The organism is Pseudomonas fjordensis, from assembly GCF_976987115.1.
Genome location: NZ_OZ336860.1, coordinates 5,223,541 through 5,448,096, shown reverse-complemented (window position 1 = coordinate 5,448,096; position 224,556 = coordinate 5,223,541). Strand labels below are relative to the sequence as shown.

General features: G+C 56.3%; 215 protein-coding genes, 2 tRNA genes, 10 pseudogenes and 1 riboswitch (2 of these 228 cut by a window edge). Of the genes and pseudogenes, 91 read left to right on the top strand and 136 right to left on the bottom strand.

Annotated elements, in window-relative coordinates:
* From gpgD to ACWHXD_RS24940, 4 genes and pseudogenes are all read right to left on the bottom strand, one after another.
* On the bottom strand, positions 1 to 692 hold the 5' portion of the coding sequence (gene gpgD / locus ACWHXD_RS24955) for an N-acetylglucosaminyl phosphatidylglycerol deacetylase (RefSeq protein ID WP_138762273.1). Its footprint begins 61 nt before the window's first position; only the first 692 of its 753 coding nucleotides appear in the window; its start codon is at positions 690 to 692; its stop codon lies beyond the left edge, outside the window.
* The gene (gpgS, locus tag ACWHXD_RS24950; protein ID WP_138762274.1) at positions 685 to 1,806 is read right to left on the bottom strand and encodes an N-acetylglucosaminyl phosphatidylglycerol synthase; all 1,122 of its coding nucleotides are present in this window, start codon (positions 1,804 to 1,806) and stop codon (positions 685 to 687) included. The genes gpgD and gpgS overlap by 8 nt, the downstream gene beginning before the upstream one ends.
* 207 nt (positions 1,807 to 2,013) lie before the next feature.
* Complete coding sequence (locus ACWHXD_RS24945; RefSeq protein WP_370694806.1) at positions 2,014 to 2,778, bottom strand: methyl-accepting chemotaxis protein; 765 nt, start codon at positions 2,776 to 2,778, stop codon at positions 2,014 to 2,016.
* A 93-nt stretch (positions 2,779 to 2,871) separates the two neighbouring features.
* Positions 2,872 to 3,903, bottom strand: a pseudogene (locus ACWHXD_RS24940) (HAMP domain-containing protein); the annotation flags it as partial.
* Positions 3,904 to 4,108: 205 nt separating this feature from the next.
* On the opposite strand from ACWHXD_RS24940, the gene ACWHXD_RS24935 reads away from it, so the two are divergent.
* Complete coding sequence (locus tag ACWHXD_RS24935; protein ID WP_138762276.1) at positions 4,109 to 5,587, top strand: helicase HerA-like domain-containing protein; 1,479 nt, start codon at positions 4,109 to 4,111, stop codon at positions 5,585 to 5,587.
* A 4-nt stretch (positions 5,588 to 5,591) separates the two neighbouring features.
* On the opposite strand, the gene ACWHXD_RS24930 is transcribed toward ACWHXD_RS24935, so the two are convergent.
* Positions 5,592 to 6,047 carry a DUF721 domain-containing protein gene (locus tag ACWHXD_RS24930; RefSeq protein WP_073522923.1) on the bottom strand — a complete coding sequence of 152 codons (456 nt, stop codon included), beginning with the start codon at positions 6,045 to 6,047 and terminating at the stop codon, positions 5,592 to 5,594.
* A gap of 306 nt (positions 6,048 to 6,353) precedes the next feature.
* Between ACWHXD_RS24930 and secA the strand changes: the two genes are divergently transcribed.
* The 3 genes from secA (at position 6,354) to ACWHXD_RS24915 (ending at position 11,519) form a co-directional block, all read left to right on the top strand.
* Positions 6,354 to 9,089 (top strand): preprotein translocase subunit SecA, encoded by a 2,736-nt coding sequence (gene secA, locus ACWHXD_RS24925; protein WP_003193886.1) that lies wholly within the window; start codon positions 6,354 to 6,356, stop codon positions 9,087 to 9,089.
* Positions 9,090 to 9,213: 124 nt separating this feature from the next.
* Positions 9,214 to 10,431, top strand: a complete 1,218-nt coding sequence (gene argJ / locus ACWHXD_RS24920; RefSeq protein ID WP_032895495.1) for a bifunctional glutamate N-acetyltransferase/amino-acid acetyltransferase ArgJ — start codon at positions 9,214 to 9,216, stop codon at positions 10,429 to 10,431.
* Between the two features lie 143 nt (positions 10,432 to 10,574).
* Positions 10,575 to 11,519, top strand: a complete 945-nt coding sequence (locus tag ACWHXD_RS24915) for a Nudix family hydrolase (protein ID WP_098950502.1) — start codon at positions 10,575 to 10,577, stop codon at positions 11,517 to 11,519.
* 59 nt (positions 11,520 to 11,578) lie between these two features.
* Here ACWHXD_RS24915 and ACWHXD_RS24910 read toward each other — a convergent pair whose 3' ends face one another.
* Genes ACWHXD_RS24910 through ACWHXD_RS24900 form a run of 3 tightly spaced genes read right to left on the bottom strand, consistent with a single transcriptional unit; the run spans position 11,579 to position 15,160 of the window.
* Complete coding sequence (locus tag ACWHXD_RS24910) at positions 11,579 to 12,157, bottom strand: cob(I)yrinic acid a,c-diamide adenosyltransferase (protein ID WP_032895497.1); 579 nt, start codon at positions 12,155 to 12,157, stop codon at positions 11,579 to 11,581.
* Positions 12,158 to 12,159: 2 nt separating this feature from the next.
* A complete protein-coding gene (locus ACWHXD_RS24905; RefSeq protein ID WP_032895499.1) occupies positions 12,160 to 14,196 on the bottom strand; it encodes a sensor histidine kinase in 2,037 nt (678 codons plus the stop codon).
* A gap of 46 nt (positions 14,197 to 14,242) precedes the next feature.
* Positions 14,243 to 15,160, bottom strand: a complete 918-nt coding sequence (locus ACWHXD_RS24900; protein ID WP_138762277.1) for a putative 2-dehydropantoate 2-reductase — start codon at positions 15,158 to 15,160, stop codon at positions 14,243 to 14,245.
* A gap of 123 nt (positions 15,161 to 15,283) precedes the next feature.
* Here ACWHXD_RS24900 and ACWHXD_RS24895 point away from each other — a divergent pair, with 123 nt between their 5' ends.
* Entirely contained in the window at positions 15,284 to 15,769 is a 486-nt protein-coding gene (locus tag ACWHXD_RS24895) for a YajQ family cyclic di-GMP-binding protein (protein ID WP_003193880.1), read from the top strand.
* Positions 15,770 to 15,905: 136 nt separating this feature from the next.
* Positions 15,906 to 16,748: a mechanosensitive ion channel family protein gene (locus ACWHXD_RS24890; protein WP_056791140.1), complete on the top strand. Its 843-nt coding sequence runs from the start codon at positions 15,906 to 15,908 to the stop codon at positions 16,746 to 16,748.
* 181 nt (positions 16,749 to 16,929) lie between these two features.
* Here ACWHXD_RS24890 and ACWHXD_RS24885 read toward each other — a convergent pair whose 3' ends face one another.
* Positions 16,930 to 18,210 carry an OprD family porin gene (locus ACWHXD_RS24885; RefSeq protein WP_032895504.1) on the bottom strand — a complete coding sequence of 427 codons (1,281 nt, stop codon included), beginning with the start codon at positions 18,208 to 18,210 and terminating at the stop codon, positions 16,930 to 16,932.
* A 740-nt stretch (positions 18,211 to 18,950) separates the two neighbouring features.
* On the opposite strand from ACWHXD_RS24885, the gene ACWHXD_RS24880 reads away from it, so the two are divergent.
* On the top strand, positions 18,951 to 19,376 hold the full coding sequence (locus ACWHXD_RS24880) for an HIT domain-containing protein (RefSeq protein WP_138762278.1): 426 nt from the start codon (positions 18,951 to 18,953) through the stop codon (positions 19,374 to 19,376).
* Positions 19,377 to 19,379: 3 nt separating this feature from the next.
* Positions 19,380 to 19,586: a SlyX family protein gene (locus ACWHXD_RS24875; protein WP_003193876.1), complete on the top strand. Its 207-nt coding sequence runs from the start codon at positions 19,380 to 19,382 to the stop codon at positions 19,584 to 19,586.
* Positions 19,587 to 19,658: 72 nt separating this feature from the next.
* Here the strand turns inward: ACWHXD_RS24875 and ACWHXD_RS24870 are convergent, their stop codons facing one another.
* Positions 19,659 to 20,261 (bottom strand): cold-shock protein, encoded by a 603-nt coding sequence (locus ACWHXD_RS24870; protein ID WP_003193875.1) that lies wholly within the window; start codon positions 20,259 to 20,261, stop codon positions 19,659 to 19,661.
* Between the two features lie 427 nt (positions 20,262 to 20,688).
* On the opposite strand from ACWHXD_RS24870, the gene ACWHXD_RS24865 reads away from it, so the two are divergent.
* From ACWHXD_RS24865 to ACWHXD_RS24775, 19 genes and pseudogenes are all read left to right on the top strand, one after another.
* Positions 20,689 to 21,162 (top strand): Dps family protein, encoded by a 474-nt coding sequence (locus tag ACWHXD_RS24865; RefSeq protein WP_003193874.1) that lies wholly within the window; start codon positions 20,689 to 20,691, stop codon positions 21,160 to 21,162.
* Between the two features lie 181 nt (positions 21,163 to 21,343).
* Complete coding sequence (locus tag ACWHXD_RS24860; RefSeq protein ID WP_032895508.1) at positions 21,344 to 21,697, top strand: ribbon-helix-helix domain-containing protein; 354 nt, start codon at positions 21,344 to 21,346, stop codon at positions 21,695 to 21,697.
* A 162-nt stretch (positions 21,698 to 21,859) separates the two neighbouring features.
* The gene (locus ACWHXD_RS24855) at positions 21,860 to 22,081 is read left to right on the top strand and encodes an FmdB family zinc ribbon protein (protein ID WP_003193872.1); all 222 of its coding nucleotides are present in this window, start codon (positions 21,860 to 21,862) and stop codon (positions 22,079 to 22,081) included.
* Between the two features lie 108 nt (positions 22,082 to 22,189).
* A complete protein-coding gene (gene aspS, locus ACWHXD_RS24850; protein ID WP_032895509.1) occupies positions 22,190 to 23,965 on the top strand; it encodes an aspartate--tRNA ligase in 1,776 nt (591 codons plus the stop codon).
* 305 nt (positions 23,966 to 24,270) lie between these two features.
* Entirely contained in the window at positions 24,271 to 25,017 is a 747-nt protein-coding gene (locus ACWHXD_RS24845) for a YebC/PmpR family DNA-binding transcriptional regulator (protein WP_003193870.1), read from the top strand.
* Positions 25,014 to 25,130, top strand: a pseudogene (locus ACWHXD_RS24840) (outer membrane lipoprotein carrier protein LolA); the annotation flags it as partial. The gene ACWHXD_RS24845 and the pseudogene ACWHXD_RS24840, both read left to right, overlap by 4 nt.
* Positions 25,131 to 25,176: 46 nt before the next feature.
* Positions 25,177 to 25,701 (top strand): crossover junction endodeoxyribonuclease RuvC, encoded by a 525-nt coding sequence (ruvC, locus tag ACWHXD_RS24835; protein ID WP_019821257.1) that lies wholly within the window; start codon positions 25,177 to 25,179, stop codon positions 25,699 to 25,701.
* Between the two features lie 70 nt (positions 25,702 to 25,771).
* Entirely contained in the window at positions 25,772 to 26,383 is a 612-nt protein-coding gene (ruvA, locus tag ACWHXD_RS24830; RefSeq protein WP_138762279.1) for a Holliday junction branch migration protein RuvA, read from the top strand.
* Positions 26,384 to 27,442: a Holliday junction branch migration DNA helicase RuvB gene (gene ruvB, locus ACWHXD_RS24825; protein WP_003193867.1), complete on the top strand. Its 1,059-nt coding sequence runs from the start codon at positions 26,384 to 26,386 to the stop codon at positions 27,440 to 27,442.
* Positions 27,443 to 27,680: 238 nt separating this feature from the next.
* Complete coding sequence (gene ybgC / locus ACWHXD_RS24820) at positions 27,681 to 28,136, top strand: tol-pal system-associated acyl-CoA thioesterase (protein ID WP_003193866.1); 456 nt, start codon at positions 27,681 to 27,683, stop codon at positions 28,134 to 28,136.
* 1 nt (position 28,137) lies between these two features.
* A complete protein-coding gene (gene tolQ / locus ACWHXD_RS24815) occupies positions 28,138 to 28,833 on the top strand; it encodes a protein TolQ (protein WP_003193865.1) in 696 nt (231 codons plus the stop codon).
* Between the two features lie 23 nt (positions 28,834 to 28,856).
* Positions 28,857 to 29,309 carry a protein TolR gene (tolR, locus tag ACWHXD_RS24810; RefSeq protein ID WP_161793227.1) on the top strand — a complete coding sequence of 151 codons (453 nt, stop codon included), beginning with the start codon at positions 28,857 to 28,859 and terminating at the stop codon, positions 29,307 to 29,309.
* Positions 29,309 to 30,382: a cell envelope integrity protein TolA gene (gene tolA, locus ACWHXD_RS24805; RefSeq protein WP_003193863.1), complete on the top strand. Its 1,074-nt coding sequence runs from the start codon at positions 29,309 to 29,311 to the stop codon at positions 30,380 to 30,382. The genes tolR and tolA overlap by 1 nt, the downstream gene beginning before the upstream one ends.
* 17 nt (positions 30,383 to 30,399) lie before the next feature.
* On the top strand, positions 30,400 to 31,680 hold the full coding sequence (tolB, locus tag ACWHXD_RS24800; protein WP_032874245.1) for a Tol-Pal system beta propeller repeat protein TolB: 1,281 nt from the start codon (positions 30,400 to 30,402) through the stop codon (positions 31,678 to 31,680).
* A 55-nt stretch (positions 31,681 to 31,735) separates the two neighbouring features.
* Positions 31,736 to 32,236: a peptidoglycan-associated lipoprotein Pal gene (gene pal, locus ACWHXD_RS24795; protein WP_003193861.1), complete on the top strand. Its 501-nt coding sequence runs from the start codon at positions 31,736 to 31,738 to the stop codon at positions 32,234 to 32,236.
* A gap of 6 nt (positions 32,237 to 32,242) precedes the next feature.
* A complete protein-coding gene (gene ybgF, locus ACWHXD_RS24790) occupies positions 32,243 to 33,073 on the top strand; it encodes a tol-pal system protein YbgF (protein ID WP_032895511.1) in 831 nt (276 codons plus the stop codon).
* Positions 33,074 to 33,236: 163 nt separating this feature from the next.
* Positions 33,237 to 33,884, top strand: coding sequence for a 7-carboxy-7-deazaguanine synthase QueE (gene queE / locus ACWHXD_RS24785; RefSeq protein ID WP_003193859.1), 648 nt, complete (start codon positions 33,237 to 33,239; stop codon positions 33,882 to 33,884).
* A gap of 123 nt (positions 33,885 to 34,007) precedes the next feature.
* A tRNA-Lys gene (locus ACWHXD_RS24780) sits at positions 34,008 to 34,083 on the top strand.
* Positions 34,084 to 34,271: 188 nt separating this feature from the next.
* Positions 34,272 to 34,348, top strand: a tRNA-Pro gene (locus ACWHXD_RS24775).
* A 169-nt stretch (positions 34,349 to 34,517) separates the two neighbouring features.
* On the opposite strand, the gene ACWHXD_RS24770 is transcribed toward ACWHXD_RS24775, so the two are convergent.
* The 3 genes from ACWHXD_RS24770 to ACWHXD_RS24760 form a co-directional block, all read right to left on the bottom strand.
* Positions 34,518 to 35,837: a site-specific integrase gene (locus ACWHXD_RS24770; RefSeq protein WP_008432853.1), complete on the bottom strand. Its 1,320-nt coding sequence runs from the start codon at positions 35,835 to 35,837 to the stop codon at positions 34,518 to 34,520.
* The gene (mobH, locus tag ACWHXD_RS24765) at positions 35,834 to 37,720 is read right to left on the bottom strand and encodes a MobH family relaxase (protein ID WP_008432854.1); all 1,887 of its coding nucleotides are present in this window, start codon (positions 37,718 to 37,720) and stop codon (positions 35,834 to 35,836) included. Before mobH ends, ACWHXD_RS24770 begins: the two co-directional genes overlap by 4 nt.
* A gap of 178 nt (positions 37,721 to 37,898) precedes the next feature.
* Positions 37,899 to 39,200, bottom strand: coding sequence for an IS4 family transposase (locus ACWHXD_RS24760; protein WP_074059269.1), 1,302 nt, complete (start codon positions 39,198 to 39,200; stop codon positions 37,899 to 37,901).
* A gap of 156 nt (positions 39,201 to 39,356) precedes the next feature.
* On the opposite strand from ACWHXD_RS24760, the gene ACWHXD_RS24755 reads away from it, so the two are divergent.
* Together ACWHXD_RS24755 and ACWHXD_RS24750 are read left to right on the top strand one after the other, a co-directional pair.
* Positions 39,357 to 39,845, top strand: coding sequence for a hypothetical protein (locus ACWHXD_RS24755; protein ID WP_499084770.1), 489 nt, complete (start codon positions 39,357 to 39,359; stop codon positions 39,843 to 39,845).
* A 235-nt stretch (positions 39,846 to 40,080) separates the two neighbouring features.
* Positions 40,081 to 40,404, top strand: a complete 324-nt coding sequence (locus ACWHXD_RS24750; RefSeq protein WP_008432855.1) for an Ac45/VOA1 transmembrane domain-containing protein — start codon at positions 40,081 to 40,083, stop codon at positions 40,402 to 40,404.
* Between the two features lie 32 nt (positions 40,405 to 40,436).
* Here ACWHXD_RS24750 and ACWHXD_RS24745 read toward each other — a convergent pair whose 3' ends face one another.
* The 5 genes from ACWHXD_RS24745 to ACWHXD_RS24725 are packed head-to-tail and all read right to left on the bottom strand — an operon-like array spanning position 40,437 to position 45,085.
* A complete protein-coding gene (locus ACWHXD_RS24745) occupies positions 40,437 to 41,951 on the bottom strand; it encodes a conjugal transfer protein TraG N-terminal domain-containing protein (RefSeq protein ID WP_008432856.1) in 1,515 nt (504 codons plus the stop codon).
* Positions 41,948 to 42,328 (bottom strand): hypothetical protein, encoded by a 381-nt coding sequence (locus ACWHXD_RS24740; RefSeq protein WP_008432858.1) that lies wholly within the window; start codon positions 42,326 to 42,328, stop codon positions 41,948 to 41,950. The genes ACWHXD_RS24745 and ACWHXD_RS24740 overlap by 4 nt, the downstream gene beginning before the upstream one ends.
* A gap of 8 nt (positions 42,329 to 42,336) precedes the next feature.
* Entirely contained in the window at positions 42,337 to 43,698 is a 1,362-nt protein-coding gene (locus ACWHXD_RS24735) for an integrating conjugative element protein (RefSeq protein ID WP_024073345.1), read from the bottom strand.
* A gap of 20 nt (positions 43,699 to 43,718) precedes the next feature.
* The gene (locus ACWHXD_RS24730; RefSeq protein WP_008432863.1) at positions 43,719 to 44,660 is read right to left on the bottom strand and encodes a TIGR03756 family integrating conjugative element protein; all 942 of its coding nucleotides are present in this window, start codon (positions 44,658 to 44,660) and stop codon (positions 43,719 to 43,721) included.
* Positions 44,657 to 45,085 carry a TIGR03757 family integrating conjugative element protein gene (locus ACWHXD_RS24725; protein WP_008432865.1) on the bottom strand — a complete coding sequence of 143 codons (429 nt, stop codon included), beginning with the start codon at positions 45,083 to 45,085 and terminating at the stop codon, positions 44,657 to 44,659. Before ACWHXD_RS24725 ends, ACWHXD_RS24730 begins: the two co-directional genes overlap by 4 nt.
* Positions 45,086 to 46,033: 948 nt before the next feature.
* Here ACWHXD_RS24725 and ACWHXD_RS24720 point away from each other — a divergent pair.
* The 5 genes from ACWHXD_RS24720 to ACWHXD_RS24700 all read left to right on the top strand — a co-directional run bounded on the left by ACWHXD_RS24720 (position 46,034) and on the right by ACWHXD_RS24700 (position 49,622).
* Entirely contained in the window at positions 46,034 to 46,366 is a 333-nt protein-coding gene (locus tag ACWHXD_RS24720) for a DUF2790 domain-containing protein (protein ID WP_008432869.1), read from the top strand.
* 217 nt (positions 46,367 to 46,583) lie between these two features.
* Positions 46,584 to 47,909, top strand: a complete 1,326-nt coding sequence (locus tag ACWHXD_RS24715) for an OprD family porin (protein ID WP_008432871.1) — start codon at positions 46,584 to 46,586, stop codon at positions 47,907 to 47,909.
* Between the two features lie 219 nt (positions 47,910 to 48,128).
* On the top strand, positions 48,129 to 48,404 hold the full coding sequence (locus tag ACWHXD_RS24710) for a metal/formaldehyde-sensitive transcriptional repressor (RefSeq protein WP_024073346.1): 276 nt from the start codon (positions 48,129 to 48,131) through the stop codon (positions 48,402 to 48,404).
* A gap of 11 nt (positions 48,405 to 48,415) precedes the next feature.
* A complete protein-coding gene (gene dmeF / locus ACWHXD_RS24705; RefSeq protein ID WP_008437453.1) occupies positions 48,416 to 49,381 on the top strand; it encodes a CDF family Co(II)/Ni(II) efflux transporter DmeF in 966 nt (321 codons plus the stop codon).
* Positions 49,382 to 49,424: 43 nt separating this feature from the next.
* Positions 49,425 to 49,622 (top strand): DUF1289 domain-containing protein, encoded by a 198-nt coding sequence (locus ACWHXD_RS24700; RefSeq protein ID WP_008437450.1) that lies wholly within the window; start codon positions 49,425 to 49,427, stop codon positions 49,620 to 49,622.
* 303 nt (positions 49,623 to 49,925) lie between these two features.
* Here the strand turns inward: ACWHXD_RS24700 and ACWHXD_RS24695 are convergent, their stop codons facing one another.
* From ACWHXD_RS24695 to ACWHXD_RS24675, 5 genes are all read right to left on the bottom strand, one after another.
* The gene (locus ACWHXD_RS24695) at positions 49,926 to 50,393 is read right to left on the bottom strand and encodes a DUF411 domain-containing protein (protein ID WP_008437448.1); all 468 of its coding nucleotides are present in this window, start codon (positions 50,391 to 50,393) and stop codon (positions 49,926 to 49,928) included.
* Positions 50,394 to 50,555: 162 nt separating this feature from the next.
* Entirely contained in the window at positions 50,556 to 51,608 is a 1,053-nt protein-coding gene (locus ACWHXD_RS24690) for a copper resistance protein B (protein WP_499084768.1), read from the bottom strand.
* Positions 51,580 to 51,825 (bottom strand): hypothetical protein, encoded by a 246-nt coding sequence (locus tag ACWHXD_RS24685; protein WP_024073347.1) that lies wholly within the window; start codon positions 51,823 to 51,825, stop codon positions 51,580 to 51,582. The genes ACWHXD_RS24690 and ACWHXD_RS24685 overlap by 29 nt, the downstream gene beginning before the upstream one ends.
* 12 nt (positions 51,826 to 51,837) lie before the next feature.
* Entirely contained in the window at positions 51,838 to 53,742 is a 1,905-nt protein-coding gene (locus ACWHXD_RS24680) for a copper resistance system multicopper oxidase (RefSeq protein WP_008437439.1), read from the bottom strand.
* Between the two features lie 177 nt (positions 53,743 to 53,919).
* Positions 53,920 to 54,126: a co-regulatory protein PtrA N-terminal domain-containing protein gene (locus ACWHXD_RS24675; protein WP_019821302.1), complete on the bottom strand. Its 207-nt coding sequence runs from the start codon at positions 54,124 to 54,126 to the stop codon at positions 53,920 to 53,922.
* Positions 54,127 to 54,512: 386 nt separating this feature from the next.
* Between ACWHXD_RS24675 and flgB the strand changes: the two genes are divergently transcribed.
* Positions 54,513 to 54,926: a flagellar basal body rod protein FlgB gene (gene flgB / locus ACWHXD_RS24670; protein ID WP_008437437.1), complete on the top strand. Its 414-nt coding sequence runs from the start codon at positions 54,513 to 54,515 to the stop codon at positions 54,924 to 54,926.
* A 30-nt stretch (positions 54,927 to 54,956) separates the two neighbouring features.
* On the opposite strand, the gene ACWHXD_RS24665 is transcribed toward flgB, so the two are convergent.
* Positions 54,957 to 55,157, bottom strand: coding sequence for a heavy-metal-associated domain-containing protein (locus ACWHXD_RS24665; protein WP_008437435.1), 201 nt, complete (start codon positions 55,155 to 55,157; stop codon positions 54,957 to 54,959).
* 216 nt (positions 55,158 to 55,373) lie between these two features.
* On the opposite strand from ACWHXD_RS24665, the pseudogene ACWHXD_RS24660 reads away from it, so the two are divergent.
* The 4 genes and pseudogenes from ACWHXD_RS24660 to ACWHXD_RS24645 all read left to right on the top strand — a co-directional run.
* A pseudogene (locus ACWHXD_RS24660) lies at positions 55,374 to 55,670 on the top strand (transposase); the annotation flags it as partial.
* The gene (gene tnpB, locus ACWHXD_RS24655) at positions 55,667 to 56,011 is read left to right on the top strand and encodes an IS66 family insertion sequence element accessory protein TnpB (protein ID WP_003425037.1); all 345 of its coding nucleotides are present in this window, start codon (positions 55,667 to 55,669) and stop codon (positions 56,009 to 56,011) included. The pseudogene ACWHXD_RS24660 and the gene tnpB (ACWHXD_RS24655), both read left to right, overlap by 4 nt.
* Positions 56,012 to 56,048: 37 nt before the next feature.
* The gene (tnpC, locus tag ACWHXD_RS24650) at positions 56,049 to 57,554 is read left to right on the top strand and encodes an IS66 family transposase (protein WP_120249094.1); all 1,506 of its coding nucleotides are present in this window, start codon (positions 56,049 to 56,051) and stop codon (positions 57,552 to 57,554) included.
* A 3-nt stretch (positions 57,555 to 57,557) separates the two neighbouring features.
* Complete coding sequence (locus ACWHXD_RS24645; RefSeq protein WP_003425039.1) at positions 57,558 to 57,857, top strand: plasmid pRiA4b ORF-3 family protein; 300 nt, start codon at positions 57,558 to 57,560, stop codon at positions 57,855 to 57,857.
* A 92-nt stretch (positions 57,858 to 57,949) separates the two neighbouring features.
* Here the strand turns inward: ACWHXD_RS24645 and merB are convergent, their stop codons facing one another.
* Genes merB through merT form a run of 5 tightly spaced genes read right to left on the bottom strand, consistent with a single transcriptional unit; the run spans position 57,950 to position 61,409 of the window.
* A complete protein-coding gene (gene merB, locus ACWHXD_RS24640) occupies positions 57,950 to 58,588 on the bottom strand; it encodes an organomercurial lyase MerB (RefSeq protein ID WP_003425042.1) in 639 nt (212 codons plus the stop codon).
* Between the two features lie 12 nt (positions 58,589 to 58,600).
* Positions 58,601 to 60,283, bottom strand: a complete 1,683-nt coding sequence (gene merA / locus ACWHXD_RS24635) for a mercury(II) reductase (RefSeq protein ID WP_003425044.1) — start codon at positions 60,281 to 60,283, stop codon at positions 58,601 to 58,603.
* Positions 60,284 to 60,318: 35 nt separating this feature from the next.
* The gene (gene merC, locus ACWHXD_RS24630; protein ID WP_003425046.1) at positions 60,319 to 60,753 is read right to left on the bottom strand and encodes an organomercurial transporter MerC; all 435 of its coding nucleotides are present in this window, start codon (positions 60,751 to 60,753) and stop codon (positions 60,319 to 60,321) included.
* A gap of 12 nt (positions 60,754 to 60,765) precedes the next feature.
* The gene (merP, locus tag ACWHXD_RS24625; protein ID WP_003425048.1) at positions 60,766 to 61,041 is read right to left on the bottom strand and encodes a mercury resistance system periplasmic binding protein MerP; all 276 of its coding nucleotides are present in this window, start codon (positions 61,039 to 61,041) and stop codon (positions 60,766 to 60,768) included.
* Between the two features lie 17 nt (positions 61,042 to 61,058).
* Positions 61,059 to 61,409, bottom strand: coding sequence for a mercuric ion transporter MerT (gene merT, locus ACWHXD_RS24620; protein ID WP_003425049.1), 351 nt, complete (start codon positions 61,407 to 61,409; stop codon positions 61,059 to 61,061).
* A 71-nt stretch (positions 61,410 to 61,480) separates the two neighbouring features.
* Here merT and merR point away from each other — a divergent pair, with 71 nt between their 5' ends.
* Positions 61,481 to 61,912, top strand: coding sequence for a mercury resistance transcriptional regulator MerR (gene merR, locus ACWHXD_RS24615; protein ID WP_003425050.1), 432 nt, complete (start codon positions 61,481 to 61,483; stop codon positions 61,910 to 61,912).
* A 354-nt stretch (positions 61,913 to 62,266) separates the two neighbouring features.
* On the opposite strand, the gene ACWHXD_RS24610 is transcribed toward merR, so the two are convergent.
* From ACWHXD_RS24610 to ACWHXD_RS24595, 4 genes are all read right to left on the bottom strand, one after another.
* The gene (locus ACWHXD_RS24610) at positions 62,267 to 64,624 is read right to left on the bottom strand and encodes a heavy metal translocating P-type ATPase (RefSeq protein WP_024073349.1); all 2,358 of its coding nucleotides are present in this window, start codon (positions 64,622 to 64,624) and stop codon (positions 62,267 to 62,269) included.
* Positions 64,625 to 64,626: 2 nt separating this feature from the next.
* Positions 64,627 to 64,872: a DUF2933 domain-containing protein gene (locus ACWHXD_RS24605; RefSeq protein ID WP_032899631.1), complete on the bottom strand. Its 246-nt coding sequence runs from the start codon at positions 64,870 to 64,872 to the stop codon at positions 64,627 to 64,629.
* Positions 64,873 to 64,966: 94 nt separating this feature from the next.
* Positions 64,967 to 65,503, bottom strand: coding sequence for a cupredoxin domain-containing protein (locus ACWHXD_RS24600; RefSeq protein WP_008437431.1), 537 nt, complete (start codon positions 65,501 to 65,503; stop codon positions 64,967 to 64,969).
* A gap of 165 nt (positions 65,504 to 65,668) precedes the next feature.
* A complete protein-coding gene (locus ACWHXD_RS24595; protein WP_008437430.1) occupies positions 65,669 to 66,022 on the bottom strand; it encodes a co-regulatory protein PtrA N-terminal domain-containing protein in 354 nt (117 codons plus the stop codon).
* Positions 66,023 to 66,227: 205 nt separating this feature from the next.
* Here ACWHXD_RS24595 and ACWHXD_RS24590 point away from each other — a divergent pair, with 205 nt between their 5' ends.
* The 8 genes from ACWHXD_RS24590 to ACWHXD_RS24555 all read left to right on the top strand — a co-directional run bounded on the left by ACWHXD_RS24590 (position 66,228) and on the right by ACWHXD_RS24555 (position 76,401).
* Positions 66,228 to 66,923, top strand: coding sequence for a heavy metal response regulator transcription factor (locus ACWHXD_RS24590; protein ID WP_008437429.1), 696 nt, complete (start codon positions 66,228 to 66,230; stop codon positions 66,921 to 66,923).
* A complete protein-coding gene (gene copS, locus ACWHXD_RS24585; RefSeq protein ID WP_008437425.1) occupies positions 66,920 to 68,308 on the top strand; it encodes a copper resistance membrane spanning protein CopS in 1,389 nt (462 codons plus the stop codon). Before ACWHXD_RS24590 ends, copS begins: the two co-directional genes overlap by 4 nt.
* A 359-nt stretch (positions 68,309 to 68,667) precedes the next feature.
* The gene (gene copC / locus ACWHXD_RS24580; protein ID WP_008437424.1) at positions 68,668 to 69,051 is read left to right on the top strand and encodes a copper homeostasis periplasmic binding protein CopC; all 384 of its coding nucleotides are present in this window, start codon (positions 68,668 to 68,670) and stop codon (positions 69,049 to 69,051) included.
* A gap of 3 nt (positions 69,052 to 69,054) precedes the next feature.
* Entirely contained in the window at positions 69,055 to 69,993 is a 939-nt protein-coding gene (gene copD, locus ACWHXD_RS24575) for a copper homeostasis membrane protein CopD (RefSeq protein WP_008437423.1), read from the top strand.
* 74 nt (positions 69,994 to 70,067) lie between these two features.
* Complete coding sequence (locus tag ACWHXD_RS24570) at positions 70,068 to 70,409, top strand: hypothetical protein (RefSeq protein WP_073844967.1); 342 nt, start codon at positions 70,068 to 70,070, stop codon at positions 70,407 to 70,409.
* A 99-nt stretch (positions 70,410 to 70,508) separates the two neighbouring features.
* Entirely contained in the window at positions 70,509 to 71,765 is a 1,257-nt protein-coding gene (locus tag ACWHXD_RS24565) for a TolC family protein (RefSeq protein WP_008437421.1), read from the top strand.
* Positions 71,762 to 73,246 carry an efflux RND transporter periplasmic adaptor subunit gene (locus ACWHXD_RS24560; protein WP_008437420.1) on the top strand — a complete coding sequence of 495 codons (1,485 nt, stop codon included), beginning with the start codon at positions 71,762 to 71,764 and terminating at the stop codon, positions 73,244 to 73,246. Before ACWHXD_RS24565 ends, ACWHXD_RS24560 begins: the two co-directional genes overlap by 4 nt.
* The gene (locus ACWHXD_RS24555; protein ID WP_499084765.1) at positions 73,243 to 76,401 is read left to right on the top strand and encodes an efflux RND transporter permease subunit; all 3,159 of its coding nucleotides are present in this window, start codon (positions 73,243 to 73,245) and stop codon (positions 76,399 to 76,401) included. Before ACWHXD_RS24560 ends, ACWHXD_RS24555 begins: the two co-directional genes overlap by 4 nt.
* Positions 76,402 to 76,506: 105 nt before the next feature.
* On the opposite strand, the gene ACWHXD_RS24550 is transcribed toward ACWHXD_RS24555, so the two are convergent.
* From ACWHXD_RS24550 to ACWHXD_RS24440, 23 genes and pseudogenes are all read right to left on the bottom strand, one after another.
* Positions 76,507 to 77,190, bottom strand: a complete 684-nt coding sequence (locus ACWHXD_RS24550; protein ID WP_008437415.1) for a DsbA family protein — start codon at positions 77,188 to 77,190, stop codon at positions 76,507 to 76,509.
* A complete protein-coding gene (locus tag ACWHXD_RS24545; protein WP_008437414.1) occupies positions 77,187 to 77,483 on the bottom strand; it encodes a hypothetical protein in 297 nt (98 codons plus the stop codon). The genes ACWHXD_RS24550 and ACWHXD_RS24545 overlap by 4 nt, the downstream gene beginning before the upstream one ends.
* A complete protein-coding gene (locus ACWHXD_RS24540; RefSeq protein ID WP_024073351.1) occupies positions 77,480 to 80,443 on the bottom strand; it encodes a conjugative transfer ATPase in 2,964 nt (987 codons plus the stop codon). Before ACWHXD_RS24540 ends, ACWHXD_RS24545 begins: the two co-directional genes overlap by 4 nt.
* A complete protein-coding gene (locus tag ACWHXD_RS24535; protein ID WP_008437412.1) occupies positions 80,443 to 80,871 on the bottom strand; it encodes a TIGR03751 family conjugal transfer lipoprotein in 429 nt (142 codons plus the stop codon). Before ACWHXD_RS24535 ends, ACWHXD_RS24540 begins: the two co-directional genes overlap by 1 nt.
* A complete protein-coding gene (locus ACWHXD_RS24530) occupies positions 80,849 to 82,339 on the bottom strand; it encodes a TIGR03752 family integrating conjugative element protein (protein WP_024073352.1) in 1,491 nt (496 codons plus the stop codon). Before ACWHXD_RS24530 ends, ACWHXD_RS24535 begins: the two co-directional genes overlap by 23 nt.
* Positions 82,329 to 83,231 (bottom strand): TIGR03749 family integrating conjugative element protein, encoded by a 903-nt coding sequence (locus tag ACWHXD_RS24525; protein ID WP_008437410.1) that lies wholly within the window; start codon positions 83,229 to 83,231, stop codon positions 82,329 to 82,331. Before ACWHXD_RS24525 ends, ACWHXD_RS24530 begins: the two co-directional genes overlap by 11 nt.
* On the bottom strand, positions 83,231 to 83,884 hold the full coding sequence (locus ACWHXD_RS24520; protein ID WP_020302977.1) for a PFL_4703 family integrating conjugative element protein: 654 nt from the start codon (positions 83,882 to 83,884) through the stop codon (positions 83,231 to 83,233). Before ACWHXD_RS24520 ends, ACWHXD_RS24525 begins: the two co-directional genes overlap by 1 nt.
* The gene (locus ACWHXD_RS24515) at positions 83,881 to 84,261 is read right to left on the bottom strand and encodes a TIGR03750 family conjugal transfer protein (protein WP_008437403.1); all 381 of its coding nucleotides are present in this window, start codon (positions 84,259 to 84,261) and stop codon (positions 83,881 to 83,883) included. Before ACWHXD_RS24515 ends, ACWHXD_RS24520 begins: the two co-directional genes overlap by 4 nt.
* Positions 84,262 to 84,274: 13 nt before the next feature.
* Positions 84,275 to 84,613: a TIGR03745 family integrating conjugative element membrane protein gene (locus ACWHXD_RS24510; protein ID WP_008437401.1), complete on the bottom strand. Its 339-nt coding sequence runs from the start codon at positions 84,611 to 84,613 to the stop codon at positions 84,275 to 84,277.
* 18 nt (positions 84,614 to 84,631) lie between these two features.
* On the bottom strand, positions 84,632 to 84,871 hold the full coding sequence (locus tag ACWHXD_RS24505; protein ID WP_008437400.1) for a TIGR03758 family integrating conjugative element protein: 240 nt from the start codon (positions 84,869 to 84,871) through the stop codon (positions 84,632 to 84,634).
* Positions 84,868 to 85,176 (bottom strand): integrative conjugative element protein, RAQPRD family, encoded by a 309-nt coding sequence (locus ACWHXD_RS24500; RefSeq protein ID WP_178110642.1) that lies wholly within the window; start codon positions 85,174 to 85,176, stop codon positions 84,868 to 84,870. The genes ACWHXD_RS24505 and ACWHXD_RS24500 overlap by 4 nt, the downstream gene beginning before the upstream one ends.
* Positions 85,177 to 85,333: 157 nt before the next feature.
* A complete protein-coding gene (locus ACWHXD_RS24495) occupies positions 85,334 to 85,645 on the bottom strand; it encodes a hypothetical protein (protein ID WP_008437393.1) in 312 nt (103 codons plus the stop codon).
* Between the two features lie 75 nt (positions 85,646 to 85,720).
* A complete protein-coding gene (locus ACWHXD_RS24490; protein ID WP_008437391.1) occupies positions 85,721 to 87,199 on the bottom strand; it encodes a UvrD-helicase domain-containing protein in 1,479 nt (492 codons plus the stop codon).
* 9 nt (positions 87,200 to 87,208) lie between these two features.
* The gene (locus tag ACWHXD_RS24485; RefSeq protein WP_008437388.1) at positions 87,209 to 87,964 is read right to left on the bottom strand and encodes a TIGR03747 family integrating conjugative element membrane protein; all 756 of its coding nucleotides are present in this window, start codon (positions 87,962 to 87,964) and stop codon (positions 87,209 to 87,211) included.
* A gap of 18 nt (positions 87,965 to 87,982) precedes the next feature.
* Positions 87,983 to 90,199, bottom strand: a complete 2,217-nt coding sequence (gene traD, locus ACWHXD_RS24480; RefSeq protein ID WP_024073353.1) for a type IV conjugative transfer system coupling protein TraD — start codon at positions 90,197 to 90,199, stop codon at positions 87,983 to 87,985.
* A gap of 3 nt (positions 90,200 to 90,202) precedes the next feature.
* Positions 90,203 to 90,613 carry a hypothetical protein gene (locus ACWHXD_RS24475; protein ID WP_008437384.1) on the bottom strand — a complete coding sequence of 137 codons (411 nt, stop codon included), beginning with the start codon at positions 90,611 to 90,613 and terminating at the stop codon, positions 90,203 to 90,205.
* Positions 90,573 to 90,857, bottom strand: coding sequence for a hypothetical protein (locus ACWHXD_RS24470; RefSeq protein ID WP_024073354.1), 285 nt, complete (start codon positions 90,855 to 90,857; stop codon positions 90,573 to 90,575). The genes ACWHXD_RS24475 and ACWHXD_RS24470 overlap by 41 nt, the downstream gene beginning before the upstream one ends.
* Before the next feature lie 7 nt (positions 90,858 to 90,864).
* Complete coding sequence (locus ACWHXD_RS24465) at positions 90,865 to 91,368, bottom strand: integrating conjugative element protein (RefSeq protein ID WP_008437383.1); 504 nt, start codon at positions 91,366 to 91,368, stop codon at positions 90,865 to 90,867.
* Positions 91,365 to 91,922, bottom strand: a complete 558-nt coding sequence (locus tag ACWHXD_RS24460; protein ID WP_008437382.1) for a lysozyme family protein — start codon at positions 91,920 to 91,922, stop codon at positions 91,365 to 91,367. The genes ACWHXD_RS24465 and ACWHXD_RS24460 overlap by 4 nt, the downstream gene beginning before the upstream one ends.
* A complete protein-coding gene (locus ACWHXD_RS24455) occupies positions 91,907 to 92,659 on the bottom strand; it encodes a TIGR03759 family integrating conjugative element protein (protein ID WP_024073355.1) in 753 nt (250 codons plus the stop codon). The genes ACWHXD_RS24460 and ACWHXD_RS24455 overlap by 16 nt, the downstream gene beginning before the upstream one ends.
* A 40-nt stretch (positions 92,660 to 92,699) precedes the next feature.
* Positions 92,700 to 93,416, bottom strand: coding sequence for a hypothetical protein (locus ACWHXD_RS24450; protein ID WP_024073356.1), 717 nt, complete (start codon positions 93,414 to 93,416; stop codon positions 92,700 to 92,702).
* A 159-nt stretch (positions 93,417 to 93,575) separates the two neighbouring features.
* Positions 93,576 to 93,807 (bottom strand): annotated as a pseudogene (locus tag ACWHXD_RS24445) (DEAD/DEAH box helicase); the annotation flags it as partial.
* A 290-nt stretch (positions 93,808 to 94,097) separates the two neighbouring features.
* Positions 94,098 to 95,138, bottom strand: coding sequence for a hypothetical protein (locus ACWHXD_RS24440; protein WP_012723149.1), 1,041 nt, complete (start codon positions 95,136 to 95,138; stop codon positions 94,098 to 94,100).
* A gap of 112 nt (positions 95,139 to 95,250) precedes the next feature.
* On the opposite strand from ACWHXD_RS24440, the gene ACWHXD_RS24435 reads away from it, so the two are divergent.
* The gene (locus ACWHXD_RS24435) at positions 95,251 to 95,514 is read left to right on the top strand and encodes a hypothetical protein (protein WP_012723150.1); all 264 of its coding nucleotides are present in this window, start codon (positions 95,251 to 95,253) and stop codon (positions 95,512 to 95,514) included.
* Positions 95,515 to 95,753: 239 nt separating this feature from the next.
* A complete protein-coding gene (istA, locus tag ACWHXD_RS24430) occupies positions 95,754 to 96,647 on the top strand; it encodes an IS21 family transposase (protein ID WP_499084761.1) in 894 nt (297 codons plus the stop codon).
* On the opposite strand, the gene tnpC (ACWHXD_RS24425) is transcribed toward istA (ACWHXD_RS24430), so the two are convergent.
* From tnpC (ACWHXD_RS24425) to tnpA (ACWHXD_RS24415), 3 genes are all read right to left on the bottom strand, one after another.
* Positions 96,633 to 98,189, bottom strand: a complete 1,557-nt coding sequence (gene tnpC, locus ACWHXD_RS24425; protein ID WP_019818069.1) for an IS66 family transposase — start codon at positions 98,187 to 98,189, stop codon at positions 96,633 to 96,635. The genes istA (ACWHXD_RS24430) and tnpC (ACWHXD_RS24425) overlap by 15 nt on opposite strands.
* An 81-nt stretch (positions 98,190 to 98,270) precedes the next feature.
* Positions 98,271 to 98,606 carry an IS66 family insertion sequence element accessory protein TnpB gene (tnpB, locus tag ACWHXD_RS24420; protein WP_019719038.1) on the bottom strand — a complete coding sequence of 112 codons (336 nt, stop codon included), beginning with the start codon at positions 98,604 to 98,606 and terminating at the stop codon, positions 98,271 to 98,273.
* On the bottom strand, positions 98,603 to 98,935 hold the full coding sequence (gene tnpA / locus ACWHXD_RS24415) for an IS66-like element accessory protein TnpA (protein WP_019818068.1): 333 nt from the start codon (positions 98,933 to 98,935) through the stop codon (positions 98,603 to 98,605). The genes tnpB (ACWHXD_RS24420) and tnpA (ACWHXD_RS24415) overlap by 4 nt, the downstream gene beginning before the upstream one ends.
* A gap of 280 nt (positions 98,936 to 99,215) precedes the next feature.
* Here tnpA (ACWHXD_RS24415) and istA (ACWHXD_RS24410) point away from each other — a divergent pair, with 280 nt between their 5' ends.
* Complete coding sequence (istA, locus tag ACWHXD_RS24410; RefSeq protein WP_081273177.1) at positions 99,216 to 100,736, top strand: IS21 family transposase; 1,521 nt, start codon at positions 99,216 to 99,218, stop codon at positions 100,734 to 100,736.
* Positions 100,733 to 101,473, top strand: a complete 741-nt coding sequence (istB, locus tag ACWHXD_RS24405; RefSeq protein WP_064491510.1) for an IS21-like element helper ATPase IstB — start codon at positions 100,733 to 100,735, stop codon at positions 101,471 to 101,473. Before istA (ACWHXD_RS24410) ends, istB begins: the two co-directional genes overlap by 4 nt.
* Before the next feature lie 64 nt (positions 101,474 to 101,537).
* On the opposite strand, the pseudogene ACWHXD_RS24400 reads toward istB, so the two are convergent.
* The 7 genes and pseudogenes from ACWHXD_RS24400 to ACWHXD_RS24370 form a co-directional block, all read right to left on the bottom strand.
* Positions 101,538 to 101,699: pseudogene (locus ACWHXD_RS24400) on the bottom strand (phosphopyruvate hydratase); the annotation flags it as partial.
* A 73-nt stretch (positions 101,700 to 101,772) separates the two neighbouring features.
* Positions 101,773 to 102,114 carry a hypothetical protein gene (locus tag ACWHXD_RS24395; RefSeq protein ID WP_032657050.1) on the bottom strand — a complete coding sequence of 114 codons (342 nt, stop codon included), beginning with the start codon at positions 102,112 to 102,114 and terminating at the stop codon, positions 101,773 to 101,775.
* Between the two features lie 103 nt (positions 102,115 to 102,217).
* Positions 102,218 to 102,484, bottom strand: coding sequence for a hypothetical protein (locus tag ACWHXD_RS24390; protein ID WP_012723168.1), 267 nt, complete (start codon positions 102,482 to 102,484; stop codon positions 102,218 to 102,220).
* 42 nt (positions 102,485 to 102,526) lie between these two features.
* Entirely contained in the window at positions 102,527 to 102,850 is a 324-nt protein-coding gene (locus ACWHXD_RS24385; RefSeq protein ID WP_012723169.1) for a DUF190 domain-containing protein, read from the bottom strand.
* An 83-nt stretch (positions 102,851 to 102,933) separates the two neighbouring features.
* Positions 102,934 to 103,299: a hypothetical protein gene (locus ACWHXD_RS24380; protein WP_012723170.1), complete on the bottom strand. Its 366-nt coding sequence runs from the start codon at positions 103,297 to 103,299 to the stop codon at positions 102,934 to 102,936.
* Positions 103,296 to 104,642: a voltage-gated chloride channel family protein gene (locus ACWHXD_RS24375; protein WP_012723171.1), complete on the bottom strand. Its 1,347-nt coding sequence runs from the start codon at positions 104,640 to 104,642 to the stop codon at positions 103,296 to 103,298. The genes ACWHXD_RS24380 and ACWHXD_RS24375 overlap by 4 nt, the downstream gene beginning before the upstream one ends.
* Positions 104,643 to 104,722: 80 nt before the next feature.
* Positions 104,723 to 104,795, bottom strand: a riboswitch (Fluoride riboswitch).
* Positions 104,796 to 104,890: 95 nt separating this feature from the next.
* Positions 104,891 to 105,214, bottom strand: a complete 324-nt coding sequence (locus ACWHXD_RS24370) for a DUF190 domain-containing protein (RefSeq protein ID WP_012723172.1) — start codon at positions 105,212 to 105,214, stop codon at positions 104,891 to 104,893.
* A 193-nt stretch (positions 105,215 to 105,407) separates the two neighbouring features.
* Between ACWHXD_RS24370 and tnpA (ACWHXD_RS24365) the strand changes: the two genes are divergently transcribed.
* The 5 genes and pseudogenes from tnpA (ACWHXD_RS24365) to ACWHXD_RS24345 form a co-directional block, all read left to right on the top strand.
* Positions 105,408 to 105,740, top strand: a complete 333-nt coding sequence (gene tnpA, locus ACWHXD_RS24365; RefSeq protein ID WP_073844970.1) for an IS66-like element accessory protein TnpA — start codon at positions 105,408 to 105,410, stop codon at positions 105,738 to 105,740.
* Positions 105,737 to 106,072 carry an IS66 family insertion sequence element accessory protein TnpB gene (gene tnpB / locus ACWHXD_RS24360; protein WP_024073357.1) on the top strand — a complete coding sequence of 112 codons (336 nt, stop codon included), beginning with the start codon at positions 105,737 to 105,739 and terminating at the stop codon, positions 106,070 to 106,072. Before tnpA (ACWHXD_RS24365) ends, tnpB (ACWHXD_RS24360) begins: the two co-directional genes overlap by 4 nt.
* A 61-nt stretch (positions 106,073 to 106,133) precedes the next feature.
* Positions 106,134 to 107,441 (top strand): annotated as a pseudogene (gene tnpC, locus ACWHXD_RS24355) (IS66 family transposase); the annotation flags it as partial.
* A gap of 578 nt (positions 107,442 to 108,019) precedes the next feature.
* Positions 108,020 to 109,681 carry a group II intron reverse transcriptase/maturase gene (ltrA, locus tag ACWHXD_RS24350; RefSeq protein WP_024073359.1) on the top strand — a complete coding sequence of 554 codons (1,662 nt, stop codon included), beginning with the start codon at positions 108,020 to 108,022 and terminating at the stop codon, positions 109,679 to 109,681.
* A 104-nt stretch (positions 109,682 to 109,785) separates the two neighbouring features.
* Positions 109,786 to 110,007, top strand: a pseudogene (locus ACWHXD_RS24345) (transposase domain-containing protein); the annotation flags it as partial.
* 38 nt (positions 110,008 to 110,045) lie between these two features.
* On the opposite strand, the gene ACWHXD_RS24340 reads toward ACWHXD_RS24345, so the two are convergent.
* Positions 110,046 to 111,008 carry an arsenic resistance protein gene (locus ACWHXD_RS24340; RefSeq protein WP_024073360.1) on the bottom strand — a complete coding sequence of 321 codons (963 nt, stop codon included), beginning with the start codon at positions 111,006 to 111,008 and terminating at the stop codon, positions 110,046 to 110,048.
* Between the two features lie 93 nt (positions 111,009 to 111,101).
* Here ACWHXD_RS24340 and ACWHXD_RS24335 point away from each other — a divergent pair, with 93 nt between their 5' ends.
* The 4 genes from ACWHXD_RS24335 to ACWHXD_RS24320 all read left to right on the top strand — a co-directional run bounded on the left by ACWHXD_RS24335 (position 111,102) and on the right by ACWHXD_RS24320 (position 115,352).
* Positions 111,102 to 111,536, top strand: a complete 435-nt coding sequence (locus tag ACWHXD_RS24335; RefSeq protein WP_024073361.1) for a MerR family transcriptional regulator — start codon at positions 111,102 to 111,104, stop codon at positions 111,534 to 111,536.
* A 265-nt stretch (positions 111,537 to 111,801) separates the two neighbouring features.
* Complete coding sequence (locus ACWHXD_RS24330) at positions 111,802 to 111,933, top strand: hypothetical protein (RefSeq protein ID WP_024073362.1); 132 nt, start codon at positions 111,802 to 111,804, stop codon at positions 111,931 to 111,933.
* 514 nt (positions 111,934 to 112,447) lie between these two features.
* Complete coding sequence (locus tag ACWHXD_RS24325) at positions 112,448 to 114,907, top strand: heavy metal translocating P-type ATPase (protein ID WP_024073364.1); 2,460 nt, start codon at positions 112,448 to 112,450, stop codon at positions 114,905 to 114,907.
* A gap of 46 nt (positions 114,908 to 114,953) precedes the next feature.
* The gene (locus ACWHXD_RS24320; RefSeq protein WP_073844972.1) at positions 114,954 to 115,352 is read left to right on the top strand and encodes a TFIIB-type zinc ribbon-containing protein; all 399 of its coding nucleotides are present in this window, start codon (positions 114,954 to 114,956) and stop codon (positions 115,350 to 115,352) included.
* 124 nt (positions 115,353 to 115,476) lie between these two features.
* Here the strand turns inward: ACWHXD_RS24320 and ACWHXD_RS24315 are convergent, their stop codons facing one another.
* Positions 115,477 to 115,758, bottom strand: coding sequence for a DUF411 domain-containing protein (locus tag ACWHXD_RS24315; protein ID WP_181125140.1), 282 nt, complete (start codon positions 115,756 to 115,758; stop codon positions 115,477 to 115,479).
* A gap of 233 nt (positions 115,759 to 115,991) precedes the next feature.
* Here ACWHXD_RS24315 and tnpC (ACWHXD_RS24310) point away from each other — a divergent pair.
* Positions 115,992 to 116,836 (top strand): annotated as a pseudogene (tnpC, locus tag ACWHXD_RS24310) (IS66 family transposase); the annotation flags it as partial.
* 761 nt (positions 116,837 to 117,597) lie between these two features.
* Here tnpC (ACWHXD_RS24310) and ACWHXD_RS24305 read toward each other — a convergent pair.
* A complete protein-coding gene (locus ACWHXD_RS24305; protein ID WP_019818115.1) occupies positions 117,598 to 118,272 on the bottom strand; it encodes a heavy metal response regulator transcription factor in 675 nt (224 codons plus the stop codon).
* Positions 118,273 to 118,767: 495 nt separating this feature from the next.
* The gene (locus ACWHXD_RS24300) at positions 118,768 to 120,111 is read right to left on the bottom strand and encodes an OprD family porin (RefSeq protein WP_024073368.1); all 1,344 of its coding nucleotides are present in this window, start codon (positions 120,109 to 120,111) and stop codon (positions 118,768 to 118,770) included.
* A gap of 392 nt (positions 120,112 to 120,503) precedes the next feature.
* Between ACWHXD_RS24300 and ACWHXD_RS24295 the strand changes: the two genes are divergently transcribed.
* From ACWHXD_RS24295 to ACWHXD_RS24265, 7 genes are all read left to right on the top strand, one after another.
* Positions 120,504 to 121,775 carry a TolC family protein gene (locus ACWHXD_RS24295; RefSeq protein WP_131672237.1) on the top strand — a complete coding sequence of 424 codons (1,272 nt, stop codon included), beginning with the start codon at positions 120,504 to 120,506 and terminating at the stop codon, positions 121,773 to 121,775.
* Positions 121,776 to 121,842: 67 nt separating this feature from the next.
* Complete coding sequence (locus tag ACWHXD_RS24290; RefSeq protein WP_024073370.1) at positions 121,843 to 123,087, top strand: efflux RND transporter periplasmic adaptor subunit; 1,245 nt, start codon at positions 121,843 to 121,845, stop codon at positions 123,085 to 123,087.
* A 24-nt stretch (positions 123,088 to 123,111) separates the two neighbouring features.
* Positions 123,112 to 126,264: a CusA/CzcA family heavy metal efflux RND transporter gene (locus ACWHXD_RS24285; RefSeq protein ID WP_024073371.1), complete on the top strand. Its 3,153-nt coding sequence runs from the start codon at positions 123,112 to 123,114 to the stop codon at positions 126,262 to 126,264.
* 149 nt (positions 126,265 to 126,413) lie between these two features.
* Complete coding sequence (locus ACWHXD_RS24280) at positions 126,414 to 126,740, top strand: DUF2790 domain-containing protein (RefSeq protein ID WP_019818112.1); 327 nt, start codon at positions 126,414 to 126,416, stop codon at positions 126,738 to 126,740.
* A gap of 789 nt (positions 126,741 to 127,529) precedes the next feature.
* Positions 127,530 to 127,949, top strand: coding sequence for a GtrA family protein (locus ACWHXD_RS24275; RefSeq protein WP_024073372.1), 420 nt, complete (start codon positions 127,530 to 127,532; stop codon positions 127,947 to 127,949).
* A complete protein-coding gene (locus ACWHXD_RS24270; RefSeq protein WP_024073373.1) occupies positions 127,915 to 128,898 on the top strand; it encodes a glycosyltransferase family 2 protein in 984 nt (327 codons plus the stop codon). The genes ACWHXD_RS24275 and ACWHXD_RS24270 overlap by 35 nt, the downstream gene beginning before the upstream one ends.
* The gene (locus ACWHXD_RS24265; protein WP_019818109.1) at positions 128,892 to 130,331 is read left to right on the top strand and encodes an ArnT family glycosyltransferase; all 1,440 of its coding nucleotides are present in this window, start codon (positions 128,892 to 128,894) and stop codon (positions 130,329 to 130,331) included. The genes ACWHXD_RS24270 and ACWHXD_RS24265 overlap by 7 nt, the downstream gene beginning before the upstream one ends.
* A gap of 187 nt (positions 130,332 to 130,518) precedes the next feature.
* Here the strand turns inward: ACWHXD_RS24265 and ACWHXD_RS24260 are convergent, their stop codons facing one another.
* The 4 genes and pseudogenes from ACWHXD_RS24260 to ACWHXD_RS24245 form a co-directional block, all read right to left on the bottom strand.
* Positions 130,519 to 130,749 (bottom strand): hypothetical protein, encoded by a 231-nt coding sequence (locus ACWHXD_RS24260; RefSeq protein WP_019818108.1) that lies wholly within the window; start codon positions 130,747 to 130,749, stop codon positions 130,519 to 130,521.
* A gap of 606 nt (positions 130,750 to 131,355) precedes the next feature.
* The gene (locus ACWHXD_RS24255; protein WP_019818107.1) at positions 131,356 to 132,771 is read right to left on the bottom strand and encodes a heavy metal sensor histidine kinase; all 1,416 of its coding nucleotides are present in this window, start codon (positions 132,769 to 132,771) and stop codon (positions 131,356 to 131,358) included.
* The gene (locus ACWHXD_RS24250) at positions 132,768 to 133,442 is read right to left on the bottom strand and encodes a heavy metal response regulator transcription factor (protein WP_019818106.1); all 675 of its coding nucleotides are present in this window, start codon (positions 133,440 to 133,442) and stop codon (positions 132,768 to 132,770) included. Before ACWHXD_RS24250 ends, ACWHXD_RS24255 begins: the two co-directional genes overlap by 4 nt.
* A 486-nt stretch (positions 133,443 to 133,928) precedes the next feature.
* Positions 133,929 to 134,835, bottom strand: a pseudogene (locus tag ACWHXD_RS24245) (cation diffusion facilitator family transporter).
* A gap of 833 nt (positions 134,836 to 135,668) precedes the next feature.
* Here ACWHXD_RS24245 and ACWHXD_RS24240 point away from each other — a divergent pair.
* Complete coding sequence (locus tag ACWHXD_RS24240) at positions 135,669 to 136,424, top strand: NADPH-dependent F420 reductase (RefSeq protein WP_019818104.1); 756 nt, start codon at positions 135,669 to 135,671, stop codon at positions 136,422 to 136,424.
* A gap of 485 nt (positions 136,425 to 136,909) precedes the next feature.
* On the opposite strand, the gene ACWHXD_RS24235 is transcribed toward ACWHXD_RS24240, so the two are convergent.
* From ACWHXD_RS24235 to pilL2, 18 genes are all read right to left on the bottom strand, one after another.
* Positions 136,910 to 137,134 (bottom strand): hypothetical protein, encoded by a 225-nt coding sequence (locus ACWHXD_RS24235; protein ID WP_019818103.1) that lies wholly within the window; start codon positions 137,132 to 137,134, stop codon positions 136,910 to 136,912.
* A gap of 83 nt (positions 137,135 to 137,217) precedes the next feature.
* Positions 137,218 to 137,823: a DUF3275 family protein gene (locus ACWHXD_RS24230; RefSeq protein WP_019818102.1), complete on the bottom strand. Its 606-nt coding sequence runs from the start codon at positions 137,821 to 137,823 to the stop codon at positions 137,218 to 137,220.
* 77 nt (positions 137,824 to 137,900) lie between these two features.
* Positions 137,901 to 138,236: a hypothetical protein gene (locus tag ACWHXD_RS24225; protein ID WP_019818101.1), complete on the bottom strand. Its 336-nt coding sequence runs from the start codon at positions 138,234 to 138,236 to the stop codon at positions 137,901 to 137,903.
* A gap of 74 nt (positions 138,237 to 138,310) precedes the next feature.
* On the bottom strand, positions 138,311 to 138,808 hold the full coding sequence (locus ACWHXD_RS24220) for a hypothetical protein (RefSeq protein ID WP_019818100.1): 498 nt from the start codon (positions 138,806 to 138,808) through the stop codon (positions 138,311 to 138,313).
* 108 nt (positions 138,809 to 138,916) lie between these two features.
* On the bottom strand, positions 138,917 to 139,453 hold the full coding sequence (locus ACWHXD_RS24215; RefSeq protein ID WP_019818099.1) for an STY4534 family ICE replication protein: 537 nt from the start codon (positions 139,451 to 139,453) through the stop codon (positions 138,917 to 138,919).
* Between the two features lie 95 nt (positions 139,454 to 139,548).
* Positions 139,549 to 139,800, bottom strand: coding sequence for a hypothetical protein (locus tag ACWHXD_RS24210; RefSeq protein ID WP_008437363.1), 252 nt, complete (start codon positions 139,798 to 139,800; stop codon positions 139,549 to 139,551).
* Between the two features lie 304 nt (positions 139,801 to 140,104).
* On the bottom strand, positions 140,105 to 140,404 hold the full coding sequence (locus ACWHXD_RS24205) for a hypothetical protein (RefSeq protein WP_073451708.1): 300 nt from the start codon (positions 140,402 to 140,404) through the stop codon (positions 140,105 to 140,107).
* A 931-nt stretch (positions 140,405 to 141,335) separates the two neighbouring features.
* Positions 141,336 to 141,776, bottom strand: a complete 441-nt coding sequence (pilM, locus tag ACWHXD_RS24200; protein WP_019818097.1) for a type IV pilus biogenesis protein PilM — start codon at positions 141,774 to 141,776, stop codon at positions 141,336 to 141,338.
* A 57-nt stretch (positions 141,777 to 141,833) separates the two neighbouring features.
* The gene (locus tag ACWHXD_RS24195; RefSeq protein WP_124356003.1) at positions 141,834 to 142,271 is read right to left on the bottom strand and encodes a hypothetical protein; all 438 of its coding nucleotides are present in this window, start codon (positions 142,269 to 142,271) and stop codon (positions 141,834 to 141,836) included.
* A complete protein-coding gene (gene pilV / locus ACWHXD_RS24190; RefSeq protein ID WP_019818096.1) occupies positions 142,204 to 143,520 on the bottom strand; it encodes a shufflon system plasmid conjugative transfer pilus tip adhesin PilV in 1,317 nt (438 codons plus the stop codon). The genes ACWHXD_RS24195 and pilV overlap by 68 nt, the downstream gene beginning before the upstream one ends.
* Positions 143,510 to 144,451, bottom strand: coding sequence for an ATPase, T2SS/T4P/T4SS family (locus ACWHXD_RS24185; RefSeq protein ID WP_008437359.1), 942 nt, complete (start codon positions 144,449 to 144,451; stop codon positions 143,510 to 143,512). Before ACWHXD_RS24185 ends, pilV begins: the two co-directional genes overlap by 11 nt.
* Positions 144,452 to 144,461: 10 nt before the next feature.
* Positions 144,462 to 144,914 (bottom strand): type 4 pilus major pilin, encoded by a 453-nt coding sequence (locus ACWHXD_RS24180; RefSeq protein ID WP_171902656.1) that lies wholly within the window; start codon positions 144,912 to 144,914, stop codon positions 144,462 to 144,464.
* An 88-nt stretch (positions 144,915 to 145,002) separates the two neighbouring features.
* Complete coding sequence (locus ACWHXD_RS24175; RefSeq protein WP_019818094.1) at positions 145,003 to 146,142, bottom strand: type II secretion system F family protein; 1,140 nt, start codon at positions 146,140 to 146,142, stop codon at positions 145,003 to 145,005.
* Positions 146,132 to 147,691, bottom strand: a complete 1,560-nt coding sequence (locus tag ACWHXD_RS24170; protein ID WP_019818093.1) for a GspE/PulE family protein — start codon at positions 147,689 to 147,691, stop codon at positions 146,132 to 146,134. The genes ACWHXD_RS24175 and ACWHXD_RS24170 overlap by 11 nt, the downstream gene beginning before the upstream one ends.
* 12 nt (positions 147,692 to 147,703) lie before the next feature.
* Positions 147,704 to 148,276 carry a type IV pilus biogenesis protein PilP gene (gene pilP / locus ACWHXD_RS24165; RefSeq protein WP_008437355.1) on the bottom strand — a complete coding sequence of 191 codons (573 nt, stop codon included), beginning with the start codon at positions 148,274 to 148,276 and terminating at the stop codon, positions 147,704 to 147,706.
* On the bottom strand, positions 148,266 to 149,597 hold the full coding sequence (gene pilO2 / locus ACWHXD_RS24160; RefSeq protein WP_024073376.1) for a type 4b pilus protein PilO2: 1,332 nt from the start codon (positions 149,595 to 149,597) through the stop codon (positions 148,266 to 148,268). The genes pilP and pilO2 overlap by 11 nt, the downstream gene beginning before the upstream one ends.
* A gap of 3 nt (positions 149,598 to 149,600) precedes the next feature.
* Positions 149,601 to 151,415: a PilN family type IVB pilus formation outer membrane protein gene (pilN, locus tag ACWHXD_RS24155; protein ID WP_019818091.1), complete on the bottom strand. Its 1,815-nt coding sequence runs from the start codon at positions 151,413 to 151,415 to the stop codon at positions 149,601 to 149,603.
* Entirely contained in the window at positions 151,415 to 152,572 is a 1,158-nt protein-coding gene (gene pilL2 / locus ACWHXD_RS24150; protein WP_019818090.1) for a PFGI-1 class ICE element type IV pilus protein PilL2, read from the bottom strand. The genes pilN and pilL2 overlap by 1 nt, the downstream gene beginning before the upstream one ends.
* 456 nt (positions 152,573 to 153,028) lie before the next feature.
* Here pilL2 and ACWHXD_RS24145 point away from each other — a divergent pair, with 456 nt between their 5' ends.
* Genes ACWHXD_RS24145 through ACWHXD_RS24125 form a run of 5 tightly spaced genes read left to right on the top strand, consistent with a single transcriptional unit; the run spans position 153,029 to position 156,473 of the window.
* Positions 153,029 to 153,379 (top strand): metalloregulator ArsR/SmtB family transcription factor, encoded by a 351-nt coding sequence (locus ACWHXD_RS24145; RefSeq protein ID WP_008437351.1) that lies wholly within the window; start codon positions 153,029 to 153,031, stop codon positions 153,377 to 153,379.
* 22 nt (positions 153,380 to 153,401) lie between these two features.
* Positions 153,402 to 154,691: an arsenic transporter gene (locus ACWHXD_RS24140; protein WP_008437350.1), complete on the top strand. Its 1,290-nt coding sequence runs from the start codon at positions 153,402 to 153,404 to the stop codon at positions 154,689 to 154,691.
* Between the two features lie 9 nt (positions 154,692 to 154,700).
* Complete coding sequence (locus ACWHXD_RS24135; protein WP_008437349.1) at positions 154,701 to 155,171, top strand: arsenate reductase ArsC; 471 nt, start codon at positions 154,701 to 154,703, stop codon at positions 155,169 to 155,171.
* Positions 155,171 to 155,905, top strand: coding sequence for an arsenical resistance protein ArsH (gene arsH, locus ACWHXD_RS24130; RefSeq protein WP_008437348.1), 735 nt, complete (start codon positions 155,171 to 155,173; stop codon positions 155,903 to 155,905). Before ACWHXD_RS24135 ends, arsH begins: the two co-directional genes overlap by 1 nt.
* Before the next feature lie 19 nt (positions 155,906 to 155,924).
* Positions 155,925 to 156,473 carry an arsinothricin resistance N-acetyltransferase ArsN1 family B gene (locus tag ACWHXD_RS24125; protein WP_008437347.1) on the top strand — a complete coding sequence of 183 codons (549 nt, stop codon included), beginning with the start codon at positions 155,925 to 155,927 and terminating at the stop codon, positions 156,471 to 156,473.
* 255 nt (positions 156,474 to 156,728) lie between these two features.
* Here ACWHXD_RS24125 and ACWHXD_RS24120 read toward each other — a convergent pair whose 3' ends face one another.
* The 22 genes and pseudogenes from ACWHXD_RS24120 to ACWHXD_RS24015 form a co-directional block, all read right to left on the bottom strand.
* Positions 156,729 to 158,684: a DEAD/DEAH box helicase gene (locus tag ACWHXD_RS24120; RefSeq protein ID WP_024073377.1), complete on the bottom strand. Its 1,956-nt coding sequence runs from the start codon at positions 158,682 to 158,684 to the stop codon at positions 156,729 to 156,731.
* Positions 158,681 to 160,561 carry a hypothetical protein gene (locus ACWHXD_RS24115; RefSeq protein ID WP_019818088.1) on the bottom strand — a complete coding sequence of 627 codons (1,881 nt, stop codon included), beginning with the start codon at positions 160,559 to 160,561 and terminating at the stop codon, positions 158,681 to 158,683. Before ACWHXD_RS24115 ends, ACWHXD_RS24120 begins: the two co-directional genes overlap by 4 nt.
* Before the next feature lie 110 nt (positions 160,562 to 160,671).
* A pseudogene (gene topA, locus ACWHXD_RS24110) lies at positions 160,672 to 162,575 on the bottom strand (type I DNA topoisomerase).
* Positions 162,576 to 162,674: 99 nt separating this feature from the next.
* Positions 162,675 to 162,872: a CrpP family ICE-associated protein gene (locus ACWHXD_RS24105; protein WP_073845721.1), complete on the bottom strand. Its 198-nt coding sequence runs from the start codon at positions 162,870 to 162,872 to the stop codon at positions 162,675 to 162,677.
* Positions 162,873 to 163,050: 178 nt separating this feature from the next.
* A complete protein-coding gene (locus tag ACWHXD_RS24100) occupies positions 163,051 to 163,476 on the bottom strand; it encodes a hypothetical protein (RefSeq protein ID WP_008437339.1) in 426 nt (141 codons plus the stop codon).
* Between the two features lie 110 nt (positions 163,477 to 163,586).
* Positions 163,587 to 164,051 carry a single-stranded DNA-binding protein gene (locus ACWHXD_RS24095; RefSeq protein WP_008437336.1) on the bottom strand — a complete coding sequence of 155 codons (465 nt, stop codon included), beginning with the start codon at positions 164,049 to 164,051 and terminating at the stop codon, positions 163,587 to 163,589.
* Positions 164,052 to 164,066: 15 nt separating this feature from the next.
* Positions 164,067 to 164,606, bottom strand: a complete 540-nt coding sequence (locus ACWHXD_RS24090; RefSeq protein WP_008437334.1) for a DUF3158 family protein — start codon at positions 164,604 to 164,606, stop codon at positions 164,067 to 164,069.
* Positions 164,607 to 164,611: 5 nt separating this feature from the next.
* A complete protein-coding gene (locus tag ACWHXD_RS24085; protein ID WP_008437331.1) occupies positions 164,612 to 165,337 on the bottom strand; it encodes a PFL_4669 family integrating conjugative element protein in 726 nt (241 codons plus the stop codon).
* Between the two features lie 68 nt (positions 165,338 to 165,405).
* Complete coding sequence (locus tag ACWHXD_RS24080) at positions 165,406 to 165,996, bottom strand: hypothetical protein (protein ID WP_124356005.1); 591 nt, start codon at positions 165,994 to 165,996, stop codon at positions 165,406 to 165,408.
* A 203-nt stretch (positions 165,997 to 166,199) separates the two neighbouring features.
* Positions 166,200 to 167,501, bottom strand: a complete 1,302-nt coding sequence (locus tag ACWHXD_RS24075) for an STY4528 family pathogenicity island replication protein (RefSeq protein ID WP_019816979.1) — start codon at positions 167,499 to 167,501, stop codon at positions 166,200 to 166,202.
* Entirely contained in the window at positions 167,498 to 168,193 is a 696-nt protein-coding gene (locus ACWHXD_RS24070) for a DUF2857 domain-containing protein (protein ID WP_008437329.1), read from the bottom strand. Before ACWHXD_RS24070 ends, ACWHXD_RS24075 begins: the two co-directional genes overlap by 4 nt.
* Positions 168,194 to 168,221: 28 nt before the next feature.
* Positions 168,222 to 169,988 carry a ParB family protein gene (locus tag ACWHXD_RS24065; protein WP_008437328.1) on the bottom strand — a complete coding sequence of 589 codons (1,767 nt, stop codon included), beginning with the start codon at positions 169,986 to 169,988 and terminating at the stop codon, positions 168,222 to 168,224.
* Entirely contained in the window at positions 169,985 to 170,221 is a 237-nt protein-coding gene (locus ACWHXD_RS24060) for an Arc family DNA-binding protein (RefSeq protein ID WP_008437327.1), read from the bottom strand. Before ACWHXD_RS24060 ends, ACWHXD_RS24065 begins: the two co-directional genes overlap by 4 nt.
* Before the next feature lie 33 nt (positions 170,222 to 170,254).
* Entirely contained in the window at positions 170,255 to 171,256 is a 1,002-nt protein-coding gene (yejK, locus tag ACWHXD_RS24055; protein WP_008437326.1) for a nucleoid-associated protein YejK, read from the bottom strand.
* Positions 171,256 to 171,495, bottom strand: coding sequence for a type II toxin-antitoxin system HicA family toxin (locus tag ACWHXD_RS24050; protein ID WP_008437325.1), 240 nt, complete (start codon positions 171,493 to 171,495; stop codon positions 171,256 to 171,258). Before ACWHXD_RS24050 ends, yejK begins: the two co-directional genes overlap by 1 nt.
* Positions 171,492 to 172,013 carry a hypothetical protein gene (locus ACWHXD_RS24045; protein ID WP_008437321.1) on the bottom strand — a complete coding sequence of 174 codons (522 nt, stop codon included), beginning with the start codon at positions 172,011 to 172,013 and terminating at the stop codon, positions 171,492 to 171,494. Before ACWHXD_RS24045 ends, ACWHXD_RS24050 begins: the two co-directional genes overlap by 4 nt.
* Positions 172,014 to 172,193: 180 nt before the next feature.
* Positions 172,194 to 173,543 carry a replicative DNA helicase gene (dnaB, locus tag ACWHXD_RS24040; protein WP_008437319.1) on the bottom strand — a complete coding sequence of 450 codons (1,350 nt, stop codon included), beginning with the start codon at positions 173,541 to 173,543 and terminating at the stop codon, positions 172,194 to 172,196.
* Positions 173,540 to 173,758 carry a hypothetical protein gene (locus ACWHXD_RS24035; RefSeq protein ID WP_008437317.1) on the bottom strand — a complete coding sequence of 73 codons (219 nt, stop codon included), beginning with the start codon at positions 173,756 to 173,758 and terminating at the stop codon, positions 173,540 to 173,542. Before ACWHXD_RS24035 ends, dnaB begins: the two co-directional genes overlap by 4 nt.
* On the bottom strand, positions 173,742 to 174,461 hold the full coding sequence (locus tag ACWHXD_RS24030) for an HNH endonuclease signature motif containing protein (RefSeq protein ID WP_020301295.1): 720 nt from the start codon (positions 174,459 to 174,461) through the stop codon (positions 173,742 to 173,744). The genes ACWHXD_RS24035 and ACWHXD_RS24030 overlap by 17 nt, the downstream gene beginning before the upstream one ends.
* Positions 174,458 to 175,159 (bottom strand): DUF2786 domain-containing protein, encoded by a 702-nt coding sequence (locus ACWHXD_RS24025; protein ID WP_008437315.1) that lies wholly within the window; start codon positions 175,157 to 175,159, stop codon positions 174,458 to 174,460. Before ACWHXD_RS24025 ends, ACWHXD_RS24030 begins: the two co-directional genes overlap by 4 nt.
* A complete protein-coding gene (locus ACWHXD_RS24020; RefSeq protein WP_008437314.1) occupies positions 175,156 to 175,914 on the bottom strand; it encodes a hypothetical protein in 759 nt (252 codons plus the stop codon). Before ACWHXD_RS24020 ends, ACWHXD_RS24025 begins: the two co-directional genes overlap by 4 nt.
* A gap of 1 nt (position 175,915) precedes the next feature.
* Positions 175,916 to 176,776 (bottom strand): ParA family protein, encoded by an 861-nt coding sequence (locus tag ACWHXD_RS24015; protein ID WP_008437313.1) that lies wholly within the window; start codon positions 176,774 to 176,776, stop codon positions 175,916 to 175,918.
* A gap of 784 nt (positions 176,777 to 177,560) precedes the next feature.
* On the opposite strand from ACWHXD_RS24015, the gene leuA reads away from it, so the two are divergent.
* From leuA to ACWHXD_RS23985, 6 genes are all read left to right on the top strand, one after another.
* A complete protein-coding gene (gene leuA / locus ACWHXD_RS24010; RefSeq protein ID WP_138762280.1) occupies positions 177,561 to 179,255 on the top strand; it encodes a 2-isopropylmalate synthase in 1,695 nt (564 codons plus the stop codon).
* A 1-nt stretch (position 179,256) separates the two neighbouring features.
* On the top strand, positions 179,257 to 179,997 hold the full coding sequence (locus ACWHXD_RS24005; protein WP_138762281.1) for an AraC family transcriptional regulator: 741 nt from the start codon (positions 179,257 to 179,259) through the stop codon (positions 179,995 to 179,997).
* A gap of 242 nt (positions 179,998 to 180,239) precedes the next feature.
* Positions 180,240 to 181,721: an efflux transporter outer membrane subunit gene (locus tag ACWHXD_RS24000; RefSeq protein WP_138762282.1), complete on the top strand. Its 1,482-nt coding sequence runs from the start codon at positions 180,240 to 180,242 to the stop codon at positions 181,719 to 181,721.
* Positions 181,718 to 182,869 carry an HlyD family secretion protein gene (locus tag ACWHXD_RS23995; protein WP_138762283.1) on the top strand — a complete coding sequence of 384 codons (1,152 nt, stop codon included), beginning with the start codon at positions 181,718 to 181,720 and terminating at the stop codon, positions 182,867 to 182,869. Before ACWHXD_RS24000 ends, ACWHXD_RS23995 begins: the two co-directional genes overlap by 4 nt.
* Positions 182,862 to 184,409 carry an MDR family MFS transporter gene (locus ACWHXD_RS23990; RefSeq protein WP_138762284.1) on the top strand — a complete coding sequence of 516 codons (1,548 nt, stop codon included), beginning with the start codon at positions 182,862 to 182,864 and terminating at the stop codon, positions 184,407 to 184,409. The genes ACWHXD_RS23995 and ACWHXD_RS23990 overlap by 8 nt, the downstream gene beginning before the upstream one ends.
* Before the next feature lie 86 nt (positions 184,410 to 184,495).
* Positions 184,496 to 184,957, top strand: coding sequence for an SRPBCC family protein (locus ACWHXD_RS23985; protein ID WP_032895524.1), 462 nt, complete (start codon positions 184,496 to 184,498; stop codon positions 184,955 to 184,957).
* Between the two features lie 144 nt (positions 184,958 to 185,101).
* Here the strand turns inward: ACWHXD_RS23985 and ACWHXD_RS23980 are convergent, their stop codons facing one another.
* The gene (locus tag ACWHXD_RS23980) at positions 185,102 to 190,057 is read right to left on the bottom strand and encodes a hemagglutinin repeat-containing protein (protein WP_138762285.1); all 4,956 of its coding nucleotides are present in this window, start codon (positions 190,055 to 190,057) and stop codon (positions 185,102 to 185,104) included.
* 106 nt (positions 190,058 to 190,163) lie between these two features.
* A complete protein-coding gene (locus ACWHXD_RS23975; protein WP_138762286.1) occupies positions 190,164 to 191,879 on the bottom strand; it encodes a ShlB/FhaC/HecB family hemolysin secretion/activation protein in 1,716 nt (571 codons plus the stop codon).
* A 471-nt stretch (positions 191,880 to 192,350) separates the two neighbouring features.
* Between ACWHXD_RS23975 and nadA the strand changes: the two genes are divergently transcribed.
* Positions 192,351 to 193,409 carry a quinolinate synthase NadA gene (gene nadA / locus ACWHXD_RS23970; RefSeq protein ID WP_003193840.1) on the top strand — a complete coding sequence of 353 codons (1,059 nt, stop codon included), beginning with the start codon at positions 192,351 to 192,353 and terminating at the stop codon, positions 193,407 to 193,409.
* 557 nt (positions 193,410 to 193,966) lie between these two features.
* Here the strand turns inward: nadA and ACWHXD_RS23965 are convergent.
* The 12 genes from ACWHXD_RS23965 to arcD (ACWHXD_RS23910) all read right to left on the bottom strand — a co-directional run bounded on the left by ACWHXD_RS23965 (position 193,967) and on the right by arcD (ACWHXD_RS23910) (position 208,374).
* Positions 193,967 to 194,455: an RDD family protein gene (locus tag ACWHXD_RS23965; RefSeq protein ID WP_032902749.1), complete on the bottom strand. Its 489-nt coding sequence runs from the start codon at positions 194,453 to 194,455 to the stop codon at positions 193,967 to 193,969.
* 94 nt (positions 194,456 to 194,549) lie between these two features.
* The gene (locus ACWHXD_RS23960) at positions 194,550 to 194,762 is read right to left on the bottom strand and encodes a cold-shock protein (RefSeq protein WP_007253000.1); all 213 of its coding nucleotides are present in this window, start codon (positions 194,760 to 194,762) and stop codon (positions 194,550 to 194,552) included.
* Between the two features lie 391 nt (positions 194,763 to 195,153).
* The gene (gene gcvT / locus ACWHXD_RS23955; RefSeq protein ID WP_138762287.1) at positions 195,154 to 196,278 is read right to left on the bottom strand and encodes a glycine cleavage system aminomethyltransferase GcvT; all 1,125 of its coding nucleotides are present in this window, start codon (positions 196,276 to 196,278) and stop codon (positions 195,154 to 195,156) included.
* 39 nt (positions 196,279 to 196,317) lie between these two features.
* Positions 196,318 to 197,694, bottom strand: coding sequence for an L-serine ammonia-lyase (locus tag ACWHXD_RS23950; RefSeq protein WP_138762288.1), 1,377 nt, complete (start codon positions 197,692 to 197,694; stop codon positions 196,318 to 196,320).
* A 158-nt stretch (positions 197,695 to 197,852) separates the two neighbouring features.
* A complete protein-coding gene (gene gcvP / locus ACWHXD_RS23945) occupies positions 197,853 to 200,690 on the bottom strand; it encodes an aminomethyl-transferring glycine dehydrogenase (protein ID WP_138762289.1) in 2,838 nt (945 codons plus the stop codon).
* A gap of 10 nt (positions 200,691 to 200,700) precedes the next feature.
* A complete protein-coding gene (gene gcvH, locus ACWHXD_RS23940; RefSeq protein WP_098950519.1) occupies positions 200,701 to 201,084 on the bottom strand; it encodes a glycine cleavage system protein GcvH in 384 nt (127 codons plus the stop codon).
* A 413-nt stretch (positions 201,085 to 201,497) separates the two neighbouring features.
* Positions 201,498 to 203,006, bottom strand: a complete 1,509-nt coding sequence (gene gcsR, locus ACWHXD_RS23935) for a transcriptional regulator GcsR (protein WP_138762290.1) — start codon at positions 203,004 to 203,006, stop codon at positions 201,498 to 201,500.
* A 171-nt stretch (positions 203,007 to 203,177) separates the two neighbouring features.
* The gene (locus ACWHXD_RS23930) at positions 203,178 to 203,540 is read right to left on the bottom strand and encodes a DUF5064 family protein (RefSeq protein ID WP_138762291.1); all 363 of its coding nucleotides are present in this window, start codon (positions 203,538 to 203,540) and stop codon (positions 203,178 to 203,180) included.
* A gap of 18 nt (positions 203,541 to 203,558) precedes the next feature.
* Entirely contained in the window at positions 203,559 to 204,488 is a 930-nt protein-coding gene (gene arcC / locus ACWHXD_RS23925; protein WP_032895541.1) for a carbamate kinase, read from the bottom strand.
* Between the two features lie 154 nt (positions 204,489 to 204,642).
* Complete coding sequence (locus tag ACWHXD_RS23920; protein WP_003193818.1) at positions 204,643 to 205,653, bottom strand: ornithine carbamoyltransferase; 1,011 nt, start codon at positions 205,651 to 205,653, stop codon at positions 204,643 to 204,645.
* A 12-nt stretch (positions 205,654 to 205,665) separates the two neighbouring features.
* A complete protein-coding gene (gene arcA / locus ACWHXD_RS23915) occupies positions 205,666 to 206,922 on the bottom strand; it encodes an arginine deiminase (RefSeq protein ID WP_138762292.1) in 1,257 nt (418 codons plus the stop codon).
* 24 nt (positions 206,923 to 206,946) lie between these two features.
* The gene (arcD, locus tag ACWHXD_RS23910; RefSeq protein WP_032895542.1) at positions 206,947 to 208,374 is read right to left on the bottom strand and encodes an arginine-ornithine antiporter; all 1,428 of its coding nucleotides are present in this window, start codon (positions 208,372 to 208,374) and stop codon (positions 206,947 to 206,949) included.
* A gap of 396 nt (positions 208,375 to 208,770) precedes the next feature.
* Between arcD (ACWHXD_RS23910) and arcD (ACWHXD_RS23905) the strand changes: the two genes are divergently transcribed.
* Together arcD (ACWHXD_RS23905) and ACWHXD_RS23900 are read left to right on the top strand one after the other, a co-directional pair.
* Positions 208,771 to 210,198, top strand: coding sequence for an arginine-ornithine antiporter (gene arcD, locus ACWHXD_RS23905; RefSeq protein ID WP_032895544.1), 1,428 nt, complete (start codon positions 208,771 to 208,773; stop codon positions 210,196 to 210,198).
* Positions 210,195 to 211,046 (top strand): DNA-3-methyladenine glycosylase family protein, encoded by an 852-nt coding sequence (locus ACWHXD_RS23900; protein WP_032895546.1) that lies wholly within the window; start codon positions 210,195 to 210,197, stop codon positions 211,044 to 211,046. Before arcD (ACWHXD_RS23905) ends, ACWHXD_RS23900 begins: the two co-directional genes overlap by 4 nt.
* A 104-nt stretch (positions 211,047 to 211,150) precedes the next feature.
* Here ACWHXD_RS23900 and ACWHXD_RS23895 read toward each other — a convergent pair whose 3' ends face one another.
* From ACWHXD_RS23895 to ACWHXD_RS23870, 6 genes are all read right to left on the bottom strand, one after another.
* Positions 211,151 to 212,500, bottom strand: a complete 1,350-nt coding sequence (locus ACWHXD_RS23895) for a CoA transferase (protein ID WP_138762293.1) — start codon at positions 212,498 to 212,500, stop codon at positions 211,151 to 211,153.
* Positions 212,501 to 212,537: 37 nt separating this feature from the next.
* Positions 212,538 to 213,884, bottom strand: coding sequence for a sensor histidine kinase (locus tag ACWHXD_RS23890; protein WP_138762294.1), 1,347 nt, complete (start codon positions 213,882 to 213,884; stop codon positions 212,538 to 212,540).
* Between the two features lie 65 nt (positions 213,885 to 213,949).
* Positions 213,950 to 214,408 (bottom strand): LTXXQ domain protein, encoded by a 459-nt coding sequence (locus ACWHXD_RS23885; protein ID WP_032895550.1) that lies wholly within the window; start codon positions 214,406 to 214,408, stop codon positions 213,950 to 213,952.
* A gap of 247 nt (positions 214,409 to 214,655) precedes the next feature.
* Positions 214,656 to 215,333, bottom strand: coding sequence for a response regulator transcription factor (locus ACWHXD_RS23880; protein WP_003193803.1), 678 nt, complete (start codon positions 215,331 to 215,333; stop codon positions 214,656 to 214,658).
* A gap of 100 nt (positions 215,334 to 215,433) precedes the next feature.
* Positions 215,434 to 215,733, bottom strand: a complete 300-nt coding sequence (locus ACWHXD_RS23875) for a YciI family protein (RefSeq protein ID WP_098950522.1) — start codon at positions 215,731 to 215,733, stop codon at positions 215,434 to 215,436.
* Position 215,734: 1 nt separating this feature from the next.
* Positions 215,735 to 216,331: a septation protein A gene (locus ACWHXD_RS23870; protein WP_044267795.1), complete on the bottom strand. Its 597-nt coding sequence runs from the start codon at positions 216,329 to 216,331 to the stop codon at positions 215,735 to 215,737.
* A gap of 87 nt (positions 216,332 to 216,418) precedes the next feature.
* Between ACWHXD_RS23870 and ACWHXD_RS23865 the strand changes: the two genes are divergently transcribed.
* The 6 genes from ACWHXD_RS23865 (at position 216,419) to rluB (ending at position 221,369) form a co-directional block, all read left to right on the top strand.
* Positions 216,419 to 217,282, top strand: a complete 864-nt coding sequence (locus ACWHXD_RS23865; RefSeq protein ID WP_056791434.1) for a PHP domain-containing protein — start codon at positions 216,419 to 216,421, stop codon at positions 217,280 to 217,282.
* A 13-nt stretch (positions 217,283 to 217,295) separates the two neighbouring features.
* Positions 217,296 to 217,925, top strand: coding sequence for an L-threonylcarbamoyladenylate synthase (locus ACWHXD_RS23860; protein ID WP_003193796.1), 630 nt, complete (start codon positions 217,296 to 217,298; stop codon positions 217,923 to 217,925).
* A complete protein-coding gene (locus ACWHXD_RS23855) occupies positions 217,926 to 218,744 on the top strand; it encodes a segregation and condensation protein A (protein WP_003193795.1) in 819 nt (272 codons plus the stop codon). It abuts the gene before it with no gap.
* 12 nt (positions 218,745 to 218,756) lie between these two features.
* Positions 218,757 to 219,677 carry an SMC-Scp complex subunit ScpB gene (gene scpB / locus ACWHXD_RS23850; protein ID WP_138762295.1) on the top strand — a complete coding sequence of 307 codons (921 nt, stop codon included), beginning with the start codon at positions 218,757 to 218,759 and terminating at the stop codon, positions 219,675 to 219,677.
* Positions 219,678 to 219,824: 147 nt separating this feature from the next.
* Positions 219,825 to 220,016, top strand: a complete 192-nt coding sequence (locus ACWHXD_RS23845; RefSeq protein ID WP_044267786.1) for a DUF1289 domain-containing protein — start codon at positions 219,825 to 219,827, stop codon at positions 220,014 to 220,016.
* 144 nt (positions 220,017 to 220,160) lie between these two features.
* Positions 220,161 to 221,369: a 23S rRNA pseudouridine(2605) synthase RluB gene (rluB, locus tag ACWHXD_RS23840; protein ID WP_032895557.1), complete on the top strand. Its 1,209-nt coding sequence runs from the start codon at positions 220,161 to 220,163 to the stop codon at positions 221,367 to 221,369.
* Positions 221,370 to 221,565: 196 nt separating this feature from the next.
* Here rluB and ACWHXD_RS23835 read toward each other — a convergent pair whose 3' ends face one another.
* On the bottom strand, positions 221,566 to 222,525 hold the full coding sequence (locus tag ACWHXD_RS23835; RefSeq protein WP_138762296.1) for a CgnE/CgnB domain-containing protein: 960 nt from the start codon (positions 222,523 to 222,525) through the stop codon (positions 221,566 to 221,568).
* Positions 222,526 to 222,598: 73 nt separating this feature from the next.
* The gene (locus ACWHXD_RS23830; protein ID WP_003175756.1) at positions 222,599 to 222,736 is read right to left on the bottom strand and encodes a hypothetical protein; all 138 of its coding nucleotides are present in this window, start codon (positions 222,734 to 222,736) and stop codon (positions 222,599 to 222,601) included.
* Positions 222,737 to 223,383: 647 nt separating this feature from the next.
* Between ACWHXD_RS23830 and ACWHXD_RS23825 the strand changes: the two genes are divergently transcribed.
* Positions 223,384 to 224,556, top strand: partial view of an amino acid permease gene (locus tag ACWHXD_RS23825; RefSeq protein WP_098950524.1) — the 5' portion only. It continues 246 nt past the right edge of the window; only the first 1,173 of its 1,419 coding nucleotides appear in the window; its start codon is at positions 223,384 to 223,386; the stop codon falls past the right edge of the window.

The following is a 224,556-nucleotide window of genomic DNA, read 5'->3' as shown; positions in this document are numbered from 1 at the left end:
TTGAGCAGGCGTTGCAGGGTGTGCAGCCAATAATCGCGAGAAAACCTGTGGCGCATGTCCACCGGGTGCAATCCGAGTCGGATCAGCGGAGCCGTCTGCCAGCGCTGTTCACGGCGGTCGCTGAGGATTTTGGACAGCCCGCGGCGCCAGGCACTGCGGGCACTCCACACCAGGCCGGGAGCGTCGATGGGCGTGAAGTCAGGCAAGCGATAAAAATGTTGCGGGTCGCTGGTGTAGCTCAGCGGCAACTGGCGCAATGCCTTCCGGGTGCCATCGCTCATCAACCAGGCGGGCGCAACAAAGCCATGCAGCGGCCAACCATTGCGCTGGAACACCTCAATGCCGGCGGTCAGCCGCCGCAACGCCTCGGCCTCGGACAACTGATAAAACTCGCCTTCGTGGGTATAGATGCGTCGCATAAACCATTCTTTTGGCGTACGCGGCCGAGGTTGGTCGTCGCAATGGTAATAACCATGCAAGGTGAGCTCATCGCCCTTGGCGACACGGCTATCGAGCAGGCGCCGAAAATCGCGGTGGGCGGCCAGGTCGTCATGGTGGTGGAAGTCCGGCACTACCAGCCAAGTAATGGGCACGTTGCCCAATGCATCGACGGCCTCGACGAAGGGCCGGTAGTCGGCCCAGGTGTGCGGTGCCACGTCGTGCAGTACCAGCATCAGCGCGCGCTCAGCCATGGGCGAGCATCGGTTCATGGCTGCCCAGCACGGCGTAGTAATGCCCCAGCAGGCTGTCGACTACCGTATCCCACGCATAATGCCGCTCGACATGGTGCCGAGCCTGGGCCCCCAGGCGTCGGCTGTCGGTACTGAACAGCTCGCGCACCGCATCGGCCATGGCCTTGGGGTTGTTCGGCGCGCACAGCAGGCCACAACGCTCGTCGACAATCTCGGTAAAGGCCCCGGCCGCCACGGCGACCACCGGAATACCGCAGGCCATGGCTTCCAGGATCACCAGCCCGAAGGTCTCCTGGTCGCCACCGTGCAGCAAGGCATCGGCGCTGGCCATCAGCCGCGCAACATGCTGGGCGGGCCGGAATCCATCAATGACGGTGACATTGTCTGGCACGCTGGCGGGCATGCCGGAGCCCACCAGCAGCAAGTGGTAGCCATCCCCCAGGCGCTTCATGCAGTTGAGCAGCACCGGCAGATTTTTCTCTTTGGAGCCGCGCCCGGCGAAGATCAATAGCCGAGTGTCTTCGCCAATCCCCAGTTCGGCGCGCAGGCCGGGGTCACGTACCTCGGGGGTGAAGGTTTGCAGGTCTACGCCCAGGGGTTGTACGAAGACATTTCTGACGCCAAGCCCGGTGAGCTTGTCGGCCATGACCTGGCTGGGGGCGAGCACCCGGTCAAAATTCCCATAGAGTTTGCGTACGTAGGCTTCAACATTGGGAGTAAACCAAGGCCCCATGCGGTTGCTCACCAGCAGTGGCAGGTCGGAGTGGTAGAAGCCGATGACCGGCACATCCAACTGACGCCGTGCGTCCAGGGCTGCCCAGGCGGTCAGGTAAGGATCGCCCACTTCGATCAGGTCGGGCTGTAAATCGTGCAGGACATTTCGCCATGGCGCCAAGCGAACGGGGAAACGGTAGCCTTTGCCGAAGGGCAGGGCGGGCGCCGGTACTTTGAAGATGCCGTCCTGTTCGCTCAAATGTGCGCCGGGGATCAACAGGCTGTGGCGAATGCCCGGCTTGAGCGTCAGACGCCGGTGCTTGGCGTCAAGGTAAGTGCGTACGCCACCGCTGGCCGGGGCGTAGAACATGGTTATGTCAGCGATATGCACGATGAACATCCCTCCGATCCATTGCTCTCCCTAGATGGACCTGAGGTAAGGATAGATGTTCGGTTTAGATTCGCAGCATGACGGTGGCGGGAGCGGACAAACCCACGCTGTAGGAGCGAGCTTGCTCGCGAAAAACTCACAGACGCCGCGTTTCTTCATGCAGCCCGCGTTATCGTTGACGTTTTTCGCGAGCAAGCTCGCTCCTACAGGTGAATTTCAGATCCGGAAGCTGCCCACCAACTGCTTCAAACGCGAGGCCTGTTGTTCCAGGTCCGAGCAGGCGCGCAGGGTCGATTGCAGGTTTTCCACCCCCTCCTGGTTGAGGGTGTTGATCTCGGTGATGTCCATATTGATCGACTCCACCACCGAGGTCTGTTCTTCAGTGGCGGTGGCGACCGACTGGTTCATGCCGTCGATCTCGCCAATACGCTGGGTCACGCTGTTCAGGCGCTCGCCGGCCAGGTTGGCGATTTCCACGCTGTCCAGGCTGTGGCGTTGGCTTTCGCTCATGGTCGTCACCGAGTCACGGGCGCCCACCTGCAGCTCTTCGATCATCGTCTGCACCTGTTGCGCCGACTCTTGAGTGCGATGGGCCAGGTTGCGCACTTCATCGGCGACCACCGCAAAGCCACGCCCGGCTTCCCCGGCGCGCGCCGCTTCGATCGCCGCGTTGAGCGCCAGCAGGTTGGTTTGCTGGGAAATGCTGGTGATCACCTCAAGGATCTGGCCGATATTCACCGTTTTGCTGTTAAGTGCTTCGATATTGGTACTTGAGGTGCTGATCATGCTGGATAACTGCGTCATCGCCTTGATATTGCGTTCAACCACCTGCTGGCCGTCCTCGGCCAGGTGCCGTGCATCGCTGGCCTGACTGGAGGCTTGGGCGGCGTTGCGTGCGATCTCCTGGGCCGCGGCCCCCAGTTGGTTGATGGCGGCGGCGACGCTGTTGGTGCGGTTGGCCTGTTCGTCGGAGTTGACCATCGACGAGTTGGAGGCGCTGACCACTCGCAGGGCCACTTCATTGACGTGCTCGGTGGCGGAAGACACTTCGCGAATCGAGGTATGAATGCGCTCCACGAAGCGGTTGAACGCATTGCCTAGGGTGCCGAATTCATCATTGTTCTGGATGGTCAGGCGGCGGGTCAGGTCGCCTTCACCGTCGGCAATGTCCTGCATGGCCCGGGTCATCAGGTGCAAAGGTTGCAGCAAGACGCGGATGAGCATGCCGAGCAGGGCGATGATGATCACCACCGCAATGATCGTGGCGATCACCGCCGAGGTGCGAAACTCACTGAGCATGGCGAAAGACTTGTCTTTATCCACCGAAACGCCCAGGTACCAGTTCACCGAGGGCAGACCCTTGATCGGTATGAACGTCACGATATTGGTCTTGCCGTTGGCTTGCACTTCGCTGAAGTCACCGCTGATCTTTGGCGTGTCTTTTGGATAAACGTCCGCCAGGGTCTTCATCACCAGGGCTTTATCCGGGTGCACCAGCACTTTGCCGTCAGCGCTGACCAGGAACGCATAGCCCATGCCGCCAAAATCCAGCGCGCCGATGTTATCCACCAAGGTCTGCAGGCTCAGGTCGCCGCCGACCACGCCGATGCTCTGGCCGCCCTTGGCGCTGGGCGTAGCGACAGAAATGATCAGTTGGCCGGTCGCCGCGTCGATATAGGGCTCGGTCAGGGTCGAGCCATTACTGGCCTGGGCGCCCTTGTACCAGGGGCGAACACGCGGGTCGAAGCCGTCGGGCATCTTGGTGTCAGGGCGGATGGTGAATGTGCCCTGGCTGTCACCGACGTAGGTGGCCATGAATGACGAGGTCAGCGCTTTCTGCTCCAGCAGGCTGGCGACCACGCTTTTTTCAGGGTTGATAGCGATGTTCTGTGCGGCGTTTTCCACCAGGGCGATACGCCCGGTGAGCCAGGTCTGGATGTTGCTGGCGGTGACGTCGCCCATCTCGTGCAGGTAGTTGTTGAGGTCGTCACGAATCGCGTTGCGCTGTAGGTAGTCGTTGTAGAGGGTAAACAACGCAAAGGCGGCGATGACGATAAGGGAGGCTGCAAGCAGGATCTTGTGGCTGAAGCGCAGATTTTTGTTCATGGCTTGAAGGGTCCGCTAAGGTCTTAATATCCGAGGCGCATCCTATGCGGGAGGCGCAAAATGGCAGCGTCAAAAAAGGTGTGGTATTTCTGGTGATAGCTCCGTTGGTCCGTATCGGAATTATCTGACCGTTTTTTAGTCTTTGTCGGGCTTACATCCGTCTATATCGACCTCGCGGCACTAAAGATTAACCATAGGTGACGAAATGCCTGACTCCACACAACTGCTTATCGGTGCCGGCCTTGACGGCCAGCCCATCGCCCAGTCCATGCGCCTGGCCAACCGTCATGGGTTGATCGCTGGCGCCACGGGCACCGGCAAGACCGTCACCTTGCAGCGCCTGGCAGAAGCCTTCAGTGATGCGGGTGTGGCGGTGTTCGCTGCCGACATCAAGGGCGACCTCTGCGGCCTGGGCGCCGCCGCCAACCCTCAGGGCAAAGTGGCCGAGCGCATCGCTGGTATGCCCTTCCTTAATTACACCGCCCAGGCGTACCCGGTCACCCTGTGGGATATCCACGGCCAATCCGGTCACCCACTGCGCACCACCATCAGTGAAATGGGCCCGCTGTTGCTCGGCAGCCTGTTGGAACTCACCGACAGCCAGCAATCGGCGCTCTATGCGGCGTTCAAAGTGGCCGACCGCGAAGGCCTGTTGCTGCTGGATCTCAAGGACCTCAAGGCACTGCTCAATCACCTGCGCTATCACCCGGAACTGCTGGGCGAAGACGCCGCCTTGATGACCACCGGTTCCAGCCAGGCTTTGTTGCGGCGCCTGGCAGTGCTGGAGCAGCAGGGCGCCGAAGCCTTGTTTGGCGAGCCGGCCCTGCAACTGGAAGATATTTTGCAGCTCGCCAGCGATGGACGTGGGCGCATCCACCTGCTGGACGCCAGCCGCTTGGTGCATGAAGCGCCGAAGGTCTACGCGACCTTCCTGTTGTGGCTGCTGGCAGAGTTGTTCGAACAATTGCCGGAACGCGGCGATGCCGACAAACCGTTGTTGGCATTGTTTTTCGATGAGGCGCACTTGTTGTTCGCCGATACGCCAAAGGCCTTGCAGGAACGCCTGGAGCAGGTGGTGCGCCTGATCCGTTCCAAAGGCGTCGGCGTGTATTTCGTCACCCAATCGCCGGGCGACTTGCCGGATACGGTACTGGCGCAACTGGGCCTGCGCATCCAGCACGGTTTGCGTGCGTTCACCGCCAAAGAACAGAAATCGCTGCGGGCAGTGGCGGATGGTTTCCGGCCCAACCCGACATTCGATACCTTGTCAGTGCTCACAGAGTTGGGCACCGGTGAGGCATTGGTGGGAACCTTGCAGGAAAAGGGCACGCCGGAAGTCGTCCAGCGCGTACTGGTTGCCCCCCCGCAATCGCGGATCGGGCCGCTCACCGAAGCCGAACGCAAAGCGTTGATCGCCAGTTCGCCGCTGTTGGGGCGCTATGACAAGCCGGTGGATCGTGAGTCTGCCTATGAAGTGCTGATGGCGCGCAAGGAACTTGGGGCTGCCGAGCAGGCCGCTCCGGCCGCCGAAGAGCCGAGCTTCACCGACAAGGCGGGTGCCTTCCTGGGGACCACTGCGGGCAAGGCGTTGAAATCAGCCATGCAGCAGGCCGCCAATCAGATGGGGCGCCAGTTGGTGCGGGGGCTGCTGGGTTCGTTATTGGGCGGCAGCAAACGCAAATAGCGCTTCAGGCTTTGGGCCGGGCATGGGCGGCCAGCCGTTCCAGGGCGGCGCGCAAGCCCGGGTCGTTGATCCCTTCGGCGGTGGCCTGAAGGGTTTCGGCGGCCGTTTCCGACAGGTCCATGGTATGCCCCACCGCGCCTTGCGGCACGGTGGGTGGCTGTACCTTGAACTGAATGCGCGTCAAACCGGCGAACTCTTCAAACACCATCAACTGGCGCTGCAAGCGTTTTTGCTGATAACGCAAGCGCGTGGCCCAATGACCATCGGTGACAATTAATAGCAGATTGCCTTCACGCCAGGACGCCACGTGACAGTGCTCACGTGCGGCCGGTTGCAGCTGGCTTTCAAGCAGGCGTTGCAAATGGCCCAGGCGCTTGGCATGGCCAAAGATGGCTTTCAACGGCTTGGCTTCGCGAAGCAACACGCCGGGAGCGCGGGCTGTAAGAGGGCGAAATGCCATGTTTAGACACCTTAGGTAACAGAGCGGCTATCTTAGCAGAAAGCGCCTGCACACCCCGAGGCTCTGCGTCGGCTGGGCTTTGCCCATGAAATCAATAAGTAACTTCTGCACTCCATGGGTTGAAGTTCGCGCAAAAGCCCTTATTTTAAACAAGCCCTCTCACAGCGCCGTGCCTGCCTCGGGGAACAACGCCACTTTCCTCACCCACGATTCCGGGTAGAATGCGCGTTCGCAATGCGGCCGTGAGGGCTGCTCGGGCCACTCACGGTGCGCCCTCCATCCCTATGTGTGGAAGAACCTGCCGATATGTTTGCGCCTTTGTTAAAGAAACTTTTTGGAAGCAAGAATGAGCGCGAAGTCAAACGCATGCTCAAGACGGTGCAGCTGGTCAATGCCTTCGAAGAGCAGATGGTTGCTCTGTCGGACGAGCAATTGCGCGCCAAGACCCAAGAGTTCAAGGCCCGCATAGCCAAAGGTGAAACCCTCGACAAGCTGCTGCCCGAAGCCTTCGCGGTCGCCCGTGAAGCCGGTAAGCGCGTCATGGGCATGCGCCACTTCGACGTCCAGTTGATCGGCGGCATGACCTTGCATGAAGGCATGATTGCCGAAATGCGCACCGGTGAAGGCAAGACCCTGGTGGCAACCCTGGGCGTCTACCTCAACGCACTGTCCGGCAAGGGCGTGCACGTTGTGACGGTGAACGACTACCTGGCTCGCCGGGACGCCAACTGGATGCGCCCGCTGTATGAATTCCTCGGCCTGACCGTCGGCGTGGTAACGCCGTTCCAGCCGCCGGAAGAGAAGCGCGCTGCGTACGCCTGCGACATCACCTACGGCACCAACAACGAATTCGGTTTCGACTACCTGCGCGACAACATGGCGTTCAGCATGGATGAAAAATTCCAGCGGGAACTCAACTTTGCCGTGATCGACGAAGTCGACTCCATCCTCATCGACGAAGCCCGTACCCCGCTGATCATCTCCGGCCAGGCCGAAGACAGCTCGCGCCTGTACACCGAGATCAACAAGTTGATCCCGCGCCTGGAGCAGCACATCGAGGAAGTGGAAGGCGTGGTGACCAAAGAAGGTCACTTCACCATCGACGAGAAGACCCGCCAGGTCGAACTCAACGAAGCCGGCCACCAGTTTGTCGAAGAGATGCTCACCCAGATCGGCGAGCTGGCCGAAGGTGAAAGCCTGTACTCGGCGCACAACCTGGGCCTGTTGACCCACGTGTATGCCGGCCTGCGCGCCCACAAGCTGTTCCACCGCAACGTCGAATACATCGTGCAGGAAGGCCAGGTGGTTCTGGTCGACGAGCACACCGGTCGTACCATGCCCGGTCGTCGTTTGTCCGAAGGCCTGCACCAGGCCATCGAAGCCAAGGAACACCTCAACATCCAGGCTGAAAGCCAGACGTTGGCGTCCACCACCTTCCAGAACTACTTCCGTCTGTACAACAAGCTGTCCGGCATGACCGGTACGGCCGACACCGAAGCGTTCGAATTCCACCAGATCTACAACCTGGCCGTGATGGTCATTCCGCCGAACAAGCCGTTGGCGCGTAAAGACTACAACGACCTGGTGTTCCTGACCGCCGAAGAGAAATACGCGGCGATCATCAATGACATCAAGGACGGCATGGCCAAGGGCCGCCCGATCCTGGTGGGTACCGCCACCATCGAGACTTCCGAGCACGTGTCCAACCTGCTCAACAAGGAAGGCATCGAGCACAAGGTACTGAACGCCAAGTTCCACGAAAAAGAAGCCGAGATCATCGCCCAGGCCGGTCGCCCAGGCGCACTGACCATCGCCACCAACATGGCCGGTCGTGGTACCGACATCCTGTTGGGCGGCAACTGGGAAGTGGAAGTGGCCTCGCTCGACAACCCGACGCCTGAGCAGATCGCCCAGATCAAAGCCGACTGGCAGAAGCGCCACCAGGCGGTGCTGGAATCCGGTGGCTTGCAGGTGATCGCGTCCGAGCGTCACGAATCGCGTCGTATCGACAACCAGCTGCGTGGCCGTGCCGGTCGCCAGGGTGACGCCGGTTCCAGCCGTTTCTACCTGTCGCTGGAAGACAGCCTGATGCGTATCTTCGCGTCGGACCGGGTGAAGAACTTCATGAAAGCCCTGGGCATGCAGTCCGGTGAAGCGATCGAGCACCGCATGGTGACCAACGCCATCGAGAAGGCCCAGCGCAAAGTAGAAGGCCGTAACTTCGACATTCGTAAGCAACTGCTCGAGTTCGACGACGTCAACAACGAACAGCGTAAAGTGATTTATCACATGCGTAACACGTTGCTGGCCGCCGACAACATTGGCGAGACCATCGCTGATTTCCGTCAGGACGTGCTCAACGCCACTGTCAGCGCGCATATCCCGCCACAATCGCTGCCTGAGCAGTGGGATGTTGCCGGCCTGGAAGCGGCATTGAAGAGCGACTTCGGTGTGGACTTGCCGGTTCAGCAATGGCTGGACGAAGACGACCACCTGTACGAAGAAACCCTGCGCGAAAAACTGATGGCCGAGCTGCTGGCTGCGTACAACGAGAAAGAAGAGCAAGCGAGTGCCGAAGCACTGCGCACCTTCGAGAAACAGATCGTATTGCGCGTGCTGGATGACCTGTGGAAAGACCACCTGTCGACCATGGACCACTTGCGCCACGGTATCCACCTGCGTGGCTACGCCCAGAAGAACCCGAAGCAGGAGTACAAGCGCGAGTCGTTTACGCTGTTCTCCGAATTGCTGGATTCGATCAAGCGCGACTCGATCCGCGTGCTGTCCCACGTTCAGGTGCGTCGCGAAGACCCGATCGAGGAAGAAGCACGCCTGCGTCAGGAAGCCGAGGCCCTGGCGGCGCGCATGCAGTTCCAGCACGACGAAGCGCCGGGCCTGGATGAGCCTGAAGCCTTGGGTGAAGAGGTCGATGTGGCACTGGCCCAGACCCCGGTTCGCAATGACCAGAAGCTGGGTCGCAACGAGCTGTGCTACTGCGGTTCGGGCAAGAAATTCAAACACTGCCACGGCCAGATCGAATAAGATTTTCGCCTGACGCTGCAACATCCCGCGCCGCGACCGGCCTTTGCCGTCGCGGCGTTTTGCCATTAATTCCCACCGTCGATAGCGACGGCACAGACATCACCTATTTTTAAGGAGCGCATTCATGGCTGTTGGTCTTGGTCCTTTGCCCACGTTGCACCCGGTTGCCGGTTTTGAACTCGGTATCGCTTCGGCCGGCATCAAGCGCCCGGGGCGCAAGGATGTGGTGGTGATGCGTTGTGCTGAAGGCTCGACCGTGGCGGGTGTGTTCACCCTCAACGCCTTCTGCGCCGCACCGGTGATTCTGGCCAAGCAGCGCGTGGCCGGTTCGATCCGTTACCTGCTGACCAACACCGGCAATGCCAACGCCGGCACCGGCGAGCCAGGCCTGGTCGCGGCGGCGCGCACCTGCGCCAAGCTGGCCCAGTTGACCGGCGTCGATGCCAGCCAGGTGCTGCCTTACTCCACCGGTGTGATCGGTGAGCCGCTGCCGGTGGAAAAAATCGAAGGCGCCCTGCAAGCCGCGCTTGATGATCTGTCTGTGGATAACTGGGCGGCTGCGGCCACCGGCATCATGACCACGGACACCTTGCCAAAAGGCGCGAGCCGCCAGTTCGTGCATGACGGCGTGACCATTACCGTTACCGGTATCAGCAAAGGCGCAGGCATGATTCGCCCGAACATGGCGACCATGCTCGGCTATATCGCCACCGACGCCAAAGTCTCCCGCGATGTGCTGCAACGCCTGATGCTGGACGGCGCCAACAAGTCGTTCAACCGCATCACCATCGACGGTGACACCTCCACCAACGACTGCTGCATGCTGATCGCCACCGGCCAGGCCAACCTGCCGGAAATCACCTCTACCGAAGGCCCGTTGTTTGCGGCGTTGAAGCAGGCGGTGTTCGAAGTGTGCATGGACGTGGCCCAGGCCATCGTGCGTGATGGCGAGGGCGCGACCAAGTTCGTCACGGTTGAAGTCAACGGCGGCGGCAACCATCAGGAATGCCTGGATGTGGGCTACACCGTGGCGCACTCGCCGCTGATCAAGACCGCGCTGTTTGCATCGGACCCGAACTGGGGGCGTATCCTCGCGGCTGTCGGCCGTGCTGGCGTGCCGGACCTGGACGTGAGCAAGATCGACGTGTTCCTGGGTGACGTGTGCATCGCCAGCCGTGGCGCCCGCGCCGAAACCTACACCGAAGCCCAGGGTTCGGCGGTGATGCAACAGGAAGAAATCACCATCCGTATCGAGCTGGGTCGCGGCGAGTGCAGCGAAACCATCTGGACCACCGACCTGTCCCACGAGTACGTGAAGATCAACGCGGAATACCGTACCTGAAAATGACCCTCCCCCTGTAGGAGCGAGCTTGCTCGCGAAAAACTCAAGGCCACCGCGTTTATCCAGGATGCACGCGTTATCGTTGACGTTCTTCGCGAGCAAGCTCGCTCCTACAAAGGGCTATAACGAGAGGAAGCAGTGGCGTGAAACGAGTGCATGTAGCAGCAGCGGTGATCCGCGGTGTCGATGGCAGGATCCTGCTGGCGCGCCGTGCCGATACCCAGCATCAAGGCGGCCTCTGGGAGTTCCCCGGCGGCAAGGTGGAGGCCGATGAGTCGGTTGCCACCGCCTTGTCCCGTGAATTGCAGGAAGAGCTGGGCATCCAGGTCACCACGGCGCGGCCGCTGATCAAGGTGCAACATGACTACCCGGACAAACAGGTATTGCTGGATGTCTGGGAAGTCTCGGCCTTTACTGGCGAGCCCCATGGCGCCGAAGGGCAGCCGCTGGAATGGGTGGCACCGCGTGACCTGGTCAACTATGAATTCCCGGCGGCGAATGCGCCGATTGTCGCGGCGGCACGCTTGCCCGCCGAGTACCTGATCACCCCGGGCGAGCTGGAAACCCCGACGCTGTTGCGCGGTATCCAGAAGGCTATCGCCGGTGGCATCAAGCTGGTTCAACTGCGTGCCCCCAACGGTTACGACCCCAAATACCGCGACCTGGCGGTGGATGCGGTGGGCCTGTGTGCCGGCAAGGCGCAACTGATGCTCAAGGGGCCGTTCGAGTGGTTGGGGGATTTCCCCGCCGCCGGCTGGCACATGACCTCGGCGCAGTTGCGCAAATACGCGAGCAAGGGCCGCCCGCTGCCCAAAGACCGTTGGCTGGCGGCTTCGTGCCATAACGCTGAAGAGCTGGCGCTGGCAGAAATGATGGACGTGGATTTTGTCACCCTGTCGCCGGTGCAGCCCACCCAGACTCATCCGGATGCCCAGCCGTTGGGCTGGGAGCAGGCGCAGCAGTTGATCGCCGGGTTCAGCAAGCCGGTGTTTCTGTTGGGCGGGGTTGGGCCGGCGCAGCGGGAGCAGGCTTGGGAGGCTGGTGCGCAAGGTGTGGCAGGTATTCGGGCGTTTTGGCCGCAGCTCTGATAATCGTTCCCACGCTTTGCGTGGGAACGCCTCCTGTGACGCTCTGCGTCACGATCTGCTCAGTGTGGCTTGGCCGCCGCCTGCCACAACACTTCCGCAACACCTTGGCGCTTGGCAATCACCCTGGCCGCCACAAACAGCAAATCCGACAACCGATTGATATACGCCAACCCCACACCCTCCAACGGCTCCACCGCATTCAGGTGCTGACAGCGGCGCTCTGCGCTGCGCGCCAGGCTTCGACACACATGGGCCTGGGCAATCAGGGCTGAGCCGCCGGGCAAGATGAAATTTTCCAGCGGCCCGACTTCCTCATTCCAGCGATCAATCGCTGCTTCCAGTCGATCCACTTCCGCTGCATTCAGTGCCTTGTACACCGGCATCGCCAGTTCACCGCCCAAGTCAAACAGACGGTGCTGGCAAGGGGTGAGCACTTCAATCACATCCTTCAACGCCGGGTGCTTGCCGCTTTGTTCTTCAAGGTTGGCCAGCAGCAGGCCTAACTGGCTGTTCAGCGTATCCACCTCGCCAATCGCTTCCACGCGTGGATGGTCCTTGGGCACGCGGCGGCCGTCGCCGAGGCCGGTCTCGCCTTTGTCGCCGGTACGGGTGTAGATCTTCGACAGGCGAAAGCCCATGGTCAGTGCTCCAGTTGGGTAAGTTCAGTGGGGGGCAATTGGCTGCCGGCCAGGGGCAGGCGCAAGGTAAAGCAGGTGCCCTGGCCCAGGGTGGAATGCACTTCCATCTGGCCTTTGTGGTTGTTGGTGATGATGAAATACGACACCGACAGGCCTAGCCCGGTGCCCTGGCCGATTTCCTTGGTGGTAAAGAACGGTTCGAACGTGCGCTTGCGCACGTTTTCGCTCATGCCGATGCCGTTGTCTTCTACCTGGATTTCTGCCCACGGCGGGTTGAGGCGCGTGCGCAGGATAATCCGCCCCGGCTCGCTGTCGTCTTCACGCAGGTGAATGGCCTGGGCGGCGTTCTTCAACAGGTTGAGCAGCACTTGCTCCAGCTCGTTGGCAGTGCCTGGCACCGGGCCCAGTTGCGGATCGAACTGGCGGATAATCGCCTGGCCCTTGAAGTCGAAACCGATGGTCAGGTCGAAGTCGTTACCAGCGATTTCCACAGCCTGGTCGATCAGCGCCGGCAAATCGCAGGGCGCCATCTGCCGATTGCTGCGGCGGCTGAAGCTGAGCATGTGGGTGACGATTTTCGCGGCACGTGCGCCGGCCTGCTGGATGCCGTCGAGCAGTTGCGGGACTTCGCGGCCTTGCAGGTAACGGTTGACTGTCTCCAGCTCGATGCCCACTTGTTCGGCCAGTTCCAGGTTCTTGGGCAGCTCGGGGGACAGGCGCCGACGGATGTTCTGCACGTTATGCAGGATCGCGCCCAGCGGGTTGTTGATCTCATGGGCCATACCCGCCGCCAGGCCGCCCACGGAGAGCATTTTTTCCGATTGCACCATCATTTCTTCCAGGGACAGGCGCTGGGTGATGTCGTCGATTCGGATCACCACACCGCGCCCGGCGCCGCCCATTAATGGGTAGAACGTCAGCGCATAATGCTTGGGCTCGTCGTCCTTGATCCAGGTGACCCGCTCGATCCGCTCCACCGTGTGTTGCTCCACGGTGGCCTTGATCTGTGGCAGGTACGGCTTGAGCGGCTGGAAGGCCAGGAATACCGGCTGGTTCAAGGCTTCGTCCAGGCGCGTGCCGGATAGGGCGGTGGCTTCCTGGTTCCACTGGGTGACATAGAGTTGTTCGTCCAGGGCGATCAGCGCCGAGGGCATCGAGTCGATAATGCTGTTCAGGTAGTTCTGGAAGCCCGTGAGCTTTTTCTCGATCTTGCTGCGCACCTGGACTTCCAGTTCCAGCTTGCGGTTGGTATGCCGGGTTTCTTCGGCCAAACCTTGGGCCTGGTCATACGCAGCCTGGGAATCGTCGCGCGCACGTTTAAGTTGCTGCTCACGGGCTTCGATACGCGACAGCATGGTGTTGAAGGCTTCGGCCAGGCTGCCAATTTCATCACGGTTGCCACGCCCGGCGCGTAACGCGTAGTTTTCCTCGCGGGTCACCTGGCGAGACAGTTCTTCCAGTTCATGAATCGGCCGTGTGATCAGGCGTTTGATCTGCCGGGCGATGACCAGCCACAGCAACACACTGAAAATCAGGATGCCCAGGCTCGCGGTCAGGGTGCCGGTATAGAACGCCACCGGCAGCTCACTGCTGGCCACCAGCAACAAATGCCCCGAAGGCTGGTTGCCGCGGGGCAGGGTGATGACCTGGTTGCTGCGAAATTCGGTGAGGCGCCACGCTTCGATATGGCGGTAGTGGTCCGGCAGGTGCAGGCGGTCACCGTGCTGCATCTGCGCCAGTCGGTTGCCTTCGCCGTCGTACAGCGCGGCGGCGCGCAACGGTGAATAGCTGGTCAGCTCATTGAGCAGCGCCTCGGCCTTGGTCGGAGACTCAAGGGCCTCGGCGGCGAGCGCGGGGTTGGACACCAGTCGACCGATGGACTGCAAGGCCTGGGGGGCCATGCTTTCCTGGGAGATCCAGTAGGCGGCGCTGATAAACGTCAGGTTGGCCACCAGTAATACGGTGGTCAACAACACCAGCAGGGCGGCCAGCAGTTTCTGCCCTACCGGTAGATTTTCAAGACGCTGGCGCAGTGGCATCAGGGTTTTCCCAGGTGATAGACAGGTAGGCAGGGTAGCGCGTGCCTCAGTCGCTGGCCAATCCGTGTGCACGCAAATGCTCGACCAGGCGCGCTTGCAACTGTTGCAGGTGCGGCAACACCAATTGATGGCGGGCGGCCGCCTGGCAGGCGTAGCCCAACAGGTAGCTGATCTCGGTACGCCGTGCGTTGGCCACGTCCTGGTGCATGGACGAGTAATTGGCCGCCGTGGCCTGGATCACCCGCAGCACTTCGCTGTGCAGGTCCTGTGCGGCGGCGGGCTGGCCGCAGCATTCGAGCAGCTCGGCCAGTTCAGCGCACAAGGTCGCCACTTCACACGCGTGGGCTTGCAAGCCGCCGTTGCGGCACTGGTAAAGCACGGTCAGGGGATTGATGGCGCAATTGAGCGCCAGCTTGCGCCACAGGCGCGTGAGAATATCGCTGGCCCAATCGTGGGGAATGCCGGCTGCTTGCAGGTCGTCCAGCCACAGCGGTGGCGTGGGGTGGCTCGCATCCCCCAGCCAGGTGAAACCATGGCCGGCAAATACCACCCGCCAGTCGCCTTCGCGAAAGGCGCCTTCGGTACTGGAGGCATAGATGCAGCGGGCCGACGGTACTTGTGCGGCCACTGCGTCCTGGCTGCCGAGGCCGTTTTGCAGCAGGATCAGTTCGGCGTCGGGCGCCAGTCGAGGTTGCAGCTGGGCAATGGCGCCTTGGGCGTCGTAGGCTTTGCACGCCACCAGCAAGCGATGAATCGGCTCTGGGCTGTCAGGTGTTTCGCCGACTACCGGGTAAGTCTGTTCCACACCCTGCTGGACCAGGGTCAGCCCTTGGCCGGCTCGATAGTCGGCCAGGCGCGCCTCATTACGCAGGATCAGCCTGACGGGCACGCCCGCGCGCGCCAGCCGTGCGGCCCAGAGGGTGCCCAGGCTGCCGGCGCCAAGAATATGCCAGGGGGTCGCCATCAGTGTGTACTCCATAAGCTCGCCAGCGGTGAACGGCGCGAAAGAACCGCTATAATGCCCCGGCATTTTAGCTCGGGCGCGCTCCATCTCTACTGAGCCCGCCCCTTATATTGGAGAAATCACATGCCTTCGTTCGACGTGGTATCTGAACTGGACAAACACGAAGTCACCAACGCCGTCGAGAACGCCGTCAAGGAACTGGACCGTCGCTACGACTTGAAAGGCAAGGGCAGCTTCGAATTCAAGGAAAAGGAACTGACCGTCAACCTGACCGCTGAGGCCGATTTCCAGCTGGAAGCGATGATCGAGATCCTCAAGCTGGCCCTGGTCAAGCGCAAGATCGACGTGCAGTGCCTGGAAGTCAAGGATGCCTACGCTTCCGGCAAGCTGATGAAGCAGGAAGCCGTGCTCAAGGAAGGCATCGACAAAGAGCTGGCCAAGAAAATCGTCGCGCACATCAAGGACGCCAAGCTTAAAGTCCAGGCCGCCATCCAGGGCGAGCAGGTTCGCGTCACTGGCAAGAAGCGTGACGACCTGCAAGAGGCCATCGCGGCCCTGCGCGCCAAGACGTTTGATATGCCGCTGCAGTTCAATAACTTCCGCGACTGATGGCACTTTGGGGAACCTGTGGGCACTTTTGACGTCCCACGCCCCAGCATCATTGCCTACAATTGAGCCCTTCGGGGCTCAATTGCGTTTTCAGGCAGTCAGTCGAGCCTTATCGCCGCACAACAGGAGAAAGTAGATGGATTTGAACGCTGAAATGGATCACCTGATCAAGACCTCCCAGTCTTGGATCCCTATGATCATGGAATACGGCAGCCGCGTATTGCTGGCGTTGGTCACCCTGGCCATCGGCTGGTGGCTGATCAATGTCTTGACGCAACGCGTGGGCCGCCTGCTGGCCATGCGTAACGCGGATATGGCGTTGCAACACTTCATCACCAGCCTTGCCAACATCGCGCTCAAAGTCATGCTGGTGGTCAACGTGGCCTCGATGATCGGTGTGGCCACCACCTCGTTCGTGGCGGCGATCGGTGCCGCTACCCTGGCTATCGGCCTGGCCTTGCAAGGCAGCCTGGCGAACTTTGCCGGCGGCGTGCTGATCCTGTTGTTCCGCCCGTTCCGCATCGGTGACTGGATCGAAGCCCAAGGCACCTCGGGTACCGTCGACAGCATCCAGATCTTCCACACGGTGTTGCGTACCGGCGACAACAAGACGGTGATCATTCCCAACGGCAGCCTGTCCAACGGCCTTATCACCAACACCAACCGCCAGCCGACCCGCAAGGTTGTGTTTGACGTGGGTGTGGACTATGAGGCGGACCTGCAGAAGGCCCGTGAAGTATTGCTGGCTTTGGCTGAAGACCCGCGTGTACTGAAAGACCCTGCCGCCGTCGCGGTGGTATCGACCTTGGGCGACAGTTCCATCACCGTCTCCCTGCGTTGCTGGACCAACACCCCGGATTATTGGGACGTGGTGTTTATGCTCAATGAACTGGCGCGTGACCGTTTGAAAGCGGCCGGGATTGATATTCCGTTTCCGCAACGGGTTATTCGGGTGATGCAGGAAAGTGCGACGAAATAACTTGGCATGAGGCTATCGAACTTGGCCGAAAGGTCAGCTTTGACAAACTAGTTACTTAGCTTGCTAGTTGTTTGGTTGATTGAAATAAAACTGCAATAAAAAAGCCGCTCCCTGTTGAACAGAGGAGCGGCTTTTTATTTAAGGCCTAAGCCTCAAGTCATCGTTGTAATTGAACCAGCAATTACAAGATGTTCAGCGGGTAGTTGGCGATCAGACGCAGTTCATCGATCGACGGCGAACCGTAGTACACGCCATCACCGGAACGGTAAGTCGCTTGACGCAGACGCAGGCTCAGGTCTTTTGCCGGGCCGCTCTGGATCACGTACTTGGCCTCGATGTCGCGTTCCCACTCTTTGCCGTTGCTGGTGGTGCCCGTGTTGGCGCCGCTACCGGTGACATAACGGGTCATGAAGCTCAGGCCCGGAATGCCGAAGGTTGCCATGTTGATGTCATAACGCGCCTGGTAGGACTTTTCGCCTTCGGCGTTGAAGTCGGAACGGGCAATGGAGTTGGCCAGGAACACCGTGCCGCCGCCGTCTACGCCGTAACCGTAGTCGCCGTCACCGGTGACTTTCTGGGCTGCCAGGGTGAAGGTGTGAGCGCCGATGGTGTACGCGCCCTGCAAGCTGAAGGCGCGGTTGTCGAGCTTGGTCACGCCGTCTTTCTCTGCGCGTTGCAGGCCGGCGCCATCGCTCTTGGTGTCGTAGATATTGAAGTCCAGGGCAAACGACTGATCATCGCTCAGGGCGTGGGTCCAGTTCAGGTTGCTGTAGTACTTGCGGAAGTAATCTTCGGTTTTCGCGTAGTACAGGCTGCCGGTGAATTCCGGAGTGAAGGCATACACGCCGCCGACAAAGTCGGTTTTGGTCAGGCCCAGGCTGTCGTGGTAGGTCTGGTTCTGCGCGACGCTGGAAGTGAAGTGACCGCCTTCAAGCTTCAGGCCCTTGATCTCGTTGCTGGTGATCGAGATACCTTGTGGCAGCTCTGGCAGCAGGCGGCTGTCATCGGAGGCAAACACTGGGGCTGTGGTGTATTGGTCACCGACTTTCAGCACCGTATTGGAGATGCGGAACTTGACCGCGCCGCCGCCTTTGGAATAGTCATCTTGCGAACGACCGTCGGAACCGGTAGGGAACAGGCCGGTGCCGGCGCGACCCTTGCCGCTGTCGAGCTTGAGGCCCATCAGGCCGATCACGTCGACACCGACACCAATGGTGCCCTGGGTGAAGCCCGATTCGTACAGGGCATTGAAGCCCAGGCCGGTTTCTTCAGCACGGCTCTTGGAGCCTGGGCCCGACGGGTTGTTACGGAAGTCACGGCTGAAGTACAGCGCGCGAGTATTGATGCTGAACGTACTGTCTTCAACAAAGCCCTTGGAATCGTCCTGGGCGGACGCCATTGCGAACTGCGAGGTGCCTGCTGAAACAGCCAGGGCGATCATGCTCCACTTCATCACGCGCATCGTGATTTGCTCCTTTGGTTTTAGGAAGAGTACTGCCGTCCCACCTGTATTTTTATCTGGGCGGCTCTTTCTTTTTGTGTCGGCGCAAAGTTAGCTCACGCAGACCCTATTGACGATACTTACTCAACTATCCTTTCAGCTTCTTTACGAGGCTGTCGTAAATCGCTAGATCCATGTCGCAAATTCACAGCCTGAAATGTATCCAGGCTGACAACTTCAATGCTGTTTTCAGACTTCTTTCAAAGTTTGAACACATCCCTGATACACATTGAAACGCCACTATTTTTATCGCGAAACACCTGTGTCCAAACGGGTGCCGTTGTCGACGATAGGGGGGTGAATGCAACAAGCGTGCTCAAACCGCCGACCGAATGTCATTTTTTCGTGAAAAATGTGATGAGCCTGTAAAAACCGCATAAGCACGGGGGTTTTACGCCATTTGGGTTGGGCTTGACGCCAGGGTGTTACCCAGGTTCGGTGGCACCTGAATCCTGTACCTGGGTAAAACGTTACCGGTTGACCCTTATCGGTGGGTAATCGGCGGATCCCTTTGAGGCACAGGTGGGTCATTTTGGTGCATCCCGTTGAGGCCCGGTCTAGCGTTGCTCCTCTGAGTTACTGCCTCTAAAGGGTGCATTTTTTTGCCCGACTGCCTCAAGGCCGCCAGCATTGCCCGTGAAGCCTTATGCATTCGAAGGTATGCTGGGCACCTGTTACCGACCTGCCGAACGGAGTGCCACGTGTTCGCCTTAGATCAACGCCTGCAACAAGATACCTTGGCCATTGGGGACTTCCCGCTCTGTCGCCTGCTGCTGTCCAATGACGCGAATTACCCCTGGTTCATCCTGGTGCCACGCGTCAACGGTATCAGCGAAGTGTTTCAACTGGATGTCGCAGATCAACAAATCTTGTGGCAAGAAACGACGGCCTTGGCGCAGTTGCTCAACGAGGGCTTGGCGGCCGACAAGATGAACATCGGCGCGCTGGGTAACGTCGTCAGCCAGTTGCATGTGCATGTGATTGTGCGCAAGCGCGACGACGCCGCCTGGCCAGCCCCTGTGTGGGGCAAGTATCCAGCCCGGCCCTACACCGAAGCGCAGGTGGCCGCGATTCGCAGCCGATTGCGCGAGCTATTGCCTGCCGACTTCATCTTTACCCAGGACTGAACCATGGACCTGCAAGAACGCGTTACCGACCTGGAAAGCCGCCTGGCCTTCCAGGACGACACCATTGAAACCCTCAACGACATCCTGGTTGCCCAGCAGCGGGCCGTCGAACGCCTGCAATTGCAGATGACTGCACTGCTCAAGCGCCAGGAAGAGATGGGCGGGCAGTTCGAGTCATCCGAAGAAGAAGCGCCGCCGCCCCACTATTGAATGTGCAGGCAATAAAAAACCGCGACCCAGCCAAGGCTGGATTGCGGTTTTTTTTGCTGCGAAGGCTAGGAATCAGCGACGCGGCAGGGCAGCGATGACGTCTTCGGCTTGCAGGCCCTTGTCACGGTTCATCACCGAGAACTCCACGCGCTGGCCTTCGACCAGGACGCGATGGCCTTCGCCACGAATGGCTCGGAAGTGGACGAAGATATCGTCGCCCGAATCGCGGGAAATGAAGCCGAAGCCCTTGGAGGTGTTGAACCACTTGACGGTCCCGGTATCCCGGTTGGTCATGTCATAGTTTTGCGACGCGGCCGCTGGAGACGAGCGGTAGAAGCTGATGGCCAGGTGAAGAACGATGGCGACCACAGCAATCACCAGGCTGAGCAGGATGGCCGGATGGCCCCCGACTTCAGGCATGGGCGCCAGGAGGGTGAGGGTTTGTACGACAACAGTCAGCACCAGCAGCGCACTGACCAGGTTTTGCAGTTGATGACGCGTGCCTTTGTTCCAGTAAGGGATTACCGGTGCGAGCGTCAGGTTAAGAAGGCCGAACAAGGCCAGGTACAGGGCGTCGTGTTGTTCCAGATAGGGCAGGCTTTCAGGCTGCAGGCTCGGAATAAAGGACAGCAGCAACGCTGCAACGCCCGTTAGCAGGTGGACGATTTTCAACATTTTGGTTAACTCACGTTAAGACGGATCACAAGGAAGAGCTGACTGGCACGGTTCGCTTCTGAACAATGGGAGGCGTTGAGCACGTGCGCGGGTATCAGCCTATGTGACGTGCCGCAGGAATAAACGGCAGCCACACCGCGTCTATTTAACAGCAAAGGCTGTGCCTACTCAAATCAAGCATTTCGGGGTGTTGCCACGGCCAGGGCATTTCTGCGCCAAACGCTTGTCCTAGACAGGTGCGGGATTTTTCATTGGCATGCCGAGACTCTTCCCACAGGTAAACAGGCTTGCCAAGTCAGATCCCGTAGGCGGTGCGGGGCGATTTGCCGCATGTCGCTCGGGTGTGTCGGGCTGCACATGGCGCACTCTCTTGCTAGAGTGGAGCTGCACCTGATCAATGAATGCTCGTCAATTGAAGGGGAAACACATGGCAATCGATATTGGTATCAGTGAAGAAGACCGTAAATCCATCGTCGACGGACTTTCCCGCCTGCTTTCCGATACCTATGTTCTGTATCTGAAGACCCACAATTTCCATTGGAACGTCACGGGCCCCATGTTTCGTACGCTGCACCTGATGTTCGAGGAGCAGTACAACGAACTGGCGCTGGCAGTGGACTCCATTGCCGAGCGTATCCGTGCCCTGGGCTTCCCGGCGCCGGGTGCCTATTCGATTTACGCGCGCCTGTCTTCCATCAAGGAAGAAGAGGGTGTGCCGAGCGCCGAAGAGATGATCAAACAGTTGGTGGCCGGCCAGGAAGCGGTCACACGTACCGCGCGAGGCATCTTCCCATTGCTCGACAAAGTCAGTGATGAGCCGACGGCGGACCTCTTGACCCAGCGTATGCAGGTTCACGAGAAAACCGCGTGGATGCTGCGCTCCCTGCTCGAAAACCAGTAACGGTTAAACCCAGGCGGCGCCTTTTGGGCGCTGCCTGCTGGTTTCCCTGCGCTTCCTGGCGTTGTCCTACGACTAACTACTCCCCGTCTTCTGGCTGCTCTGCGCTGGCTGCTGTTTTATAGGCCCATCGTCCAATGGGAGAAACCTGTTGGCTGCTGTTTGGCAATGGAGTGTCAGGTGTATGTCACGTGGAGTGGGTAAGGGAGTGATGGAAGCCTGTGGTTTTCACAAGATAAAAGTTGACCCTTTTTCGAAGGGGTTTGATATGGGACTGGCCAAGCCACTGTCCCGGTCGGTCAGGCTCAATGGGTTTTCTACCTGCCTGCGCCTTGAACAGATCTATTGGAACATCCTGACGGAAATCGCCAGGCTCAATACCTGTTCGGTCAGTGCGTTGTTGTCCTATGTCGATCGGGAAGTGCATTTGCGTTACGGAGGCGTAAAGAACTTCAGTGGGCTGGTGAGGGTGGTGTGCGTGGTCCATGTGCTCAAAGGCCGGGGCGCCCTCACGACGGGGGATACGCTCACGCAGTAGTCCGATGGTCGGCCCGTCATCCCGGCGGGCCGGGCCCTGGGCACAAAGCCGGCTGCGCTGTGTTGATTTACCAGATATAATCCCGCGCTTTGCTGCGCATGCCGAGCTTTATGCACAGGGCAGGGCGTGGCGCTGTAACGATCTGATCGCCGAGACATCTCCATGCCCATGTACGACTATCAATGCGCTTCCTGTGGTCATCAGTTGGAAGCCATTCAGAAGATCAGCGCCGCGCCGCTGGTCGATTGCCCTGCCTGCCAGGCACCTGAGTTGAAGAAGATGTTGTCCATGCCGGGCTTCCGCCTGAGCGGCAGCGGCTGGTACGAGACCGATTTCAAGACCGGCGCCAAGAAGAACCTGGCGGGCGGCGACAAAGCAGACTGAGTTGAACTCTACGCGCAGGCTCCTGCATTATCCGTCCCCTGCTTAACTGCACGGTGACGAGGCAGGCCTGCCACCGAATTTCGAATTACGAGAAGTGAAACCACGACCATGATGCGCAGCCACTATTGCGGCCAACTGAACGAGACCCTGGAAGGTCAGGAAATCACCCTTTGCGGATGGGTTCACCGTCGCCGCGACCACGGCGGGGTGATCTTCCTCGATATCCGTGACCGTGATGGTCTGGCCCAGGTGGTGTTCGACCCGGACCGCGCCGAGAGTTTCGCCGCCGCCGACCGCGTGCGCAGCGAATACGTGGTGAAGATCACCGGCAAGGTACGCCTGCGTCCGGCCGGTGCCGTGAACAAGAACATGGCGTCCGGCGGCATCGAAGTGCTGGGCTATGAGCTGGAAGTGCTGAACGAGTCGGAAACCCCGCCGTTCCCACTCAACGAATACTCTGACGTGGGCGAAGAAACCCGCCTGCGCTACCGCTTCCTGGACCTGCGTCGTCCGGAAATGGCCGAGAAGCTGCGCCTGCGTTCGCGCATGACCACCAGCATCCGCCGCTTCCTCGACGAAAACGGCTTCCTGGACGTCGAAACGCCGATCCTCACCCGGGCCACCCCGGAAGGCGCGCGTGACTACCTGGTACCGAGCCGCACCCACGCCGGCAGCTTCTTCGCCTTGCCGCAATCGCCACAGCTGTTCAAGCAACTGCTGATGGTGGCCGGCTTCGACCGTTACTACCAGATCGCCAAGTGCTTCCGTGACGAAGACCTGCGCGCTGACCGCCAGCCGGAATTCACCCAGATCGACATCGAGACCAGCTTCCTCGATGAAACAGAGATCATGGGCCTGACCGAGCAGATGATCCGCAACCTGTTCAAGGAAGTGCTGGGCCTGGAGTTCGGCGAATTCCCGCACATGACCTTCGAAGAAGCCATGCGCCGCTACGGTTCCGACAAGCCAGACCTGCGTAACCCGCTGGAACTGGTGGACGTGGCCGACCAGCTCAAGGATGTCGACTTCAAGGTGTTCAGCGGCCCGGCCAACGACCCTAAATGCCGTATCGCCGCCCTGCGCGTGCCTGGCGGCGCGAGCATGCCGCGCAAGCAGATCGACGACTACACCAAGTTTGTCGGCATCTACGGTGCCAAGGGCCTGGCCTACATCAAGGTCAACGAGCGCGCCAACGGTGTCGACGGCCTGCAATCGCCGATCGTGAAAAACATCCCTGAAGCCAACCTGAACACGATCCTTGATCGCGTCGGTGCGGTTGATGGCGACATCGTGTTCTTCGGCGCCGACAAGGCCAAGATCGTCAGCGAAGCCCTGGGCGCGCTGCGTATCAAGCTCGGTCACGACCTGAACCTGCTGACCTGCGAATGGGCACCGATGTGGGTTGTGGACTTCCCGATGTTCGAAGAGAACGACGACGGCAGCTTCAGCGCCTTGCACCACCCGTTCACTGCGCCGAAGTGCTCCCCGCAGGAGCTGGAAGCCAACCCGGCAGGCGCGCTGTCCCGTGCCTACGACATGGTGCTCAACGGTACTGAACTGGGTGGCGGTTCGATCCGTATCCACCGCAAAGAGATGCAACAAGCGGTCTTCCGCCTGCTGGGCATCAACGAAGCGGAACAGGAAGAGAAGTTCGGCTTCCTGCTCGACGCCCTGAAATACGGCGCGCCGCCGCACGGTGGCTTGGCGTTCGGCCTGGACCGTCTGGTAATGCTGATGACCGGCGCCCAGTCGATCCGTGAAGTGATCGCCTTCCCGAAAACCCAGAGCGCTGCGGACGTCATGACCCAGGCGCCGGGTGTGGTGGATGCCAAGGCCTTGCGTGAGCTGCACATCCGTCTGCGCGAGACGCCGAAGGCTGAGTAAGGCTGCTGCGTGAAAGCGCGATAAAGTGGTAGGCAGTCAAAAAGGCGCATCTTCGGATGCGCCTTTGCGTTTAAAAGAGGGAAATCTCGCCTGGGGCGTAATGCCGTTCAGTTAAGGCTTTCTGTAGGAGCGAGCTTGCTCGCGAAAAACTCACCGGCGCCGTGTTCTATCAGGAAACACGCGTTATCGTTGACGTTTTTCGCGAGCAAGCTCGCTCCTACAGAGGGCGATATACGCTTAACTGAACGGCATTACGCCGGAAGGGCGGGATTGATAAGTTTTTTAGAGAATTTCGGAGTTGTGTTATGGCTGGCCATTCCAAGTGGGCGAACATCAAGCACCGCAAAGAGCGTCAGGATGCCAAGAAAGGCAAGATCTTCACCAAGTGGATTCGCGAACTGACCGTCGCAGCCCGCCAGGGTGGCGGTGACCCGGGCTCCAACCCGCGTCTGCGCCTGGCGCTGGACAAGGCCCTGGGCGCGAACATGAGCCGCGACATCATTGACCGTGCCGTGGCCCGTGGTGCTGGCGCAGCCGATACCGACGACATGGTCGAGCTGACCTACGAAGGCTACGGCCCGGGCGGCGTGGCGGTGATGGTCGAATGCATGACCGACAACCGCAACCGTACCGCGGCAGCCGTGCGCCATGCGTTCAGCAAATGCGGCGGCAACCTCGGCACGGATGGCTCGGTAGCCTACCTGTTCGAGCGCAAGGGGCAGATCACCTTCGCACCCGGCACCGATGAAGACGCGCTGATGGAAGCTGCGATGGAAGCGGATGCCGATGACGTCGTGACCAACGAAGACGGCTCCATCGATGTGTTTACCTCGTTCGCCAGCTTCTACGCCGTGCGTAACGCCCTGGAAGCCGCTGGTTTCAACGGCACCGACGCGGAAATCGTGATGCTGCCGACCACCAGTGCCGAACTGGACCTGGACGGTGCGCAAAAGGTGCTGAAGCTGCTGGACATGCTTGAAGATCTGGATGATGTGCAGAATGTGTATTCGAATGCCGACATCCCGGAATCGGTAGCCGAACAACTCACCTGACACCCACCATTGTAGGAGCGAGCTTGCTCGCGAAGGTCGTTAACGATAACGCTGGGTATCTGACACCCCGCGTCGCTATCGAGTTTTTCGCGAGCAAGCTCGCTCCTACAGTGGAATAGCGTCGCTTCTGACGCCTCAACTGATAAACCCGCAGGCGTTATGACTTTAATCCTAGGTATCGACCCCGGTTCGCGCATCACCGGTTTTGGCGTGGTGCAGCAAACCCCACGCGGCTGTGTGTATGTCGCCTCGGGTTGCATCCGCACCGGTGCCGGCGAGCTGGCCGAGCGGCTGCAGATCGTTTATCGCGGCGTGCGTGAAGTCATCCAGACCTACGGCCCGGTCACCATGGGCATCGAAAAAGTGTTTATGGCCAAGAATGCCGACTCGGCGCTGAAGCTCGGCCAAGCCCGTGGCGCCGCCATCGTGGCGGGTGCCGAGGAGGGCATGGAGATCGCTGAATACACCGCGACCCAGGTCAAGCAGGCCGTGGTCGGCACCGGTGGCGCCAACAAGGAGCAGGTGCAGATGATGGTCATGCATATGCTCAAGCTCACGTCCAAGCCGCAGATCGACGCCTCGGACGCCCTGGCCATCGCCATTTGCCATGCCCATACCCGCTCCAGCCTGCTGCCTCATGGCTTGGGAGCAGCACGTAGTCGTGGCGGGCGCCTGCGTCTCTGATAGCATCAGCGCAATCGTTATTTTTGCGGTCAGGCCTTGCACTGACCCCCAAGCTTTAAGGATCTGAACCGTGATTGGACGCTTGCGCGGCACCCTGGCTGAGAAACAGCCGCCGCACCTGATTCTGGATGTGAATGGGTTGGGTTATGAGCTGGAAGTGCCCATGACCACCCTGTATCGCCTGCCGTCGGTCGGCGAGCCGATAACCTTGCACACCCATTTAGTGGTGCGCGAAGACGCGCAACTACTCTATGGTTTTATCGGCAAGCGCGACCGCGATTTCTTCCGCGAGCTGATTCGCCTCAATGGCGTGGGGCCCAAATTGGCCCTGGCCTTGATGTCGAGCCTGGAAGTGGATGAATTGGTGCGTGCCGTATCCGCCCAGGACACCTCGGCCCTGACCAAGGTGCCGGGGGTGGGCAAGAAGACCGCCGAGCGCTTGTTGGTCGAGCTCAAGGACCGCTTCAAAGCCTGGGAGGTGGTACCGAGCATGTTCGCCCTGGTACCGAACCAGCCGGATATGCCGGCGGCCCAGGTTGCCAGCGCGGAAAGCGATGCGGTCAATGCGCTGATCTCCCTGGGCTACAAGCCCCAGGAAGCCAGCAAGGCCGTATCGGCCATCAAGGACAAGAGCCTGAGCGCTGAAGACATGATTCGCCGTGCCCTGAAGGGAATGATTTAAGTGATTGAAGCCGATCGTCTGATCGCGGCCACCGGCCCGCGTGACCGTGAAGAAGTCCAGGACCGGGCCATCCGCCCCCTGAGCCTGGCCGAATACATCGGCCAGCCCACCGTGCGCGAGCAGATGGAGCTGTTTATCCAAGCCGCGCGCGGGCGCAGTGAGTCCCTGGACCACACCCTGATCTTCGGCCCGCCGGGGTTGGGCAAGACCACCCTGGCCAATATCATCGCCCAGGAGATGGGCGTGTCGATCAAGTCCACCTCCGGCCCGGTGCTGGAACGGCCGGGTGACCTGGCGGCGCTGCTGACCAACCTTGAACCCCATGACGTGCTGTTTATCGACGAAATCCATCGGTTGTCGCCGATTGTCGAGGAAGTGCTGTACCCGGCCATGGAAGACTTCCAGCTCGACATCATGATCGGCGAAGGCCCGGCGGCCCGCTCGATCAAGCTCGACCTGCCGCCATTCACCCTGGTGGGCGCGACCACCCGCGCAGGCATGTTGACCAACCCGCTGCGAGACCGTTTCGGCATTGTTCAACGTCTAGAGTTCTATAGCACCGCCGATCTGGCGACCATTGTCAGCCGGTCAGCGAGTATCCTTGGCCTGCCCCTGGACCCGGAAGGCGCCTTTGAAATCGCCCGGCGCGCCCGCGGTACGCCACGCATCGCCAACCGCTTGCTGCGCCGCGTGCGCGATTTTGCCGAAGTGCGTGCCAAGGGCCACATCACCAAGGCGGTGGCGGACCTGGCGTTGAACCTGCTGGACGTGGACGAGCATGGTTTTGATCACCAGGATCGGCGCCTACTTTTGACCATGATCGAGAAATTCGACGGTGGCCCGGTCGGCGTGGACAGCCTGGCCGCAGCCATCAGTGAAGAACGCCATACCATTGAGGATGTGCTGGAGCCCTACCTGATCCAGCAGGGCTACATCATGCGAACCCCGCGGGGCAGGGTGGTGACGCGTCATGCTTACCTGCACTTTGGGCTAAACATTCCGTCACGATTGGGAGAGATGCCCGTGGTAGACGAATTCCTCGATGCAGTAGACGATTAAAAAATTGCAGGAGCGAGCTTGCTCGCGAAAAACGCCAACGATAATGCGGTATGTCTGGTTATACGTGGCGCGCTCAGGTTCTTCGCGAGCGAGCTCGCTCCTACAGGGTATTTGTCATGTGGGGTGATTTATCCGAGCTTTGTGCTGTCCCAGTGTCTGGCGTCGTCATTTGAAAGCGTTCAGGAATGAAAAAACAGTTGCCCAGCCAATTGGCAACCTGAGGAGTAAGCACTAGAGTATGCGCGCGCAAAACGGGGATCAGTCGTTCGCACATCGCTGTCGCGTTTATTACGAGGACACCGATGCCGGCGGCATCGTTTATTACGTCAATTACCTGAAATTCATGGAACGGGCTCGAACCGAGCGGCTGCGGGAGTTGGGTTTTGCCCAGTCCGAGCTGGTAGGCGAGGACCTGTTATTCGTCGTGCATTCCAGCGAGGCGCGTTACCACGCACCGGCGCGACTGGACGACGAATTGCTGGTCAGTGCCGAAGTCATCGAATTGAACCGTGCCAGCCTGCGTTTCAAACAGCAGGTCAGGCGGGCCACGGATGCAACGCTGCTCTGTGAGGGGCAGTTCCTGGTGGCGTGTGTGCGCACCAACAGCTTGAAACCTCGGGCCATTCCCGAAACTCTACGTGCGGCCTTTGCCGCCGTGAGCGGCGCGGGTCAACAATCAAAGCAGGAGATTTAGCGTGGAACCTACCGTCGTCGACCATTCCTCCATGTGGAGCCTGGTCAGCAATGCCAGTGTCGTGGTTCAACTGGTCATGCTGACCCTGGTAGCCGCATCGGTTACCTCTTGGGTCATGATTTTTCAGCGCAGCAACATGCTGCGTGCCGGTCGACGTGCCCTGGAGAGCTTTGAAGAGCGCTTCTGGTCGGGTATCGACCTGTCCAAGCTGTACCGCCAGGCCGGCAGCAACCCGGACCCGGACTCGGGCGTCGAGCAGATCTTCCGTGCCGGCTTCAAGGAATTCTCCCGTCTGCGCCAGCAGCCTGGTGTAGACCCGGAAGCGGTGATGGAAGGCGTGGCCCGTGCCATGCGCGTTGCCATCTCCCGCGAAGAAGAGAAACTTGAGCAGGGCCTGCCGTTCCTCGCCACCGTGGGTTCCGTCAGCCCGTACATCGGCCTGTTCGGTACCGTATGGGGCATCATGAACTCCTTCCGCGGCCTGGCCCAGGCGCAGCAAGCCACGCTGGCCACCGTGGCCCCGGGTATTGCCGAAGCCCTGATCGCCACCGCGATCGGCCTGTTCGCCGCTATCCCCGCAGTAATCGCCTACAACCGTTTTGCCGCCACCAGCGAAACCTTGATCGGCCGTTACTACACCTTCGCCGATGAATTCCAGGCGATCCTGCACCGTAAAGTGCACACCAGCGAAGAATAAGCAGGTAATTCCCAATGGCTTTAATCGCTCGAGCTCGCAAAAAGCGCAAGCCGGTCGCCGAGATGAACGTAGTGCCCTACATCGACGTGATGCTGGTACTGCTGGTGATCTTCATGGTGACCGCGCCGATGCTCAACCAGGGCGTGAAGGTTGATCTGCCCAAGGTTTCCAGTGAAGCCTTGCCGCAGGACAACAACACTCAGGTCCTGACCATTTCGATCAAGGCTGACAAGACCTATTACTGGAACCTTGGCAGCGAAGTCGACACGCAAAAGCAGCAGGACAAGGCCCTGACCTTGCCGGCCATGACCGACGCGGTGACCAAGATCATTCGCTCCGGCAACGAAGGCGGCAAGCACACCCAGGTGTTTATCCGGGGTGACAAGTCGGTCGACTACGGCTCCGTCATGGGTGCCATGGGCGGGCTGCAGAAGGCCGGCGTCGGTAACGTTGGCTTGATTACCGAGGCGCCCTGATGCAGCAACAGCGAGAGCCGTCCGCCTCGGAAAGCTACTTCTGGCCTGGCGTGTGGGCAATTGCCCTGCACGTCCTGGTGTTCGGCATGCTGTTCGTCAGCTTTGCCATGACGCCGGATTTGCCGCCAGCCAAGCCGATCGTGCAGGCGACCCTGTATCAGCTGAAATCGAAAAGCCAGGCCACCACCCAGACCAATCAGAAGATTGCGGGTGAGGCCCAGAAGTCGGCCGCGCGCCAGACTGAAGTCGAGCAGATGGAACAGAAGAAGGTCGAGCAGGAAGCGGTGAAGGCTGCTGCGGAACAAAAGAAAGAAGAGGCGGCTCAAAAGGCCGAGGAATCGAAAAAGGCTGACGAAGCCAAGAAGGCCGACGAGGCGAAAAAGGCTGATGAAGCCAAGAAAGCCGAGAAAGCTGCCGAAGCGAAAAAGGCCGAAGAGAAACAATTGGCTGATATAGCCAAGAAGAAATCGGAAGAAGAAGCCAAGAAGGCTGCCGAAGAAGAGGCCAAGAAAAAGGCCGCTGAAGAAGCCAAGAAAAAGATCGTCGAAGACGCGAAGAAGAAAGCCGCCGAAGACGCCAAGAAAAAAGCTGAAGCAGACGAGGCGAAGAAGAAAGTCGCCGACGAAGCGAAGAAGAAAGCTGCCGCCGACGCCTCCAAGAAGAAGGCCCAGGAAGCAGCACGCAAATCCGCCGAAGAGAAAAAGGCCCAGGCCCTGGCAGATTTGCTTTCCGACACGCCGCAGCGTCAGCAAGCCTTGGCCGATGAGCGTGGCGATGAAGTCGCGGGCAGTTTCGACGACCTGATTCGGGCGCGGGCAGCAGAAGGTTGGACACGTCCACCTTCGGCACGTAAGGGCATGACAGTAGTGCTGCAGATCGGCATGTTGCCGGACGGTACGGTGACTTCGGTCAGCGTGGCCAAGTCCAGTGGTGACGGTTCGTTCGACAGTTCGGCGGTTGCCGCGGTCAAGAATATTGGCCGGTTGACCGAGATGCAGGGAATGAAACCAAGTGACTTCGCTCCCTATCGTTCATTCAAGATGACATTCACACCTGAGGATCTAGCCTTGTGAGAAACCTTCTTCGAGGAATGCTTGTCGTTATTTGCTGTATGGCAGGGATAGCGGCGGCGGATGAAAAGAACATCCTGGTAACCAGCGGCAGTGATCGGGCCACCCCGATTGCAGTCGTGCCGTTCGGTTGGCAGGGCGGCAGCGTGCTGCCGGACGACATGGCCCAGATCGTCAGCGACGACCTGCGTAACTCCGGTTACTACGCGCCGATTCCAAAAGGCAACATGATCAGCCAGCCAACCCAGGCCAGCGAAGTCATCTTCCGTGACTGGAAGGCGGTGGGTGCCCAATACCTGATGGTCGGCAGCATCACGCCGGCCGGTGGTCGCCTGCAGATCCAGTACACGTTGTTCAACGTGGCCACCGAGCAGCAGGTTCTGACCGGCAGCGTATCGGGTACCGCCGAGCAATTGCGCGACATGGCCCACTACATCTCGGACCAGTCGTTTGAAAAACTCACCGGTATCAAAGGGGCGTTCTCGACGCGCCTGCTGTATGTCACGGCTGAGCGTTTCTCTGTAGACAACACCCGCTACACCCTGCAGCGTTCGGACTACGACGGTGCACGTGCAGTGACCTTGCTGCAGTCCCGTGAGCCAATCCTGTCGCCGCGTTTTGCGCCAGACGGCAAGCGTATTGCCTACGTATCGTTCGAACAGCGTCGCCCGCGCATCTTTGTGCAGCACATTGATACTGGCCGTCGTGAGCAGATCACCAACTTCGAAGGCCTCAACGGTGCGCCAGCCTGGTCGCCGGATGGTTCACGCCTGGCTTTCGTGCTGTCCAAGGACGGCAACCCGGATATCTACGTGATGAACATGGCCTCGCGTCAGCTCTCGCGTGTGACCAGCGGCCCGGGCATCAACACCGAACCGTTCTGGGGTAAGGATGGCTCGACTATCTACTTCACCTCCGACCGTGGCGGCAAGCCTCAGGTCTACAAGGCAAATGTGAACGGCGGCGGTGCGGAACGTGTGACCTTTATTGGTAACTACAACGCCAACCCCAAGCTTTCGGCCGATGAAAAGACGTTGGTGATGATTCACCGTCAGGATGGTTTCACTAATTTCCGGGTTGCGGCCCAGGATTTGCAGCGCGGAACCGTAAAAATCCTTACAGATACCAACCTTGATGAGTCAGCCACTGTTGCGCCCAACGGCACCATGGTAATCTACGCCACCCGCCAGCAGGGCCGGGGAGTCTTGATGCTCGTGTCCATCAATGGACGCGTAAGGCTCCCACTTCCTACCGCACAAGGCGAAGTCAGAGAACCATCCTGGTCCCCTTACCTGAACTGACGCGGCGCTACAAAAAGAAGTACTTAACACACTGGGGTTCATTAGGAGTTTCACGATGGAAATGCTGAAGTTTGGTAAGTTTGCTGCTCTGGCTCTGGCTCTGTCCGTAGCCGTTGGTTGCTCCTCTAAAGGCGGCGACAATGCCGGTGAAGGCGCAGCTGTTGATCCAAACGCTGGTTACGGCGCCAACACTGGTGCGGTCGACGGCTCCCTGAGCGAAGAAGCTGCTCTGCGCGCTATCACCACTTTCTACTTCGAATACGACAGTTCGGACCTGAAGCCAGAAGCCATGCGCGCTCTGGACGTTCATGCCAAGGACCTGAAAGCTAACGGCGCTCGCGTTGTTCTGGAAGGTAACACTGACGCCCGTGGTACTCGTGAGTACAACATGGCTCTGGGCGAGCGTCGTGCGAAAGCCGTTCAGCGCTACCTGGTACTGCAAGGTGTTGCTCCAGGCCAACTGGAACTGGTTTCCTACGGTAAAGAGCGTCCAGTTGCAACTGGCAACGACGAACAGTCGTGGGCTCAGAACCGTCGCGTCGAACTGCGTAAGTAATTCGTCATGCGAACGTGCCGTCGTGCTCTAACTGTATTGGCTCTCAGCTTCGCACCGCTTGCGGTGTGGGCTGCGGTTCCTGTAACGGATAGCAACTCAGGCTATAACAATAGCGGGAGCAGTTATCCGCCAGCAGGTTATGGCACGAACGGCGCCTATGCGGGGGGAGCGGCTACGTCCGCTCCCTCGGCACAGGGCGAGCTGTTCAACCAGCTGCAACGCATGCAGGATCAATTGGCGCAGCAACAAGGCACCATTGAAGTTCTGCAAAATGAAGTGCGTCAGCTGAAGCAAGAAGGCCTGGAGCGATACCAGGATCTTGATCGTCGTATTGGAGCCGGTGTTGCACCTGCCGCTACTCCTGATAATTCTTCTGCCGGTGGCGCACCCAGTGCCGCTGCCGGTGGCGCCGCAGCGGGGGTCGCTGCTGCTGCCCCTGCTGCCAGCAGCGAGCCGGGTGATCCTGCGAAGGAAAAACTGTATTACGATGCAGCCTTCGACCTGATCAAGGCCAAGGACTTCGATAAAGCCAGCCAGGCTTTTACCGCTTTCCTGCGCAAATACCCTAACAGCCAATACGCGGGCAATGCCCAGTACTGGTTGGGTGAGGTCAACCTGGCAAAGGGTGATTTGCAAGCGGCGGGCCAGGCTTTTGCCAAGGTCAGCCAGCTGTACCCCAAGCACGCCAAGGTTCCGGATTCGCTGTACAAACTCGCTGACGTAGAGCGCCGCCTGGGTCATACCGACAAGGTCAAAGGCATTCTGCAGCAGGTGGTTGCCCAGTACCCGGGTACCTCCGCGGCTCAGTTGGCCCAACGGGACCTGCAACGCTTGTAAGCGATGCAGCCGTTTAGAAGAAACCCGCGCTTGTCGCGGGTTTTTTCGTTAGAATCCACGCCCTTTTATGAAACACGCTTCCTGGGGTTGACGCGTTGGCGCAATCCCTTGAAGTGCCTGACGGAGGCGGACAGCCTGTTTAGCTGTTACGCCCGTGGCGACTATGCAAGACACATTACGTATTACCGAAGTCTTTTACTCGTTGCAGGGTGAAACGCGCACTGCTGGCCTGCCCACTGTCTTTGTACGGTTGACCGGCTGCCCATTGCGCTGCCAGTACTGTGACAGCGCCTACGCCTTCAGTGGCGGCACCGTGCGCACCCTCGACGACATCCTGGAACAGGTTGCCGGCTACCGGCCGCGCTACGTCTGCGTGACGGGCGGCGAGCCCTTGGCGCAACCCAACGCCATCCCATTGCTCAAGCAACTGTGTGACGCCGGCTACGAGGTCTCACTGGAAACCAGCGGCGCCCTGGACATCTCTGCGGTCGATTCGCGCGTCAGCCGCGTCGTCGACCTCAAGACCCCGGACTCCAAGGAAGCCCACCGCAACCGCTACGAGAACATCGACTTGCTGACGGCCAACGATCAGGTCAAGTTCGTCATCTGTTCTCGCGACGATTATGACTGGGCCACCTCCAAGCTGATCCAGTATGGCCTGGAGCGTCGGGCGGGCGAGGTGCTGTTCTCGCCCAGCCATCACGACCTGAACGCCCGGGAGCTGGCGGACTGGGTAGTGGCGGACAACCTGCCGGTGCGCCTGCAATTGCAGCTGCACAAGTACCTGTGGAACGACGAGCCGGGGCGCTGATCAGGCGGCTGCGAGACGCGTTCTACCCACCGAATTACCGTTCAAATGCGTTTTTTCTGATTTATTTAAAATAAGGTGTTGAATAATCCTTAGAAATCAGTATTATACGCGCCACCACACAGCGGGTCGTTAGCTCAGTTGGTAGAGCAGTTGGCTTTTAACCAATTGGTCGTAGGTTCGAATCCCACACGACCCACCATTTTTGAGACCAGTTGACGCTGGAATCAAATCTTAGAATCAGAGGTTCTAGCTCTGATAGAGGCGGTTTTACGGTTTTGGAAAGTGTTACAGCACTTAGATATCGCCGTAGACATGCAGCCGTCTGAGGCGAACAGTAGTTTCGGTTCGTCATGATGTCAATGTGCATAGGCTTTGCGATGCGCATTCCGGGGTATAGCGCAGTCCGGTAGCGCGCCTGCTTTGGGAGCAGGATGTCGGGAGTTCGAATCCCCCTACCCCGACCATATTTAATGAAAAAGGCGTCTTTATGACGCCTTTTTTTGTGCCTTGAGCAAAGTCGTACCGTTCGTCTGGAAAAAATCCGGATTTCGACCTGGTTCTTTATTCCGGGCATGCGAAAGCCTCTGGCCAACCAGAATTCCCTATAGCCAGTGCGCTTTGATTATGAGCGTACTAGGGCGATGCTCTGGAAAATGATGAGCTTCGCATTGAATGCTCAGTTGAGGTGCGTTTCCTGAATGTGCCGACACCAAGCCCGCTCGCCATTAGCGTCAATAGTAGACTCTGCTCTACTTGATCTACTGGTGGGTCCATAGAGCATGTCATTGACTCGCGATGCAGTTGCGCAGATGCGAGCTCGAGAGCCTTCTGTAGCGCGCTTCGGCCAGTCGACTTGGTCCGCCGATCAATACTGACCTCTGTGCTGCTAGATTGTTGTGGAGCTGGCAGCTTCTTGGGCTCTGGTTGAGCGGTTTCCTGTGAATGCACACCTATTTTGGCGGGTAAGGGGGCAGAGGGTTTGCCACTTGGATCAACCCGTGTCACTCGGCTCAGAGCGCCCTGAGCCCGACTCCGCTCATGTAGAACAGCACGCATATGGTCGTAGTCCGCCTCTATGTAATTCATCGTTGTCGCTAGATTCGAATGATTCAGCAGGCTTTTCGTGAGATGAATGTTTCGCTCAGGCTGCTTCATCAAGTCTGTTGCTAATGTGTGCCTGAAGCGGTGAGGGGTCATGCGCACGCCGATCTTATCGGTGAGCTTGCCGTACATTGACTCCACCTGGTCGATGTTCATTTCCTTGCCATGGAAGTGACGAGAGAATCTGTTGACGTTGAACAGCTGATCGTCTGGTGAAAAACCGATTTTCTCGGCCTCCCCCAAGATCCTGGATAAGTGTGGAGCGAGTCCTTCCATAATGGGGAGGAAAAACTCCCGATGGGTCTTCTCTGTTTCACCGCGGACCAAGATCATCTGGCTGTCCCAGTCGATATCTTTGTAACGCAGGCACAGCAGGGCATTCAGACGTATGCCTGTGTAATAAAACATCTCGAAGACGCTGAGCCAGAACCAGGCAGGTGTGATCTGGCTACGTTCATGCGTACAACGTTCTTGGCCTACAAGGGATATGAGCCAGTTGCGTGCTCGTTGGATGGCGTCTCCATTGATTGTCTTGCTGGCTCGCTTTGGTGGGATAACGCTGGTTTTCTTGAATGGGTTGATCGTGGTATGGGTCATCAGGCCGTGTTCTATGGCGTAGCCCCAAACAGTTCGAAGGTGATTTGAATAGGTGTTCCAGCTGCGTTTGGATAATCCGTTCTCAAGGACTTTTTTTCGCCATGTCAGAACCGCACGATGATCGATCTCCTCAACTGAGGCCGTTCGGAAATGCTTGAGTAGTGCTTTGGTCGAGGCGCGATAGATCTTTGCACTGGCAGGCCGCAGATCATGGGCAAAGATGTATTCCTCCGTCAGATTCGAGGGCGTCGTCATTGTGGCGGCTCCGTTGCTTCTGACTTCAAGGACAGGCTGATATTGTCGAAAGGGACCTCAGAGAAGATTGTTCGCGGGTCTAGTAGTAAGTACCCCTTGAGCTGCTTGGATTTTCGAGGTCCAACAACGTCACAGGTCCAAATATTCAAACTCTTATGCGTTTTTCGATGAAGTTTCTGTTTCTCGAAACTACGTTGAACCAGCTGCCAGGCGCTGACTTGCTGTACTTTGGCTTGCTGTTCGATATGGGGGAATTCAAGGACGTAGCGTTTGAAAATTCCAGGCGTTACCAGCATAGCGGTCCCTGCTACGGTATGAACCAGCGCTTTGGTATCGTTGATAATGATGGTCCGGGATGCGATGCCTTTCTTAAGCCATTCAACAAATCCCTGACCGATCTCGGTGTTATTGCTAGGCATCGGAGTGACTTCTTCGATTATTGCTAAAGGCGCACCTCCTTGATTGGAGGTTTGGGAAGGCTGGATTTCATCCAGTTTCGGAGGCGCGGTATGTGCCGCTGAGACCGCTTTGTTTTTGGTGTCTTCTGATGGCTCATTGATGTTACCAAGGAGCGCCAGTAGCTCGTCAAATTCATCTGTACTGCTCGAGGAATGCTGAGGTAGTTCGAACGGTGATGGCTGTGCCGGTGCTAAAGGCGCCGGCACAGGGCTGGATTGAATTTCCGAAGGCAACTTTTTGGCCGGTGTGGCGACGGTATTTTCAGCTGCAGAGTCTTCTACCGGGTTGCCAGCTTCTACCTCAAGAGTCCCAGCGTAAGCTGTGGGCCGATCACTTGGATCATTCCAGATCAGTGCCGGTGAGAGCTTCAGCAGGGTGAAGGTGTTTCGCCAGCCACGACCATTGTCTATCGTGGCTTTCCAGATTGCCTTGTCTTGGGCATTGGTTTGGATTACCCCCTGATCTTGCAGCATGTTGAAGAAAGGCGCATTCGTACTGGGTACACCTTCAACGCCTTTGGTCAGCAAATAGGCTCGCAATTGATCAGCAATAGGCTTGCTAACCAGCCAAAGAGCATCCTGTGTCAGCCATCCATCTGACGGTCCATCGGGTTGATTCAGTTTGAATGTATCTCGGACCAGGTGACGCAACCCATCTGCTAATTGACGCTGCAAAGACTGTTTGGGCGCGGACAGCGCGCGGGCTGGATTTCCACCGAGCTCCTGTGCGACGGACGCCTGATCGGCCTTGACCACGATCTCTCCCAAAATGCCGGCATGTTCGTACTGACCAGCCAAAATGAAGATTAACTGCGACCACACTTCGGGGAAATTACTGAGCCAATCTAAGATTTCTGAGGAGAGGATCTGCGCGTAGATCAGTGCGGCAGCGGCTCCGTGAAGTTGGTAGTTGCGTCCTTTCACGTAACGGAATCGATAGGGACGATCGATTGGGCCGTGCCACGGGTGCCAGGTTTTACCTCCTGCCAGCTCGACGTGCACGTCGACGGCGATCTTGCCGAGGTCGTGTATCAGAGCGCCGTAAGCCGCGGCGGCAGTCCAGGCCTCAGCCTGTGCTGATTGAGACTCCGGCGGTGCGCCTATAGGAAGCAGGTAGCTCTGTCGAATTTTCAAGGCATAGGCGACGATTTCAAGCCCGTGATCCAGCATGCCGCCAGGGTGTGCATGATGGTGGTTTTGCGAAGCAGGGAGCTGCTGGACCAACTCCGCGTAGCGCTCAAGTGGACGCCTATAGAGCTCGACAAACTGTGAGCGAGATAACGATGCGCGCTGCCAAATGTTCTCCAGTAGTTTCTGACGGCGCGGCGATGCCAGTAGTGCTTGGCTAGAGGCCGGCTGTATAAAACCGTTAGGGGAGGGGCTTTGGGCGGGTAGCGCTTTATTGCGGCGGAAAATAGAGAACATCGCCTGCTCCGTAAATGATTCATGGGGCAGGCTTTTCTCCTATCAAAGGGGGGGCGAGCAAGGGGAAAGGATCACTGGTTGCCTCGGGTATTTCTTTTGGCGAAGAGCCATCTTTCTATGGTGGTGACGGAGAAAGGAATGCAGAATTATCGTCGTTTCGGTCTAAGGGCCAGCCCTTTCAAGGTCTTTTCGTCTTGGCAGCCTTGATTATCCGGTCCGTTGAAACATGCGCATTCACCGCGGTGCCTTTAACCCATGTTTTGGGCTTGGGTACCTTGGGGCCACGGGGGCTTTTCGCAACTTGTTTAGGTTGGATATTTCTGGCAAGCGCCAATAAGTGCTGAGCCAGTTTTTCCAACGGAATGACAGGAAAATGTTCCGAGGGCAGCGCAATCTGCATTCCCTCATATCCACTCCTGACCTGAACCGCTAAATGGTAAATCGAGGCTTCCCATCCTTCAGGCTGGGTATCCCGATGAGCTTGTTCAACACTGCGTTTGAGAACAGCCAGGACGTTGTAAGCCAATACCGCCGTTGCAAACCCCAGTAAGGCAGCCTTTGGGCTGCCAAGGGTTTCGATCTCACTTTCCAGGATCGCTTCCAGTCGCTGGAACATACCTTCAATGCTCCAGCGGCGGCGATACAGTTCGGCGATCTGTTGCGCACTGACGCTCTCAGGCAGGTTGCTCCAGAACATCAAGCTGCTGTCGCCGGAGTCCGTTGGCGAATGAAGCGTCAGTTCGACACGCCGACATTGGTAACCGCCTTTGACCTGGATGATCTGCTCACGCACAGTGCCAGTTTCCACAGGTACTGGCTCTTGCCACTCACCCTCTTGAATCAAGCGTGGATGCTTGGCTTGCTGACGAATGACAAAGCAAGTTTGGACTTGCTCACAAGCCTCCATAACCGGGAGCGTGCAATAAAGCCGGTCAGCCAGCCACACTTGGCCTGGCTCGGCATTGGCCAATAAAGGCAGCACACAAACGCGCTCGCTTGCGTAGGCATCCTCACACGCCTGAAGGTCGACGACCTGATCCAGATCGGGATCGTATGCAACAACCGAAAAACCGGGACGAGCGGCGCCGCGCTCGTTGCGTAAAGCTCCCAGACGTTTTTCAGTGGATGCCAGGTGATTACCGTCCACTACCCGAACCTGCCAACCCGGCAGCATCGCCGTGCAGCCCAGCTCCCGGATGGTTGGAGCCAGGCGCTGTGCACAGCCCGTAATCAGGGCGCGCAACAGAGCAGGCTCGGTACGACTGATCTTGTCGTAGAGAGCCGCCAGGCTGACCGGAAGGTCCTCCAGTTGTCGCGCGGCGGCGTGCAGAGATGGCTTCAAGCCCAATGAAACAAGGGACATTAGCTTGATGATGGTCGAGAACAATAGCTCACGAGAATACTGCCGTTGCCGGTGTTCTTCGAAAACCTGATCAATCCACTCGGGGGCAATAGCCTGCTGCAGCGCCAGTTTGGCCATGACACTGGCAGGTGCTTTTTTTTCGAAACGCGCTAGAACTTCCGCCCACATCGTTTAGGTACCCCCTGAATGAATTTCAGGGGATTTTACAGAAGACCTTGAAAGGGCTGGGTCTAAGGGCACGGGGCCGCAGATCGACTATGTGAGGAAAAAATGATGGTTTCACTTCGCTACGCTACGAAATCAACCTCAGATAATGTTTGGGCACTTTGTGATTTGATACGTGACAATAAGTGTGATGAGATCATTCTTTTTGCTAGTGTAGGGAATGATCTTGATGATGAGGAAGCAAGGTGGGACAACAACCTTCCTCTGGTTGTCGCCTTAGCTAAATATATTATTCCTCACGTTGATAGCGTCTTGATCATTTTTGATGGAGTGTTTCTAACCGCTGCGCGTTCCGCTCGTTATGGTGAAGTACGTGAACTGCTGGATGTAGCTATTGCGTCTGACAAGGTTTATTACTCTGGGCAGAGAGCCCCACTTACTAGCGAAATGACTCCTGACGAGGCTGTTTCAACTCTTATTAATTTAGGTTCTATCCAACCGTTGACGGTTGAGTCCAGAGCTGAATACTTTTCTTTGCTTAGTAATTTTACAGAAGACGAGTTAGTTGAAGTTTATTCGACTCGCGAGATGCGTTGATGAGATTGGACCTTTTTCCCGCTGAAAGCGGCCCTTTCGGGTAAGGCTTTTACCCTTGTGAACCATTCCATTCGCTTCTACAAAACCTTTTACCTTTTGGGCCATTTTTGTTGTGAAAGGGGGGCATCTGGTGCTGAAGGCAAAGGCCGTTTGTCTCATGATCTTGCAGCATAGAAAAATCGGTATTATAAGTAATGTCAAATCGCCCCTAGACCGGGTAAGAAGGAGACGCACCATGACCGCACAGACCTCTCAGGGAGTAGCAAGTCGCTTAGGCTATGGCCTGGGTCAGGCTGCGCGCCTCGTTTGGTGCAGTCAGAACCGTACCCTGCGTTGGGTCAAGCGTCTGGTTGTGGCTGCCGTACTCCTATATTTTTCTGCAGACATTTTCAGCGGGATTATCAGCGTTGCAGTATTTACCTTGGTTTTGGGTGGAGGGCTCTGGGCGTTGAATCACAGACCTACGCCTCGCAGAAACCAGATAGAGTATGGTCAATGCTATGGCCCCGATGGCTATGGGTACTATGTTGCTGGTCAACGTGTAGACGACGATGATTAAGGGTCTCATATCAATGATATGAGACCCTTACGTTACATAACGCTACGTTTGACAGTATTCACCCCTTCCTGACCTGCCTTTTGAACATCTTTTGTTCCGCTGGTAAGGCCTTCCAATGCTTTTCCTGCGCTCACCCCTGCCCATCCCAGCGCGCCCATCCAAAACACTGGCAGGATGATGAACATCGAGCCCATCACGAAGTTTAAGATTGCGTCCTGGGTGGCAGTGTTCAAACCCATCACAGGATCAAATGATAAATGCGGAGAACCGGCTCCATATAAAGCGTCCAATATCGTGGTATCGACCCATCTAGCCAGTTGAAACCAAAAGTCCACGAATATCAGAGCGAAAAAAACAACGGACATAGTCATGGCCACTTTTAGTTGGTAAGCCCCGACGATTAGCACCAAGGGAATGCAAATCACCATCGCCATTTTCAAGAACGCCATGACCATCGGTAGCGCCTGGCGAACCATGTCCATCGCTGGAAAATAGGCCATAGATCCTAATGCAACCCCGAGAGTCCCCGCTGCCCGGGCTGCACCATTCCACACAGTTCCGTCGATTTGTCCCCCGTAGTCCGTATAAACATCCCCTTTCACCTGGTTCGACGGCGAGACCAGTTGCCGGACAAGCGAGTCAGTGACTTCGTCCGGGGACAACCACTTTGCCCAGCCGAGCATTTTGGTCATGAGGTCCGGCGACACTTGAGCCTTGATACGGTCCCGCAGTCCCACTCCGCTATCTGACCACCATTGTTTGCAAGTTGGATAGCCCCCACCTCCACCCACTTGTGGTAAACCCACATCACGAGATGCGTTATAGGGCCATGATGCCCTTGGAGTTTTGGAGTAGTCCGTGTCGTAATAACCCGAGGTGTTCAATAAATAGTGCGAACCAATCCAGCTGAGTTCCTGCGCAAAACGAGGGTCATTCCCTTGCGCTCCCAATTCGGGTTGGCGCATGAATAATCTGGCACGGGAGGGTCCATAGCAATCGTGCGTAAAGTCGCCAATTTCCTGAGCCAATAGCGGGTTGTTGATCTTGGTGTTGCTAACTTCCATGCGTACTTGCCGTAAATCAGTCCCGCAGGGAATTGCTGCTACAGCGCCATTGGTTAATCCCTTTGATAATGCATGCATTAATGCCCACCACATGGGCATCTGGGCACTCTTTCCTGCCAGTGAGCTGAATGTTGTGTTCCAGCCTGTGTCTGTGGGTTTAGGTAAGTTGTATTGACATTGCTGAGCTCTACTCTGGTCAAATGCCAAGGTATCAAAACTCACATTGACGGCTGGTACAGCGAAGAATGCGACTACGATGTAGCCAACGTAGATATTGGTTTCGATACGTGCCAGTGAGAGAACGCCTTTGTTGCCCTCATCGGCCCCCTCACCACGGACTTTCAGCCACTCTCGAATAACGATGATGCAGAAGGGGAGGGCGAATAGACCGGTATCTGAAATCATCGCCCAGATACCATTGTTGATGATCCAACCGACCAACGTCAGGTAGTACTCTAAATAGTCATTGGTGTAGAGCGTCACAGAACACCCCCTGCCTGATACAGCACCTTGCTCAGTTCAACCATCAGAAATAATAAGATCACCATTATCTCGATCTTCAACAGGCCTTTGCGCCGTTTCGAGCGTTCTGAGTTCGATAACCGTACCTTGAATTTGAACCAGGCAACGGTCAGTGCGATATAAAGCATTAGGCGCCAGGTAAAGAGCGGCCAATAGTGGTCGGTGCGCCAGGCTTGCCATTGCTCGGCGCTGTCGAACATGTTCATCAGGACAGCGCTGAGTAGGACTACGAGGGCGGCAGTCGCGAGCAAAACACCCAGAACAAGCAGAATGCTCCTCCCGGTTCGTCGAACCAGCGAACGGTTGGGAGCGGCGACAGGCTCCTGTATTTCGGTCATGGCCTTTCTCACTGTTTGTTCTGGGCGGGTGACTGCAACTGGTCCAATCGATTCGTTTCTGGGGCTCCCGGGGACACGCCACGAGAGTCTTCTGCCCGTGCTTTGCTGCGTTCAATGATGGTCAGAGGCGAGTTCTTCGCGAGCTGCTGACGCATGTCCAGTTCCATTTTGAGGTTGCCGATCTCCTGTTGCAGCGAGGAGCTCTGCTGGCCGACTGCCTGGACGGCGAGGTCATTAGCCGCGACGTTCGGTTCCCGACTGCCTGCCATCAAGGTGCGCTGTAGGGTCAGAGCTTTCTCCAACACATCGGACAACGCGACTTCGGAGGCAAGCCGGCGAGCGAGTACGTCCTGGTCGCGCTCATCCTTGAGTGCTGCTACAACGCCTCGGGTGATGGGTAACGAGTTGCTGCTCGCTGCTTCCAGGTTTTCTAGCGACAGCGTTTTGCTTCCGCTCAGCAGTTCCTGCAGGGCCTTCAGCTTGGTGTCGTACGTTTCCTGGATCAGCGGCGTGAGGCCGACGCCTGCGGCTGTCACCGTTTTAGGGCAACTGTCACAGGTCTGCTGTTGTTGTTCACCCAGGACACGATTGGCAAAGGTGGTGGCTTCCTGGGGCGATGACCAGACATTGCACACCATGCCGTTGTTGCAGTTCGCTTTACTGATGGATGCGGTGTCGCCGGCCGCGCGCTTGTTCAGAAGGTTGTAGCCCGCCTTGGTGACGTCGCCTACGATACGAATTGGCTTCTGACCGGAACCACCTGCTCTATCACCACCAACCCAAGTGACGCCATCGTTTCCACCTTTCTTTTCGACTTGTTCCACCGCCGACACTGCGTCTGTGTTGGATGTTAGCGCCTGACTCATAGCCTGACCTTCAGCAAGCTTGCCCCAGCCCATTTGGTTACCGGCGATATCCGCCATCTTTTCGCCAATGGCGCGGCAGGTGCCTTTGGAGCGGTCGAAGTCCAGGCGGGCCTGCAAAATGCCGTTGGTGATGAGGTTGTATAGCGCCGGGTTCGCACGTTGAAGAATCAGTGCCGGCAGCGAAGCCACGGCGCTGGTGGCGCTCTGTACCACCGAGCTCATGATGTTTTTGAAGCCGGAAGTGGCACCATTCAATTGGTTTTCAAGGGTTGTGCTCAGGCTCATGTTTCCGCAGATTAGATTGGTATTCCAACCGCCTCCCACAGAAATACTATCCATGTTGCCTGCGCTCCCCATGGTGACTGCGTTGCCGCCGCCAATGCTATACAGCACGTTGTCCCCAATGACGCTTCCGGAGGAGGAGACGTTGATTGGATCAGCAGAGAGCGCTATTGCACTGCTGAGGCTGCAGGCGAGCCCTATCGCCAAGGTAGTGAGTTTCATGCTTTGCTCCGATCGCTGTTTCATTGGAAGTCCGTACTGCCGAGGAAGGTCTGTCCTCGACGCTGGCAACACGAATAAGGGCGCCAGAGTGCCCAGGCGTAGCCGCCATCCTGCGCATCGATGTTCGGATCGATGGTGGGAAAGGTTGCGCAAGTCGGGTTGAGGACTGGGGTGAGCTCTTGCCACTTACCAGTGGAGGCGTCACCTTCGCGTAGCGGCCCTGCGGGCCAGTAACCGGGGTAGGGAAGGGCGAGCATCGGCAAGTAGACATGGACCTGGCCTGGGCGGGTAACCACGTCGCCGGCACGCTGCGCAATAACTGCGCCCGTTTTGTAGTCGTCAGTCTGGTTAAGGAAGCCGCTACGCGGGTAGACGTTCCCCCAGCTGCTTGCTGAGAGCAGGCTACCGACTTCGCGCATGCCCGGAATGAGTGCTTCGGGGTATACGGATTCCGGGACGCCGTATCGCCAAGCAATGGGGTCAAGGGTGCTCAGAAAGTAAGGCACAAGCGGTAAGGTTGCGCCTTTGCATACATAGCCCGAGGCGCTGGCAAACTGACTCAACGCCGCACCACCTGGATGGCCGATGACATCGGCTTCCTTAAATTTGATGATGTTGTTCTCTGCAACGTGATTGGTAGTGCCGTCGTTGCCCGCTTGGGCCATCGGATTCGGGGTGCCAAGAGGTGACATCTCTATCCAAGGGTTCATCCCGGTATTCGCATATGCAGACACCACAGCGTCCGGTACGTAGTGACGAACCTTGGTCGAGGTTTTGACTTTGCATCCGAATGGCGTGCAGAGCAGCCAATAGCAGATGCCGACCACTTTGTACTCCAGGCAGGTTGGTGACAGGGTCGAGGCAATAATCGCTGCCGAGTTGATCGCAGCCGATGCACTGAATGACAGGCTGAAAGTGATAGCCAGCGACAAAGGCCGGATCGCAAAACGTGAGCGTCTCATCGTGACAGGCTCCGTGCTCGTTCAATCAACGCGACGGCTTTAGCTGCGTCAGGCTCGCCGTACACGACGTAGCGACGATCTACGACCACGGCTGGGAGTTTTTCGACTCGCAGGCTCCAGGCGTCTATGACGCCCTGCTGGGCTTGGGCCAACTCGTTTTGCAGATGCTTCCCTGCAGGGCTGACAAGGTAGCGTTGAATGGCCGCTTCTGCCTGGCGTGGATCGGCGGGTAGTTGGTTGGAAAGTTGTTCTTCAAGGCGCTGCTGATCATCCAGGAAGATGACGCGAGCGCCAGAAGGTGCGGATACTGGATGTGCTCGGTTTGTAATGACCCACGTCTCCGCGTGGGACGCAGTTGACAAGAACAGTAGCAGTGAAAACAGCCAGCGCCGCGTTTCGCTAATGTGGGTAAGGATCTGGAGCATGGCACCGTACCTGATATGGATTCAGGTACAGAAGACCGGATGGCTGTCTTGAGCGCAGTAAGAAATAGGAATTTGGAAGCTTTGGGTATTTGAGAGCGACGAATTCGTGTGGGTTGGATTAGAGATGGCACTTGGTCGGCTCAAATTGACGACGCAGTGAGTACGCAGTTAACTGGCTATCCACACAGCAAGAGTTCAAGCCAAGTTTATGAGGCGACCCTTCTTGGCCCCATCGCCGCCGATGGTCCACAGTACGCCAGTCGGACGAGTCTCGCCACCGCCCCACGACATAACGAAAAATCACTTCTATTGAAGCTTCGGGCGACATCAACGGCAAAATGCTCGCCCTGCCGATATCGTCAGCGGGTTTGGTCGTGCTGGAGAAAACAACCTCAAGATTCGAAGGCTTTATCTTTATCCTTGGGCAGGCAGTAGTTTGTGCTGTCCTGCTTGAGATCCTTCACGATCAAATGTTGCAAACGGAGCGCCTGCTGCACAGCTTCAATGTCATCTTCGATGACGTTAAGGATAAGATAAAAACCTATCCTCCGAGACCGTATTGCTGTTAAAGACCATCCTGCCGATTGCGTTTTCGGTGCTCTACGTAGTGCCTAATTTCCGCAGCCCATGAGGCTTTTGTGACACGTTCGTAGTCTCATTTAGCTACGCCCAAACGATTCATCCGCCTGTAGCGGTCAAAGCCGCTTTTCATAATAGGAAGATATGCATTTTTATAAAAAATCTCTAGATGCTCCAGGTGGGATACGAGTTGATTTCTGATGGTCGTATGATGCATTCAGCGTGCTCTGCCAATAAAGCTAAACTTTAAATAGTTGAACTCACGAGCTCTACGAGAGGCCTTACAGATATGTAATATTCGCGGCAGCTTCCTGAAAGGCATCACTGGTTATCCTCTAGTCAGAAGTAAGTGAGCACTAGGAGAAAATCATGAAATTATTAAAAGTTGTTTTTGCCGCTTCCATCTTGACCATGTCTTCTTTGGCCATGGCTGAAGGAGGTGGTGACCGTGTTTATGGTCGAATGATGCAAGAGAACCAGAAGGCGATGGAGCAGTACGCCTTAGAAAACGGAAAGGCGACACCTGAAGTTGTTCATTATGAATACGGAATGAACCTCGATGTCCAGAAGGTAATCAGTACCACTCAAGCCAATAAAACCTGTGGCGTAGCCCCTTCGCGCATGACCTATGAAGATTCGGCGGGCAAGCTCAACACCTTGGAATACAAGGTTATGGGTACTAACTGCCCTCACGGAAGTTAATTAGCGTTAGCCCTGACTGCGCAAGGTTGTTCGGTATGTTTTGAGCCTGCTTGCTGTTCGCTGACACAGAAGTAATTTTCAGGTCACGCTGGAGTTATCTATTGTATGAAATTATGTCTGCCGGCACGTAGGAGAAATCCTCACGTGCTGGTGGCTTTTATAATTATAAAAAATATTTCATAAAGAAACTCTGCCAAGCTAAAGCCTGGAGTGTTAAATGAACAATAAAAGCATTTATGGTCTTTCTCTCATTTCCCTTGGCATGAGCATGGGGCAAGTTGCAGTAGCTGTGGAGCAAAAGCCTGAAGGGTTCATTGAGGGGAGCACCTTTAGTATTCTCAATCGGAATCTCTATCTCAATCGTGATTATCGAAAGGGTCAATCAAGCCCCACGGGCAATGGTTACTCAGCCGAATGGGCTCATGGCATCATTGGCCGATTCGAATCAGGCTTTACTCAAGGTACCGTAGGCTTCGGCATTGATGCGTTTGCAATGGAAGGCCTCAAGCTCGATTCAGGTGATGGTCGCTCGGGAGCCCGTAGCTCAGTCGATGTCTTGCCGCACAATAGCAAAGGCCAACCTGAAGACTCCTACTCAAAAGTAGGCGGGGCCGCAAAAGTGCGTTTCCTGGATACAGTCGTCAAGGTAGGCGACGTATTTCCATCGACGCCTGTCGTTGCCTATGGGGATTCCCGACTTCTCCCGGAGAGTTTCCGGGGTGCAACGTTCACTAATACCAGCATCAAAGGCCTGACCCTTCAGGGGGGCCGGCTGCATGCGATGAGCCAACCCAATTCCAGTAGCATGCGTGACGGCTTTTCAACTTTTTACGCCGGTGTAGTAGATGCTCCATGGATCGCTTATCTAGGGGGCGATTACACGGTCAATGAACACGTAGGTGTGAGTCTTTACACCAGCCAATTCAAGGATGTGTGGAACCAATACTACGCGGGCACCACATTGAGCTATCCACTCTCAGAAAGCGTATCGCTAATTGGCGGCTTTAATTACTACCGAGCGGTTGATGAGGGTGAAAAACTTCTGGGAAGCTTCGATAACAAGATCTGGAGCGGCAAGACCGGGGTCAAATTCGGAGCGCACGCCGTGACCGTTGGTTACCAGCGCAATAATGGTAACGACGACTTTGACTACCTTCGCCAGTCCGACTCAATTTTTTTGGATAACTCCATTCAGTACAGCGATTTCAACTCACCGAAAGAGCAATCCTTGCAGCTGCGCTACGATCTAGATATGCAGGCTTTCGGCATCCCCGGTCTGAGCTTCATGACCCGCTACGCTAAGGGTTGGGATGCGGACTATTCCAACGCAAACAGCGTGTACATGCGTCGCGGAGCGGACGGTGCCCCATTGCAGGACCAAAAGCGTTGGGAGCGAGACATCGAGGCTAAGTATGTCATCCAGTCAGGCTCACTGAAGGACATGTCTTTACGTGTCCGCCAAGCAACGACACGAGCTACCGATTTCGAATCTGATTTGGACGAGGTCAGACTGATTGTTGAATATCCACTGCAACTCCTTTAACGGGCATTAGCCATCGGCATCAACTGTCCGGTATCCCCGATACACCCCGTCTCCTTGTTTCTCCTTTGGTTTGGAGACGGCTTAGGCGCCCTAGTGGCGCCTTTTTTTGTGGATTGAAGAAACTGTTGGTATATCCATCCCGGCGGCGAGCGTCCCTGGGGTTGTATGGCTGATTGGAACGTGTGAACATACTCTCAATATAGGTAGGGGGGGTATGGTATGGGTCATATGAGATCAAGCAAAGACAATCTTCTTAAGCGTGTAAAGCGAATCGCTGGGCAAGTCCAGGCGATTGAGCGAGCACTCGACTCTGATGATGACTGCTCGAAAACCCTGCTTTTGGTCGCTTCTGCCCGTGGCGCTATCAATGGGCTGATGGATGAAATTATCGAAGACCACGCTCGTGAACACGTTGCGAATCCGACACTCAGCAACGAAGAAAGAGCGAAAGGCGTCGATGAGCTTCTCGAAGCCATTCGCCGCTATTCCAAATAGGATTTGCCCAGATGAGTAATTCGTACACCGACTATTCCCACGACCATATGTTCCTGGGGAAATCACATGAAGAAAACGCCAAGCGAACCTTGTGGGTAGTGGCTCTGACCGTCGTAATGATGGTTGCTGAAATCACCGCAGGTTATCTCACTGGCTCAATGGCGTTGCTTGCTGATGGATTTCACATGGCAACACACGCTGGAGCACTTGGCATAGCCGCAGCTGCTTACGGTTACGCAAAAAGACATGCCTCAAATGCTCGCTACAGTTTTGGAACTGGCAAGGTTGGAGACTTGGGTGGCTTCGCATCTGCTCTGATTTTGGGACTGGTCTCTTTGGGAATTGCCGGAGAGTCGCTATTTCGTCTCTTTCAACCGACTCAAGTGCAATTCGGGACAGCGACTCTTATCGCAATTGTCGGATTAGCAGTGAATGTGGTGAGCGCGCTTTTGCTGTCTGGCGGTCATAATCATCACCATGGGCATGACCACGGCCAAGATGAATCTCACCATGCACATGGTCATGACAATAATCTGCGCTCTGCTTATATTCACGTCATTGCAGATGCACTGACTTCGGTTCTGGCCATCGCAGCACTGCTTGCTGGTCGTTACCTTGGTTGGGTCTGGCTCGACCCTGCAATGGGGATTGTGGGTGCAGTTGTCATCGCACGCTGGGCTTGGTCGTTGATGCGGGTGACTGCGAGTGTATTGCTAGACCAGACAGATGATCATGTCGCTGAAGAGATTCGTGAACTGGTTGAGCGACAGGGAGATGCTTCGATCATAGATCTTCATGTCTGGCAGGTAGGGCCGCAAGCCCGCGCCGCTATTGTGAGTGTTCTAGGCAGCCCAGCAGTGAATGCACAAAACATACGAGAACGGCTTGCGACAGTTCATGAGATCACTCATCTGACAGTTGAGTACCGCACGAAGCCGGGCGCTGTTTCACCCGATCAGGTCGCCGTTCAGGCTTAGCAATGAGCCCGTAGTTCGCATAAGTTCGCCGAGGAATTGACCAATGGCCAAGGACATCGAGAATCCGTGTACTTCTGTCTGCCAGTTGAACAGCGAACTGTGCGTCAGCTGCGGTCGCACCAAGGAAGACATCAGAAAATGGAAACGAATGAAGCGTCCAGAAAAAATGGCCGCTGTACAACGCGCGACCCTGCGTCTGAAAAGCCTGCAAAAAAAGAACTCTCAAACCACTGTAATTTAACTTTTCTACGCTTTCAGCCGAGACAGATGTCCAGATTCGGAAAGGCAAGCTGAGTGGCAACGCCACCCGAACTTAGCACTATCGTGGTCAGATGCGCAGTGCTTGTCAGCAGACGGAGCATGGCGTCATCTCAAATTGTTATTGAGGACAGCGGTACGGGGTTATCCGATTCGGCGCAGGCGCGCCTTTACAGCTTGTTGCTGATCGTCCTTTGCGTATTGCTTGAGAATGAAATCAACATAGCATGTCCCGCTGCATGGCCATGAGCTGGGACCATGCTGTGGCCGAATGGATGAGGTGGGATTAGTTTGCGGGGTATTCAGCAATGACCTGATCTACGCCGGCTTTGGTCAGGCCGATTATTTGGTAGGTCTCATGTACTCCGTCGACTTCCATTCCTGGAGAACCTGCTGGCATTCCAGGAGCAGCGATCCCGAGAAGGTCGTCACGCTTACTCATCGCAATTATTTGCTCAACTGGCACATGACCTTCAACAAACTTCCCGTTGATCATCGCAGTGTGACAAGACGAGAGTCGTGGAGCGACACCTAGATCTTGTTTGACAGCACTCATGTTGGTTTCTACATGATCAATGACGGTGAAGCCATTGGCCTCAAGATGCTGAATCCATTTTTTGCAGCATCCGCAGTTTGCATCTCGATGCACATCGATGGTCAGGGCCTGCGCCGCTTGAGCCGTTGAGCCGATGAACAGCGCAGCGAATGTTGCAATACGCAGAAATCGACTTGAAAGTCGGAAGCTACCTGTCATGAATATTTCCTTTTCCCTTGGAGACGGCGAGATGTTCTACGAAGCAATAGAACCCCACTCAAGCGTTCATGCCGCTGCAAAGGTTACATTGAAGGATCTACTTTAGAGTCGGGGAGCCAACTCCCCGATCATTTGAATTCGTAGGGCTAGTGCTCAAATCGCTCAGAACCACATCCGAATACCAGCTACAAACCGGGCCTCGTTTGTCTTTTCCCCTTCATCGCTGGCTAGGTCAGCCGTCTTACCATATGAGCGATTCCAGCTAACACCAATGTAGGGTGCGAATTGACGAGTAATTTCGTAGCGCAACCGCAGGCCTAGTTCGGTGTTGGCCAATCCAGATCCTATGCCGCGCTGAGGATCATTTTTCCCGTACAAGTTTACTTCGGCGGTCGGCTGCAAGATCAGGCGATTGGTCAACAGGATGTCGTAATCGCCTTCAAACCGAGCTGCGGTTTGACCGTTCTCACCAATATAACCAGTCGCTTCAGCTTCAAAGTTATAGAGGGCCATGCCCTGAATACCGAGCGCTCCCCATGTTTGAGGTGACCCAGGTTTGAAGTCTTGTCGAATGCCGGTGACGACATCCCACCAAGGACCGATGGCGTGTCCCCACAGAGCCTGAAGTTCAGCGTTCTCGGTTACGCCATTGGTACGTTCGCCTTCCGAACGCAACCATAGGCGATCGACGTCACCGCCGATCCACCCTTTTGCATCCCAAGCCAGCGCACTACCGTTGTCAGCGTCTTGGTACTCAAATTTATCCAGGAGGATGAACGAGTTAATTTTTTTATCGTGCACACCATGGCCTGGTAAGTCTGGAAAAGCGGCGGCCCGGTCAGCGTCGGTAAGTACGGGGATTGGGGTTCGGCTTGTGGTAGTCGCCCCTCCATCCATGCTTTCCATACCGTCCATTTGCCCGTTATCGCTGTGATCCATAGCCCCCATCTTGCTATGGTCCATGGCTCCCATTGAGCCGTGGTCCATCTTGGAGTGATCCATCGCGGCATCTTTCGGTTTGGCGGGTTTGGATTTTTGTGCAGTTGAAGACTTTGCGTCCGCACTTGATGGCATCGCCATCGACGGATCCATCTCTTCAGCGGCTTGAGCCATGAAAAAGAATGCTGGACCGGTAGAGACTGCAAGTGCCATCAGCGTTGGGCGTAAAAACTTACTGGTCATGATCTCAATCTGCCTTTTTGGTTTTTTGGTCATGATCCATCGACTCATGGCTCATCTGGCTATGGTCCATCGCCCCGTGATCTAGCTTCGAATCGTTTGCCGTTGCTGGCTTGTCCGTTGCTGTAACAGGAACAGTGGTTGAATGGTCGCTGCCATTTTCCTCTGCCAGCACCGTGGACGAGAGTCCACCCAGCAGGACAGCGGCAAAGAGGCAACCCACGAGGGAATTACGATTTCGGTATGTGCTCACAGATCGTCTCCTTTACTCATCAACCCGTACTTCACGGAACATGCCCATTTCCATATGGAAAAGCAGGTGACAGTGATATGCCCAACGGCCTAAGGCATCAGCGGTGACTCGATAGCTGCGTTTGGTACCTGGTGGCATATCGATCGTGTGCTTGCGCACCATGAACTTGCCGTTCTCGTCCTCAAGGTCACTCCACATGCCGTGAAGGTGGATGGGGTGTGTCATCATGGTGTCGTTCACCAAGGTGATGCGCAGACGCTCGCCATACTTCAGGCGCAGCGGTTCGGCGTCAGAGAATTTGATGCCGTTGAACGACCACGAAAACTTCTCCATGTGACCGGTCAAATGAAGCTCGATGGTACGATTTGGCTCGCGGCCGTCAGGGTCTTGGAAAGTGCTTTTCAAGTCGGAGTAAGTGAGCACTCGACGACCATTGTTCCGCAAGCCTATGCCCGGATCACTTAGCTTTGGCGTTGGATTCATGGCTTGCATATCAACCAGGGGATTGTTGGTTTCAGAGGCAGGGTGTGTCTGCATTTCTCCACCCATACCACCCATGCCAGCCATCCCTGACATATCACCATTGCCCATCCCAGCCATCTTGCTGTGATCCATGCCCGCCATGTTAGTCATGTCACCGCTGTCCATGCCGGTCATCCCGGTCATGTCACTTTGGTCCATACCGGTCATCTTGCTGTGGTCCATGCCCGCCATGCCCGCCATGCCGGACATGTCACCTGGTGTCTTCTCTGCGCCGCCCATACCAGCCATGCTGCCATGGTCCATACCAGCCATACCGCCCATCCCCATGTCATCCATAGTGACGATTGGACGTGGATCTATAGCAGGTACCTGAGCAACTAGCCCTTCACGAAGAGCGAGGGTTCCGCGTGCATAACCCGTCCGATCCATAGACTGGGCGAAGATGGTGTAAGCCTCTTCACTGGCAGGCTCTACGATCACGTCATACGTTTCAGCTACGGCGATGCGGAATTCGTCAACACTCACTGGGTTGACGTGTTGGCCGTCGGCGGCCACAACGGTCATTTTCAAACCAGGAATGCGGACGTCGAAATAGCTCATCGCCGAGCCGTTGATAAAGCGTAGTCGTAGCTTCTCACCCGGCTTGAAAATACCGGTCCAGTTACCGTTTGGCGCCTGGCCATTCATGAGATAGGTGTAAGTATCTGCGCTGACGTCTCCAAGGTCGGTTGGGCTCATGTTCATTTCAGCCCACATCTTCCTGTCAGCTACTGTAGCTGACCAACCTTGCTTACTGACATCGTCGATAAAATCACCAACGGTGCGTTTATGGTGGTTGTAGTAGCCCGACTGTTTCTTAAGCTTGGCCATGACGCGACTAGGATCTTCATCGGTCCAATCAGTCAACATCACCACATAGTCGCGGTTGTATTGAAAAGGTTCAGGCTCTTTCGAGTCGATAACGATTGGCCCGTAAACCCCTGCCTGCTCCTGTAAGCCCGAGTGGCTGTGGTACCAGTACGTACCATTCTGATGAACCTTGAACTTGTACTCGTACATGCCGTCGGGTGCGATGCCATGGAAACTCAAGCCAGGTACACCGTCCATATTGGCCGGCAGAATGATCCCGTGCCAATGGATTGAGGTGTCTTGGTCCAGGCGGTTTTTTACACGCAGGGTGACTGTCTCTCCTTCGCGCCAACGCAGCAAAGGTCCTGGCAATGATCCATTGATGGTCATGGCTGTTCGCGGCGAGCCGGTAATGTTTACAGGTGTTTCACCAATAAACAGATCAAATTCATTGCCGGTGAGTACGCTCGGCAGACCTGGACTTGTCACCGCCCATACTGGAGTGCGCCAAAGGCCAAAGCCGCCGAGAATGCCACCAGCGGCCAAGCCTTTTACGAATGTCCGTCTAGAGGTTTTGGAATGCATGCCGTTTATTTCCAATCAGTCAAAAGGGAAGCCGTGCGAAACAACCGATCATGAGTTGCCCGGATCAGCTTTGCCCACCGTCACAAAAGACAAACTCTTACGGCAAGCGAGCTCAGAAATTGCCACATTTAAACCACCGCAGTGATTACATTTCTGTCAGCTTGGAGGGCTAGCTATTTAGCAATTCTTGTGATCCATCGCCTTGGCTTTGCTTTCAGCGACGGGATGTTGGGCATTTTGCGTTTGAGCTACTCGGTACGATTCCATCGAATTATTCCTGGCCACTTCCATGCGTGCGAAAGTCCGGTCACCACCCCCTTCAGCCATAGCCAAAGAAGAGACGGTCAGAGCCGCGATGACGAACAAGGTTTTGATAGGGTTCATTTGGGGGGCCTCGGATGATTATTGGTGACCCCTGAATCCACATCAATCGTTGACTCTAGGGGGTGAGCTTGAGGCTCAATAGGACTATAAGACTCATCCCCTGTCAGGAAGCTTAGGCCAATATTACAGTTGTGTCAGGTTGCGATATTTCTCTTGAGATGCAGAGTGATTAGTCCGTAAGGTCTAAGCTATCCAACGACACATAACCTCCATCCACCATCTAAAATTTACCTGTGCGGCGTTGTAAGTTTCCGGTCACTGCACGATGGCGTGGCGTTTTTTGAGTTTTTCGCTGAAATCATACATCGGCTCGGACGCACTACGTTAAGCACTTGAGTGTTCGATAGGTGGGAATTAAATGGCAGCGTAACTAAAGGTGGCCACCGGTGAGTATTAATTTTGACAAAGCGCTTGGCTCCGCAGAAAGAGCATTACGTTTTCGCAGCCAACGAGCTGAGGTACTTAGCAATAATATCGCTAATGCCGACACTCCTAACTTTAAGGCCAGGGACTTGGACTTTTCTGCTGTACTGGCTAGCCAAACAAAAGGAGGTTTGGCTACTCCGTTCTCTTTAAAAACAACAAACCCAAAACATATTGCCGTAAACGAATTAGTAAGTGATATTCACGGCGGTGCTTTGCTTTACAGTACGCCGAACCAACCTTCCATTGATCAAAATACTGTGGATCAACAGGTCGAGGTCGCAAAGTATACGGAAAATGAAATTCATTTCGAAACCGCCTTTACTAGATTAAATGGAGCATTTAAGGGGCTACTTAAAGCTCTGCGAGGTGAATAATAAACTTTACCCAGCGAGGGAATCAGCGCCTCAGGCGCTGATTTGGGAAGGGAAACCGAGTGCTTCGACAGTTTTACGGACTTGCTCTGGGTTTTCACTGCTTTCAACGCTTACCTTACCTGCTGCGCGATCCACGGAAATCATAGCCTCGCTGTCCAGTGACTGAATTGCTTTGGTGATTTTGCTGACGCAGCTACCGCAACCAATGCCTGATACGTTTAAGACGAACATGGTTATTCCTCTTGTGCTGAGCAGTCTATTTTCACCGCAACAACAAGATCAACGTAACCGTCCGGCCAGCACCCTCTCCTGACAGCCCTCCAAATTGGCCAAGATAGTGGACACCATTTTTTAGTGGACACTATCTTGGATACAGTTGCCCCAGCCCGTCGAGCCGGTCGCCGCCCCAACTTTCCGCTGGACTTTAAACGCCAAGTCGTCGAGGCCACCTTCCAGCCTGGCGCCTCCGTGTCATTGATCGCTCGCGAACATGACGTCAATGCCAATCTGGTCTTTCGCTGGCGGCAGCAATACCAAGAAGGGCTATTCGGCCCGGTCAGCCAGAGTGCTTCGTTTTTGCCAGTCCAGGTGATCGAGGCGCCAATGGATCTGCCGCCAGTCTTCCAGCCACAGGCAGAGTGTCATTCCGAGATCGCAGTTGAGGTAGGAAAAGCCAAGTTGCGTATCACCGGAGCACCAGACCCGCAGACGCTGCAACTCGTCTTGCAGCAGTTAGTGCGATGATTGCCCCTCCCGCTGGAACCCGTATCTGGATCGCCGCTGGCGTCACGGACATGCGTCGTGGCTTCGACGGTTTGGCGGCCATGGTGCAGACTCAACTGGAAGCCGATCCCTTCTCCGGTCAGATCTTCGCCTTTCGCGGACGGCGTGGTGACCGGATCAAACTGTTGTGGTGGGATGGCGACGGCTTGTGCCTGTTTTGCAAACGGTTGGAGCAAGGACGCTTTGTCTGGCCGCAAGCAACCAGCGGCAGCGTGTCGCTGACGACCGCGCAGTTGTCGATGCTGTTGGAGGGCATTGATTGGCGCCGGCCAATTCGTACAGCACCCGTCCTCGCGGTCTGACTTGCCGCGCTGAAAAAATCCCCAGTAATATTCGGGCATGACCCTCGTGACCGACTCCCTGCCGAATGATCTTCAAGCCTTGAAGGCGCTGATCGCTGCCCAGCACGCAGAGATTGAGCGCTTGAAGATGATGATCGCCAAGCTGCGTCGTACGCAGTTCGGTCGCAGCTCCGAGCAACTGGAAGCGATGATCGACCAGCTCCAGTTGAGCCTTGATGAGCTGCAAATCAGCCAAGCCGAAATGACACCTCCAGTCGAGCCGGCACCTTGCGCAGTTTCGCGCCGTAAACCATTGCCTGAACACCTACCTCGCGAAACCCACGTTCATCAGCCCGAGTCGCAATGCACTGGCTGCGGTGGGACGCTTCGCCATTTAGGTGAGGATGTGTCCGAAGTGCTGGAGTACGTTCCGGCACGTTTCAAAGTCATTCGCCATGTCCGTCCGAAGTGGGTTTGCCGCTGCTGCGAGCACTTCGCCCAGGTGCCGGCACCGAGTCGCCCGATCGCCCGAGGTCTTGCCGGCCCAGGGTTGTTGGCCCATGTGCTGGTCTCGAAGTTTGTCGATCATTTGCCGTTGTATCGGCAGTCCGAGATCTACGCCCGTGAGGGCGTGGAGCTGGAGCGCTCAACCCTGGCCGACTGGGTTGGCCAGAGCAGTCAGTTGCTGCGACCACTGATCAACGCCCTTGAGCACCACGTCATGAGCGGACACAAAGTCCATGCCGACGACACGCCGATTGGCGTGCTCGCGCCGGGCAACGGCAAGACCAAATCGGCGCGCCTGTGGACGTACGTGCGGGACGACCGACCTACGGGGGACGCGACACCGGCGGCGGTCTGGTTTGCCTACTCGCCGGATCGCAAGGGGCAACATCCCCGCGCGCATCTCAAGCGCTTCAGCGGGATCTTGCAGGCGGACGGCTATGCCGGTTTTGCTCAACTATATGCCACGGGCACCATTGAGGAAGCGGCGTGTTGGGCTCACGCCCGGCGCAAGTTTTACGAGGTCTACAAAGACCTGGCTTCACCACTTGCCGCCGAGGCGCTGCAACGGATTGCGGCCCTGTATGCCATCGAAAGCGAGATTCGAGGGCAACCGCCCAACCTGCGAAAAGTGGTTCGGCAAAGCCGAGCCAGTCCGCTGCTGGAACAACTCCACGCGTGGCTCAACCAGACGCTGACTCAACTGTCGAAAAAATCGGCATTGGGCGGTGCGATTCTCTATGCCCTCAATCGGTGGCAGGCCTTGGTGCGCTATTGCGATGACGGGCGAATTGAGATCGACAACAACGCTGCCGAACGCGCGCTACGTGCTGTCGCGCTAGGCAGAAAAAATTATCTGTTCGTCGGTTCCAACGCCGGCGGCGAACGAGCGGCTGCGATTTACAGCCTGGTGGGTTCAGCCAAACTCAACGACCTGAACCCGCAAGCCTATTTGACACACGTGCTGGAGCGCATCGCCGACCACCCGATCAATCGGGTCGACGAACTGCTGCCCTGGAACGTTTCTCTCGCCTCCACGGAACTCTGCGAGGCCGCCTGATCCATGGTCAAAACTGTTCGCTTGCCAAAACCCGAACCTGATTTGTTGCTACTGCACATTGAATTGAAGTGGATCGAACCTGCCATCTGGCGCCGTGTGGCGGTGCCCGAGAACATCACCTTAGGCAAATTGCACGCGGTGATCCAGATCGCAATGGGCTGGCACGATGACCATCTGCATGAGTTTGAAATAGCTGGTGAGAGTTACGGTATTCCCGACTCCGATGGATGGGGGCCTCCCGTGAACTCGGAGACCCGCAAGACTCTGATCAAAGCGTTGAACGGGAAAAGGACATTCCGCTAGGTCTATGACTTTGGCGATGGCTGGGATCACCGGATCAAAGTCGGAAAGAGAAATCCGATGCCCACTCCGTAGGACATTGAGTCGAAATCCAATCACGATGTTCTCATTGGAAGGGTCTGCAACAGATGTCGATTAAGCTCCTGGCCCACGCCGAACGCCTCTTGGACGCTTACGATAGTCAATCCTTGATGCTTGGAGGCCCAATCTTCTGCCGCTGGGATAGATGCGAAGAAATGCACATGGCAACAGAAGGACTGACGAACGTCGGCCGCCTCCTGCGGCAATACCAGTGACACTGCCACGTCGGCAGGTTCAACAGCCTGTATCTCGCTGGGTGAAACCGTAAGCGAAACGGGTGCTCCAGTTGCAGCGCAATGCGACGAGACGCGAGCTGTACGGCCGATTAACGCCGGGAGCATCAGGGTGTCCAGCGCGCACCAGGCATACAGCCGGCGGTTGTCAATTTCCAAGACATGCGACGTCTCGCGCAAGGTGAGGACATAGCCGATGATGTTCCCATCGTTGTCGTATTCGGTACTGGTGGCTTGTTCGAGCACAGCCGCCACTTGCTCAGCGGGCCAGCCAAGAGTCCTGGCAAGCGTAGTTCGCGAAATCGGGCGTCCCTTGGCAAGTTCACCCAGTAGCGCGACCAAGAACTCCGCAAAACCTTTGGGCCGGTTGGTCGGGGTGAGACGTTCGGCGATCTCGGTAATGTAGCGGGCAAATTTCATGGTGCTCTCCATTCATCCAGCGCAGCAGGACAATTGCTTTACGTCCTTGGTGAAAGTCTGCGCCGCGAGCTTCAGGCCCTCGACCATGGTTAGGTAGGGGAACAACTGGTCGGCCAGCTCCTGCACGGTCATGCGGTTGCGAATAGCCAGCACCGCCGTCTGAATCAGCTCGCCCGCTTCCGGGGCCACCGCCTGCACGCCGAGCAACCGACCAGAACCCGCTTCGGCGACCAGCTTGATGAACCCTCGCGTGTCGAAGTTGGCCAGCGCACGCGGCACGTTGTCCAGGCTCAGCGTGCGACTGTCGGTTTCGAGGCCTGCGCGCTGTGCTTCCGCTTCGCTGTAACCGACGGTGGCCACCTGCGGATCGGTGAACACCACCGCCGGCATGGCATCGAGATTAAGCGTAGCTTCGCCGCCGGTCATGTTGATCGCCGCACGGGTGCCAGCCGCCGCCGCGACGTAGACGAACTGCGGCTGGTTGGTGCAGTCGCCGGCTGCATAGATATCCACTGCGCTACTGCGCATGCCCTGATCGATCTGAATGGCGCCGCGTTCATCCAACAGTACACCCGCCGCTTCCAGGTTCAGGCTTTGGGTGTTGGGCGTGCGGCCGGTGGCGACGAACAGTTGGTCGGCGCGCAGTTCACCGTGGTTGGTGGTCAGTACGAATTCGCCGTTGGCGTGGGTCACCTGACTGGCTTGTGTCTGCTCAAGCACGTCGATGCCCTCCATGCGGAAGGCTGCGGTCAGCGCCTCGCCGATGGCCGGATCTTCGCGGAAGAACAGCGAGTTGCGCGCCAGGATGGTGACGCGGCTACCCAGCCGGGCAAAGGCTTGCGCCAGCTCCAAGGCCACCACGGATGAGCCGATCACGGCGAGCCGTTGCGGAATACTGGCGCTGGCCAGTGCCTCCTCCGAGGTCCAATAGGGGGTGTCTTGCAGCCCGCGAATCGGCGGCACGGCCGCACCGGCGCCGGTAGCGATCAGGCAGCGGTCGAACGCGACTTCGCGCCCGCCCCCCTCGACCAGTTCGACGCTGAGCGTGTGGCCGTCCTGGAAGCGAGCGGTGCCACGCAGCACGGTGATGGCTGGTGTGCTCTCCAGAATGCCTTCGTACTTGGCGTGACGCAGTTCGTCGACAAGGCCTTGCTGTTGCGCGAGCAGCCGCTCGCGCAGGACGGTCGGCGGCGTGGCGGGCATTCCGTCATCGAACGGACTCTCGCGGCGCAAATGAGCCACATGCGCGGCGCGAATCATGATTTTCGACGGCACGCAGCCGACGTTGACGCAAGTGCCGCCGATGGTGCCGCGCTCGATCAGAGTGACGCGGGCGCCGGCTTCCACCGCCTTCAAGGCGGCCGCCATTGCCGCACCGCCGCTGCCTATGACTGCAATGTGTAGCGCGTCGCCGTTTTTGCCGACCTCGGTGTCGCTGCGCAACCAGCCCAGCGCCTTATCGAGCTGGCCGGGGCGCGGTTGTAGCGAGGCGACTTCGAACGACGCTTGATACCCAAGGGCCTCGACGGCGGCTTGCATTTGTTCACGGCTGACAGCCGCGTCGGCCGTCATTTCGGCCTTCCCACCGGCGTAGGAGACGTCCGCCCGGTGCACGCCGGAGATTCCCTCCAGAGCATCTCTGACGCGGTCGGCACAGGAGGCGCAGGTCATACCGTGGATTCGCAGTGTGGTCATAGCGTTTACTTCCTCAAATGGGTCTCTTTGCGGCATTACTGTTTTGGCTGTGGTGGGCAGGCACCCGGGGCGCAACGGGGGTGGGCGGGCGACACGAGATCCCAGATCGAGCCCCCAAGCATGAGGGCCAGACCGATATAGAGCAGCCAACCGCTCCGCCAGCCATAAGCCCGCATCAAAAACACCGCAGCCAAGACCAGGACAGGGCCTATCAGGCCGAGTGCAGTTCGCTGCCACTGCCGATGTTTGAGCCAGCCAAGGGAATTGACGAGCAGCGCCAGGGCCGCAAACAAGGGCAGTAGCGTGGTGATGAACAGGCCTTCCCACTGGCTCAAAAAGCCCAGACCGATTGCAGCGCCTAAGCTAGCCAGAGCAGGAAAACACGCGGCGCAGCCTAGGGCTGAAACCAGCACACCGACGGAACTGGCTTTGTCACCGATCCGCGTGAACAGATTCAGAGGATTTCTCATTGGTATTTCCTCCTATTGCTTGATGGTAGATGGATAGCCGGCATCCTCGGTCGCCTTGGTCAGGGCCTCGGAGTTGGTCTTGGCATCGTCGAAGGTCACGATGGCTTCGCGTTTCTCGAAACTCACCTCGGTCTTGGTCACGCCCTCGACCTGGGTCAGCGCTTTCTTGACCGTGATCGGACAGGCGGCGCAGGTCATGCCCGGTACCGACAGGGTGACGGTTTGGATGGCGGCCCACACCGGGGAAACCACGGCAATGAGCGCGAGAGCGGCAAACAGCTTTTTCATGGGAGACTCCTGCCTGATCAGTAAAACAACGGGAGGATGTAGGGGAAACCGAGCGCGACCAGCACGAGTGCCATCACGAGCCAGAAAATGAACTTGTAGGTAGTTCGTACCTGCGGAATTGCGCAGGTCTCACCGGGTTTGCAGGCTTGAGCCGGGCGGAAAATGCGCCGGTAAGCGAAGAACAGCGCCAACAATGCCGCGCCGATGAAAAACGGGCGGTAGGGCTCCAGAACGGTGAGATTACCGATCCAGGCGCCGCTGAAGCCCAGGGCAATTAGCACCAGCGGGCCCAGGCAGCAGGTGGACGCAAGGATCGCCGCCAGACCTCCAGCGAGGAGTGCACCACGGCCCTTTTGTGATTCAGACATGGGTTCAACCTTTCGAATGTTTGATCGATGGGTTAAGGTTATTTCCGTAGTCAGGTACGGAGTCAAGCGGTATGAAAAACACTGCGGAAAGCCTGACCATTGGCGTCTTTGCCAAGGCAGCCGGGGTTAACGTGGAAACCATTCGGTTCTATCAACGCAAAGGGCTGTTGCCCGAACCGGACAAGCCCTACGGCAGCATTCGTCGCTACGGCGAGGCGGATATTGCACGGGTGAAATTCGTGAAGTCCGCACAACGGCTGGGCTTCAGCCTCGATGAAGTGGCCGGACTGTTGCGGCTCGATGACGGTACGCACTGCAATGATGCGCGTGTGCACGCCGAGCAGAAGCTCGAAGACGTGCGGGGGAAACTTGCGGATCTGCGGCGGATCGAGTTGGTCCTGGCGCAGTTGGTTGATGACTGTTGCGCGAGCCACGGGACGGTTAGCTGCCCGCTGATCGATTCGCTGCATGGAATAGATAGCCACGAAAACTTCGCGCCTTAGCCTACGATTTCCCGTTTCATTGCCCCCCTGTTTGTCGGCTTGAACAGGAAAAGAGCGGCGCTCAATGAGCCCCGTTGACTGGCCAAACCTACGGTCTGCTTTTAGCCACGCTCTTACCCTACAGAGCCGAGAGTCCTGATCACTTCGAATGCAAATGATTGGTCAGTTGCAACGCAAATGGGTGGTCAAGTGGGGTGCAATTTCGCAGTTTTTGAGTGTGAGCGCGTCAATCAGCGGTTAAAGGGGATTAAGGTCTGAGATGCAAGGCGGTGTAGTTCGGACGCTTACAGATCAACGTTGACACCACGGTAAGGTCAAGAGTTATGTATAGCGGGCTGTGAGCATCGGTTACGCTCATTCAATTCGGGTATTCCTCAGCCTCAAAGCATTGAAAACTACAGACGCAGAACTGACGCTCATGGCTAACGCAGCAATCATTGGAGACAGAAGGTGCCCCGTCAGTGGATAGAGCAGGCCTGCGGCGAGGGGAATACCCATTGAGTTGTAAAGGAAGGCGAACCCCAAGTTTTGCCGCATGTTTTTTACCGTTGCAACCGAAAGTGCCCGTGCCCGTAAAATCCCCATCAGGTCGCCTTTTACCAGCGTGAGCTGCGCGCTATTCATCGCGACGTCAGTCCCTGTACCCATGGCAATGCCCACATCTGCTCGCGCCAAGGCCGGTGCGTCGTTGATACCGTCGCCGGCCATGGCAACCTTTCGACCGGATTGCTGGAGGTCCGCCACCAGGCGCTCCTTGTCCTGAGGTTTCACTTCACCATGAACCTCTTCAATACCCATCTCCTTGGCGACAGCACGTGCGGTGGTGAGCCCGTCTCCCGTGGCCATGATGATTTTTACGTTATCAGCCTTAAGCTTGGTGACTGCTTCTTTAGAGGTCGGTTTTATCGGGTCTGAGACCGCTAGTAATCCTGCCAAGACCCCGTCAACTGCTAGATAGATGATGCTGATGCCTTCAAGGCGCAACAACTCTGCACGTTCTTGTAAGACCTTTGTGCTCACGCCGGCAGCTTCCATCAGTGCAGTGTTGCCCAGCTGTACTTTCTTGCCATCAACGAGACCACTCACCCCAATCCCTGAGCCGGACTCAAACGATTCAGGCTTGGTGAGCGCAATATTTTCAGTTCGGGCGTGATCGACGATGGCGTGTGCCAAAGGATGTTCGCTGCCTTGATCAAGGCTAGCGGCCAGTTGAAGCACATCGCGTGGGTTGAAATCTGGTGTGGCCTCCACACTGTGAAATACCGGCCGTCCCTCTGTCAGGGTTCCCGTTTTATCGACAATCAGTGTGTCGATCTTGCAAAGGTTTTCGATGGCACTGGCATCTCTGAACAGCACACCCATACTGGCGGCTTTACCCGTCGAAACCATGATCGACATGGGCGTTGCCAGACCCAGAGCACAGGGACAAGCGATGATAAGCACGGCGACAGCGTTGATCAGGCCGAAGACCCAGCTGGGTTCCGGGCCGAACAGTCCCCAACCTATGAGGGTCAGCAACGCAATCGCGATAACCGCCATCACAAAGTAGCCGGCGATCGAGTCGGCCATTCGTTGCATGGGCGCTTTGGAGCGTTGGGCTAGTGCGACCATTTGTACTATCTGCGACAGCATGGTGTCAGCGCCGACCTTTCGCGCCTCCATCACCAAGCTTCCATGAGTATTAAGCGTGGCACCGATCAGACTATCCCCTGCTCTTTTCATGACCGGCACAGGTTCACCAGTGAGCATGGATTCATCCACCGCACTTTCTCCCTCGAGTACAGAGCCATCAACTGGCACTTTTTCACCAGGTCTGACCCGCAAATGGTCTCCCAAGTGAACATGGGTAAGAGGAATGTCTTCCTCCTGACCATCGGCGTTGATCCTGCGTGCAGTCTTGGGAGATAGGCCAAGAAGGGACTTAATGGCGGCGGAGGTTTGTGACCGTGCTTTGAGCTCAAGAATCTGCCCAAGCAAGGTGAGCGAGATGATGACCGCAGCGGCTTCGAAGTAGACGCCGATGCGTCCATCTTGCATGAAGGTGGTGGGAAAACTTTGGGGAAATAGGGTTGCCGCGACGCTGTAAAGATAGGCTGCGGCAGTACCTAAACCAATCAGAGTCCACATGTTTGGACTGCGATTTCTAACGGATGCTATGCCTCTTACAAAAAAGGGCCAACCTGCCCATAAGGTGACCGGAGTGGCAAGAGCGAACTCGATCCAGTTTTGAACCGAACCATGGAAGATTTGTAATGAGTGACCCGCCATGGCTAGAAGGGCCACCATTACGGTTAAAGGCAGCGACCACCAAAAGCGGCGGGTGAAATCCAGGAGCTCGGGTTTGTCATCGTCATCAAGCGCGGGCATGACGGGCTCTAATGTCATGCCACATTTAGGGCAATTGCCGGGCCCTGGCTGTCTTATTTCCGGGTGCATAGGACAGGTAAACTCAGTGGCTACCTGTAGCGTGGGCTCTATAGCGGCGCTGCTGGGTTCAGCGCTGGGATGATTACCAATGTAGCGTTCTGGATCTGCCCGAAATTTCTCTTGGCATTTCTGGCTACAAAATTGATACGTCTGTCCTTGGTAAGACTCGCCAAATTTACTTGGAGGTATAACCGCCATACCGCACACCGGGTCGCGTAGACCACCGTCATTGGGTGAGGCAGCGTGGGCGGGACCGTGATCGTGGTGGCTCGGTGGAGTGGGCATAGCTATTTCTCTTCCTTGTTGGTTCCTGCCTGATCGCCATGGTCATGTCCGCCATGTCCATGTCCAAAAAAATGCATCAATGGACAGATCAACAGGATGAGGTAGGGCAAATACGGATAAACGTGGGTGAAATGTTCCCGCACCCCGTAAAAGGCACCGATCGCAATGAGCATGATCAGTACAACGCCTGTTTTGCGCCTCCAAAATGGTGGGGAGGTGCTTCCAGCCGGATGCTGATGCTTATCCATGATCTAGACCCCGTGTGTGAGCGTGTTGCTCTGATCTCTGCCTCAGAGCATAGCGAACTCTTGCGTCGACGCGGTTTTAGCGGTCGGTTCAGGCTTACTTCAAGTCAAATTGACCGACCATCCCCGACTGGTAATGACCTGGCACGTTGCAGGCAAATTGAAGTCCAGTTGTGTTGTTGAAGGTCCAGATCAACTCCTTGGTTGCCCCTGGCTCGATCAGCACGCTATTCGGGTCGTTGTGTTCCATTCCAACCATCTTCATGCCTCCCATGCTATGGCCCATGTTGCCCCACATTTTTCCAGTTCCGGTGGGTGTAAGCGTTCCATTCTGGAACATGCTCGCCATTTCTTTTTGGTGCGCCGCGTGAGCAGCGGCTTGGCCGATATTGAACTCGTGCAGCAACGCCCCTTTGTTGTGAAGTACAAAGCGAACCGTTTCACCGGGCTTTACGTCGATGCTTTTAGTTTTGAAGAAAATATCACCCATCTCTACATCAACCGTGCGAGTGACCTCTGAGGCGACTCCAGGCTGACCGATATCCTCTTTCCCATGACCTACGCTGGCCATCGCCGTAGCGCCGAGGAGTAGGGTGATTGCCGCAATAACTGGAGTAATGAGCTTAGTTTTCATGGTGACCTCGAGAGCCAGTGGAAAATACTAGCTATGCTAAAGGGATAGAGCTGAGCGTTAACTGACTTGAACACTACATTTCTGTCAGTTTTCCTGAGAAAACACGGCGCCCAGATGACGCCGTGTCTAGTGGGCGGTTCAGAGAGCCCCGTAGGAGTTATTCGGTTACTGATGGTTCTCAGAAAGCATCAGTTTGTGCTCGCGCTGCATTTGGTTCAAAACGTCATCAACCATGGCGTCGTGTTTTTCCATCCAGGCGAGATGTTCCTGAGGTGACATTGATGCTTTTGGATGATCTAGATGAAGCTGGCCCATGATCTCGCCCAGTATTTTCATATGCTCGGCCATGTGAACATGGCGCTGCCCTTCAGGAGCTTTTTCAGCTTGTACCAAGGTCGCTTCGGCTTTATCGCGCAGGCTTTCCATGCGCTCCATAATCCGATCTGCACCACCTTCAGCCAACGCAGATGCTGAGATGAGTATCGAACTAGCAAAGAATAGGACTTTTAAACGGTTCATGAGGAAGCTCCTTTTTGATTTGTTTTCCGGCTCCTCTAGCTTTCATGGTTAAGAGTCGGTCGAGCACCAGAAAGTACTCATGCTCGAACCCTAGACAGCACTCGCTGACATCTACCTGAAGCCAATATTACTTTTCTGTCAGTTGCTGGTTGGCAGAGGCATTTCATTGCAGACTCAGCCTCACAATTATTCGAGAGCCATCCCCATGAGACTTCTGGTTGCGGAAGACGAACCCAAAATAGGTATTTATTTGCAGCAAGGACTCACCGAGGCGGGGTTCAATGTTGATCGTTTTACCAATGGCAAAGACGCGCTTCAGCACGCCTTGAGCGAGGCGTATGACCTGCTGATTCTCGATGTGATGATGCCTGGGCTGGATGGCTGGGAAGTACTTCAGAAAGTGAGAGCATCCGGAAAAAATGTCCCTGTGCTTTTCCTCACGGCGCGAGACCGAGTTGAGGATCGGGTAAAAGGACTTGAGCTGGGGGCTGACGATTACCTGATCAAACCCTTCGCATTTTCTGAATTGCTGGCTCGCGTCAGAACGCTGCTGCGTAGAGGTACCACTGCCCCCTCCCAAACCCATATGAAATTGGCTGATTTGGAGGTGGACCTCCTCAAACGCAGGGTTATCCGCGCAGGCAAACGTATAGATCTAACGGCCAAAGAGTTTGCGTTGCTCGAATTGCTGCTCCGTCGTCGAGGTGAGGTTCTGCCCAAGTCGCTTATTGCTTCCCAGGTCTGGGACATGAACTTTGACAGCGATACTAACGTCATCGAGGTTGCTGTCAGGAGGCTCAGAGCAAAGATTGATGATGATTTTGAGGTCAAGCTTATCCACACCTCTCGAGGCATGGGGTACATGCTGGATGCGCCGGATTCGGGGACGGGGTCGGAATGAAGCGAATGTCCCTGACTACGCGCATGAGCCTGATGTTCATGCTAGCTGTAACGGCTGTGCTCACCGTCGCTGGACTCAGTTTTAACAACCTCAGCCGGCATCATTTCAAGATGCTGGATCAGCAGGCGCTGAACGAAAAGCTTCACTCGACGCAAAGAATTTTGACTGGGTTGAACAGCATTGATCAATTCAGTGATGTTAAGCCTGAGCTGGAGGCACTGCTTGGTGCTCATCGTGATTTGACAGCTCTTATCATCGATGGTGACGGTAAGCTCCTGTTTGCTGACCCAGGTCCGATCGTAGTTCCTGAAGACTTCCGAACGGTCACAAACAGCAATGTCTGGGAGTGGCGAGACCAGGAGCAGATATTTCGAGGCGTGACGGCGCAAGCCATAGTGACGGGGCAGGACAAGCCATTGACAGTGATGTTGATCTTTGATGTTACTCAACATATGGCCTTCTTCGAGACGCTTGAACGATGGTTTTGGATAGGACTGGTGATAAGCGCGCTGGTCAGTGCTGCACTGGGCTGGATGGTAGCGCGTAGTGGACTACGACCTATTCGCCTAGTCACTCAGGTAGCAGCTTCGATGTCAGCTAAATCGCTCAAAGAGCGTATTCCATTAGGTCCCGTTCCCCAAGAGCTCCAGCAGATGGTGCTCTCGTTCAACGCAATGTTATCTAGACTGGACGATGCGTTTGTTCGTTTATCGAACTTCTCTGCGGACATTGCTCACGAATTACGGACACCCGTTAGCAATTTGATGACTCACACTGAAGTGATTTTATCTAGAAAAAGAAATATTGAGGACTACGAGGACAATCTGTACTCAAATCTTGATGACTTGAAACGTATGGGACGTATGATTGATGACATGCTTTTTCTAGCGAAATCAGATAACGGTCTAATTACACATGAAAACAAACCGATTGACCTGGTAGCAGTAGTAGAGAAATTACTCGAGTACTACCGTTTGCTGGCTGATGAGCGAGGGATCGACCTGAAGGTCACAGGCAGGGGTAGCGTCCGAGGTGACGTACTCATGCTCGACAGGGCCATCTCTAATCTGCTCTCAAATGCGCTCCGGTACACCCCCGAAGGAAAGTGTATTACTGTCGATATTCGGCAGAAAGGAACTTCAATATCAGTCTCTGTGGAGAACCCGGGAGAGCCCATTGCGTCCGAGCATCTTGAAAAGCTGTTTGATCGATTTTATCGCGTGGACCCAGCTCGCAGAGAAGGAAGTCCAAGTAATGCAGGGCTAGGTTTATCGATTACTCGATCTATCATTGAAGCGCATGACGGAAAAATATGGTGTACGTCGTTAAACGGAATAACAGCCTTTCATATTGAACTCCCATGTGCTGATGCAAGAAAGGTCTAAGACACCTTGTTCATATGTATGCAGGCAACATGTGGTTAGCTCAATAGGATCGTTTTTGGATGAGAGAAAACTCTTGGAGCGTTCCAAAGAAAGTCGCGTATTTGGCGCCGTATCCGGGCAGATCAGTGCCAAAAACCCGCCCCAAGCTGACTGAAATGTAATCGAACAGTTTGCGTTCATGTGGCATCGTGTACTCGCACTGTGACGTTGGAAATCTTGTGATTCCTCCCTGTCCAGCCGGCCCTAGAACACGGAATTTGCTAGGTATTCGTCAGTGGTTTTAACGAGCGTCAAAAAGTAAAAAACTAGATATTCCCTAAAAACCTAGAACCAACAGCTTTTGCTGTCAGGAGTCTTGCATGTCATTCCTTAAAACTACCACCGTAGCTGTTGCGCTGACTGCGGGTTTGCTTCTGAGTGCAGTTGCTCAGGCGCATCCAAAGCTGGTTTCTTCTACTCCCGCTGAAGGATCGGATGCGGCGGCTCCGTCTAAAATCGAACTGCACTTTTCTGAGAATCTAACGACTCAGTTCTCTGGTGCAAAGCTGATTATGACCGATATGCCTGGTATGCCGAATTCACCTATGGGCGTAAAAGCTAACGTGGCAGGTGGCGGTGATCCGAAGACGATGGTTATTACACCCGCATCGCCATTGACCACGGGTACTTACAAAGTCGAATGGCGTGCCGTTTCCTCGGACACTCACCCGATTACCGGCAACTTTTCTTTCAAAGTGAAATGATTCATGAGCGACTCATTAAATATCGTTGTTCGCTTTGCTCTTTATTTCGACCTGATGCTGTTATTTGGACTGGCAATTTTTGGTCTTTATAGCCTCAGGGGAAAAGAAAGAATATCGGGAACAGTTTTGAATTTTGAGTCGCTTCTTTACAGTACTTCTGCTGTAGGTGTAGCTCTGTCCCTTGCCGCCATGTTGTTACTTGCGAAAGCAATGAGTGGCGTGTCGGGTTTCATGGAGCTACATCACCATATCTTTCAAATGGTTCTCATGGGGACTGACGTCGGTTTGACCTGGATGGTCCGAATAGGGGCGTTGGTGACGGCCATTATTGGCGTTTCCCTGAACAAGCGCTTTCCAACACTGAGTCTTTGGATTGTCACTGTCTGTGGCGCGATTGCGCTAGCGACGCTGGCATGGACAGGGCACGGAGCAATGGACGAGGGGAGCCGTCGCTACTGGCACTTTATTAGCGATATCTTCCATCTTTTGGCCGCAGGCGGTTGGTTGGGTGCGCTAGCGGCATTTGCCCTGCTGCTGCGTTTGAAATCACTGAAAGGTGAGCGAGAAGCACGAATTCTTGCTCGGGTACTGACAGGGTTTGAATCGGCCGGCGCGGTGATTGTAGTGATCATCAGCATTACGGGAGTGGCGAACTACCTATTTATCGTTGGGCCAAATCTCGATGAGGTGATGCTCAGCACTTATGGCGAGTTGCTATTTTTGAAGGTCCTGCTCTTTGCCGGGATGATCGTATTAGCGACGCTCAACCGTTTTCACCTAAGCCCGCTCTTGGAACGTTCTGTTCGAAATGGAGACTATGCTGTCGCGGTCAATGCCTTGCGCCGTAGCATGAAGCTCGAATTTTCAATGGCAGTCATCATTATTTGTCTAGTCGCATGGTTAGGTACTTTAAGCCCGGTCATGGAAATGAGCGCGGCATAGCGGTTGGTGATGGCCGACTAAGGAGTCTCAAGGGTGAATTGTAAGGGCCATTTGCACCGTCTACACTCCAGCTCATGAAACGCTACCTGCGGTTTTGCCTAATTTTCCTGATTAGCTTGGCGCTTCCCCTCAGCGGGATGGCGGGTGTTCAGACATCGATTGAACCATGCCCGATGAAAACCATGGGCATGGCGATGATGGATGGTATGGGGCAAGACTGCTGCCACGACATGAAAAGTCCCACCGAGCATGGCAAACCTTGTAAGCCCGGTCAGGAATGCAAAACTGGCGGCATGTTGCAAGTATCGATCATCAAGCCTCCTATCACCCTGTCCAGTCCTCTCATTCTATCATTCTCCAGCCATTTCCCGCTCGTACAAACCTCTTCAGGGGTATGGCGACCCCCACGTACTTGATTCCTGTACCACACTGAGCCTCATTCCGCGTTAGCGGGATGGCATATCTGCGCGCATGTCTTATGAAGCGCGCGGTGGATCATCACAGGAATCGTGAACATGAACTCCAAGTGCTGTTGCACAGGTTGGTCCTTCCTGGCCGGCCTGGCGGCAAGCGTACTTGCATTGCCGAGCTTCGCTAGCGCATTGACATTCGATGAAGCGCTGCGTCTGGCCGAAAACAATGCACCATCGTTGACCGCACAAGACGCCAAAATTCAAGCAGCCACTAGCGCGGCCATTCCCGCCGGCGAACTACCCGATCCCAAGCTACTGCTGGGCGTGCAGAACTACCCCATTGGTGGACCCGACAGATGGAGCATCGACCAGGACTTCATGACCATGCAAGTGGTCGGGATTAGGCAGGAGATGCCCAACAGCGACAAGCGCAAAGCACGTATCGAGGTCGCGGATGCGGCTGTTGATCGAGCGTCAGCCGAGCGTCGAGTGGCGCGTCTGAACGTCCGACAGTCCACGGCATTAGCCTGGATCAGAAGCTACTCGGTTGAGCGTAAAGATGCGTTGTTCCAGGACTTCTACAAAGAAAACCGTCTTCTGACCGATACCGTCAGAGCTCAGATTGCGGGTGGCCGAGCCCAACCCGCCGATGCGGTGACACCTAAACAGGAAGCTGCTCAACTGGCTGAGCAGCAGGATGATTTAGTTCGTCAACGTGCACAGGCCCGGGCCGCCCTCAAGCGCTGGATTGGCCCTGCCGCCGATGACAAACCGGTAGGCGGTTTGCCTGATTGGCCTATTGAGACCTCAGGTTACTCCCATAAGCTGCAACATCACCCCGAATTAGCGGCTTTTGTGCCGATGACCCGTGAAGCACAAGCCAAGATCCGTGAAGCTGAGGCGGAAAAGCAGTCTGACTGGAGCTGGGAATTCGATTATCAGCACCGAGGCCAACAATTCGGTGACATGGTCAGCGTGCAGTTTTCATGGGATCTCCCGCTGTTCCCTAACTCTCGGCAAAACCCCAAGATTGCGGCCAAGCACGCCGAACTAAACCAGCTTGAGGCTGAGCGCGAAGCCCTGTCACGCGAGCATACCCAGCAACTGGAGGATGAGTTGGCTGACTACGAGCGCCTCAATCGTGCAGTCAGCCGTAATCAGGAAAGCTTGTTGCCGTTGGCTAAAGAAAAGGTCGAACTCACGATGGCCAGCTACCGCTCCGGCAAGGGTGATTTGAACTCGGTTGTTGCCGCCCGACGCGAACTCATCGAAGCCCGTCTCAAGCAGGTTGACGTTGAAGAGCAACGTGCCCTGACCAGCGCTCGCCTGTATTTCTCTTACGGGGAGTCCGCTCAATGATTTTTAAATTATGGAAAGGGACTTTAATCATCGGCATCTCGATTGCCTTGGGTGTTGCCGGGGGTTACTGGTTAGCCCAACCGCGAATGAGCGGAGTAGCTGGTGTCGTACCGGATCATGAACCCAAAGCCTCTGCCGATCGAAAAGTTCTGTATTGGTATGATCCCATGTACCCACAACAGAAATTCGATAAACCGGGTAAGTCACCCTTCATGGACATGCAGATGATCCCTCAATACGCAGATACCAAGGGGGACAGCGCTGCCATTCGAATTGATCCAAGCCTGACTCAGAACCTTGGTGTGCGACTGGCTAGTGTCAGTCGAGGCGTATTTGCCTCGACACTGAACGTGGTAGGTGTGCTGGCCTTCAACGAACGGGACGTTGCAGTCATTCAGGCCCGTACAGCGGGTTTTGTCGAGCGTGTGTATGCCCACGCACCTGGTGATGTGCTGAAAGCGAATGCCGCCTTGGCAGATATCTTGGTGCCGGAGTGGGCAGCTGCTCAGGAGGAATTTCTCGCCCTCAAGCGTAGTGGCGATGCTGGCTTGCTGACAGCGGCCCGGCAGCGACTGCGGCTAACCGGAATGCCACTTACGTTAATTGCTCAAGTTGAGCGCACTGGCAAAGTTCAATCGAACCTGACGCTGACCAGCCCTATTGGTGGTGTGCTTCAAGAGCTGAGTGTGCGTGAAGGTATGACGGTGGCCGCAGGCGAGACGTTGGCTCGTGTTAATGGTTTGAGCAGTGTCTGGCTGGCCGTGGCTGTACCAGAGGCGGAAGCTGGGTCAATCGTAGTAGGGCAAGCAGCTGAAGCGCGTTTATCCGCATTCCCTGGAGTTGTGCTCAAGGGCGTCGTCAGTGCGATTCTTCCGGAAACCAGTTCGGACAGTCGCACACTTCGCGTTCGAGTTGAGTTACCCAATCCAGATGGCCGACTCAGACCAGGTTTGACCGCACAGGTAAGCCTCAATCGTTCAACGGAGCAAAGTGTTCTGTGGGTGCCGAGCGAGGCCGTCATTCGTACCGGTCGACGTGCGTTGGTCATGCTCTCTGAAGACGCTGGTCGATATCGCCCGGTGGAGGTGCAGCTAGGCCAGGATAACGATGGCAAGACGGCGATATTGAAAGGCTTGGAAGAGGGGCAGAAAGTGGTGACCTCTGGCCAGTTCCTGCTCGACTCGGAGGCCAGTCTCAAGGGCGTTGTCGCAAGCTCATTGGACGTTTCGCCATCTACTATGCCCGTTGGCGCTTTGCATGAGGCCGATGGTCAGATCGTTGAGATCAACGACAAAGAAGTCACGCTCGCCCACGGTCCCTTCAAGACATTGGGTATGCCAGGCATGACGATGACTTTCCCTCTCGCCACTCCTGCTCTGATGAAGGGCCTAAAAACGGGCGACAAGGTTCGGATCGCTGTTAGCCAGACGGACGATGGTCTGCGTGTTGAACGTCTGGAACGCTCTGGGGGCCAGCCATGATTGCGGCCCTTATTCGCTGGTCGGTGGCCAACCGCTTTCTTGTGTTGCTGGCGACGCTGTTCGTCACGGCATGGGGGATCTGGGCGGTTCAAAGTACGCCCATCGATGCATTGCCAGACCTGTCGGATGTTCAGGTAATTATCCGTACACCTTACCCAGGCCAAGCCCCACAGATCGTCGAAAACCAGGTGACCTATCCACTGGCAACCACCATGCTCTCGGTACCTGGGGCCAAGACTGTGCGCGGTTACTCCTTCTTTGGCGACAGCTTCGTTTATGTGCTGTTCGAAGACGGAACTGACTTGTACTGGGCCCGCTCGCGGGTGTTGGAATACCTGAGCCAGATACAAAGCCGCCTACCAGCCAGTGCTAAGCCAGCCTTAGGACCTGATGCCACTGGCGTTGGCTGGATTTTCCAGTACGCGTTGGTTGATCGCAGCGGTGGGCACGATCTGGCGCAACTGCGAGCCCTACAGGACTGGTTTCTCAAATTCGAGCTCAAGACGCTGCCGAACGTTGCGGAAGTTGCCACCGTAGGTGGCATGGTCAAACAGTATCAGGTCCAGCTCGATCCGCTAAAGTTGGCGAACTTGGGTATCACGCAGTCTGAGGTGACCGAGGCGATCGGCAAAGCCAATCAGGAAACCGGTGGAGCCGTGCTGGAAATGGCGGAGACAGAGTTCATCGTACGAGCTTCCGGCTACCTAAAGACGCTCAATGACTTTCGCGCCATCCCGCTCAAACTGGGCGCGGGCAGTGTGCCGGTCACGTTGGGCGATGTTGCCACGATTCAGTTAGGGCCTGAGATGCGTCGAGGCATTACCGAACTCGACGGTGAAGGTGAGACCGTCGGCGGCGTGGTGATTCTGCGCAGCGGGAAGAATGCTCGTGAAACCATTGCGGCGGTCAAAACCAAACTCGACGAGCTGAAAAGCAGTCTGCCGGCGGGGGTTGAAATCGTCACCACCTACGACCGCAGCAAGTTGATTGATCGTGCCGTGGAAAACCTCAGCCACAAGCTGATCGAAGAGTTCATCGTCGTCGCGTTGGTCTGCGGAATCTTTCTCTGGCACCTGCGTTCATCTCTGGTGGCAATCATTTCCCTGCCGGTTGGGGTGCTGATCGCCTTCATCGTGATGCGCTATCAGGGTATCAACGCCAACATCATGTCCCTTGGCGGGATTGCCATCGCCATCGGCGCTATGGTCGACGCTGCCGTGGTGATGATTGAAAATGCCCACAAGAAGGTCGAGGCTTGGCACGTGGCCAATCCTGGGGAGGAACTGAAAGGTGAACGTCATTGGCACGTGATGACTGAAGCGGCTGCCGAGGTAGGACCTGCATTGTTCTTCTGTCTGCTGATCATCACCCTGTCGTTCATTCCGGTGTTCACGCTGGAGGCTCAGGAAGGACGTCTATTCGGTCCATTGGCGTTCACCAAAACCTACGCTATGGCCGCAGCGGCTGGACTGTCGGTAACTCTCGTACCGGTGTTGATGGGGTATTGGATTCGTGGACGAATTCCCAATGAGCAGCAGAATCCGCTAAATCGCTGGTTGATCCGGATCTACGAACCCGCTCTGGACGCCGTATTACATCGACCTAAAATAACGCTGCTGGTTGCGTTGCTAGTCTTTGTCAGCGCGTTGTGGCCGATCTCTCGTCTGGGTGGTGAGTTTCTTCCCCCGCTGGACGAAGGGGACCTGCTCTATATGCCATCAGCTCTGCCTGGATTATCGGCGCAGAAGGCCGCGCAACTGCTTCAACAGACTGACCGTCTGATAAAGACAGTTCCAGAGGTCGAACACGTTTTCGGCAAAGCCGGCCGCGCTGAAACCGCGACTGACCCAGCACCTTTGGAAATGTTCGAAACCACCATCCAATTCAAACCACACGAACAGTGGCGCCCAGGCATGACCCAGGAAAAGCTCGTTGAGGAGCTAGACCAAGCGGTGCGTGTCCCAGGATTGACCAACATCTGGATACCGCCGATTCGTAACCGCATCGACATGCTGGCCACTGGCATAAAAAGCCCTATTGGTGTGAAGGTTGCCGGTACCAACCTGACGGAGATCGATGCCGTCACCCAAGCCATCGAACGTGTTGCCAAGGATGTCTCAGGTGTGAGTTCAGCGTTGGCCGAACGACTGACCGGTGGCCGCTATATTGATGTGGATATCGATCGTAAAGCTGCGGCCCGCTATGGGTTAAATATTGCCGATGTGCAATCGATCGTGGCCGGCGCAATCGGCGGTGAAAACGTCGGGGAGACGATTGAAGGGTTGGCTCGTTTCCCAATTAACGTACGTTACCCTCGTGAGTGGCGGGATTCACTCGGCGCTCTGGAGCAGTTACCTATCTATACCCCTCTAGGCAGCCAGATCACTCTTGGCACCGTTGCGAAGATCAAGGTCAGCGATGGTCCGCCGATGCTTAAGAGTGAGAACGCCCGACCTTCAGGCTGGGTGTATATCGACGTGCGGGGACGGGATATTGCTTCGGTAGTCGCCGATCTACGACGGGTCGTCAGCGAGCAGGTTAAGTTGCAGCCTGGTATGAGCCTGAGCTACGCAGGACAGTTCGAATTTCTCGAAAGGGCCAACGCACGACTCAAGCTGGTGGTGCCTGCCACGCTGTTGATCATCTTCGTGCTGCTTTATTTAACCTTTGCTCGCTTCGATGAGGCCTTGCTGATCATGGCCACTCTGCCATTCGCACTGACTGGTGGGGTATGGTTTCTCTATCTATTGGGATTCAACCTGTCGGTCGCCACTGGTGTCGGCTTTATCGCTTTGGCCGGTGTTTCTGCCGAATTTGGCGTAGTTATGCTGCTTTATCTGAAGAACGCCTGGGCTGAGCGTGAAGACCTCGGCGATAGGACCGAGCACGGGCTGATGGCCGCGATTCGTGAAGGCGCTGTCCAGCGCGTTCGGCCCAAAGCCATGACTGTGGCTGTCATCATTGCTGGCTTGTTACCCATTTTGCTGGGCAGCGGGACCGGCAGCGAGGTGATGAGCCGAATTGCGGCACCCATGGTTGGAGGCATGATTACCGCGCCCTTGCTGTCGCTGTTTGTCATTCCGGCAGCCTATCGACTGATGCGTCGCCGGCACCTCTCAGTTGAGCCCATCAATCCTCAAGAAAAAGTCGTATGAAACTGACCCTGATTGCAGTTGCAAACACCGTATTTGCGCTGTCTCTTTCGGCCCACGCGTAGGACATGCCGGGCATGAAAATGTATGAATGGAATGCAAGCTCATTTAATGACAATGGCTAAGTGATTTAACGTTCGACTTTTGCAGAGCGTCGCAGCTCTTTTTTTGAGCCAGCCAATCACGAGCTGATAATAACAATACCCCGTCAGCTGGTCCCTCAAGCTTTACGGAGCTGCCAGTCGTGTTGTCTTTAATTATCACAGTAGGAGTTGCCGTAATGCCCGCTTTGAGGGCCTCCTCGACCTGTTGGCCAACATGCCGGGCGATCACTTTGTCGGTAGCTGCACAGGACAATAAGTCCTGGTAAGTAACATCAACGACGTTCAGATGCCCATTGAAACCCTCACCGTTGCTACGGGTCCGGTCAAAAATCTGGTCAATGGCTTGCCAGAAGGCAGGTGCGCCACCAAGCGCCCCCGCACATTCAGCGAGCTTGGCTTCGTGTAATGCGGTCGGACCGTGCACATCCAGTGGCAGATGATGCCACTGCAGGTTTACATCCTTCTGCTGCTGTATCCAGGTTTTCAACGCAGGTGTGTACGTCTTGCAGTAGGGGCACTCCAGATCCGCGAACTCAGTCACAGTCCAGCGTGCTTTGGAAGGACCAAACAACCACGGGCCTGTGTTGTGCGGGGATGGTATCTCACTTCGAGTGAGGGCTAAGCAGGCCATCGATGTGCCTGCCAAAACGCACCCCAGCATCAACCAATATTTGCGAAGGCCTATCATGCCCGAGCCTCTGCTGGCTTCGATGAAAGCAGCGCTTGTTTACGAAGGGCCTCAAGAAGAGCGTTCTCAGCATTCTCGGGTTGTGGGTGCTGTAGCAGCCAATTGGCTAACACCGCGTGAAGTTGGGACTCGATGTCACGACGATCCACCGCACGAACCAAAACCTGTTGCAGTTGCTCTATCAAAACGGGGGCACACACCTCAAGGGTTTGAAGGGCGTCTTCACCCGGTTGTTCAAGCAGCTGGGTCAGACTTTCTATAAGGTTCTGGGTCAGGGAATTCAATGCTCTCATGCTTGGCGCTCCAAGGCCGTGACTTGCTCGGGGAAAGTAATGATGTGAGGTTCGATACCGCGATAGCGGTCAAGCGTTGCAGCAACTTCAATGGCCGCATCCAGCTCGCTGCAGCCTTTGGCTTGCATGATGTCGAAGCGTTGCTTTTTCTCTTCCGGCTCGGTCATGGCCAGGGCCAGATACAAACTCGGTGGTACCGCCCGGAATAACATTTCCATGCTTTTGGACAACACGACGCCCTCGGTGAATTTGCCGCTTTCTTTACGCGCTGACAGCATCATCGACTTCTGTGCAGGAGTCAGTTCACGAAACCGCGCGATCTTCTCCACCTCATCAGGCGGCATGTTTAAGCACATCCACCACTCGATCATGTTGAGCAGGGCTGAGGCCTCTGGCGGCACGTCGTCAACGTTCTGGGTGGCCATCCAGAACCAGGCGCCGAGCTTTCGCCACATTTTGGTAATCTTGACGGAGTAGGGGGATAGGAGTGGGACCTTCAACTGGATGTGGCCTTCGTCGGTGAAGCAGATCAGCGGACGGCCTTTAAACTGGTCACGCTCGGCAATGTTGTTGACCGTGTTGAGCAGGGAAATATAAGCGATGGCCATCTGTGCGCTATAGCCTTCTCGCGCATAGGTGGCAAGGTCGACAATGGTAATGTCCGCTTCTGGCCATGGGGTGCCAGGACGGTTGAACATGTCGCCTTCGGTGCCCATACAGAACATGGACAAGGCTTCCGCCATCTCCAAGAATCGTGAGCTTCGGGCGTCTGGAATACCGGGCTCGAGTCCCATTTCTCGCAGCGCTTCACGGATATCTTCCGGCAGAACGATACGTTGCTCCGTCACGCATTTTTTCGCTGCATTCAGTATGCATTGGCGGATGGCGCTACGGTCGGCACGAGTAAGACGGGCATCCTCTTTTTCTTCACCACCGGTGATCATCAGCCTGGCCGCAATTTCCATCTCGCCCAGGATGTCGCGTTGTTCATCCTCGGTCTGGCTAGTCAGATGTTCGTCCGACGCCTCAAGATCATCAGCTTGGATAATCTTCACGTTTTGGCTGGGTTCGATGAGCTTCACGGCATCAGCGAATGGCGCGAGGCTGACACCCGATCCAGGTGCAAGTCGAACCCGGTTTACCGTCAAACCCAACTTTTTGGCGAAATCACCGAGTAAGCCGAAGCTGTTGCCAGCCTCCACAATGAATAGACGTGGCCGATAGATGGCGATGATTTGGCTAAGGATGTTTGTCGCGCTGGCCGATTTACCTGAACCCGTAGGCCCGAAAATGAACAAATGCGCGTTCATCTGCCGGTCCAGCTTGTTCAGCGGGTCGAAGGTTATCGGCGCTCCCCCACGGTTAAACAGGGTAATACCCGGGTGCCCGGTTCCGGTCGACCTACCCCAGACGGGGGCCAGGTTCGCAATGTGTTGGGCGAACATCAGTTGTGCGTACCACTCCAGTGCTTTGCGCGCATTGGGGTCGAAGTTGCCGGGTAGCCATCTAAGGTAGGAGTTCAGCGGTGCCACTTCATCCCGAGGTTCCACCGGCTCCATGCCCGCACCCAGCAATGCGCTGCTGAGTTGCAAACTGCGTTCGTGCAGCTGGGCATCATCTTTACCCCGCAGGTAAAACGCTACGCTACCTCTGTACAGCTTGTGCTTGCGCCCGAGCAACTGACGGGCGGTGGCGACGTCTTCGCGTGTCAGGATCGAGGCCTGAGTGTCTCCAACTGCCTTGCGTGAAAGCTGTTCCAGATGCCCTTCGAGAATGTCCTGCGGGGTGATCACGAGAGTGATACAGAGAATGGTGTCCTCTGGCATTTTGTCGAACAGTGCGTTGAGCGCATCACCGCCCTTTCGGGTTTCACCGGTTAAGTGCCCGGTCTTGGGAGCATCCCTCAAGCGGTCAAGCATCACCACCTGATGGGGAAGGCCGTCGAAATACCACAGACCTTTCTCTATATCTGACAGTGGTTCGCGATAAAACAGGTTTTGCGAGAAGTCAGTGCCGCTGGCGAGCGGCAGCTCGCCCTCTGCAGCACCAGGTGCTTGCTTGCACACCAATTCGTAGAAGCGGCGAATATCTGCATCGGCAGGGCCAAGATGATCGGGACGTGGATTGAACCAATGAATCAGCCAATGGCGAATGGCGTGGCCATCCATGCGATGGGTTTTAATGCCGGCGTTCGCCAAGCCGCCCACCAAGCGATCGCAGATGATTTTCAGGTAAGGACCTGGTGCCTGGCCTCGCACATCCGCTTGCGCGCCTTGGGTACGGCGGTAGACAACAACACGGACGCGGCGCTGTTGGCCCCTCCAGGGCAGTTGGCTGACCTTGGTGTCTTCAAACAGCCCGCCTGGTTTGGAGATGGATTCCAGGTGTTGCTTCATCAGCTTCAAATAAAGCTCGGTGAATGCACTGCCTTGTGCGCGTGGTTGAACGTAGTCATGCAGTTGCTGAAGGTAATCGTCCCAGCTGGTTTCGTCCTGGGCATAGAGCTGAACCACCCAGGGTGAGGTTTCAAGCTCGTCGAAGGAGTCCTGGAGGGCGTTTTCCAGGGCGTCGCGGGCCTTGCGTAACCATTCGGGATCCCGACCTTCAGTACCAATCGGTGTCAGCTCAAAAAAGGCAGCACGAGACACGCCGTCTTCCAATAGCATGGCTTTTTCTGCAGGCAGGTAATCTACCCACGGCAGTAGGTCTACGAAGGAGGGGTTGACGTGGTATAGACGGTCAGCATCAGCGGTTGTGGCTGGCTTTTTCTTTGGGTTACGCCAATCGCTCGGCGAGGGAATACCCATGGCAGCAAGGCGTTCGTAGTAACGCTCTGTAGCAGCCTCAAACGTCTCGGTTGCTGGTCCCTGCACATCGTCAGATAACGGCGAACCTGGTGTTACGCCAGGTTCCACACGCTCTGTCGCCCGTCGCGTTTTGAATCGTTCAAAAAAACCCATCAATATGCCTCCGTGCGTTCGCCAGGCATGGCGTATTGCACCCGCTGATACAGCGGAAACACCGTGGTGTAGCCTGGGATCGGTGCCGGGTCTGAACCCGCTAAATGAGGAAAGACGTACATCACCAGGTCGGGATTGGGTAGGCGTTTAAATTGGCTGTAGATCTCGTTTTGTGCGGTACGTGTGAACATGGTGTTGTCTGTTTCCCTCGTCTCCAGAGGCCGACGAAGATCTTGGCGTGCATCGAGCAATTGGCGGCTGCTCGAGCTGCTTGAGCCGCTGGAGCCTTGATCCCAAACGTCCATCATTGTGCGGTCCCCATGGGGGAGCAATTCGTCTTTGTTGGTGGAACAGGCCGAGGCGAGTAGGGCGATGGCCAGGTATGCACCTAGTTTTAAGCCATGATTAGTCAAGCGCAGTCGAAACATGACGGGCTCCTGAGCGATAGTTGACCTTGCGGCCATTGAGTTCGTAATCGATGGTCAGTTGCTGGTCCAGGTGCACAGCTATCTTTGCCCCGGGTTGTACATACACCGCTGCGAAGGCTTGCCCGTAGAGTTTGTTGACCCAGCTGGAGACGTCATTGACGCCCTGGCCAATAATTTTGCCCATGGCTTCACTGCCCGAGCCGCCGACAGAACCGATGGTCCCGGACTGAGGGTTTATAAAAGAGCCGCTGTTTCCATCTGACTTGATGAGGGAGGCAGCACCTGCGCCGGCGGCGGTAATCAGTACCTGCGAGCCAATGTATTGCGAGGCGTTGCTTTTGCGGTCGCCACTGATACAAGGAATGCCATAGGCATCGCTTATCCAGCCCAGGCCACCCTGAATGGTGGTTTGGTTGCCATTGTTCTGATTGTTACTATTTTGACTGCTATTCGTTTCTTCCTGAGGTTGTGGCAGCGTGCGCACAGTGCCGTCATTGAAGACGAACGTCAGGCTTTTGATCTGACCGCGTACGCAAGACAGGGTCCAATCGCCGGAAGCCGTTCCGCTGGCCACCGCGCCGGCGACGTCGGGCAAGTCGATGCCGTTGGCCGTGAGATTGTCCGGCCCGATCAATACCTTGAACGGGTAGGGGTCGTTGACAGTGCCGTCAATGGGCACCCGGCCGATCAGCGCGGACATGGCCACCGAACCCATCAATGTCGAGTTCTGCGGCAAGGTGTAGACCTTGCGCACCTGTTTGCGGGCCTCCTGTGGCGAGATTTCATTCGCAACACTTTGAGCGCCCGTGCGCAGTGCATTTTGTCCTCGGTCCACGGACTCGCCAAAAGAGGTCGGGAAGTTGAAGCCGCTTGCCGTTTGATTTGTCCCTGCAGCGATGGGCTTGCCGTTGACATCGACCGGCGTTGCGTCCTGCGGCTCTATCCAAACAACGTCCGCGCCAGGTCCGCCTTTGAAGCCTTGACCGTCACCTGGCTGAACGCCGAAGCCGATCGGCAAATCAGATCCAGACTCATTGCCACTGCCCGATTTGCTGCTCAGGGTATTGTACTGCTGCTGCAGTGTGTCCAAGAGGGTTTGGCTCTGTTGTTGCGCCTCCTGCTTCATCGTTTGCTGAACGTTCTGCAGTTTGTTATCGACGTTGAGGTCGATGTTCTGCAGGCGTTTTTGCAGCTCGATGTTCTGTTGCTTTAGTTCGTCATTGTTCTTCAAAGCATTGGAGACTTGGTCCTTGAGTTGTCTGCTTTCCACGACAATGGTGCGCAATGTGTCGCTGGGTGTATCTCCGTCAACCCCAAGCTTTTTAGCCTCCTTCGTACTAAGTACAACCGTTTCCGGCGCATGAACCTGTTGGTCGGCACTTTCGCGATTGAATAATTTGACCACTACGTATATCGCCAGGATCGCGAACGGTATGACCAGGTATTTAACAAGTGGATTACTCTTCACGACGGCCTCCCTTCGGATCGATCTGGCTGATGGCGGCCGGCAATAACGATTCGGCTAGACCATGACCACGGGTCACCAAGTAGACCGTCGAGGTGTCGCTGGAATCACCTTTGGCGCCAAGGTAGGGATGCTGAAAAGTCGCGGTGACAAAGTCACCCATCAGGTCACGCGGATCCAATGTGAGGTTTTGGGCGCTTGTGTTACGTAGCTTCACCGCCGTGACCCAATACTCGTCTAACCGCCACGACCCCAACGCAGAGGCTTCGACCGGCAATATCGGCATTAGGGTGGTGAGGTCCAAACCGCGCTTCAGATTGATCTGAGCAATCCCCTCCACGGGCTCAACGGTGCGTAGGGGCGCGTAAAGCATCTGTGCGGCATAGCGCGTCATGACCACCGGAAGAGGGGTCTCACGACGCGGTTTCGGCGCGTCCTCATCCTCCTCGGCTTGAGCGCTGGCTTGGGCCGTGGAAGAAGTTGAATGGTTGCTTGTAGGTTTGGCGTTGACTTGGCCGTAACGCGGGGCGGGACTGTCCCCGGCTACAATTTTAGCCGGCTCGGATGCGACCTGATTTGGTTTCCCTACCGTTGCGATGATATCCACGAGCATGATCTCACCGGAGTTCATGTTCTGCAGCTGTAAGCGAGTCGGTTCAATCGGCTCTTTCGCCAACAGGTAGAGGGCACCACCGGTGCTCTGCACGCGCAGTTTGTCGACGAGGTTACGAGGCAGACCCACCCGTACGTTTTGGTCCACAAAGACAATACGCTCCTGACCCACGATCAAGGGCAGTGCTATAGGGATACGATCCCAGCGCAGGATTTCGACGGCGTTGGCCAACCCGCAGAAGTGAAGGGCTACGAGCCCGATGATCAGTAGGCGGCGTGTCATCATTTGCCTCCTGCTCTGGTCGTTTCTGCGGAGACTTCGATGCGTTGTGGATTACTGCTATAACAGTCCCAGGCCAAGCCGAATGGGTTTTTTTCGGGATCGACGTCGAATCGGATAATTCTTAACGGATAGCGAGCAAATGCCCGCTTTACGCGCTCCCCGCCGTAGTGCTCGTCAGCGGTGATGTCCAGGTTGACGGTCCAGTCATTGATGCTGTGCTGTTCAATATGTTGCTCAGACTTATCGTCGATGCCTCTGCCTGGAATTTCAAATACACCCCGCTCACGTTTGCGCAGTTCCCCGCTATTGCGGCGTAGCTCGAAATCTTTCTGCAAGTAGGCTTTGCAGCTGGGAGTCAGGTAGCTTTCCAAGCGGGTAATGTTGTCCTCGTAGTCGGTTTCACCGTCAACGGGCCAACGGTTCATCTGCTGAAAAATGTACAGACCGAAGGCGTATACCGACTCCGGTGGAATATCCCACCACTTACGGGTGCTACCTGAACGTAGATCTGGAGGTACATGAACAGTTAGGTCACGCGGTGCGCTCTGCCAGCCATAAGCCATGTACAGACCCAGGGCAATGAGAAAACCAATGACCATGCGCAGGCTGTTAATGTGGGCCAGTTGGGCGTCTACTTTTTTACGGTAAGTCATTGAACCTCCGTTCGATGACAGGTCCACGCACCTGTACGAGTAATCAGCAGGGCTTTATTCCAGGTAGGAAAGAACCGCGCGATGTTCAATTGCATCTGGCGGTATAGCCATGTATCAGGTCGGCCGCGTTTCCACCGACGCAAGAAACGACTGGCAAGAAACAGCCCTAGGACAGCACAGAGCATGGCGGCGCCGATGATAAGTGCCCAAATCTGGGTCAATATCGCGGCCGGAATACCGATAACCAGCCCTGCGCCGGTGCTCAACGCCAAGGTGGCCCACATTTCGTCAGCGGTAAGGCCGCCCATGATGACTGGCTGATTGTTCAATCGCACAGGGAGGAAAATCAGGGTCCCATCGTCTGAGAGTTCTGTCATGGCCACGGCTCTTTTAAAGAATATTTGAAGCCTTGGTGACCAGAAAAATGGCGACACCGAGGATGGCGACGCCAACGGCGGCTGTCGCCCCCAGATCTCCCCATTTTTTCTTGCCAAGTTGAATTTCGTGGTAGGTGCCGAAGGCATGCCAAGCAACGCCACTGAAAATGACTGCGCAGATGATGAGGCCAAGCAAAGTAAAACCGTCAAAGGCGTAGTTCTGCATGGTTTGCATCAGGTTAGAGCCTTCCCCCCGGGTAGGAGGCTGAGACTGCGGAAGAGCCGCCATGGCCAGTTGGGGGAGAGCAAGCAACCCGATCAGCATGCGGCCCGGTTTTAAGAATGAAGTCATGGTGTATCTCCCATAGGGTCAACTAAGAACAAATGTGGTGAGGATCATGCAAAGCAGTAGGATGCGGACGAGCGAGGTCGAGGCAATCGTTCGATCAAGGTTGCCAGTGGCCCATCCTCGGTAGCAGCTCCAGATAGCCCAGGCGCCCCACATAAAGATGATGGCTACAGCGACGCCGACGAAAAACAGGTAGCTCGTCGAGGCAGGAAATCCTCCTGCCGCTTGAAACGCAGCAGCCTGAGCGCCGCTCATGCTCATGGCTTGCGTCCTTCGGTCGTGTATTGGCCTGACAGCTCAACAGGATCACGAGGCTGGGCTCGGGTTGGGGTTAGATAGCCCTCCAACCCATGACGAATTCGAGCGATATCACCTGCTAGACGCTGGTAATCGAAGAAGTAACGCTTGCCAGGTTCGTCGGCCACTTGAGCGCTACGACGTGCGGTGTCCTCTAAGGCATTCAACTGGCGGATCATCACGTCCAGGTTGGCCTGTTCGGAGGCTGAAGCAGCGGTCGCATGAGAGACAGGCAGGCCGCATCCAAAAAGTGCGATGAGGCCTGGCAAGGCAAGTCGGCAAGTGAGTGCAGTGAGACGCGGGTACTGGATCACGGCTGGGCTCTAGTCATTCCTGATGCCGTCAGCTTGCCGTGATCAAGCTATGGTCGCCGCAAGAAAACCATATTCAGGACTGTAAGGATTTCTTCTGACGGTACTGACACCATCAATCACAGTGGATAGGGCGTTTGAAGAACAGCAGATACCCGATGGGCAAGGCGAATCCGTAAGCCCAGCCTTGGGCGTTTTGATTGCCAACCTTGACTTCTCCTTTGACCACGGGCTGCACGCTGACCAGCTCCCAGCCTTCGCTGCCTAATTGAGCAAGGCGGTTTTGACGTTCAGAATCTTCCAGAAAACCCTGGGTGTCGGGTTCAGTGGTGGGCTCTTCGGACTTGAACATGAAGAGCTTTTTGGTTCTGACAACGTACTGAAAGGGAGAGAACTCAGTGTGGTATTCAAATTTCTGACGGCCCATGGCGACGTCCTCAATGTGCAGAGCTACCAGGGTTTCAATAATAAGCGCGTGCCAGCAATCTGAAATAGTTTGTTGCTAAGCGCGTGATTTCTGAGGTTGGAGTGCAGAGGTCCGAGCATCGACATAGCGCTGCATGATAGAAAGCACCATTGAGTTCAACGCTAGGATCTTCATCCCTCGCGTCACCGCCACGTACAGCAAATTCAACTCGTCATCTTTACGACCTTGATCGATATCGGGTGAAAGCGGATCAGCGCTAAAGTCGTCATACAGGCTGACAAAGTCCCACTCCAGCCCCTTGGCCTTGTGCCCAGTCGTGAGTGTCACGGTGGCGTCGAGCTCGTTATCTACAGAGCGGGAACGTAGGGTTTGGATCCGCTGGGGCAGGTCCGGATAGGCTGTAATGATCTTGATCGATCGCAACATCTCCGTATCCTGGCTTACCTCGGCTATTTCCACGTACTGTGAAAAGTCCCGGTAATCTCTCAACAGCCTGCGGTTCTGCACCTCATGGTTACGGTTGCGGCTGAATAGGTATAAATCTTCCAGATCGCGTAGCGAGTAGCTGTCGATACCGCCGACCCAGAAAATCTTGGGGTTGCTTGCGACCAGCTGCAGGGCGTTCTCGATGACGCCGGTCACGGTACGATGGATAAACGTGCGATGCGGTAGCTCTTCAGGCAGAGCCCGTTTAACCAGGGTATTGCAACCTAACCCCTGCAGCTTTCGTGTCTCACCCTTGTAAAAAAGAATGATGTTGGCCACATGCGCGACGGCAGGGCCGAAGCGAAAGCTTTGGGTCAGGTAGTGACGTTCGGCGTCGGCCATCCAGTCGCTGTTGAGCGCATCTTCTGCGCCGCGGAAGCGATAGATCTGCTGGTGGGGATCGCCGACTGCCACCTTGCGGACCCGTTGTATTTTTACTATGTCGGCAATAACTGGGTTCACGTCTTGACCTTCGTCGAGCAGAATGGCGTTAAATCGTTCGCTCAGGTCGGGCTTGCTTAGCTGATACAGCTTCAAGTAAGCGTCATGGGTGATCGACATTGCTGTGTCCTGCAGATCGATCATCCGGTTCCAGATGGTTTTAGCCACGTTTAAAGCATTGTTCAGGAAACGTTCCTGGGCACTTGTGAGCATTCGTTGCCCCTGGAATCTGGGAAAATGCACACGGCCCAACTCGTCATCGGCGCTGGCCATGAAGTTGTTAAGCGTGCTGAGGACATCCCGCACGAGCTCCCAGTCCTGGGTGTTGATGGCCCTTGCGATGTCCGTCAGGCGTAAGTTATTGGTCTGCTTGGTGGCGTACTGACTGCCATAGACTGCATATGCGAGGCCATGCGCCGTCTTACACACCACGTTTCTGCGTGGAAAGCGGCCCCTGGCAGCGAGCTCGACGGATTTGTTGTAGCAGAGGTAGAGCATTTTCACCGAGGCGTGTTGTGTGGCGTAGCCCACCAGTGTGGTGGTTTTGCCGGTACCGGCAAAAGCCTGAACCAGTAGCTTGTCAGCCGTGGAATGGATGATGGGCTGCTGTTCTTGTGTCCACTGCATGGGCAGCTCCTAAAGGTATTTTTTGAAGCTTGAAACGGTGATGTAAACGGACACACCCAACAGCACGGCGCAGGGCAACAGAATCAAAAGGGGGCTGATGCTGATGGGGATGGCCAGGTAGACCGTCCAGGGCACGATGGTCAGCGGAATGATCGTCCCCCGGGCTTTGTGATACAGGTAACTTGACTCGCGGCCGGAGCCGAATTTTCGTAGATCACGCCGCACCAGGCCATCGACCAAGCCAGTGAACGCCGCCAGTGCGAACAGCGGAATCGTCAACGTCAGAATGACCATTCGCACACAGAAGGTCAGGACTGTGTATAACGCGGCTAAGCCATAGTCCTGGAATTTGATCATCGCCCGACCGAGTTCGTAGCGAAGGTTCAAGGTTCCCGTTTGTTGTGGTGATGTTGAGCGAGCGTACTGTGTCAGTGCATTTATATTGTCCTGCATGCCGGTTTTCACCATCAGCCAGTCATAGACCGTTTGTGCCAGCCAGGTTGCCGTACGCCCCGGTTCTTTGATGACAACGCTGTGCAGCAGATCCTGGGACAGCCAGCCCAGTTCATGTTGGAACATCTGCTGAGCATGTTTCCAGCCGGCATCCGGCCAGAACGTGTACATGCAAAGCCATTCAACGACGATGGCGCCGAGCAAGGAGCCGAACATCACCCCCAAGAAATGAAAAGGGGTAGAGAACAGCATGCCCAGGAAGTTTTTTTGACCTTCCTGCTGTTGCTGGGCTTTTTCCGCGATATCGGCCATGGCTCTGTTCCTTCAAGCCTATGCGGCTTTTCCGTTATTGGCCATCTGGCGGAAGTCGTCTACCAAGTCATCAGGAAGCGACTCACTTAGTGCGTCATATCCCGGTGCTTGCCACCAGTCGCTGCTGGTTCCGGATCCTTTACGCATGCCCTCAACCAAGGCCTGAAGATCCTTGGGCATCACTTCATCGGGATCGCTTGCCGGCAACGGCATACGAATCTTCCACAAATTCCCGCCCTCTATCAGGGCAAAGCATTGCCCCTTGGGTAGGGCAACCACATGCGCCGGTTCGATCATCGGTACGCTGACACTTTGGATCTGATCGTGAGTGTTAGAGGTGAAAGCGGTGTTGCCGTTAATAGCGTCGTTTGCACTGCTTGCTGGTGTACTGGTAAACACCTGGACCTTTGGCAACTGGTTGGTCAGCAGCTCGGCGGTTGCAGTCTCACGTACACGTAACATGAACAGGTTGTTGAAGTTACCGATGACTTGGCCAGCTTTAGCCCGGTTACCGATTTTTGCCTCAATATCGCTCATGGTTTGGGTATAGGCCGTGACCTGCATGCCGGCACCACCGCCTTTGTTGATCATCGGTATGAATTCATCGCCCATCAGTTCGTTGAATTCGTCCGCATGTACGTTAATTGCTACCTTGCCGCCGGTGGCCCCGGGCAAGCCATCATCGATGCCAAACTTATAGATGTGACCCGCAACTGACACCAGGTCGCTGAACATCGAGTTGCCCACCGCTGCAGCTACCTCTGTATCAGATAAAGCGTCCAGGCCGACATAGACCACTGCCCGTTTGCGGATGATCTGCATCCAGTCAAAGATTGGTCGTGGGTCCTCAAGATCCATGTAGTCGGGAGATAGCAGCTCTGCAATCCGGCCTGTGGTCAGTTTTTCCAGCAATGGCAGAAGGCTGGCCACGATCTTGTCGAAATAGGTTTTGTCATAGCGTACGGCTGATCGCAGACCCTCCATCACTGGGTCGGAGATGCGTTGCTGAGTGAGGTACATGTCCAGGGCCACCACGCGTAGCGGTCGATCCTTCATGGCGAAACTGAGGTTCTTACGATCGATCTTTCCTTCCAGCTCAACGATGGTTTGCCAGGCTTTGGGATCATTTTCAGCAAAGTGCTTCTGCGCATACTCAATAAACAGCGCGTCAATGTTTGTCACATGCTTGAGGATCTGTTCATAGTCCGGCCGACGTCCCAGTGCCACGAGGGCGCGCGCGATGATGTTGACGAAACGCCAGGCGAATTCCCGGAATGCCGCGGAATTGCCTTCCCCCGAAAGTTGGCCGGCAATGCGGGTGGCAACCTCCGAGATCCGACCAAACCGGCCGACGGCGTTGTAGCGAGCGGAGTGATCGGGCCAGCCTAGGTGGAACACGTAGAATTCCTCCAGTCGGTTTGCGCGCTTGCATTCGATGTACATGCGCTTCAGGAGGTCTGCGTCGCCTTTAGGATCGAAGACAATCACCACTTCGCGGTCCAGGTCCATTTCTACATTGCGCTGGCTTCGATGAACGGGTTGCACGCGGCGCCCCATATGAACGCGGCGCCGGGGGCTACGGCGGGTACGCCTGATGTCTTGGGTGATAAACAACTCTGCCAAGCGGGTTTTTCCAACACGAGTAGTCCCCAATACAAGGGAGTGTCCAACCCGCTCACCCAGTGGCAGGCTGACATCCGCTTCGTTCGGCTCTATACCGTGTAAGCGCGGTAGCCCCCCGACTGGAGGAAGTGGACGCGCCGGGTTAAATGGCACATCCCACGAGGTAGCCTTTGACAGCAATTTGAGTGGAAAGGGTGCGAACTCCAGACGCTCCTCAATTCTGCGAGCAAAGGTATAGATAGACGTGGGCTCGACATACTCGGCGTACTTTGGGAGGTAAGTCTCCATCAACCGCTGAGTATGTTTTTGGGTCCAGCGAAAGCCTTTACCGATGAATAGCCGCTCATTGCTGACCGGCATGTCTTTGCTGGTCATGGTGTAGTGGGGTAGGCGCCGAATATTGCGCCGGTAACGCAGCACTACCAACGCTTGTTTGAGGCGGACGAACCCTAGACCCAGAAAGCCTGTACCGGCAACCATGCCGAATAAAGGCGTCAGAGCAACCGCCCAGGGCGCGAAAATACAGAGCAACGCCGCAGCGGCACATACGCAAACTGTGTACAGCTCAACAGCAGGGCGTAGTAACGACTCAATGGTGTAGGAGGTGGTCATGGATCACTTCCTATGAGTGAAAGGGGACAATGGCCCCACTGTTTCGAAATGGAAAACGACTGGCTTGCCTGTCTCAGCGATCAGCCCATAGGACTTGGCCAGGCGGTATATGGGGTGGTAGCTGTTAAGGGAGTTGACGTGTCCAGCAATGCGCTCTCGCCAGACTTCTAGTGGCATCGCTGCCTTGCTCAAATTACACGGCACGCACGCGGGCATCATGTTGCTGATGGCGTGGTTCTCTGGCCGCCCCAAAATGATGGCACCGGAGTACTTGCCGTCCACCCTCTCTGGTTCTCGCCATACTGCTTCCATGTGGTCCGCATGCCACCGGTCACCCAACAGCACACCGCAGTATGCGCAATGGCCCGCGAATTTAGCGTGAAGCTCGCAGCGTTGCTTCTTGGTCAGCTTCATGGGGCCGGGATCCTCCTTTCATGCGTGATGATGAATTGGCCAACTCTTGCCTCGCTTGCTCAACTGCCTCGGGCAGTCGTTCTTTTAGCCGCTGACATAGCTCCACCTCGTCACCAGGTACGCGGGCGATGACGGTGCCGCCATAGAGCTTGGCGACATAGGTGACCTGTTCAAAAAGCAGTTGGCCTGCTCGTGGGTCATCTGGTTGCTTGATGACCAAGGTGATGTGCGTAAGAGAGGCCATACCCTGGTTACTGCTGGATCGTTGTGGCAGTGATCAACAGCGGGTAATGCTGGACTCCCAAGCGCTGTGCCAGATCATTTGATGGAGCCGGGACCAACTGTAGATTTCCTGCCCATCGTTGGATTTCGGCAAACCGCTCGGCGCTGGCCACGTTAACCACAAGGCCCACTGCCTGCAGTTGCTGTAACTGATCGCGGCGCTGTGATAACCACTTTCTGGAGCTTTCATCGTCGCCTACAAGAAACAATGGTTGCAGGCCAGGTGCATTGATTACCCGGCCCTGTACCTGCCCGGGTGTCAGTTGGTCAGAGCGCACTGGAAACGAGCCTTGCCCACGCACACCAATATTCTCTGACTGTGCTGACTGCTCAGTAGGTTCTGGAGCCAAGTACTGGTAGTAGGGCAGAGCGGAAACACCCCCTCGGTCTTCAACAACAATCAGCGAGGTGGCATGCACTGCCATGGGGGAGGCCAAAGACAGCAAAACAGGCAGATGCAGCAATCTATTCATGGATTATTCGCCATCAGGTTGATACCGGTGACCCGGCTGAGGTGTTTGGCAAAAGCTCGTCGGTATCGGGCAGCGGGTTCGCCTCCGGCAGGGCGGTGGTACCGACCAGCAGCGGTGATCCAGTCGCCTCCTTTGGCTTTTTGCTCAGCCAGGATCTGGGCCGTAACCGAGAGGTTTTTGTACGGATCCAGCCCTTCGCAGGGATAGCTATAACGGTGGCCGTTGGCACCGATGTTGGTTTGTCCAAGCCCGACGTCGACTCTATTTGGGCCTGCGGTCTGAAGGGCGATCATCAACGCTCTGCAAGCATCGCTGCGTGTCGCAAAGCGATATCCGGCGCCGGCGACATTCAACGTCCAGGGCCAGGGGACGATCTGGCCGCGAAGTCGGGTGCCACTCTCTTGCAGTGCAACGGAGTACAGCACCTCGGACGGAACGCCGGCAGGCAGGGCAATCAACTGATAGGCCGGTGGCGGAACCTCGGCACCGTTAGCAAATGCCGCGGTGAGCAGTAGCCCCCCCGTTAAAGCCGCGCGAATTACAGACGCTGCCATTGTCCATTCACCTCGCGTACCACGGCCGGCAGCTCACCGCCGAGTCCAAGGCCAAGCCATCGACCGGCATCGTGATTCAATGTGATCTGTCGGCTTCTCACGCTGGCCGGTTCGACTCCAGCCAAGATGGCCCAGCGGCGAATTATTTCGTCATCACCTTGACTACCAACGAAGTACAGATCAAAGGACTGTTTCTGGTTTTGTAAGTCTTTGACGCGGTCAATACATGCGTTGCAACTGTCTTGAACAAAAACGGCTAGTCGTCCAGTGCCTTTCACAGCAGTTAACGCTCCCGAGCCAGGAGCAGATGCAGGGTTGGACGATAGTTGGATGACTTTTTCATTGGGGTAAAGACGTGCGAAGGCTTGGTCATAGGCCCTTTGGTACGCCAGTTCCTTATCGATACGCTGTCGCTCGGCTCGCACCTGCAGCTCTGCATAGCGTCGCCGCTCCTCCTCCGACTTCGCTTCGATGCCAAGTGCTGTCAGAGGATCCAGGCCTGGCGAATAGATTCCGCGAGGACCCTCCATCACAGTTTGAAAACGGGACCATTCTTGGGGGGTCAATCCCCACTCGCGGGCGAGTTCTGTCTGACTTGCTCCTTGAGAAGAGTTGTGAACTTCACTGTTCTGAGTGTTCGAGATCGACGTTGATTGCCCCGAAGCCGCATGACAGCCGTATGCAAACGCGAAGGTGGCCAAGCCTGCAATGAAACCCAAAATGTTCCTGGGCTTCATTGTTTTCGAGGAAGTGGTAGGGGAGTGCATAAAGGAGGTCCTATTGCGCGACGGTTACGGTTTGAGGTGTTCCGGCCACGTCAAAGCGTGCGGATCTTCCGTCCAGCGCGTTGAGTCGCCAGGCGGTGCCCGCCACAGCGTCACCAGGTCGGATAAGGTAAATTTGATTCAACTGCGTGCTGCCAGGCGGTGCTACGGACAAAAAGCGTTCACCGCCGCGATACTCGATACCGACAACGGTAAAAGGGGGTGTTTGCGGTGTGACAGTGGCGGTAGCGGGCGGTTTTGGCCGCTTTGGTTGGCGGGCAACGGGCTTAGGCTTGGGCTTGAGGGGCACAGCAGTGGTTTGTTTGATGCGTGACTGACTGAGTTCTTGAAGACGGCTATCGAGTGTTTCGACGCTGGCTTTGAGGACTAGCAATTCACCAGCAGACGCAGCATTTTGAGAGATTTCTTGCGCTGACTCCGTCGCTTGCTTTGCATACGCTTGTGCGGCATCAATTCGATTCGATAAAGCCTGCTGCCCGGCTCGGAAGTCCTCGTTGGTCACCAGGTGGTTGCCGGCTACCGTGCCCAGTCGCTCATCGACTTTGCCAAGCCGCGTCAACAACGCATCGAGCGACTCTTTGTCTGCAGTCGCAGCCAAGCTGGTGCGGAGTTGGGAGAGTTGATGATGCTCATAACACAGAATGCCTGCCAATAATGCAAGGCACAGACTGAGTATCGCTGTGGTTCGAGTAGGGCGTGGTAGGTTCATGGGCGTCCTCGCGCAAAAGCGAATACACCCTCTCAAACCAGTCTCTTAGGTGCATCAGGAAATAGGTTTTCCAGGACGCATGGTTTTTGAAGTGTCGAGTTGGCCGCTGGTAAATTGGGATCGTTATAAAAAAATGGCCACCCGAAGGTGGCCGTCAAACTATGAAGCAATGAGCTGCCTTGCAAGTGTCATTTCAACTGAATCACCATCTTGGTTCAGCGAGTCGAGACCAGAATCTGGCACATCTCCCGACGTGCTTTGAATCACGGCGATTTTCTTGGCCATCAACTGCAGGCAAGTAATCTGAGAGCTGCCGGCATAGCCAAAAAAACACCCTCACTGGCTGCTTTTGCCCAATCCGCCATCACCGTCGAAATGCCTGTTGCAAGGTGTTGGGTAAAGCCATATACCGTAGCCCCACTGCGCGGAGTAAAGTCTTAAAAACCCGTGATAATGATCTGCGGAGTCAGAATAAAGTGGGTAACCGTCCGGCCAGGTCATCTACCCAGCTCTGCAAAGCGAAGACATGGTGTGCATTTAAATTAAGTGGACACCAATTCTATGGGAAATTGCAACCCATTTGACCAGCCATTTGCATTCGACTTGACCAGTCGTTTGCATCGGAAGTGACCAGGCATTTGCATTGGACTTGACCACTCGCCTAGCGAGTCATTTGAAAGGCTAAAGCAGCGGTACTGGTGGCACTGTCTGTGGCGCGCCATCGATGATGCACATCCATCCCCAAGTTCTCAGTGCCGACGTCTTCTTAAACTCCTCGACCAGCTCGGCCGCAATTTCCCCTATGTCCGTCCGCAACTCGAACTGAGGGCGCATTGCGTGCAAAACGTCAATTCCCATGTCCCCGGCAAGCAGCTTGCACATCAGCTTATTACGAAGCTTCCAAGGTAGGGCTTTTCCGCGCCTTTCCGGATGCTGGTAAACCATGGTGTTCAAATGCGCCGACGCGTGGATGTAGTCAGCGCTGCTCATCCAGATATGCAGATGGGCAGGCACTCCAAGGGGTAGGACGTTGAACACGAGCCAATCGATTAGGCCAACGGCAACACCGCGCGCTTGAAGCTCCATTGCCAGCATCAGAAGTACTTTGTGCAAGGTGCCTGCTGCCTTGATAGCAACGGTTTTTCGACCTAGGAGATCTGCTTCGACCACTATCGCGATCAACGCAGCGAGGGCATCCAAGCTTGCCCTGCGTTCGAGTTTTTCGAGTAGAACTTGAGTGATTGGTTCGCGCTGAACACTGTCCCAAATCATGTTGCTGGTGCTGCGATAAAGCACCAGTTGGACATCGGTATTTAACGCACGGAAGTAGCTGTCGAAGCTGATTTTCTGTTGCCGGGAGATCAGCTTCATCAAAGTCCATATGGGATGATTCAGGTCGCGGGACGATCCAGGTGCTAGCAGTTCCACCCTACTCAAGGTCTTGGCCTTGGGGGAGATCATTTTCTGTTCGTACCTAGACCACTTGCTTCGGTAATGCCGGATCGTGCCATTCGTATTTCTTCGAAATGACTCTTTTTCGAAATACAGCTCAAGGGCATAGGCAGTTTTGAGGCCTGTCCGCTGCCTCAGTCCTTCGAACCAGTAGCCCACTGCGAGCATTTCCACTGTGTTGCTTCGGGGGCGGCTATTTTCCGGAATTTGTTCGCGCAAGCTGCCTGCGAACTCCGAATAAATGTTTGCAATTCTCTTAAAATCAGACACTTAAAAATCCCCGAACGATCTTTGTACCGTAAAAAATGTAGAAGTCTTACGGCTGGAGCGCAAGGGGGCGGTTTATTACTATCAACTGTGACCAAACCGGACATTAAGTGCGATGCGCGAGCCCCTTGAAATCCAATTTCTGTCATTCGAATTAGAGCTCGACCTCAAACAGCGATATGGCCTGATGGTGGGTGGCAGCGCGCTGTGGAGAGAGTTGGGTTACACATCGTACGACGCGTTTCGTAAAGCTAAACAGCGAGGGACAATTGAGGTGCCGCTATTTGAAGTGCCTAATCGTCGGGGGTTCTTTGCTCTGTCCAAAGAGGTCGCTTGGTGGATTGCTACGCAGCGCTGCGCACGGCAGCAGGCCGTATGAACTAAGCATATGAGGAGTATCACAATGAGATCAGGATAGGAGCTAGCCGGTGGATTTGGAGCACAAAAAAGCCCAGGGGTGGAGCCCTAGGCTTTTTTGATGGTGTTAGGTTTCAGCCCTACGCGCCGTCATTCTGTGTTCCCTCGCGTTCGGCGTCAAGTCGATCACATTCCGTTTGTCTGCAATTTTCACACGGCGCGACCTGTGAGGTGTTCACACACCTGTCGCGAGGAGAACATATGAGGCTGCCAATAAGTACGCAGCGCGAGGTGCTACGCCTTACGAGCGACCCCAAGCTGTCGAATAGGGCTATTGGCCTATTAGCCAAAGTGTCCCATAACACTGTTCGCACCATTCGGGATCAGTTGGCACAGTGTGGACAAAGCTGGGAAGAACTGAAGCACCTTGACGACAAAGCGCTGGCGGAGCGTCTGCATACCCAGCCAAAAGTCTCATCTCAAAGGAAGGCTTACCCGTCATGGCCTGCCATCCATGAACAGCTAAAACTTCCTGACATCACCTTGGAACTCCTATGGCAAGAGTTTCGTACAAGCGAGCCAGAAGGCGTGTCTTATGCTCAGTTCACACGGATTTATCGTGAATGGGTCAATAGGCAAAAGCTGAGCATGCGACAGACTCACCTCCCCGGAGACAAGTGCTTCGTGGACTTTTGTGGCAGGACAATGCCTGTGACCAACCCGGATACTGGAGCAATCAGCCAAGCTCAGGTGTTCGTGGCAACGCTAGGTGCCTCGGGATACATTTTTGCCACCGCCGTGAGAAGTCAAACGATCCCAGACTGGCTCAGATGCAACATTCTGGCCCTGGAGTTCTTCGACGGGGTTCCACGGTTCGTTGTGCCTGATAATTTGAAGTCAGCAGTGACGAAAAACACGAGAGATGTGGTGACCCTAAATCGTGCCTACGCCGAGTTTTCTGAGCACTACGGATTTCAAATTTACCCCGCCAGACCGCGTAAACCGCAAGACAAGTCGCTAGGTGAGATTGCTGTTCAACTGGTACAAAGATTCGTTCTCGCAAGGCTGAGAGCGAGCACCTTTTTTTCCTTAGAAGAGCTCAACGAGAAAATCAGCTACTGGGTTGTAAGCGAACGGGCATTACAGGTTGCGTAACGGCAGCCAGTTATGCGGCAACAACTCGGCGATCTCACTGGCGCGCTGCGTCGGCAGCCGCATCAGCACATCCTTGAGATAAGCATACGGATCATGCCCGTTAAGCTTGGCCGATTGGATCAAACTCATCAGCGCAGCCGCGCGTTGTCCGCTGCGTAACGACCCTGCAAAGAGCCAGTTCTTGCGTCCGAGCGCCCATGGCCGGATTTGCTGCTCGATGTGGTTGTTATCAATAGGCACCGCGCCGTCATCCAGATAACGTGACAACGCCGTCCAGCGTTTCAGGCTGTAATCCAGGGCCTTGGCGATGGCCACACCCTCGTGTACCAGCTCGCGCTGGGCGATCATCCAAGTGTGCAGCATGTTCATCACGGGGACGGCTTTTTCTTGTCGTATTCGTCGCCGTACATCGGGCTCCAAATCGCGGATTTCACTTTCGATTTCGTACAGCAACTGGATATAGCGCAGAGCTTGCTCGGCGAGCGTGCTTTTGTTCGTGGCGTGCAGGTCGAAGAACTTACGCCGCGCATGGGCCATGCAGCCGATTTCAGTGACACCGAGTGCAAAACTGGCTTTGTAACCACCAAAATCATCGCAGACCAGCTTGCCCTTCCAGTCTTGCAGGAAGTTGCGTGCATGTTCGCCCGAGCGGCTGGGGCTGAAGTCGTACACCACTGCGCGGATATCGGCAGACGCGGTGGTTGCATAGGCCCAGACGTAGGCCCGATGGGTTTTCTTCGAGCCAGGCATGAGCACCTGTACCGGCGTTTCATCGGCGTGCACCACGTTGTGTCCAAGCACCACTTCGCGCAGAGCATCAACCAGTGGTTGCAGTTGCACACCGCAAGTGCCGACCCACTGCGCCAAGGTCGAGCGCGGGATGGCGAGGCCGGCCCGGCCAAAGATCTTTTCCTGACGGTACAGTGGCAAATGATCACCGTATTTGGCGATCATCACTTGAGCCAGCAAACCTGCTGTGGGGATGCCTTTATCGATGACCTGCGCAGGAACAGGTGCCTGGATCAGGGTCTCGCAGTCCTCACAGACCCACTTGCCACGGATGTGTTGTTCAACCGTGAACACGCCGGGCGTGTAGTCGAGTTTCTCGCTGACATCCTCGCCGATACGCTTGAGGGCGCAGCCGCATTGGCAGTGAGTGTTGTCCGGTTCGTGATGGATGGGCGTGCGTGGAAACTCGGGCGGCAAGGCGGTGCGTTTAGGTTTTTGCCGAGCCACGGTCGGGGCTGGAGCGGGTTGCAACGTCTCAAGCTCGGCTTCGATGGCCGCGATATCGGCATCGATCACGTCATCGAGCAGGCTGGTTTGATACGGATTTAGCTGCTCGCTGCGCTTGGCAAACTTGAAACGCTTGAGCTGTGCGATCTCGTGGGTCAGCTTGTCGTTGACCGTTTTGTAGTGATGGATCTGCTTGTCCATGGACTCGACTTTTTGATCGAGAGTCTCGACACGCTGCATCAGCTGCGCGGCGATAGCGCGCAGTTGTTCAGGGTTTAATTGGTCGAAATCAGGAAGCAAAGTCATGCCGCCGATTTTGTCAGAACAGGCCAACACTGACGATAGGCTCATCGGACAATTGCACGGCGACGCTGGCCATGGCAGTGATTACATCAGGGTAATCGCACTGTTTTGCCCAACTCTTTGCCAAGGTAAACCCAGCACCAGGGCATGCAGTTGTTCGGCACCCAATTCCATCTGCGAGCCGTGCCGAGATCCCGGCCAGAAAAATTTGCCTTGATGCAGTCGGCGCGCCGCCAGCCAGATGCCCAACCCATCGTGCACCAGCACTTTCATGCGATTGGCGCGGCGGTTGGCAAACAGATAAGCACAGTGCGGCTGCGCCGCACCGAACACGGCCACCACCCGCGCCAGCGCTGTGTCAGTGCCGGCGCGCATGTCCATGGGCTCAGTGGCGAGCCAGATGGCGTCGATACGAATCATCGCAACAGGTCTCGAAGAAAGGTTGCACAGGCAGCAGCACTTTCAGTTGGCCAGTTCACTTTAACGGTGCCGCGCGGATGCTGGATCTCAACGCTGATAGTCGATGATGCCGATTGCGACTCAGTGCTGGCGAGTGGCATGGGCAGTGAAACAAAAGCGGGATGCAGCGCCATGCTTTTCTGCGTTTGCAGCCGAATCCACTTGTGGACGAGGTTCGCGTTGAGGCTGTGGCTCAGCGCAACGTTGGCAATCGAGGCCCCAGGTTGGGCGCACTCTTGAATGACTTGGGCCTTGAACGACCTGGAATAGGAACGGCGTTGTGGCTGCATGAAAGACCCTCTTAAAAGGCTAGAAGTGGTGTCCACTTAAATAGGTGGACACCATCGCCTTTGGCGGTGGGGTCAGAAAGGTGTGTTTGCTGGCCGGTTACACTGGGTTGATGAGCTAAACAGTCGAATCACTCGAACGTACCCTAAGTGTTAATGGCCAATTAAACTGACCCACCTCTGGCCAACAATTTTGACCCACCCATAGTGGCATTGGCCACCGACCATGTAGCGTCACCCGCCTTATGCACAGGCCGGGGACAGATCATTGAAGGAGTGGGTTGTGATTCACAAGATCAAGGGGTTGTATGACCAGGGCCGAGGCCTGTCGGTCCGTGCCATCAGTCGTGAGCTGGGGATTTCCCGGAACACCGTACGCAAGTATCTCCACCTGGATGAGATGCAGATCAGCGCTACCATTGCTGACCCTTCACGCACCAAGGTGCTCGACGAGCACCGCGATTATCTGATTAATCAGTTGGGTCAGTTTCCAGCCCTGAGCGCAGTCAAGCTGGCCCGTCGCCTGAGGGAGCGCACCACCGAGCTGGCGGTGTCAGACCGGAGCATTCGCCGCTATGTGCAAGCGCTCAAGCAGCAGGTTGCCAGTGGCCAGTTGCGCTATTACGAGCCGGTCGTTGAGTCAGTGCCTGGCGTGCAGTGTCAGGTCGACCCCGGTGAGCTGCGAGGCGTCATGATTGGCGGCCTGGAGCGTGTCGTTCATTTTGTGGTGTTTGTGCTGTCCTGTTCACGGCTGATGTATGTCGGTCTGAACTTCCGGCCGCTGGATACCGAACGGTTTATCCAGATGCACGACGAGGCCTTCCGCTACTTCGGCGGCGTCACCGAGGAGTGCATCTACGATCAGACCAAGATGGTGGTGATCAACGAGCAGTACCGTGAGCTGACGCTGAACCAGCGCTTCCACCAGTATGCGACTACCGTCGGGTACCGCATCCATGCCTGCGAGGGCTATGACCCGGAGAGCAAGGGCAAGGTGGAGGCCGGGGTCAAGTACGTCAAGCGTGACTGCTTCTACGGCGAGCACTTCCAGGACGAGGCCGCCGTCCGACAGCACCTGAATGATTGGCTCGAGACTGTCGCCAACGCACGCGTGCACGGCACGACGGGGCAGCATCCAAGAGCGCATTTCGAGGCACTGGAGCGTAGTCAGCTCAAGCCCTATCTCGTCCCGCAGAACCTGCTGCACGTGGCGCCGACAAGGGAGACCCGCAAGGTCGACAAGACCGGCTTGATCTCATGGCAGGCCAACAAGTACTCGGTACCCATGGCCTGGCAGCAAGCCCGTGTCGGTGTCAGCGCACAGGACAACCAGTTGCTGATCCATGACCTGGAGAGCGGTGAACTCATAGCCACCCATGACCTGTGCAAGGCCAAGGGCCGGATGATCAAGAACAACAACCATTACCGAGACCATGCCCAGCGCATTACCGACCTGGAGCGCGGCATCGACTCGATCCTGCCCGATGCCCTTGGGGCAACCCTGTGCCAACTGCTCAAGCGTACTTCGCCGCGTATCTACAAGGATCAGCTGGTTGCTGCACGCGACCTGCTCATGGCCCATGCGCCGGTTGATACGGCGTTGCTCGGCGAGTTGTGCGAGCGCAGTGAACTGACCGCCACCGGGCTCAAGCGCTACCTCGAAGCATGGCAGCAAGCCAAGGCGCGGGGCCGGATCATCGGCGACCATGACTATGCGCCAGAGGCCGGTAGCCAGGTTAGTCACGCCGACCTGAACGCTTATGCCCGCATTGGCCAGTCGACTGGCCACGGGGTGACCCAATGAGCCTGCTCGACAGCACTATCGCGCAGTACCGAAGCCTGCGCCTCAGCGCGACCGCGGGTGAGCTGGCCACCCTGCTGGCCAGAGCCGAAGCCAATGAACTGTCCTACCTGAGCTTCGCCCAGTCACTGGTCGAGCATGAGCTTAACGCCCGCTCCAGTAGCCGCGTAAGCCGCAACCTCAAGCAGGCGCAGTTCCCCTCGGAGAAGCATCTGGAGGCCTTCGATTACCGGCACCAGACCACCATCACCAAGCGCCAGGTCAGCACCTTGCTGGACTTCAGCTTTATCGACAACCGCGACAACCTGGTGTTCATCGGACCACCGGGTGTGGGCAAGACCCACTTGGCCATTGGGATTGGCCACAAGGCGGTTCAGGCGGGCTACAAGGTGCTGTTCCGCACGGCTCTGGCGTTGGTCGAGGATCTGGAGCTGGCGGAAATGAAGGGCGAGCTGAAGAAGCGCCTTAATCAGCTGAGCAAATACGACGTGCTGATCATCGATGAGCTGGGCTACCTGCCGATGACGCGCCAAGCCCGGTACAACCTGTTCCAGTTAATCAACAACCTGTACGAGTACCGCTCGGTCATCCTGACCACCAACAAGGACTTCACCAGCTGGGGCGAGTTCTTCCATGACGACAACGTGGCCGTGCCCATCATCGACCGCGTGATCCACCATTCACACATCTTTATGCTGGGAGGTGAGAGCTATCGTTTGAAGCAGAAAACCGGCGGTTAGCGGTGAGCAAGTGGGTCAATTCTATTGGCCAAAAGTGGGTCAAAATTAATGGCCATTGACAATGGTCACGCAACTCAACAGCTTCGTGAGCGCCTGTAGAGGCACCGGACGGGACTGAAGCCCGGCCCAGTGTTCCGCACTCCAAGGTGACGTCGACTTCAACGGTAGGGTTACCGCGTGAATCGAGAATTTCACGTGCATGAATAGCCTGGATTTGCGTTTTCATTGATTTTCTCCAAGGGACGATTCGGGAACGTCATTAACCATGTGAATAAGTCGAGAGGCCTCGATTTCGGAAGTCAGCTCTCCATGAGTATTCTGAACAGCTGCACTGCCGACACCGCAATTGCGGGAACCAAGAAGCCTCCAATAATTAGCTCAGGAATCTCTCCCACCAAGGGCATGAATTGCCCTCCCTTTGCCATCTGGAAAAGCTCCAGCATTTGGTTTGACGCAACCATCACAGAACAGCAGTACGCAGTCTGGGCTTGTAGCATGGCCCGCCTTTGATCTAGCAGATGAAACGTCAGCAACGACACTCCAATGCTTACGATGAAAAGCGCGACGAATTCATAGACGGATCCTGTAAAAAGCCTGCCCATCACAAGCCCGAATACGATGCTCAGCATCACTGCGCTCATGTGGTATCCCATTTCTCTAAAGTGGTTTTGATGAGCCGACGTCGGTGAGTTCCATTTCGCAATCTCATCTTTGGATTGCCCACCACCATCGCGCTCGTAACGTTCAACGTTGCTGTGCTCTCAGCTCGTAGCCAGGTACGCAGGTGATGGTCACGTCTGCCTTGCAGGATTTCTCACTGGGCATGCGCATCGTGACCAAGGCGCCTTCGAGCGAGGTGACGATGTACCAACCCTCGCTCGATACCTTTTGGCTGCCTGCAATGCCCGCCAAAAAAAGCGCCCAAAAAACCAGTCCTACGAGGAGCGGCCTGTTGTCACGAGCCCAGTTGACGGGGGCTGGCTGTGGACGCAGGTTATAAATTCGGTACATGGCGTTTATCCTTTTTACTGGTTGTCCAACAAACCGTGGTTTTCAGCTTTTCGCCTGGCCCACTCGACCGTACTCGATGGGCAATTTGATAAAGCTCAGCGAAAACGCCTCCTTGGCCAATGCTTCCAGCAACTTCTCGCACCCGGGCTCATCAGTGGATATCGTCACTGTGACCGGATGATCAGCACCGCTGAGGAAATGCGCGGTATGCAAATGTCCTAAATGATCCAGGCCTTCCGTACCGCTCACCAGCGTCGCTCCCAACATGCCCTCTCGTTTGGCGAACTCAACCAGCCACTCCCCGAGTGGAAGATGCTGGTAGTTGGTACTCTGTTCAGTGAAAAACGTCAGTTGAAAGCCATTCATGGCAACATCCTCTAATGTGGCGAGAGCGACCAACGGTTAGTCGGCTATGCCTCTTCATTTGCGAACTGTTTCTTCGAACTGAATTACAAGGCTTCACTGAGCGGTAACTCGCATAAGAGAAGAACTGCTCGCACCTTGCGCAACTCGTCAGCGTGGTCGCGCAGGAAGGTGCGCAGCTTGACCTCTGTATCCAGCAATTCCAGACACTGCGGATGACGCATATCACCAAGCTCCGGGTGATGATGGGAAATGCGATGGCCCGTCAAATAGCCCGCAGAAATCGGTTTGAGCATGACCTGATCAATCTTGGCTTTCTGCGCGACTTTAAGAAGGTGTTGGGCAAGTGCGGGCGCACTCAGGTGATGCCAGAAATTTGTAACTCGAGCCCGACTAGCGCCAGGGAAATAGAGCTGCAAAGCTGTCAGGCGATCTTGGCGATGTTCGGTCATTTCTCTTCCCCAATAAAAGTCACTTTGCGCTCGCTGGCGGATTCACTTTGAGCATGAAATTGCTTGATATCGGAGAGCCGGATTTCCTTCGGCAGAGGACGGTGATGCTTGCTGTGACCGACGCGCTGGGCGTGATAGATCCCGGTATGCCCGGATACGAGGTAACTTGCGATACAGGCAATGGCTGCAAGCGGAGCAATTTCAGGCCCGAAGAGCTCCATGGCCATGACAATGGTTGCCAGTGGCGTATTAGCTGCACCAGCGAAGACAGCGACAAAACCGATACCAGCCAGCATGCCGAAGGGAAGATGTAAGAGGGGCGCTAGCGCGTTCCCCAAGGTGGCTCCAATGTAAAACAGCGGAGTGACTTCGCCGCCCTTGAATCCAGTCCCCAGGGAGACAACGGTGAACAACATCTTTCCAAGCCAGTCCCAAGGAGCCATTGGCATTTGAAAGGATTGGACGATGCTCGGAATCCCCAGTCCGATGTACTTATCGACATCGGTGTAATGGTTGCTACCAAGCGCCCACACTGCCACTGCGATCAGAAGGCCGCCGGCGAATGGTCGTAATGGCGAATAGGAGATAAGTCGTTTAACGAAAGCCCCTAGCTTATGGGTGGTCGTCGCGAATAGCAGGCCAGTGAGGCCGAAGATAATCCCAGCGGCGACCACAGCCATGACGCTCCAGAGCTGCACGGGAACCACTTCGCCAATGACGTAATGCGTATGAACCACTCCCCAGGCTTTCCCCACCTGGTCAGCAACGATTGCCGCAACCACGCAAGGGAAAAGCGCGTCGTAACGCATGCGTCCGATGGCCAACACTTCAAGTCCGAACAAAGCCCCGGCAAGAGGGGTGCCGAAGACGGACGCAAAGCCAGCACTGATACCGGCCATGAGAATCACCCGGCGATCTTCGCGGCGTAGCCGAAAGACATGCGTCAATTGATCCGCAAGAGCGCCGCCCATCTGCACCGCCGTTCCCTCACGTCCCACAGATGCACCGAAGAGGTGGGAAACCACGGTTCCGATTAGCACCATCGGCACCATGCGCAAGGGAATAGTCTTTTTAGGATCGTGGATCTCATCGATGATCAGGTTGTTTCCGGCATCAACTGGTTTGCCTATCAGGTGATACGCAAGTCCCACGGCAAAGCCAGCAACTGGCAGGAGCCAGAGCACCCAGGGATGGGCTTCTCGCCACTGGGTGGCATGATCCAAAGAAAGGAGGAATAACGCAGAGGCAGAGCCTGCCAAAAGAGCTACAAGACCAGCAAGCGCAAGCCATTTCGCAATATAGGGCAGTAAGTCGAGTTGTTCAGGTCGTCGAAATTTAGACATTTGGCCAGCCACAAAAATGTAAGTGGGCCTGACCAAAAAGGGGATTCTGGGCGCGAACGCCTACAGACCTGGTTGATCAGGTTTCTGTAGGCATCATCAGCTGCTACGGGCACAGCGGTTGGTTAATGGAGGAATGCCATCTCCAATGAGCCGATCTTAGCGAGCTCTGTCCAAAATGTAAAATCGTGTTTCGGAGCACGAGGCAAGCGTAGGCGTCTTCGAGTCACCGCTTATGAAAGCAGGCCAGACTAGGTGACTTCTGTTCCGGCGAAGCCCATCTCAACTGGGGTTTTTATGTAAAATAACGAGATATCTTCAAGCTCCAATCGCTTGAATAACTGCACAGATTCGTCCTCGGTAATGGCCATACGAATTTCGGTAGGCTGATCCGCTAGTTCAAAAAAATGCGAGGAATGCAGCCGGCCGGTATGCCCAAAGCCTTCGATACCTGTGGACAGAGTCGCACCCCGCAGTCCCATTTCTTTCGCCAAATCAACGATCCAGTCGCCGAGCATCTTTCCCTGATAGCGACGATTCTGTTGAGTAAAGAAAGTGACCAGAAAACCTTTCATGTTCCTCTCCTAAGCGCGTGCTGATTATTTGATAGGACAGAAGCCCGGCAGCCGTCATTGCCACCCGGGCAGGATTCACACTGGCATCATGCGCACTGGTCAAGTCGGATGCAAACGACTGGTCAAGTCGAATGCAAATGGCTGGTCAAGTTCATGCAATTGCCCAAATTCTAGCCTTTCAAGCGGGTATTTCATGCAGCCAACACGCCGTTCCTATTCCAAATCCTTCAAAGCCCAGATCATTCAAGAGTGCGCCCAACCAGGCGCTTCGATTGCCAGCGTCGCGCTCGGCCATAGCCTCAACGCAAACCTCGTCCACAAATGGATTCGGCTGCAAACGCAGAAAATTCCGGCACACCCACCTGCATTTATTCCGTTAGCCATGCCGCTGGCGGGGGCGAACTCCCATCCAGCATCATCGAATATCTGCGTTGAAATACAGCACCCGCGCGCCATCATCAAAGTGGACTGGCCCACTGAAAGTGCTGCCGCCTGCGCGACTTTTCTTCGAGATATTCTGCGATGATTCACATCGACTCCATCTGGCTCGCCACCGAACCGATGGCCATGCGCGCAGGCACCGAAACGGCGCTAGCCAAGGTGATCGCGGTGTTCGGTGCGGCGCAGCCGCACTGCGCTTATCTGTTCGCCAACCGCCGCGCCAATCGCATGAAAGTGCTGGTGCATGACGGCTTCGGAATATGGCTGGCGGCGCGCCGGTTAAACCAAGGCAAGTTCCACTGGCCTGGCATCCGCCATGGTCCTGAGATGGAACTGGATGCCGAGCAACTTCAAACGTTGTTGCTGGGGCTGCCATGGCAACGCGCAGGTTCTGGAGGCTCGATCACACTGCTTTAACGGCAGCCATTAGCCTATCGGTCTATCGTCGCGAAACGCCCGCTCTGGCAAAGTCCGGCGTATGACTTCTTCGCCCAATCTCGACCAACTGTCTCCCAATCAACTGCGCGTCCTCGCAGCGCAGTTGCTCTCGCAAGTCGACACTATGGGCAAGAAAATCAACCGTGATCAAACAGTCATTGAGAAACAGACCCACGAGATCGCCCAGCTCAAGCGTTTGAAGTTTGCCAAGCGCAGCGAGCAGATGAATCCTGAACAGGCCAGCCTGCTAGATGACCTGATCGATACTGATATCGCGGCGATTGAGGCCGAGCTTCAGGCGTTGCAAATAGCACCAGAGGCGACCGAGGAAAAGCTAAGGCCCAAGCGCACGGCATTGCCGGCAGAATTTCCGCGAACGTTGATCCATCACGAACCGGACAACACTCACCGCCCATGCGGCTGCGCCCTGAAGCGCATCGGTGAGGACGTTAGCGAGAAGCTGGACTACACGCCCGGCGTGTTCACCGTCGAACGCCATGTCCGTGGCAAGTGGGTCTGCGATAACTGCGAAACGCTGATCCAGGCACCGGTTCCGCCGCAGGTCATTGATAAGGGCATCCCGACTTCGGGCCTGCTCGCACACGTCATGATCGCCAAGTTTGCTGACCATCTGCCGCTTTACCGTCAGGAATCGATCTTAGGTCGAGCGGGCTTGGCGATTCCACGTTCAACCTTGGCTCAATGGGTTGGCGTGACCGGAGTTCAGTTGCAGCCGCTGGTCGATGCGCTGCGCGAAGTAGTGCTTGGGCAACAAATCATCCACGCAGATGAAACACCGGTGCAGATGCTCATGCCGGGAACAAAGAAAACCCACCGCTCCTATGTGTGGTCCTACGCTACCAGCCAGTTCTCGGATGTGGCAGCGGTGGTTTATGACTTCAGCCCCAGTCGCGCCGGAGAGCATGCTCGCGACTTCCTTCAGGACTGGAATGGCAAGTTGGTCTGCGACGATTTTGGCGGCTACAAGGCCAGCTTTGAACTCGGCGTGACCGAGATCGGCTGCATGGCCCATGCACGGCGCAAGTTCTTTGAACTGCACGCTACGAATAAAAGCACGCTCGCCGAGCAAGCCCTGCGCTATATCCAGTTGTTGTACGAAATCGAAAGAGAAGTCAGAGACCTGGAGCCGGATTTACGGCGCCGAATACGGCAAGAAAAAGCCGTACCGGTGAAGGATAGGCTGCATGCCTGGATGAACGCGCAGCGTGATCTTGTGCCCGAAGGTTCGGCCATCAGCAGAGCGCTCGATTACAGCCTTAAACGCTGGGCAGCGCTGTCGCGCTACCTCGATGACGGGGCGGTTCCCATTGATAATAATTGGGCGGAGGTGCGACACGAAGTCGCTTAATGAAGTTGTTCCCCCTTGGTGGGAACCACCCGTGTCACCGGGTGAATCTAGAAGGCTGAATCAAGAGCGCCTTCGACAATGTTACGAGGCGCCGCAAGGTGCGGGGTACCAATCGTGAGAGGCGTACCCTTCTGGCAGCCATGGCCGGACAAGTGCTAGATAGTTGGTATGGTGAACACACGTGAATCTGCGCAACGATCGTTAAATTAAGCGAGCGGAAATGGCTTACACGCTCGAACCAAAATGGTAATGGAGGTGGGAACTGCGTCTTTCTACTACGCATTCGTGACCCACATGCCTCCCGGTCGATAGCAGGCACCTAACCCGACGCACTTCAGTAAGCGGAACGTGGAAATCCCGTATCGCTCCCGTCAGGGAAAGCCGTTTGTAAAAATTGCCCATGGCGGTGCGGGCGAAGGAACGAGGAAAAAGCGAACGCCGTCCTGTAATGGGTTGGATAGAGGTTGAAACATCACTTCACGCGAAAGCGGGCAGACGTCCTCATGGTCTCTCTTCACACGAGAGTAGGTAGAACCCTTTCAACGGAAGGAGAGCAAATGAACGCAGCAGCATTGGCGTGTGCACCTTCCGGCACGTCGTGGGACAGCATCGATTGGATCGCCGTACAACGTCGTGTCAGAGGGCTGCAAGCGCGTATTGTGAAGGCTGTACAAGATGGCAGACATAACAAGGTGAAAGCCCTGCAATGGCTGCTGACTCACTCGTTCAGTGGCAAGGCATTTGCTGTGAAACGGGTGTCTGAAAACAAAGGCAAAAATACCCCCGGCGTGGACAAGGTTACTTGGAATACGCCTAGGGCCAAGCTCGGCGCGATAGAGTCGTTGACGCGGCGAGGTTACTCGCCGCTCCCGCTTCGGAGAGTGCTTATTCCGAAGAAAAACGGCAAAACGAGACCTCTTGGAATTCCCGCGATGAAATGCCGGGCCATGCAGGCGCTTCATCTGCTGGCTCTGGAACCGATAGCGGAAACTACCGGCGACCCGAACTCTTATGGGTTCAGGCCGGAACGCTCAACTGCGGATGCCGTCGCACAGTGCTTTGGTGTGCTGTCACGAAAAGCAAACGCGGAATGGGTGTTAGAGGGCGACATTCAAGGCTGTTTCGACAATATCAGCCATGACTGGTTGATCGCCAACATTCCCATGGACAAGGCGATTTTGCAGAAATGGCTCCGGGCTGGTTATGTCTACCAAAAGCAGCTATTCCCCAGCCACGCCGGAACCCCGCAGGGAGGCATCATATCCCCGGGGTTGGCGAACATGACGCTGGATGGGTTGGAAGCGATGCTGGCGAAGAGATTTCCCAACGCGAAGTGGACAGCCCGAAAAATGCGCGTGGTGCGTTATGCAGATGATTTCATCATCACTGGTTGTTCGAAAGAATGGCTGGAGAATGAAGTCAGGCCCGCCGTGGTTGAATTTCTGGCAGAGCGTGGACTTGTCCTCTCTCCGGAAAAAACCAAGATAACGCACATAGGGGACGGGTTCGACTTCCTCGGATGGAACCTGCGCAAGTACAACGGCAAGCTCCTGATCAAGCCGTCCAAGGCGAACATCGGGGCTCTACTTGCCAAGCTGCGAGAGTTGATCAAGACCAACAAAACGATACGACAGGCTAACTTGATAGGTTTGCTCAACCCGGTTCTACGGGGCTGGGCGAACTATCACAGTCATGTCGTCGCCAAGAAGGTCTTCAACCAGGTGGACAGCGCAGTGTGGGAAATGCTCTGGCGATGGGCGGTACGTCGCCACCCTCGCAAGACACGCCGATGGGTGAAGGATCGGTATTTCAAAGTACAAGGGGCGCGCCGTTGGGTGTTCTCGTGTACTGAAAAATCCGCCGATGGTCGGAAGCGTCAGTACACGCTAGTAGACGCCTCAGACACACCGATTGTGCGACATATCAAGATTAAGGCTGCTGCCAACCCTCACGACCCTGCATGGGATGAGTACTTCGAGTCCCGCTGGGGCAAGAAGATGCTCACTTCCGTTAAAGGTCGAGCCAAGCTGTATCGGGTATGGGTGCAACAGGGCGGCAGGTGCTGCGCCTGCTTCAAGCCGGTGACCAAAGACACACCGTGGCACAGTCGCCATATTGTGAAGCTAGGTCATGGCGGGACGGACGCTGCGGCTAATCTTGAGATTTACCACCTGCGTTGCCCACGAGATGTGCAATTTGCCAATGTCGACGATGTATAACCGGGTGCCCAATGGCGCCTTAGCAGAGGCTTGAGCCGTGTGCTGGGAAACTCGCATGCACGGTTCTTAGGGGGTTGGACGCGGGCAACCGCGTCTGACTACCCGACAACCAGATCCGGCCATGGGCTCTTGGGCGCAAGAACTGGCTCTTCGCCGGGTCGCTACGCAGCGGAAAACGGGCTGCGGCGATCATGAGCTTGATCCAGTCAGCGCGGCTGAATGGCCATGATCCGTACGCCTATCTAAAGGATGTTCTCACGCGCCTGCCGACGCGGCGCGCGAGTGAGATTAACAAGCTGCTGCCGCACAGGTGGGCACCTGTTTAATCGCGCAGGGTGTTTTGTGCTTATGTCTTCCCTGGCATCTACATTTTGCGCCACACCAAAGCAGGAATTGCTCGGATGTAAATTAGTTCGCTGACCAACTCAATCAGCGTTTGAGTAATCACTGCTGCCGCAGCGAGCCCTCTGATTTCCTCGGGCAAGGCCAATGCCAATGGTAGAACTACCAATGAGTTTCGTGTCGAACTGCTGAAAGCGACAGATCTTGCCGTGCTAGCCGGTAACTTAAACGCCCGAGCCACCAGCGCACCCACCACGGGTGCCAAGAGCATGAAACCAATGTAGACGGGAATAACAGGCAGCAGCTTGTCCATGTCTCTGACCACCGTTGAAATCTGAGAGCCGATCACTACGACCAATACAGCCGCCATAGCTGGCACAGGCATCCAAGCCCATACATTGTTCCAGCCCTCAACGATGCGTGACCCCTTTGCCCCGGCAGCTGTTGCTACTGCCAAGACCAAGGGTAAAGCGATCAGCACTACGAAGGCCTCAACAAATGGGCCGACCGATATAACCACCGCCGAGTCATCACTCACCATGAAGGCTAGATAGAGGGGTAGTAGCACAAGCTGAAGCACGAGTAGTAATGGTGTTGCCGCCAGAGTCAGTTTGGAGTCGCCCTTACCGATATGGGTAAACACAACAACATAATCGATACAAGGCGTCAGCAAGACCAATAGTGCGCCCACCAAAATCGCCGGGTGGTCGGCTAGGCCCATCGTCAACGCCCAAACCAACAGGGGGATGGCGACGAAATTGGCGGTCAGCAGCGCGGTCATGAAACGCTTGTTTGCAAGCCCTTTGCGAAGATCCAAGAATGGGATCTGCAGAAACATGGCGTACATCAGCACAGCGATGGCTGGTGTCACCAACGCACCTAACGCTTGAGAGGCATCAGGTGCGAGCAGGCCCCCGATAGCCGCGACAATGACCGCGACGAAGTAAACGGGAATCTGGTTCTTCTCTAGCTGTTCTCTGTCCACGGAATGCCCTTAAAACGCGTGAAATCATTTTTCGATTGAGCAGGTTAATATCTGTAGCTACTACAGGTTCAAGAAAATGCTTGGGGAGTTTGGATGTCAGGAATCGGAGCGCTGTCGAAATCAACGGGTTGCCACATTGAAACGATTCGCTACTACGAGAAAATAGGCCTTCTCCCTCCGGCCCTACGGTCGACAGGGCGGCATCGAATCTATACCGAAAAGCATCGGTCACGACTCATCTTCATCAGGCAGAATCGTGAACTGGGCTTTCCACTCGACGATATCCGCGAACTCATTGCGCTCGCGGCAGATGCTGATCGTCCGTGTGCTGATGCGTTGTCGGTGGTCAAGAAGCACTTGGCAGAAGTGGAATCTAAGGTAGCTAAGCTCCTGCAGATCCGGATAGAGCTGCTCTCAATGGCAGGCACGTGTGAGTCAAGATGCCTAGGCTCGAACACTCCAGACTGTACGATTATTGAGTCACTGTTCGAACCCGCTGCTGGGGCTCGCTCTGGTTGCTGCTCCTAGACGAGTCAAGAGCATAGGGGAGCAAGCTGCCATTGAAACCGAATAGCGCGATAGTCTCGACAGGGTCTTTCGAGCGTCCGTCTACACCAAACGGGCTGGTGCAAGATGTGTTCGGCAGACGCTTACTAAAGTGGTGCGCCACTGCTGGCATAAAAATATCAAGCTATAGTGTTTGGGGCCCTCAATCTCGTGACCGTACTGAGCGAACGCTTACACGGCAGACGTTTGCCAGGGCATATACCTATCAACTGAAGGAGCAAGTTCTATGGCCATCAAACCTGGGCCCAAGCCAATTGCCGAATCAACCGGCAAGACAGACCAGCGTCGCCGTGTAACCCCCGAGAACAAGCCTAAGCATCCCGACCTGGACGTGCATAAGCACAAGAAGGGTGATTGATGAGACCCCGCCAGACATGGCGGGGTTTTATTCTCGGTTAGCAGGTGTCACCGGATTTCCAGTGGGCATCTCCTAATTAATGCCGAAAAGCTTGTAGTAGGGTTGTTGAGGAGGACATGCTGGTGCGACTGTGTCGAGGAGCTTTCTGGATATTTCTACCCTTAACCCTGTCGGCTACCGATGGTAATGAGCGCTTAGAGAGGTCTACAGCCGACACATGCCAATGGCGTCGAAAACCATCATGGCGGATTTCTCCAAACGTTTACTCGTAGGCTTCACAACGCGATTGACGACTTGCTCGATATGCATGACTCCCAGGGTGAAAGCTGAGTGGGCATTTGAGGTGCTGACCAACCTGGCTGATGCATCGCAGCATGCAGCTATCAGGCGCTCGCACTGAGGGACGTAGACTCGAGCGGCGCCCTCGGCCCAGTCGAAATTTCAAACTCATTGCTTGACACTGTAGCTACTACAGGCTGTTCAATGACGCCATATCCTTATTGGTAGATGCGTCATGAGCCAGGAAAACCCGTCGAAAGCCAAATTGCACCTCGTGCCGAAGTCGGACGATTGCTGTTCTGCTGACCCCCGCGAGACCTTCGCCAAACAGGTTCATTCTCGTGCACATCATGTTGAGCATGGGCCTGATCACGCCGAGAGCTTGGGCAGAACGGGATCGCATGCGTGCGGTTCGAAGGATTCTCAGCCTTGTGGAGCCAAGTCCACCGACCATAATCAAGACCATAGCGCACACGATCATGGCACTTCAGCTCAAGCCCATTCCGATGCCGACCATTGCTGTTTGAGCAAAGTGGATTCCGCAGGGGCGGTGACTTCACATTCGGCCATGGCTGAGCCAGAAGGCACGACCCTGGTTCGGTATCGCATTGATAAGATGGATTGCCCTACCGAAGAGCGGCTAATTCGTAATCGCTTAGAGCCGATGCCTGGCATCGCACGACTTGATTTCAATCTGTTGGATCGTGAGCTGACAGTGCATCATCGCTTGGATGATCCGAAGGCGATAGTCATCGCTTTGACCGCGCTGGATATGGGGCCCAATCTCATCGAGGCCGGCGCAACCCCGAATGCCATTTCACCTGCTCTGACGACGCGCTTGAAAGGGCTGCTGGCGGTCAGCGGTCTAGCTGCCATCGCCGCTGAAGTGATCGCTTGGACGACCGGACAGGAGGGTTCTTTGCCTGTAATGTCCTTGGCTGCGCTGTCCATTCTTACTGCTGGTCTACCAACTCTGAAGAAGGGGTGGATCGCTGTAAAGAACTTCACATTGAACATCTACTTCTTGATGTCTTTGGCTGTCTTGGGTGCCATGGTGATTGGCAAGTGGCCGGAAGCCGCGATGGTGGTTTTCCTTTTCGCTATTGCCGAAGCCATCGAAGCACTCTCACTTGAGCGAGCGCGTAACGCGATTAAATCGCTGACTGCATTAGCTCCTGAGACTGCGGAAGTCATGACCGAAGCTGGCTGGAAAGAACACCCGGTTGAGAATGTCGTTCTCGGCAGCCGTATTCGTGTTCGCACAGGGTCGCGGGTACCGCTGGATGCGAGGGTGGAATCTGGTCGTGCTGCTCTCGACCAAGCCCCTATCACTGGTGAAAGCTTGCCAGTAGATAAGGCAGAGGGGGATCCGCTATATGCTGGCAGTATCGTGACAGACGGCGTCGTGGAGGCGACTGTCACGGCAGTCGCTGGCGAAAGTACGCTCGCTCGTATTGCTGCCGCGATTCAGGATGCGCAGTCTCAGCGGGCGCCGACGCAGAGGTTCGTTGACCAGTTCGCACGGTATTACACCCCAGCCGTAGTGGCGGTGGCATTTCTTGTTGCCGTTTTAGGCCCAGTGCTGCTTGGTGGTACGTGGGGTGAATGGTTGTATGAGGCCCTGGTGTTGTTGGTCATCGCGTGTCCTTGTGCCTTGGTCGTCTCAACGCCTGTCACTGTTGTGAGTGGTCTTGCCGCAGCCGCACGGCATGGAATCTTGATCAAGGGTGGTGCCTACCTGGAAAGCGGGCGCCTGCTGAAGGTGGTTGCTCTGGATAAAACAGGCACGTTGACTCAGGGCAAGCCAGTTCTGACTGACTCAGATATATTCAGTGACTTGTCTATCGAGAAGGCAACTTTGATTGCTGCGAGTCTTGATGAGCAAAGTACCCACCCAGTAGCGAAAGCATTGGTCAATGGGTGGAAATCGCAGCAGCCTGGCGCTGTGGCTCTGCCTGTCAGTGACTTCAGTGTGCTAAATGGCCGAGGCGTGAAAGGCACGATCGACGGTCATCTTTGGCATCTAGGCAACCATCGTTTGGTTGAGGAGTTGGGCGTGTGTTCTTCGGAGCTGGAGGCCAGACTTTCACGGCTTGAGGAAACTGGCAAAACGGTGATCGTGCTATGCGGCAATAGCGGCCCCGCCGCGATATTCGCGGTCGCAGACACAGTCCGACCGGAGAGTGTTGAAGCTGTGGCTGCTTTGAAGGCTTTGAACGTGGTTCCAGTAATGCTGACTGGGGATAATCCTGCGACGGCGAGGTCGATCGCTGAGCAATTGGGCATCGAGGATGCCCGTGGAAATCTGATGCCAGAGGACAAGCAGACTGCAGTCGCTGAACTCAAACGCAGATATGGCGCCGTTGGGATGGTTGGTGACGGCGTTAATGACGCCCCCGCCTTAGCGCAATCCGATATAGGTTTCGCAATGGGAGCCGCAGGGACAGCGACAGCTCTCGAAACAGCTGACGTTGCGATCATGGACGACGACCCTCGAAAAATCGCGTACTTTATCAGCCTGAGTCGCCGATCCGCCTCGGTTCTAAAGCAAAACATCATTTTGGCTCTGGGCATAAAAGTTGTCTTCTTGGCGTTGGCTCTCTCTGGTTTCGCGACATTGTGGATGGCCGTTTTCGCCGACATGGGGGCGAGCTTGCTCGTCGTATTCAATGGCTTGCGGCTGCTGCGTCGGTGAAATGGCTGCTGCGTTTTATATAGCTCATTCGCTGGAGGAGAGAACCATGCACTGCCCAGTTTGCAAAGAAGTACTGTTGGTAATGTCGGAACGTCAAAACGTTGAAATCGACTATTGCCCGCAATGTCGAGGTGTTTGGCTTGACCGGGGAGAACTCGACAAGATCATCGAGCGTAGCCAGCAGGAAGAACAAGAAGCTCGTTTTCTTCCACAGAGCGTATCTCAGTCGCTGCAAGGTACACCTCCGTCTGAACCTGTGTATGCCCAGCCGTCTTCTGGCCACCATGACAACAAACGCGGCACTAAGCACGGCCACTCCGCGCCGCAGCCTGGTCACGGTGGTGGTTGGCGGGACGGATATCAGAACGGCCATCAGAATCAGTCGAGGCATCAGGAAGAGCAGGTTTATCATAAGAAATCGTTTTTACGGGAAATTTTCGACTAATATTTGCTTGGATACAGCGATCCGCTAATCAGACTCCAGCCGGAAGATTTGATCAGCCGGCTGTAGCTTTTTCGAAACCCGGTATCCGGTATTCAACCAGTTTAGTAGAGCGGTTCCTCAGCCACTAGCGGGCCCGAAAATCCTGTAAAACCGTCTCTCCCCTTGACTTGCTCATCCCAATTACCGGGTAGGCGCTGCGTCGGTCACCTGACTCCATTCCGAGCGATCCCACGGGCATACCGAAGGCAGCTATTCCGTCCAGATTGGCTCGTCGACTTAGTTCAGCAATTTGTGTGACCGGAACATGGCCTTCGACGAATTTCCCACTTACAACTCCCGTGTGGCACGACGCCAGATTTACGGGTACGCCGAGCTTCTCGTTCATATCGCTAATGTTGTTTTCCATATAGTCGACCACTCCTTCAGATAAGCGATCCACCTGGTCCAGCAGCCACAGTTAGGGGCTTTGTAGACGGCAATTGATTACGCTGCCTGTAACAATGAGGCTGCATTTAGCGTTGCAACGAGTGCAATGACTTGAACGGTCTTTTTGAATGAATTCATGGCTGATGCTACTTAACGAAGAGAAAGAGAGGAGGAGTTAGCGTGCATAGCCTCACCGACGGTGGCCAGATGGCCGTGACTGGGGTTCAGTTCCAGCCGCTGGTTGATGCGCTGCGCGACGTGGTTCTCGGGCAGCAGATTATTCAAGCCGATGAGACACCTGTGCAAATGCTCATGCCGGGAACTAAGAAAACCCACAGTTCTTATATTTGGTCCTATGCCACCAGCCAGTTCTCGGACGCGGCAGCGGTGGTTCACGACTTCAGCCCTAGCCGCGCCGGAGAACACGCTCGCAACTTCCTGAATGACTGGAAGGACAAGCTGGTCTGCGATGATTGTGTCGGTTACAAAGCCAGCTTCGAACTAGACGTGACCGAGATCGGGTGAATGGCTCATGCGCAACGTAATTTCTTTGAGCTGCACGCTAAGAATAAAAGCACGCTTGCGGAGCAAGCTCTGCGTTATATCCAGTTGTTGTACGAAATTGAAAGCGAAGTCGCGATCTGGGGCCGGATTTACGACTCCGAATACGGCAAGAAAAAGCTGTACGGGTGATGAATATGCTGCACGCCAGGTTGATTGCCTAGCGTGACCTCGTGCCTGAAGTCTCAGCCATCAGCAGAGCACTCGATTACAGTCTCGAACGCTGGGCAGCGCTGTCGCGCTACCTCGATGACGGGGCTGTACCCATAGACAATAACTGGGCAGAGAACCAGATCCGATCATAGGGCCTTGGGCGCAAGAACTGGCTCTTTGCAGGGGCCTTACGCAGCGGAAAACGTGCGGCAGCGATCATGAGTCTGATCCAGTCTGCGCGCCTGAATGGTCATGATCCGTATGCATATCTGAAGGATGCTCTCACGCGGCTGCCGACGCAGCGGGCGAGTGAAATCGATCAGTTGCTGCCGCAATCTTTTTAATCACGCAAGGCGTGATGCCCGGACGCTTATGGCGATACTCAAGCTAATGCAAAAGTTCTGACGATTGAGCAAGTGTGACGGCTTAACCCGACGGCAAGGGGAGGTGTCGAATATCGTCAACCATCAACGCAAAACGCCGTAATCGTTTCAATATGTAGCTTTCACTGTAGAGTTTAAAAGCGTTATGCAATGAGCTTGCAAGGTATCTAGAGAGCCGGAGTGATTCACTTGCTCGCCTTCAGAGATCATAGAGTATGCGACCTTTAAGTCACGACCGTATTGTCCACTCCATGGCATGCTTAGGCTTCATGCCCCGGTAGATTTATCATATCCACACGCAACTACATGGATATGTGCGCCGTGGCACCGTCACGTAGTTCGTCTCACCAGATTATGAGAGTATCAACTGATAAAAATCCACGTTCCTTGAACTACACTTTATCATCGGCAACTACGTTACTCACAAATACCTAAAGTGAAAGCGGGTCTGAACGCTTCCACATACATTGGACACTGAAATCCAGCTTGTGGATAAGCATTATCGAGCGCTGTTTCGGGGGGGTATGGTGTTTTTTCGCACCACGGTTTTGGACCGGTAGGCGAGTTGAAAGCTTCGATTAGCAAGTTTTTTGCGCGCCGAAATGTATATCCGACGCGGTAGGCCAGAAGCGCCAAGTGAAAGACAAACTTGGATGAAACCTGAAGTGCCCGTGAGTCGGCGAAATCACAGGAGCGTATGTGATTGCTTCAAGAACAGCACGCTAGCGTTTTTCTAGAACATATCCTACGCCTCTGAGTGTATGTATCAGTTTGTTTTCAAAAGGATCATCCATCTTGGCTCTTAATCTTCTAATTGAAACTTCTACAACATTTGTATCGCAGTCGAAATTCATGTCCCATACCTGAGATATGATCTGTGTACGACTCAGGACAATTCCCGTATTTCTCATTAAATAGTGCAGAAGTGCGAATTCCTTCGTTGTTAAGTCGATACGCTGACCGTCTCTAAACGCCCTATGACGGCTTTGATCCAGCTCCAGATCGGCTACGCGAATGATCTCAACAGATGCTGGATTATCAGACCTGCGCATCAGTGCGCGAACTCGAGCAAGCAGTTCCGGGAATTCAAAAGGCTTAATTAGGTAATCATCTGCACCATTCTCTAGTCCTCTGATTTTATCAACCAAGCGACTTCGAGCAGTAAGCATCATAATTCTACAAAGACAATTGTTTCTTCGCAACAATTCAAGTACCTGCCACCCATCCATCTCCGGCAGGTTGATATCTAGGATGATTAACTCGTACATATGTTGTTTGGCCAGAAAAAGCCCGTCGTATCCGGTATGTACGCAATCCACGATATAACCGCTCTCCGTAAGGCCTTGGCGCACATATTCGGCAGTTTTTACTTCGTCCTCAATTACCAGAATTCGCATTGGATTTTGTCTCGATATGACTGAGCTGTTTTAACTACGCGAATGCGCTGTCATCATTGGCAGGAATGATAATTCAAAACCACTTGGGTGGGGGCTAAATAACGTACTTGTAATCAGTGAGCAATACACTTGATAACATCGCGATATATTATATCGTGGCTCGGACCAACCAGTTGCGGGTTATTTCTCTACTGCTGAATTGACCTTATGAAATGTTGGGTTGTTTTTTTTATTATGGCCATTTTATTCCGTGCAGATGAGGGCGATTTTTCTCATGCTGAAGAAGGCGGTCACTGGTGCAGTCATGAACTCCATCGGGACGCGGTGCGCGTACTCGAAGATTTACTCGAATTTTAGGTAAAAAAAAGCGCCCCAGGGGGGCGCAAAATATTCACCTTTTACCAAAGGAGCATTTAAGCAACTCAAGGTGAATTCTTTAAGCTCGCTATTTTTGTTTTAGGCGAGTCACATGAATAAATCGATCTTGTTTAGGGCTCACAGTATCGAAAGTGGATATTCAACGATCAGGCGTACTTCATCCAAGTCCGATTCGAATGCAGTGGCACGAGTATTTGCTTGACGTAATCGCAAGGAAAGATCTTTCGCCGCACCTGTTTGTACGACGTATTTGACTTCAATATCACGCTCCCAACGTTTTTGATTCGTGAGCGGATCGCCGTTACCATCAGTGCGCATATAGAATTGATTGGCGTTCGAATAGTCTGCACCAGAACCTCTGGCATAACGAGTCATGAACGATAGCCCCGGAATACCGTAGCTGGTCATGTTCAAGTCGTAGCGCAGCATCCAAGAGCGTTCCTTCGGTGAGTTGAAGTCGCTGTACTGTATTGAGTTGTCAACGAAGATTGAGTCTGATTGACGAAGGTAGTCGAAGTCGTCATCGCCATTGTTTCGCTGATGAGACAGTGCAAGAGTATGCGCACCGTACCGGACGCCGAGCTTGGCGCTCCATATATTGTTGTCGAATTCGCCCAGGCGCTTCTTGCCTTCATCTACAGCTTTGTAGTAGTTGAATCCGCCGATAAGCGTCAAATCATCGCTGAGTGGGTAAGTGAGGCTGCTACCGGCATAGTATTGATTCCAAACATCCTTCAATTGGCTGGCGTAAAGGCTCACCGTGATGTTGTCGTTGACTTGGTAATCACCGCCGCCGTACCCAATCCAAGGCGAGTTGACCGGGCCGGCATAAAATGTGGCAAAGTTATCGTTCAAGTTGCTGGAACCAGGCTGGCTCATCGCATGCAGTCGACCACCCTGCAAGGTTAGGCCTTGAATGCTACTATTTTCGACCGTCACGCCGCGGAAACTTTCAGGGAGTAAGCGAGAATCTCCCGATGCCACGACGGGTGTTGCGGGGAAAACATCTCCAACCTTTACGACAGTATCAAACAGCCGAAACTTCGCTGCTCCACCCACCTTAGTGTATTCATCACGTGCTTCGCCGTCACCGTTAACAGGCAGCACGTCAAAGCTGCTACGGCCACCGTTGCGCCCGCCACCAGTATCAAGCTTGATGCCAATCATTGCAAACGCATCTATACCAAAGCCCACAGTGCCCTGCGTAAAACCAGAGTTGAATTTAGTGATTATCGCATGTGCCCAAGCTTCGGAATAACCGTTGGTATTGCCTTTGCCGCTGTTGAAAGTCGGCGCAGATGCATCACGATTATCACGATTGAAATAGAAGTTGCGGTTTAGAACAGTAAGGCTGCTACCTTCAATAAAACCTTCTGGTTTACCTTCCGCTTGTGCCGTGAGGGCATAGCTTCCAGAAAAAGCTGAAACCGCAGCCAAATACAAAGTTACTTTGTGTCTCATGCGATGCTCCTTTGATTACGGCAGTTTTTATTATGATTTACCTACGCGGGTATAGTCTGTTGTTTTGGCCCGGTGGAGCACTTAGAATAGCGCCTGGGTCATATTTGCAGATCAAAGATAACGAGTCGGTGACGGGGTGATTACAATTCTGTTATCAGGTATTTCCACCGTTGCAGGGCTTCCAGAATCTTTTTCACTAAATCCCTGCGTTTCGCCTGAAAGCTTTCTATTTCGACTATCCCCCCAGGGTTTCTAACGAAATTGTAATTTTATAGCCACCCCTCTGATAGTGATCGCTGATTAGAGTGCCATCACCTGATCCAGAGGAGCTTGGCAGCTGTTTAGGCGTTCTCGCCAAGCTTTATCAAAGTTTGTGCATGAGGACTATCAAAGTGCCCTGGTATAATCACATTGCTTTATCTAAAACCCCCATCTTTCCTTTGAAAGTCTTTGTGTTCTGTATGGTCTTGTCTGGATTGTGGGTGCCTGCCGCATTTGCCCAGAGTCTCAGTCTGGCTGAAGCGCTTTCGACGGCAATAGACGCTAACCCCGATCTTGCAGCAGCACGTCAAGAGATCGGAATCTCTGAAGGAGTGCGCAAGCAGGCTGGACTCATCCCCAATCCTGAAATTTCTTATCAAGTAGAAGACACCCGTCGTAATACCAGCACGACGACTGTCGCGCTTAGTCAGCCGTTAGAGTTGGGTGGCAAGCGACGTGCTCGTGTCGAGGTTGCAACCTACGGTCAAAGCGTCGCGCAGTTAGAGCTGGACCGTCGAGTCAATAGCCTTCGTGCAGATGTTGTTCAATCTTACTACGCTGCTTTGAGAGCTCAGACCGGCTTGAATCTGGCAAAACAATCATTGGAGCTCACCGAACGCGGTCTGCGCATCGTCGATGGACGGGTGCGTGCCGGTAAGTCCTCGCCGGTGGAAGCCACGCGCGCTCAGGTGCAACTGGCTGAAGCCAAGTTACAGGTAAGGCGCGCTGAAACCTTGAAGTCAACGGCTTACCAGCAATTGGCCCAGTTAATAGGCAGTTCGGTCACTGCATTTGATCGTCTTGACTCGCCAGACCTATCTCCCGGCAAGCCGCCGCAAGCTACAGAATTACTGGCGAAGCTCGATCAAACCGCAGATATGCGTCAAGCGCTTGCTCAAATAGATAAGAGCGATGCCTCACTAGGCGCGGAAAAGGCGCAGCGCATCCCGAATCTCACCGTGAGTGTTGGTAGCCAATACGACCGCTCTATTCGCGAGAGGGTCAATGTCGTGGGGCTGTCGATGCCTTTACCGCTGTTTGATCGCAATCAGGGCAACATTCTTTCCGCTTCTCGCCGCGCAGATCAGGCCCGAGACCAGCGAAACGCTGTTGAGCTCAGGCTACGTTCCGAAACTCAAACCGCAGTGAATCAGTGGGCTACCGCCATGCAGGAGGTCGAGTCCTATGACAAGACGATCCTGCCTTCAGCTCAACAGGCCGTGGATACCGCAACTCGTGGATTTGAGATGGGCAAATTCGGTTTCATCGAAGTGCTGGATGCTCAGCGCACCTTGATAGTTGCTCGTGGCCAGTACCTCGACTCTTTGGCGGCTGCGACCAATGCGCGTGCTCAAGTGGAAAGGGTGTATGGCGACGTCGGCTTGACTGCCAATACGCGCTGAACAGGCCAGGCATTTTCCTTGTATGCGTCTTTGAATAAGCCGGTACCTAAGATCAGCAGGAGTAGCAATGGATAACAAACGCAAGATCGCGCTCGCGGTAATCGCTGTGGCAGTCCTCGGATTTGGCAGTTTCGCCTGGAACTCCAGTTCCGAGCAGCCTCCAGTCAGTAAGGCCGAACATGGCACTGAAGATGGCCATGAGAGAACTGCTGTAGCACCTGCTAAAGACGGGGGGGATGAAGGTCACGGTGAGGAAGGCCACAGCGAAAATGCCAATGAGGAAGAGGGCAAGATGACGCTTAGCGCCGAGCAGATTGAGGCTGCGGGCGTCGTTCTGGAAGCAGCTGCTCCCCGTGAGATTAGCACTATTGTGACTTTTCCTGGCGAAATACGGTTTGATGAGGACCACACCGCACATGTGGTACCTCGCGTTCCTGGAGTTGTTGAAAGCGTTCAGGCGAACCTGGGCGAGTCGGTCAAGAAGGGCCAAGTCCTTGCGGTGATTGCCAGTCAACAGATCTCGGATATGCGCAGTGAGCAACAAGCTGCACAGCGACGTGTTGAGTTGGCACGCTTGACTTTTGACCGCGAGAAGCAGTTGTGGCAGGACAAAATCTCCGCCGAGCAAGATTACCTTCAGGCGCGACAAGCTTTGCAAGAAGCTGAAATATCACTGGCCAACGCTAAGCAAAAGGTCGGAGCAATCGGCGCTTCGGTCAATTCTGCAGGCGGTAACCGCTATGAACTGCGTGCGCCTTTCGACGCAGTTGTAGTGGAAAAGCACCTGACCGTCGGTGAGGTGGTCAGCGAGGCAACCAATGCTTTCATCCTGTCCGATCTTAATCAGGTGTGGGCAACTTTCGCGGTTCCTCCTGGCGATCTCGGAAAGGTCGTGACTGGCCGCTCGGTAAAGGTTTCTTCTCCTGACATGAAGGCTGAGGTCGAGGGCAAGGTGGGTTACGTAGGCAGCCTTTTGGGCGAGCAGAATCGTGCAGCGCCCGTCCGTGTCACTCTGACCAATCCCAATGGGGCCTGGCGACCGGGGCTGTTCGTGAGCATCGCAGTCACGTCACAAACTGATCAAGTTGCTGTAGCTGTTCCAGAGTCAGCGGTGCAGACCGTCGAGGAAAAAACTGCAGTTTTCGTGAGGACCACTGAGGGCTTCGACACTCGCAGGGTAACTCTAGGTCGCCGTGCCGGTGGCTATGTGGAAATAACCGAAGGCCTCCAATCGGGTGCCCAAGTGGCAACCAGTGGCAGCTTCACGCTCAAGTCTGAGCTTGGCAAAGCGTCTGCCGAGCATGGCCACTGATGCGAATTTACAGGATGATTTCTTATGTTTGAACGTATCATCAGATTCGCCATTGAGCAGCGCATCGTAGTAATGATCGCAGTTCTAATCATGGCCGGTATAGGTATCTACAGCTACCAAAAACTGCCCATTGATGCGGTGCCTGATATCACAAACGTCCAGGTGCAGATTAACACTGGCGCCCCTGGTTACTCGCCGTTGGAAACCGAACAGCGGATCACGTTTCCAGTTGAAACGGCCATGGCCGGTCTTCCGGGCCTTCAGCAAACCCGATCCCTATCTCGCTCCGGCTTGTCACAGGTCACCGTGATCTTCAAAGACGGTACTGACATCTTTTTTGCCCGCCAACTCATTAACGAGCGTTTGCAGGTTGCAAAGGAACAGTTGCCAGATGGGGTCGAGGCCGTCATGGGGCCTGTATCCACCGGGCTTGGTGAAATCTTCCTGTGGACCGTTGAAGCGGAAGATGGCGCACTCAAAGAAGATGGTACTCCTTACACTCCCACCGACCTGCGAGTGATCCAGGATTGGATTATCAAGCCGCAGCTGCGCAACGTCCCTGGTGTTGCCGAGATCAACACCATCGGTGGCTTCGCCAAGCAGTTTCTGATTGCGCCGGACCCGAAGCGGTTGGCTACCTACAAGCTGACACTTAATGACCTGGTAGTTGCATTGGAAAGCAACAACGCCAACGTGGGCGCCGGTTACATCGAGCGTAATGGTGAGCAGTTGCTCATTCGTGCGCCGGGTCAGGTAAGCAATATCGAAGATATTGCCAACATCGTAATTACCAGTGTAGATGGCACGCCGATTCGCATCAGCAACGTTGCTGAAGTCAGCATCGGTAAAGAACTGCGAACGGGGGCTGCTACTGAGAATGGTCGCGAAGTAGTACTCGGTACCGTATTTATGCTGATTGGTGAAAATAGTCGTACAGTGTCCCAAGCTGTGGCCACCAAATTGACCGACATCAACCGCACCCTGCCGAAGGGCGTGGTTGCTGTGACCGTTTATGACCGTACCAACTTGGTTGAAAAAGCCATTGCGACGGTGAAGAAGAACTTGGTGGAAGGCGCGATTCTGGTAATTGCTATTCTCTTCCTGTTCCTCGGCAACATCCGCGCAGCACTGATCACCGCAATGGTGATCCCGCTGTCCATGCTATTTACCTTCACAGGTATGTTCAACAACAAGGTTAGTGCAAACCTAATGAGTTTGGGAGCACTCGACTTTGGCATTATTGTAGATGGTGCCGTGGTTATAGTAGAAAACGCGATCCGCCGACTGGCTCATGCGCAACACAAGCATGGTCGCATACTCACCAAAGCAGAACGCTTCCATGAAGTCTTTGCCGCTGCAGGTGAAGCTCGCCGGCCACTGATATTTGGCCAGTTGATCATCATGGTAGTGTATCTGCCGATCTTCGCCCTAACCGGCGTCGAAGGAAAAATGTTCCACCCCATGGCATTCACTGTCGTAATGGCGCTGCTGGGGGCAATGATTCTTTCCGTAACCTTTGTTCCTGCTGCTATCGCCATGTTCATCACTGGCAAGGTCAAGGAAGAGGAGGGCGTGGTAATGCGCACCGCCCGACAGCGCTATGAGCCGATACTGCAATGGGTTCTTGGGCACCGGAACATTGCGTTCTCGGCTGCAGTAGCTCTGGTCGTACTTAGCGGTATACTTGCAAGTCGTATGGGTAGCGAGTTCATTCCCAGCCTTAGTGAGGGCGACTTTGCGATGCAGGCTATGCGAGTGCCCGGAACGAGCCTTACTCAGTCCGTCGAGATGCAACAGCGCCTGGAGAAAGCGGTAATAGCGCAGGTCCCAGAAGTAGAGCGGATGTTCGCACGCTCGGGTACTGCAGAAATCGCATCTGATCCAATGCCGCCTAACGCCTCTGACGCCTACATAATGCTTAAGCCTCAGGATCAGTGGCCAAATCCCAATAAGCCTCGTGATGAGCTGATCGCTGAGGTGCAGAAAGCCGCAGCAGGTGTCCCGGGAAGCAACTATGAGTTGTCCCAGCCGATCCAGTTGCGTTTCAACGAGCTGATTTCGGGCGTGCGTAGTGACGTTGCGGTGAAAGTTTTTGGCGATGACATGGACGCGCTCAACAGCACCGCCAACAAAATCGCGGCATCGCTTAAAGCGGTACCGGGCTCATCGGAGGTCAAGGTTGAGCAGACTTCCGGCCTTCCTGTGTTAACCATCAACATCGACCGCGAAAAAGCAGCACGCTACGGTTTGAACATCGCGGATGTGCAAAACTCAATTGCTATTGCTGTGGGTGGCCGCCAGGCAGGTACATTGTATGAGGGCGATCGTCGGTTCGATATGGTGGTGCGACTGCCTGAGACCGTGCGCACTGACGTAGCGGGTATGTCCAGCTTGCTGATTCCTGTGCCTGCTAATGTTGCTCAGGATGCTAATCAGATAGGGTTCATTCCTCTGTCCCAAGTCGCTAATCTTGACTTGCAGTTGGGCCCGAACCAGATCAGCCGCGAAAATGGGAAACGGCTGGTAGTAGTTAGTGCAAACGTTCGAGGCCGTGACCTAGGCTCGTTCGTTGAAGAAGCGACTAAGTCGCTGGCTACTGTGCAGATCCCAGCAGGCTACTGGACTACCTGGGGTGGCCAGTTTGAGCAGTTGCAATCAGCAGCCAAGCGTCTGCAGATCGTTGTTCCAGTCGCATTGCTTCTGGTCATGACACTGCTGTTCCTGATGTTCAACAACTTGAAGGATGGCATGCTGGTCTTCACCGGAATTCCATTCGCACTCACCGGCGGTGTAGTTGCACTGTGGTTGCGGGATATCCCGCTGTCTATCTCGGCGGGAGTTGGCTTCATTGCGCTGTCCGGTGTGGCAGTTCTAAACGGCCTGGTTATGATTTCTTTTATCCGCGGGCTGCGGGAGGAAGGACGTACCCTCCGGCAAGCGGTAGATGAAGGCGCGTTGACACGGTTAAGGCCCGTTCTGATGACAGCCCTAGTCGCATCCCTCGGATTTATCCCGATGGCTCTCGCAACAGGTACCGGTGCTGAAGTTCAGCGGCCACTGGCGACAGTGGTGATTGGCGGGATTCTTTCGTCTACCGTGCTTACTCTGTTGGTGCTTCCTGCTCTGTATCAATGGGCACACCGCAAAGATGATGATGGTGATGAAGCGGGTAGCTGATAGCCCATAACAGAAGCCCACAGCAACGTTGTGGGCTTTTCATTCTGGATATTGTTGTCACCTTTCAAAATTGTAAGTTTACCGTCATGCCGGTGATGCCTGTGAGTTGATAAGGTTACTCCCAATAAGATTGATATTGAGAGGACCTTATGAAAAAGCTTATCATTGCGGCAGCCCTAGCTGTTTTGCCTATAGTTTCACAAGCTACTACGTTTTCCGAAAAGAAGCAGTTGCAATATATTCAGGAACATCAGAACGCCGTGGCTAGCTATGCGGCGAAAAATAATAAGCCAATACCAGAGATTCAGGACTACAAGTATGGAATGAAGATTGATGTTGCAAAATTTGTGCGTCAGTCCCAGGATCCCCGTACTTGCGAGGTGTATCAACGGTTGATGACCTACGAAGACTCGCGGGGTGAGCTTAATACGATTCGTTATTCTTTGTTTTCCCAATGTGTCAACAACAAAAATTGAATGCATCGATAGGATTTTTAGAGGCCATAGAAAAACGCCAGGCGATGCCTGGCGTTTTCTATGGTCCTTGACATGTTTTAACCAAAGATTGTCAGTCCTTGCCCCCCTCCCCAAAAGTAAGTCAAGTCCAGCTAAAAAATTTAGGCCGGCGAATTTGCACTCAGAAGCAGCGAATTTTGAAAAAAACTGATTTCTGTGACATCCAGGCAAAGCATGAGCACTGACTCAGTCGAAGTGCGGCTTGATAAGGGTGTTTATTGGAAAGTTTATAATTGGCTCGGGGCTTAGGCTTACTTAAAGACTTAACTCCGGATAATTGCTTTAGGTGAGTCCTCAGGCTTTGAACGAAAAACGAAAGTCGATGGTGTGGCAGCAAGTTCTGGGTCGTACTAGCTTGCTACCCAACCAAAAATAAACACTGAATATATGGGCTTAGCTCGACGACACGTACGTTTAGCAGGTTGCTTCTTGTTTAAACTGATGGGCGCTCGTGAGAAAATGGATCACTGGTTGGTAAGTTGATACTTAATTGGTGTAATTATTGGTGTCGTTACTGGTTTTCATGTTTTGAGAAAGTGCTTAATTGTCCAAGATCTAAAGTGCCATCATGTATATGCTCTTATCAGAATTGTAATCTCTGGATCATGCTAGAGTTATTTGTTCAGTTTATTATTAGGGTTTTTTGGTGTTTGTTGGGTGGCACAGCTATTGTCGAGGTGCTGCATTATTTAGTTCTGAAATTACATGCAGTTCACTTTTTTTTCACTTCGGGTTGTTTAGTCTTTGTAGATGGAAAATACAAGCATGTCGATCATAGCTTTGCTTATTCGTTATCTAGGCATTGGATTCGTAGCAACCGGGGGGCACTATTTTGTATTTCTCCTGCTTATTGTAAATGGAGTTACTGATCCAGTGTTAGCCAGCGTTGGCGGAGGCGTGATAGGCGCTATTATTAGCTATATTGGTAATAGAAGGCTCAGTTTCGTGGCGACGGGAATTTATAAGCTTCAACCTATCAGGTTTGTACTTGTCTCGTTGGCAACTAATATCGGTAATGGTGTAGGTATGTGGGTTCTGATTAAATTCAATCTCTCACCGCTTGTCTCTCAGATTTTAGTGACTTTAACCCTAACTGCGCTCGGATTCACTGCGCATCGTTTCTGGACATTCAATCATGCGGACATCACATCGGCTTTCCGAACGCGCTGACCCCTTGTTAACAATAGTGGTTCCTTGCTTTCAAGAAGAGCAAACCATTCCGGAATTTCACAAGCGCATCACCAGAGTTGTAAAGCGCCTGCCTGTTTCGTGCGAGATTCTCTATGTCGACGATGGTAGTAGCGATCAAACTGCAGACCTACTTCGACACTATCAAGATGGATCAAATGTACGATGCCTGTTCCTAAGTCGGAACTTCGGAAAAGAGGCTGCGTTAAGTGCAGGGATCGACCATGCACGCGGTAGCGCATTGATCTTCATTGATGTCGACCTTCAGGATCCACCTGAACTCATCTCGAGTATGGTATATCATTGGCAGATGGGTTACGACGTTGTGAACATGCAACGCGACTTGCGAACTGGCGACTCCTGGCTAAAACGCACGAGTGCACGTAGCTATTACTGGATCATGCAGCGCCTGGTGGAGAAAGTTGATCTTCCGGTGGATGTCAGTGACTTCCGTCTGATTGGTCCTGCTCCATTGGCCGCCTTAAGAGCGCTGGACGAACGCTCCAGAATTCTTAAGGGTTTGATCGGCTGGGTAGGCTTTCGCACCATTGAGTTACCCTACAATCGCACTTCCCGTCATGCCGGCAATACCAAGTGGAACGCCGCTAGCCTGCTGGACCTAGCCATCGAAAGTATTCTCAGCTTCTCCCGCAAGCCGCTTCGTATATTCAGTCTCATTAGCTTCAGTTTCTTTGTCTCCAGCATCTGCTACCTGCTCGCAGTACTGGTAGCAGGCTCCTTTGACATCCATCACCTGCTTGTCGGAATTGCTTCATTCATGTGCGTGGGTGTTGCACTGGTGGGCGAGTACGTAGGCGTAACGCTCGCGGAGGTCAAACGCCGCCCCCTTTATTTTCTAAATAGTAATAATGAAGCGCGACCCATGACTATTCATCCTCCGGCTTCCTCACTCGAGGGTAAGAAATGCTGAATTTGAAAAGCGAGCGAACATTGTGGTTCATCCTGAGTTCGATTCTGCTTTTGCGTCTCCTGGGGCTGGGCGTATATCCCCTGATGGATACCTCTGAAGCACGCTACGCTGAAATGGCACGCAAGATGGTTGAACTGAGTGACTGGGTGACTCCGATGTTCGATTACGGAGTTCCATTTTGGGGCAAGCCACCGCTGTCTTTCTGGACCCAAGCGGCGAGCATGACGGTATTCGGCACCAATGAGTTTGCTGCTCGATTCCCAGCCTGGTTTCTCCACTTGGCAAGCTGCTTCATCATCATCAGGCTCGCGACACAGGAGGTATCGCGCAAGGCGGGCATTTGGGCAGCCATCATCTTTTCCGGCACGGCGCTGGGCTTGGTGTCCAGTGGTGTTGTGCTGACTGACCCCGTTTTATCGTTCTCGATCCTGTTGGCCAGCTATGGTTTCTGGCGTTGGATGAAGTGCGCAGGCAAAGGGGATGCCTACCTTATGTTCTTAGCTCTCGGCTTGGGCCTGCTTGCTAAAGGGCCACTGACCTTGGTACTGATGGGCGCGCCAGCATTTTTTTGGATCGTCATCTACAAGCAATGGAATCGGGTATTGAGGCTTCCTTGGGTAACGGGGATTGCTCTCATGTTAGGTATATCAGTGCCTTGGTACATTGCAGCCGAAATGAAGACGCCGGGTTTCCTTGAGTATTTTTTTGTCGGCGAGCACTGGAGCCGATATGTTGTAAGTGATTGGGCCGGGGATCTCTACGGGAGTGCTCACGCCAAGCCCTACGGCACCATATGGATTCAGCTTGGCTTAGCGTTGCTTCCTTGGACTTTCTTTCTACCCCTCGTTATTAGCAGGCGTGGGACGATGCAGCGCTTCGATGTATACCTTTGGCTTTGGGCATTGGCGACACCTGTTTTCTTTACTTTCTCTGGTAACATTCTCTGGACCTATCTTCTTCCTGCTCTGCCTGCATGGACGCTACTCCTTGCCGAATGTATCAGCGAAGTGGGCAGAAAGACTGCTTGGGCTGCTGCAGCGAGCGCTCTGATGCTGCCAGTCGCGGGCGCCGGTATTATCTATAACGGTGTGCTTGAGGATCGTCCTCAGAACCAGCGAGATTTAGTGCAGGCCTGGCTGGATGTGCAGTCGTCTCAATCGGGCCCCCTGATTTATCCTGGCCGCCGCTCGTATTCGTCGGAGTTTTATAGCCGGGGAATGTCCAAAAGCATCAAAGATCCTGACAAGTGGCCTCGCGACAGATCGTTCTACCTTTCCAGGCGTTTGCGCGACAGCGATTCTGATCTACCTGTAGACGTTGGTTGCAAAATAATCACTGAAACGAACGCGAGCCAACTGCTTCTATGCCGCTGGAAGGACACTGCACAGGATGGTGAAAATATTCTAGGAGATAGTGCTACTGGCTCCCGTTGAAAGTAAGAGCCCGGCGAAGAGAGTATTTAAATTTCTAGCTGCTTTTCAGTTTAAAGTGAATAATCCATCTCAGGATTTATCTTTGATGCTGAAAAATTATTTAATAAGTACAATTAGGGAGAGGTTGCTAAAAAGCCAGATATTAATCTGGCTTTTTGTCGATGGCTTTGATCGTGTTAATTGTTTTTTACTGTCTCTTAGTTGTCGACTTGCTGCTAATGCCCTTAGGTTCTTTCTGTTTTTCTTGAGCAATTTTCTGCTTACTTTTCTCCGATACATCAGGACCCCATAGACGAGCTTGCTCGGCTCGGAAGTTATCTTTGAAATTTTTGGTTCGCTCGAAACCGTCTTCAGCAAAAGCGGAACTCATAAATCCAGTCAGTACGATACCAATAGAGAGGAGTTTTATGAATTTCATTGTGCCCTCGATGTTTACTAGGTCTGCTTAACTAGCAGCCTTTGTGGTTTGATAGTTTAGGATTTTGAAGCTAACAGCAGGGTGAGGGAATCATTACAATTTCGTAATTTATGCGTTTGGTGAAACGGTATAAATTTTGTGTTTGTGAAAGCTCCGAAGCAGGCTATTTTTCTTTCATAACCTTTAATGTGATATCTAAGCCATTGATGTTTTTGGATTTTTTGCCACTAGTGGAAGCTAGCCATAAACGATCTAAAGACTGTGTAGCAGCGATTGGATATTTTTGTTTACGCATCGAAGCTAACGGCTAGATTAGCTGGCATCTCAAATGCGGCGCCGTTGGCGGTTAGTCAAACTGGCTGTCGAATTTTTTTGACTCCGTCTGTGGTTCACTCAGAGGGGCGTGAAAGAGTTTAAGGCGGGGGGGGGGGGGGGCGTGCCGATAAGGTCGCGTTATATGTGGCTGCTCGCCATATTTTCGGGTAGGGCTGCCTTCCCCTCTAGACGTCGAGCTAAAGACCAAAACAATACGGCAGCCCTCAGGCATTAAAGCTTTCAAGTAAAAAAGAGAGCTCTTCTAAAATCGGCCCCCTCCATATACGGGACCTAGGCTGCGCCCATTTGCGTTTGCTTCATTTGGGTGTCGGGAAAGTTGAGGTGAAACCAGGTAAAATTCTGATCAGTCACTTCTACGCTCGCAGAACCCTGATGCAATCCCATAATTGACTGTACTATAGCTAGGCCCAGACCCGTACCACCTTCATTTCGTGCTCGGCTTTTGTCTACACGGTAGAACCGCTCGAACAAATGCACCTGGTGTTCCTTGGCGATTCCGCGCCCCGGGTTACCAACACTCAAGGTAGTTCCGTTAGCACCGCGTTGAACTTTCACGTAAACCGTCCGGCCTCTTGGGCAGTAGCGAATCGCGTTCGAGACAAGGTTCGAGATGGCTCGTTGAATCATTATCTGATTGCCACGCACCACGCCATTTCCTGTGAGCTGGAGTTGTATTTCGCCTTCTTCGGCCGTAATGCTGAAGAGGTCGCAGACCCGCTGAATTTCGTCGAGCAAACAGACATTTTCGAATTCTACCATTGACGCGGGGTGGCTGACCTGGGCTAGAAATAGCATGTCGGAAACCATTCGACTCATGCGGTCCAACTCTTCCGTGCACGACTCCAAGACTTCTCGGTACTCAGGAAGAGACCTTTCCCGGGTCAGCGCAACCTGAGCCTTACCCATGAGATTGGACAAAGGTGCACGCAGTTCGTGAGCAAGATCGTCCGAGAACTGCGATAGCTGCTGAACCCCATCATCTAGACGCATCAGCATGATATTGATTCCATCGCCGAGCTTCTTCAGTTCTGCCGGCATCCCCTTCGTTGGTAGGCGATGATCAAGGCTCTCGGTGGAAATTTTCGAGGCAATCCTCAAGAACTTGGTCAGAGGCAGTAGTCCTCTGCGCACAGTCCACCATCCAATGGCCAAGATCAGCAAGAGAATAAGAGGCGAGACCATCAGCGCCCAGGTTAGCAATGCATCGAGCAGGGCTTGGTTGGCTGACTGGTCCATGGTCATGAACACACTAACTTCGGTTCCATCGCCTAGATTCATTACTCGCGAAGCGCTAAGTAGCGGGCGACCCGTGGAGTCACGCCACTCGTGCTGTTTAACCTGCTCGGTTGGCTTGAACTTGTGCACTTCCAGGTTGACTGCCTTCGAACCTATTGAGAGCAGTGGAGTTTGCGTTTGTCCTGACTCAAAGATGCTGACGTACAGATTATTGTGCCCCATGACCAAGTCAACTAGCTGGTGCGCGTCTGGATTGACATCAGCGATACTAGTGATAGCGGATAGGTTGTGAGTCATACCCGCCATTTTCACTTCGAGGTCCATTCGGGAGTTTCTCTCGAGAGCTTGGCTCACCATCACATACCCAAAGGTGGCGAAAAGGAGGAGCAGCGCTGCGCTCATCAAACCGACTTTGAATCCCAGCTTCACAGCCAGACTGAACGGCCTCATGCGCGCTCCTCCAGAACGTACCCTATGCCTCGAAGTTTATGTATGAGCTTGGTCTCAAATGGATCATCGATCTTCGAGCGTAATCGCCGGATAGAGACGTCAATAACGTTATTATCGCAGTCAAAGTTCATGTCCCATATCAGCCAGATGCTCTGAGAGCGTGTAAGTGCTTTGCCAGCTCGACTAATGAGAAGGTGCAGGAGAGCAAATTTCTTGGTGTTGAGGTCTATGCGTGTAGATCCACGGAACACCCGATGGCGCACAGAGTCGAGCTCTACATCCGAAATTCTCAGCGCGTTTTTCTCAAAAAGCTCGTCGCCACGTCTTTGCAGCGAGCGCATGCGAGCAAGCAGCTCGGGAAACTCGAAGGGCTTGACGAGGTAGTCATCTGCGCCACCGTCCAAACCCTTGAGCTTGTCGTTGGTTCGTCCCCAGGCAGTCAGCATAATGACGCGGACCCGGCTGGTTTCTCTAATGACTTCCAAAAGGTCCAAGCCATTGATGTCAGGGAGGTTCACATCGAGAAGCAGAAACGAATAAATATTAGTATTGAATAAGTGAGCGGCATCAACACCATTGTTTGCTATATTTACGATGTACCCGCTTTCAGAAAGGCCCTGCTGAAGGTATTCTACGTTTTTGGTTTCGTCTTCCACAACTAGAACGCGCATAACTTATCTCAGGATGTGAGTAAAATAATAGTCCAATCGGCCGCCAGTGTGGTTATACGCTGATTGGTAGTACTGCTGTGTGCTTGGTGTTTAATTTCATTATTTATTTTCATGCGCATTACATTAACTCAATAATAACTGATCCTAGCGCGAATTGGCTAAATGCGCGTAAGCTTTGCAAATTTGTAATTTTTGCGCAATATTATTGATAGTTATGATAAATTGATTGTTTGGAATAATCGAGAATCTGTCAATGGTAAGGTTTTTAAGGCCAAAGCTGGCGGATGCCTTCAGTGCGCGTAGCAGGCGAATCTGCCTGAAGGCTCCTTTAATATTGGCCGCCGGTCAACTCGATTAGTCGTTAAATTTAGAGGTGGCAGTAATGCATATTTAAAAGCGCGTATAGTCTTGGGGAACGCATCTTAAGTCGATTTTTCTTAGGGCTTCTGCCTGCAAATACAACAATTAGCGTCATCAAAAAAACGACTAGTGTGAAGGCTTCGGAGCATTATCATGAAAGGCTGCTTGCTCCATTTGAATCGTGCAGTGATGAATTTCGAACGATTTACTCACCGCGTCAATGACTGATGCGAGAATAACATCTCGATTTAATGAATCTCGCACGACTACGTGCGACGTCAGGATATTGCGGCCACTACTTAGAGCCCAAACATGCAGATCATGGACCTCCATGACCCCATCTACTCCAAGTATCAGGGACTCTATTTCCGCAATATTGAGATTGTCGGGTACCCCTTCCATAAGTACCCCCCAAGCTTTCGCGCAACAACTGCCAAGTACGTGGAAACACCCATATACCGATTGCTACGGCGACAATCGTATCGACCCAGCTCCAACCTGTAAATCGGATGACAAGTGCCGCTATGATCACGCCCAATGAACCAAGCATGTCGCTCCAGACTTCAAGATAGGCTCCCTTGAGATTCAGACTTTCACTGCTGGCAGAGGAGAGCAGACGCATCGATATCAGGTTCACAAAAAGACCCCCAATTGCGATCCACATCATCGCACCGGTAGCAATCTCCGACGGTACTAGCAAGCGCTGATACGCCTCGTACAAAATGTAGGCAGCGACCATAAAGAGTAATAAGGCATTGAACGTTGAGGCTAGGATCTCTATGCGAGCATATCCAAAAGTCCGTTTCTGGTCCGCTGGCCGCTTGGCTATTTGGAGAGCAATCAGTGAAATTGCCAGAGCAGCAGTATCTGTGAGCATATGTGATGCATCAGACAGCAGGGCTAGGCTGCCGGTAACGCATGCTCCGATAACCTCCGCAATCATAAAAATACCAGTCAGGGCAAGCGCCATGAGTAGTTTTTTCTGGTGTCCTTCACGTAGAGCGGCACCGCCATGAGCGTGATTGGATCCCACATGCTTCTCCTTGCCTAATGTAGTGGTTGGCTTCAATCTAGATTCTCATCGCTACAAACAAAAACACAAATATGGATCCTACCTTTCAGAACGGCTAATAAAACTCATTTAAACTAATTGTAGTTTAGGATGAAAGTATGTTGTTGGTATGCGATTTTTTGCAGACCTGCGTCTCCTCTAGCCGGCGATACGGTGCTAGTCAACAGCCTACTTTGACACGGCTCAAAAAAAGAAGGTTCCGCTGGGATTGTGTCAGAATTGTAATTCTGCTGTAGCTATCTCGTTATCCGTCGTCAAAAATAATACGGCTAGCTAAAAATTTACGCTACGTAGCGGTGTCGCTAAGCACAGACACGAAATTACCTCAAACTCCTCGCAACGCTGCTGAGTAACATAATTACCTAGTTTTTTAACGCCGGCCGCGGTCAATATTTTCATCGCAAATTCTGATTCCTTAATCACTGAACTATCTCGTAAGGAAGAAACCGCGGGTTTTGAAATGATGCTCGGCGATACGGAGCTCGAGAGTGCCGTTCGATGTGAGGGGTTAGGTCGATGACACCGTTGAGATGCGGAACGGACTGAGGCTTAACCATTAACACCGATTGTCGAAAGTGGTCGTCGCTACCGACCCAAAAGGGGCGAATGGCGGTAATTTGGATGCCGCTAGACGCTGGCATCGTGTGCCGATTACCGACAGCGTAACCTTTCATTCTTGAAGAGTCGTATTTACCTGAGTCAAGCGACATGCGTGCTCACCCCAGATCGCAGCGGCTTTGCGACACGCTTGATTCATTCGCACACCTAGCCAGGTAGCAACTTGAATATTGGTTGTGGGTGAGGAGGTTATTGAAGTGAAAATCGGAGTTAGCGGCGCCGGCAATATTGGGGCTACCCTTGCCCGCAAGCTCGTCGCGTGCGGCCATGAAGTTAAGCTGGCAAATTCGAAAGGCCCCGAAAGCCTTCAAAACCTGGTCAGTGAAATCGGCGCACACGCTGTGACCAAGGAAGAGGCAGTGTCCGAGGTAGGCGTTGTGATCCTCTCGATACCCTTCCCAAAATATCCAGATCTCAAACAGACGTTAAAGAATGTCCCCGAGAAAGTCGTTGTCATTGACACGTCCAATTACTATCCGGGACGCGACGGGGCAATCATAGAAGTTGACGACGGCAAGCCCGTGAACGTTTGGGTAAGCGAGCAGTTTAGCCGCCCGGTCATTAAGGCTTGGAACGCCGTCCTTGCAGCGACTCTTGCCGACAATCGGCAACCAACTGGATCTTCGACACGCATTGGCTTACATGTAGCAGGGGATGACACTCATGCAGAGGCCGTCGCGCAGGATCTCGTTGAGGATACGGGCTTTATCGCGCTTGCCGCTGGTAGCCTTGAAGATTCGTGGCGTCAGCAACCAGGAACACCAGCCTACTGCACCGAGCTAACATTGCCGGAGCTGAAGATGGCGCTGGAGGCGGCAGACAAGGTACGGGCACCTCAAAACCGAGACGCACTTATCGCAAAATTTATGGTTCCCGGCAGTCAGTTTACAGATGAGCAAATTGTTGCCACAAATCGCGCTAGGACGGCCTGACTACCGGATTAGGCGGGATTCTTTGCTAGAATTTCGCCTAATTGATCTAGTCGCTAAACTCATCTCTTTACGTAAACAGGGCACTGCAGACGCGTGCCTAACTCAGCGTCTGGATGAGGCCGCGAATTTCCTAACCTGTCCTGTATCGCGGCCTAGGCCACGTCACGTTGTTCAAGCATCCGCTCAATCTCAGCGCCAGCTAAAGCGTCGCAAGCGTGCGGCGTGGTCTACTACCGATCTCAACTATTAAGGCGTTGGCGTCAGGAAGGCGTGTTTACCGGACGCTTACCTTCAAGGAATTCCGGGCAACACAGAAACAAGAACGCCGATTTGATTGATGATGTTCGTGCGAGCAAACACATCTAACAAACCGGCGTTCTTATGTGCGATATTATACTTTTCTTCCTTTTTGGGAGGGCTTTTCTGTCGTTAACACAAAGCCTGATGGTGATGCCCTCCAGATCGATCTGACTCCCCGCGCCAAACTAGACCGTCTCGTTTTGAAATAGTGGGCTGTGCCCAGTGAGAAAGATTTGCCCCAGGTATTTGGGGCGAAGGGCAACGGCGCCATCGGCTTGTTCTGCCGTCATTTCGAGCTCCTCTACGAAGAAGTCCCAAAGCTCCTCATTCGTCGATACCTCGTTATTGGCGAGCTGATCTTCGATGTTTTCAAGGATTTGTTGGGTCAGGTTATTGAAGATTAGATTCATGTGCTGCTCCTGTTGAGTCGAGGAGCGCCCAGGAGGGAGCCTCTCATGAATGTGCCGATTGGCTTGGCGTATCGCCGGCATCGTTAGGTATTGGAGATATTCCATACCTGCAGTTTGAAGTTGTGTAAATAGCCGAGCTCCGAGAGCCGACTGCACTGTTGGCGTAGTTGCTGACGATCAACAGTTGTGTCCAGCCTGACTGTATAGCTTAGAGGCCAGATTGTGCCGAACAACTCGGCATCTGCCTCGAGGTCGTTGGTTGCGCCGGTCGGGGTCATCCCGAACGGGGCATCCTCTTTTGATACCTGTTTATTGGTGGCCGGTAGGGCGGGCGGATTATTACGCTGCACAGGCTTGGAGAGGTTGGAAGAAGACTCTTCATCCATAGGGTCAGGCTCGTTTGGCGAGAGCCTGGCGGCGTCTTCTGGTGTCAGATTGTCGACGTCGTCGAGGCTCATGCTTTCCAGCCTTGCACGGATCTCAACGATCAGGCGGCCTGCTGTGGAGTAATACGAAGGACGGATCTCCGTTATCAGAAAGTCGCCTCGGTATTTGCCTTCATCGTACTGATCGAGGAGTGCGTCTTTGATCACGAACTCACCGATAGAGGTCGAAAGCCGTCCGACGTTGAATTCGCCATTACGGCCGCTGATGGTACGGATGGCCAGTTGGCCGGGGATGTTGATCATGGGCAGCTCCACACTGCTACGAATGAAAAAAGCCCGACAGGTGTCGGGCTTTGGGCAGTGCTGTGATTGTCGAAGGATTACGGGCAAGAAGTATGAGTTTCTTCCTTGAGTGAGATGTACAGATAGAAAACGCCTGGCGGTGATTCTATACGGTCAAGTTTTAGGTCCAGCCAGACTCGATCAGTGCTATTGCCGGCAGGCAATAAACGATAGAGGCCGAAATGGATCTGTGTGCTGTCAGGTTGCAAGTGCAGTTCTCGGTAGGCCTCCAGGACAACTTCGCCCAGTCGCTCACTGACAACACTTGCATCCTGAGGGTTTTCAATATGCACCGCTTCCTGCCAGGCCCGGGGTGTTAAAACGACCGGGAGCTTGAGCAGGTCAGACGACACGAGGTTAGTGGTGCTTTGCATGTTTATCTCCAGGTGTGAGAAACCACCCGGCCCGTCCGGGAAGTGGTTTCCCGGTTAGGTATGTTTTGGTTATGTCAGGACCAGCACACGTGGCGTTGTGTCCAGAGGTTGAGGTCAAAAGCTTGTTTCGCGGCATATTCGCTGCGGTAGTATTCTTCGGACTCCCTTGATACCGGTTCAAACTCATCAGCGGTACCAATGTAATAGCCCGCAGCGCTCTTCAGTATTTGGAGGGGGTACTCGATACCGCACTCGGCGAATGCAAGTTTCCCGTATGCAAAATCCGACACAATGTATGGTTCCGGTGTTATTAGCTGCTGCTGGTCTTCTTCAGTAAAGCGTGACCAACCGCCACCATTAATGGCCGCGTTCACTCCTTCGCCCCAAGCTCGACTGAGCGCAGGAACGGTTTTGAACAGCTCGGGTACGATCGGCTGGCCGGCGCGGTACGCGTCGGCACCCAGAATATGAGCCTCGATCTCAGCCTCATATTGGGTAATCTCGTCGCCATAGATTTCCGCTTTTGCATAAGCAACGCGTATATCGAGAGATTGCGTAAATAACGTGTTCATAAAGGTGAGTCTCCAACGGACGAGAATCACCGTGCCCGGAAGGGAGGTGTTCCCTGCGGACTTTGATAATAATGAAGGCACCCGAAGGGTGCCTTTCAACAAAGTGAATCAAGATGCCGTACGCTGCTGTTTAGCGGGCGTTGGCTTGGATTGTTCCTCTGCTACTGGCTCGGATGCTTCTTCGCTTGCGAGCTGTGCTTCAGGTTCCGCTTCGCCGTCTTCAACAACTGGTTCTACTTCACGAGGCTTTGCTTCATAGACGGTTTGGCCATCCACCTTGATCCAGCCGATAAACAACAGGCGTCCCTTGAGGCTTGCTCCAGGTTGACCTTTTTTATCGCCTTTCTCGTAGGTAAATGCGTCGGTCCAGATATCACCGATGCGGAAGCTCACAAGGACCTTCTTTCCGGCTTCAACGGCTGCTTGGCTGCGACGAATCAGCTTTTCAGCTTCAGCGCCGACCACGTTGCAGTCGATATAGGAATACTCGGCATCATCCATCGAGCCGCGCAGAGCCGCAACGGTAACTGCCATGAATGGCTTACCTTTGCCGCGAGGTTTCACTTCACGGATACGGTTGAGATAACCGATACCAGTGGTGTGAAGGTCGAAGAATTTTGCTTCGTTGGATTGATTAGTGCTCATGGTGATTCTCCAGTTTCGAAATAACAGAAAGCGGAGAAACACTTCGCCCTAGGGGGAAAGTATTCCCCGCGAGGGTGGGTGGAGCTTAAGGTTGTTTAATGCATCAGCTTCATTGCAGCAATCATTACACCGACAGCTGCAGACAACATGACGCCCATGCGAATGGTGAGCTTGACTTCAAGCTGTGAAATCTCAGATTTGAACTCTGCAGCAAGAGCAGTTAAATCTGCCTTGGTAGCCAAACGTGAAAGCATGTCGGTCTCCAAAGCTTCAATAACAGCATTTGCCTTCTGTTCCGGGACGTTAATCGAAATCAACGCCTGGTAGAGAGCCAGTTCAGTTTTCATCAGACCTCCAAAAGTGAGAGGCCTGCCCTGACGGGGTAGGCCCGTCATGGGTGGGAAAGGTGCTTCCATCGACTAAGTCGACTGATCGCGCTACCGGAAGCTATGGCGATCTTGGGAGTGGATCAATGCAGAAAACCGCATCGTAGTCTTGCGGATCCAGACTACTTGGGCATGTTGCTGACGACGTCAGCGATACATGTGCAGATCATGGAAATACGATTGTCGCTTGTCAAGCCCCTACCGTGAAAACTCTGAGGAAACCTTCCCTTTGGGAAGGCTCCCTACAGAGGCGAAGGACGCAGACTTAGCAAGTTGCTGGCACCAACGAGCGTGCAGCTGGCTTCTTACGCGGTTTCCGAGCTGGCTTTTCGACCACTCGAGTGTTAGCCGCGTACCAAAGGTTCAGGTCGACACCTTTACGAGTTATTGCCGGTACATGATCCATCTCACGTACGAGACGCTCAGGTACGCAGGGCGGTGGAAGCAACGGAGCTGCTTTGGTATGGATAGCTGTGGGCGCAGCGCTGGTTTTCTTTACCGCACGCAGAAACTGTCGCGTGATGGTGCCAAGCGCGAAACCGAAGCCATAAGCAAGTTTGGACATGGTGATTCTCCTGCAGGTTGAATGCGGAGAACCCACTGACCCCGTTGGGGAAGTGATTCCCCGCGAGGTGAGTTGCATAAGGTGCTTCCATCGACGATTGTCGACCGACCGCGCTACCAGAAGCTCAGCGGTCTTGGGCGGATCTGACACGAACATCGTGTCGCAGTCTTCAAGATCCTGACTGCCTGGGCATGATGCTGACGACGTCAGCAAAGCACGTCCATATCATCGAAGGGGGGATGGTGATGTGTCAAGCGGAGAGGGATATTTCGCGGAGGGCAAAGAAGGTTCAGGTCGACAGGAGAAGCTACCGAGAGTAGCTGGGTCAACAGTCACTCTCGGATGTAGTAAGTAGCGTCTTTCAGAAAAAAATACCACCTGTGCGGGATGAAGGCGTTGTTGATCCCTGGGCTGTGATCTGAACGTCTTACTTCCAACACCTGGCCGATTATCGTGGCTGAGGCCAGCTAGCATAAGGCACGCATCCGCGCACAAAGGGAGCCCTGCGTTTCGCCGGCGGGCCACCGGCAAGGAAAAGCAGCTACCAATAGGTAGCCTGATCATCCTTTGCAAGATGATCAGGCTACCTATTGTGTGAGCTTTAAAAAGTGTGGGCCACAACACCAGTGTGGCCCTTAGACTACGGTGCTTCGAACCTCAACAGAGCCCTATGTGCCTTTGAACTCGCAATTCACGAGTTAGACGGCTGCGTGTCTGGCTTGAACAGGGAGACACAGGGAGAGCTCTGAACCAGGTCCGCACGCCCTTCCCGGAGCTATGCGTGCTTTGGGGTTGGTGATGAGGCAAGCCGCATCACCGGGCGCTACTGATGACCGCCAGTAGCCAACGGGGTGGAAACGTTGTTGTGATCATTATGTTGATAGGCCGGAGCTTATGCAACCCGGCGCCTTTCAAAGTCGGTCGACTCAGACTAATTGACTGCGACGACCGCACCTTCGGGAACAGGGGACGGAATTGCTATACCGGTCGCCCCAGTTATCTGTGAAATCAGCATTCCTGAACGCTTTAAACCAACGGTAGTTGTCTTTGTCAGGTCTACCAGCACAGAAGGCAAGCCTGACGGTGCAACCCCATCAAAATAAGTATAGGCCGTTCCTGATGAGATGTAAGAACCTACGCCCACAGGTTTCACAAACCACCCAGGTAGGTTGAGCGCAGAATCGCTCGGTACTCCGCTGAAGCCCGGGTTGGCCTGGGCATATTCGGTAGCGGCAGATCGGTACACCAGAAAGCCGCGACCCAGTGAGTCGAGGGTAGCGTAGTCGGATGTACGTTGGTCCTGATGTTGGTTCTCCATGAAAATGCTGGAGGCAATGAGCACAATCATCAAAACGAGCCATTGCATTGTCATGATATGAGCTCCATCCACAAAATGGTGGTTGTTACCACCTACGCGTCAATAACAAAACTATTTCGTGAGGATAATCAATGTTAAGCAAATTCCTACTAGGCCAAGCGCAATGACAGTCCACTTTGCGGCTCGCTTGATGCTCATTGGTTTGCGTTGTGGATTGATTAATTCCATAGTGGCGATCTTTTTTACTAAATAACGACCAGAGGCCGTTGGTTGTAACTTGTAAGTGAACTCGCCGACCTCGAATGCCTCTTTTTCTTCTAGTGCGCGACGCCATAGCACAGTTGAGCATATCCTGCTTCGGGTGCTTAGCCAGGTCTGTAATTCTCCAGCACTATACTCAACGTTATTCTCAAGCGTCTGCACTGCAATAATCCCCATAAACATACTATAAAACGTTTTTGAAATTTTATAAATGGATGCTTTATTTGAAGCAGCTCCAATAGAAAAGACCTGGCCAGGAAAGTCGAGATGTGGAGAGAAACCATCCACTTGCATTTCTGAAGATGTACCCAGTCTCACTATCCCCGATGCCAAAAGCGCCAGTTAAAGAGCATGACTTCCATGTAGTGTCGCCAAGGGAGCAGGTCACACTTCCTCTGGCAGGCGCCTGGCAGGTGCCCTGGATCAGCTGGAATTCCCACCCACCTGGTCTTTTCCATAAGCCTTGTTCGCAGGACAACGTTATTCCCGCGGCGCTTTTTGCAAGAAGGGTTCGGTCACTGCACTGTTGCCCCTCGGTAGCTATGCCTCCCAGGGACAAATATTCATTTGTCTGAATGCGATCATAGGCCGTTATCTTGCCCGTCGAGGTTATCTTTCCACCCCATAGTTCACCTCCGGTTGAAAAGTTTTTGTCGTTATAAACTTGGACCCAGTTGGGGCTATTTTGATAAATCCCGCCTCCCCATTTTTCGCTGTACCAGCCTGTGTCACCACGTGTTCTGAACCAACCACCTGTGCTGGTATCACCGGTAATGGTTGCAGTAGCGGCATTAACATTGGCTGTGGCGATAACGTTTCGAGCTGTAATGTCGGCGTTAGCTGTTATGTTGCCTGACGCTGTGATACTTCCTGCGTTGTTAATATTGTGGTTGCCCATCGTGATATCAGTATTCATCGTGTTGAATTCTGGATGATTGGGCACTGCGTTTCGATATAGATAGTCATTAGCCAACGCTCCATCCATAAGAAAAAGTGCGCTAGCTGTATGTCCTGGGCCAGGAGCTATAGCATAGTTACTTAGTGCTACCTGCCATCCACCCCGCACGCCCTGGACGATGTTCGGATTGGCAGAAGAGATGAACCCACCAGGTCCTCCGAGATTTTCAGCGATGGTTCGAATACCCATTTCAGGAATCGTCTGCCCACCTGTAGTAACCACAATCACTTCCAGTTGATTGGCGTTGGGTTTCCGGGCGAGGCCGACAATGGTCTGCCCAAAGGCGTTAGTGGGGCTATAACCTGCAGGAAGGTAGTTGGTGTTGACGAGCATCGGAACGGTTATTTGCACCGGTACGGTTGCTGCCGCGTTGGCCAGCACCACGCTGTAGTTATCCTTCAGATATTTGGCCAATGCCTCTGAAATGGTTCTCTGTTGATCAGCCGCAATTCGATAGTCCTGAGAATCCATCTGCTTGATTTGCCATGCGATCGCCAAAGTGACGACAACGGAGAAAACGGCCAATCCGATCGCCATGTCCAAGCTCAAGAACCCCCGCTGCTTGATCCTACTGGTCATTCCAGAGACTCCTTGATGATTGGTGAGCGATGTCGTGATCGAGCATCGTGATCTTTCCTGCATGGACTTTCTCTCGGATGCCCGGTCCGTCATCGCCTGTGAAAAGCAGGCTCTGCAGGGTTAATCGACGACTTCCTTCGTTGCCACTTGATAAGGACTGGTGAAGAACAGCCACCAACCCCTTGGAGAGCAGCTCTCGGGCGTTATTGAGTAACGGCTGAGCCAGGGCTGATATACGTTCAATGCCTTGAGTAACGCTGCCGGCATGACCTGTGCTGATAATGAGATGGCCATTGATCGAGGCTTGAATTACTTGTGCTGCTGTCGAGCTGTCGCGAATTTCTCCCACGAACAGGAAATCGGCTCTTGTGCGCAGCGCTAGGATCAAAGCTTCCTCGTATCCCCCCATCCGGCGAGAGACCGGAACTTGAATGCAGCGCCCACTCCCATGCCTGCCATTCAAAAATGGTTCTGGAGGATCCTCTACAGCCACACAAATGCCTCCCCAGGCCTCGAGACGTGCTTTCACCAGTGATGCAGCACTTGAGGTTTTCCCTGTGCCCATTTCCCCACAAATAAATATCAGGCCGCGTACCGTGTCGCTCATCAGCGCGTCCTGCAGATAGTCGGGCAGACCCAGCATGTCCAATGGACGGATCTGGACTGAGGATTTGCTTACGACAAACACAGGCTTGCCATTCAAATCCAGCAACTGGGTTACACGAAGGACGACGCCATCTTCAATTAGGGCGAACTCTGGATCCTGGGTTGCCTTGTGCTTTTCCTCGCACTGCGCCCGTAAGCGCTCAAGGTCTGCCCGCCATTCGGCGGGCGCTTCAACCCTTCGTGCCTGCCCAGGGAGACCTTTGGCGTCGGCAAATCCATCGCCGAGGTACAGGTCGACGAATTCAGCATCAGAGATCACGCTCACACTGAGTTCCTTAGTACGAAGTCCAAGCGATGGTATTGGCGTCCGAGGAGCAGCTGGTCGCAGCTGCCACCGCAGTGATTTCGCCGGCAATTGCAGTGCCGCCATTGATCGCCGTCGTTGTCTGTTTGTCCTTGGCCATGTTCGAGGCAAGGGTGATGCAGGCATTTTTCGGAAGGTTGGATTCTGTGATGGTGAAGGTCATGCCGTTGCTCATTACGGTCACTGCGCCGTTCCAGCGGTTGGACAGGGCATTACCGTTGATGCTCATGCCGCCAGTTGCCTCGAGGTTGATCAAAGAAGGCGCCAAGTTGGTGCCTGCCGTGGCGTAGCCCGTGGTGCTTTTCAGTCGTTTGGTATTGCTCAGCAACGTGCCGAGATTGCTCTGTTCAATGGTGACGTCCGAGCTGCCGAACGTTCTGTAGCCCATGAACACGATGAAACCAAGTGCCACCGCGATCAGCATCAACCAGAACATCCCGTCCAGGGAGAGAAATCCGCGTTGGTTGTTTTGAGTGTTTGTTGGCATTTCCAGTACCTCATTTAGGTTTGATTTAAAGCGTTGCAGTCACATTGCCGGCCAACTGGAAGATCCCGACCACTACCAGAATCATCATGACCCCCATGGCCATGGAGGACATGCCGATAAGAGATTTGGCGATGGCTTCGACGCGCTGAAGCGTTTGCTCCAGCCACCGGTTGGAAAACCGTTCCATCGACTCAGCGAAGCCTTTGCGGGTGGCGAGCACTTCCAGAAAATGCATCGCCATGGGGTCTGGGAATTGATGACCCGCAAGCTTCAATGCGGTACCGAAGTTTTTGCCGGCGCTCACTCCGTAATGAATGGCGCTCAGGCGCTCTTTCAACCATGGAGAGGCATTGCGTTGAAGAGAGGTCAGCGCATCTAGTTGGTTGATGCCGGAGCGCAGCATCACAGCCATGTTGAGCAGAAAGATCGATCCGTGGAGCGCCTTGTAGACTGACCAAGGCGGGAGCCTCTCTGCTCGGACTCGCAGGACCTGGAGCAGCTTGTTCAACTGCAGCTTCCACGAAGGGCTGGCGGCCGTAATCTGAAGGCCGCAAAACACGGGTAGAGTGATGATCGATATGAGGATAAAGACGATTACAGCTATCAGCGTCACTAGCCCGTAGTGGGTCACGAAATTCGATAGGGCATAGAGGAAGGCCGGCACGCCGGTCCACGCCTCGGGGTTGGAGCGTCGTGTCATGGAGGGCACCATCCACACTGCAATCACATACAGCAACGCCGCCATGACGCTCCACACCATGGAGGGGAAAACGGTGGCGGACGCTACGAGTTTGCTGATCCGCTGACGTACTTCGATGATCCTCACGCAGTCCCGAAATGCCTGCACCAGGTTGCCGGTGTCTTCCCCGGAAGCGATCAAAGAGTTCTCGTCATAGGGAACCCAGCCTTCGCAGGAAATGCTCAGCGATTTCCCACCTTTTACCGATTGCGCGATATCCCTGCAGGCAAGGGACACTGGATGGAGCTTCTGCCCGTTATCGCTGAATGCTCTGGCCACCGTGTGCAGTGCGTCTTCAAGCGACACACCATCCTCAAGGATGCCCATCAGGCTCTCGTAGAACTGGATTCTTTCGTTTTTGCCAAACTGCTTGGCATAGAAGGTCTCTGCCCAACGATTCAGCATCGCTCTGACGTCACTCAGCATGAGCGAGCTCCAGGATTTGCCGGTCAAAGTCCAACGGCCCCACCGTCATTTCGGCGTGGCGGGGGTCTACTAATCCTTGTTTCAGTTTGATGATCGTGTGTGCGGTCTTGGTAATACCGCCCATTTCCTTGACCCAGTGGCGACGTGCCGCACTTGCACCCTGCCCATTGAAAACGCGCATGAATTCAAGGTCGGTGAGCAAAGTTTCCGCAACCACCGTGCGACCGGTGATGCCCAAGCCTTTGCAATGCGGGCATCCCGGTCCTTTGAGGTAGGTCTCATCAATCGCTTCCAAATCGCGCAAGTGCTGCACCAGCGCACTGTTGAGCTGCCCGAGATGCTCGCGTGCGGGGACGCGGCAGTGGGAACACAGCACGGGCAAGAGGGATTGATTGACCACGCTTGTCATCAGTGCAGGATCAGTAACCAGGTGTCGGTCTACACCCATGTCGATCAGTCGTTGAAGAGCTGCTACAGCGTTGTTGGTGTGCAGTGTCGTCAGCACCAGGTGACCAGTCATACCGCCGCGGAAAGCCGCTTGTGCTGATGCAAGGTCCCGGATCTCCCCATACATGAGAATGTCAGGGTCGAGTCGCATGGAATTGGTGATCCCGTCATTCCAGGTTTCACCGGCGCCCAGCGGTGACTGATTGGCGAGAAGTGGATATTCAGGTGGATCTTCCATCGTCAGAATGTGTTTTGTTCCACCGCACTCTTCGTGCAAGAGGTTCAGGTTTACCTGCAGCGACTTCGATTTGCCGGAACCGGTGGGTCCAGTGATCAGGTTCACCCCATAAGGCAAGCTGCGGATGCGGCTGAATGCATCAATTTGCTGCGTCAGGAAACCGAGATCACTAAGCGTCATTTTGGTTTTGTCGTCATACAGCAGACGCAAAACCATCAGAGGGCCATCTACGAGCGGCCGAGTGGCGACTCGGGCACCGAACAAACCGAGTTGGTCGACATAGGCGCGTTTTACCCTGGCGTCCTGGCTCACCTGCGGCTGGTAGTGGTCTTTCGCGACATCGCACATGCTGTTGTAGAGGGACGAGCAGAGCTCCATGCCCACCTGGCTCTGGTGCTGTTCTGCCTCCCACAAGAGCCCGTGGATGCGAAAGAAGATTCGAGTGATATCGTGACCTACGACAAAGTGGACGTCGCTGGCATTGCGCCGGTGGGCTTCTCCTAAAAGCTGCACCACCTGGGCCTGGCGCTTCGTCTCAGTCGCCGATAGTGCTTTACCATTTGCATCATCATTGGCGCGGTAGAGTGCCTTGATTGTGCTCATCGAGCAGACCTTGACCTCAAAGTGGTGATTTTCGTGTTCCAGCTGGTCCTCGAATGCCATGACATAGGCATCCGTTTGGTGTTGGGCTGACACATACAAAATCCCATCGCTGGTCAACGCACATAGTTGACGCAGCTCGGGTTTCAGCTCAAACGGTCCACCAGGGGCCGTCAGCAGTATTTGGTGCGACGTCAGTAGGACTGCAGCAGACTCATCACTGTCAGGCTCTATGACATCTGGTTTTTCAGTCAGGATCGTCATCGAACTTCTCAATCAACGTTGGCCAGGGATCAGCCCAGGCGGCATAGGTGCTGATGGGGTAATGCTGGGGGCTGAATTGTTAACGTTGCTCAAGCTGGCCGGGGGCGTACTGGAAAAGCCGAGGGGGTAGCGCTTACCGCCACGCTCGAGGGTCACGTTTTCGACGGAGAGGATGGCCATGCGATAGCCACCGGGTAACTCCCGAGATGAGGCATCTGCGTCTACTTCAAATCCGCTGCTGTAGAGCAGAGTCGCACGCAGCCGTTTTGCTGAGCCGAATACCGCTTTCACGACAGGCAAGTCAGACTGTGTATCACTGCTGTGCGCCGAGGCTGCAGCCGGCTGTGTGAGGTTTCCTTGAGAAAAAAACACAGTTGACGGCTGCGTCGTCGCACTTTGGTCTTCGCCCTTGATCGATCTTTCGGCCTTGGCCTTCTCGGCTTTGGCATTCAACAAGATCGTCTGGCTTTGAATCTGGGCCAGCTCGCCGACGTTCACCCCAGATAGGGTGTTCTCATCTGCCCAGCTCGATGGTGCCCCTAACGCAAGGATGGAGCACAAAAAGCACAGCGCTTTATTTCGCATATAGGTCACCTATTACTGACCAGACAAGGTGGCCGGTCTCATATTTGGTTGTGATTTCGCGCAGCCGTAAGCCCTGACTGGGTGCGCCGGATAATGAGTCCAGCGGCGTAATGCCAGTGGCATAGCTCAGCTCGAATTGCTTCCATTGAGGCGGTGGGGGCGGCGGTGGCGCAGGTTGGCCCGGTATCGCTGGTTGAATGGGCACAACGACCGGCACTTCTTTCAGCACTGGGGTTTGAGTGAAGCTGTGCAGCCAAGACGACAGGTTCGCCAACATCACGATGGCGTCTTTTAGAGGCTCATCACCGGCTGCGGGTAGAGAGATGTCGAATTTCAACGTGGCCGAGTTGCCCTCGTCAAAGAAGGCCGGCCGATCAGAAAAGTGGCCCTGCGTCGCCTGTATCAGTTTGTCGGCCGTGCTATTGCCCGAGCGCTTATAGGAGGACAAAACCTGTGCGCCGTCGCAGACGGCACTCGTGAACTGCCATCCCTGAATGGACAGAGGCAACTGATAAATGACGTTGCTGCAACCCTCCAGGAAATCTGCAACAGATGGACGTTTGGCCCAAGGGTGTTCAAGCGCTTGGGGCGTCTGTTCCATACCGGATTCTTTTTGCAGTCTGGCCAACTCTGCCAGGCGTTGCTGTTCAGCCTGGAAAGCCGCCTCTTTGGCTATCTGGTCCTGATGGTTCTGCCATTGAGCCCATCCGATGATGCCGGCAGCGATCAGCACGCCAAGAACCGCCAGCTGTACAAGTTCTGGTTTGGATAGCCCAAAGACGAGTGGCCGTAGCCGGTACTCGCGTTTTAGATGCGACGGCTGAAGCAGCTCTGCCACGTCCAGTGGTTGACCGCCCATATCGAACTCTGGGGGCAGGTACTCGTTGTCGAAGTTGATCCCACGACTGCGTTGTTGCGCGACTCGGCGGCGGACCTCAGCACCAGTGCCGATCATGTCGCAGCCAGAGATCACGCCACCTTGATACACAGCAACGAGGGCATATTGGTCAATCTCGCTTTCAGTTTTCCAGGCCGCGATCCATGAGTCCCCCAGCTGTCCAGCCAGGGTGGCCGCGAGCGAGTACATCCCTTTGATGACCTCCTCGCTGCGCGCTACAAAACCTGCCTGAATAATGGCTGGTGTTCTTCTAATGGCGACAATGTCGAGGTGGTGCTCACGACCGTACTGGCGCGCTTCCTTCATGTGCCCGGTGACACTACCCAGCGGATGCCAGCGCAGACCGGTGACAAATGATTTTCCACGATACTGGAGTACCTGGACTCGAGCAGAGCGTGCATTTTTTGAGGTTTCCGCAACCATGGCTTACCCCTTGGAACCTGTGCAATGCAGCAGTGGGGTAGGGCAAGAGCCCCAAGGCTCGTTGGCAGCAGGTGAAATCACCGCGCTGGGGCTGCCTGTGTCGCTATCAACAACAGGAGTAATCAGCACTACGAGTACGCTGTGCCCTGTGGTGCGGACACGGCTGCCGCCCAAACCGAAGAATCCAGGATCCCCTACGCCAGACTTGGTTGCGTTTTCGCTGTTCTCCTCAAAACCAGTCAGTACGAGGGTTTGACCGCTGCGCAATTTGACCTTGGGCGACAGATTCTTGGTGTCGTAATCCGCTGTCTGGACACTGGAGCCGTTGCTCGTAAAAGTGGTGAAGGTCGGTTTGCTACTCATGCTCAGGGTGATCATCAGCAACATGTTGTCCTGGTCGATGATTCGAGGGAGCAACATCATGTTGAAGCCGCTGGTGATAGTCGCGGGGGTGAGCGAAGTAGACGATCCAACGGAAGCCGTAGTGGTTGTCGAGCTTGATGCGACATAGCTCTTTACGTTGCCGATCTGGATGGGTGCCGGCTGCAGATTCAGCGTGGTGACCGACGGCGAGCGAACGTTCGAGATTCGGCCCTGTTCGGAAAGTGCTTTGATGATTAAGTTGGAGCCAGCCCAAGGAGACTTCGACGTGTCCAAAATACTCAACGAGCCCGACACCGCGCCCGTGCTTATGCCGGTGGTGGCATTCTTCAGCGAAAAGCCCCATTTGTTGCTCAAGGACGTATAGACAGCCGTCCAGTCCAGGCCGGTCTGGTCTGTGTCGGTGAGAGTTACCTCGAAAACTTTGACGTTGAACAACACCTGACGGGTGATACTGCTGTTGATCGAATTCAGGTATTTAGCAACGTTTGAGAGTACTTCTGGTCGATCACTTACCGTCAGGGTGCCAGTGGAACGCGAGAGGAACATCCGACCTTGGGGCTGTTGGCTCAGCATCGCCTTGACGTTTTTTTCAATGTCTCCGATCAGCGAGGTCTTGATGGTAACGGTGGTGCTCTGGTTGCTGCCTGATTCACCCGATGCACCTGTCGACGAAGATCCGCCGCCACCACCACCGGAACTGCTCCCGCTGCCTGTAGCGGTCAGCAAGCCCGACTTCACTGTGCTTTCAATGACCTGGTCATCACCAAATGCCCAGACGTCGAACGTCTTGGTGTCGAAGTAAGTGACATGCACGCTTCGATCATCGGAGGAATAATTCCACGCTAAGCCCAACTGGGAGGTCGCTTGATTCAACAACCCTGACAGCTTGCCGCTGTACTTAATGGGGAATGTGTTGGGTGCAGTCAGCCCAATCGAATTCATTGAGCGGGCGTTGCTCGGAACATTGCCGATGACGCCGGCGGGCATGAAGTTGGTCAGGTTGTCGGCAGAGCCCAAACCAGGTGGAACTGCAGGTCCTGAGTTGCCCTGCGTCGAACTGGAAAGGACACTTGGGTCGATTGCGTCAGGGGCTACGATGACCGGTACACCACATTCACTAGTGATGTACTGCGCGATCTCAGCGATCCCAACGTTATATGAGGGGCGATAGGTGATGTCGCAATCCATGGTCAGCGGTAAACCACGCTTGGCGACCAGCGGTTTTTTGGACACCCATGGTTTGTCGCTGAACACCACCGTAGCGCGCGCGGACTCTTGCTGCTGATTTCTCAGAAATCGGCTGTATTGAGAGGCTGTCGCAGCGTCATTTTCAGCTCGGCTGGCCGATTCATTCACACGCTGCAGCGAACAGGAACTCACCAGTGCGACGATAAGTGACAAGGCTGTGCTTTTGATCCAGAGACGAGCAGTCATCATTTGTTCCTCTCTGTAATAAAAATCAGCCGCTGTGAGGAGTTACTGTCGACCACATCGACCAGAAAGGACCGTGGAGCCGAGTCGTAGAGAGGGAAAATCGACCCAATGGCTTCTTGGAAACTGCCCTCAAATCGAAGTGGAGCGTCAATTGAGTAATCCAAATCATCGACCTGCCACATCAGTTTCCAGCCCGCTTTTTCAGCCCAGCCTTCGACGGTTTGACGAAGGGTTGAGCCAGTTGAAGCCGTCCATGTCTGGGCCAGCGGCTTCGGCGCTGCAATGTCCGTCGCAACCGGCTTTGGCGCTGCAGAAACTGCGGACGGCGCGGTGACCAGTTTCGGAGTTGAAGCGGCCTTGGCATCTGGGTTGCTGGACGAAGTCGAGGCCGGACTCTGAGTCGGCAAGGCAGACGTTTGTTTTGTAGAGCCATCCTTGGTAATCACCGTAGGAGGGGCCACGGTTTTGGCTGGTGCAGCGTTCGCCACAGGGGTAGCGGCTGATGCCGTTGTTGTGAAAGGCGCTGTTTGGGGAACGGCGGCGACTACTACTTGGCTGCCCGCATCATTGTTATTGCTCTTCGCTGCGATAGGCTGTGCAGCTGTCGATGTGTTGAGTTGAGCAATCTGAGTTGATGCAGGACGTGGAGAGTCCGGGAGCTGGTAGCCAGGGCGCAGGACGTAGCACACCTGACGGTTGACCTCGTCGACCTTCACCTGCCAGGCCGGACCTGCGAGCACCTGCAGGGTGTTACGCAGGGTCATAGGGCCAAGTTTATATTGGGCTGCTGGGAGTGGTCGGGTGTAAAGGATGTTGACGTGGCCAGAGTCTGCCGAGCAAAGCGTATAACCTGAACGGTCCACCACGTACTGCATGGCCTCATGCACATTTGGGTGCATGTTGGCTGGAATGCTGATGTCGATAATCTGAGCCATCAGGTCACGTTGGCCAGAATCTGGCAGCGTGCTGACGAGGGTGTAGCGGCCATAGCGCACTACTGGTTCTTTTTCAGGAACGGCGCCGCCAGGATAGAGGTCTGGCGTCAACATGTCCGGATTGCGACTGCTGTCGAAAGCGGGCTTGGGTGTCTGCGCCGTTTGGGTCGTGCAACTGGCGATTAACGCTAGAAGCGAGAGCGTGGTGACGTGCCTGATCATGTGCCGAGAGGCCCCCTGTAATGATAGGGGAACGGTGACAGGCTGGTACCAGCTGCGCAGTAGGAAATAGAAAACTACGTCTATAGGTATTTATAGGCTATACAAAGATGACGCGACCGAGGTGGAAAATTACCTAGTATCTGATCACCCATTTCCATTCACGCTGAGCATTCATTTGCATTCACGCTGACCACTCAATTGCATTCGACCTGACCAGCTATCCTGCCATTACGCCTAGAGTAATGAATCCAAAATCGCGTTCAGCGAACATCCATTCGAACATCAAATCTCCGTCCGCGTGCTGAGGCGATTGTTAATCCCTCCTGGTCGTTACCCTGTGGTCGACCGGTGAGCATTGATCCCCATCGTTAACTCCCGCCACAGGCATTTGTGCAAGCAGGCTGAACGTGGTTAAATCTGCATATTCGATTATCCACATATGCAGAGCGATTGCTTATGAGCCTTACACCACACACATTCTTCAAGTGCTTGGGTGATGAAACTCGCGCCCGGATCATGCTCATGCTTTCGGCTGAGGGTGAGTTGTGCGTGTGCGAGTTAATCTGGGCACTGGACGATAACCAGTCGAAGGTCTCCAGGCATCTTGCCCAACTGCGTGCTTGCGGGTTACTCGCAGATCGGAGGCAGGGTCAGTGGGTTTACTACCGGCTGCATCCCGAGCTTGAACAGTGGGCACTGGATGTTCTGAACGTCACTACGCAGGCACACCAGTCCTGGGTTAACGACCATCAAGGACGGCTGGCTTCCATGGAAGACAGACCCGTGCGCCAAGCCTCCTGCTGCTGACATCCTGATCTGGAACATACTCATGCTCATCGCAGCATCGATTTTCGTAGTTACGCTCGTCTTTGTTATCTGGCAACCCAAGGGGTTAGGTGTCGGCTGGAGCGCGGCAGCGGGTGCCGTTCTGGCACTACTGACTGGCGCCGTAAGTCTAGGGGATGTGCCGGTTGTGTGGCACATCGTCTGGAACGCTACCGCGACCTTCATTGCTGTGATCATCATCAGTTTGTTGCTCGATGAAGCGGGATTCTTCAAATGGGCGGCGCTTCATGTCGCTCGCTGGGGTCGGGGCAAAGGCGGACGTCTGTTTGCGCTGATGATCCTGCTCGGTGCAGCCGTTTCGGCACTGTTCGCCAATGATGGAGCCGCACTGATTCTGACCCCAATCGTCATCGCGATGCTGACGGCGCTTCGCTTCAGCCCGGCATCCACCTTGGCATTCGTGATGGCCGCAGGCTTCATCGCTGATACCGCCAGTCTGCCGATGGTGGTGTCCAACCTGGTGAACATCGTTTCGGCAGACTTTTTTGGCGTGGGTTTCGGTGAATACGCTTCTGTCATGTGGCCAGTGAACCTAGTGGCCGTGGCCGCGACACTGTTCATGCTCTGGATGTTCTATCGCAAGGACATTCCCGCCCAGTACGACGCGGATCAGCTTGAGGCCCCGGAGTCGGTGATTCGAGATCGGGCGACCTTCATTGCTGGCTGGTGGGTACTTGGCCTGCTGCTGGTTGGTCTGTTCGCACTGGAGCCGTTAGGTATCCCCATCAGCGCTGTTGCTGCTGCGTGTGCAATGATCCTGCTGGTCATCGCAGGTAAAGGCCAAATCATCTCCACGAGAAGGGTCATCAAGGACGCGCCCTGGCAAATTGTCGTGTTTTCGCTGGGCATGTATCTGGTGGTCTATGGCCTGCGTAATGCTGGCCTAACCGACTCGCTCTCGGGGCTGCTGAACATATTTGCCGAGCATGGCCTATGGGCCGCTACCTTGGGCACCGGTATCACCGCTGCGCTGTTGTCCTCGATCATGAACAACATGCCGAGTGTGCTTATCGGCGCTCTGTCCATTCAGGGCAGCGACGCTACAGGACTGGTACGTGAGGCCATGATCTACGCCAACGTCATCGGTTGCGATCTTGGCCCCAAGATCACGCCCATCGGAAGCCTGGCCACGTTGCTGTGGCTGCATGTGCTAGCGCAGAAAAATATCCGCATCACCTGGGGTTACTACTTCAAAGTCGGCAGCATCCTCACCCTCCCTATCTTGCTGGTAACGCTGGTGGCACTGGCGTCGCGGCTGAGCATCCCTGTCTAGGAGAAACCCATGAAAGTGCTATTTATGTGTACGGCAAACAGCTGCCGGAGCGTTCTCTCGGAGGGGTTGTTCAACCACCTGGCCCCGAGCGGTTTTAACGCCGTCAGTTCGGGCAGCTTCCCAAGCGGACAACTGAATCCACGCGCCGTGAGTACGTTGCAAGCGCTTGGTATCGACACCACAGATCTCTACAGCAAAGGCTCAGAGGTGTTTTCGGACTCACCACCGGATGTGGTGATCACCGTGTGTGATAAGGCTGGAGGCGAACCCTGCCCGGTCTATTTCGGGCCTGCTGTCAAAAGCCACTGGGGCCTCGCCGACCCTTCCGATGTAGAAGGCACAGACAGCGACATCCAAGCCGCATTTGACGCGACCGTCGTCCAGATTAAAAAGCGTTTCGAGGCATTCTTCAGCTTGGATCATTCGGCGCTCACACCGCAGGAACTGAAGCGCGAGCTAGATCAAATAGGTGAACTGTAATGGACGAATTTTCCTCGGAAAGCAGCCTGGATCTACCTAATCTGGATCAGTCGCTAATCGACTTCGTCACACTGGATCGCCTGCAAGGCAACGAGCAACCGACTCACAAACCACGCATCTTGTTGCTGTATGGCTCAACCCGTGAGCGCTCTTTCAGCAGGCTGCTGACCCAAGAGGCCGCGCGCATCCTGACCCTAATGGGAGCCGAGACCGTCATCTTTGATCCCTCGGGTCTGCCTCTCCCTGATGACGCTCCGGAAGACCATCCAAAGGTTAAAGAGCTGCGGGATCTGGTTCTGTGGTCAGAGGGACAGGTGTGGTGTTCGCCAGAGCGTCACGGTGCAATGTCTGCTGTATTCAAAGCCCAAATAGACTGGATACCTCTCACGTTGGGCGCTGTCCGCCCCAGCCAGGGCAAGACGTTGGCCGTCATGCAGGTCTGCGGTGGATCACAGTCCTTCAACACGGTAAACCAGCTTAGGATCCTCGGGCGCTGGATGCGGATGATCACCATCCCAAACCAGTCGTCAGTACCCAAAGCCTTTCTGGAGTTCGACGACGCAGGGCGTATGAAGCCATCCGCCTACTACGACCGTGTTGTGGACGTGATGGAGGAACTGATGAAGTTCACGCTGATGGTTCGGGGCCGGGAAACGTATTTGGTAGACCGCTATTCGGAGCGCAAGGAAAGCGCCGAAGCACTCTCGAAACGAGTCAATCAAAGATCGATTTGAGCGACCAAGGGGATAGAGGATGAGCAACACCACAGTAAGGATTGCGCAGATTTCGGACGCTCAAGCCATCCAGGCAATTTACGCACCGATGGTTGAGCATACGGCGATTTCGTTTGAGCTTGAGCCGCCCACAGTCGAAGAGATGGCCAAGCGGATTGGGTCGACTTTGCCGACTTACCCGTATCTGGTAGCGGAGCGAGACGGCCAGCTCATCGGCTATGCATATGCCAGTCAGCACCGGGCTCGTGAGGCCTATCGCTGGTCGGTCGACGTCACCGTTTATATATCGCCAGAAGCGCACCGTAGCGGGGTCGGCCGGGCACTGTATGGCGTGTTGCTGCCGACATTGAAAAGGCAAGGGTTTCACGCAGCCTTTGCCGGGATCGCGCTGCCAAACGATGGCAGCGTGGGGCTGCATGAAGCACTAGGCTTCGCTCACATCGGTACGTATCCAGAAGTAGGATTCAAGCATGGCGCTTGGCATGATGTTGGATATTGGCGTATCGCGCTGGATTCAACGAGTCCGCCAAAACTGTCCGTGCCTTTCAGTGAGATCAGTCTCTTCTGAATGGGTCTCGACGGCCATTATGAGCGATGGGAAGATTCTAATACGTAACAAAGTCAATTATGTTCGACTCCTCGAAATGAATACGAGCAAAGTGGGTAAAATCGAAATAGATTTGCCACTTTCGGAAGTTTGCAGATATCGAACGAAACTATTGTTGCCGATGGGGAGGCCTATTAGATTCCAGAAAACAAAAGTAATGGTTCCAAGTACGTTTACAAGGTCTCAGCCACTAAGAAGCAGTGATATACCGCAGATCTACAAATTGGTCGCCAATGCTTGTCTCGCGTTGCCGGCCGCGTCGGGCTCAATGAGGTCACTTGCCAACTGACGCTTATCCTGCAGCATTTGCCAAAGCATCTGGTCGATTGTGTTTTCCACCAGCGGGATTTTCACCACGACCATGCGCAATTGCCCATTGCGGTAGGCCCTGTCCTCAGCCTGGTCCTGCAGTCCAGGCGTCCAGGGGAGGCCCAGGAACATCACATAGTTGGCCGCAGTGAGGTTGTTGCCGGTGCCGGCAGCGGAGGTAGTGGCGGCAAAGACGCGGGTTTCTGGATCACTTTGGAATTGATCGATCGCCTTCTGCCGTTTGCCTACAGAGTCACTGCCGACAACCGTGACGCACCCGTACTCAGCTTGCTTGCACCGAGTGCGAAGTGTTCCTACCGTATCCTTGAACTCACAGAACAAGATTACTTTGTCCTCCGCGTCCAGTTCGCACAGCAGATCCATTACGACACGAATCTTTACCTGCTCAAGCAACTGACGCAGTGATCCCAACCTGGCGAGGCTAGGCCTGTCTTCGAGCCGAATTTGATCGTATTGCTTGCGCTCTTCAGCAGTGAGTTCGATGGGTAAAGTTTGGCGCTGTTTGCCCTTGAGACCGGGCAAGACATCCTTGCGTCGACGGAGCATCCAATCGCCGATTGCGCCCCGCAGATTCATGCGGAAATCCTGACTGCCGGCGAACTGTTCGCAGAATTCTTTCAAGGGCAGTTTCCCAACGGGGTGGCCGGATAGCCGTAGCAGCGTGTGCAGCTCAGATTCTCGGTTGAGGACTGGCGTACCCGTCAGCAGGTAACGGTTGGGTATCTTGGCGGCAATGTCGAAGCCGTGACGTGTCCACGCGGCGGTCGGCTCTTTCAGGCGGTGCGCCTCGTCGATGATCATCACTTCAAAGTGTCCTGCATGCAGAACAAAATCGCCAAGGCGTTCGTAGTTGGTGATAATCCATTGCGAAGAGGGATCAAAGACCTGTTGGCCGATAGTGGCCTTGGGATACACCATCTGGATTTCGCGTTGCCAGTTGATGATCAACGTCGACAGGGTGATAACCAAGATGGGTCTATTAGCTGCTCGGATTGCAGCGGCAATGATTGCTTGGCGAGTTTTACCAAGCCCCATGTCATCCGCAAGCAAGGCGCTTGTGCGCTGTAGCAAGTGCCGGATGCCTGCCGGTTGATGGTCCAGTAAAGAATAACCAGCCAATGCCTGGTTAATCTGTTCGGTAGTGGACCCGGTGCGCTCGATTGAGGGCACCGCGGCTAAATACACATCGGTTGAGGTGCTATCGTCAGCCGCTTTTGCTGCGCGCTCTTGTGGCGGTCCACCAAGACTGATGCGGGTGATTTCATCAGCTGGAACAACGGATCCGTCGGTCAGCAGCTCTTGCACGGTGTCGAGGATTTCGAACTGATCCTCCGACAATCCAAGCTCCAGGATCAAGTTGCTTCGCACCACTTCCGCACCAGCGTCAATGCGCCAGGACTTGGAATGCCCGAGAAACACGCCGTGCATGCGCCTTGAAACGGCGACCGCGCCAGGATGGTAGTCACCTGACAGCAGGATCCCGCCCTGAACGAGTGGAGCTATCCGAAAGGTCAGCCCCCACGTGAATGCCTGCCGATCTGGGTCGTTTTGTGCGGCTGTGATTTTATGTGAAAACGTCTCCCAACTTTCATTGAAACGGTCCTCGGACAACTCCATCAAACGGTGGAAGAGCACATCCAGGTCATCCAGCAACTTGCCTTTTGGTAATCGCCAATAGCGATGTTGAGGATGCTCGGCACGCCGAATATAGAAACCATTACGTTCGAGAAACAGCCGGTTCGCACCCTCAACGTATTGCATTAAGACCCCGAAGTCATAGCCGTCAAAAATGACTTTTTCGACCAGGTCCTGCCGGCGGTTCATCAGACGTGGACGACTCATGTCCTGCTCAATCGTTGGTTGATCCATTCCGCACAGGCCTGGGCATGCATTTTTTTCCGGTTTCGATTTGTATAGCGCGACATGGATAGTGTTTGGTCGGGCCATTCCAGGTTAATGGCGAGCTCACCCGATTTGATCTTTGCCCAAAACCATTGATAGGCCCGGTCAACCCTGGAGCCCGACTTAGGTGTGCGATTGCGGAGCCCTCTCAGTTGTATCGTCACCAGGTGTTTGGGAGTCAATTTTGCTAACGTTTCGCCCCAGGCACTTTCATCCATTTGGATTTCTGCAGAGGCCAACGATTTCCCGTTTTCGCGAACCGAAAAAAGACGGCAGATGCCCCGATAAGCACTGTAGTCGTAACCATCAATGCAATGGCCCAGCGCTCGATGTTCCGCATCAAGATCGGCGGGGCACTTCAGTTCGATAATTTGCAGCCCATTTGGACTCACGAGGGGTGTGCTGGTTGAATAAAGCAGCGGCTTCCAGGGCGTTAAAGAGTCTGTTCTTGTTTGTGGATCTACTGCATCTAAAGCCTCACGGATGTCTATCAACGCGAGGTGAAAGCCATTCACCAAGCTGGCGATCTGGTGATAGGAAGCAGTAGCAATGAAGCTTTTGAGTTTCTGCAGTGCTTCACCAGAAGCTGGTCCGTCGCTCTCATCAACGTTGTTAAAGAGCTCGTTCAGGTCTCGAAAGTCGTCGGCGATTTTGGACCAATTGTCGTCCGACCAATCAGTTGGACACCCTGACAGCAGCCTGTTCCAGTCCTGCGTTTGATCCAGCAGTTGATACGGGATTTTATCCAGCAGCGCGAAGAGAGTGATCCAGTGCGCTTTTTTAAGAGGACGGCGATTGCCCAGTGAGGCTCCCAGCAGCAGTCGATGCCAGGGTCCTTGTGGCCCCTCGCGGCTGATACGGGTCAATGCACTGCCGGTATCGAATACCCGCTGTTGACCCAGGTAGCGCACTGCAGCGCGCGGCGCCTGTAGCAGCCAAGCCAGTGTGTCGGAAAGGGGGAGGCCCGCGTCGGCTATGCGACCTACCAGGCACTCTTCAGCGGAAATCAAATAACGGTCCTCACTCCAGTATGGGCGCCACGCCTGAAGTTCATCCCATGGGCAGTTCATGTATACCTGCTGCTGCCCATCCCACGGCCACGGCCATTGATCTGCTAGTACCAGAAGTGGAATCAGTACTGGCTGGGCTTTTAGGGCCTGAAGGCGGCGTTTTCGGTCACCTTGAGCCAGCCAGTTATAGAGCTTGGGTGAGGGACATTGCGCTGAACGAATGGCGAATAAAAGCTCTTGGTCCAGACACTGGCAAAACTGCTTCAGCGTGCTGCCAATCTGCTTCAGGTAAAATCGGGTGCGGGGATTGAAGTACCGATTGTTGCTCGCCGTCCAATCGAAGCCGCGGCGATTAAAGCTTCCTAGATCTTCAATCGAAAGGGCTTTCGCCCTCTCTCCAGCAGACTTGCAGAAGGAGGTCAGTAGGACGTCTGCATACCAGCGTTTTTCAAACCTGAGCAGTAGCTGCTGGGCCACCATTGCGGTGGGTTTTCTCTTATGCACGCGGTCCTTGCTGAAGATTTTGCAGGCCTTAACCTGATGACCATCGAAGTACTGGAGGTGATCGCCGATTCTGGCCAGGAGCCGCCGTGTTTGATCATCTGTAGAGGGCAGGGCTACGCACCAGCAACGAGTATGGACAGTGGAACTCAGATAGGTATCGATGAAGGAGGTCAGCTGGGAGGGCGGTACGTTAAATTGTAAAGCCCAGGTCTGGGCGACTTCAATTTGCCGGTCTGAGAACTTCTCCAGCTTCGGCGCTAAGATGCGCAGCCCCACCACCGATTGTCTCTTCTGTACGCTCACCCATGACCTCCTCTGCAATTTCGCAGAGGACTGTCAGGTATAGGAATGGTGGGCTTCTAGGGTTAATGCGTAACGGCGTTGTCGGTGATTTATATCGGCAATGGCAGAAGTCACACCCCTCTGGGTTTATTGAGATCTGGTTTGCCATTCAAGTTTGGAAAACTCACCTTGCATCCATTCGATTTGAAGCCTGTGCAACCCCAAAAGTCATAGCCACCGCCCCCTTTTTTTGTCGCCTTGCGAGGGGTTGATTGCACTTGGGACAGTTGAAAGCGCCACCTGCTGTGGCTGGGCGTGGAGCGGACGCCATCGGCACACTCGGCATTCCACGTTGCTGAGACAGTTCCTCTTCCAGGCGTCTATGCAGACGCGCAACGACAGCTCCATAGGTGTCTTGGCCCTGGGCGACTTTGTCCAAATCCCGCTCCAGCTCCCTCGTAAAATCGAGCTCCACGAAACTGTAGAACCCTTCCAGCTTCGCGATTGTTTCCTCCCCCAGCGGCGCCGGTACCAGCTTGCGGCTTTTTTCCTCAATCATTCCTTTGCTGGTGATGTTCTTCAAGATCGAGGCGAACGTGCTGGGACGACCAATACCGCGGCGCTCCATTTCTTTGATTAGACTGGCCTTGGTGTAGCGGGATGGCGGCTGAGTTTTCTTCTTCAGCAGTTCTCCGTTGTGCACAGAGATGATCTGTTTTGGTGTGAGTGCAGGAACTGGGTTGCTCGCTGCTCCATCTTCCTCATCGTCTGTGTCATCGCCCTTGAGCAGTTTCCGCCACCCAGGATGAAAAAGGGTTTCACCAGTTGCATTGAATCGCAAAGCCTTACCATTTGGGCCAACCGCGAGCAGTTTTACAGCACGCACGTCGAATACCGCCGCTTCGATCTGGCTGGCCAGCGCCCGGACCCAAATCAACTTGTACAGGGCGAGTTCCTCGTCGTTCTCACCAGCTTTTGTATCAGCCCAATGCGTCGGGGTAATAGCGGGGTGGCCTTCCTGCGCGCCTTCGGCGGCCTTGAATGTACGTCGCTCGTCGACGGTCTTCAATCCGATAGATCTAGCTACGGTTCTAATATCCTCCATGGCCTCGTCTGGTACGTTGGGATTATCCGTCCTGTGGTAGGTGATCACGCCTTGTTCATACAATCGCTGGGCGACTTGCATGGTCTTGTCCGGGTCCCATTTCAAGGCGTTGCTGGCTGCTTGTTGAAGGGTGGAAGAGATGAAGGGCGCGGGTGGGTGGCGCTCGGCCTTGCGGTCTTCACAGGACTCGACGACGACATTACGTGTGCCGGCGACGAGTCGGGCCAGGTTGGCATCTTGAACGTAAGGAAAGTCTTTGCTCGCGAAATCCGGTACCGGTTGCCAGTCTGCATACCAGGTGGTGCCCTGATTCATATCCACAAAGTTCAGACGCACACCGAAGTGGTTGATTACCTGAAAGTTGCGGATCTCGCGCTCGCGCAAAACCACCAGGTATACGGCAGGCGATTGCACGCGGCCTGCAGAGGTGGGCTTGCCCATCAGTCGGCGTAGCTCCTGAGTCACCAGGTAACCCACCAAACGATCAAGTACACGCCGGCATTCTTGTGACGCGACTCTGTTCAAATCGATTTGGCGAGGATTGGCTAGAGCCTCTGCGACACGCTTCAGGGTGATTTCATTGAAGGTGATGCGTTTGTAGGATTTGACCGCCAGTACCTGCTGGATGTGCCAGCTGATGCTTTCACCTTCGCGATCCGGATCGGTTGCGAGGTAGATTTCATCGGCCTGTTTAGCTGCGGCCTTGATGGTCCGCACGGCCTTGGCGCTCTTATCCAGGATCTCGTACACCGGTGTGTAATTTTTGCGGACGCCTGTGGTGATCATGCTGTCGTCCTGCCCTCTGGCGGGCAAGTCACGTATGTGCCCACCACTGGCGACAACCAACCAGTGTTCGCCTGGGCGCAGTTTCTTCATCATTGGCTGAAGCTTTTTCAGCTTCCCAGGTGCCTCGATGATCAATAGCTTCACGGTGTGCCCCTTCTCAATTATGCAGAGCGGGACTGTCACGTCATGGCAGGTAAGGCTTCAATGGGAAATGGTCAATGCACAACGGGAGGCTTTTAGCGGCTAGAGGTCCAGCGTCAGCTGCTGTTCCTGGGCAAAGCCCTTTAGCCACGACGCGCGCATCGCAGGATGGTGGTAAGGGCAGTCATACACCCGTAGCCCTTTTCGGGCGGCGTCAGCACCGGCTATTTGAACGGCAGTATGGGGGTTATTGAATTGCCGCCTATCTGCTGGTTTCAAAGAAGTTCGAGATTGCGCCATTGGCTATCGGTCCCCGAAGAACAGATCTATCAGACAGTAACATCACGAATAGCGCATTTTTTTGCATCAAAAACGGAAGTTTTAAACTTCTGTGCTTGAGATAGCCGAATGGAAGTGTGACTCAACCTGAAAGTTAACGAATGGCGCGATTTTTTGCCAACCAATTGGCGGTTTGATGTCAATTCGAAGCTGGCTCGTCCGTCCAGTTCGCAACTCTGATCCACGCGATGAAGTCCTGAGTGGATTGTCCGCTTTGAACACGTAGTTGTTCCAGCTTGCCGTATAAGTGTTCAGTCATTTCGTCGTCGTCGTCAAAGTCGACGCGGTATTCAGTATCTAAGCGGTATTCATCGAGCAAGGTGTTGATAAATCGGCGGGCTTGCCAGGTATCAAGGTCTGTCTCTCCACGGCCCCCCATCAGATACTCTCCCGTTCGCCACCCAACTGGAGCCCATGATGCTCGGTTTATGTCCAGGGTGAGCCCGTAGTAGTCCGGAGCATTCACCTCGCTTTCATCAAAGTAAGCCCAGTAAACACGGCCTAAAGCTGGGTGCTCTGCGCCAATGACAACGTACCCTGTTGGGTCCCTCAAAACTTCATCCATCGGCACGTCCTAATTTGTAGTGGTTCTCTAATGAGGTCGGGGGAAACGATGAGCTGTTTCCCCCAACACCGACAGCTACACGAATGGGCCGAAAAATTAAGCCCCTGTTTTCAGAATTGCGGTGGATCGGTATCTGGATATTCATCCGGGCCTGGAGCTGGCTGCGGCCGCGATTCGGGTCTGTTGGACTGTTGCGAATTCTGGTTTTGCGAAGGCGCCAGATTCACCATGGTCACGCGGTGTGGCAGCATGCCGACCCGGCTGGCCTGGATTTTCAAAGCTTCGAATTCGCCATCGTCGTTCTTCCAACGGTCCATAACGGCGCGACCGGAAACCAGCACTCGCATACCTTTCTGGAACAGTTGCGAATAATGCTCGGCGTCCTTGTGCCACCACTCCACATTCGCCCAAAAACCGCCACGATCTTCGTAGCCGCCTTTGCCATCCGGAATCGAATTGTCGAAGTAAACGTTGGCTCGCATGAGTCGACGTGGGTCTTTATTGCCGTTGGGGAATTCTTTGAATTCCGGTGCAGAACCGATATTGCCTTCCCAGCCTTGTACGGGCGTGCCCATGAGTATTCTCCGAGGTTATTGGTGTTGCGTTGGGTTGTTGAGCTGCTGCAGGCGAGCGGTATACACGGCCTCTGCCTGGCCCATTTTTTCTGCGCACTCGGCGGCCTGTTTGGTGATCGAGTGCAGCAAACTCATTTGCATATTCAAGGTGATGCGCTGCAGCTCCATCACGTAAAGATCCTGCAGCATGGATTCCGGTGTTCTGGGTGAGCCCATCATTTCTGCCCAAACCCCTACGCCCATCCGCCGATCTGTCACCTGCTGCCATCTCAAAAACTGGGTGCCGGCTTGGGTGTTCTGCTCAGTCAACCGCACTGGAACTAGGGTGAATGGATATCGGCGGGCCTGGCTCAGCACTTCCTGGGCAAGAGCTTTTAAGTCCGATTCTTGAGCTCGGCAAAGATCGGCAAATTGGGTCAGCTCCCCCTTACCTTTAAAAGGCTTTAAAAGGCCCTTTAGTGAGGCAGCCTGTTGCAGTCGCTGAAAGGCTTCCTGTTGCAGTGGCCGGAAGGCGGTCTGTTGCAGCGACCCATCATTGGAGGGAATCTGGCCCATGCTCTTTAACCCTCAACGGGGTCATCGAGATGATCATCCGTCTCGGTTTGCTGCTGACCGCGGATGATCGGTGGCGCGAAATTCGAACGGCGGGTGCCTTCCAGGATGTCTTGTGGCAGCTCACCGTACCGCTCGTACATTTTGCGGGCTGCTTCAGCCTTGGCATTGTTTGCAGCGAAGTCGTCGCGGGCAGCGCCTGAGTACTTATAGATCTGGGCCAGACCAAACAGTCTCCGCAGTACCGCTGCGCCTTCGTCGATCCAGGTTTCCATATCGTGGCGCCCGACAAGGCCAACGTGCTGGGCCAACAGAATGCGTCTGACAATTTCGTCGTAGTTCGTCAGCAGGTACACAGCCTGAAATCCCAGGGGATTGGAGATGTACAGCGGGAGGCTGACAGGCTGGATCGAGAGGTTTTCGCTAATGCTGATGGCCGGTGGAAGAGAGGCCATGGCTGTGTCCAGGCGATCTTCGATGGTCTTTAACGCTTCCTTGGAATCGTTGATCTTTTCCTCGAGGAGGATCATCCACCAGTCAGAGTAGGGATCATCCTGTTGGGCGCCTCGAGACATTCGATTGACGACAGTGCAGAACCCTGACAGACCAATGATGCCGGCTTTGAGGTCATTTTTAGGGCGCCCCATCCATATACGAGCGGCGTGGTGAGTGTGAAGGGTGAGCTTCACATCGCTGCGCAGTGAACCGATGTTGAGCCGGAAGTTATCAGCCATGGTGCAGTGTTTCCTTGGGAAGAGGATTGACGTACCCATGCTGCAATTTGGCTATAGGAGACGCAGCATTAAATACGTAGCCCGATGGAAGGGGATTTGTTGAGGCTTCTATATAGGAAGAGCTGAAACTCGCCGGTGCGGACCGAATCCCTTGCGTGGCGGCCACCTCCGGTGCCGGATGCTGTCAGGGTGTTGTGGGCCACAACACTTGCCATGTCGCCGGCACGGATGCCGGATCCTGCCAAGGTGGTGCGGGCCGCACCACTTATATGGCTGCCACCTCCGGTGCCGGATGCTGTCAGGGTGTTGTGGGCCACAACACTTGCCATGTCGCCGGCACGGATGCCGGATCCTGCCAAGGTGGTGCGGGCCGCACCACTTATATGGCTGCCACCTCCGGTGCCGGATGCTGTCAGGGTGTTGTGGGCCACAACACTTGCCGTGTCGCCGGCACGGATGCCGGATCCTGCCAAGGTGGTGCGGGCCGCACCACTTATATGGCGGCCACCTCCGGTGCCGGATGCTGTCAGGGTGTTGTGGGCCACAACACTTGCCATGTCGCCGGCACGGATGCCGGATCCTGCCAAGGTGGTGCGGGCCGCACCACTTATATGGCGGCCACCTCCGGTGCCGGATGCTGTCAGGGTGTTGTGGGCCACAACACTTGCCGTGTCGCTGGCACGAATGCCGGATCCTGGGCAAGTGATTTGGGCCGAGTCACTTGCGTGGCGGCCGCGGCGTATTTCGGTTCCTGTCAGGGTGTTGCGGGCCGCAACACTTGCTGTGTAGCTGGCACAGATTCCGGTCACGACCGCTTCGCTCTGGGCCGCGTTACCACGATATTCTGGTTGTCCACCTGACATCATGGATGTGTACCCCGATTAGGCTTCAGCAGATGCAGCATTCCGCTGAGTGTGTGTTTTGCGGTTTGTATCGACTCAGGGCTACGCGTCTGCGTTAGCGTCTTCGTCGGCTGCTCTGCGCCCTCTGGCGGGGCTGAAGCGTCTTGACGCTCGGGGCTCGCTTTTGCCTTGTCGTCAGGGTTCCATTGGCTGTTGAAATCGCCGCGAACGGCCATGCCGACGAGCGTCATTAAGTATCCAAGCGGGTTTCGGACCCCTCCCGAGTCACAGCGGTGGACCCATTGTTTGATGAGCGCGGTTTTCAACTCTGCTGGAACCTTTTGCAGCGCCAGGACCGCGTTCTGTTTTTGCTCGACCGGTAGTCGATGCAGTGCACCGAGCAAATCGGCAGCGATGTCGTTTGGTGTGGGCGGTACATGTACAGAGCTTTTACAAACATCTTTGTGTGTATCTGTATACGTACTATATGAGTTCGGATGCCGAACTAAGTCCGAACTCAGTGATTTACGGCTGAGTTCGGCATCCGAACTCTGCTCCAAAGCGATTCGCTCTTCGCCTTTTTCACTGAGTTCGGTATCCGAACTCAGTGGAGATAGAGCTATATTTTGCTGAGTTCGGATTCCGAACTCAGTCGCTTTAAGAACGACTGGAGCCTGCGCTTTGGTCCAGGCCTGGCTATTCATGCGGGATTCGATGATGTCCAGCCTGCTAGGTAAGCGTTGGCCAACATCAGGATCAGCTGCAAATTCCTTCCAGGCAATTTCTGCCACTTCGCGAATCACCTTGGTCTGGTGCTGCATTGACTGCGCGAGTAGCTGCAAGTAGTCCTTGTCGAACTCTATAGCTTCGGCCGGTGTGACCGGTTCGTCGTGAAGCAGGTAGACGTTGCCTTGCACTTGTCCACTCAGATCATTGCGCACCCGTCGCCCCAGGCTAAGCCAACGGGTGAGACGTAAGGTCACTAATGCTTTTGATACAGTTTCACGCGAGGCAGGCCTACCGGGTTGCATACCCAAATATGGCCGCAGTTGGTCATAGGTAGGGAACGCCGTAAGGCCGTCGTCATTGATCAGTAGGCGAAATACCTGCCAGGTGTTTCTTTCAAGCGGGGTTAAGCGATCATCCAAAAGCAATCGGCGAGGAACCGTTTCGTGTGGGTTCCCGCTGAAAATAATTCCGGAGTAGGGGGAAGACCCTTCAATCCCCGGAGGCGCCGACTCTTTTTTCTGAAGCAAATGAGCTTCAAGGTGACCCGAGGCCGAGTCTAAAAGCGTCGACAAGGGAAGCCGAGACAACCTCATAATACAGAGTCACCTTCCACCGATGTCGCTGCAGGCTGTGCAAGTCGTTGAGAAGACACAAGCTGTAGCCTTCTCGGAAGGCCAGGGTTTGCAGGAGGGTAAAGCCCTTCCTTTATCCAGGACTGAATGCGATGCCAGATGATGGCCAGGCTGAGGTTTTCGTGGGTCTCATCTGGGCTAGTATCCTGTGGAGCATTGAGTTCCTCGGCGACCAACATGGCGATGTCCAGCAACGCGAGACTGTCGCCAAGCTCTACCTGATGCTCTTGCATTAGGTGCGTCCATCGGTACCAAAGCTGAGCGTCCATCTCCTCACTGAATTCGCGCCAACGGCCACGACGTGCCGTCACGCCGATCATTAGGCGTTGAAGGGCCACATCCTGCGGAGACAGCCCGAAGAACTGTTGCAGCATTTGAGTGGTCGCGCCAAGTCGCAGCGCACGTTCAATCATGCGCACTTCTTCATCAGAACGCTGCGCGCCTGACAGTAGTTTTTTTACCATGTCCCCATCAATGGTGACGTTGCACCAAGACACGGGAGTGTTAAGCAGCAAGCTCAGTACTGAAGGTTGTTGGAGCTGAGCCAATATCTCTGGCTCCAGGCCCATTTCGATGCAGCGCCGAAGTTGGCCATTACGCATGTGATGAAGCACCTGTGACAGGATTGCTTCATTTATTGGTGTCTTGGACATGACGACTCCCCCTTGTAGAGTCCGTGTGTTAACTGGCTGAATTCGGACCGTTGTTGGCGACTGACTGGATTTCCAGGTCAATCAAACGTCTTGCGAGACGAATAATGCGGAACAGCTTCACTAGAGCGCCGTCGCTGAGACGGCATTCACTTTCAGGGGGCTGATCTTTTGTGTGAGGCTGGCCCAGTAAGATCTGGCCCAGTCCGGCTGCGAACTCAAAGTCAGCCAACGCGTCGATTTGAAGCTTGGGTTGCTGCTGAATCATTTTCAGTACGATGGCCATCGAGCCGCTCAAAGACTGGAGCAGCGTCAAGGTATGTTGGGCTGTGGCAGTAATTTCGACTTCCGCTTCGGGGTGTCGGTAGCTGAACCCGACGCCACCATCGATATCGATAAATTGACCTGGGGCTTTGACCGAGCTGGCTATTTCGCGAGCCAATTGAGCGATGTGCTGACGCAGGGTCGCGGTATTGTCTATTTCGCGTTCGATGTACCAAAGGTCAGAAATGGGATTGAGTCCGCCAGCTTGAACAGGGATGGCCACCAAGGCATTGGAGGCGAAGTCGGGCAAGACCTCACCGTCAAGCGCAGCGAGCTCCCGTTTCATCTTGTCGACTCTGGGAGAAGTCTTCACAGGGCTCGCAACGTGCCCATCGATACGTGCTTGGCGCTCTTGTGGGCTCATTTGCTCCTGCGGAGTTGGGGCCAGTTGCTGTTGCACCCCTTGAGGTGAAGGACTCTCTTTGGAGGGCGTCGTCTTATGTGTGCTGCCCCCCGAAGTAGTAGGGGGTAGTTGTAGAGGGTTCTGATTAGCCTCAATGCCATTGTTCGAAACGTTAAGTTGAGTCCCCCCCTCAAATTGCGATGCAGGGTACTGTGGCAGCTCAAGAACCGGCGTAGACCGGCGCAATTGGTCCTGGTTCTGAGTGATTTCCAACAGTATTTGCTCGTAGCCGAGGTTCAGCGGCTTTTTAAGGTGATCTATCAGTTCGTCCTGAAATCGCTGGAATAGAAATTCTTCAGCGTCGCCCTCAAACTGGGACAGTACATCTTGGAAAAGCGTATCGAAATCAAGGTGCTGCTCCTGCTCTTGATAATTGCGATCCCAGCACTGAAGAGCTGTTTTGCGCAAAGACAGAAGCTTTATGATTCTGTCTACTCCCAGTCCAGAGTACAGCGCGCCTGGAATTGCTGGCAGTAAGTACCGAATGGTGTCGTGCATACGACTCAAGTGAGACGCGGAGACCGGGTAGCCATCCGCTGACAGCCGCCGTGAAAGCTCACGTAATGAGATAGACTCCCCTGCCTCTGTTTCATACAGCGCTCTCGCTTTGTCGACCCCAATAGCCCGCTCAATGAACAGGAGCTGGCCTTGGAGGTCGTTTTCAGCCAAGTGGCCGGTGAGCGAGATGATTTCGCCCCGAACGGCGTCCCAGGGTCGAAATAGGCAGTGAAACTTGAAGTACTTCTCGTCGCCGGTCTCACGATACAACTCGTTTAAAATTGCCAGGCGAGTGTTGCCGCCGTTGCGGATCCGGTACTTATCTTCCCCAGGTTTACGAGTGACGGGAGGTGGCGTATCGAGTCCCCGATTTCGTATCGACTCTTTAATTTCATCGTACTTCGGGTTACGAGTCGTCCTTGGGTTTTCGTCATACGGCAGCGTTTCGTCGAGAGTCAACAGCATGGGGGTATCGACGATGGGGTCGCTCATTCGCGCTGCCACCGGCGACTTCGATTCAAACGCCGGCAGCAACAGCTTATCTTTCATGGTTTGGGCCAAAGACGCTTTCATACTCTGGCTCCTGGCTGCTCATAAGCCGGGCTTGCCGCCAAAAGCTGGTCAATGATTTTCAAAGCACGATCCAGAGCAGCTTCAAGTTCGGCAGTTGTCTCCAGCCGATAAACAATTTCTGAGTTCATCGACCTGGCGTTTTCACGTGCTTCCAACGCGATGCGTTCGCGCATCCCGTCGGGCAGGCGAATAACGAATTTTTCTTCATGCAGACGCTGTGGTTTGTTACTCATGGTGGGCTCCGATGCCTAGGGTAGAAAGTGTGTTCAGCGACGTTTCAACTGATCAGTGAGTTGGGTAGGTAACCCCTTGATGACTAATGAATTGGACGCCTCGTCGTACTCGATCTTGTCCCCTAGCAGATGCGCTTCAAAACTGATGGACAAGCCTTCGGCACGGCCGGTGAACCGACGGAATTGGTTGAGAGTGCGTTTATCCAGGGGGATTTCCGGCGACAGGCCGTAGTCCTTATTGCGGATATGGTCGTAGAACGCCTTGGGGCGATCTTCATCGATCAAGCCTGACAGTTCCTCCAGGCCCATGGGTTCACCGAGCTTGGCCTGGCTGGTGGCGTAGTCCACCAGGGCCTTGGTTTTCTCGCGGGCCGATTCGTCTGGCAGGTCTTCGTTTTCAACGAAGTCGCTGAACGCCTTGAGGAGGGCGCGGGTTTCGCCCGGGCCGTCGACGCCTTCCATGCAGCCAATGAAGTCGCTGAAATACCCCGAGATCTTCTTACCGTTTTTGCCTTTGATGTACGAGATGTACTGCTTGGATTGCTTGTTGTTCTGCCACTCGGACAAGTTGATACGCGCTGCCAGGTGCAACTGGCCAACGTCCAGGTGGCGTGAAGGAGTGACGTCCAGATCGTCAGTAACCACCACGCCTTCACTGTGGTGGAGCAGGGCGACAGTTAGGTAGTCGGTCATGCCTTGCTGGTAATGGGCAAACAGTACGTGGCCACCGGTGGAGAGGTTGGACTCTTCCATCAGCTTTTGCAGATGCTCGACCGCCGTGTGGCTGAAGGCGGTGAAGTCCTGGTCACCTTCAAAGTACTGCTTTAACCAGCCGCTAAACGGGTGCGCGCCGGACTCGGCATGGAAGAAACCCCAGGCCTTGCCTTGTTTGGCGTTATAGCTCTCGTTGAGGTCGGCAAGCATGTTCTCGATGGCGACCGATTCGGATAGCTCCGAATCGCGTGCCTGGAGAACAGCAGGTGTGCCATCGGGTTTTTTGTCGATCAGGTGGACGATGCAATGACGGATAGGCATTAGATTGCCTCCTGCGAGTGTAGGGTTTGAGCTCGATCAGCACGACGAATACGGGCTTTGGCGTTGAGGCCTGAGCGGTAATCGCTTGCGGTTGATGAGGTGTAAATCGATCCAAGGCCAGATTTCGTGAACTTGATATGGCCACCTTGAGTGCGAGACACCGTCCAGCCATTCGCTTCAGCAAACTTCACGAGTACACGAAGGCTCTCGCTTTTTCCGCGTAGGAGATTGGTGGTCATAGCTCTGCATCCCTGTCTGCCAGAACGTTACCGGTCTGGATCGCGATGATTTCAGCCTGATCGCCAGGAAACTTGGTACCGAGCTCATGCAAAAAGTGACGCGTAGCCTCACGTGCTCCAGGCACGCGGAACACCACGCTGCAGTGCTGAACTTCCGCGGGGTGTTGCAGGTGAGACATGACGGCCACTTTCAGCGAGCAGCACTGGAGGTAGCGGGGCACCCAAACCGACCAGAAGTAGCTGGATAGCAAGGCGCCCGCACAGAGCAGTTCAACGGTAATTGTTGCGCTGGGCGTGTTGGTCAGCTCGACGTAGCCGAGCTTCTCAAACTCCAACAGATCCTCACGCATGCTCATTGGGACCACGGTGCTGTGGTCACGAGCAAGGCGGCCGATCGCTTGAGCTAATGCGTCGAGCTCCACCGGGTTGATCCCAGATTTATGGGCATGAGCCACAGCAGAGGCTTCGAACACGGCACCGGCATGGATACTAGGAAATAGCTCGGCGCTACTGTGCATCCGACACCTCCTGAAGCTCCTCGATGTCATAGCTATTGCAAGTAGGGCAAATAAGCTCGTCCACTTCACCGCCGGGTAAGGCTGGAGCGCCACTCACTTGATGTTTCGGGTGGTGGCTATCGCATTGAAGGCACCAGTGAGTGATGCGTACGAGAGTATTCATCGCTGAGGTGTGCTTTTTCATAGTTGAGCCCCTTGCCAGCCGGCGTTGGGACTGAGGTTGGCAAACCGGGTCTGATTGGCGATGAAGGCTGTTCGTACGGTCCCAGTTGGGCCGTTACGCGCCTTGCCGAGAATGATTTCTGCAATGCCTTTGTGTTCGCTCTGAGGGTGGTACACCTCGTCCCGGTAGACGAACATAATCAGGTCCGCGTCCTGTTCAATCGCACCGCTATCACGCAGGTCTGCGTTGATCGGACGCTTATTTGGCCGTCGCTCCAGTTCTCGGTTGAGCTGGGAAAGCGCAACCACCGGGCAATTCATCTCTTTCGCTAGGGCCTTGAGGGACTGGGATATAGCGCTGATCTCGTTGGCCCTGTTTTCCTGACCTGGGCAGCGCATGAGCTGCAGGTAATCGATCAGGATCAAGCTCGGGTGTCCGAAGCGACGAGCTGCTCGACGAGATTTAGCTCTGATTACTGCAGGCGTGAGCGCTGATGAGTCGTCGATGACCAGCCGCTCTCCATAGCCATTAATACGAGAAACCGCTGCAGTCAGCTTCGGCCAATCATCATCATCGAGCTTGCCCTTCAATAGCCTGCCCAGATCGATATGGCCTAGGATGCCCATCAATCGATACATCAGTGCTTTGGCCGGCATTTCCATGCTGAAAACCTGAACTGTACGATCAAGCTTTGCCTGCAGAGCCGTATCTATGAAGTTCAAGGCCAGAGAGGTCTTCCCCATAGACGGGCGCGCGCCGAGGATGATCAGGTCGGCTTCTTGAAAACCCGACGTCAGCTCGTCCAGGTCCTCCAGGCCTGAAGGCAGGCCGGTCACGGTGATATTGCCGTTGAAATGTTCGTCTATTTGTTCGACGACGTTCGTCAGGCATTGGTTGATATTGACGAATTCCGTTGCGCTCTTGCCTTCACCCAGAGCGAACAGTTGCTGTTCAATTGATTCTTGAACATCCTCCGCACTTGCCAACGGGTCTGTCGCCTCGCGAGAGCATTGGTATCCAAGGGACATGAGCTGTCTGAGCCGAGAGCGATTACGCACGATGGATGCGTAATGCTCGATGTTGGCTACAGACGGCGTGTTTTTGGCCAGCTCGCCCAGATAGCTCAGCCCTCCGGCTTCGTCTGGCTCCTCCAACGCGTTGTGGACGGTGACGATGTCGAACGGAATGGACTTGTCAGCAAGGCTTGCCATTGTCCGGAACAGCAACCGATGGTCGTGTCGGAAAAAATCAGAGGCATCCAGTTTGTCTGCGACGAGATCCCAGGTGTTGTTGTCGAGCAGTAGCCCACCTAACACACCTTGTTCAGCCTCTACGGAGTAGGGAGGTGAGAGGTCAAGGTGATTCATTTCCCAGACTCCTGGCCTATCTGAAGAAAACCACTCCCGTTGCGTGCCCCCAGGGCTTTGACCATGTCGACTTCAACCTTCGCTGAATTGATCATGACCTGAGCAACCTCGGCAACCGCTTTGGCCCGTTCGATTTCCATTGGTCTTTCTGGGTCCAGGAGGCTCTCGATCGCGACGAACAGGTGATTACGTAGATCTTCAATCTTGTTCTTCATGTTCAACCTCCCGGATGGTGCGTTTGAGTTTGCCGATAGCGCGTATTGCGGATTTCAGCTCTTCCGGATACCGATGAATGGTGTTCCGACGCATACGTTCTGCTCTCGTCAGCAACTCCAGGTTATTCAGGGCTATATGGGCCTTGTTGCCGTCCTTGAAGCACACGCACATGTTTATAGGGACTGGTCCGTGATGCTCCTCCCAAAGCAGTACATGCACGGCTTTCCAGTCAACGGGTGGGTAACCGGTATCGGTGATTTTCTTCTGCTGATAACCGTCAGGAGTTGTGCGCAGGCTGCCAATAGGCAGCCAGTTCCCCGGTTTATTGCCGGCCTTAAACTGCGTCTGAGTCATACGGCCAGAGGAGGGGAGCCCCTTAAGGCCCTTATTCCATGGGACGGATCCCTTGGGAAAGCGGAATTCTGCGCCCAACTTGCCGTCAAGCCGGCCACAGAGACTACTGCGAAGAAACTCGGCGCTTTTGCTCAAGCCCAGCCGTTTGGCTTTGGCATAGACCTGATAGACGCTGAGCCCCAATTCGGCGGCTAGGACCTGAGTCGGTTCATTGGGATAGCGGGCAATGAGCGAGCGCTCTTCTGCCTCACTCCAAACATGGTGTTTGTGAACCGGGGCAAGCCCAAGTTGGGATCTGGCTTGTTCCAGCGCCGCCATGGCCAAAGGTGAAAGCGAATGAGTTCTCATTGGCTCCCTCCATGCCCAAGGGCTCCTTGTGACTGCTGTCCGACACCACGATGCAGCCTGGCATGCTTGCCCTGGTCCCATCCCGCTTGCAAAGAGCGGGTGTCATGACCTTTGGCTTCGATGGGCTTGATAATGGCTAGCGTTAGTTTTGGATGATGCCATTCCAGGTAGGCTTGGATCTCCAGCGCAGTGTTTTCGTCTATCCCACCTGCAAACTGGTTCACCTTAGAGGCGACGGCATTGAGCCAGCCCTCGGCAAACAGTTGGCCGCGGTGACGTTTGGTTTTCAGTTGGCAGCGCTTCTGCTGGGCAACATGAGCTCGTCGGGCTGCGACAAGCTGGTGATGCAGCGTTGAATAGGTGTGAGCTGCCAGATCGGGTGAAATACCTTTCCCCAAGAACTTGAAGGACCAGCCAAGTAGCGGATTGAAATACGCCAAGTGGCTGCAATCGAAGGCTTGGGAACAGATTGAGGCCAGGTTGTGCAGCCAATCCTGCGGTGCCCGACGGGTTTTGGTACCCACAATGGATTCTTCGATTGTATGGGCAGCGACTTCGGTGTGTTCCAAGTTGTACTGATTCATCAAATGGCGAGCTTGACGAAGTGCAATTTCCACTTCGTTTGGGGCAGCGCCTTGTGACTTGGCCAGCGCCATGAGTTTGGCGACCTTGCTGAGGACTTTTTGCTTGTCCATCATTCACCCCCTTCCTGTTGGAGGCGGGGGGAGAGCGCCTCTGACCACAGGCGAAGTGTTTCTTCCTCATCAGCAGAGAGGTGAGTCCGGGCAAGGCAGTCCGCAACCTTCTGTTTCAGGGCATCAAGGCGGTCTTGAACACTTGACCCATCGTCGTAAGCAATCTCTTGCTCAACAGCTTGCACAACGTCATTACGAAGAGAGAGAACCGTGCTTATCCAAAAAGCACTTGGGCTGGTCCAGCCAATGAGCTTTCGAGTTCTGGCAGGCGACAGGTAATCACGGAGCCTGAGATTGAACTCCCTAGGGGAATAACCATTCCTGAAAACGTCTGCTCGATTAAGCGTCAGCGCTGTTTTAAGAATATCTAGAAGAGGGTCCAAAGCCGTTGGCTCAGGAGCAAAGGGTTCTAAATATGTTTCAGCTACCAGGCGTTTGGCTTCGGCATATCGACTTTGCTGACGGCGTTTGGCTTGGTTTTCGTCGCGGCCGCGCTTTTCCTTCGCGTGCTTAATGTTCGAGTTCACTGACTCGATAAGCTTCGCGGCGTCCTGCAAAAGCTGAAGCTGGTCAACGCTCAACTGAGCGCCAATCCGACCGGGTAATTGGTAACCGCTTGTCAGGGCTCGGATTTCTCGTGCGGTTCCACTGAGCTTGGCTTGCAAGCTGCGCAATTGCTGAGCGCTGTAGTACTTGCCAACCTCTAGGATGAGGTTTGCAGTAATACTGCGGGCGTCGGTAATGGAGGGCTTCGCCATTTCAACGACCCTCCCTCACCAAGTTAGCTACCTTTTCCTCGGTCATGGCCTCGAAGCGGTCACGCCATTCTGGAAAAAGCTCAATGGCCAATTGGCGGATCACGACAAGGGCTGCAGGGGATATGCGGTTGGAAGGCTGTCTGTATTCCAAGCGGTGTACTGGGACGCCCAGGGATGAACTGTTACGAAACACCACTGCGGAGGGGACGACGCATTCCAGAACGTTGATTTCGTCATTGTCCTGGAAAATTTCCCGTACCGACTGCTCGATCATTTGCGCGTCGGTGGTTTGGTCGAGATTGTTGACGACGATCCGCACAGGAGGGATTTTCATGCCCAGGCGCCCATAGGCGCGCAGGCCGTCCAGCATCTGCATGGATCCCCGGCTGAACTCCCGTGCAGCGAGCATATTGGGCGGAAGTGGGGATATGACCAAATCAGAGGCTAGGACCACCATTTCGAGCATTGCCGACCTGGCGCCTTGGGTGTCAATCAGTACCAGGTCGAAATGATCTTTGAAGCCCGGCATCAGGTTGGCGAGTCGCAACCGTCCGTCAGGTGCTTGCAGGATCAGGCTGTTCAGTTGGTTGTTGATGTCGTTGGAAATGACAAGCGACAGGTTTGGTATCGTGGTGCTGGATATGATCTTGGCTGATTCGGTGATATTGAATGCCAGCAGGTCGTAGATGCCTCCTTGAGCTTCATCGACCAATTGGTAATACGAGGAGAGCGAAGGCTGTGCAGGATCTAGGTCGATCATGAGCACGCGCAGGCCTGCATCCGCACAAAAAGCGCCGAGGTTGGCCTCGATGGTAGTTTTGCCTACGCCGCCTTTGGTCGAAACGACCGCAGAGATTTTCATGGTTTGGAGCCTCTAATGTGGGTTCATTAGAGGCTGCGAGGCCACGGAAACAGCTATGTGTAGCGAACACGATCCTGGGCTATGAAGCACTAAAACCAATTGTCTTTTAACCAATTGGTCGTAGGTTCGAATCCCACACGACCCACCATTTTTGGCGGTTTAGAAAATCCGGAAGGCCCACGTAAGTGAGGATTTCCGGGTTTTTTTTTGCCTGTCATTTGGCAGGTCCGAGTCGACGCTGAGTCATCCCTTGCTCAGATTCCCTCTGTTCTCCAAAAAAGGTCCTGTCAGTACCTTTGAAAGAGAGAACAAGACAAAAGCAGCGGAGCTAATCGGCTGATATGAATAAAGAAAAATAAAAGACCGTCCTTGATCCACGGTGATAGCTGCTAACCCTGTCCCGTCCTGAGCGGAACCCACAGGTATCGAATCTAGTGTGTTCAGAAAATCCGAGCGCCTTACACAAGTAAGGCTCTCGGTTTTTTTTGCCCGTCAAAAATGTTTTCACTGGCTCCCTCAGCCGTTCATCCAAGCGATAGGGTTTTTTTCTACTGATTTTGCCGATAACTCCTGGTTTTAGGTCTTTTATTGTCGGTTTTTATGTCTTTGCGCAATAATTTTTAGTTTTTTCCCAGCGATTTGGATTTTTCTTTGGGTTTTTTCACTCCACCAACTCAACAACGCAATTTGTATCAAACTATGTTCGTTTAGTATTGGATCCAATCAGCCGGCATTGCTGACGGTGTGTCTGACACAAACAAACTGCTGAAAAAGGAGAAACGCCATGATGCTCAAGGACCCTTCCCGCAAATATCGCCACTTCACCACGGTCGACCTGCCGGATCGCACATGGCCTGGTACTGTCCAGGCTGCCGCTCCCACCTGGTGCAGTGTGGATATGCGTGACGGCAACCAGGCGTTGATCGAGCCGATGAATGCCGAGCGCAAGCGGCGTTTTTTCGACTTGCTGGTGAAGGTCGGTTTCAAGGAAATCGAGGTGGGCTTTCCTGCCGCTTCGCAGACCGACTTTGACTATGTCCGTGAGCTGATTGAAAGCGGTGCGATTCCTGATGATGTGACGATTCAGGTCATGACCCAGGCGCGCAGCCACCTCATCGAACGCACGTTTGAGGCGTTGAAGGGAGCGCCTCGCGCCATCGTGCATGTTTACAATGCGACGGCGCCGGTGTTCCGGGACGTTGTCTTCAATGTGGACAAGGCGGGCTGCATCGAGATTGCTACCCAGGCAACTCGGGAGATCAAGCAGCACATGGACGCGAACCCCGATACGCAGTGGACGTTCCAGTATTCCCCGGAAACCTTTTGCTTCACCGAGCTGGATTTTGCACTGCAGGTGTGTGAGGCGGTAACGGATACGTTCGGGCCGACCCCCAGCAACAAGATGATCCTGAATCTGCCCACCACTGTGGAGGTGTCTACCGCTAACGTCTTCGCCGACCAGATCGAATGGTTCTGCCGGCATTTCAGTCGCCGTGACAGTGTGGTCATCAGCGTGCATCCGCACAATGATCGTGGCACTGGGGTTTCCACCGCGGAGCAGGCGTGCCTGGCCGGTGCCGAGCGTGTCGAGGGCACGTTGTTCGGCAACGGTGAGCGTACCGGCAACGTAGATATCCTCACGTTGGCGATGAACCTCTACACCAGCGGCATCGATCCGCAGTTGGATTTCTCCGACATCCTGCACGTCCAGCGTGAGGTGGAGTTCTGCAATCAGTTACCGACCCATCCTCGTCACCCTTACGCCGGTGAGTTGGTGTTTACCGCATTCTCCGGCTCGCACCAGGACGCGATCAAGAAAGGTTTTGCGGCGCGCCAGGCCAACCCCCAGGGCATGTGGGAAGTGCCGTACCTGCCTATCGATCCTGCCGATATGGGCCGTAGCTATGAAGCGGTGATTCGCGTGAACAGCCAGTCGGGCAAGGGGGGCGTGGCTTATCTGTTGGAGCAGCACGGCATTGTGATGCCGCGTCGCTTGCAGATGGAGTTCAGCAGCCTGGTACAACAGGAGGCCGATGGCTCCGGCCAGGAAATCAGTGGCGAGATGATCCTTGCCTGCTTCACCCGGCATTACCTGGAGCAGGGCAAGCCTTACGCGTTACGAGCCCCCAAACTGGTGAGCGAGGGCGATGTGACTTATCTGGAGGCCACCCTTGAACAAGGTATGCAGCGCATCGACTTGAGTGGCGAGGGCAACGGCCCGCTGGCGGCACTGGTCGATGCGTTTGCCCAGCGTGGCATTCATTTTGATATCGCCGATTACCACGAACATGCCACCCGTGACGGTGCCCAGGCTGAGGCGTTGGCCTATGTGGAAATTCGCGTGGGCAACCAGTTGCTGTTCGGCGCCGCTCGCGATGGCAGTAGCCTGCTCGCTTCCCTCAAAGCGGTCACCAGTGCGGTCAATCGCGCATCGCGCCTGGGGCTGCTCAGCGTGGTGAATGCTGCGGTGCCGTCCTGAGATGAACGCGCATACCGCATTGGCGGCACTTGCCGGTAATTATGGCCACGGTGACATAGTGGCCTCGCATCGACATGACGAAGGTCAACTGGTCTACGCCATCAACGGTGTGATGCTTGTGTCGGTGGAGGAGACCACCTGGGTGGTACCTTCCGGGCATGCGCTGTGGGTGCCTTCAGGGTTGGAGCATCAGATCCGTATGACCGGGGAGGTGCGCATGCGCACCTTGTTGATCTCGCCGGGAGCGCACCGTCGTTTGACGGAGGAATGCGAGGTCATCAGGGTTTCACCCTTGCTGCGCGAGTTGATTGTGGCGGCGGGCGATGAGCCTGACACCCAGCCGGCGTCGTTGCGTCACGTACAGATTGTCGAGCTGATTTTCTCGGAACTTGACCGTGCGCAAAGGGTGCTGGCTCACGTGCCGATACCGGACGAGCCGAGGCTCAAGTCACTGTGTGCGGACTTCATCGACAACCCGTCTCAGGAGTCGAAACTGGAGAGTTGGGCGGTGCAACTCAATATGAGTTCGCGCACCCTGGCGCGGCTGTTCCAGAAAGAGCTGGGCATGAGTTACGGCGAGTGGCGCAAGCGCACGCGACTGCTGCTCAGCATGCAGCGGCTGGCCAGTGGTGCCTCCATCCTGGAGGTGGCATTGGAGCACGGTTACCAAAGCCCGAGTGCATTTACCGCGATGTTCAAGCGCACCATGGGTTACACGCCGAGTCACTGCCGCCTGGTCTAAATTCACAGCGGTTGTGGGAGCTGGCTTGCCTGCGAAAGCGTTAGTGCAGTAACAGATGCACCGACTGACACATCGCCTTCGCGGGCAAGCCCGCTCCCACATTTCTGAACGAGTTCGACGCGCGATTCAGCAGCGCCGTCCCACCTTGTCCCAATCAAAACGACGGTTGTCCAGAACTCGGGAGATTCGCACCCCGTTGCGCTTTTACCCTGCGTCTCTACTTGGCATTCTGGATTTTTTCGATGGGTTCGCCTTCTTTTTTCCCACGGCATGGCCGTCTCTCGCTGCTCGGCGTTGCGGTGGCGTTGTTGGCGGGATGTTCGTCCTGGGTCGCCCATACACCGGCACAGCCCCATCCGGAACGCATCAATGCCCTCAGCCACCTCCCCCAAGGTGTCTCGGCCCAAGCATTACCTGAACGCTGGTGGCAGTTGTATAACGATCCGAACCTTGATGCGCTGGTGCAAAAGGCGTTGCTGCACAACCGCGACCTGGCAGCGGCCCAGGCCCATGTGCAGGCGATGCTGGCCGGCATCCTGCAGGCCGATGCCGAGCGCTGGCCGTCCACCCAGGCGTCAGTGGGTGCCGCTTACGGCAAGACCGCCGATGACCAGACCCTGGCCAAGGCTACCGATAGCCATGCGCCGTCAGAGTGGGCATTCAACCCGGGCTTCGAGCTGGCTTATCAAGTGGATGTCTGGGGCCAGGTTCAGCGCACCATTGAACGGGCTCAGGTGCAAGCCGCGGCGGCGCAGGATGCCGAAGACCTGCTGCGCATCACGGTCGCGGCACAAACCACTCGCGCTTATGTAAATGCCTGCGCCTTGGGTGCGCGTGCCAAGGTCCAGCGCCACTCGCTGGAAGTGGTCAGGCATAGCCTGGCGTTGACCGATCGCCAGCGCCAGGCCGGTGTGGTGACAGACCTTGAATACAGCCGCATGCAAGCCCTGCAAGGCGAAACCCAGGCGTTGCTGCCGATGCTCGAGGCGCGTCGGCAAGCCGCGCTCTACGAATTGGCCATGCTGACCGGCGTCGCTGATCTTGAACAGGACTCTGGCGCCGCGACGTGTGAAGTGGTGCCACAACTCAATGCCGAGTTACCGGTGGGCGATGGCTGGCAATTATTGGCGCGCCGCCCCGACATCCGTCAGGCCGAGCGCGCATTGCAGGCGGCCACGCTGCAAGTGGATATCGTGCAGGCCGACCTGTACCCCAAGGTCACCTTCGGCGCTTCCGTGTCTTCCTCGGCCAACAAGCCCCATGAACTGGGCGACAGCAGCGCGCTGATGTTCGGCATCGGCCCACTGATCACCTGGCAGTTCCCCAATTGGCAGGCCAACCGTGCGCGGGTCAAACAGGCGCGAGCGCTTGAGCAGGTGGAGGTGGCGCAGTTCGAGGCCAGCGTGCTCAAGGCCCTCAAGGAGGTGCGCCAGGCCCTGGCGTTATACGACGGCGAACGCCAGCGCCACGCGGCCCTGAGCCAGGCGCTGGAGAGCAGCCGCCAGGCTTACACATTGGCCCAATTCAACTATGAGGCGGGGGCTATCGACTTTCTCGACGTGCTGGACAGCGAGCGTGAGCTGATCCGTTTGCAGGCCACGCGGGCCGACGCCGATGGTCAATTGCTGCAACGCCAGATCAGTCTGTTTCGTGCCCTTGGCGGTGGTTGGCAGCCTTCAGCGCCCACCCACGCTTACACCCCTTTTTCCGGTACCCAGCCATGAATATCGCCGTTGATGAAAAAACTGCTGTCCAAGATGAGCAGGTGCCTGCGCGCAACTCACGCCGCAAAAGGCATCTGTTCATCCTGGGCGGCGCTGGGTTGTTGATCGCGGCGGTGGTGTTCGGCCTGTACTGGATGACGGTCGGCCGCTACCTGGAGCAGACCGATGATGCTTATGTGCGGGCCGACTGGATTCCCATCAGCCCGAAGGTCTCAGGCTATGTGGCCGAGGTGATGGTAGAGGACGATCAGCCGGTCAAGGCAGGGGATGTGCTGGTGCGCATCGAGGACCGTGACTACCAGGCCCGCTTGGCACAAGCCCGCGCAGAATTGGCCGAGACCCAGGCCTCGGTGGCAGCGCAAGAGGCCAACTTGAAAGTCACTGACAGCCTGATCGCTCAGCAAAAGGCCGGGGTTGCCCAGGCTGAGGCTCACGCCCGCAGCGTGGCCGCCGAATTGCGCCGTGCGAGCCTGGATCAGCGCCGCTACGAAGGCTTGGTGCGCGAACACGCCGCTAGCGCCCAGCGCTTGGAAACGGCCGCCGCCAGTTACACCCAGGCCAATGCTGCGGTGGAGATTGCCAAGGCGATGCAACTTCAGCAGGAAACCCGCTTGACCGTGGCCGTCACCCGCCGTCAATTGGCCCAGGCTTCGCTCCAGCAGCAGATAGCCCGGCGCAGCCAGGCCGAGGCGCAGTTGAACCTGGCGACGCATGCCCTGGAAGATACCTTGATCCGCTCGCCCATCGACGGCGTAGTGGGGCAGCGCAAAGTACGCACCCGTCAATACGTCGCGCCAGGGTTGCCGCTGCTGGCGGTGGTGCCTTTGCAGCAGGCTTACGTCGTGGCCAACTACAAGGAAACCCAATTGCGCGATATGCGTGCCGGCCAACCGGTGGATATCAGCGTCGACAGTTATTCGGGGCGCAAGCTTAAAGGCCATGTGGTGAGTTTTTCGCCGGGTTCCGGGGCGGTGTTCGCACTGTTGCCGTCGGATAACGCCACCGGCAACTTCACCAAGATCGTGCAACGCTTTCCAGTGAAGATCGCCATTGATGAGCATGACGAAGGCGGACCTATCCTGCCGGGCATGTCGGTCATCACCACGGTGGACACCCGCCCGGTTGAGCGGGGCGCTGCCCATGACTGAAGCGGCGGAAAAGAGCGTCTCCTTTCGCGCCTGGGTGGCGGTGATCGGTGGGCTGTTCGGCTGTTTCATGGCCGGCATGAACGTACACGTGACCAGCGCCGCGCTGCCGGAGATCGAAGGCTCCCTGGGGGCGACGTTCGAGGAAGGTTCGTGGATTTCCACCGCCTACCTGGTCGCGGAAATCGTGATGATTCCGCTCACCGCCTGGTTGGTGCAGGTGTTCTCTCTGCGGCGTGTGATGCTCGTCGGCTCGTTTGTGTTTCTGGTGGCGTCGATTGCCTGCTCCTGGGCACCCAACCTGCAAGTGATGATCATCATTCGGGTGATCCAGGGCGCTGCCGGCGCAGTGCTGATCCCCTTGTCATTCCAGTTGATCATCACCGAGCTGCCGCCCAGCAAAATCGCGATGGGCATGGCCTTGTTCGCGCTGTCCAACAGCGTCGCCCAGGCCGCCGGGCCGTCCATTGGCGGCTGGCTGACCGATGCCTATTCCTGGCGCTGGATCTTTTACCTGCAACTGGCCCCCGGCATTCTTTTGCTGCTGGCGGTGGCATGGTCCATCGATGCCAAACCCATGCAACTAAGCCTGCTCAAGCGCGGCGACTGGGGCGGAATCGTCGCCATGATCGTCGGCCTGGGTGGCTTGCAGATCGTGCTGGAAGAAGGCGGCCGCAAGGACTGGTTCGGCTCCGATTTCATCGTGTGGATGTCACTGATTGCCGGCGTTGCCCTGGTGTACTTCGTGCTGTCGCAGTTGTATGGCAGTCGCTCCTTCATCAACCTGCGCCTGCTCAAGAGCTACAACTTCGGCGTGGCCAGCGCAGCGATGTTTATCTTCGGCGGGGCCACCTTCGGCCTGGTGTTCCTGGTGCCCAATTACCTGTCCCAATTGCAGGGCTACAACGCCCGGGAGATTGGCATCAGCCTGATCGCCTACGGCATGGTGCAACTGGTACTGGCGCCGTTCATGCCGCGCCTGATGAAGTGGCTCAACCCGAAACTGATGGTCGCCAGCGGCTTTTTCATCATGGCCCTGGGGTGCTACCTCGGCGCGCACCTGGACGTGGACAGTGCCGCCAACGTGATTATTCCATCCACCGTGGTACGGGGCATCGGGCAGCCGCTGATCATGGTGGCGCTTTCCGTGCTGGCGGTGTCTGGCCTGGCCAAAGATGAAGCCGGATCGGCCTCGGCCTTGTTCTCCATGCTGCGTAACCTAGGGGGCGCCGTGGGCACGGCAGGTCTGACGCAGATCGTGGCCATGCGCGAGCGCTTTCATTCTGAGCGGGTAGGGGAGTCGATCACGCTGTTTTCCCCGTCCTTGCAGGAACGCCTGCGCGCCAGCATGGCCGACAGCGAGGCTTTCATCTTCAACCAGCTCTTACCCGCTCAACAGCAGGTGATCGACGGCTTGATCCACACCGTGCGGCGCGAGGCGTACCTGATGGCCTACAGCGATGCGTTCTACGTGGCCTGTGTCGCGTTGATCGTGTGCGGTGTCGCGGCCCTGGCATTACGGCAGTCAGCCAAAAACGCATAACCACGCCAAGCAGGTGTTGAATGTGTACAGCCCACTGCGTTGTGTAGGAGCCCACTATCCGCCCCCCGGAAAAAAGGAGCGCTCTCATGCAACAACCCGATACCCTGGTCCGTAACCCGGTGGGTAACCCTGTCGTCGCCAGCGTCAGCGTGAACGGCGATGCTCGCAGTGTGTGGAATGTGGTCGGCGATTTCGCTGGTTTTGCGAAGTTTATTCCAGCGTTGTCCCATATCGAAATGACCGGCGAGGGTGTGCGTTCGGTACGCAAGAAGTTGTTCAAGGACGGCAATGTGGTGATGGAACAACTCAACAGCCATGACGACCAAGCCATGACCATGACCTGGTCACTGATTTACACCTCACTGAACATTGGCAACCTGTGGGCGCTGATGGAGGTGGTGCCACAAGGCCCGACCCAGAGCCTGGCGACCTGGACGATCATTGGCCAGCCCTACGCGGGCAGCCAGGAGGACGTACCGGCGTTCGAAGCCTTCCTGCAAGGCTTTGCCGATGATGCGATGAAGAACCTACAGGCACTCTTCAACTGACTGACACACTGAAAATGTGCCTAGGTGTAGGAGCGAGCTTGCTCGCGAAAAACCTGAGGGCGCCGCGTACTCCAAGCATGCCGGCGTCATCGTTGACGTTCTTCGCGAGCAAGCTCGCTCCTACAGTGGGGTGGGGATTACCTTTTAGTTGATGGCCTGATCAATGCCCGCCTGCAAGGCCTGGCTTTCACTGTGCCCACCCGCGCGCAGCGGGCCCAGGTTGAAGGCTTGGTCCTTGCGCGTGGCGTCGTCGTGTTTCTGGGTCAGTTCGTCCTTGGCACCCAGGGCCAGGTTGACCGGTGACTTCGAAACGTTCAGCCCGACATCGGCACGGTAGTCGCTGCCGGCCAGTGTGGTTGCAGTCACCTTGGAGCCACCCAGCTCGACCTTGCCATTGGGCGCACTGATCCGCGCGCCCGTGAGCTGCGTGTCACCCTTGACCTGCAGGTTGACGCCCTGGCTTGCGCGAATGCCTGACGCCTGGGTGACGCTGTCTTTGACCACATGGCTGACATCCAGGTACAAGGTCGGCGTGTAGCTGGTGTTGCCGCTCTTGTCACCGAACAACACGTTCTCGGCAGTATTGGCCACCGTGCTGCCGGTGGTGTCTTTGCCACTGACGGTGTAGCTGTCGCTGGTTTTTGGCCAGACCTTATCCTTGAAGCCAGACAGGCGCGTGCCCAGGGCATCGGTCTTGTCTGCCAGGTAAGCCTTGGCCTTGTCCACGCGAGTGCCGAAGGCGCCACGGGGTTCTGGGTTCACGTCGTAGCTGCCACTGCGGGTGAGTTTTTCGCCCAGGCGTTCCTTGGCATTGACCACGCTGTTGACCACGCTGTCCTTGGCCGAAGCCAGGTGCCCGGCGCCCTTGTCGACGACGTTCTCCAGCTTGTCGCGATGCTTGTCGAACGCGCCTTCGGCCTTGGCTTGTACCTTGTCCTTGAGCGGGCCGGTGGTTTTGGCCAGTTTATCGACCACCCCCGGCTGGTTCTTCTCGACATCCAGCCTGGCGTCGACATTCACCTGGGTGCTGTTGACGTGGTCCTTGCGGCTTTCGACGACGAGGTCGCCGCCCACCGTGCCGCTCACCTTGTCGGCGTCGATACGCGCTCCGGCCAGATGGGTATCGCCGGCACTATTGAGAGTGACGTCACCCGCCGTGATCAGGCTGTTGTGCTGAGTGGTGCCTTGCAGGTGATCTACATCGACCTTGGCCCGCGCATTGATGCCGCGCTGGGTCTTGGGTGTCTCATGTTCACCAGCGTCGGCCAGGGTGGTTTTGCCGACGCTGCCGCCTGCGCCCAGGGTCACGCCCCAGTTGTTATGGGTTTGGGTCGATTGCGCGGACTCTTGCAGGATGCCGCCGTTTTGCGCATCCAGGCTAACGCTGGCTGCGCTGACCTGAGTGCCCTGCAAGTGGATGGCATCGGTTGCCTCAGCGCCGCTGGCGAGGCTGACCTTGCCGCTGCTGTGCAACTGCCCGACGACGGCGCTCTGGTCGTTTTCTGCCACTTTGCCAATGTTGAAGTTGGCGCTGAGGCTGCCGGTCTTGCTGCTGCTTTCGGCGCTGCTGGTCTTGCCGGCGCCGAGGGTCAGGCCGCCGCCCAGGTTGCTGCCATTGCTGACGTGGCTGTCGGTGGCGGCTTGCAGGTTCAGCTTGCCGCCGGCATTGAGGCTGATATCGCCAGCCTTTGCGCCCGTGCTGCCGATCTGCGTGCCTTGCAGGGTCATGTCAGCGCCACTGCTGAGCTGCACGGGGCCGCTGCCCTGAATCGTGGCGACACGGGCCTGGCTGTCCTGGGTGTCCAGGCGCTTGTTATCCAGCTGCACACCGGCACCGAGGTTGACGTTGCTGCCATTGGCGCCGGGTGCGGTGCCCACCGTCAGTGAGCCGTTGCCGCGCAGCGTGCTGCTGTTTTTGCTCTGGGTGTCGGTGGCCTGGTTGAGCGCCAGCTCACCGCCGGTCTTGAGGTTCACACCAGCCTGGCCGCCGTCGAACTGGCTGCCTTCATAACGGGCATCGCCCTTGGCCTCGATGCTCACGCCTTGGCTGGCCACATAGCTACCGACTACTGCTGTGCTGGTGGATTCGCGCACATCGCTGCTGCCGCCCAGGCCGCTGCCGCGCACGTTCACGTCTTCACCGGTGGTGGTGTAGACCCGCACGCCAGCCTTGGCGTCCACGCTTTGCTCGCTGCTGCTGTGGGTGTTGGCCGCTGCCGTGGCAAGGTGCTCGCCGGCCTTGATGTTCAGCCCGCCCTCGGTGGCGCGGTACTGGGTGCCCTCGTCCTGCAATTTGCCGACTGCATTGACCTGCACCGTGGCGCCACTGAACTGGCTGACCACGGCGGTGCTGTCTTGCGTAGTGCCGGTTTTGTTCGTGTGCCCGACTTCCACATCCAGGCCGACATTGGGTTGCTCGAACGCATCCAGCAAACCGGGCTGATGGAACTTGGCCTGGGCCACGCCCTCGACGGCTTTTTCGATCGGGCGGGTAATGCCCCGGTATTCGACATTGGCGCCGACGTCGGCGGTCCAGCCGTTTTCCTTGTGGGTGCTGGTCTCGGTGGAATGGGCGGCCTGGTTGTTAATCTGGCCAGCGTTGACCTGCAGCTCGGCGCCGGCCTTGGCCTGTGCACCCTCGCTGGTGAAGGTATTGCCAGCGTTGATGGTCAGCTTGCCGGTCGCGGCCACGGTGCTGGTTTGCGCGGTGGTTTTTTCAGCGGTGTCTTGGCTGCTCTGGTGGCTGAACTGAGCGCCACTGCCTGCCCGATCAATGCCGCCGGTGTAGTAGAAACTGCCGCCGGTGGTGGTTTTGTCGACTGCTTCGGTGCGCTTGTCGTGGGCAGCCAACAGCTCGACGTTTTTGCCGCTGACGGTGGCATCGCCTGCGGTTGCCTTGAGGTCCGAACCCTGGATGCTCACATCGCCACCGGCTTTTACCACGACGCTGCCGCCCTTGAGGCTGGAAGCCTGCTGCTGGGTGGTGTCGGTCTTGCGGGTTTGCTGCTGGTCTTCATAGCTCAGGCCCGCACGGTACTGGCGGCTGACACCCTCGGTTTCCTTGGCGTAGCCATCGAAGCCACGCGTATGGGTGCCGGTGGTGTCGTGAGTGGTGTTCTCGGCGGCCACGACCTTGATATCGCCTTTGGCATCCGCCTGCAGTTCGCCGCCAGCCGACACCTGCGAGCCACTGACGCGGATGTCCTGAGCGCTTTGCAGCTTGAGGTTGCTGTCCGAGCGCAGGTCGCTGGCGACCACGGTGCTGTCCTTGAGGTTCTTGCGGCTTTCATCCTTGGAGATGCCGAAGAACTTGCTGTCATTGCTGTAGCGGTTGTCGTGGGAGGTGTCCTGCACGCCGTCGATCACCAGCGAACCTTTGTCGCTGATGACACTGGCCTGCTTGCCGCCACGGGCCTGGCTGCCGCTGATGCGCACGTCGTCGGCCCTGACGATCAGCTTGCCGTCGGCGTTGACCTTGCTGCCGGTGTTCGACGTCTTGCCCTGGTTGCCGTCGCCGTTCTTGCCGAAGAAGCTGCCGCCGGTGAGGTCGCCGGAGTAGGCGTTGTCGCGGCTGCTCTGGGTGCGGCTGGCGCTGGTGATTTCCACCTGCCGGGCGGCCAGTTGAATATCGCCGGGGGTTTTCAGCTCGGCGCCTTGCAATTGCAGTTTTTGCTGGCTGGTCAGCTCCAGCGTGTTGCCGGCCTTGAGGCTGCTGGTGATGCTGCGTTGTTCGCTGCTGGATTTATCCCAGTTGGCTTTCCACAGGTGTTTGCGATGGTTGCCCTGGTCGCGGGTTTCATGGGTTTCGGTGGCGGCGTTAACGTCCAGGTCGGCGCCGCTGTCGACGCGCAGAGTGTTGCCCGCTTCCACATGGCTGGCTTTGATCTCGGTGTTGGCGCCGGAAGACAGCGCGGCATCCTGTTGCGCCACGACCTGGTTGCCGTGCTGGCGCGAGTCTTTGTCGGTGATGGTGCGGTCGTAGGTTTCGTAGGTGAACAGGAAGTTGCTGTTGTTCCACTGTTCACGCTTTTCCTGGAGCTTGCGGCTTTCCAGGCTGCTGAGGGTCAGGTTGCGGCTGGCGTCGAGTTTGACGTTGCGCCCGCTGACGTCGGTGGCGGCCAGGTTCAAATCCTTGGCACTGTGCAAGTCGATATCGCCCTGGCGGCTGTGCACGCCAGCGCGGGTGGCGTCGAGGCTGTCGGCACGCACCTGGCCGCTGATATCGAGGTCGCCCGCCGAACTGATCTTCACCCCGTCGGTGCCTTGCACCTGCACGCCACCCACGCGCACACCGGCGCCTTCGGCGGTGCTGATGATGTTGATGCGCCCGGCCTGCATGGCGCCGAACAGGCGCGCGTCGATGCGTTGGTCCTGGGTCTTGCTGGCCGGGTCCACCTGGCGCACTTGCCCGCTGGCGAAATCGACTTGGTTACGGCCGACGGTGAGGTTCAATTGATCGCGAGCGCTAAGGCGACCTTCGCTGTCGATGCGCGGCGCGATCAGGTTGATGGAGCCTTCACGGTTTTGCAGGCCCTGGCCTTGCACTGTCAGTTGGCCGTTGGCATCGCGGGTGCTCAAGGCTTGCAGCTTGCCGTCGTTGAGTTCAGGGCGGCCGACCACCAGATTGGCATTGGGCGTGTTGATGAAACTGCCGCCATTCACCGAAATGCCGTTAGGGTTGGCCAGCACGTAATCAGCCGCCTGGCCGAAAATCTCCTGGGCGCCGTTGAGGGTCGAGGCGTTGCGGCTGATCACTTCGTTGAGGATCACGCTCGCCGCCTGGCCCTGGAACTGCGGGTTGGCCGCCAGCTGCCCGGCGAGTTGGGATTGGCCAGCCTGCAAGGCGTTGTTCAACACCACACCCTGGCGGTCGACGTTGTAGTCCAAAAACTGGTTATGGGACAGGCCACCGGCGTTCGGCGCGACGATGTTGACGATGGGTACACCGCCCTGGTTTTGCAGCTGCGGTGTGCCGCCAGGCCCTTCGACGACGGTCAAGCCTGCGGCGAGCGCGAGCTGCGGCAGCAGGAACAGGCTGGCGATGGCCCAGCGCAGTTTGCCCTGGGGTGAAAGGTGGAAGCTGTGTGGAGTAGTCGGCATAAATAATCTCGCTCTGTGTTGGCTGATCCACCACGCGCGTTGTTCGTTGCAACGCTGCTGGAGTGGTCAGGTACGGCGGTGACTCAGGCTAAACACGGGTGTGGGCTCATATCTGTACGCTAAGGCGCGTCAGCCAGACCTCCGGCTCCTGGCGAAAACCTGTGGGGGTGTTGAGGTTGCGTTGGTAATCGACATCGAGCTGCACGTTCTTCCAGCTCAGGTTGAGCCCCGCGCTGGCGCCGCTCAGGCGTTGGCTCCGGGCGCCGTGTTCATGCTTGACCCAGCCGTTGTCCAGGCCCAGGCGCGGGGTGAGCTTCACCGGCAAGTCAGTGTTGAGCGGCAGGCGCAAGGTGTTGCGCCATACCGCGCCAATGGCACCGGAAGTACTGTTTTCGCGGTAGCCGCGCACGGCCGAGTCATCGGTGATCAGCAGCTGTTCGATGGCGGGCAATGCATCCGGGCTGTATTGCACCGACAACTGGCTTTGCCACTGCCACGGCTGCGCTGCCCATTGGCCGTTGCGCCATTGGGTGAGGTTGGCGCGGTACTTTTGAAACTGCGCCTTGGGCCGGTTTTTCTGCACTTGGTCGGCATCCCGGTCGGCGCCGAACCAGGTCAGGCCCTGGGCGTAGTTGACGTCCAGGTTCCACACCGCGCTGTTGAGCCAGAACAGGTTCAGGCCCGCTTCGGCCACGGTGAGCGTGGGGCTCTGGATGTCCAGGTGTACCTTCTGCAGGTAGCTGTCGACGTCTTTGTAGGCCAGTTGCAGGTTGGCGCTCAGTTGGTGGCCCTGGTCGCGCCACAACACCCGGTCGCTGCGCAGGCTGACCTGATCGGTGCGGCCACTGTTGTAAAACGTGGTGCGGCTGAGCTTGAACGGCGAGCGGTACTCGGCATGGCTGGCGAACAGGCTGTAGGTCCAGTAGCCGTAGGGGATGGAATAAAACAGGCTGTGGCTGCGGCTGTAGCGCGGCCCATGGTTGAGCGTGTCGCTGAAGCTCAGGTTGAGCGAGTCGTTGATTTGCAGCGGGCTGTCCAGGCTCAAGTTGATGGCATTGCGATCACGCCCGGTGCCAGCGCTGCCAAGGTTATCCACCCCCAGGCCCAGGGCCCAGCGCGAGGCACTGCTGCGCGAGCGCAGGATGATGCGCGACGCGCCCGCCGTGCTGCCTGGGGCGATGTCGGCGGTAAGGTCCACCGAGCGCAGGCGATTGAGCTGGTCCAGGCCCTGTTCCAGGTCTCGTAGGTTCAGGGGTTTGCCGAGCATGCCGGGGAATGCCCCGCCCAATGAAACCGGCAGGCTCTGGTCGGCCAGTTCGACGGCTTCCAGGTAGCCTTCTTCGACGTGAATATCCAACGGTTGCCCGGCGGCGGGCGCACTGATCAGGTAGGGGCGGCTGGCGATATAACCGGCCTCGACATACAGCCGGGTGATCTCGGCCAGCAGGCGGTTGATCTGCGTGACGCCCATGCAAGGCGCCACGTAGGGCTCAATATGTTTATTCAACTGGGCACGGCTGAACAGTGTGACCCCGGCCAGGCGTGTACCGCTCAAGGGCCAGCAGTGTTCATCCTTGGCGATGTCCGGGGGCAAGGCCGGTGTGGCCGCTGGTGTACCGAAGCTGCCACGTTGCATCTGGCGTTGGCGCTGCTCCAGTTGTAATTGCTGCAGGTCGCGTTGCTGTTGCTGCTGCAAGCGCAGGGCTTCCTGGCCTGGCTGCGGCGCCTCGGCGCCAGCCACGGGCAGCGCCCACAAGCAGAGCAGGGCGATGCCCAGGTTCCGGGTACAGCACAAGTGTCCGGTTGAGAGCAGGTTTGGCACTCGACATCCTTAACGTAGAAATACACACGATCCATACCGTCTGAGCCAACGTTGAACTCAGCGGTAATTGCCCTACTTGAGTGAGTGGTCGACGGTTTGTTACATCGCTGTAGGATTTATTACACAAGACGTAAGAAAAATCGCGTAATTCAGTGCATAAATGCACAAATTTAGTGCGCGTCGGGGTGAGGGGACCTGATATTCCTGATTTTTCAGAGGCGGGAGAGGGGCCGGGGCGGTTTTGATTGTTGTGCGAGCGTCACCTAATCGGCGTTTCACGGCCAGGGATTGAGCACTTTGCCGGGTCACCAGATTAGGCTTTTGAATCCATTGGATATTCTGTAGCCTTGCGCAGCTTTAGCTTTACCCGTGCTTGATGAACAAAAACACTTCGTCCGGCGGCGCCCGAAGGGCTCCGGAGCCGGTGGTACACTCGACTTTCGCGCTACTGCGCCTGCAGGTCTTGCGAACATGACGCACATTTCCGAACGCCTACTGGTTCAAGCCCACCTCGACGCCAAGCAGCCCAAGGTGCTCAGCGCTGCCGAAGAGGCGAGCCTGCGAACCGCCATCGCCGCCGAGCTCAAAGCTCAGGACGCGGTGCTGGTTGCCCACTTTTATTGCGACCCGGTGATTCAGGCCCTGGCCGAAGAAACCGGTGGCTGTGTTTCCGATTCCCTGGAGATGGCCCGCTTCGGCGCCGCCCACCCGGCCAAAACCGTATTGGTAGCCGGCGTGCGCTTCATGGGCGAGACCGCCAAGATCCTCACGCCTGAAAAACGCATCCTGATGCCGACCCTGGAAGCCACCTGCTCCCTGGACCTGGGTTGCCCGGTGGATGAGTTTTCCGCGTTCTGCGATCAGCACCCCGAGCGCACCGTGGTGGTGTATGCCAACACCTCGGCGGCGGTCAAAGCCCGGGCGGATTGGGTGGTGACTTCCAGCTGCGCGCTGGAAATCGTCGAGAGCCTGATGGACAACGGCGAGACCATCATCTGGGGCCCGGACAAACACCTGGGCACTTACATCCAGCGCCAGACCGGCGCCGACATGCTGCTGTGGGACGGTGCCTGCATCGTTCACGAAGAGTTCAAGTCCAAGCAGCTTGAAGACATGAAAGCGCTGTACCCGGATGCAGCGATCCTGGTGCACCCCGAGTCACCAACCTCGGTGATCGAACTGGCGGACGCAGTGGGCTCCACCAGCCAACTGATCGCCGCTGCGCAACGCTTGCCGAACAAGACCTTTATCGTCGCCACCGACCGCGGCATCTTCTACAAGATGCAGCAGCTGTGCCCGGACAAAGTCTTCGTCGAAGCGCCTACCGCCGGTAACGGCGCAGCCTGCCGCAGTTGCGCGCACTGCCCGTGGATGGCGATGAATACGCTGGAGCGCACGCTGCAGTGTTTGCGTGAGGGCAGCAATGAGATCTTCGTGGAACCGGCGGTAATTCCGCAGGCGGTACGGCCGCTTAAGCGCATGCTCGACTTTACCCAGGCAGCCCGGTTAAAGCTGGCCGGCAACGCCTGATCTGAGACTGAGCACTGATCAAAATGTGGGAGCTGGCTTGCCTGCGATAGCCATTAGGTATCTACACAACTTTGTAGCCTGTAGCAGCCGACGGTAACCACGATGCGAAGCGAGCCGCTCTTGATCTTGATCTGCTTTTGATCTTAGGCGCCCCGTCAAACCACGCTGGCCGGAATTCGACAGTGATTTGGGGGGTAAACCGGCAGGGATGCCGGTTTAGCCGCCCCGCGCCAAGGATGGCGCGTGGCGGCGGCCCCCCAAATCACTGGCGGATTACGGGCACACCGAGCCTAAGCGAGGTGCCGAGTGGTGGGGCAAGAGCGTTTTGCTTACTTTTGCGCTTTTCAAAAGTGAGCCGCCGTCAGGGCGGAACCCTAAGTGGCCGTTACCTAAATAACGGATATGTACCCTGTCCAACTGTGTTGACCGCCAGGCCGCCTTCGCGAGCAAGCCCGCTCCCACAGTTGGATCGTGGGGTGTCAGGTAGATATGGGGCGGCTGTCAGGCCGTCATCGCAGGCAAGCCAGCTCCCACAGTTGATCTGCGATGCGCTTGAATTACTTCTTTTGCTTCGGGATCCGCACCAGTTGCGTATCTGAATAGATGTCATGCCAGCTGCGTTTATGTTTATCGAACAACGACCAGATAAACCCCAACCCCACACACAACCATGACGCAATCGACACCACAAAACGCAACAATGCCTGCCACAGGCTGATCCGTGACCCGTCAGCGTTTTGCACGCGCACGCCCCACACCTGCATGCCCAGGGTTTGCCCGGAATGGGTCCAGAACTTGGCGAAGAACCCAAACAGCACGAACAGCAGCAGAGTCGACAGCAACGGGTCACCGTCCAGCGCGCCGGATTCGGTGAGCGTGCGCATCTTCGCTTCGCCCACGAAGGCGATCCACACCAGCTTGTAGATAAACGCCGTGACGATCAGCAGGGCGGTGCATAAAAGAAAGTCGTAGAACATCGCTGCCAGGCGACGGCCCAGGCCAACGGCGGGGAATTCGCCCTGGGGGCTCAACAGGGGTTTGGACATGGCAGGGCTCTCTGGAGAAAGCACGCAGTTTACGCAATGGCGCCCATAAAAAAGCCCCTGATGTCATATCAGGGGCTTTTTGTCGCAGGAAGGATCAGCCTTCTGCTTGGACTTCGTCAGCCTGCAAGCCTTTCTGGCCTTGAACTGAAACGAAGGTGACCTTCTGGCCTTCCTTCAGGCTTTTGAAGCCGTTGCCCTGAATAGCACGGAAATGCACGAACAGATCCGGGCCGCTTTCAGGAGTGATAAAACCAAACCCTTTCTCGTCGTTGAACCACTTGACGGTACCGCTCTGACGCTCAGCCATTTTCTTCTTTCCTTTGACGCTAAAAATTAATGACAGCCCCTTTCACACGAAAGAGTACTGGGCTGGGTTGCAGGAAAGTTAAGAGACGTCGAACGGGTTGTAGCAACTACTTCAGCTACTGCCCAGGTCCAGGTTCCAAGCGACCCATGCAAACACAGTGGGCAAACTCTACGCCAACTAAGATGAAAAAAACAAGCCCTGGGGAAGGCCTTGATTTTACTGGGTCTTGACACTTTGTTGAATGTTCGGGTGTCGGCTTATTCGATAGAGTTGCTCACTTGTTATAGGGCATCAGCTATAAAAACGCCTATCGTGAATGCACTGTTTTATGGCGGTTGCGTTACAGTTTAGTGCACGTTAACGCAACCGCGTTACTTATAGAAACAGTCAATCAACCGCGGTAGTAACGTTGCGGAACGAATGGCATTTTGCTTACACGTAGTGGCACCTTTTTCCCACGTACCATTGCGCAAACTTCGGTATCCAGTGCGACAAATGCGCTGTCCAGGTAACCCATCGCCAAGGGGCCGCCCAAGGTGGGGCCAAAGCCGCCGCTGCACACGCTGCCGATTACAGTGCCCTGGGCATCGACGATTTCTGCGCCTTCACGCACCGGGGTACGCTCCTGCGGCAGCAGGCCTACGCGTTTGCGCGCCACACCGGTTTGCTGCTGGGTGAAGATGCGGTCGGCGCCGGGGAAGCCGCCGGCGCGCGCGCCATCGGCACGCCGGGCCTTGGAGATCGCCCACAGCAGGCTGGCTTCGATCGGGGTGGTGTCGGTGTTCATGTCGTGGCCGTACAGGCACAGGCCGGCTTCCAGGCGCAGCGAATCGCGGGCACCCAGGCCGATGGCCTGCACTTCGGTTTCGGCCAACAGGCTGCGGGCCAGGCTCTCGGCATTGGCCGCTGGCACGGAGATTTCAAAACCGTCTTCACCGGTGTAGCCGGAGCGGCTGACGTAGCAGTCCACGCCCAGCAAACGCAGGGTGGCAAATTGCATGAACGTCATCTGGGTGACTTCAGGGGCCAGGCGCGCCAATACTTTCACCGCCGCCGGGCCTTGCAGGGCCAGCAGGGCGCGTTCTTCGAACAGCGGTTCGATGGTGCATTGGTCGCCGATATGTGCGCGCAGGTGCGCCAGGTCCTGGTCCTTGCACGCGGCGTTGACCACCAGGAACAACTCGTCGTTACCCAGGTTGGCAACCATCAGGTCGTCGAGGATGCCGCCTTGCTCATTGGTGAACATCGCATAGCGCTGCATGCCCACCGGCAGGTCGATGATATCGACGGGTACCAGGGTTTCCAGGGCCTTGGCGGCATTTGCGCCGGTGAGGCGAATCTGGCCCATGTGGGACACGTCGAACAACCCGGCCTGTTCACGGGTGTGCAGGTGTTCTTTCATCACGCCCAAGGGGTACTGCACCGGCATGTCGTAGCCGGCGAAGGGCACCATGCGCGCGCCCAGTTCCAGGTGCAGGGCATGCAATGGGGTTTTCAACAGGGTTTCGGTGGACATATTCAGCTCCTGAAAAACGTGCCGACGCGCTTGTGGGCGTCAGCACTCGATAATGTTGACCGCCAAACCGCCACGGGCGGTTTCCTTGTATTTGCTTTTCATGTCGGCGCCGGTCTGGCGCATGGTGCGGATGACCTTGTCGAGGGACACAAAATGCTGGCCGTCGCCGCGCAGGGCCATGCGCACGGCATTGATCGCCTTCACCGAGCCCATGGCATTGCGCTCGATGCACGGCACCTGCACCAGCCCGCCAATCGGGTCGCAGGTCAGGCCGAGGTTGTGTTCCATGCCGATCTCGGCGGCGTTTTCTACTTGGGACACGCTGCCGCCCAGCACTTCGCAGAGTGCGCCTGCGGCCATGGAACAGGCCACGCCGACTTCGCCCTGGCACCCGACTTCGGCGCCTGAGATCGAAGCGTTTTCCTTGTACAAAATGCCGATGGCGGCGGCGGTGAGCAAAAAGCGCACCACGCCGTCTTCGTTCGCGCCGGGGATAAAACGCATGTAGTAATGCAGCACGGCGGGAATGATCCCGGCCGCGCCGTTGGTGGGCGCGGTGACTACGCGCCCGCCATTGGCGTTTTCTTCGTTGACTGCCAGCGCATACAGGTTGACCCAATCGAGCACCGACAGCGGGTCGCGCAGCGCCGACTCCGGGTTCTTGCACAGCTGCCGGTGCAAGGCCGCTGCCCGGCGCTTGACCTTCAAGCCTCCGGGCAAGATGCCTTCATTGCGACAGCCGGCATCGACGCAGTCCTGCATGACCTGCCAGATCTTCAACAACCCGCTGCGGGTTTCCGATTCCGGGCGCCAGGCGCTTTCATTTGTCAGCATCACCTGGCTGATAGACAGGCCATAGGTGGTGCAATGGCCAAGCAAGTCCTTGGCGTGTTTGAACGGGAAGGTCAGGGGTGTGGCGTCTTCGACGATACGGTCGGCGCCCGCGGCGTCTTCATCCACCACGAAACCGCCACCGACCGAGTAATACTCGCGGCTGCGGATCTGGATGCCAGCGGCGTCAAAGGCACGAAAAATCATGCCGTTGGGATGGTAGGCAAGGGGCTTGCGAATCATCGCCAGGTGTTCTTTCTCGTTGAACGCAATGCTGTGTTCGCCGAGCAGGTTGAGGCGCCCGTCGCTGCGCATCTGCGCCAGGCGTGCAGCCACGGTTTCGGTATTCACGGTGTCTGGGTGTTCGCCTTCCAGGCCCAGCAGCACGGCCTTGTCGCTGCCGTGGCCTTTGCCGGTGGCGCCCAGCGATCCGTAGAGTTCCACCTTGATGCCGGTGGTGGCCTCCAGCAGGTTGTCACGCTTGAGCCCCTCGACGAATCGAGCGGCGGCGCGCATCGGGCCGACGGTGTGGGAACTGGAGGGGCCGATGCCAATCTTGAACAGGTCGAACACGCTAAGGGACATGGTTGTTCTCCGGTTTCTTATTATTGGAAGCCCAATCCACCCTTTCTCTGTAGGAGCGAGCTTGCTCGCGAAAAACTCACAGGCGCCACGTTCAATCAGGTTTGAGCGGCGATCTCAGGTTCTTCGCGAGCAAGCTCGCTCCTACAGGTGGGGCATTATCAGGCGTAGCTCTCGATCGACGGGCACGCACACACCAGGTTGCGATCGCCAAACACGTTGTCGACCCGGCCAACCGGCGGCCAGTACTTGCCTTCGATCAACGATGCTACCGGGTACACCGCTTGTTCACGGCTGTAAGGGTGGCTCCATTCGCCCACCAGTTCCGCTGCCGTGTGCGGCGCGTTCTTGAGCGGGTTGTCGTCTTTGTCGAGGGTGCCGTTTTCCACCGCGCGAATCTCTTCGCGGATGGCGATCATGGCGTCGCAGAAGCGGTCCAGTTCTTCCTTGGATTCACTTTCGGTCGGCTCGATCATCAAGGTGCCAGCCACCGGGAACGACATGGTCGGCGCGTGGAAACCAAAATCGATCAGGCGCTTGGCCACGTCGTCCACGCTGATGCCGCTGCTGTCTTTCAACGGGCGCAGGTCCAGGATGCATTCGTGGGCCACCAGGCCATTGCTGCCGGTGTACAGCACGGGGTAGTGCTCTTCCAGGCGACGGGAAATGTAGTTGGCATTCAGGATCGCCAACTGCGACGCGCGCTTGAGGCCGGCGCCGCCCATCATGCTGATGTACATCCAGGTGATTGGCAGAATGCTGGCGCTGCCGAACGGCGCGGCGCACACCGCGCCTTCCTTGCGTTCCATGGCTGCGTGGCCGGGCAGGAACGGCGTGAGGTGCGACTTGACGCCAATCGGGCCAACGCCCGGGCCGCCACCGCCGTGGGGGATGCAGAAGGTTTTGTGCAGGTTCAGGTGGGACACGTCGCCGCCGAACTTGCCCGGTGCGCACAGGCCAACCATCGCGTTCATGTTGGCGCCGTCGATGTACACCTGGCCGCCGTTGTCGTGAATGATCCCGCAGATTTCGCGGATACCTTCCTCGAACACCCCGTGGGTGGACGGGTAGGTGATCATCAGCGCGGCGAGGTGCTCGCGGTGCTCGATGGCCTTGGCGCGCAGGTCTTCGATGTCGACGTTGCCGCGGGCGTCGCAAGCGGTGACCACCACGCGCATGCCGGCCATGTTGGCGGTGGCCGGGTTGGTGCCGTGGGCTGACGACGGGATCAGGCAGATGTCGCGACGTTCTTCGCCACGGCTCTGGTGATAGGCACGGATGGCCAACAGGCCCGCGTATTCACCCTGTGAACCAGCGTTGGGCTGCAAGGAGATCGCGTCGTAACCGGTGGCCGCACAGAGCATGGCTTCCAGTTCGCTGGTCAGTTGCTGGTAGCCGGCGCTTTGCGCGGCGGGGGCGAATGGGTGCAGGGCGCCGAACTCGGCCCAGGTCACCGGGATCATTTCGCTGGCGGCGTTGAGCTTCATGGTGCACGAGCCCAGCGGGATCATGGTGCGGTCCAGTGCCAGGTCCTTGTCGGCCAGTTTGCGCAGGTAGCGCATCAGCTCGGTTTCCGAGTGATAGCGGTTGAACACCGGGTGGCTGAGGATCGGCGACTGGCGCAGCAAAGCGCTCGGCAGGGTGCTGTCGGTGGCAGTAAAGGCTGGCAGGGTTTTGCCGTCGGCGAAGATCGCCCACAAGGCCTGGATATCGCCCTGGGTGGTGGTTTCGTCGACCGACAGGCCAACGCGCTCGCCGTCCACTACACGCAGGTTGATGCGCTGGGCGCGGGCCTTGTCGTGCAGGGCGGCAGTGTGAGCGCCGGTGTGGATTGTCAGGGTGTCGAAGAAGTGGGCCTGCTCGACCTTCTGGCCCAGGGCCGTCAAGCCTTTGGCCAGGATCGCGGTCAACTGGTGAATGCGCTGGGCGATCTGGGTCAGGCCTTTGGGGCCGTGGTACACGGCGTACATGCTGGCGATGTTGGCCAGCAGCACTTGGGCAGTGCAGATGTTGCTGGTGGCTTTCTCGCGGCGGATATGTTGCTCGCGGGTCTGCATGGCCAGGCGCAGGGCCGGCTTGCCGAAGCGGTCGACGGAAACGCCGACCAGACGGCCTGGCATGTCGCGCTTGAACGCATCCTTGGTGGAGAAGTACGCCGCGTGTGGGCCACCGAAGCCCAGTGGCACGCCAAAGCGCTGTGCGCTGCCAATGGCGACGTCGGCGCCGAATTCGCCTGGCGGCGTCAGCAGGGTCAGGGCCAGCAGGTCGGCGGCCACGGCGACCAGTGCGTTGGCGGCGTGGAAGCGTTCGGTCAGTTCGCGATAGTCGAACACGTCGCCGTTGCTGGCCGGGTATTGCAGCAGGGCGCCGAAGAACGGGCTGACGTCGGTCAGTTCGCGCTCATCGCCCACCACCACATCGATGCCCAGTGGCTCGGCACGGGTGCGCAGCACGTCGAGGGTTTGCGGATGGCTGTGCACCGATGCGAAGAACGCGTGGCTGCTTTTGTTCTTGCTCAGGCGCTTGCAGAAGGTCATGGCTTCGGCGGCGGCAGTGGCTTCGTCGAGCAGGGAGGCGTTGGCGATCGGCAGGCCGGTGAGGTCGCTGATCAGGGTCTGGAAGTTGAGCAGGGCTTCCAGGCGGCCTTGGGAAATCTCGGGTTGGTACGGCGTGTAGGCGGTGTACCAGGCCGGGTTTTCCAACAGGTTGCGCAGGATCGGCGACGGCGTGTGGCAGTTGTAGTAGCCCTGGCCGATGTAGGTCTTGAACAGTTGGTTCTGGCTGGCGATGGCCTTGATCTTGGCCAGGGCCTCGGCTTCGCTCAGGCCGTCTTCCAGGCCGAGTACGCTGGTGCCCTTGATGCTTTCCGGGATCACGCTGGCGCTCAGGCCTTCGAGGGAATCAAACCCCAGGCTGGCGAGCATTTGCTGCTCATCTGCCTGGCGCGGGCCGATGTGGCGGGCGATGAATTCGTTGGCGGTGGTCAGATTAACGGTCATGGCGCGCTCCTCAAGCTTCAGCGTTGGCTTTGATCAGGCGGTCGTACGCATCCTGATCCAACAGCTTAGCCACTGCATCGGCATCGGCGGGTTTAAAGCGGAAGAACCAGCCTTCGCCCATCGGGTCTTCGTTGACCAGTTCCGGGCTGCCATCGAGCTTGTCGTTGACTTCGAGGACTTCACCGTCCAACGGCATGTACACACCGCTGGCGGCTTTGACCGACTCCACGGTGGAGGCTTCGGCGCCCTTGGCATAGGCCTGCAACTCCGGCAGTTGCACGAAAACCACATCACCCAGCGCGTTCTGCGCAAACGCGGTGATACCCACGGTGACGCTGCCATCGGCTTCGGCGCGCAGCCATTCGTGATCTTCAGTGAAACGCAACTCGCTCATGGAAACTCCTCAGGGCCAGAATCGTCTGGTGGACGGGATTGGAATGATGGGGAGTTGCTTAGCAATATCGCGGCCAATGTTATTAAGTCGTTATATATCAAGTGCTTAAAGGATTCGGCGATAAAGTGGGCGTAACGAGCTGTAGCGATTTCGCTACAGTTGGGCGCAGGAAAAAAAGCCTATGTGGATCAAAGCCTTGCATGGCGCGCAAAAAACGGGGTTGTAGCGATATCGTTACGCTGTAGCGCTTTCAGTACACGGAATGTCGTTCTCAGACCAAAACTGTAATGCGCCCATTGTAGGAGCGAGCTTGCTCGCGAAAATCGTCAACGATGACGCGGGAAGCCTGGATGAACCTGGCGCCCTCGGGTTTTTCGCGAGCAAGCTCGCTCCTACAGTGGATAAAGCATGGCTCAGGGTTTGTTGGGTATGCCGTACTTGCGCAGGCGGTGGGCGATCGCCGTGTGGGAGGTTTGCAAGCGGCTGGCCAGTTGGCGGGTCGAGGGGTAGCGGCTGTAGAGGCTTTCCAGCAGGCTGCGCTCGAAATCTTCCACGGCCTGTTCCAGGCTGTCGACTTCACCATCGCTCTGGCGCGCCACGGAGGTGCCGGCGATGTCCAGGTCGCCGATGTCCACCAGGCTGCTTTCGCAGATGGCGGCAGCGCGGAAGATCACGTTTTGCAACTGCCGCACGTTGCCCGGCCAGTGGTTTCCGAGCAGGGCTGGATAAGTACCCGGCGCCAGGCGGCAGACCGGGCGCTGGATCTGCGCGCAGGCTTGCTGCATGAAGTAGCGCGCCAGCAGCAGGATGTCCTGGCCGCGTTCACGCAAGGGCGGTACGGCGACATTGAGCACGTTGAGGCGGTAGAACAGGTCTTCGCGAAAGGTGCCTTCGCTGACCATCTTTTCCAGGTCGCGGTGGGTGGCGCTGAGGATGCGCACATTGACCTTTACTTCGCGGTCGCCGCCCACGCGGCGAAAGCTGCCGTCATTGAGAAAGCGCAGCAGCTTGGCTTGCAGGTACGGCGACATTTCACCGATCTCATCGAGAAACACCGTGCCCTGGTTCGCCAGCTCCATCAGCCCCGGTTTGCCACCGCGTTGCGCGCCGGTAAAGGCGCCGGGCGCATAGCCGAACAATTCGCTTTCGGCGAGGTTTTCCGGCAGTGCCGCGCAGTTCAGCGCCAGAAACGGCGCACTGTGACGCGTGCTGATGGCGTGGCAGGCGCGGGCCACCAGCTCTTTGCCGGTACCGGTTTCGCCCTGGATCAGCAGCGGTGCATCCAGCGCCGCCACCCGTTGCGCCCGCGCCTTGAGCGTGCGGATCGCCGGCGACTCGCCCAGCAGTGCATCAAACCCTTCGGCGTGGTCATGGTGCAGCGCAGAGAGTTGTTCGCCGATACGGTTGGGCTGGTAGAGGGTGAGCAGGGCGCCGGCGTCGGTGATCGGCGTGGCGCCCAGCAGCAAGGTCTGGCCGTTGACGCTGATCTCGCGCAGCGGCAAGCGAAAGCCCTGCTCCAGCAGGGTCTCCAGCAAGGCCGCATCATCGAACAGCTCGGCGATGCTTTCGCCGGCCGGTTCACGGCCGTACAAGGCGATCAATGCCGGGTTGGCCAGCAAAATCTTGCCCGCGCTGTCCAGGGCCAGTACCGGGTCGGTCATGGCCGCCAGCAGGGCGTCGAGTTGCAAGTGGCGGCGCTGGCCGGGAAGAATGTCGACGACCTTTACCGCCTGCACGCCGTGCACGCTGAACAACGCGTCGCGCAGTTCTTCGAGCACTTCGGCGCTGAGGGTCGGCGCATCGATATAGACATTGGGCGGCACCATCTCCACCGCATCCAGATTGAGATTGCGCCCACCGAGCAAGGCCAGGACTTCCTGGGTGATGCCGACGCGGTCGATGAAGCTGACGTGGATACGCATGGGGCGATTGGCAATTCTGAAGAGCAGAGGCGGCAAGTATGCCTTGGAGCGAGTGGAGATCAAAATGTGGGAGCGGGCTTGCTCGCGAATGCGGTGGGTCAGTCAACCGGTTATTGACTGATCCACCGCATTCGCGAGCAAGCCCGCTCCCACAAGGGATTTGCGGTGTTTTTATTCCAGGTGTTCGGGTTTGACCGGGTCGCCGGATTTCATATCCAACTGCTTGCGCACATCCTCGAACATCTGATCGTAATACTTGTGCTGCGAGCCGACGCTGCTATGGGTCTTGGGAATGCCGTATTTTTCGACAATCTTGGTCACATTGCTGGCGAAGTTGTAGGCCTGGTCCTTGGGCAGGAAAAAGGTCTCCTTCATGGCCTTGCCCTGAATGCTCCCATGCAGAGTGAACTGCATGCCTTTGCCTTCGCGCTCATCCGTGAAGACTTCGTAGTCCAGGCACAGGTCGTAGCTGACATCGTCCTTGTTCAGCGCGTGTCGCTCGATATGCAGGTGGCCGGGTTCAAAGATAGCCATAGGCGTTTCTCCTCAACTTCACAGGTAGGTGATGCCAGGTGTTGCCGTGCTGATGCGGGTGCCGGCGCTGCCCTGGACGATGGCTTCGATGTCCGAGAGTGAACCGATCACCGCGGTTTTGCCAGTCTGGCGGGCGAACTCGCAGGCGGCTTGGACCTTGGGGCCCATGGAGCCGGCAGCGAAGCCGAGTTTTTCCATGTCGTCCGGGTGGGCCTGGCCGATGGCCTTCTGGGTGGGCTTGCCGAAGTCGATAAAGGCGGCGTTGACGTCGGTGGCGATCACCAGCAAATCAGCTTCCAGTTGCGTGGCCAGCAAGGAGGAACACAGGTCTTTGTCGATCACGGCTTCAATGCCGCGCAGCTTGCCATCTTCGCCATACATCGTCGGGATGCCGCCACCACCGGCGCAGATCACGATGGCTTTTTTCTCCAGCAGCCATTTGATCGGGCGGATTTCGAAGATGCGTTTGGGGCGCGGGCTGGCGACCACGCGGCGGTATTTGTCGCCGTCGGGCGCGATGGCCCAGCCTTTTTCGGCGGCGAGTTTCTCGGCTTCGGCTTTGGCGTACACCGGGCCGATGGGCTTGGTGGGGTTCTGGAAGGCCGGGTCTTTGGCGTCCACTTCCACTTGGGTGAGCAGGGTGGCGAACGGCACTTCAAAGTCCAGCAGGTTGCCCAGTTCCTGTTCGATGATGTAACCGATCATGCCCTCGGTCTCGGCGCCCAGCACGTCCAGCGGGTAAGGCGAGACGCTGGTATAGGCCGCTGCCTGCAACGACAGCAGGCCCACTTGCGGGCCATTGCCGTGGGCGATCACCAGTTCGTTGCCGGGGTGGATCTTGGCGATCTGTTCGGTGGCGATACGGATGTTGGCCCGTTGATTGTCTGCGGTCATGGGTTCACCACGACGCAGGAGGGCGTTGCCGCCCAGGGCTACGACGATGCGCATACAGAATGTCCTTTCAGGGAACGCATGAACACCTCGGTCAATGTGGGAGCTGGCTTGCCTGCGATGAGGGCCTGGCAGGCGACCTGCTGTTGCCAGACCCACCGCTATCGCAGGCAAGCCAGCTCCCACACTGACGGTGTTCACACCGTGGAAATTAAATGTCTGCCAACGCCGACACCAGAATCGCCTTGATGGTATGCATGCGGTTTTCCGCCTGCTCGAAGGCGATATTGGCTGGCGACTCGAACACCTCTTCGGTCACTTCCACGCCATTGGCCAGGTGCGGATAGCGCGCCGCAATGTCCTTGCCGACCTTGGTTTCACTGTTGTGGAACGCCGGCAGGCAATGCATGAATTTCACCCGAGGGTTGCCCGAGGCTTTCATCATCTTGGCGTTGACCTGGTACGGCAGCAGTTGCTCGATGCGCTCGTCCCACGCTTCCACCGGTTCGCCCATGGACACCCAGATATCGGTGTGGATGAAGTCCACGCCCTTCACGGCCTCTGCAGGGTCTTCGGTGATGGTGATGCGTGCGCCGCTTTCCTCGGCGAACGCCTGGCACTCCTTGATGAAATCTTCATGGGGCCACAGCGCTTTCGGCGCGCCGATGCGCACGTCCATGCCGAGCTTGGCGCCGATCATCAGCAGCGAGTTACCCATGTTGTAGCGGGCGTCCCCCAGGTACGCGTAGCTGATGTCATGCAGCGGCTTGTCGCTGTGTTCGCGCATGGTCAGGGTGTCGGCGATCATCTGGGTCGGGTGGAATTCGGCGGTGAGGCCGTTGAACACTGGCACGCCTGCGAACTTGGCCAGTTCTTCGACGATTTCCTGCTCAAAGCCACGGTATTCAATGGCATCGAACATCCGGCCCAGTACGCGGGCGGTGTCTTTCATGCTTTCTTTGTGGCCGATCTGCGACGACACCGGGTCGATATAGGTGACGTGGGCGCCTTGGTCGTGGGCCGCGACTTCGAAGGCACAGCGAGTGCGGGTCGAGGTTTTTTCGAAGATCAGCGCGATGTTCTTGCCCTGCAGGTGCGGACGCTCGGTGCCGGTGTATTTGGCGCGCTTGAGGTCACGGGACAGGTCCAGCAGGTAATGCAGCTCGCGGGTGGTGTGGTGCATCAGCGACAGCAGGCTGCGGTTGCGCATATTGAAAGCCATGATGGAATCTCCTTAGTAGTCGATAGGGTCGCGGATGATCGGGCAGGTCATGCAGTGGCCGCCGCCACGGCCACGGCCGAGTTCACCGGCGCTGATGGTGATGACTTCCACACCGGCCTTGCGCAGCAGGGTGTTGGTGTAGGTGTTGCGGTCGTAGCCAATCACCACGCCCGGCTCCACGGCCACCACGTTGTTGCCGTCATCCCATTGCTCGCGTTCGGCGGCGAAGCTGTTGCCGCCGGTCTCGACCACGCGCAGGGCCTTGAGGTTGAGGGCTGCGGCCACGGTTTCGAGGAAGTTGGTTTTCTCGCGCTGGATGTCGATGCCGTGGGGCTTGCTCTCGTCCGGGCGCAGGGTGAACGGCACGATCTGGTTGACCACTTCGGGGAAGACGGTGACCAGGTCGCGGTCGCAGAAGCTGAACACGGTGTCCAGGTGCATCGCCGCGCGGGATTTGGGCAGGCCGGCCACGATGACGCGCTCCACGGCTTTGTTCTGGAACAGGCTACGCGCCAGTTGGCCGATGGCTTGGTGGGATGAGCGTTCGCCCATGCCGATCAATACCACGCCGTTGCCAATCGGCATCACGTCGCCGCCTTCGAGCGTCGCGGCGCCATGTTCCTGGTCGGGGTCGCCGTACCAGATCTGGAAGTCCGCGTTGGTGAACTCCGGGTGGAATTTATAGATGGCGCTGGTCAGCAGGGTTTCCTGACGTCGCGCCGGCCAGTACATCGGGTTGAGCGTCACGCCGCCGTAGATCCAGCAGGTGGTGTCGCGGGTGAACTGGGTGTTGGGCAGCGGCGGCAGGATGAAACTGGCGTGGCCGAGAAAATCGCGGAACATCTCGATGGTCTTGCCACCGAAGCTGCTCGGCAGATCGTCGGCCGACACGCCGCCGATCAGGTACTCGCTGATTTTGCGCGGCTCCAGGCTGCGCAGCCACGAGCCGACTTCGTCGACCAGGCCCAGGCCTACGGTGTTGGCGGTGATCTTGCGCTCCAGGATCCAGTCCAGCGCTTCGGGGTTGGCGACGATGTCGGTGAGCAGGTTGTGCATTTCCAGCACATCAATGTCCCGCTCGCGCATCTTGGTCACGAAGTCGAAGTGGTCGCGCTTGGCCTGGGCCACCCACAGCACGTCATCGAACAGCAGTTCGTCGCAGTTGTTGGGGGTCAGCCGCTGGTGGGCCAAGCCTGGGGAGCACACCATGACTTTGCGCAGTTTGCCGGCTTCGGAATGTACGCCGTACTTCACTTTTTCCGTGGTCATTACAGATCCTCCAGTGAACAACAATTACAGGGTCAGGAAGCCGTCGTAGAGCCCATAGGCCGCCACCAGGGCGCCAATGACCACTGCGGCGAAAATCAGCTTCTCGACGGGGGTGAAAATCGGTTTGCCCAGTTCACGCTTGGCCTTGGCGAACAGAATCGCGCCAGGGGCGTAGAGCAGGGCGGAGAGCAGCAGGTATTTGGTGCCGCCGGCATACAGCAGCCAGATCGCATAGATCAGGGCGATGGCGCCGATGAACAGGTCTTTCTTGCGCTCTTTGAGGGCGTTCTCGTAGGTCTCGCCGCGCACCGCCAGCAGCAGGGCGTAGGCCGCCGACCACAGGTAAGGCACCAGGATCATCGAGGTGGCGAGGTAGATCAGCGACAGGTACGTGCTGGCGGAAAACAGCGTGATCACCAGGAATATCTGCACCATTGCGTTGGTCAGCCACAGCGCGTTGACCGGCACATGGTTGGCGTTTTCCTTGCGCAGGAACTCCGGCATGGTGTGGTCTTTGGCGGCGGCGAACATGATCTCCGCACACAGCAGCACCCAAGACAGCAGCGCGCCAAGCAGCGAGATGATCAAGCCCACGCTGATCAGCACCGCGCCCCAGTGGCCCACCACATGCTCCAGCACGGCGGCCATCGACGGGTTCTGCAGCTTGGCCAGTTCCGGTTGGGTCATGATCCCCAGGGACAGCACGTTCACCAGCATCAGGAACAGCAGCACGGTGATAAAGCCGATCACGGTGGCCTTGCCTACGTCGCTGCGTTTTTCGGCACGGGACGAGAAGATGCTCGCGCCTTCGATGCCGATAAACACCCACACGGTGACCAGCATCATGTTACGCACCTGGTTCATCACACTGCCCAGGTCCGGGTTTTTCACGCCCCAGATGTCAGCGGTGAAGATGTCCAGCTTGAACGCGAACAGCGCGATGAGCACGAACAGCAGCAGCGGCACCACCTTGGCGACGGTGGTGACCAGGTTGATGAATGCGGCTTCCTTGATCCCGCGCAGCACCAGAAAATGCACGGCCCATAACAGCACTGACGCAGCGATCACCGCCGTAGGCGTATTGCCTTCGCCAAAGACCGGAAAGAAGTAGCCCAGGGTGCTGAACAGCAAGACGAAGTAGCCGACGTTGCCCAGCCAGGCGCTGATCCAGTAACCCCAGGCGGATGAAAAACCCATGTAGTCGCCGAAACCGGCCTTGGCGTAGGCGTACACCCCGCCGTCGAGGTCGGGCTTGCGGTTGGCGAGGGTCTGGAACACGAAGGCGAGGGTCAACATGCCGATGGCGGTAATCACCCAGCCAATCAACACCGCACCGACATCGGCGCTGGCGGCCATGTTTTGTGGCAATGAAAAGATGCCACCGCCAATCATCGAGCCGACGACAAGTGCGACCAGGGCGCCTAATCGAAGTTTTCCGGGAGTTTCAGACATTGCATGACTCCAATGCAGGAGAAGAGAGACCACAGAATAATTCCGTGCGCTAATCAAACAGCTGACTCAGATCACTTCATTGGCACATTCCATTGTGAATTAACGACTTAGGGTGAGATTTTGCGGGCGAGCAAGTCCCGCAAAGGCGCTTGCTAGAGGGCTATCTGCTTTGTGGTTAATCATTTGGTCGAGGGCATGGGTGTTGACGCTAGTTCTTATTTGCGAATGTGCAAATTTTTTGTACGTTGTTTGACTATCGCTTCATAATTGACGTATTTAAATTCTAAATAAGCCTAAACTTCCGGCCTTTACATATCCTTATGTTATGACAACGTCATTAATCTGAATTACTTGTGTGCGCAGTTGTCGCCCAACCGTTTATTTTGAGGAACCTGCATGTCCCAACCCGCCCAGAAACTTCGGCTCAGTGCCCTGATCGCCCTGGTGGTGGGCTCGATGATTGGCGGTGGGATTTTTTCGTTGCCGCAGAACATGGCCGCCCGTGCCGAGGTGGGCGCCATACTGATCGGCTGGGCAATCACCGCCATCGGCATGCTGACCTTGGCCTTTGTGTTCCAGACGTTGGCGAACCGTAAGCCCGAACTGGATTCCGGGGTGTATGCGTACGCCAAGGCGGGTTTCGGCGACTACATGGGATTTTCGTCTGCCTGGGGTTACTGGATCAGTGCGTGGATGGGTAACGTCGGTTATTTCGTCTTGCTGTTCAGCACCCTCGGCTACTTTTTTCCGGCGTTCGGCCAGGGCAATACCCCGCTGGCCATCGGCTGCGCGTCGCTGTTGCTGTGGGCGGTGCATTTTCTGGTGATGCGCGGCATCAAAGAGGCGGCGTTTATCAACCAGGTGACGACGGTGGCGAAGATCGTGCCGCTGTTGATGTTTATCGTGATCGCTGCGGTTGCATTCAAGGCGGATATCTTCACCCGCGATATCTGGGGCCTGGGCAACCCGCAGATGGGCAGCGTGGTCGAGCAGGTGCGCCACATGATGCTGGTCACCGTGTTTGTATTTATCGGCATTGAAGGTGCCAGTGTGTACTCGGCGCGAGCACAGAAACGCTCGGACGTGGGGCGCGCCACGGTGATTGGTTTCGTGGGCGTGCTGGCCTTGCTGGTGCTGGTGAACGTGCTGTCCCTGGGCATCATGAGCCAGCCGGAGTTGGCACAGTTGCAGAACCCGTCCCTGGCCGGTGTGTTGGAGCATATCGTCGGGCCTTGGGGCGCGGTATTGATCAGCCTCGGCCTGGCGGTTTCGTTGCTCGGGGCGTTGCTCTCCTGGGCGCTGCTGTGCGCGGAAATCCTCTATGCCACCGCCCAGGACAAGACCATGCCGGCGTTCCTGAAGAAGGAAAACGCCAATCAGGTGCCGGTCAATGCCTTATGGCTGACCAACGTGATGATCCAGGCATTCCTGGTGATCACGCTGTTTTCAGCCAGCACCTACACCACCCTGATCTACCTGGCATCGTCGATGATCCTGGTACCTTATTTGTGGTCGGCGGCCTATGCGGTGCTATTGAGCGCGCGCGGCGAAACCTATGCCGGCTGGCAGCGCCGGCGCATGAAAGATCTGCTGGTGGGGCTGGTTGCCCTTGGCTACGCGATCTGGCTGCTGTATGCGGGGGGCTTGAAGTACTTGCTGCTGTCGGCGCTGTTGTACGCACCGGGTGTGATCCTGTTTGCCTTGGCCAAGCGCGAGCAGGGCCAACCCTTGTTTACCACCGTGGAAAAAGGCATTTTCAGCGGCGTGATCGCGGGCGCCGGGTTCGCCGCGTATGGGCTGTATAGCGGGGTATTGTCACTGTGAGATTGGCGTATCAACCGCCCTACGACTGGGCGGCGATGCTGGGGTTCCTGTCGGCGCGGGCGATTACCGGGTTGGAAACCGTGGTCGCCGGCGTGTATCGACGCAGCATCAGTGTGGCAGGGCGCCATGGCTGGATCAGCGTCGAACCGGGGGCGGGGGATTGGCTGGAGGTGACGGTCGACTTTCCCGAGCCTGCCGCCATGCCTGAGATCGAGCGGCGCTTGCGCAGGATGTTTGATCTGGATGCCGTGCCTGAGGTAATCAACGCGCAATTGGCGCAGGACCCTCTGATGGCGCAACTGGTTGTGGCTCGCCCTGGCCTGCGGTTGCCTGGCACCTGGGATGGGTTGGAACTGGCGATTCGTGCAGTGCTGGGCCAGCAGATCACCGTGGTGGCGGCGATTCGCCTGGCGGGCAAGCTCGTGGCGCAGTATGGCCAGGCGCTGCCAACCCCGCACGCCGGTATTACCCACCTGTTTCCGACACCTGAAGTGCTGGCGGCGGCGGACCTTGCCACACTGGGCATGCCCAAGGCGCGGGGCCGCACCTTGTCTGGTGTGGCCCAGGCGCTGTTGGATGATCCTCAGCTTTTCGAACCCAAGGCCAGCCTCAAGGATGGCGTGGCACGGCTGGTGGCGTTGCCGGGGATTGGAGAGTGGACCGCGCAGTACATCGCCATGCGCCAGTTGCGCGAGGCGGATGCGTTTGCGCCGGGGGACATCGGGCTGATCAATGCTTTGGCGGCTTTGGAAGGTGGGCCAGTGTCGGCCCGGCAGTTATTGGCGCGGGCCGAGGCGTGGCGGCCGTTGAGGGCGTATGCGGCGCAGCATTTGTGGACAACCCTGTAGGAGCGAGCTTGCTCGCGAAAAACCTGAGAACGCCGCTGTGTATCAGGTTTCCCGCGTTATCGTTGGCGACCTTCGCGAGCAAGCTCGCTCCTACAGGGTATTAGTCACCACTGAGGCCGGTGCGAGCCCAGTTCCACCGCCGGTAAATCCCACTGCAACGGCGTGCCACTGATACTCAGCGGCGCCAGTAGCCGATGGGCCTGGCCCCAGGCTGTCTGCTCCACGACCAGGCCTTGGTCATTGATGTCTTCTTCGCGCAATGCCGCTTGCTGTGGCACTTGCCCGGCCTCCACCAGCAACTTCGCCGTGCGCGCCAACGACAAACGCGCCGACCCGCCGCGTCCGGATTCCAGGCGCTCGGTCAACGCCCGGATCGCACTGGCGGCCATCAAGTAGCCGGTGGCGTGATCCAGCGCTTGTACCGGTAGCGGCAGTGGTTTATCCGTCTGTTTCCAGGCCATGCCGGCCTCGGCAATCCCGCTGCTCATCTGCACCAGGCTGTCAAAGCCACGACGATTGCGCCATGGGCCGTTCCAACCGTAGGCGTTTAGGCTGACGTCGATCAGGCCGGGGGCGATGTGTTGCCGCTCGCCAAGGGTGTAACCCAGTTGCTCCAGGGCATCGGCGCGGTAGCCGTGGAACAGGATGTCGGCGTCCTTGAGCAATGCTTCGAACACCTGTCGGCCTTCCTGGCTCTTTAGGTCAAGACGGGCGCAGCGTTTACCCAACGTCATCTCCGGCACCACGCCAGGTTCGTTCCAGGTGGGCGAGTCGATGCGCAGTACGTCGGCGCCCAAGCCCGCGAGGAAACGACTGGCCACCGGGCCGGCTAGCACCCGGGTCAAATCCAGCACCTTGATGCCGGCCAGTGGGCGCGCTGCGGAACCGAGCCAGGGTTTGTCGATGCCGGGTTCGAAGACCTGGCGCTGGATCAACGCCTCGGCGTTCACTGCCAAGCCTTGAGGATGCTGCTGCCAGGCTTGCCAGCTACGCATCTGCGCCGCACAACCGCCCGCATCGACCACCGCCTGTTCCAGTTCGGCGGCTTTCCAGGTTGCGACTTTGCTCGTCATGGCTGCGCGATCAGCGGCAGGTCCCAATACCCGCTCGGCCGCTGCACGATGATGGGGCGCGTTGGTGTGCAAGCGAATCCAGCCATCGGCGCTGGCGTAGTCACCCGCTACCGGGTCCCACAACGGCGGCACTTGCCAACCCACGGGGCGAATCGACGAGGAGAACCACAACGAGGCCAGGCGCCGATCCACGCTGACACTGGGCAGGCGCCCGGTTTGTTGCTCAATCAACTGGGCGACGGCCTGGCCGGCGGCGCCGATGCTGGCGGCCGCCAAGTCAGTCACGGCAAAGGTCGAGGGCAAGGCACCGGCCTGTGTCTGGGGCAGTGGGGCGTGCGGTAGAGCGAGTGCGGCTTGGATGGGAGTCAGCAGGTCAGTCATCAAAGGCCCTCCGTAAGAGAAGGGCCACTATAGAAGATCATCCCGCTGGTGTGGCAACCCCAGGGATCAAGGGCAGTTCGATGCTGGCGATAAAACCGCCTTCGGGGTGGTTGGCCAGGATCAGGTTGCCGCCATGGCGCTCGGCAGCGCGACGGGCGATGGCCAAGCCCAGGCCATGGCCTTGGGCGGTTTGGCCGGGCGCACGGTAGAACGGCTCGCCCAATTGGCTCAGGTGCTCGGCTTCAACGCCGGGGCCGTGGTCGCGTACGCTGATCAGAATGCGCCCGCCTTGATGCTGGGCCTGCAATTCAATCGGTTGGCCAGCCGGGTTGAAGCGCTGGGCATTGCGCAGCAGGTTGTCCACGGCGCGTTCGATCATGGTCGGCCAGCCTTTGAGCTGCAAATCATTGGCAGTCGTCAGTTGCACCACTTGCTCGGGGGCACTGAGTTGGGCGTCCTTTTGCAGCGTTTTAAGCAACGGGTTGAGGTCGATGTCTTCGGCGCTGGCGTTGTCGGCGTCGACCCGTGCCAATACCAGGATTTCGCTGATCAAGGCTTCCAGGCGATCGCATTCGCGAGTCAGGCGCGGCCAGAGTTTTTCCCGTTCTTCGGGGCTGGCGCGTTCGGCCAGGGCCAGGGCGATACGCAAGCGCGCCAGGGGCGAGCGCAGTTCGTGGGAGACGTCGCGCAGCAACTGGCGCTGGCTGCCGATCAGGCTTTGCAAGCGCGCGCCCATGCGGTTGAAGTCGTTGGCCAGCACGCCGAACTCATCACGCCTGTTGGCCAGTTGCGCCAGGCTGTTCTGTTGATAGGTGGTTTGCCCCAGGTCATGCACTGCGCCGCGCAGACGGCTGAGCGGGCGGGTGATGGACAAGGTCACCAGCAGGCTGAACAGGGTCAGCACCACCAGGGTAATCGCCAATGCACTGAGCGGCCACAGCAGGCTGCTGCGGTGCCAGGCGTCCAGCTCCGGGTGAGGAATACGGTAAATCAGCAGGTAGGTATCGCCGGTTTTGGCGCTGGTGTACTCGGCGGTCAGGCGCCGCCAGGGCAGGTGGCCGTCCTGGCTGTCGTTCTGGCGGGCTTCGAAGGCGGCGGCGCGACGCGGGAAGGTGCCGCGCACCACCGGGTCGCCGCTTTCGTTAAGCACTTGCACGTCGATGTGGTACTGGCGTTTGCGCTGCTGCAACAAGTCCTGGGCGGCGTCTTCGCCCTGGGTTTCGTAGAGCTGCGTCCACTCCTGGGCCAGGTTGTTGAGCCCAGGGTGGCGGCTGAGAATCCAGGCGTCCTGGTTGAGCATGTGCCCAAGCAGGATCGATAACCCGGCAACCAGGGCGATGGCCAGCCAGAAACTCGCCAGGATACGCCAGAACAATGAACGCACAGGAAACCCTCAAACAGGAAAAGCCCAGCGGCGTGAACCACTGGGCTGGGGGTGAAGCTAGGCCATTATTGCGCTTTTTGCGCTTGCTGGGCTTTCCAGGCCTGGAACTCTTTCCATTCGGCGCGGCGCTCGGCTTGCTTCTTGACGATATCGTCGTACTTCTTCTGTTGGTCGGGCTTAAGCACCGCACGAATATCGGCCTGGGTTTTCTGCTTGCCGGCGGCGATTTCGTCCTGCATGGCCTTCTGGTCGGCGGCCGGGAGTTTGTCCAGGTACTTTTGGGTCAGGTCTTTGCGGGCGTGCCATTGGTCACCCATCAGCTTGCGGATCTGCTCACGCTGTTCCTTGCTCAAGTCCAGCTGGCTGAACGGGCCGCCTTTGCCACGCGGGCCGTGTTCACCGTGGCCTGGGCCACCCATCATGCGGCTTTCAGGCCCACCCATCGGGCCTGGGCCTTCCGGCATTGCCATGGCAACGGTGGGCAGGGCGGTGGCGAACATCAAAGCGATAAGGGTCTTGCGCATGGTGATTCTCCTGTCTCTATTCCGGTGAGTCCGGATGTGAGTAGGTTACGCAGAGCAAGGTCAGCGGCGGTCAGGGGAGGGTAAAGCTTCGGTAAAGACGGGGTTGATAGGCACTGACAAAACCCGGTCTCTGTAGGAGCGAGCTTGCTCGCGAAGAACGTATAGGCACCGCGTTTAATCAGGATGCCTGCGTTATCGTTGGCGTTTTTCGCGAGCAAGCTCGCTCCTACAGGGGGCTGTATTGTGTTTAGAGGCTGTAGTAGTAACCACGGCTACGCAACGCCACGATCCGTGGCCGGCCATCGGGGTGTGGGCCGATCTTTTTGCGCAGGTTGCTGACGTGCATGTCCAGGCTGCGGTCATACAGGGTCAGCTTGCGGCCCAGGGCGATCTGCGCCAGTTCCTGTTTGTCCAGGGGCTCGCCCGGTTGGCGCAGCAGGGCTTCGAGCAGGCGGCTTTCGGAGACGGTGAGGGCGAACTCCTGTTCATCGATGCTGACCACGCCGCGCACCGGGCTGAAGCACAGGTCGCCCAGTTCCAGTTGGGTCGACACCGCGGCCGGGTGGCTGCGGCGTAATACGGCGCGTAGGCGCGCCGTCAGCTCACGCGGGTCGCAGGGCTTGGCCAGGTAGTCGTCGGCGCCCAGTTCCAGGCCGAGGATGCGGTCCAGGGGTTCGCCTCGGGCCGAGAGCATCAGCACCGGCAGCTCCGGGTGGTCGTTGCGCAATTGCTTGAGCAGCTCCAGGCCGCTGCCGTCGGGCAGCATCACGTCGAGCACGACGGCCGCAGGCGCACTGTCGGCCAAGGCTTTACGGGCGCTCAAGCCATCGTGGCAGGCGCGCACCTGGAAACCTTCCTGGCTCAGCCAACTGGTCAGCAGCTCACAGAGCTCCTGGTCATCATCTATCAGTAACAGCTCGCTCATGACTCACTCAATTTAGCCATTGTCGGCGGCGAAGGCCCCACCGGTGACGCCGTGAGCCATTATGAGTACGCCGAAACGATTAGGTTCGACGCAGCCGGGCTCAAGGCAAGACTTGCTTGAACGGCTTGATCACCACATCGGCGTAGACGCCTGCTGCAACGTAAGGGTCTGCCTTGGCCCAGGCCTCGGCGTCGGCCAGGGAGGCGAACTCGGCCACGATCAGGCTGCCGGTGAACCCGGCGTCGCCCGGGTCATTGCTGTCGACGGCCGGGTGCGGGCCGGCCAGTACGATGCGGCCTTCGGCTTGCAGCTGTTTGAGGCGCTCGACGTGGGCCGGGCGTACGCTCAGGCGTTTTTCCAGCGAGTGGGCAACGTCGGTGGCAATGATGGCGTAGAGCATGTCAGTCCTCGGTTTTTGGTGTGGTAGCTGCGGTGTCATGCAGGTGACGCGACAGGTAGATACCCTGGCCGATCAAAAACAATACGGTCATGCCCAGGCTGCCGAACACTTTGAAGTCGACCCAGTAGTCCTGGAAGGTAAAGGCCACGAACAGGTTGGCGGCACCGCAGAACAGGAAAAACACGATCCAGGCCACGTTCAGGCGTACCCACACCGGCTCCGGCAAGGTCAGCGCGTGCCCCATGATCCGCTTGATCAGCAGGCGGTCACCGATGAAGTGGCTGCCGATAAACACCAGGGCGAACAGCCAGTTCACCACCGGGGCTTTCCATTTGAGGAACGTTTCGCTGTGGAAGGCCAGGGTCAGGCCGCCGAATACCAGGCAGGCGATAAGCGTGAGCCATTGGCTTTTTTCCAGCTTGCGCTGGGAGATGAAGATGGCGCCGTAGACCACGATGGAGCTGACGATCAGTACGGCGGTGGCGCTGTAGATGCCCCCGAACGATAGCTCGTGGCCGGCGATTTCGATGACCCTGGGGTCGAGTTTGGTAACGATGAAAAACAGCAACAGCGGGATGAAGTCGATGAATTGTTTCACAGTAAGAGCCAGAAGCTGGATGTGGCGGCATAATAACAAACATCCTTGGTTGCGATAGCGCCAGCTGACTTGAGGTTACACACTCCCGTGAATGTTGATTTGCACTGCCACAGCACGGCCTCCGACGGCGCCCTGGCGCCCGCGGTACTGGTTGCGCGTGCGTTTGAAAAAGGCGTGCGAGTTTTGGCATTGACCGACCACGACACCCTCGAAGGCCTCGATGAAGCCCGCCAGGCCGCGCATTCCCTGGGCATGCAGCTGGTCAATGGCGTGGAATTGTCCTGCACCTGGGGCGGGGCCACCATCCATGTGCTGGGCTACGGTTTTGATCAAAAGGCCCCACCCTTGGTGGCGGCTATTGCCCAATTGCACGATGGCCGCTGGCTGCGGTCCGAAGAAATAAGCCGCAAGCTCAGCCTTAAAGGCATGCCGGGTGCCCTAGATGGCGCCCGGGCTATCCAGCAAGAGCTGGGCGACAGCGGCAACGCACCGGCCCGTCCGCACTTTGCCGACTGGATGGTGCGTGAAGGCTATGTGAAGGATCGCGCCGAAGCCTTTCGCAAATGGCTGGGCGCCGGCAAGTTGGGCGACGTGAAGCTGCATTGGCCGACCCTGGAAGACACCGTCCAGACCCTGCGGGACTCCGGGGCCTGGGTGAGCCTGGCGCACCCCTGGCATTACGATTTCACCCGCAGCAAGCGCCGCAAGCTGATCAGCGACTATATTGGAGCGGGTGGCCACGCCATCGAGGTGGTCAACGGGCATCAACCCGCCGAACAGGTCGGCAGCCTGGCGATCCTTGCCCGCGAATTTGGTCTGCTGGTCAGTGCCGGCAGTGACTTTCATGGCCCAGGCGGCTGGTCCGAGATTGGCGAGTATCGCCAGGTTCCGGAAGATCTGCCGCTGTTGTGGGGGCGATTCAAGCATGACCCCATTATTGCCACCGTCTGAACAGGTAGAGTACGTGAGCCAATTCTTCCAGATTCATCCGGAAAACCCTCAGGCGCGCCTGATCAAGCAGGCCGTGGAGATCATCCGTGCCGGTGGGGTAGTGATCTACCCGACGGATTCTTCCTATGCCATTGGCTGCCAGATCGGCGACAAGGGCGCGGTCGAGCGGGTAAGACGCTTGCGCCAGCTGGACGACAAGCACAACTTTGCGCTGATCTGCAGCGACTTGTCCCAGCTTGGTCTGTTTGCGAAGGTCGACACCGGTACGTTCCGCCTGCTCAAGGCCCATACGCCGGGGCCCTACACGTTCATTCTCAACGCCACCCGCGAAGTGCCGCGCCTGTTGCTGCACCCCAAGAAACGCACCATCGGCCTGCGCGTGCCGGAACACCCGATTGCCCTGGCGCTGCTGGCCGAGTTGGGCGAACCGCTGATGAGCGTGTCGTTGATCCTGCCCGGCGAAACCGAGCCGTTGTACGACCCTTACGAAATGCGCCGTTTGCTGGAAAAACACGTCGACCTGATCATCGACGGCGGCTACGGCGGCAATAAGGCCTCCACGGTGATCAACCTGGCCGACGGTGAGCCAGAAGTGGTGCGTGTGGGTTGTGGCGACCCGGCTCCGTTCATGGTCGAGGCCTGAATGTCGGCCGTGGAAACCGCTGATCCCCAGGCCGGCGCCCAGCAGGAACTGCCGTTTGCCATGGTGTACGGCCAGGCGGTCATGGAAATGCCCCTGGACCTGTACATCCCGCCGGACGCCCTTGAGGTATTCCTTGAAGCCTTCGAAGGCCCGCTGGACTTGCTGCTGTACCTGATCCGCAAGCAGAACATCAATATCCTCGACATTCCGGTGGCAGAAATCACCCGCCAGTACATGGGCTATGTGGAGCTGATGCAGTCGGTGCGCCTGGAACTGGCCGCCGAGTACCTGGTGATGGCGGCCATGCTCGCCGAGATCAAGTCGCGCATGCTGTTGCCGCGCTCGGAGACGGTGGAAGCCGAAGAGGATGACCCACGCGCTGAGCTGATCCGCCGCCTGCAAGAGTACGAACGCTTCAAGGCTGCCGCCGAAGGCATCGACGGCCTGAGCCGTGTGGGCCGTGATGTGGTGGTGCCCAAGCTCGACGCCCCCGAGGCGCGCGCGCGCAAGTTGCTGCCAGACGTGAGCCTGGAAGAATTGCTGATGTCCATGGCCGAAGTCCTGCGCCGTGGCGATATGTTTGAGAGCCACCAGGTCAGCCGTGAAGCGCTGTCTACCCGCGAGCGCATGAGCGATGTGCTGGAGCGCCTCAAGGGCGGTGGGTTTGTGCCCTTTGTCGAGCTGTTCACCGCCGAAGAAGGGCGCCTGGGCGTGGTGGTGACCTTTATGGCGATCCTTGAGCTGGTCAAGGAGTCCTTGGTCGAGCTGGTGCAGAATGAGCCTTTTGCGGCTATCCACGTGCGGGCGCGAGCCGAATAACGAGCTGAATCGATGAATCTGACTGAACCCCGCGAACTGGCCCCTTTGCTGGAGGCCTTTCTCCTTGCCTCGGGTAAACCGCAATCTTTGGAGCGCCTGTTCGAGCTTTTCGAAGAAGCCGAACGCCCGGAGCCACCGGTCTTCAAGAAGGCCTTGGAGATCCTGCGCAAGTCCTGCGAGGGGCGTGCCTTTGAACTGCGCGAAGTGGCGTCGGGTTACCGCCTGCAGATCCGTGAGAAGTTTTCGCCGTGGGTCGGGCGGTTGTGGGAAGAGCGCCCGCAGCGCTATTCCCGGGCGATGCTGGAGACCATGGCGCTGATCGCCTATCGCCAGCCCATCACCCGGGGCGAGATCGAAGACGTGCGTGGCGTGGCGGTGAACAGCAATATCGTCAAGACCCTGCTGGAGCGCGAGTGGATCCGCATCGTCGGCTACCGCGACGTGCCGGGCAAACCGGCGATGTTCGCCACCACCAAGGTGTTCCTCGATCACTTCAACCTGAAAAACCTCGACGATCTGCCGCCCCTGGCCGAGCTGCGGGAAATGGAAGCCGAGCCGGTGCTCGACTTCGATGACGCGCCGGTGCCGCAAAGCCTGCAGGAACTGGCCGACGCCAGCGCCGAGCCGGAGGAGCCCAAGGACGAGACCAGTTTCCATACGTTGTTGCTGGAGCTGGACGACATGGAGCAGGGCATCAAGACCGACTTCGACGATTTGCTGCGTGATGGTGCGGCAGAGCCAGAAACCCAGGTGAACGTTGAGTCCGCGCCTGAGGTCGAAGCCGAAGACGATGTGCTTGGCGTGGCCCAAGCCCGGGAAAAGCTCCTGGCCGCCGTCGCCGCCCTCGAACAGCCGCCCCTGAGTGACGAAGAAGACGAAGCCCGGGCGCTGGCCGAGGCCATCGAGAACGAACGTCGTCAGCTCGAAGACTGACCCGGTATTTCCAAACACCGCAATACCCCATGTGGGAGCGGGCTTGCTCGCGAATGCGGTGTATCAGCTTGCAGATACATTGACTGAACCACCGCATTCGCGAGCAAGCCCGCTCCCACATTTAATCAGCGTCGGCAGGGGAAGTGTATGAGCTCGACCAAAGACCCGTGCATCAGCATCTGCAAATTCAACGACGACATCTGCGTCGGCTGTGGCCGCAGCAAGCGTGAAATCCGTGCCTGGAAGAAACTCGACAAAGCCGACAAGCGCACGGTTCTGGCCGAAGCCGAGCTGCGATTGCTGGCCCTGGGGGCCACCGGTCGGCGGAAAAGCAAATGAGCTGGGCGTTATCGGCTAGTCTGTGATGCGCAACACGCGCCATGCGCGTATGATTCGCGACCCCTTGCCGACCTATTCGGCCAAGGCCCAGCTTTCAATACCCTTCAGGCCACGCCTGAATCGACCCACCGGGAGGTGCTTACGATGAATGACCAAGACCAGAAAGACCAGGAAATCGGCCCAGCAGGCGAAAAACTGCAAAAGGTGCTGGCGCGTATCGGCGTGGGCTCGCGCCGCGACGTGGAAGCCTGGATCACCCAGAAGCGCATCAAGGTCAACGGCGTTGAGGCCACCCTCGGCCAGCGCGTCGACCTGCACGATGCGATCACCATTGATGGCAAGGTCATCAAGCGTGAAGAGGCCGCCGAATCGGTGCGCCGCGTGATCATGTACAACAAGCCCGACGGCGAGATCTGCACCCGTGACGACCCGGAAGGCCGTCCGACCGTGTTCGACAAGATGCCCAAGCCTAAAGAAGGCCGCTGGATCAACATCGGCCGCCTGGACATCAACACCACCGGCTTGCTGATGTTCACCACTGACGGTGAGTTGGCCAACCGCCTGATGCACCCGTCCTACGAGATGGACCGTGAATACGCCGTGCGTGTGCGTGGTGAAGTCGATGACGAGATGATCGAGCGCCTCAAGGCGGGCGTTGTGCTCGAAGACGGCCCCGCCAAGTTCACCGACATCAAGCAGGCGCCGGGTGGCGAAGGTTTCAACCACTGGTACCACTGCGTAGTGATGGAAGGCCGTAACCGTGAAGTGCGTCGCCTGTGGGAGTCCCAGGGCCTGGTGGTCAGCCGCCTCAAGCGCGTGCGTTTTGGCCCGGTGTTCCTGAACTCCGACCTGCCGATGGGCCGCTGGCGCGAAATGAGCCAGTACGAAGTCGATATCCTCAGCGCCGAAGTGGGCCTGACGCCGGTTGCCATGCCGCAGATGAACGCCAAGAGCAAAGACAAGCTTGAGCGCATGCAGCGTAAATCGTCGCGCCCGGTGCCACGTACCGAACGTGTTGCCCGCACCCTGCGCCCTGCGCTGGATGCACCGGCCACCGGCGGTCGTATCTCGCGTCAGCCGCACATTGAAGGCGAGCGCCGCCCCACCGCGCCAGCGCGTCAAGAAGGTGAGCGTGCGCCACGTACGCCGCGTCCTGCGCCGGCGGGTGGGCGCAGCAACCGTGGCGAAGCGGATCGCCCGGCCGACAACGCCAGCACCAAGCGTCCAGCCAAGCCAGCGGCGAACAAGCGTCCTGGCCCGAAACTGGTCGCGGACGAGCCGTCGGGCAAGCGCCGTGGCGCCCCGGCCGGTTCCGGCCAGCGCCCTGGTTTTGGTCGCAAGAAGCCGCAGTGATGCGTTAAGCGCTGCACAAAAACGCCAACCCTAAGGTTGGCGTTTTTTTTATCTCAACTTTGGTAACCCAGTTCAATGTGGGAGCGGGCTTGCTCGCGAAGGCGGTGAGTCAGTCGATGTATGTGTCAACTGATACACCGCCTTCGCGAGCAAGCCCGCTCCCACATTTGAAGCTTCATTTGTTTCGAAAGGGGGCTTAGAAGGCAAAGGCGCCATCAAACACCGGCTTGTCATCCAGCGCCAACACCCCGCTGGCGAAGATCAGGTCCAGGTGATGGCTGCCCTTCTGCCCGCCACCCAAGCCCAGGTGCAACCCGCAATGGCGCTCTTCAAACCCGGCATTGCGCGCATACAGGTCCTTGACCCCTTCATTGGTACCAATCCCCAACTCCTCCACACGACGGTTGGACGGGTTGGCATTCAGGTACTTGTTGAAATCATCCGCCAGCCCCGGCACATCACTGGCCACGCTGCAAACGGTGGAGTTTTCGATCCATAACTCCAGCGGCGATTGCAGCACGCCGTATTTGCGCGCAAAGGGGATGGTGCTGAGGAAGGTGCCGACAAACCGCACCTGGCCGTTGATGGCTTCGCTGTGGGTGGCGATTTCGCCGGGGGCCAGGTCGTGGTTGCCGACGCCGTTGATATTGGTCCACTTCTTGATGCTGCTCATCGGCGCTTCCAGGCGCGAACCGTGTTTGTCGGTGAAGCTCAGCACGTGGGCCTGGGCCATGCGCCGGATCAGCGTGGCGTTGAGGTCGGCGATGCGTTGGGGCTCGACGCTGAAGGTGTCGTAGAAATAGTCGCCGTAATCCTTGAACAGCAGGGATTTTTTCCAGTGTTCGGCCATCACGCCTTGCAGGGCGCGGATAAAGTCCGGGCCTTCGGCGCGTGGGTTGGGCAGCGTGGAGGAGTCGTAGAGAAACAGGTACAGGTCACAGGTTTGAATGGCCTGGGCCAGGGTGTCGCTGGGCGCCAGGTCCAGGCGTTGCAGTTGGAAGTTGAAGCGGGCGGCGCTGCCGTGGGTGATCGCCTGGGCGATGGCGTCATAGCGCGCGGTATGGCCCAGCAACACGGTGGGGCGGTTCAGGCCGTTGAGGGCCGGGTGGTGCGCAAGGTAGTAGAGAAAGTGTTCGACGGCGCGGGCCTTGTCCATGACGGGTGTCCTTCTGTGCCTTGGGTAAGGGGGCAGGCGCCGTGCACAGCGCCTGCCGGATGCCTGCCGGGTATTAGAAAGGCCACATCGCGGTGCCAAAAGGCACAACGGCATCGGCTTGCATCATTTCAACGGCGGCCTCATGGGTCGGCGCTTCAAACCAATCGTCGAGTTGCAGTTCGGTTTCCAGGTCGTTTTCCAGTGCTTGCATGGTGTATCTCCTAGAGGACGTTGATTGAGAACGGCTCACCCACGGGCTTCGCGGGCAAGTGCAAAGAACCTAGAAGAGAGTGTTTCGAAATGCAAAAAATTTATTGACACGGTTTCATTTGGATTTTTTCTTCTGTTTTTTGGCGGATTTTTTTATTCAGGCAAAACAGTGCATTGGCTGAAGCGATTCTTCAGACGCTGCTTACCGACAGAATTCCGTTGAGGGCTGCCGAAGTCTGGCTGTAACGCAGGTTTTCCGGGGTGTAACGACAGCTTTACGCAAATGTCCTGGCTTTGTTGGGGGTTGCGCTGATGTAAGCATTAGCTGACAGAATCGCCTGTGCACTTTCCCGGTGCGTGCCGAAGCTGTCGAGCGGTGTACAATGCGCCGCGTTTTACTGTGACCCCCCTTGCGTACCCACGCAAAAGGCCAAGACCTCAGGGTTTGATCCCCCTGATCACTCCGCCTGGCCACGAGCCGGACGGGTTCGATTTCGTCACAGATAAAAACAAACAGGTGACGCATGACCATTAGAAAGACGCTGTACTCCTGGTGCCTGCGCTGGGGTTTGAGCGGCGCTGCTTGAGTCGGTAATTCAAGGCAGCAACCTGCATTCAACTCTTCAAACCTTGCGTGAGACCCTTTTCATGAGTGGACCCCATTCTTCTTCAGGCGAGCTGAAACGCGGCCTGAAAAACCGGCATATCCAGTTGATCGCCCTCGGTGGCGCCATCGGCACCGGCCTGTTCCTGGGCTCGGCCGGGGTGCTCAAATCCGCCGGCCCGTCGATGATCCTGGGCTATGCCATCTGCGGCTTTATCGCCTTCATGATCATGCGCCAGCTTGGCGAAATGATTGTCGAGGAGCCGGTTGCTGGCTCTTTCAGCCACTTTGCCCACAAGTACTGGGGCGGTTTCGCCGGCTTTTTGTCGGGCTGGAACTGCTGGATTCTGTACATCCTGGTGGGTATGTCGGAGCTGACGGCCGTCGGCAAGTACGTGCACTACTGGTGGCCCGAGATCCCGACCTGGGTCTCGGCGGCGGCGTTCTTCGTGCTGATCAACGCGATCAACCTGGCCAACGTCAAAGTCTTCGGTGAGGCCGAGTTCTGGTTTGCCATCATCAAGGTGGTGGCGATCGTCGGCATGATTGCACTGGGCAGCTACCTGCTGGTCAGCGGCAGCGGCGGCCCACAAGCCTCGGTCAGCAACCTGTGGGAGCATGGTGGTTTCTTCCCCCATGGCGTCGGCGGTTTGGTGATGGCCATGGCGATCATCATGTTCTCCTTCGGCGGCCTGGAAATGCTCGGCTTTACCGCTGCCGAAGCCGACCAGCCACGTACCGTGATCCCCAAGGCGATCAATCAGGTGATCTACCGCATCCTGATTTTCTACATCGGTGCCCTGGTGGTACTGCTGTCGCTCACACCATGGGACAGCCTCTTGGCGACCCTCAACGCCTCCGGCGATGCCTACAGCGGTAGCCCGTTCGTGCAGGTGTTCTCGATGCTGGGCAGTAACACGGCCGCGCATATCCTCAACTTCGTGGTGCTGACGGCCGCGCTGTCGGTGTACAACAGCGGCACCTACTGCAACAGCCGCATGCTCTTGGGCATGGCCGAGCAGGGCGACGCGCCCAAGGCGCTGGCGAAGATCGACAAGCGCGGCGTGCCGGTGCGTTCGATCCTGGCCTCGGCGGCGATCACCCTGGTGGCGGTGCTGATGAACTACCTGATGCCCCATGACGCGCTGGAACTGCTGATGTCGCTGGTGGTGGCCACGTTGGTGATCAACTGGGCGATGATCAGCTTCTCCCACTTC

What these genes read in the sequence shown, in the direction of transcription:
- ACWHXD_RS24600 (WP_008437431.1), bottom strand. Translation starts at nt 65,503, where the DNA reads ATGAAAACTAAGCTCATTACTCCAGTTATTGCGGCAATCACCCTACTC.
- ACWHXD_RS24525 (WP_008437410.1), bottom strand. Translation starts at nt 83,231, where the DNA reads ATGACACGCCGCCTACTGATCATCGGGCTCGTAGCCCTTCACTTCTGC.
- ACWHXD_RS24515 (WP_008437403.1), bottom strand. Translation starts at nt 84,261, where the DNA reads ATGACAGAACTCTCAGACGATGGGACCCTGATTTTCCTCCCTGTGCGA.
- ACWHXD_RS24250 (WP_019818106.1), bottom strand. Translation starts at nt 133,442, where the DNA reads ATGCGCGTTCTAGTTGTGGAAGACGAAACCAAAAACGTAGAATACCTT.
- ACWHXD_RS24140 (WP_008437350.1), top strand. Translation starts at nt 153,402, where the DNA reads ATGCTCATCGCAGCATCGATTTTCGTAGTTACGCTCGTCTTTGTTATC.
- ACWHXD_RS24455 (WP_024073355.1), bottom strand. Translation starts at nt 92,659, where the DNA reads ATGAAGCCCAGGAACATTTTGGGTTTCATTGCAGGCTTGGCCACCTTC.
- ACWHXD_RS24000 (WP_138762282.1), top strand. Translation starts at nt 180,240, where the DNA reads ATGGGTTCGCCTTCTTTTTTCCCACGGCATGGCCGTCTCTCGCTGCTC.
- ACWHXD_RS24555 (WP_499084765.1), top strand. Translation starts at nt 73,243, where the DNA reads ATGATTGCGGCCCTTATTCGCTGGTCGGTGGCCAACCGCTTTCTTGTG.
- ACWHXD_RS24860 (WP_032895508.1), top strand. Translation starts at nt 21,344, where the DNA reads ATGTCACGTGGAGTGGGTAAGGGAGTGATGGAAGCCTGTGGTTTTCAC.
- ACWHXD_RS24145 (WP_008437351.1), top strand. Translation starts at nt 153,029, where the DNA reads ATGAGCCTTACACCACACACATTCTTCAAGTGCTTGGGTGATGAAACT.
- tnpB (WP_024073357.1), top strand. Translation starts at nt 105,737, where the DNA reads ATGATTCACATCGACTCCATCTGGCTCGCCACCGAACCGATGGCCATG.
- ACWHXD_RS23875 (WP_098950522.1), bottom strand. Translation starts at nt 215,733, where the DNA reads ATGCTCTACGCCATCATTGCCACCGACGTTGCCCACTCGCTGGAAAAA.
- ACWHXD_RS23855 (WP_003193795.1), top strand. Translation starts at nt 217,926, where the DNA reads ATGTCGGCCGTGGAAACCGCTGATCCCCAGGCCGGCGCCCAGCAGGAA.
- ACWHXD_RS24740 (WP_008432858.1), bottom strand. Translation starts at nt 42,328, where the DNA reads ATGACCGAAATACAGGAGCCTGTCGCCGCTCCCAACCGTTCGCTGGTT.
- ACWHXD_RS24020 (WP_008437314.1), bottom strand. Translation starts at nt 175,914, where the DNA reads ATGGCGAAGCCCTCCATTACCGACGCCCGCAGTATTACTGCAAACCTC.
- ACWHXD_RS24035 (WP_008437317.1), bottom strand. Translation starts at nt 173,758, where the DNA reads ATGAAGAACAAGATTGAAGATCTACGTAATCACCTGTTCGTCGCGATC.
- ACWHXD_RS24710 (WP_024073346.1), top strand. Translation starts at nt 48,129, where the DNA reads ATGGGTCATATGAGATCAAGCAAAGACAATCTTCTTAAGCGTGTAAAG.
- ACWHXD_RS24095 (WP_008437336.1), bottom strand. Translation starts at nt 164,051, where the DNA reads ATGGGCACGCCCGTACAAGGCTGGGAAGGCAATATCGGTTCTGCACCG.
- ybgF (WP_032895511.1), top strand. Translation starts at nt 32,243, where the DNA reads ATGCGAACGTGCCGTCGTGCTCTAACTGTATTGGCTCTCAGCTTCGCA.
- ACWHXD_RS24015 (WP_008437313.1), bottom strand. Translation starts at nt 176,776, where the DNA reads ATGAAAATCTCTGCGGTCGTTTCGACCAAAGGCGGCGTAGGCAAAACT.
- istA (WP_499084761.1), top strand. Translation starts at nt 95,754, where the DNA reads ATGAGGCTGCCAATAAGTACGCAGCGCGAGGTGCTACGCCTTACGAGC.
- ACWHXD_RS24105 (WP_073845721.1), bottom strand. Translation starts at nt 162,872, where the DNA reads ATGGCGCAATCTCGAACTTCTTTGAAACCAGCAGATAGGCGGCAATTC.
- copC (WP_008437424.1), top strand. Translation starts at nt 68,668, where the DNA reads ATGTCATTCCTTAAAACTACCACCGTAGCTGTTGCGCTGACTGCGGGT.
- pilP (WP_008437355.1), bottom strand. Translation starts at nt 148,276, where the DNA reads ATGCGAAATAAAGCGCTGTGCTTTTTGTGCTCCATCCTTGCGTTAGGG.
- pal (WP_003193861.1), top strand. Translation starts at nt 31,736, where the DNA reads ATGGAAATGCTGAAGTTTGGTAAGTTTGCTGCTCTGGCTCTGGCTCTG.
- ACWHXD_RS24680 (WP_008437439.1), bottom strand. Translation starts at nt 53,742, where the DNA reads ATGCATTCCAAAACCTCTAGACGGACATTCGTAAAAGGCTTGGCCGCT.
- ACWHXD_RS24135 (WP_008437349.1), top strand. Translation starts at nt 154,701, where the DNA reads ATGAAAGTGCTATTTATGTGTACGGCAAACAGCTGCCGGAGCGTTCTC.
- ACWHXD_RS24305 (WP_019818115.1), bottom strand. Translation starts at nt 118,272, where the DNA reads ATGCGAATTCTGGTAATTGAGGACGAAGTAAAAACTGCCGAATATGTG.
- ybgC (WP_003193866.1), top strand. Translation starts at nt 27,681, where the DNA reads ATGCGCGCGCAAAACGGGGATCAGTCGTTCGCACATCGCTGTCGCGTT.
- ACWHXD_RS24695 (WP_008437448.1), bottom strand. Translation starts at nt 50,393, where the DNA reads ATGACAGGTAGCTTCCGACTTTCAAGTCGATTTCTGCGTATTGCAACA.
- argJ (WP_032895495.1), top strand. Translation starts at nt 9,214, where the DNA reads ATGGCTGTTGGTCTTGGTCCTTTGCCCACGTTGCACCCGGTTGCCGGT.
- ACWHXD_RS24890 (WP_056791140.1), top strand. Translation starts at nt 15,906, where the DNA reads ATGGATTTGAACGCTGAAATGGATCACCTGATCAAGACCTCCCAGTCT.
- dmeF (WP_008437453.1), top strand. Translation starts at nt 48,416, where the DNA reads ATGAGTAATTCGTACACCGACTATTCCCACGACCATATGTTCCTGGGG.
- ACWHXD_RS24315 (WP_181125140.1), bottom strand. Translation starts at nt 115,758, where the DNA reads ATGGAAAACAACATTAGCGATATGAACGAGAAGCTCGGCGTACCCGTA.
- merP (WP_003425048.1), bottom strand. Translation starts at nt 61,041, where the DNA reads ATGAAAAAGCTGTTTGCCGCTCTCGCGCTCATTGCCGTGGTTTCCCCG.
- ACWHXD_RS24475 (WP_008437384.1), bottom strand. Translation starts at nt 90,613, where the DNA reads ATGAAGCTGACCAAGAAGCAACGCTGCGAGCTTCACGCTAAATTCGCG.
- ACWHXD_RS24490 (WP_008437391.1), bottom strand. Translation starts at nt 87,199, where the DNA reads ATGCAGTGGACACAAGAACAGCAGCCCATCATCCATTCCACGGCTGAC.
- ACWHXD_RS24465 (WP_008437383.1), bottom strand. Translation starts at nt 91,368, where the DNA reads ATGAATAGATTGCTGCATCTGCCTGTTTTGCTGTCTTTGGCCTCCCCC.
- ACWHXD_RS24025 (WP_008437315.1), bottom strand. Translation starts at nt 175,159, where the DNA reads ATGATGGACAAGCAAAAAGTCCTCAGCAAGGTCGCCAAACTCATGGCG.
- ltrA (WP_024073359.1), top strand. Translation starts at nt 108,020, where the DNA reads ATGAACGCAGCAGCATTGGCGTGTGCACCTTCCGGCACGTCGTGGGAC.
- tnpB (WP_019719038.1), bottom strand. Translation starts at nt 98,606, where the DNA reads ATGATTCGTATCGACGCCATCTGGCTCGCCACTGAGCCCATGGACATG.
- rluB (WP_032895557.1), top strand. Translation starts at nt 220,161, where the DNA reads ATGAATGACCAAGACCAGAAAGACCAGGAAATCGGCCCAGCAGGCGAA.
- ACWHXD_RS24265 (WP_019818109.1), top strand. Translation starts at nt 128,892, where the DNA reads ATGCTGAATTTGAAAAGCGAGCGAACATTGTGGTTCATCCTGAGTTCG.
- queE (WP_003193859.1), top strand. Translation starts at nt 33,237, where the DNA reads ATGCAAGACACATTACGTATTACCGAAGTCTTTTACTCGTTGCAGGGT.
- ACWHXD_RS24320 (WP_073844972.1), top strand. Translation starts at nt 114,954, where the DNA reads ATGCACTGCCCAGTTTGCAAAGAAGTACTGTTGGTAATGTCGGAACGT.
- ACWHXD_RS24210 (WP_008437363.1), bottom strand. Translation starts at nt 139,800, where the DNA reads ATGAAAACTGAACTGGCTCTCTACCAGGCGTTGATTTCGATTAACGTC.
- ACWHXD_RS23960 (WP_007253000.1), bottom strand. Translation starts at nt 194,762, where the DNA reads ATGGCTGAGCGTCAGAGCGGTACCGTCAAGTGGTTCAACGACGAGAAA.
- traD (WP_024073353.1), bottom strand. Translation starts at nt 90,199, where the DNA reads ATGACCACCTCCTACACCATTGAGTCGTTACTACGCCCTGCTGTTGAG.
- ACWHXD_RS23885 (WP_032895550.1), bottom strand. Translation starts at nt 214,408, where the DNA reads ATGCGCAAGACCCTTATCGCTTTGATGTTCGCCACCGCCCTGCCCACC.
- ACWHXD_RS24485 (WP_008437388.1), bottom strand. Translation starts at nt 87,964, where the DNA reads ATGGCCGATATCGCGGAAAAAGCCCAGCAACAGCAGGAAGGTCAAAAA.
- merT (WP_003425049.1), bottom strand. Translation starts at nt 61,409, where the DNA reads ATGTCTGAATCACAAAAGGGCCGTGGTGCACTCCTCGCTGGAGGTCTG.
- ACWHXD_RS23985 (WP_032895524.1), top strand. Translation starts at nt 184,496, where the DNA reads ATGCAACAACCCGATACCCTGGTCCGTAACCCGGTGGGTAACCCTGTC.
- ACWHXD_RS24700 (WP_008437450.1), top strand. Translation starts at nt 49,425, where the DNA reads ATGGCCAAGGACATCGAGAATCCGTGTACTTCTGTCTGCCAGTTGAAC.
- merA (WP_003425044.1), bottom strand. Translation starts at nt 60,283, where the DNA reads ATGACCACACTGCGAATCCACGGTATGACCTGCGCCTCCTGTGCCGAC.
- ACWHXD_RS24590 (WP_008437429.1), top strand. Translation starts at nt 66,228, where the DNA reads ATGAGACTTCTGGTTGCGGAAGACGAACCCAAAATAGGTATTTATTTG.
- ACWHXD_RS24170 (WP_019818093.1), bottom strand. Translation starts at nt 147,691, where the DNA reads ATGACGATCCTGACTGAAAAACCAGATGTCATAGAGCCTGACAGTGAT.
- arcA (WP_138762292.1), bottom strand. Translation starts at nt 206,922, where the DNA reads ATGACCACGGAAAAAGTGAAGTACGGCGTACATTCCGAAGCCGGCAAA.
- ACWHXD_RS24675 (WP_019821302.1), bottom strand. Translation starts at nt 54,126, where the DNA reads ATGAACCCTATCAAAACCTTGTTCGTCATCGCGGCTCTGACCGTCTCT.
- ACWHXD_RS24390 (WP_012723168.1), bottom strand. Translation starts at nt 102,484, where the DNA reads ATGTACCGAATTTATAACCTGCGTCCACAGCCAGCCCCCGTCAACTGG.
- ACWHXD_RS24085 (WP_008437331.1), bottom strand. Translation starts at nt 165,337, where the DNA reads ATGGCTGATAACTTCCGGCTCAACATCGGTTCACTGCGCAGCGATGTG.
- ACWHXD_RS24715 (WP_008432871.1), top strand. Translation starts at nt 46,584, where the DNA reads ATGAACAATAAAAGCATTTATGGTCTTTCTCTCATTTCCCTTGGCATG.
- arcD (WP_032895542.1), bottom strand. Translation starts at nt 208,374, where the DNA reads ATGTCTGAAACTCCCGGAAAACTTCGATTAGGCGCCCTGGTCGCACTT.
- ACWHXD_RS24870 (WP_003193875.1), bottom strand. Translation starts at nt 20,261, where the DNA reads ATGTTGAAAATCGTCCACCTGCTAACGGGCGTTGCAGCGTTGCTGCTG.
- ACWHXD_RS24645 (WP_003425039.1), top strand. Translation starts at nt 57,558, where the DNA reads ATGGTCAAAACTGTTCGCTTGCCAAAACCCGAACCTGATTTGTTGCTA.
- ACWHXD_RS24735 (WP_024073345.1), bottom strand. Translation starts at nt 43,698, where the DNA reads ATGAAACTCACTACCTTGGCGATAGGGCTCGCCTGCAGCCTCAGCAGT.
- scpB (WP_138762295.1), top strand. Translation starts at nt 218,757, where the DNA reads ATGAATCTGACTGAACCCCGCGAACTGGCCCCTTTGCTGGAGGCCTTT.
- ACWHXD_RS24845 (WP_003193870.1), top strand. Translation starts at nt 24,271, where the DNA reads ATGGCTGGCCATTCCAAGTGGGCGAACATCAAGCACCGCAAAGAGCGT.
- pilL2 (WP_019818090.1), bottom strand. Translation starts at nt 152,572, where the DNA reads ATGATCAGGCACGTCACCACGCTCTCGCTTCTAGCGTTAATCGCCAGT.
- ACWHXD_RS24205 (WP_073451708.1), bottom strand. Translation starts at nt 140,404, where the DNA reads ATGTCCAAACTTGCTTATGGCTTCGGTTTCGCGCTTGGCACCATCACG.
- pilV (WP_019818096.1), bottom strand. Translation starts at nt 143,520, where the DNA reads ATGACCAGTAGGATCAAGCAGCGGGGGTTCTTGAGCTTGGACATGGCG.
- merR (WP_003425050.1), top strand. Translation starts at nt 61,481, where the DNA reads ATGAAAAACACTGCGGAAAGCCTGACCATTGGCGTCTTTGCCAAGGCA.
- ACWHXD_RS24855 (WP_003193872.1), top strand. Translation starts at nt 21,860, where the DNA reads ATGCCCATGTACGACTATCAATGCGCTTCCTGTGGTCATCAGTTGGAA.
- ACWHXD_RS24760 (WP_074059269.1), bottom strand. Translation starts at nt 39,200, where the DNA reads ATGGCCAAACTGGCGCTGCAGCAGGCTATTGCCCCCGAGTGGATTGAT.
- ACWHXD_RS24075 (WP_019816979.1), bottom strand. Translation starts at nt 167,501, where the DNA reads ATGAGGTTGTCTCGGCTTCCCTTGTCGACGCTTTTAGACTCGGCCTCG.
- ACWHXD_RS24495 (WP_008437393.1), bottom strand. Translation starts at nt 85,645, where the DNA reads ATGGGCCGTCAGAAATTTGAATACCACACTGAGTTCTCTCCCTTTCAG.
- ACWHXD_RS24545 (WP_008437414.1), bottom strand. Translation starts at nt 77,483, where the DNA reads ATGAGAGCATTGAATTCCCTGACCCAGAACCTTATAGAAAGTCTGACC.
- arcC (WP_032895541.1), bottom strand. Translation starts at nt 204,488, where the DNA reads ATGCGCATCGTCGTAGCCCTGGGCGGCAACGCCCTCCTGCGTCGTGGT.
- gpgS (WP_138762274.1), bottom strand. Translation starts at nt 1,806, where the DNA reads ATGTTCATCGTGCATATCGCTGACATAACCATGTTCTACGCCCCGGCC.
- ACWHXD_RS24100 (WP_008437339.1), bottom strand. Translation starts at nt 163,476, where the DNA reads ATGGATGAAGTTTTGAGGGACCCAACAGGGTACGTTGTCATTGGCGCA.
- pilO2 (WP_024073376.1), bottom strand. Translation starts at nt 149,597, where the DNA reads ATGGTTGCGGAAACCTCAAAAAATGCACGCTCTGCTCGAGTCCAGGTA.
- copD (WP_008437423.1), top strand. Translation starts at nt 69,055, where the DNA reads ATGAGCGACTCATTAAATATCGTTGTTCGCTTTGCTCTTTATTTCGAC.
- ACWHXD_RS24070 (WP_008437329.1), bottom strand. Translation starts at nt 168,193, where the DNA reads ATGTCCAAGACACCAATAAATGAAGCAATCCTGTCACAGGTGCTTCAT.
- nadA (WP_003193840.1), top strand. Translation starts at nt 192,351, where the DNA reads ATGACGCACATTTCCGAACGCCTACTGGTTCAAGCCCACCTCGACGCC.
- ACWHXD_RS24435 (WP_012723150.1), top strand. Translation starts at nt 95,251, where the DNA reads ATGCGCGAGCCCCTTGAAATCCAATTTCTGTCATTCGAATTAGAGCTC.
- ACWHXD_RS23835 (WP_138762296.1), bottom strand. Translation starts at nt 222,525, where the DNA reads ATGGACAAGGCCCGCGCCGTCGAACACTTTCTCTACTACCTTGCGCAC.
- ACWHXD_RS24720 (WP_008432869.1), top strand. Translation starts at nt 46,034, where the DNA reads ATGAAATTATTAAAAGTTGTTTTTGCCGCTTCCATCTTGACCATGTCT.
- ACWHXD_RS23920 (WP_003193818.1), bottom strand. Translation starts at nt 205,653, where the DNA reads ATGGCTTTCAATATGCGCAACCGCAGCCTGCTGTCGCTGATGCACCAC.
- ACWHXD_RS24220 (WP_019818100.1), bottom strand. Translation starts at nt 138,808, where the DNA reads ATGAACACGTTATTTACGCAATCTCTCGATATACGCGTTGCTTATGCA.
- ACWHXD_RS23895 (WP_138762293.1), bottom strand. Translation starts at nt 212,500, where the DNA reads ATGACTGACCTGCTGACTCCCATCCAAGCCGCACTCGCTCTACCGCAC.
- ACWHXD_RS24470 (WP_024073354.1), bottom strand. Translation starts at nt 90,857, where the DNA reads ATGGCCTCTCTTACGCACATCACCTTGGTCATCAAGCAACCAGATGAC.
- gcvP (WP_138762289.1), bottom strand. Translation starts at nt 200,690, where the DNA reads ATGACCGTTAATCTGACCACCGCCAACGAATTCATCGCCCGCCACATC.
- ACWHXD_RS24030 (WP_020301295.1), bottom strand. Translation starts at nt 174,461, where the DNA reads ATGAGAACTCATTCGCTTTCACCTTTGGCCATGGCGGCGCTGGAACAA.
- ACWHXD_RS24570 (WP_073844967.1), top strand. Translation starts at nt 70,068, where the DNA reads ATGAAACGCTACCTGCGGTTTTGCCTAATTTTCCTGATTAGCTTGGCG.
- ACWHXD_RS24900 (WP_138762277.1), bottom strand. Translation starts at nt 15,160, where the DNA reads ATGGCGACCCCCTGGCATATTCTTGGCGCCGGCAGCCTGGGCACCCTC.
- ACWHXD_RS24875 (WP_003193876.1), top strand. Translation starts at nt 19,380, where the DNA reads ATGGACCTGCAAGAACGCGTTACCGACCTGGAAAGCCGCCTGGCCTTC.
- ACWHXD_RS24565 (WP_008437421.1), top strand. Translation starts at nt 70,509, where the DNA reads ATGAACTCCAAGTGCTGTTGCACAGGTTGGTCCTTCCTGGCCGGCCTG.
- ACWHXD_RS23880 (WP_003193803.1), bottom strand. Translation starts at nt 215,333, where the DNA reads ATGAGCGAGCTGTTACTGATAGATGATGACCAGGAGCTCTGTGAGCTG.
- ACWHXD_RS24270 (WP_024073373.1), top strand. Translation starts at nt 127,915, where the DNA reads ATGCGGACATCACATCGGCTTTCCGAACGCGCTGACCCCTTGTTAACA.
- leuA (WP_138762280.1), top strand. Translation starts at nt 177,561, where the DNA reads ATGATGCTCAAGGACCCTTCCCGCAAATATCGCCACTTCACCACGGTC.
- aspS (WP_032895509.1), top strand. Translation starts at nt 22,190, where the DNA reads ATGATGCGCAGCCACTATTGCGGCCAACTGAACGAGACCCTGGAAGGT.
- arsH (WP_008437348.1), top strand. Translation starts at nt 155,171, where the DNA reads ATGGACGAATTTTCCTCGGAAAGCAGCCTGGATCTACCTAATCTGGAT.
- ACWHXD_RS24045 (WP_008437321.1), bottom strand. Translation starts at nt 172,013, where the DNA reads ATGCACAGTAGCGCCGAGCTATTTCCTAGTATCCATGCCGGTGCCGTG.
- dnaB (WP_008437319.1), bottom strand. Translation starts at nt 173,543, where the DNA reads ATGAATCACCTTGACCTCTCACCTCCCTACTCCGTAGAGGCTGAACAA.
- ACWHXD_RS23950 (WP_138762288.1), bottom strand. Translation starts at nt 197,694, where the DNA reads ATGTCCCTTAGCGTGTTCGACCTGTTCAAGATTGGCATCGGCCCCTCC.
- ACWHXD_RS24300 (WP_024073368.1), bottom strand. Translation starts at nt 120,111, where the DNA reads ATGAGACACAAAGTAACTTTGTATTTGGCTGCGGTTTCAGCTTTTTCT.
- ACWHXD_RS23965 (WP_032902749.1), bottom strand. Translation starts at nt 194,455, where the DNA reads ATGTCCAAACCCCTGTTGAGCCCCCAGGGCGAATTCCCCGCCGTTGGC.
- tnpC (WP_019818069.1), bottom strand. Translation starts at nt 98,189, where the DNA reads ATGACTTTGCTTCCTGATTTCGACCAATTAAACCCTGAACAACTGCGC.
- gcsR (WP_138762290.1), bottom strand. Translation starts at nt 203,006, where the DNA reads ATGCGTATCCACGTCAGCTTCATCGACCGCGTCGGCATCACCCAGGAA.
- ACWHXD_RS24690 (WP_499084768.1), bottom strand. Translation starts at nt 51,608, where the DNA reads ATGACCAAAAAACCAAAAAGGCAGATTGAGATCATGACCAGTAAGTTT.
- tolA (WP_003193863.1), top strand. Translation starts at nt 29,309, where the DNA reads ATGCAGCAACAGCGAGAGCCGTCCGCCTCGGAAAGCTACTTCTGGCCT.
- secA (WP_003193886.1), top strand. Translation starts at nt 6,354, where the DNA reads ATGTTTGCGCCTTTGTTAAAGAAACTTTTTGGAAGCAAGAATGAGCGC.
- ACWHXD_RS23995 (WP_138762283.1), top strand. Translation starts at nt 181,718, where the DNA reads ATGAATATCGCCGTTGATGAAAAAACTGCTGTCCAAGATGAGCAGGTG.
- ACWHXD_RS24060 (WP_008437327.1), bottom strand. Translation starts at nt 170,221, where the DNA reads ATGAGTAACAAACCACAGCGTCTGCATGAAGAAAAATTCGTTATTCGC.
- ACWHXD_RS24215 (WP_019818099.1), bottom strand. Translation starts at nt 139,453, where the DNA reads ATGAGCACTAATCAATCCAACGAAGCAAAATTCTTCGACCTTCACACC.
- ACWHXD_RS24605 (WP_032899631.1), bottom strand. Translation starts at nt 64,872, where the DNA reads ATGGATAAGCATCAGCATCCGGCTGGAAGCACCTCCCCACCATTTTGG.
- ACWHXD_RS24535 (WP_008437412.1), bottom strand. Translation starts at nt 80,871, where the DNA reads ATGTTTCGACTGCGCTTGACTAATCATGGCTTAAAACTAGGTGCATAC.
- ACWHXD_RS24230 (WP_019818102.1), bottom strand. Translation starts at nt 137,823, where the DNA reads ATGATCAACATCCCCGGCCAACTGGCCATCCGTACCATCAGCGGCCGT.
- ACWHXD_RS24450 (WP_024073356.1), bottom strand. Translation starts at nt 93,416, where the DNA reads ATGAACCTACCACGCCCTACTCGAACCACAGCGATACTCAGTCTGTGC.
- ACWHXD_RS24090 (WP_008437334.1), bottom strand. Translation starts at nt 164,606, where the DNA reads ATGGGCCAGATTCCCTCCAATGATGGGTCGCTGCAACAGACCGCCTTC.
- ACWHXD_RS24770 (WP_008432853.1), bottom strand. Translation starts at nt 35,837, where the DNA reads ATGACGACGCCCTCGAATCTGACGGAGGAATACATCTTTGCCCATGAT.
- ACWHXD_RS24755 (WP_499084770.1), top strand. Translation starts at nt 39,357, where the DNA reads ATGGTTTCACTTCGCTACGCTACGAAATCAACCTCAGATAATGTTTGG.
- ACWHXD_RS24235 (WP_019818103.1), bottom strand. Translation starts at nt 137,134, where the DNA reads ATGAATCTAATCTTCAATAACCTGACCCAACAAATCCTTGAAAACATC.
- ACWHXD_RS24225 (WP_019818101.1), bottom strand. Translation starts at nt 138,236, where the DNA reads ATGCAAAGCACCACTAACCTCGTGTCGTCTGACCTGCTCAAGCTCCCG.
- pilN (WP_019818091.1), bottom strand. Translation starts at nt 151,415, where the DNA reads ATGACTGCTCGTCTCTGGATCAAAAGCACAGCCTTGTCACTTATCGTC.
- ACWHXD_RS24550 (WP_008437415.1), bottom strand. Translation starts at nt 77,190, where the DNA reads ATGATAGGCCTTCGCAAATATTGGTTGATGCTGGGGTGCGTTTTGGCA.
- gcvH (WP_098950519.1), bottom strand. Translation starts at nt 201,084, where the DNA reads ATGAGCGAGTTGCGTTTCACTGAAGATCACGAATGGCTGCGCGCCGAA.
- ACWHXD_RS24335 (WP_024073361.1), top strand. Translation starts at nt 111,102, where the DNA reads ATGTCAGGAATCGGAGCGCTGTCGAAATCAACGGGTTGCCACATTGAA.
- ACWHXD_RS24125 (WP_008437347.1), top strand. Translation starts at nt 155,925, where the DNA reads ATGAGCAACACCACAGTAAGGATTGCGCAGATTTCGGACGCTCAAGCC.
- ACWHXD_RS24910 (WP_032895497.1), bottom strand. Translation starts at nt 12,157, where the DNA reads ATGGGCTTTCGCCTGTCGAAGATCTACACCCGTACCGGCGACAAAGGC.
- ACWHXD_RS24905 (WP_032895499.1), bottom strand. Translation starts at nt 14,196, where the DNA reads ATGCCACTGCGCCAGCGTCTTGAAAATCTACCGGTAGGGCAGAAACTG.
- ACWHXD_RS23830 (WP_003175756.1), bottom strand. Translation starts at nt 222,736, where the DNA reads ATGCAAGCACTGGAAAACGACCTGGAAACCGAACTGCAACTCGACGAT.
- ACWHXD_RS24725 (WP_008432865.1), bottom strand. Translation starts at nt 45,085, where the DNA reads ATGCTCCAGATCCTTACCCACATTAGCGAAACGCGGCGCTGGCTGTTT.
- ruvC (WP_019821257.1), top strand. Translation starts at nt 25,177, where the DNA reads ATGACTTTAATCCTAGGTATCGACCCCGGTTCGCGCATCACCGGTTTT.
- ACWHXD_RS24370 (WP_012723172.1), bottom strand. Translation starts at nt 105,214, where the DNA reads ATGAAAGGTTTTCTGGTCACTTTCTTTACTCAACAGAATCGTCGCTAT.
- ACWHXD_RS24510 (WP_008437401.1), bottom strand. Translation starts at nt 84,613, where the DNA reads ATGACTTCATTCTTAAAACCGGGCCGCATGCTGATCGGGTTGCTTGCT.
- ACWHXD_RS24750 (WP_008432855.1), top strand. Translation starts at nt 40,081, where the DNA reads ATGACCGCACAGACCTCTCAGGGAGTAGCAAGTCGCTTAGGCTATGGC.
- ACWHXD_RS23930 (WP_138762291.1), bottom strand. Translation starts at nt 203,540, where the DNA reads ATGGCTATCTTTGAACCCGGCCACCTGCATATCGAGCGACACGCGCTG.
- ACWHXD_RS24885 (WP_032895504.1), bottom strand. Translation starts at nt 18,210, where the DNA reads ATGCGCGTGATGAAGTGGAGCATGATCGCCCTGGCTGTTTCAGCAGGC.
- ACWHXD_RS24930 (WP_073522923.1), bottom strand. Translation starts at nt 6,047, where the DNA reads ATGGCATTTCGCCCTCTTACAGCCCGCGCTCCCGGCGTGTTGCTTCGC.
- ACWHXD_RS24595 (WP_008437430.1), bottom strand. Translation starts at nt 66,022, where the DNA reads ATGAACCGTTTAAAAGTCCTATTCTTTGCTAGTTCGATACTCATCTCA.
- ACWHXD_RS24065 (WP_008437328.1), bottom strand. Translation starts at nt 169,988, where the DNA reads ATGAAAGCGTCTTTGGCCCAAACCATGAAAGATAAGCTGTTGCTGCCG.
- copS (WP_008437425.1), top strand. Translation starts at nt 66,920, where the DNA reads ATGAAGCGAATGTCCCTGACTACGCGCATGAGCCTGATGTTCATGCTA.
- ACWHXD_RS24505 (WP_008437400.1), bottom strand. Translation starts at nt 84,871, where the DNA reads ATGAGCATGAGCGGCGCTCAGGCTGCTGCGTTTCAAGCGGCAGGAGGA.
- ACWHXD_RS24180 (WP_171902656.1), bottom strand. Translation starts at nt 144,914, where the DNA reads ATGCTGATCGCGGTGGCACTTGGTTTCATCGTGTTCATGGGCTACAGA.
- ACWHXD_RS23990 (WP_138762284.1), top strand. Translation starts at nt 182,862, where the DNA reads ATGACTGAAGCGGCGGAAAAGAGCGTCTCCTTTCGCGCCTGGGTGGCG.
- ACWHXD_RS24945 (WP_370694806.1), bottom strand. Translation starts at nt 2,778, where the DNA reads ATGGTCAACTCCGACGAACAGGCCAACCGCACCAACAGCGTCGCCGCC.
- pilM (WP_019818097.1), bottom strand. Translation starts at nt 141,776, where the DNA reads ATGACAATGCAATGGCTCGTTTTGATGATTGTGCTCATTGCCTCCAGC.
- ACWHXD_RS24050 (WP_008437325.1), bottom strand. Translation starts at nt 171,495, where the DNA reads ATGACCACCAATCTCCTACGCGGAAAAAGCGAGAGCCTTCGTGTACTC.
- arcD (WP_032895544.1), top strand. Translation starts at nt 208,771, where the DNA reads ATGTCCCAACCCGCCCAGAAACTTCGGCTCAGTGCCCTGATCGCCCTG.
- tnpC (WP_120249094.1), top strand. Translation starts at nt 56,049, where the DNA reads ATGACCCTCGTGACCGACTCCCTGCCGAATGATCTTCAAGCCTTGAAG.
- ACWHXD_RS24540 (WP_024073351.1), bottom strand. Translation starts at nt 80,443, where the DNA reads ATGGGTTTTTTTGAACGATTCAAAACGCGACGGGCGACAGAGCGTGTG.
- merC (WP_003425046.1), bottom strand. Translation starts at nt 60,753, where the DNA reads ATGAGAAATCCTCTGAATCTGTTCACGCGGATCGGTGACAAAGCCAGT.
- tnpA (WP_019818068.1), bottom strand. Translation starts at nt 98,935, where the DNA reads ATGCAGCCACAACGCCGTTCCTATTCCAGGTCGTTCAAGGCCCAAGTC.
- ACWHXD_RS24330 (WP_024073362.1), top strand. Translation starts at nt 111,802, where the DNA reads ATGGCCATCAAACCTGGGCCCAAGCCAATTGCCGAATCAACCGGCAAG.
- ACWHXD_RS24610 (WP_024073349.1), bottom strand. Translation starts at nt 64,624, where the DNA reads ATGCCCACTCCACCGAGCCACCACGATCACGGTCCCGCCCACGCTGCC.
- mobH (WP_008432854.1), bottom strand. Translation starts at nt 37,720, where the DNA reads ATGTTCTCTATTTTCCGCCGCAATAAAGCGCTACCCGCCCAAAGCCCC.
- ACWHXD_RS24460 (WP_008437382.1), bottom strand. Translation starts at nt 91,922, where the DNA reads ATGGCAGCGTCTGTAATTCGCGCGGCTTTAACGGGGGGGCTACTGCTC.
- ACWHXD_RS24285 (WP_024073371.1), top strand. Translation starts at nt 123,112, where the DNA reads ATGTTTGAACGTATCATCAGATTCGCCATTGAGCAGCGCATCGTAGTA.
- ACWHXD_RS24395 (WP_032657050.1), bottom strand. Translation starts at nt 102,114, where the DNA reads ATGAGCGCAGTGATGCTGAGCATCGTATTCGGGCTTGTGATGGGCAGG.
- ACWHXD_RS24325 (WP_024073364.1), top strand. Translation starts at nt 112,448, where the DNA reads ATGAGCCAGGAAAACCCGTCGAAAGCCAAATTGCACCTCGTGCCGAAG.
- ACWHXD_RS24865 (WP_003193874.1), top strand. Translation starts at nt 20,689, where the DNA reads ATGGCAATCGATATTGGTATCAGTGAAGAAGACCGTAAATCCATCGTC.
- yejK (WP_008437326.1), bottom strand. Translation starts at nt 171,256, where the DNA reads ATGCCTATCCGTCATTGCATCGTCCACCTGATCGACAAAAAACCCGAT.
- ACWHXD_RS24280 (WP_019818112.1), top strand. Translation starts at nt 126,414, where the DNA reads ATGAAAAAGCTTATCATTGCGGCAGCCCTAGCTGTTTTGCCTATAGTT.
- ACWHXD_RS24260 (WP_019818108.1), bottom strand. Translation starts at nt 130,749, where the DNA reads ATGAAATTCATAAAACTCCTCTCTATTGGTATCGTACTGACTGGATTT.
- ACWHXD_RS24275 (WP_024073372.1), top strand. Translation starts at nt 127,530, where the DNA reads ATGGAAAATACAAGCATGTCGATCATAGCTTTGCTTATTCGTTATCTA.
- ACWHXD_RS24175 (WP_019818094.1), bottom strand. Translation starts at nt 146,142, where the DNA reads ATGCTGAGTGACGTCAGAGCGATGCTGAATCGTTGGGCAGAGACCTTC.
- tolB (WP_032874245.1), top strand. Translation starts at nt 30,400, where the DNA reads ATGCTTGTCGTTATTTGCTGTATGGCAGGGATAGCGGCGGCGGATGAA.
- istB (WP_064491510.1), top strand. Translation starts at nt 100,733, where the DNA reads ATGAGCCTGCTCGACAGCACTATCGCGCAGTACCGAAGCCTGCGCCTC.
- ACWHXD_RS24375 (WP_012723171.1), bottom strand. Translation starts at nt 104,642, where the DNA reads ATGTCTAAATTTCGACGACCTGAACAACTCGACTTACTGCCCTATATT.
- ACWHXD_RS23845 (WP_044267786.1), top strand. Translation starts at nt 219,825, where the DNA reads ATGAGCTCGACCAAAGACCCGTGCATCAGCATCTGCAAATTCAACGAC.
- ACWHXD_RS24520 (WP_020302977.1), bottom strand. Translation starts at nt 83,884, where the DNA reads ATGACTTACCGTAAAAAAGTAGACGCCCAACTGGCCCACATTAACAGC.
- ACWHXD_RS24895 (WP_003193880.1), top strand. Translation starts at nt 15,284, where the DNA reads ATGCCTTCGTTCGACGTGGTATCTGAACTGGACAAACACGAAGTCACC.
- ACWHXD_RS23980 (WP_138762285.1), bottom strand. Translation starts at nt 190,057, where the DNA reads ATGCCGACTACTCCACACAGCTTCCACCTTTCACCCCAGGGCAAACTG.
- gcvT (WP_138762287.1), bottom strand. Translation starts at nt 196,278, where the DNA reads ATGTCCACCGAAACCCTGTTGAAAACCCCATTGCATGCCCTGCACCTG.
- ACWHXD_RS24560 (WP_008437420.1), top strand. Translation starts at nt 71,762, where the DNA reads ATGATTTTTAAATTATGGAAAGGGACTTTAATCATCGGCATCTCGATT.
- ACWHXD_RS24005 (WP_138762281.1), top strand. Translation starts at nt 179,257, where the DNA reads ATGAACGCGCATACCGCATTGGCGGCACTTGCCGGTAATTATGGCCAC.
- ACWHXD_RS24290 (WP_024073370.1), top strand. Translation starts at nt 121,843, where the DNA reads ATGGATAACAAACGCAAGATCGCGCTCGCGGTAATCGCTGTGGCAGTC.
- ACWHXD_RS24255 (WP_019818107.1), bottom strand. Translation starts at nt 132,771, where the DNA reads ATGAGGCCGTTCAGTCTGGCTGTGAAGCTGGGATTCAAAGTCGGTTTG.
- ACWHXD_RS24665 (WP_008437435.1), bottom strand. Translation starts at nt 55,157, where the DNA reads ATGTTCGTCTTAAACGTATCAGGCATTGGTTGCGGTAGCTGCGTCAGC.
- tnpA (WP_073844970.1), top strand. Translation starts at nt 105,408, where the DNA reads ATGCAGCCAACACGCCGTTCCTATTCCAAATCCTTCAAAGCCCAGATC.
- tnpB (WP_003425037.1), top strand. Translation starts at nt 55,667, where the DNA reads ATGATTGCCCCTCCCGCTGGAACCCGTATCTGGATCGCCGCTGGCGTC.
- ACWHXD_RS24730 (WP_008432863.1), bottom strand. Translation starts at nt 44,660, where the DNA reads ATGAGACGCTCACGTTTTGCGATCCGGCCTTTGTCGCTGGCTATCACT.
- ACWHXD_RS24380 (WP_012723170.1), bottom strand. Translation starts at nt 103,299, where the DNA reads ATGACCGAACATCGCCAAGATCGCCTGACAGCTTTGCAGCTCTATTTC.
- ACWHXD_RS24120 (WP_024073377.1), bottom strand. Translation starts at nt 158,684, where the DNA reads ATGAGTCGTCCACGTCTGATGAACCGCCGGCAGGACCTGGTCGAAAAA.
- ACWHXD_RS24935 (WP_138762276.1), top strand. Translation starts at nt 4,109, where the DNA reads ATGCCTGACTCCACACAACTGCTTATCGGTGCCGGCCTTGACGGCCAG.
- ACWHXD_RS24385 (WP_012723169.1), bottom strand. Translation starts at nt 102,850, where the DNA reads ATGAATGGCTTTCAACTGACGTTTTTCACTGAACAGAGTACCAACTAC.
- merB (WP_003425042.1), bottom strand. Translation starts at nt 58,588, where the DNA reads ATGAAATTTGCCCGCTACATTACCGAGATCGCCGAACGTCTCACCCCG.